At 70.8% G+C, this 230,686-nt stretch carries 214 protein-coding genes, 3 tRNA genes, 1 other RNA gene, 6 pseudogenes and 1 riboswitch (2 of these 225 running past the window's edge); of the genes and pseudogenes, 84 read left to right on the forward strand and 140 right to left on the reverse strand.

Annotation, left to right across the window (positions count from 1 at the left end; all coding sequences use genetic code 11):
- The 3 genes from O7610_RS16640 to O7610_RS16650 all read right to left on the reverse strand — a co-directional run.
- Positions 1–689, reverse strand: partial view of a ribonucleoside-diphosphate reductase subunit alpha gene (locus O7610_RS16640; RefSeq protein WP_289211333.1) — the 5' portion only. 1,687 nt of this gene lie to the left of the window's left edge; 689 of the gene's 2,376 nt are visible here — the first part of the coding sequence; its start codon is at positions 687–689; the stop codon falls past the left edge of the window.
- 142 nt (positions 690–831) lie between these two features.
- A riboswitch (cobalamin riboswitch) is annotated at positions 832–1,041 on the reverse strand.
- 154 nt (positions 1,042–1,195) lie between these two features.
- A complete protein-coding gene (locus O7610_RS16645) occupies positions 1,196–2,212 on the reverse strand; it encodes a DUF1702 family protein (RefSeq protein WP_353850263.1) in 1,017 nt (338 codons plus the stop codon).
- Between the two features lie 58 nt (positions 2,213–2,270).
- On the reverse strand, positions 2,271–3,611 hold the full coding sequence (locus O7610_RS16650) for an ABC1 kinase family protein (RefSeq protein ID WP_281551665.1): 1,341 nt from the start codon (positions 3,609–3,611) through the stop codon (positions 2,271–2,273).
- A gap of 462 nt (positions 3,612–4,073) precedes the next feature.
- Here O7610_RS16650 and O7610_RS16655 point away from each other — a divergent pair, with 462 nt between their 5' ends.
- On the forward strand, positions 4,074–5,282 hold the full coding sequence (locus O7610_RS16655) for a HEAT repeat domain-containing protein (RefSeq protein WP_281551666.1): 1,209 nt from the start codon (positions 4,074–4,076) through the stop codon (positions 5,280–5,282).
- Between the two features lie 603 nt (positions 5,283–5,885).
- Positions 5,886–6,827, forward strand: a complete 942-nt coding sequence (locus O7610_RS16660) for a helix-turn-helix domain-containing protein (protein WP_281551667.1) — start codon at positions 5,886–5,888, stop codon at positions 6,825–6,827.
- A 103-nt stretch (positions 6,828–6,930) separates the two neighbouring features.
- Here O7610_RS16660 and O7610_RS16665 read toward each other — a convergent pair whose 3' ends face one another.
- From O7610_RS16665 to O7610_RS16720, 12 genes are all read right to left on the reverse strand, one after another.
- The gene (locus O7610_RS16665) at positions 6,931–7,863 is read right to left on the reverse strand and encodes a hypothetical protein (protein WP_281551668.1); all 933 of its coding nucleotides are present in this window, start codon (positions 7,861–7,863) and stop codon (positions 6,931–6,933) included.
- A gap of 100 nt (positions 7,864–7,963) precedes the next feature.
- Positions 7,964–9,451: a phosphatase PAP2 family protein gene (locus O7610_RS16670; RefSeq protein ID WP_281551669.1), complete on the reverse strand. Its 1,488-nt coding sequence runs from the start codon at positions 9,449–9,451 to the stop codon at positions 7,964–7,966.
- Between the two features lie 49 nt (positions 9,452–9,500).
- Positions 9,501–10,073 carry a nuclear transport factor 2 family protein gene (locus O7610_RS16675; RefSeq protein ID WP_281551670.1) on the reverse strand — a complete coding sequence of 191 codons (573 nt, stop codon included), beginning with the start codon at positions 10,071–10,073 and terminating at the stop codon, positions 9,501–9,503.
- 163 nt (positions 10,074–10,236) lie between these two features.
- Complete coding sequence (locus tag O7610_RS16680) at positions 10,237–10,680, reverse strand: hypothetical protein (protein WP_281551671.1); 444 nt, start codon at positions 10,678–10,680, stop codon at positions 10,237–10,239.
- 155 nt (positions 10,681–10,835) lie between these two features.
- A tRNA-Sec gene (locus O7610_RS16685) sits at positions 10,836–10,929 on the reverse strand.
- Positions 10,930–10,967: 38 nt separating this feature from the next.
- Entirely contained in the window at positions 10,968–12,005 is a 1,038-nt protein-coding gene (gene selD / locus O7610_RS16690; RefSeq protein ID WP_416567506.1) for a selenide, water dikinase SelD, read from the reverse strand.
- A complete protein-coding gene (locus O7610_RS16695) occupies positions 12,005–13,933 on the reverse strand; it encodes a SelB domain-containing protein (RefSeq protein ID WP_289211336.1) in 1,929 nt (642 codons plus the stop codon). The genes selD and O7610_RS16695 overlap by 1 nt, the downstream gene beginning before the upstream one ends.
- Entirely contained in the window at positions 13,930–15,369 is a 1,440-nt protein-coding gene (selA, locus tag O7610_RS16700; RefSeq protein ID WP_281551674.1) for an L-seryl-tRNA(Sec) selenium transferase, read from the reverse strand. Before selA ends, O7610_RS16695 begins: the two co-directional genes overlap by 4 nt.
- A 2-nt stretch (positions 15,370–15,371) precedes the next feature.
- A complete protein-coding gene (locus tag O7610_RS16705) occupies positions 15,372–17,234 on the reverse strand; it encodes an FG-GAP repeat domain-containing protein (RefSeq protein ID WP_281551675.1) in 1,863 nt (620 codons plus the stop codon).
- 26 nt (positions 17,235–17,260) lie between these two features.
- On the reverse strand, positions 17,261–17,509 hold the full coding sequence (locus O7610_RS16710; RefSeq protein ID WP_281551676.1) for a hypothetical protein: 249 nt from the start codon (positions 17,507–17,509) through the stop codon (positions 17,261–17,263).
- A gap of 6 nt (positions 17,510–17,515) precedes the next feature.
- The gene (locus O7610_RS16715; RefSeq protein ID WP_281551677.1) at positions 17,516–18,403 is read right to left on the reverse strand and encodes a class I SAM-dependent methyltransferase; all 888 of its coding nucleotides are present in this window, start codon (positions 18,401–18,403) and stop codon (positions 17,516–17,518) included.
- A 67-nt stretch (positions 18,404–18,470) separates the two neighbouring features.
- A complete protein-coding gene (locus O7610_RS16720) occupies positions 18,471–20,120 on the reverse strand; it encodes a peptidase S9 (protein ID WP_289211337.1) in 1,650 nt (549 codons plus the stop codon).
- 347 nt (positions 20,121–20,467) lie between these two features.
- Between O7610_RS16720 and O7610_RS30910 the strand changes: the two are divergent.
- The 3 genes and pseudogenes from O7610_RS30910 to O7610_RS16730 all read left to right on the forward strand — a co-directional run.
- A pseudogene (locus tag O7610_RS30910) lies at positions 20,468–20,629 on the forward strand (nitroreductase family protein); the annotation flags it as partial.
- 6 nt (positions 20,630–20,635) lie between these two features.
- Positions 20,636–21,049, forward strand: a complete 414-nt coding sequence (locus O7610_RS16725; protein ID WP_281551679.1) for a nitroreductase family protein — start codon at positions 20,636–20,638, stop codon at positions 21,047–21,049.
- Positions 21,046–21,288 carry a hypothetical protein gene (locus O7610_RS16730; protein WP_281551680.1) on the forward strand — a complete coding sequence of 81 codons (243 nt, stop codon included), beginning with the start codon at positions 21,046–21,048 and terminating at the stop codon, positions 21,286–21,288. Before O7610_RS16725 ends, O7610_RS16730 begins: the two co-directional genes overlap by 4 nt.
- Here O7610_RS16730 and O7610_RS16735 read toward each other — a convergent pair whose 3' ends face one another.
- The 5 genes from O7610_RS16735 to O7610_RS16755 all read right to left on the reverse strand — a co-directional run bounded on the left by O7610_RS16735 (position 21,289) and on the right by O7610_RS16755 (position 27,204).
- Positions 21,289–23,235, reverse strand: a complete 1,947-nt coding sequence (locus tag O7610_RS16735; protein WP_281551681.1) for an FG-GAP-like repeat-containing protein — start codon at positions 23,233–23,235, stop codon at positions 21,289–21,291.
- A gap of 239 nt (positions 23,236–23,474) precedes the next feature.
- The gene (locus O7610_RS16740; RefSeq protein WP_281551682.1) at positions 23,475–24,662 is read right to left on the reverse strand and encodes a cytochrome P450; all 1,188 of its coding nucleotides are present in this window, start codon (positions 24,660–24,662) and stop codon (positions 23,475–23,477) included.
- 143 nt (positions 24,663–24,805) lie between these two features.
- Entirely contained in the window at positions 24,806–25,207 is a 402-nt protein-coding gene (locus tag O7610_RS16745) for a VOC family protein (RefSeq protein ID WP_281551683.1), read from the reverse strand.
- A 61-nt stretch (positions 25,208–25,268) separates the two neighbouring features.
- Positions 25,269–25,616, reverse strand: coding sequence for a VOC family protein (locus O7610_RS16750; RefSeq protein ID WP_289211338.1), 348 nt, complete (start codon positions 25,614–25,616; stop codon positions 25,269–25,271).
- A gap of 352 nt (positions 25,617–25,968) precedes the next feature.
- Positions 25,969–27,204, reverse strand: coding sequence for an FG-GAP repeat domain-containing protein (locus O7610_RS16755; protein WP_281551685.1), 1,236 nt, complete (start codon positions 27,202–27,204; stop codon positions 25,969–25,971).
- A 306-nt stretch (positions 27,205–27,510) separates the two neighbouring features.
- Here O7610_RS16755 and O7610_RS16760 point away from each other — a divergent pair, with 306 nt between their 5' ends.
- Positions 27,511–28,017, forward strand: coding sequence for an ester cyclase (locus O7610_RS16760; RefSeq protein WP_281551686.1), 507 nt, complete (start codon positions 27,511–27,513; stop codon positions 28,015–28,017).
- 298 nt (positions 28,018–28,315) lie between these two features.
- On the opposite strand, the gene O7610_RS16765 is transcribed toward O7610_RS16760, so the two are convergent.
- Positions 28,316–28,388 (reverse strand) — tRNA-Ala (locus tag O7610_RS16765).
- Between the two features lie 111 nt (positions 28,389–28,499).
- Positions 28,500–29,054: a YqgE/AlgH family protein gene (locus O7610_RS16770; RefSeq protein ID WP_123605053.1), complete on the reverse strand. Its 555-nt coding sequence runs from the start codon at positions 29,052–29,054 to the stop codon at positions 28,500–28,502.
- A gap of 234 nt (positions 29,055–29,288) precedes the next feature.
- Between O7610_RS16770 and O7610_RS16775 the strand changes: the two genes are divergently transcribed.
- Entirely contained in the window at positions 29,289–30,092 is an 804-nt protein-coding gene (locus O7610_RS16775) for an S-methyl-5'-thioadenosine phosphorylase (protein WP_289211339.1), read from the forward strand.
- Here O7610_RS16775 and O7610_RS16780 read toward each other — a convergent pair.
- From O7610_RS16780 to O7610_RS16825, 10 genes are all read right to left on the reverse strand, one after another.
- Positions 30,054–30,314, reverse strand: a complete 261-nt coding sequence (locus O7610_RS16780) for a hypothetical protein (RefSeq protein WP_289211340.1) — start codon at positions 30,312–30,314, stop codon at positions 30,054–30,056. The genes O7610_RS16775 and O7610_RS16780 overlap by 39 nt on opposite strands.
- Before the next feature lie 3 nt (positions 30,315–30,317).
- Positions 30,318–31,292 (reverse strand): hypothetical protein, encoded by a 975-nt coding sequence (locus O7610_RS16785; RefSeq protein ID WP_289211341.1) that lies wholly within the window; start codon positions 31,290–31,292, stop codon positions 30,318–30,320.
- Positions 31,293–31,416: 124 nt separating this feature from the next.
- Positions 31,417–31,790: a transfer-messenger RNA gene (ssrA, locus tag O7610_RS16790) on the reverse strand.
- Positions 31,791–31,913: 123 nt separating this feature from the next.
- Positions 31,914–32,390 carry an SsrA-binding protein SmpB gene (gene smpB / locus O7610_RS16795; protein ID WP_123603705.1) on the reverse strand — a complete coding sequence of 159 codons (477 nt, stop codon included), beginning with the start codon at positions 32,388–32,390 and terminating at the stop codon, positions 31,914–31,916.
- A 173-nt stretch (positions 32,391–32,563) separates the two neighbouring features.
- Positions 32,564–33,439 carry a permease-like cell division protein FtsX gene (ftsX, locus tag O7610_RS16800; RefSeq protein ID WP_281551690.1) on the reverse strand — a complete coding sequence of 292 codons (876 nt, stop codon included), beginning with the start codon at positions 33,437–33,439 and terminating at the stop codon, positions 32,564–32,566.
- Between the two features lie 96 nt (positions 33,440–33,535).
- Positions 33,536–34,216, reverse strand: coding sequence for a cell division ATP-binding protein FtsE (gene ftsE / locus O7610_RS16805; protein ID WP_123603706.1), 681 nt, complete (start codon positions 34,214–34,216; stop codon positions 33,536–33,538).
- Between the two features lie 219 nt (positions 34,217–34,435).
- A complete protein-coding gene (gene prfB, locus O7610_RS16810; protein WP_281551691.1) occupies positions 34,436–35,551 on the reverse strand; it encodes a peptide chain release factor 2 in 1,116 nt (371 codons plus the stop codon).
- 45 nt (positions 35,552–35,596) lie between these two features.
- A complete protein-coding gene (locus tag O7610_RS16815) occupies positions 35,597–36,112 on the reverse strand; it encodes a PadR family transcriptional regulator (protein ID WP_123603708.1) in 516 nt (171 codons plus the stop codon).
- Between the two features lie 220 nt (positions 36,113–36,332).
- Positions 36,333–37,667 carry a serine/threonine-protein kinase gene (locus O7610_RS16820; RefSeq protein ID WP_281551692.1) on the reverse strand — a complete coding sequence of 445 codons (1,335 nt, stop codon included), beginning with the start codon at positions 37,665–37,667 and terminating at the stop codon, positions 36,333–36,335.
- Positions 37,668–37,778: 111 nt separating this feature from the next.
- A complete protein-coding gene (locus O7610_RS16825) occupies positions 37,779–38,810 on the reverse strand; it encodes a hypothetical protein (protein ID WP_281551693.1) in 1,032 nt (343 codons plus the stop codon).
- Positions 38,811–38,995: 185 nt separating this feature from the next.
- Between O7610_RS16825 and pruA the strand changes: the two genes are divergently transcribed.
- Positions 38,996–40,624, forward strand: coding sequence for an L-glutamate gamma-semialdehyde dehydrogenase (gene pruA, locus O7610_RS16830; protein WP_281551694.1), 1,629 nt, complete (start codon positions 38,996–38,998; stop codon positions 40,622–40,624).
- A gap of 19 nt (positions 40,625–40,643) precedes the next feature.
- Here the strand turns inward: pruA and O7610_RS16835 are convergent, their stop codons facing one another.
- The gene (locus O7610_RS16835) at positions 40,644–41,144 is read right to left on the reverse strand and encodes a DUF6912 family protein (protein ID WP_281551695.1); all 501 of its coding nucleotides are present in this window, start codon (positions 41,142–41,144) and stop codon (positions 40,644–40,646) included.
- Between the two features lie 108 nt (positions 41,145–41,252).
- On the opposite strand from O7610_RS16835, the gene O7610_RS16840 reads away from it, so the two are divergent.
- Positions 41,253–41,480, forward strand: coding sequence for a helix-turn-helix transcriptional regulator (locus O7610_RS16840; protein ID WP_281551696.1), 228 nt, complete (start codon positions 41,253–41,255; stop codon positions 41,478–41,480).
- Positions 41,481–41,602: 122 nt separating this feature from the next.
- A complete protein-coding gene (locus O7610_RS16845) occupies positions 41,603–42,247 on the forward strand; it encodes an Rv3235 family protein (protein ID WP_289211342.1) in 645 nt (214 codons plus the stop codon).
- Positions 42,248–42,267: 20 nt separating this feature from the next.
- Here the strand turns inward: O7610_RS16845 and secA are convergent, their stop codons facing one another.
- Complete coding sequence (gene secA / locus O7610_RS16850) at positions 42,268–45,207, reverse strand: preprotein translocase subunit SecA (RefSeq protein ID WP_281551698.1); 2,940 nt, start codon at positions 45,205–45,207, stop codon at positions 42,268–42,270.
- A 172-nt stretch (positions 45,208–45,379) separates the two neighbouring features.
- On the opposite strand from secA, the gene O7610_RS16855 reads away from it, so the two are divergent.
- Positions 45,380–46,507, forward strand: a complete 1,128-nt coding sequence (locus tag O7610_RS16855; protein ID WP_281551699.1) for a GNAT family N-acetyltransferase — start codon at positions 45,380–45,382, stop codon at positions 46,505–46,507.
- A 100-nt stretch (positions 46,508–46,607) separates the two neighbouring features.
- Here the strand turns inward: O7610_RS16855 and hpf are convergent, their stop codons facing one another.
- The 5 genes from hpf to mtrA form a co-directional block, all read right to left on the reverse strand.
- A complete protein-coding gene (hpf, locus tag O7610_RS16860) occupies positions 46,608–47,303 on the reverse strand; it encodes a ribosome hibernation-promoting factor, HPF/YfiA family (RefSeq protein WP_281555705.1) in 696 nt (231 codons plus the stop codon).
- A gap of 269 nt (positions 47,304–47,572) precedes the next feature.
- A complete protein-coding gene (locus O7610_RS16865) occupies positions 47,573–48,289 on the reverse strand; it encodes a ComF family protein (RefSeq protein WP_281551700.1) in 717 nt (238 codons plus the stop codon).
- 9 nt (positions 48,290–48,298) lie between these two features.
- The gene (locus tag O7610_RS16870) at positions 48,299–50,125 is read right to left on the reverse strand and encodes an LpqB family beta-propeller domain-containing protein (protein ID WP_281551701.1); all 1,827 of its coding nucleotides are present in this window, start codon (positions 50,123–50,125) and stop codon (positions 48,299–48,301) included.
- Complete coding sequence (mtrB, locus tag O7610_RS16875; protein WP_281555706.1) at positions 50,122–51,810, reverse strand: MtrAB system histidine kinase MtrB; 1,689 nt, start codon at positions 51,808–51,810, stop codon at positions 50,122–50,124. The genes O7610_RS16870 and mtrB overlap by 4 nt, the downstream gene beginning before the upstream one ends.
- A 130-nt stretch (positions 51,811–51,940) precedes the next feature.
- Positions 51,941–52,630, reverse strand: a complete 690-nt coding sequence (gene mtrA / locus O7610_RS16880; protein ID WP_281551702.1) for an MtrAB system response regulator MtrA — start codon at positions 52,628–52,630, stop codon at positions 51,941–51,943.
- A gap of 209 nt (positions 52,631–52,839) precedes the next feature.
- Here mtrA and O7610_RS16885 point away from each other — a divergent pair, with 209 nt between their 5' ends.
- From O7610_RS16885 to O7610_RS16905, 5 genes are read left to right on the forward strand one after another with little or no spacing between them, the layout of a single operon-like run.
- Positions 52,840–53,700, forward strand: coding sequence for a hypothetical protein (locus tag O7610_RS16885; RefSeq protein WP_289211343.1), 861 nt, complete (start codon positions 52,840–52,842; stop codon positions 53,698–53,700).
- Positions 53,697–54,440 (forward strand): DUF4129 domain-containing protein, encoded by a 744-nt coding sequence (locus tag O7610_RS16890; protein WP_289211344.1) that lies wholly within the window; start codon positions 53,697–53,699, stop codon positions 54,438–54,440. Before O7610_RS16885 ends, O7610_RS16890 begins: the two co-directional genes overlap by 4 nt.
- Entirely contained in the window at positions 54,437–55,849 is a 1,413-nt protein-coding gene (locus O7610_RS16895; RefSeq protein ID WP_281551705.1) for a DUF4350 domain-containing protein, read from the forward strand. Before O7610_RS16890 ends, O7610_RS16895 begins: the two co-directional genes overlap by 4 nt.
- 11 nt (positions 55,850–55,860) lie before the next feature.
- Positions 55,861–56,844, forward strand: a complete 984-nt coding sequence (locus tag O7610_RS16900) for an AAA family ATPase (RefSeq protein WP_475048636.1) — start codon at positions 55,861–55,863, stop codon at positions 56,842–56,844.
- Positions 56,845–56,887: 43 nt separating this feature from the next.
- Complete coding sequence (locus O7610_RS16905; RefSeq protein WP_289213635.1) at positions 56,888–58,279, forward strand: DUF58 domain-containing protein; 1,392 nt, start codon at positions 56,888–56,890, stop codon at positions 58,277–58,279.
- Here the strand turns inward: O7610_RS16905 and O7610_RS16910 are convergent.
- Positions 58,252–59,292, reverse strand: coding sequence for a stage II sporulation protein M (locus O7610_RS16910; RefSeq protein WP_281567509.1), 1,041 nt, complete (start codon positions 59,290–59,292; stop codon positions 58,252–58,254). The genes O7610_RS16905 and O7610_RS16910 overlap by 28 nt on opposite strands.
- 22 nt (positions 59,293–59,314) lie before the next feature.
- On the opposite strand from O7610_RS16910, the gene O7610_RS16915 reads away from it, so the two are divergent.
- Positions 59,315–60,424, forward strand: a complete 1,110-nt coding sequence (locus tag O7610_RS16915) for an RDD family protein (RefSeq protein ID WP_281555708.1) — start codon at positions 59,315–59,317, stop codon at positions 60,422–60,424.
- 39 nt (positions 60,425–60,463) lie between these two features.
- Complete coding sequence (locus O7610_RS16920) at positions 60,464–60,616, forward strand: hypothetical protein (protein ID WP_278173964.1); 153 nt, start codon at positions 60,464–60,466, stop codon at positions 60,614–60,616.
- A 222-nt stretch (positions 60,617–60,838) separates the two neighbouring features.
- Here the strand turns inward: O7610_RS16920 and manA are convergent, their stop codons facing one another.
- The 7 genes from manA to O7610_RS16955 all read right to left on the reverse strand — a co-directional run bounded on the left by manA (position 60,839) and on the right by O7610_RS16955 (position 67,071).
- The gene (gene manA / locus O7610_RS16925) at positions 60,839–62,026 is read right to left on the reverse strand and encodes a mannose-6-phosphate isomerase, class I (RefSeq protein ID WP_281551708.1); all 1,188 of its coding nucleotides are present in this window, start codon (positions 62,024–62,026) and stop codon (positions 60,839–60,841) included.
- Between the two features lie 10 nt (positions 62,027–62,036).
- A complete protein-coding gene (locus O7610_RS16930; protein WP_281551709.1) occupies positions 62,037–63,251 on the reverse strand; it encodes an SIS domain-containing protein in 1,215 nt (404 codons plus the stop codon).
- On the reverse strand, positions 63,251–63,433 hold the full coding sequence (locus O7610_RS16935; RefSeq protein ID WP_281551710.1) for a Trm112 family protein: 183 nt from the start codon (positions 63,431–63,433) through the stop codon (positions 63,251–63,253). The genes O7610_RS16930 and O7610_RS16935 overlap by 1 nt, the downstream gene beginning before the upstream one ends.
- Before the next feature lie 66 nt (positions 63,434–63,499).
- Positions 63,500–64,876: a phosphomannomutase/phosphoglucomutase gene (locus O7610_RS16940; protein ID WP_281551711.1), complete on the reverse strand. Its 1,377-nt coding sequence runs from the start codon at positions 64,874–64,876 to the stop codon at positions 63,500–63,502.
- A 152-nt stretch (positions 64,877–65,028) separates the two neighbouring features.
- Complete coding sequence (locus O7610_RS16945; protein ID WP_281551712.1) at positions 65,029–65,901, reverse strand: hypothetical protein; 873 nt, start codon at positions 65,899–65,901, stop codon at positions 65,029–65,031.
- A gap of 72 nt (positions 65,902–65,973) precedes the next feature.
- Positions 65,974–66,186, reverse strand: a complete 213-nt coding sequence (locus O7610_RS16950; protein WP_281551713.1) for a DUF397 domain-containing protein — start codon at positions 66,184–66,186, stop codon at positions 65,974–65,976.
- A 24-nt stretch (positions 66,187–66,210) separates the two neighbouring features.
- The gene (locus tag O7610_RS16955) at positions 66,211–67,071 is read right to left on the reverse strand and encodes a helix-turn-helix domain-containing protein (RefSeq protein ID WP_281551714.1); all 861 of its coding nucleotides are present in this window, start codon (positions 67,069–67,071) and stop codon (positions 66,211–66,213) included.
- A 166-nt stretch (positions 67,072–67,237) separates the two neighbouring features.
- Between O7610_RS16955 and O7610_RS16960 the strand changes: the two genes are divergently transcribed.
- Positions 67,238–67,549, forward strand: coding sequence for a hypothetical protein (locus O7610_RS16960; RefSeq protein ID WP_281551715.1), 312 nt, complete (start codon positions 67,238–67,240; stop codon positions 67,547–67,549).
- Positions 67,550–67,565: 16 nt separating this feature from the next.
- Here the strand turns inward: O7610_RS16960 and O7610_RS16965 are convergent, their stop codons facing one another.
- The gene (locus O7610_RS16965; protein ID WP_289211345.1) at positions 67,566–69,071 is read right to left on the reverse strand and encodes an aldehyde dehydrogenase family protein; all 1,506 of its coding nucleotides are present in this window, start codon (positions 69,069–69,071) and stop codon (positions 67,566–67,568) included.
- A 77-nt stretch (positions 69,072–69,148) separates the two neighbouring features.
- Here O7610_RS16965 and O7610_RS16970 point away from each other — a divergent pair, with 77 nt between their 5' ends.
- From O7610_RS16970 to O7610_RS17010, 9 genes and pseudogenes are all read left to right on the forward strand, one after another.
- A complete protein-coding gene (locus O7610_RS16970; protein WP_289211346.1) occupies positions 69,149–69,544 on the forward strand; it encodes an ArsR/SmtB family transcription factor in 396 nt (131 codons plus the stop codon).
- Positions 69,513–70,004, forward strand: coding sequence for an SRPBCC family protein (locus tag O7610_RS16975; protein ID WP_289211347.1), 492 nt, complete (start codon positions 69,513–69,515; stop codon positions 70,002–70,004). Before O7610_RS16970 ends, O7610_RS16975 begins: the two co-directional genes overlap by 32 nt.
- A gap of 151 nt (positions 70,005–70,155) precedes the next feature.
- Complete coding sequence (locus O7610_RS16980; protein WP_289211348.1) at positions 70,156–70,932, forward strand: helix-turn-helix domain-containing protein; 777 nt, start codon at positions 70,156–70,158, stop codon at positions 70,930–70,932.
- Positions 70,919–71,107 carry a DUF397 domain-containing protein gene (locus tag O7610_RS16985; protein ID WP_289211349.1) on the forward strand — a complete coding sequence of 63 codons (189 nt, stop codon included), beginning with the start codon at positions 70,919–70,921 and terminating at the stop codon, positions 71,105–71,107. Before O7610_RS16980 ends, O7610_RS16985 begins: the two co-directional genes overlap by 14 nt.
- Before the next feature lie 247 nt (positions 71,108–71,354).
- Complete coding sequence (locus O7610_RS16990) at positions 71,355–71,798, forward strand: transposase family protein (RefSeq protein WP_289213636.1); 444 nt, start codon at positions 71,355–71,357, stop codon at positions 71,796–71,798.
- Between the two features lie 628 nt (positions 71,799–72,426).
- Positions 72,427–72,669 (forward strand): RICIN domain-containing protein, encoded by a 243-nt coding sequence (locus O7610_RS16995; RefSeq protein WP_289211350.1) that lies wholly within the window; start codon positions 72,427–72,429, stop codon positions 72,667–72,669.
- Between the two features lie 769 nt (positions 72,670–73,438).
- Positions 73,439–74,337: pseudogene (locus O7610_RS17000) on the forward strand (IS982 family transposase).
- Between the two features lie 178 nt (positions 74,338–74,515).
- A complete protein-coding gene (locus O7610_RS17005; RefSeq protein WP_289211351.1) occupies positions 74,516–75,406 on the forward strand; it encodes an SAM-dependent methyltransferase in 891 nt (296 codons plus the stop codon).
- 296 nt (positions 75,407–75,702) lie between these two features.
- Complete coding sequence (locus O7610_RS17010) at positions 75,703–76,008, forward strand: Uma2 family endonuclease (protein ID WP_289211352.1); 306 nt, start codon at positions 75,703–75,705, stop codon at positions 76,006–76,008.
- A gap of 2 nt (positions 76,009–76,010) precedes the next feature.
- On the opposite strand, the gene O7610_RS17015 is transcribed toward O7610_RS17010, so the two are convergent.
- Together O7610_RS17015 and O7610_RS17020 are read right to left on the reverse strand one after the other, a co-directional pair.
- Positions 76,011–76,241: a hypothetical protein gene (locus O7610_RS17015; RefSeq protein WP_281553180.1), complete on the reverse strand. Its 231-nt coding sequence runs from the start codon at positions 76,239–76,241 to the stop codon at positions 76,011–76,013.
- Entirely contained in the window at positions 76,204–77,481 is a 1,278-nt protein-coding gene (locus tag O7610_RS17020; RefSeq protein ID WP_281553181.1) for an IS4 family transposase, read from the reverse strand. Before O7610_RS17020 ends, O7610_RS17015 begins: the two co-directional genes overlap by 38 nt.
- A 334-nt stretch (positions 77,482–77,815) precedes the next feature.
- Between O7610_RS17020 and O7610_RS17025 the strand changes: the two genes are divergently transcribed.
- A protein-coding gene (locus O7610_RS17025) for an IS5 family transposase (protein WP_289211353.1) occupies positions 77,816–78,648 on the forward strand; the annotation gives its coding sequence in 2 pieces (ribosomal slippage) (positions 77,816–78,152 and positions 78,152–78,648; 834 coding nt in all).
- 8 nt (positions 78,649–78,656) lie between these two features.
- Here O7610_RS17025 and O7610_RS17030 read toward each other — a convergent pair.
- On the reverse strand, positions 78,657–79,127 hold the full coding sequence (locus tag O7610_RS17030) for a MarR family winged helix-turn-helix transcriptional regulator (protein ID WP_289211354.1): 471 nt from the start codon (positions 79,125–79,127) through the stop codon (positions 78,657–78,659).
- A gap of 61 nt (positions 79,128–79,188) precedes the next feature.
- Here O7610_RS17030 and O7610_RS17035 point away from each other — a divergent pair, with 61 nt between their 5' ends.
- Complete coding sequence (locus O7610_RS17035; protein ID WP_278173945.1) at positions 79,189–79,557, forward strand: VOC family protein; 369 nt, start codon at positions 79,189–79,191, stop codon at positions 79,555–79,557.
- 120 nt (positions 79,558–79,677) lie between these two features.
- On the opposite strand, the pseudogene O7610_RS17040 reads toward O7610_RS17035, so the two are convergent.
- Positions 79,678–80,147 (reverse strand): annotated as a pseudogene (locus tag O7610_RS17040) (DUF4291 family protein).
- Here O7610_RS17040 and O7610_RS17045 point away from each other — a divergent pair.
- The 3 genes from O7610_RS17045 (at position 80,140) to O7610_RS17055 (ending at position 82,453) form a co-directional block, all read left to right on the forward strand.
- The gene (locus O7610_RS17045; protein WP_281551724.1) at positions 80,140–80,577 is read left to right on the forward strand and encodes a hypothetical protein; all 438 of its coding nucleotides are present in this window, start codon (positions 80,140–80,142) and stop codon (positions 80,575–80,577) included. The pseudogene O7610_RS17040 and the gene O7610_RS17045 overlap by 8 nt on opposite strands.
- Positions 80,574–80,861, forward strand: a complete 288-nt coding sequence (locus O7610_RS17050) for a ribbon-helix-helix domain-containing protein (RefSeq protein ID WP_289211355.1) — start codon at positions 80,574–80,576, stop codon at positions 80,859–80,861. The genes O7610_RS17045 and O7610_RS17050 overlap by 4 nt, the downstream gene beginning before the upstream one ends.
- A gap of 155 nt (positions 80,862–81,016) precedes the next feature.
- Positions 81,017–82,453: a gamma-aminobutyraldehyde dehydrogenase gene (locus O7610_RS17055; protein WP_123605959.1), complete on the forward strand. Its 1,437-nt coding sequence runs from the start codon at positions 81,017–81,019 to the stop codon at positions 82,451–82,453.
- Here O7610_RS17055 and O7610_RS17060 read toward each other — a convergent pair.
- From O7610_RS17060 to O7610_RS17075, 4 genes are read right to left on the reverse strand one after another with little or no spacing between them, the layout of a single operon-like run.
- Positions 82,431–83,282 carry an ABC transporter permease gene (locus tag O7610_RS17060; protein ID WP_289211356.1) on the reverse strand — a complete coding sequence of 284 codons (852 nt, stop codon included), beginning with the start codon at positions 83,280–83,282 and terminating at the stop codon, positions 82,431–82,433. The genes O7610_RS17055 and O7610_RS17060 overlap by 23 nt on opposite strands.
- Positions 83,279–84,190 carry an ABC transporter permease gene (locus tag O7610_RS17065; RefSeq protein ID WP_281551727.1) on the reverse strand — a complete coding sequence of 304 codons (912 nt, stop codon included), beginning with the start codon at positions 84,188–84,190 and terminating at the stop codon, positions 83,279–83,281. The genes O7610_RS17060 and O7610_RS17065 overlap by 4 nt, the downstream gene beginning before the upstream one ends.
- Complete coding sequence (locus tag O7610_RS17070) at positions 84,187–85,365, reverse strand: ABC transporter ATP-binding protein (RefSeq protein ID WP_289211357.1); 1,179 nt, start codon at positions 85,363–85,365, stop codon at positions 84,187–84,189. The genes O7610_RS17065 and O7610_RS17070 overlap by 4 nt, the downstream gene beginning before the upstream one ends.
- 11 nt (positions 85,366–85,376) lie before the next feature.
- Complete coding sequence (locus tag O7610_RS17075; RefSeq protein WP_289211358.1) at positions 85,377–86,615, reverse strand: ABC transporter substrate-binding protein; 1,239 nt, start codon at positions 86,613–86,615, stop codon at positions 85,377–85,379.
- Between the two features lie 233 nt (positions 86,616–86,848).
- Between O7610_RS17075 and O7610_RS17080 the strand changes: the two genes are divergently transcribed.
- The 8 genes and pseudogenes from O7610_RS17080 (at position 86,849) to O7610_RS17115 (ending at position 93,189) form a co-directional block, all read left to right on the forward strand.
- A complete protein-coding gene (locus tag O7610_RS17080) occupies positions 86,849–87,331 on the forward strand; it encodes an Lrp/AsnC family transcriptional regulator (RefSeq protein ID WP_281551730.1) in 483 nt (160 codons plus the stop codon).
- A 142-nt stretch (positions 87,332–87,473) separates the two neighbouring features.
- Positions 87,474–87,728 (forward strand): hypothetical protein, encoded by a 255-nt coding sequence (locus O7610_RS17085; protein WP_281551731.1) that lies wholly within the window; start codon positions 87,474–87,476, stop codon positions 87,726–87,728.
- 131 nt (positions 87,729–87,859) lie between these two features.
- Positions 87,860–88,771, forward strand: a complete 912-nt coding sequence (locus O7610_RS17090; protein WP_289209499.1) for an SPFH domain-containing protein — start codon at positions 87,860–87,862, stop codon at positions 88,769–88,771.
- A 101-nt stretch (positions 88,772–88,872) separates the two neighbouring features.
- The gene (locus O7610_RS17095; protein ID WP_281551733.1) at positions 88,873–89,124 is read left to right on the forward strand and encodes a hypothetical protein; all 252 of its coding nucleotides are present in this window, start codon (positions 88,873–88,875) and stop codon (positions 89,122–89,124) included.
- A 29-nt stretch (positions 89,125–89,153) separates the two neighbouring features.
- Positions 89,154–89,549 (forward strand): annotated as a pseudogene (locus tag O7610_RS17100) (AAA family ATPase); the annotation flags it as partial.
- A gap of 252 nt (positions 89,550–89,801) precedes the next feature.
- Positions 89,802–90,119 carry an NUDIX domain-containing protein gene (locus O7610_RS17105; RefSeq protein WP_281551734.1) on the forward strand — a complete coding sequence of 106 codons (318 nt, stop codon included), beginning with the start codon at positions 89,802–89,804 and terminating at the stop codon, positions 90,117–90,119.
- Positions 90,120–90,424: 305 nt separating this feature from the next.
- On the forward strand, positions 90,425–91,771 hold the full coding sequence (locus tag O7610_RS17110) for an aspartate aminotransferase family protein (protein ID WP_281551735.1): 1,347 nt from the start codon (positions 90,425–90,427) through the stop codon (positions 91,769–91,771).
- A gap of 29 nt (positions 91,772–91,800) precedes the next feature.
- Positions 91,801–93,189: an NAD(P)/FAD-dependent oxidoreductase gene (locus tag O7610_RS17115; RefSeq protein WP_281551736.1), complete on the forward strand. Its 1,389-nt coding sequence runs from the start codon at positions 91,801–91,803 to the stop codon at positions 93,187–93,189.
- A 75-nt stretch (positions 93,190–93,264) separates the two neighbouring features.
- Here the strand turns inward: O7610_RS17115 and O7610_RS17120 are convergent, their stop codons facing one another.
- Positions 93,265–93,636, reverse strand: coding sequence for a DUF3499 domain-containing protein (locus O7610_RS17120; protein ID WP_281551737.1), 372 nt, complete (start codon positions 93,634–93,636; stop codon positions 93,265–93,267).
- Positions 93,637–93,855: 219 nt separating this feature from the next.
- Between O7610_RS17120 and O7610_RS17125 the strand changes: the two genes are divergently transcribed.
- On the forward strand, positions 93,856–94,221 hold the full coding sequence (locus O7610_RS17125; RefSeq protein WP_233606708.1) for a metallopeptidase family protein: 366 nt from the start codon (positions 93,856–93,858) through the stop codon (positions 94,219–94,221).
- A gap of 32 nt (positions 94,222–94,253) precedes the next feature.
- Here O7610_RS17125 and O7610_RS17130 read toward each other — a convergent pair whose 3' ends face one another.
- The 6 genes from O7610_RS17130 to O7610_RS17155 all read right to left on the reverse strand — a co-directional run bounded on the left by O7610_RS17130 (position 94,254) and on the right by O7610_RS17155 (position 100,897).
- Complete coding sequence (locus O7610_RS17130) at positions 94,254–94,511, reverse strand: WhiB family transcriptional regulator (RefSeq protein WP_281551738.1); 258 nt, start codon at positions 94,509–94,511, stop codon at positions 94,254–94,256.
- Between the two features lie 485 nt (positions 94,512–94,996).
- Positions 94,997–95,362, reverse strand: coding sequence for a phospholipase (locus O7610_RS17135; RefSeq protein WP_281551739.1), 366 nt, complete (start codon positions 95,360–95,362; stop codon positions 94,997–94,999).
- Between the two features lie 56 nt (positions 95,363–95,418).
- Complete coding sequence (locus tag O7610_RS17140; protein ID WP_281551740.1) at positions 95,419–96,807, reverse strand: DUF4331 domain-containing protein; 1,389 nt, start codon at positions 96,805–96,807, stop codon at positions 95,419–95,421.
- Positions 96,808–96,887: 80 nt separating this feature from the next.
- On the reverse strand, positions 96,888–97,172 hold the full coding sequence (locus O7610_RS17145) for a hypothetical protein (RefSeq protein WP_281551741.1): 285 nt from the start codon (positions 97,170–97,172) through the stop codon (positions 96,888–96,890).
- Between the two features lie 234 nt (positions 97,173–97,406).
- Positions 97,407–99,932 (reverse strand): bifunctional FO biosynthesis protein CofGH, encoded by a 2,526-nt coding sequence (locus O7610_RS17150; RefSeq protein ID WP_289213637.1) that lies wholly within the window; start codon positions 99,930–99,932, stop codon positions 97,407–97,409.
- A gap of 107 nt (positions 99,933–100,039) precedes the next feature.
- On the reverse strand, positions 100,040–100,897 hold the full coding sequence (locus O7610_RS17155) for a hypothetical protein (protein WP_289211359.1): 858 nt from the start codon (positions 100,895–100,897) through the stop codon (positions 100,040–100,042).
- A 79-nt stretch (positions 100,898–100,976) separates the two neighbouring features.
- On the opposite strand from O7610_RS17155, the gene O7610_RS17160 reads away from it, so the two are divergent.
- Together O7610_RS17160 and O7610_RS17165 are read left to right on the forward strand one after the other, a co-directional pair.
- Positions 100,977–102,002, forward strand: coding sequence for a 2-phospho-L-lactate transferase CofD family protein (locus O7610_RS17160; RefSeq protein ID WP_281551743.1), 1,026 nt, complete (start codon positions 100,977–100,979; stop codon positions 102,000–102,002).
- A complete protein-coding gene (locus O7610_RS17165) occupies positions 101,999–103,159 on the forward strand; it encodes a coenzyme F420-0:L-glutamate ligase (RefSeq protein ID WP_281551744.1) in 1,161 nt (386 codons plus the stop codon). The genes O7610_RS17160 and O7610_RS17165 overlap by 4 nt, the downstream gene beginning before the upstream one ends.
- A gap of 13 nt (positions 103,160–103,172) precedes the next feature.
- On the opposite strand, the gene O7610_RS17170 is transcribed toward O7610_RS17165, so the two are convergent.
- Together O7610_RS17170 and O7610_RS17175 are read right to left on the reverse strand one after the other, a co-directional pair.
- Positions 103,173–104,273: a mannose-1-phosphate guanylyltransferase gene (locus tag O7610_RS17170; RefSeq protein ID WP_281551745.1), complete on the reverse strand. Its 1,101-nt coding sequence runs from the start codon at positions 104,271–104,273 to the stop codon at positions 103,173–103,175.
- Between the two features lie 78 nt (positions 104,274–104,351).
- Entirely contained in the window at positions 104,352–105,515 is a 1,164-nt protein-coding gene (locus O7610_RS17175) for a glycosyltransferase family 4 protein (protein WP_281551746.1), read from the reverse strand.
- Positions 105,516–105,711: 196 nt separating this feature from the next.
- Here O7610_RS17175 and O7610_RS17180 point away from each other — a divergent pair, with 196 nt between their 5' ends.
- Entirely contained in the window at positions 105,712–106,458 is a 747-nt protein-coding gene (locus tag O7610_RS17180; RefSeq protein WP_281551747.1) for a TIGR03089 family protein, read from the forward strand.
- A 37-nt stretch (positions 106,459–106,495) separates the two neighbouring features.
- On the opposite strand, the gene O7610_RS17185 is transcribed toward O7610_RS17180, so the two are convergent.
- On the reverse strand, positions 106,496–106,834 hold the full coding sequence (locus tag O7610_RS17185; RefSeq protein ID WP_281551748.1) for a hypothetical protein: 339 nt from the start codon (positions 106,832–106,834) through the stop codon (positions 106,496–106,498).
- 69 nt (positions 106,835–106,903) lie between these two features.
- The gene (locus tag O7610_RS17190; RefSeq protein ID WP_289211360.1) at positions 106,904–108,913 is read right to left on the reverse strand and encodes an acetoacetate--CoA ligase; all 2,010 of its coding nucleotides are present in this window, start codon (positions 108,911–108,913) and stop codon (positions 106,904–106,906) included.
- Between the two features lie 274 nt (positions 108,914–109,187).
- On the opposite strand from O7610_RS17190, the gene O7610_RS17195 reads away from it, so the two are divergent.
- Both O7610_RS17195 and O7610_RS17200 read left to right on the forward strand, forming a co-directional pair.
- Positions 109,188–109,919: a hypothetical protein gene (locus O7610_RS17195; RefSeq protein WP_281551750.1), complete on the forward strand. Its 732-nt coding sequence runs from the start codon at positions 109,188–109,190 to the stop codon at positions 109,917–109,919.
- A gap of 81 nt (positions 109,920–110,000) precedes the next feature.
- Positions 110,001–110,969 carry a hypothetical protein gene (locus O7610_RS17200; protein ID WP_281551751.1) on the forward strand — a complete coding sequence of 323 codons (969 nt, stop codon included), beginning with the start codon at positions 110,001–110,003 and terminating at the stop codon, positions 110,967–110,969.
- Positions 110,970–110,996: 27 nt separating this feature from the next.
- On the opposite strand, the gene O7610_RS17205 is transcribed toward O7610_RS17200, so the two are convergent.
- The gene (locus O7610_RS17205) at positions 110,997–112,160 is read right to left on the reverse strand and encodes an acyl-CoA dehydrogenase family protein (protein WP_281551752.1); all 1,164 of its coding nucleotides are present in this window, start codon (positions 112,158–112,160) and stop codon (positions 110,997–110,999) included.
- A gap of 265 nt (positions 112,161–112,425) precedes the next feature.
- On the opposite strand from O7610_RS17205, the gene O7610_RS17210 reads away from it, so the two are divergent.
- Together O7610_RS17210 and O7610_RS17215 are read left to right on the forward strand one after the other, a co-directional pair.
- Positions 112,426–113,853, forward strand: coding sequence for a UDP-glucose dehydrogenase family protein (locus O7610_RS17210; protein ID WP_281551753.1), 1,428 nt, complete (start codon positions 112,426–112,428; stop codon positions 113,851–113,853).
- Positions 113,854–114,019: 166 nt separating this feature from the next.
- Positions 114,020–119,149, forward strand: coding sequence for an SCO7613 C-terminal domain-containing membrane protein (locus tag O7610_RS17215; RefSeq protein WP_289211361.1), 5,130 nt, complete (start codon positions 114,020–114,022; stop codon positions 119,147–119,149).
- 67 nt (positions 119,150–119,216) lie between these two features.
- On the opposite strand, the gene purE is transcribed toward O7610_RS17215, so the two are convergent.
- From purE to mca, 7 genes are all read right to left on the reverse strand, one after another.
- Positions 119,217–119,711: a 5-(carboxyamino)imidazole ribonucleotide mutase gene (gene purE, locus O7610_RS17220; protein WP_281551755.1), complete on the reverse strand. Its 495-nt coding sequence runs from the start codon at positions 119,709–119,711 to the stop codon at positions 119,217–119,219.
- The gene (locus O7610_RS17225) at positions 119,708–120,883 is read right to left on the reverse strand and encodes a 5-(carboxyamino)imidazole ribonucleotide synthase (protein ID WP_281551756.1); all 1,176 of its coding nucleotides are present in this window, start codon (positions 120,881–120,883) and stop codon (positions 119,708–119,710) included. The genes purE and O7610_RS17225 overlap by 4 nt, the downstream gene beginning before the upstream one ends.
- A gap of 12 nt (positions 120,884–120,895) precedes the next feature.
- Entirely contained in the window at positions 120,896–122,944 is a 2,049-nt protein-coding gene (locus O7610_RS17230; protein ID WP_289213638.1) for a thioredoxin domain-containing protein, read from the reverse strand.
- Between the two features lie 80 nt (positions 122,945–123,024).
- On the reverse strand, positions 123,025–123,627 hold the full coding sequence (locus O7610_RS17235) for an HAD family hydrolase (protein ID WP_281551757.1): 603 nt from the start codon (positions 123,625–123,627) through the stop codon (positions 123,025–123,027).
- Positions 123,624–126,227: a putative bifunctional diguanylate cyclase/phosphodiesterase gene (locus O7610_RS17240; RefSeq protein ID WP_502959031.1), complete on the reverse strand. Its 2,604-nt coding sequence runs from the start codon at positions 126,225–126,227 to the stop codon at positions 123,624–123,626. The genes O7610_RS17235 and O7610_RS17240 overlap by 4 nt, the downstream gene beginning before the upstream one ends.
- 270 nt (positions 126,228–126,497) lie before the next feature.
- Complete coding sequence (locus O7610_RS17245) at positions 126,498–126,755, reverse strand: hypothetical protein (RefSeq protein WP_281555822.1); 258 nt, start codon at positions 126,753–126,755, stop codon at positions 126,498–126,500.
- Positions 126,756–126,806: 51 nt separating this feature from the next.
- Positions 126,807–127,691: a mycothiol conjugate amidase Mca gene (gene mca / locus O7610_RS17250; protein WP_281551758.1), complete on the reverse strand. Its 885-nt coding sequence runs from the start codon at positions 127,689–127,691 to the stop codon at positions 126,807–126,809.
- 127 nt (positions 127,692–127,818) lie between these two features.
- Between mca and O7610_RS17255 the strand changes: the two genes are divergently transcribed.
- Both O7610_RS17255 and greA read left to right on the forward strand, forming a co-directional pair.
- A complete protein-coding gene (locus O7610_RS17255) occupies positions 127,819–128,253 on the forward strand; it encodes a DUF4307 domain-containing protein (RefSeq protein ID WP_281551759.1) in 435 nt (144 codons plus the stop codon).
- 152 nt (positions 128,254–128,405) lie between these two features.
- Positions 128,406–128,906, forward strand: a complete 501-nt coding sequence (gene greA, locus O7610_RS17260) for a transcription elongation factor GreA (RefSeq protein WP_278173899.1) — start codon at positions 128,406–128,408, stop codon at positions 128,904–128,906.
- Between the two features lie 44 nt (positions 128,907–128,950).
- Here the strand turns inward: greA and ilvA are convergent, their stop codons facing one another.
- The 3 genes from ilvA to O7610_RS17275 form a co-directional block, all read right to left on the reverse strand.
- On the reverse strand, positions 128,951–130,171 hold the full coding sequence (ilvA, locus tag O7610_RS17265) for a threonine ammonia-lyase (protein WP_281551760.1): 1,221 nt from the start codon (positions 130,169–130,171) through the stop codon (positions 128,951–128,953).
- Positions 130,168–131,559 (reverse strand): amidase, encoded by a 1,392-nt coding sequence (locus O7610_RS17270; protein WP_281551761.1) that lies wholly within the window; start codon positions 131,557–131,559, stop codon positions 130,168–130,170. Before O7610_RS17270 ends, ilvA begins: the two co-directional genes overlap by 4 nt.
- 117 nt (positions 131,560–131,676) lie before the next feature.
- A complete protein-coding gene (locus tag O7610_RS17275; RefSeq protein ID WP_281551762.1) occupies positions 131,677–132,819 on the reverse strand; it encodes a cystathionine gamma-synthase in 1,143 nt (380 codons plus the stop codon).
- 136 nt (positions 132,820–132,955) lie between these two features.
- Here O7610_RS17275 and msrA point away from each other — a divergent pair, with 136 nt between their 5' ends.
- Positions 132,956–133,612 (forward strand): peptide-methionine (S)-S-oxide reductase MsrA, encoded by a 657-nt coding sequence (msrA, locus tag O7610_RS17280; protein ID WP_281551763.1) that lies wholly within the window; start codon positions 132,956–132,958, stop codon positions 133,610–133,612.
- A 38-nt stretch (positions 133,613–133,650) separates the two neighbouring features.
- Here msrA and O7610_RS17285 read toward each other — a convergent pair whose 3' ends face one another.
- On the reverse strand, positions 133,651–134,718 hold the full coding sequence (locus O7610_RS17285) for a helix-turn-helix domain-containing protein (RefSeq protein ID WP_281551764.1): 1,068 nt from the start codon (positions 134,716–134,718) through the stop codon (positions 133,651–133,653).
- A 729-nt stretch (positions 134,719–135,447) separates the two neighbouring features.
- On the opposite strand from O7610_RS17285, the gene O7610_RS17290 reads away from it, so the two are divergent.
- Positions 135,448–136,002 (forward strand): GNAT family N-acetyltransferase, encoded by a 555-nt coding sequence (locus O7610_RS17290; protein ID WP_281551765.1) that lies wholly within the window; start codon positions 135,448–135,450, stop codon positions 136,000–136,002.
- A gap of 329 nt (positions 136,003–136,331) precedes the next feature.
- On the opposite strand, the gene O7610_RS17295 is transcribed toward O7610_RS17290, so the two are convergent.
- Complete coding sequence (locus O7610_RS17295) at positions 136,332–137,708, reverse strand: cystathionine beta-synthase (RefSeq protein ID WP_281551766.1); 1,377 nt, start codon at positions 137,706–137,708, stop codon at positions 136,332–136,334.
- A gap of 121 nt (positions 137,709–137,829) precedes the next feature.
- Positions 137,830–138,186, reverse strand: coding sequence for a YkvA family protein (locus O7610_RS17300; protein WP_281551767.1), 357 nt, complete (start codon positions 138,184–138,186; stop codon positions 137,830–137,832).
- A 287-nt stretch (positions 138,187–138,473) separates the two neighbouring features.
- Between O7610_RS17300 and O7610_RS17305 the strand changes: the two genes are divergently transcribed.
- Both O7610_RS17305 and O7610_RS17310 read left to right on the forward strand, forming a co-directional pair.
- Complete coding sequence (locus O7610_RS17305; RefSeq protein WP_348650038.1) at positions 138,474–139,553, forward strand: SGNH/GDSL hydrolase family protein; 1,080 nt, start codon at positions 138,474–138,476, stop codon at positions 139,551–139,553.
- 41 nt (positions 139,554–139,594) lie between these two features.
- On the forward strand, positions 139,595–140,401 hold the full coding sequence (locus tag O7610_RS17310; RefSeq protein ID WP_281551768.1) for an SGNH/GDSL hydrolase family protein: 807 nt from the start codon (positions 139,595–139,597) through the stop codon (positions 140,399–140,401).
- Between the two features lie 77 nt (positions 140,402–140,478).
- Here the strand turns inward: O7610_RS17310 and O7610_RS17315 are convergent, their stop codons facing one another.
- The 3 genes from O7610_RS17315 to O7610_RS17325 all read right to left on the reverse strand — a co-directional run bounded on the left by O7610_RS17315 (position 140,479) and on the right by O7610_RS17325 (position 141,937).
- Complete coding sequence (locus tag O7610_RS17315) at positions 140,479–140,796, reverse strand: hypothetical protein (protein ID WP_281567263.1); 318 nt, start codon at positions 140,794–140,796, stop codon at positions 140,479–140,481.
- A gap of 74 nt (positions 140,797–140,870) precedes the next feature.
- On the reverse strand, positions 140,871–141,692 hold the full coding sequence (locus tag O7610_RS17320; protein ID WP_281551770.1) for a Bax inhibitor-1/YccA family protein: 822 nt from the start codon (positions 141,690–141,692) through the stop codon (positions 140,871–140,873).
- A 164-nt stretch (positions 141,693–141,856) separates the two neighbouring features.
- Positions 141,857–141,937: transfer RNA gene (locus tag O7610_RS17325), tRNA-Leu, on the reverse strand.
- Positions 141,938–142,076: 139 nt separating this feature from the next.
- Here O7610_RS17325 and O7610_RS17330 point away from each other — a divergent pair.
- On the forward strand, positions 142,077–143,939 hold the full coding sequence (locus tag O7610_RS17330) for a hypothetical protein (protein ID WP_281551771.1): 1,863 nt from the start codon (positions 142,077–142,079) through the stop codon (positions 143,937–143,939).
- Here O7610_RS17330 and O7610_RS17335 read toward each other — a convergent pair.
- The 13 genes from O7610_RS17335 to eno all read right to left on the reverse strand — a co-directional run bounded on the left by O7610_RS17335 (position 143,932) and on the right by eno (position 155,753).
- Positions 143,932–145,281, reverse strand: coding sequence for an NAD(P)/FAD-dependent oxidoreductase (locus O7610_RS17335; protein WP_281551772.1), 1,350 nt, complete (start codon positions 145,279–145,281; stop codon positions 143,932–143,934). The genes O7610_RS17330 and O7610_RS17335 overlap by 8 nt on opposite strands.
- 94 nt (positions 145,282–145,375) lie before the next feature.
- A complete protein-coding gene (locus O7610_RS17340) occupies positions 145,376–145,939 on the reverse strand; it encodes a hypothetical protein (protein WP_281551773.1) in 564 nt (187 codons plus the stop codon).
- Positions 145,936–147,351, reverse strand: coding sequence for a DUF58 domain-containing protein (locus tag O7610_RS17345; protein ID WP_281551774.1), 1,416 nt, complete (start codon positions 147,349–147,351; stop codon positions 145,936–145,938). The genes O7610_RS17340 and O7610_RS17345 overlap by 4 nt, the downstream gene beginning before the upstream one ends.
- A 16-nt stretch (positions 147,352–147,367) precedes the next feature.
- On the reverse strand, positions 147,368–148,405 hold the full coding sequence (locus O7610_RS17350; protein ID WP_281551775.1) for an AAA family ATPase: 1,038 nt from the start codon (positions 148,403–148,405) through the stop codon (positions 147,368–147,370).
- Entirely contained in the window at positions 148,402–148,986 is a 585-nt protein-coding gene (locus O7610_RS17355) for a hypothetical protein (RefSeq protein ID WP_281551776.1), read from the reverse strand. Before O7610_RS17355 ends, O7610_RS17350 begins: the two co-directional genes overlap by 4 nt.
- Positions 148,979–149,722 (reverse strand): DUF4129 domain-containing protein, encoded by a 744-nt coding sequence (locus O7610_RS17360; RefSeq protein ID WP_289211362.1) that lies wholly within the window; start codon positions 149,720–149,722, stop codon positions 148,979–148,981. Before O7610_RS17360 ends, O7610_RS17355 begins: the two co-directional genes overlap by 8 nt.
- A 47-nt stretch (positions 149,723–149,769) precedes the next feature.
- A complete protein-coding gene (locus tag O7610_RS17365) occupies positions 149,770–150,510 on the reverse strand; it encodes a uracil-DNA glycosylase (protein ID WP_475050251.1) in 741 nt (246 codons plus the stop codon).
- A gap of 108 nt (positions 150,511–150,618) precedes the next feature.
- A complete protein-coding gene (locus O7610_RS17370) occupies positions 150,619–151,326 on the reverse strand; it encodes a dienelactone hydrolase family protein (protein ID WP_281551778.1) in 708 nt (235 codons plus the stop codon).
- Positions 151,327–151,467: 141 nt separating this feature from the next.
- Entirely contained in the window at positions 151,468–152,454 is a 987-nt protein-coding gene (locus tag O7610_RS17375) for a Ppx/GppA phosphatase family protein (RefSeq protein WP_281555714.1), read from the reverse strand.
- Positions 152,455–152,540: 86 nt separating this feature from the next.
- Positions 152,541–153,068, reverse strand: coding sequence for an amino-acid N-acetyltransferase (locus O7610_RS17380; protein ID WP_281551779.1), 528 nt, complete (start codon positions 153,066–153,068; stop codon positions 152,541–152,543).
- Positions 153,069–153,077: 9 nt separating this feature from the next.
- Positions 153,078–153,632 (reverse strand): DUF501 domain-containing protein, encoded by a 555-nt coding sequence (locus O7610_RS17385; protein WP_475050221.1) that lies wholly within the window; start codon positions 153,630–153,632, stop codon positions 153,078–153,080.
- Positions 153,629–154,330, reverse strand: a complete 702-nt coding sequence (locus tag O7610_RS17390) for a septum formation initiator family protein (RefSeq protein WP_281555716.1) — start codon at positions 154,328–154,330, stop codon at positions 153,629–153,631. The genes O7610_RS17385 and O7610_RS17390 overlap by 4 nt, the downstream gene beginning before the upstream one ends.
- A 139-nt stretch (positions 154,331–154,469) precedes the next feature.
- On the reverse strand, positions 154,470–155,753 hold the full coding sequence (eno, locus tag O7610_RS17395; protein WP_281551780.1) for a phosphopyruvate hydratase: 1,284 nt from the start codon (positions 155,751–155,753) through the stop codon (positions 154,470–154,472).
- A gap of 215 nt (positions 155,754–155,968) precedes the next feature.
- Between eno and O7610_RS17400 the strand changes: the two genes are divergently transcribed.
- Both O7610_RS17400 and nudC read left to right on the forward strand, forming a co-directional pair.
- Complete coding sequence (locus O7610_RS17400) at positions 155,969–156,679, forward strand: hypothetical protein (RefSeq protein WP_289211363.1); 711 nt, start codon at positions 155,969–155,971, stop codon at positions 156,677–156,679.
- Positions 156,680–156,689: 10 nt separating this feature from the next.
- Positions 156,690–157,535, forward strand: coding sequence for an NAD(+) diphosphatase (gene nudC / locus O7610_RS17405; protein WP_281567262.1), 846 nt, complete (start codon positions 156,690–156,692; stop codon positions 157,533–157,535).
- On the opposite strand, the gene O7610_RS17410 is transcribed toward nudC, so the two are convergent.
- From O7610_RS17410 to O7610_RS17420, 3 genes are all read right to left on the reverse strand, one after another.
- Positions 157,521–159,137 carry a DUF885 domain-containing protein gene (locus tag O7610_RS17410; RefSeq protein WP_281551783.1) on the reverse strand — a complete coding sequence of 539 codons (1,617 nt, stop codon included), beginning with the start codon at positions 159,135–159,137 and terminating at the stop codon, positions 157,521–157,523. The genes nudC and O7610_RS17410 overlap by 15 nt on opposite strands.
- A gap of 349 nt (positions 159,138–159,486) precedes the next feature.
- Positions 159,487–160,668 (reverse strand): Brp/Blh family beta-carotene 15,15'-dioxygenase, encoded by a 1,182-nt coding sequence (locus O7610_RS17415; protein WP_281551784.1) that lies wholly within the window; start codon positions 160,666–160,668, stop codon positions 159,487–159,489.
- The gene (locus O7610_RS17420; protein ID WP_289211364.1) at positions 160,665–161,366 is read right to left on the reverse strand and encodes a bacteriorhodopsin; all 702 of its coding nucleotides are present in this window, start codon (positions 161,364–161,366) and stop codon (positions 160,665–160,667) included. Before O7610_RS17420 ends, O7610_RS17415 begins: the two co-directional genes overlap by 4 nt.
- Before the next feature lie 243 nt (positions 161,367–161,609).
- On the opposite strand from O7610_RS17420, the gene O7610_RS17425 reads away from it, so the two are divergent.
- Positions 161,610–162,206, forward strand: a complete 597-nt coding sequence (locus tag O7610_RS17425; protein ID WP_281551786.1) for a signal peptidase II — start codon at positions 161,610–161,612, stop codon at positions 162,204–162,206.
- Between the two features lie 35 nt (positions 162,207–162,241).
- Here the strand turns inward: O7610_RS17425 and O7610_RS17430 are convergent, their stop codons facing one another.
- From O7610_RS17430 to mfd, 3 genes are read right to left on the reverse strand one after another with little or no spacing between them, the layout of a single operon-like run.
- Positions 162,242–163,270, reverse strand: a complete 1,029-nt coding sequence (locus tag O7610_RS17430) for a nucleoside triphosphate pyrophosphohydrolase (RefSeq protein ID WP_281551787.1) — start codon at positions 163,268–163,270, stop codon at positions 162,242–162,244.
- Positions 163,267–163,950 (reverse strand): hypothetical protein, encoded by a 684-nt coding sequence (locus tag O7610_RS17435; RefSeq protein ID WP_281551788.1) that lies wholly within the window; start codon positions 163,948–163,950, stop codon positions 163,267–163,269. The genes O7610_RS17430 and O7610_RS17435 overlap by 4 nt, the downstream gene beginning before the upstream one ends.
- Before the next feature lie 13 nt (positions 163,951–163,963).
- Entirely contained in the window at positions 163,964–167,668 is a 3,705-nt protein-coding gene (gene mfd / locus O7610_RS17440) for a transcription-repair coupling factor (RefSeq protein ID WP_281567259.1), read from the reverse strand.
- 152 nt (positions 167,669–167,820) lie between these two features.
- Between mfd and O7610_RS17445 the strand changes: the two genes are divergently transcribed.
- Entirely contained in the window at positions 167,821–168,564 is a 744-nt protein-coding gene (locus O7610_RS17445; protein ID WP_289211365.1) for a cyclase family protein, read from the forward strand.
- A 63-nt stretch (positions 168,565–168,627) separates the two neighbouring features.
- On the opposite strand, the gene O7610_RS17450 is transcribed toward O7610_RS17445, so the two are convergent.
- Positions 168,628–168,999: a hypothetical protein gene (locus O7610_RS17450; RefSeq protein ID WP_281567257.1), complete on the reverse strand. Its 372-nt coding sequence runs from the start codon at positions 168,997–168,999 to the stop codon at positions 168,628–168,630.
- Positions 169,000–169,202: 203 nt separating this feature from the next.
- Between O7610_RS17450 and O7610_RS17455 the strand changes: the two genes are divergently transcribed.
- The 3 genes from O7610_RS17455 to ppc all read left to right on the forward strand — a co-directional run bounded on the left by O7610_RS17455 (position 169,203) and on the right by ppc (position 173,633).
- Entirely contained in the window at positions 169,203–169,427 is a 225-nt protein-coding gene (locus O7610_RS17455; protein WP_278173860.1) for a winged helix-turn-helix domain-containing protein, read from the forward strand.
- Positions 169,428–169,481: 54 nt separating this feature from the next.
- Entirely contained in the window at positions 169,482–170,447 is a 966-nt protein-coding gene (locus O7610_RS17460) for an endonuclease domain-containing protein (protein ID WP_289211366.1), read from the forward strand.
- A gap of 276 nt (positions 170,448–170,723) precedes the next feature.
- Positions 170,724–173,633, forward strand: coding sequence for a phosphoenolpyruvate carboxylase (ppc, locus tag O7610_RS17465; RefSeq protein WP_281551795.1), 2,910 nt, complete (start codon positions 170,724–170,726; stop codon positions 173,631–173,633).
- Positions 173,634–173,762: 129 nt separating this feature from the next.
- Here ppc and O7610_RS17470 read toward each other — a convergent pair whose 3' ends face one another.
- The 4 genes from O7610_RS17470 to O7610_RS17485 are packed head-to-tail and all read right to left on the reverse strand — an operon-like array spanning position 173,763 to position 177,361.
- Entirely contained in the window at positions 173,763–174,461 is a 699-nt protein-coding gene (locus O7610_RS17470; RefSeq protein WP_123606025.1) for an ABC transporter permease subunit, read from the reverse strand.
- Between the two features lie 20 nt (positions 174,462–174,481).
- Positions 174,482–175,492: an ABC transporter ATP-binding protein gene (locus O7610_RS17475; RefSeq protein ID WP_281551796.1), complete on the reverse strand. Its 1,011-nt coding sequence runs from the start codon at positions 175,490–175,492 to the stop codon at positions 174,482–174,484.
- Positions 175,489–176,394: an ABC transporter permease gene (locus O7610_RS17480; RefSeq protein ID WP_281555717.1), complete on the reverse strand. Its 906-nt coding sequence runs from the start codon at positions 176,392–176,394 to the stop codon at positions 175,489–175,491. Before O7610_RS17480 ends, O7610_RS17475 begins: the two co-directional genes overlap by 4 nt.
- Before the next feature lie 43 nt (positions 176,395–176,437).
- Positions 176,438–177,361, reverse strand: coding sequence for an ABC transporter ATP-binding protein (locus O7610_RS17485; RefSeq protein ID WP_281551797.1), 924 nt, complete (start codon positions 177,359–177,361; stop codon positions 176,438–176,440).
- A gap of 259 nt (positions 177,362–177,620) precedes the next feature.
- Here O7610_RS17485 and cysC point away from each other — a divergent pair, with 259 nt between their 5' ends.
- From cysC to galT, 4 genes are all read left to right on the forward strand, one after another.
- The gene (cysC, locus tag O7610_RS17490; RefSeq protein WP_281551798.1) at positions 177,621–179,150 is read left to right on the forward strand and encodes an adenylyl-sulfate kinase; all 1,530 of its coding nucleotides are present in this window, start codon (positions 177,621–177,623) and stop codon (positions 179,148–179,150) included.
- A gap of 151 nt (positions 179,151–179,301) precedes the next feature.
- Complete coding sequence (locus tag O7610_RS17495) at positions 179,302–180,243, forward strand: sulfotransferase domain-containing protein (RefSeq protein ID WP_281551799.1); 942 nt, start codon at positions 179,302–179,304, stop codon at positions 180,241–180,243.
- Between the two features lie 130 nt (positions 180,244–180,373).
- Positions 180,374–181,153, forward strand: coding sequence for a DeoR/GlpR family DNA-binding transcription regulator (locus O7610_RS17500; protein ID WP_281555718.1), 780 nt, complete (start codon positions 180,374–180,376; stop codon positions 181,151–181,153).
- 12 nt (positions 181,154–181,165) lie between these two features.
- On the forward strand, positions 181,166–182,257 hold the full coding sequence (galT, locus tag O7610_RS17505; protein WP_281551800.1) for a galactose-1-phosphate uridylyltransferase: 1,092 nt from the start codon (positions 181,166–181,168) through the stop codon (positions 182,255–182,257).
- A 269-nt stretch (positions 182,258–182,526) separates the two neighbouring features.
- On the opposite strand, the gene O7610_RS17510 is transcribed toward galT, so the two are convergent.
- The 6 genes from O7610_RS17510 to purN all read right to left on the reverse strand — a co-directional run bounded on the left by O7610_RS17510 (position 182,527) and on the right by purN (position 188,713).
- Entirely contained in the window at positions 182,527–183,744 is a 1,218-nt protein-coding gene (locus O7610_RS17510) for an NADP-dependent isocitrate dehydrogenase (protein ID WP_281551801.1), read from the reverse strand.
- Positions 183,745–183,891: 147 nt separating this feature from the next.
- Entirely contained in the window at positions 183,892–184,842 is a 951-nt protein-coding gene (gene mdh, locus O7610_RS17515; protein WP_281551802.1) for a malate dehydrogenase, read from the reverse strand.
- 129 nt (positions 184,843–184,971) lie between these two features.
- Positions 184,972–185,844, reverse strand: a complete 873-nt coding sequence (locus O7610_RS17520; RefSeq protein WP_281551803.1) for a bifunctional methylenetetrahydrofolate dehydrogenase/methenyltetrahydrofolate cyclohydrolase — start codon at positions 185,842–185,844, stop codon at positions 184,972–184,974.
- Between the two features lie 61 nt (positions 185,845–185,905).
- Positions 185,906–186,505, reverse strand: a complete 600-nt coding sequence (locus O7610_RS17525) for a pentapeptide repeat-containing protein (protein WP_281551804.1) — start codon at positions 186,503–186,505, stop codon at positions 185,906–185,908.
- Positions 186,506–186,521: 16 nt separating this feature from the next.
- Complete coding sequence (gene purH / locus O7610_RS17530) at positions 186,522–188,102, reverse strand: bifunctional phosphoribosylaminoimidazolecarboxamide formyltransferase/IMP cyclohydrolase (RefSeq protein WP_289211367.1); 1,581 nt, start codon at positions 188,100–188,102, stop codon at positions 186,522–186,524.
- On the reverse strand, positions 188,099–188,713 hold the full coding sequence (gene purN, locus O7610_RS17535) for a phosphoribosylglycinamide formyltransferase (RefSeq protein WP_281551806.1): 615 nt from the start codon (positions 188,711–188,713) through the stop codon (positions 188,099–188,101). Before purN ends, purH begins: the two co-directional genes overlap by 4 nt.
- 150 nt (positions 188,714–188,863) lie before the next feature.
- Between purN and O7610_RS17540 the strand changes: the two genes are divergently transcribed.
- Positions 188,864–189,403: a DUF4190 domain-containing protein gene (locus O7610_RS17540; protein WP_281551807.1), complete on the forward strand. Its 540-nt coding sequence runs from the start codon at positions 188,864–188,866 to the stop codon at positions 189,401–189,403.
- A gap of 24 nt (positions 189,404–189,427) precedes the next feature.
- On the opposite strand, the gene O7610_RS17545 is transcribed toward O7610_RS17540, so the two are convergent.
- The gene (locus O7610_RS17545) at positions 189,428–190,807 is read right to left on the reverse strand and encodes a cell division protein PerM (RefSeq protein WP_281551808.1); all 1,380 of its coding nucleotides are present in this window, start codon (positions 190,805–190,807) and stop codon (positions 189,428–189,430) included.
- Between the two features lie 161 nt (positions 190,808–190,968).
- Here O7610_RS17545 and O7610_RS17550 point away from each other — a divergent pair, with 161 nt between their 5' ends.
- Positions 190,969–191,220: a hypothetical protein gene (locus tag O7610_RS17550; RefSeq protein ID WP_281555719.1), complete on the forward strand. Its 252-nt coding sequence runs from the start codon at positions 190,969–190,971 to the stop codon at positions 191,218–191,220.
- Positions 191,221–191,301: 81 nt separating this feature from the next.
- On the opposite strand, the gene sucD is transcribed toward O7610_RS17550, so the two are convergent.
- The 3 genes from sucD to icmB form a co-directional block, all read right to left on the reverse strand.
- The gene (sucD, locus tag O7610_RS17555; RefSeq protein WP_281551809.1) at positions 191,302–192,189 is read right to left on the reverse strand and encodes a succinate--CoA ligase subunit alpha; all 888 of its coding nucleotides are present in this window, start codon (positions 192,187–192,189) and stop codon (positions 191,302–191,304) included.
- 5 nt (positions 192,190–192,194) lie between these two features.
- Entirely contained in the window at positions 192,195–193,391 is a 1,197-nt protein-coding gene (gene sucC, locus O7610_RS17560; RefSeq protein ID WP_281551810.1) for an ADP-forming succinate--CoA ligase subunit beta, read from the reverse strand.
- A 446-nt stretch (positions 193,392–193,837) separates the two neighbouring features.
- Positions 193,838–194,236 (reverse strand): coenzyme B12-dependent isobutyryl CoA mutase small subunit, encoded by a 399-nt coding sequence (icmB, locus tag O7610_RS17565; protein WP_289211368.1) that lies wholly within the window; start codon positions 194,234–194,236, stop codon positions 193,838–193,840.
- Positions 194,237–194,623: 387 nt separating this feature from the next.
- Here icmB and O7610_RS17570 point away from each other — a divergent pair, with 387 nt between their 5' ends.
- Both O7610_RS17570 and O7610_RS17575 read left to right on the forward strand, forming a co-directional pair.
- Positions 194,624–195,388 (forward strand): M23 family metallopeptidase, encoded by a 765-nt coding sequence (locus tag O7610_RS17570; protein WP_281551812.1) that lies wholly within the window; start codon positions 194,624–194,626, stop codon positions 195,386–195,388.
- Between the two features lie 284 nt (positions 195,389–195,672).
- Positions 195,673–196,611 (forward strand): M23 family metallopeptidase, encoded by a 939-nt coding sequence (locus O7610_RS17575; protein WP_281567254.1) that lies wholly within the window; start codon positions 195,673–195,675, stop codon positions 196,609–196,611.
- Between the two features lie 22 nt (positions 196,612–196,633).
- On the opposite strand, the gene pcrA is transcribed toward O7610_RS17575, so the two are convergent.
- A complete protein-coding gene (gene pcrA, locus O7610_RS17580; protein WP_281567253.1) occupies positions 196,634–199,093 on the reverse strand; it encodes a DNA helicase PcrA in 2,460 nt (819 codons plus the stop codon).
- 315 nt (positions 199,094–199,408) lie between these two features.
- Between pcrA and O7610_RS17585 the strand changes: the two genes are divergently transcribed.
- Positions 199,409–199,795 carry a chorismate mutase gene (locus tag O7610_RS17585; RefSeq protein WP_281551815.1) on the forward strand — a complete coding sequence of 129 codons (387 nt, stop codon included), beginning with the start codon at positions 199,409–199,411 and terminating at the stop codon, positions 199,793–199,795.
- 131 nt (positions 199,796–199,926) lie between these two features.
- Here O7610_RS17585 and O7610_RS17590 read toward each other — a convergent pair whose 3' ends face one another.
- From O7610_RS17590 to O7610_RS17620, 7 genes are all read right to left on the reverse strand, one after another.
- On the reverse strand, positions 199,927–200,937 hold the full coding sequence (locus tag O7610_RS17590) for an ABC transporter ATP-binding protein (protein ID WP_281551816.1): 1,011 nt from the start codon (positions 200,935–200,937) through the stop codon (positions 199,927–199,929).
- Positions 200,930–201,973 carry an ABC transporter ATP-binding protein gene (locus O7610_RS17595; RefSeq protein WP_281567251.1) on the reverse strand — a complete coding sequence of 348 codons (1,044 nt, stop codon included), beginning with the start codon at positions 201,971–201,973 and terminating at the stop codon, positions 200,930–200,932. Before O7610_RS17595 ends, O7610_RS17590 begins: the two co-directional genes overlap by 8 nt.
- A gap of 8 nt (positions 201,974–201,981) precedes the next feature.
- On the reverse strand, positions 201,982–202,920 hold the full coding sequence (locus O7610_RS17600; RefSeq protein WP_348650037.1) for an ABC transporter permease: 939 nt from the start codon (positions 202,918–202,920) through the stop codon (positions 201,982–201,984).
- Positions 202,921–202,991: 71 nt separating this feature from the next.
- A complete protein-coding gene (locus O7610_RS17605) occupies positions 202,992–204,002 on the reverse strand; it encodes an ABC transporter permease (RefSeq protein WP_289211369.1) in 1,011 nt (336 codons plus the stop codon).
- 105 nt (positions 204,003–204,107) lie between these two features.
- Positions 204,108–205,709, reverse strand: coding sequence for a peptide ABC transporter substrate-binding protein (locus O7610_RS17610; protein WP_281551819.1), 1,602 nt, complete (start codon positions 205,707–205,709; stop codon positions 204,108–204,110).
- 458 nt (positions 205,710–206,167) lie between these two features.
- Positions 206,168–206,875 carry a LuxR C-terminal-related transcriptional regulator gene (locus O7610_RS17615; protein WP_281551820.1) on the reverse strand — a complete coding sequence of 236 codons (708 nt, stop codon included), beginning with the start codon at positions 206,873–206,875 and terminating at the stop codon, positions 206,168–206,170.
- Positions 206,868–208,130 (reverse strand): ATP-binding protein, encoded by a 1,263-nt coding sequence (locus O7610_RS17620; protein ID WP_281555720.1) that lies wholly within the window; start codon positions 208,128–208,130, stop codon positions 206,868–206,870. Before O7610_RS17620 ends, O7610_RS17615 begins: the two co-directional genes overlap by 8 nt.
- A 244-nt stretch (positions 208,131–208,374) precedes the next feature.
- On the opposite strand from O7610_RS17620, the gene O7610_RS17625 reads away from it, so the two are divergent.
- From O7610_RS17625 to O7610_RS17635, 3 genes are all read left to right on the forward strand, one after another.
- The gene (locus O7610_RS17625) at positions 208,375–209,949 is read left to right on the forward strand and encodes a PspC domain-containing protein (RefSeq protein WP_281551821.1); all 1,575 of its coding nucleotides are present in this window, start codon (positions 208,375–208,377) and stop codon (positions 209,947–209,949) included.
- Entirely contained in the window at positions 209,946–210,278 is a 333-nt protein-coding gene (locus O7610_RS30915) for a hypothetical protein (protein WP_281551822.1), read from the forward strand. The genes O7610_RS17625 and O7610_RS30915 overlap by 4 nt, the downstream gene beginning before the upstream one ends.
- Before the next feature lie 76 nt (positions 210,279–210,354).
- The gene (locus O7610_RS17635) at positions 210,355–211,608 is read left to right on the forward strand and encodes a phosphatidylserine decarboxylase (protein ID WP_281551823.1); all 1,254 of its coding nucleotides are present in this window, start codon (positions 210,355–210,357) and stop codon (positions 211,606–211,608) included.
- Between the two features lie 42 nt (positions 211,609–211,650).
- Here O7610_RS17635 and O7610_RS17640 read toward each other — a convergent pair whose 3' ends face one another.
- The 5 genes and pseudogenes from O7610_RS17640 to O7610_RS17660 all read right to left on the reverse strand — a co-directional run bounded on the left by O7610_RS17640 (position 211,651) and on the right by O7610_RS17660 (position 216,321).
- Complete coding sequence (locus O7610_RS17640; protein ID WP_289211370.1) at positions 211,651–212,709, reverse strand: CDP-alcohol phosphatidyltransferase family protein; 1,059 nt, start codon at positions 212,707–212,709, stop codon at positions 211,651–211,653.
- 253 nt (positions 212,710–212,962) lie between these two features.
- Complete coding sequence (locus O7610_RS17645) at positions 212,963–213,907, reverse strand: NUDIX hydrolase (RefSeq protein WP_281567249.1); 945 nt, start codon at positions 213,905–213,907, stop codon at positions 212,963–212,965.
- A gap of 276 nt (positions 213,908–214,183) precedes the next feature.
- Positions 214,184–215,737: a glutamine-hydrolyzing GMP synthase gene (gene guaA / locus O7610_RS17650; RefSeq protein ID WP_289211371.1), complete on the reverse strand. Its 1,554-nt coding sequence runs from the start codon at positions 215,735–215,737 to the stop codon at positions 214,184–214,186.
- A gap of 57 nt (positions 215,738–215,794) precedes the next feature.
- Positions 215,795–216,043: pseudogene (locus O7610_RS17655) on the reverse strand (GMC oxidoreductase); the annotation flags it as partial.
- Between the two features lie 44 nt (positions 216,044–216,087).
- A complete protein-coding gene (locus O7610_RS17660) occupies positions 216,088–216,321 on the reverse strand; it encodes a helix-turn-helix domain-containing protein (protein ID WP_289211372.1) in 234 nt (77 codons plus the stop codon).
- A 132-nt stretch (positions 216,322–216,453) separates the two neighbouring features.
- On the opposite strand from O7610_RS17660, the gene tnpA reads away from it, so the two are divergent.
- Entirely contained in the window at positions 216,454–216,690 is a 237-nt protein-coding gene (tnpA, locus tag O7610_RS17665; protein WP_502959111.1) for an IS200/IS605 family transposase, read from the forward strand.
- On the opposite strand, the pseudogene O7610_RS30700 reads toward tnpA, so the two are convergent.
- Positions 216,681–216,764, reverse strand: a pseudogene (locus O7610_RS30700) (FAD-binding protein); the annotation flags it as partial. The gene tnpA and the pseudogene O7610_RS30700 overlap by 10 nt on opposite strands.
- Positions 216,765–216,884: 120 nt before the next feature.
- Here O7610_RS30700 and O7610_RS17670 point away from each other — a divergent pair.
- Positions 216,885–217,124 carry a hypothetical protein gene (locus O7610_RS17670; RefSeq protein ID WP_281551828.1) on the forward strand — a complete coding sequence of 80 codons (240 nt, stop codon included), beginning with the start codon at positions 216,885–216,887 and terminating at the stop codon, positions 217,122–217,124.
- Positions 217,114–217,419, forward strand: a complete 306-nt coding sequence (locus O7610_RS17675; protein WP_289211373.1) for a type II toxin-antitoxin system PemK/MazF family toxin — start codon at positions 217,114–217,116, stop codon at positions 217,417–217,419. Before O7610_RS17670 ends, O7610_RS17675 begins: the two co-directional genes overlap by 11 nt.
- A 25-nt stretch (positions 217,420–217,444) precedes the next feature.
- Here the strand turns inward: O7610_RS17675 and O7610_RS17680 are convergent, their stop codons facing one another.
- A complete protein-coding gene (locus tag O7610_RS17680; RefSeq protein ID WP_281551830.1) occupies positions 217,445–217,852 on the reverse strand; it encodes a GntR family transcriptional regulator in 408 nt (135 codons plus the stop codon).
- Positions 217,849–218,625, reverse strand: a complete 777-nt coding sequence (locus O7610_RS17685) for a hypothetical protein (RefSeq protein ID WP_281567247.1) — start codon at positions 218,623–218,625, stop codon at positions 217,849–217,851. The genes O7610_RS17680 and O7610_RS17685 overlap by 4 nt, the downstream gene beginning before the upstream one ends.
- A gap of 331 nt (positions 218,626–218,956) precedes the next feature.
- Between O7610_RS17685 and O7610_RS17690 the strand changes: the two genes are divergently transcribed.
- From O7610_RS17690 to O7610_RS17710, 4 genes are all read left to right on the forward strand, one after another.
- On the forward strand, positions 218,957–219,874 hold the full coding sequence (locus O7610_RS17690) for a sulfotransferase domain-containing protein (protein ID WP_281555721.1): 918 nt from the start codon (positions 218,957–218,959) through the stop codon (positions 219,872–219,874).
- Between the two features lie 88 nt (positions 219,875–219,962).
- Entirely contained in the window at positions 219,963–220,961 is a 999-nt protein-coding gene (locus O7610_RS17695; RefSeq protein ID WP_281551832.1) for a DUF5954 family protein, read from the forward strand.
- Between the two features lie 117 nt (positions 220,962–221,078).
- Positions 221,079–221,465, forward strand: coding sequence for a cellulose binding domain-containing protein (locus O7610_RS17700; RefSeq protein ID WP_281551833.1), 387 nt, complete (start codon positions 221,079–221,081; stop codon positions 221,463–221,465).
- 114 nt (positions 221,466–221,579) lie between these two features.
- On the forward strand, positions 221,580–221,837 hold the full coding sequence (locus O7610_RS17710; RefSeq protein WP_502959032.1) for a non-reducing end alpha-L-arabinofuranosidase family hydrolase: 258 nt from the start codon (positions 221,580–221,582) through the stop codon (positions 221,835–221,837).
- A 68-nt stretch (positions 221,838–221,905) separates the two neighbouring features.
- Here the strand turns inward: O7610_RS17710 and O7610_RS17715 are convergent, their stop codons facing one another.
- From O7610_RS17715 to guaB, 3 genes are all read right to left on the reverse strand, one after another.
- Positions 221,906–223,384, reverse strand: coding sequence for a M1 family metallopeptidase (locus O7610_RS17715; protein WP_502959033.1), 1,479 nt, complete (start codon positions 223,382–223,384; stop codon positions 221,906–221,908).
- Positions 223,381–224,499: a GuaB3 family IMP dehydrogenase-related protein gene (locus O7610_RS17720; protein ID WP_281551834.1), complete on the reverse strand. Its 1,119-nt coding sequence runs from the start codon at positions 224,497–224,499 to the stop codon at positions 223,381–223,383. Before O7610_RS17720 ends, O7610_RS17715 begins: the two co-directional genes overlap by 4 nt.
- A gap of 72 nt (positions 224,500–224,571) precedes the next feature.
- Positions 224,572–226,062 (reverse strand): IMP dehydrogenase, encoded by a 1,491-nt coding sequence (guaB, locus tag O7610_RS17725; RefSeq protein ID WP_281555723.1) that lies wholly within the window; start codon positions 226,060–226,062, stop codon positions 224,572–224,574.
- Positions 226,063–226,392: 330 nt separating this feature from the next.
- On the opposite strand from guaB, the gene O7610_RS17730 reads away from it, so the two are divergent.
- Positions 226,393–226,824, forward strand: a complete 432-nt coding sequence (locus tag O7610_RS17730) for a DUF5319 domain-containing protein (protein WP_281551835.1) — start codon at positions 226,393–226,395, stop codon at positions 226,822–226,824.
- A 6-nt stretch (positions 226,825–226,830) separates the two neighbouring features.
- Here the strand turns inward: O7610_RS17730 and O7610_RS17735 are convergent, their stop codons facing one another.
- Positions 226,831–227,829, reverse strand: a complete 999-nt coding sequence (locus O7610_RS17735) for a response regulator transcription factor (protein WP_289211374.1) — start codon at positions 227,827–227,829, stop codon at positions 226,831–226,833.
- 280 nt (positions 227,830–228,109) lie between these two features.
- Between O7610_RS17735 and O7610_RS17740 the strand changes: the two genes are divergently transcribed.
- Entirely contained in the window at positions 228,110–228,538 is a 429-nt protein-coding gene (locus O7610_RS17740) for a WhiB family transcriptional regulator (protein ID WP_278173781.1), read from the forward strand.
- A gap of 92 nt (positions 228,539–228,630) precedes the next feature.
- On the opposite strand, the gene O7610_RS17745 is transcribed toward O7610_RS17740, so the two are convergent.
- Positions 228,631–230,184, reverse strand: a complete 1,554-nt coding sequence (locus tag O7610_RS17745; RefSeq protein ID WP_281555724.1) for a molybdopterin-dependent oxidoreductase — start codon at positions 230,182–230,184, stop codon at positions 228,631–228,633.
- Positions 230,185–230,428: 244 nt separating this feature from the next.
- Positions 230,429–230,686 carry the 3' end of a chaperonin GroEL gene (gene groL / locus O7610_RS17750; RefSeq protein WP_281551837.1) on the reverse strand. 1,386 nt of this gene lie beyond the right edge of the window, so 258 of the gene's 1,644 nt are visible here — the last part of the coding sequence; the start codon falls outside the window, past its right edge — the gene reads right to left on this strand; the stop codon is at positions 230,429–230,431.

Raw genomic sequence — 230,686 nt, forward strand, 5'->3', positions numbered from 1 at the left:
TGGTAACGCTCGTAGATCGAGTCGAGCTCGTCGCGCGGCGAGTCGACCAGGAAGCACGACGACATCTGGGTGTGCCGGGTGCCCGAGTTGAACAACGTCGGTGAGCTGGGCAGATAGGCCAGGCTGGAGATCAGCCGGTAGAAGTCGACCGCCTCGGCCGGCGTCTGGGACAGCCCGCACGCCACCCGCAGCAGCCAGTACTGGGGCGTCTCCACCACCAGCCGGGTCTGCGGATGCCGCAGCAGGTAGCGGTCGGCCACCGTACGCAGCCCGAAGTACTCGAAGCGCAGGTCGCCGTCGACGTCGACGGCGTCGTCGAGTTTGCGGGCGTTGCGGGCGACGAAGGCCGCGGTGTCGTCGCCGATCAGCCCGAGGCCGTGGGCGTAGCGGATGGACTGGCTGAAGCTGGCCACCTGCTGGCCGCGGACCTCCTTGTCCACGTAGGCGGCGAGCAGCCGGGCCGCCAGCTTCGAGTACTGCGGCTCCTCGCCGATCAGCTCTGCCGCCGTCTGAATGGACAGCTTGTCCAGCTCGGCGGTTGTCGCCCCGTCGTACAGTCCGCTGATCGTCCGGGTCGCCACCCGCAGCGGGTCGACCTCGTCCAGGTCGGCGACCCAGTGTTCGACCGCCTTGACGATCTTGTTGACGTCCACCGGTTCGGTGTCGCCGTTGCGCTTGCGTACCTGCATCGGTTCCCCTTGTCGTGCCTGTCCACCGGTCGACGGACACGCGGGGAGGACGCCACCGGTCACTCACCTGACGGTCTGCTCCGCCGGGTGTCGACCGGTCGTCGGCGTCGGCCGTCCCGCGCGGCCTTCGACCACCGCACGCGACGCGTGCGGCACGCTGGCAGGTCTTCGGACTCGTGGGCGTCGTGCTCGTGCCTATTGGCCGTCGCTTCCCGGACCCGCCACGGGCCCAGTGCTCGGTGACGGCGGTCGTTCCCACTCACCGCTGCGGGGCAGTCCCGGACTCACACCGGGTTCCCTCTTGCCTCGACCACCGCCGAGGGGCGGCCGAACCAGCTGCGGGGTACACCATATATGGGAGCAAGCTAGAAGACGCAACACCAGATACTGTGTTCGGCGTGTCGCGGCGTCGGGTCGCACCGGGTACGCGGAGGAGGAACCGTCGGGTGAGAAGCGTGCTATGGGGCCTGTCCGGGGCGGTGCTCGGCACCCTCCTCGTCGGGGTACTAGCGACGGCTGCGGGAGGTGAACCGGTCAGCGATCCGCTGTCGCCAGACCTCGTAACTCGGCAGCGCACCGTCCGGTGACAGATCGGTCTCCGATCGTTCAGCGATGTCGGCCGCCTGTTCGACGCTGGTGCCGCACAGCACGGCCACCGCCGTCCGCGTGTGCGCGTTGACCAGCCCTGCCCGGTCGCGAGCCAGCGCGGCGAAAGCCGCGCCCTGAGCCAGGAAGGAGCGATGCTCGCCGCTGAGTTGCCACAGCCGACGCAGCGCCGGCTCACTCACCCCGCCGGTGTAGGTCGCCGCGTAACCGACGCCGCTGACCAGATCGTCGTGACGGTCGGCCGGGAACCGCCCGACGGTCGCGATCACCCGATCGACGTCGGCACCCTCCACGAACCACATCGCCCGGCCGGTGCCTTGGTCAAGCGCGCGATCCAGGTAGTGCCGGAAGTCTCCGTGCGGCCATCCCGCCACGTCGGCCCGGTACTGCTGGCGAACATGCCTGATCGGGTCGAGGGTCGCCCGGTGAAAGCCGAGGCCATCGACTGCCAGCCAGTGCAGCACCGGGTCGGCGGGCAGCACCGACCGCCACCGGAACCGGGGCAGCCGGCCTATCGCCCGCCCGACCCCGAAGTAGATCAGGAAGCGATGTGCCGCGCCGCGTCCAGTCAGCAGTCGGCCCACCCGACGGGTCCGGGTCGGGGCCACCGCGTCGAGCATCGCGTACGCCGCCGCGGCCCCCTCGTACGCGAAGCTTCTGAAGTCCCGCGCGGTGCGGTCCAACCGGGCCTCCAGCTCGCCGACGCTGGTCGAGTCCAGGGCCGCGTCGAAGCCGGCCTGTACCGTGCGGTCCACCATCTCGAAGACGCTTCGGGTAGTGGTGTCAGCCAGGCCAGTTCCACGACGGACGGCCACCGTCCCGTCCGGGGTGAGGGTCAGCAGTCGGCGGCGCAGTGATCGCCATGAGCACGGCATGTTACGACTCCAGGATGTTCGATCTGGTAGCGATGTACCCATCGTCTGGAACCGGGTGCCGCCGATCTTCTCCGACTTTGCGAACGCCGCGGTTCGCTGGCTATCGGGTCGGCGACGGCCGCCAGCCCGGCAGCGAGACGGTGTCAGCCAGCGCCCGCAGCACGTAGGGCATGGCCACCCGCTGAAAATCGACGTCCGGCGCGTGCTGGCGCACCCGACCTTCCAAAACGAGAAGCGCCAAGATCGGATAGACGAACTGGACATCTGCGTAGAGGCCGCGCGTGCGTTGGGCGGCGAACATCCGGTATGCGAAATCCGCAAGGTTGAATTCACCTGCGGGCCGGCCAGCCGCCGCGACCACCAGCGCCGCGATGTCGCAGCGGAACCCGACGAGGTCTGCCGGGGGCTCGACCCGGTCGGCCGTGGCCAGGAGAATTTCGGCGCACCGGTCACCCGCGCCGGACGCCATCGCCTGGAAGAACTCCGCGAAGGCCCGCCGGGCGATCGGGGTGAGCTCGTGAACGAAGCCGGCGTCGAGCACGGTCACCCGGTGCGCTGCCAGATGTAGGTTGCCGGGGTGCAGGTCACAGTGCACGAATCCGTCAACGAAGACCATCTGGAAGGCTGCCCGCATGGCTGTCACCAGGGCCGTCTGCGGAGGCGCGGCGGGGAGGCTGAGGCGGATGTCCGACAGGTATTCGGTCACCAGCACCGTCCGGTCCGACAGTTCGCGGTACACGCTGGGCACCCGTACCCCATCGAGATGCGCCAGGTTTCGGCGGAGCCGGCGCAACGCATCAGCCTCGGCGCACAGGTCGAGCTGCCGACGTATCGCGGCACCGAGCTGGTCGACGAGTTCCACCAGTGGTGCGCGCCGAAACCTGGGCAGCGTGCTGACGCCGCGGGCGGCCACGCGTAACAGCGCGAGATCCGTGTCGATCACGGCATCGATCCCGGGCCTGATCACCTTCACCGCGACCTGTTCTCCGGTTCGGAGCCGGCCCCGGTAGACCACCGCGACGCTACCTGCGGCTACTCGCCGCAGACCACCGACACCGCCATCGAGTGCGGCACCGACGCTCCCGGTGATCGGCGGCCGGATCGACGGCGGTGTGACCTTGTCGAACAGCCGACCAAGCCGCGCGGCCACCGCGGGTGGGACGACGTCGACCCGGGTGGCGAGGATCTGACCGAATTTGATGTACGTCGGACCGAGTCGCTCGGCCGCGTCGGCGAGCAGGTCACCGGCCAACCGCTGCCAGGCGTACCGGTCGGCTAGACGTCCCCGCAAACCGGCCCCGCTGAGTGCGACCGCAGCCCGAAGGACGATGCGCGTCAGGTGACCGCAGATCGTGAGCACCCGGACCGCCGGATGATGGCGGATCGGCCGACGCGGTCGACGGTGCGCGCCCTGGCTGATGAAGGCAAGCGAGAACGGCATTGTTCCTCCTCCTGGTCGTGACGACCGTTCTCGAGGTCGTCGCGGATCAGGCTAGGGTTGCGTCGCCGATCTCCCATACGGCCACGACAGAGATGGGCAAATTCTCGGCTGATCCACCGCCAGACAGCTATCCCGGCGCCTCGAACCGCCGCTGTTTCTGCGTTCTTGCTAGCTCACCGTCCAGTACTGGACGGCCAGCACGGCGATGGCGAAATCTGGTGTCAGCGCGCAACCGGTGCACCGGTCGGCGAAGCAGCGACCGGCGAGACCTCCCCGCATCGGAGTGCCTCGACTCCACCGGCGCGCACAAGTCACGTCAACCACTTAGTCGGAACCGCTCACGCAGCTCGACGCGGTTCTCGAGGGCGGTAAGCGAACGATCAGTTTCTGCTTCCGAAACGCGCCGCCATCTGAATAGGTCCGGCACCACGACAGCCACACCAGAGAAAGGGTGATGTGAGAATGACGCTTCAATCGGTCAGCGCCACCACCGGCGGCGCTGGAAGCGCTCCGGAGTGGGAGCACTACCTCGAGGGCGATCCCGCGCTACTCAACAGCGAGTTCGGCGACATGCTGGAGCGCGGCGCGGTCCGGCTCGACGCTCGCACTGACGAGCAGGTCGAGTACGAGGCCCTGCACCACCGGGACCCGATGATCCGGGAGCAGTCGCTGTACCAGGCGATGGACCGGCGGCTCAGCGGTGCCGTCGACCTGCTCGCCGAGGCGGTCGCCAACGACTCCGACCGGCAGGTCCGGTGGAACGCGCTCTGGGCCCTGGAGAAGATCGGCGGCACCGATGCGCTGCGCGTGCTGGACCGGCACGCCAACGACGACGACCCGGATGTCGGCGAGTGGGCCCGGCTGTTCGGTTCGGAACTGCGCACCGGCCTGCCGTCGTTCGACAACCGGTCGTTCACCTACGACTCGAGTCGGACGTTCGACGAAACCATCCTGCTGAACATCCACTGCGACGTCTACGTCGCGTTGGACGAAAGCGGCCGCAACTGGGGCAAGATCACTCTCTCGCCGCAGGGCCTGGCACGCAGCTACGGGCAGGCGCACGCATGCCCGAACGTCGACACCCGGAACCAGAAGCTGATCATCAGCAAGACCCTCGACGGCCTGCATGAGGACGGTTCGCCGCACACCGAGAACTTCGTGTTCCGCGGCCTGACCAACCACGCCAACGCCGGTCGTGGCAGCTTCTACTTCGAATCGCGAGGGCTGCGTCCGGTCTTCCTCTCCGGACGGGCCGACGACGACTCGCTGGGTCACCGCAACGAGATGGTCGCGGCCAAGCGCTCCGGTGAATGGACGCTGGACCCGAACATGCTGATCAAGGGCGAGCCGGCGATCCGCTACGTCCGCGGGCGAGTGCACACCTGGGGCTACCTCAACTTCGACACGATGCGGGGCAGCTCGCTGGAGGATGTCCTGTTCCCCGGCAACAGCATCCTGGGAACGTTGGACACCCCGAGCGGGCCGCTGGCCAATGCCTTCATCGTCGGAACCTTCAAGGGCAAGCTGGTCGACTGGAACGGCGACGGCGCCATCGACGCGAACTCGCTCGACATCTACTCGACCCGTGACGGTGACGTGGACTCCGACCAGGACGGTGTCGCCGACATCGAAGGCGTGCAGTTCTGCCCGCGTACCAACTGGATGAACTGACCAGGATTTCCCCACGACCGGGGCGGGCGACGTCGCCCGCCCCGGTTCCTGTCGTCGGGCACCACGCGGTTGCACCCAAGCCGATACCCGAATAAACCACCTCGGGGGAACTATCAGCATGTTGGTCCTTATCGCCAGTATTGACACGGACTGCCACCGGTCGAAAGCGGGCCCACTCCTCGGGAGTTACCCGACTTTCAACCGACAGGAGCGGCGTGACCTGCGAATATCAACTGTCGACGGGAACTCGATGAAGCTTGCGCGCAGGCACCCGGCCCAGCCGAACATCCCCACCCCGCGGGTTCACGACCACCACGGGAGTCGATGCCTCGACACCTTCTGATTCGCTTGCACAGCAGTAGCCATTAGCAAGATTCCATCTATTACGAGGGCTAGGCGCGGTGTTGACTGACATCCAACTCAGCCCACCCGGTCAGGCGACGACCGATCCGTATGGCTTGCTCCGGCCAGGCAAGCCTCGAGACCCTCGCCCCGACCTCAACCATGAGGCGACCGGTGGCCAGGTCCGGACGCAGAGCAGGCGATGAAACGAGCAACCACGCCATCGCCCAGGCCCTGCCCGGAAAAAGAGGAGGCACATTCATGACAATCGCCACGGTCTCGTCGGTAAAACAGGGAGCAAATTGCATGGGCTGCACTCAAATCGCCGCATGCACCGCCGTGACAGCTTGCCTCGGCAGCCCAACCGACAGCGCCCGGATCGATTCGGTCGCACGCGCCGTCGCGTACATGACCGAGAACCTCTCCGAGCCGCAGCGCCTATCCGACATCGCCCAGGCCGCGCTACTGAGCCCATTTCATTTCCACCGCGTTTTTCGTTACCTGACGTCCACTACTCCGGCCCGTTTCCTGGCCGCACTCAGAATGGCCGAGGCTCGGCGGCTGCTGTTGACAACGGACCTGAGCGTAACCGAGATCTGCATCGAGGTGGGATATTCCAGCCTTGGCACCTTCATCGGTCAATTCAGCAAACTCACTGGTATGTCGCCGCGCCGCTTCCGGGTGGCCCTCGCCTCGTTCGGCAGAGTCCGGCTCATCGATCTCGTCACCCACCTCGACAACGGGCTCACCGCCCCTGGCCCGGTCGGCACGGTGACCGGCGGCCCGGCAGAGGGCGGTTGCGCGGTGCTGGCCATGTTCCGATCCGACGCCGAAACTGACGCTGACACACCCGTCGGATACAGCGTGCTGCGGACGAACCGCCTCACCCGGATCGCGCCGATGCCCGACGGCACCTATCAGGCGGTGGCGCTGGGCTTCCACCCTGGCGCGCGGCTGACCGACGTGCTAGCCCGGCCGGCGGTACCCGCAGACTTCATCGGGCTGTCCGGGAGTCCGATTGTGATTAGAGACGGCGGCTCGGTTCGGGCCTTTCAGATCGCCCTGAGACGGCCGCGGCCGATCGATCCGCCCGTGGAGTTGACCCCCGCGCTGCTCCGGCTCGTCCTGGACCGGGCGGCACCGGGCAGCGTAGACGCCGGCGGGTGCTCGACCGGCTGTGCGAGCGCCGGCACCCCGGCCTGAGCCGCGTACGACGATCCGAGGACACGGGGCAGGGCCGGCTCGGTGCGAGCCTGCCCTGCCCCGATGACGCTGGCAGCTACCATCCCCGATGGTCGGTCGAGACCTAGGGGCGGACCACCGGCACCCGTCGTCGCAGGCCCAAGCCGGCCAACAACGCCCCCCGCATCACACACACGATGGTCAGCGCCAGGAACAGCCCGTACGACACGTGTGACAGAACGAGCAAGCCGTAGACCATCGCGGTCGTCACTCCGAACAGGACCTGGTTGACGGGCCGGTGCGGTGTCGTGCCCGGATCGGTGATCATGTAGTTGGTGAACAGAATGAACGCCAGGCCGGACATCGGCATCAAGGCCGCCGGCAACGCGTGATCGGCGAGGAGCCATCGCGCCACGGCCTGCCCGGCGAACCCGGCGAGCCAACCGACGATCAGCGGCATCCGACCGGTCAACTTTGCGTTGATCACCGTGCCCGCCATTAGCACAGCCGCCGGCACCAGCCAGTCGAGCGCCCCTCCGATGTCCGCGGTGAACTGGTACGGCGGCGCGATACTCACCCAGGAGAACAGCAGCAGGGTCAGTGTGATGCCGGCGTTCGACGGGTTCAGCACGTGCCGGTGCCGTCCGTCGATTCGAATCCGGATCAGGTAGCGGCTGGACACCGCCGCGGTGATCGCGAACAGGTACGGCCATGGCGACGAGTTCGCGTACAGCAACATCGCGCAGGCGAGCGCGCTGATGTGGGTGGGCAGCAGATGGTCGACCAGACGACGCCAGCCTCCCGCGAATCCCGGACGCCGACGCTGCGCCCACGAGGTCGACCACTCGAACGCGAGGTCCAACAGGTACGCGTAGCCGACCACGACGAGCGGAACGATCGGTGCCTGTTCGAATCCCAGGAACCAGTGCCCCGCCACGGTGAGGACCGTGATGGAGACCGCGAACCGGCGCAGCGCCGGAGTGCGTCGGTCGGCGACGGTCGACGTCACGGCCGGAGTCGGTGCGGGCTCGACTCCGACAGGTGGATAGGTCGGCATGGCGCTTCTCCTCGGAGGTCGATCAGATGTCTCGCGGACAGGGGGGTGTCCCGCCGGTGGCTGTGGTCAGCCCGCCGGCGGGACACCCGCGGCAATCCGGTCAGATGGTCACGGACTGCCCGTTGAATCGAGTCAGGGTCAGCGAATAGTTCTCCTCGAACCACCCCCGCTGACTACGCAACATGTCGATGGCGACCTGTTCGCCGAGTTCGAGCGAGGCGGCGTAGTCGCTGCGGTAGTGCACACCGGCAATGTTGCGACCGATCGCGATATTCGCCGCGAGCTTGTCGAGCTCCCCGCCGACGGTCATCCGTGCGGCATCCGAGCCCAGGTAGGGAATCAGGGTGGTGCCGTCCGGGCTCACCTCGACCGGATTCGGAATCACCGCGGTCTCGTCGAACCACGCCTTCAGCAGCGTCGCGCCGGCACCGGCCACCGCCGCGTGTCCGGCACCGTACGACGGATGGGTGGGCGAACCCTCCGGATATGCCTGCGGTAGCAGGTAGCTTCCGTTGCGAGCGAAGCTGCGCCGGGCCGCCTCCGATTCGAGCACCTCATGGTGGAGGAAGTCGTATCGGCGACGCCCGGAGAGGTGCTTGTGTACCAACCCGGCAGACGCTTCGGGACGCAGCCGCCGGTGGACCCACCACTTCTGGAACCATACGGTCCGCAACGCGCGGGCGGTCGATCCGGTCACCAGGTCGTACAGATGCGGCCAACCGAAGGTCCCGAACCCGAGCTGGTTGATCGACCACTGGTACGGCAGGTTGGCGTCCAGCGGCATGTCCAGGTCCTGCAGGATCAGCGCCGCGTGAAGGTATGGCTGAAATGGGCTCTGGGTGGCGTCGAAGTGCACGTAGTGGGCCAGGTCGCGGGGGGTTGCGAGATACCGCGTGCGGTTGCGATCCCGGTCCTGCGGCCCGAGGCCTCGGCTGAATCCGCGTTGGATCTTCAACCAGGTGTTCCAGGTTGTCATGTAGTCCTGGCCGGGACGCACCGTGTCCTGACGCTGCTGCGTACGGAACGTGCCGAACTGCAGATCACGCAGCAGGAACTGAGACAGGTACGGCCCGGCCAGGTCGCCCGGGGTGTCGCCACGGAAGACGGTGGCCGCGGTGACCGATCCGTCCGAGCGGGGAGCCCGGTAGTCGCTGAGCGCGCCGAGCTCAGCCGCAGCCTCAGCCACCGTCGGGTCCGAGCCGAACTCGGCGAAAGGCACGTCGCGACAAAGCGCCATCCAGTACAGTTCCACCATTTCCGCAGAATGCTCGGCACCGTCCAACCGGGGTGCCGGTCGGAGCCTGAACCGATCGCTGGGCGTGCCGGAGGCGTGCCGGGCCAGCCCGGCGAGGGGGTTTGTCAGCCGTACGCCATCCACGGTGCCCATCGGGACGCGCTCGAAGCTCTCCGGCGACCGACTGGCTAGCGCCCGCAGCAGTTGGCGGTACGCGTTCGGGTCGACCTCGCCATCGTCGTCGTGCGGCAGGCCCTTATGGAAGCACGCCACATAGTTCGGGTAGGTGTTCTCCTCACCGTTGTTGTTGTGTTCGACCGTCGGGGCCTGCTGCCCGACGACGTTCTGGTCCATGGTGAATGTCCTCCTGGACGGACAGCCGGCGATGGCCGGGGAGCTGGGCTCAGTCAGTCGGTCCGGGCAACGGAGCTCCGGTGGCCAGGTCGACACGGACGCCGTTGGCGTTCACCCGGAACCGGGACCCCGCCTCGGACATGTGCCAGTGCAGCCACTTCCAGCCATCGGCGGTACGCACCGCCACCGCGGTCGCGTTGAGTGGCTGGTGCTCGAAGGTCCCGTCGGCGCGGGCGATCACGACGTCTCCACCCTCCAGGGTGAAACCCATGTTCGCGGTGGCCACCACCCGGGTGGCGCTGATCGACTTGTTCTGGGTCTCGCCCGCACTGGGGAAGAGCGTGGTCAGGTACTCACGCATCACGCCCGGGTCGGTGATCTCCAACGGAGAGCCGTCGGTGGCACCCAGTTCGTAGGTGGTGAAGTCGTCGGCGAGGCTGGCCAGGATCGTCTCGATGTCCCCTTCGGCGAACGCCTTCTGCAGGTCGGCGAGGAGCTTGCGCACCTCGATCTCGGCCTGCGGGTCCGGCTGGAAGATCGAACCGGCGCCACCTGCCGCGTTACCGAAGACACCCCCGAGGAATCCCCCGAGCTGCCGTCCGAAATCCTGGATCTCTGTCATGTGCGGGTTGTCCTTTCTTGGTGTGCACGGTCGTCTACCGGCACAGCGTTCACTGCGTCCACCGGTCGCGGGTCGTTGTTTCGGATCCGCATCACCCGGCTGCCTCTATTTTCATTGCCAGGGACCGGGCCGTTCTTCTCTACTCTTGCGATTGCGGCCCACCTCAGTCGTGCGTCGTCCGGCCGTAGCGTCTCGCGTATTCGGCGTTGAGCTGATCACGCAGTGCGCGATTCTGTACGCGCAGATCCGCGATGACCGCCTGGGCGCTCTCCCGGTACCCGGCCAGCTCGTCGCGGTGTTCCTGCCGTAGTCGCGCGGTCTCAACACGATGCTCCTCGACGAGCCGGCGGCGTTCCTCTCGCGCCTCGTCCAACGTCACCCGCCACCTCGCCAGCAGCTCGTTGCGCTCGGCCAGCACCGCACCCCGGGCCCGTTCATCGGCCTGGGCTGCGGCCTGCTCGGCGGCGGCGGTGTCGTTGCGGACAAGTCGGGCGAGCCGCGCGACCTCACGTCGATGCGCCAGATGAGCCATCTGGCGCCCGCCCAGGTAGCTGAGCAACGCGGTGATGACAGCTGCGGCCGAGGCGACCAGGCTCGTCACGTCCATGGCCAGCCACATCGACCGGGCTGCGACCAGGGCCGCCGTTCGACCCGATCGGCCAATGAAGTTCGTTGCATTTGATGTCCTCCTCAGGCGGCGAACCTGAGATCATTTCTATGCAACGAAAAAGCGTGCGCCCTCTCTACGGTTGCGTACGATAGCGGAGGTGGACGGGAATCGAACCCGCCTGACCGGGATACCCGGTCACATCGGTTTTGAAGACCGCGGAGCGTCACCAGGCGCCCGTACACCTCCCCGGGACGGATCCCGTGACTGGTGAGATTGGTGTGGGGTCAGCGGATCTTTACCAAGGTGCCTCCCGATGGCACCAGTTCGCCGATCACCGGTGCGCCCGGGACCTCACCGGCGACAAGCAGACCACCGGAAGTCTGCGCGTCGGCCAGCAGCAACGCGGTCTCCTCGTCAACCCCGGCGAAATCGACCCACGGACGTACCCATTCCAGGTTGCGTCGGGTGCCGCCGGACACATAGCCGTCCCGCACCGCCTGCCGGGCGCCCGCCAGGTAGGGCACCGCTGACGCGTCGATGACGGCGCCCACTCTGCTCGCCCGAGCCAGCTTGACCAGATGGCCGAGCAGTCCGAAACCGGTGACGTCGGTGGCGCACCGCACGCCCGCCCGGACCGCTGATTCGGCTGCGTCCCGGTTGAGCCGCACCATCTCGGCGATCGCGTGTGGAAAGCGCTCACCGGTCGCCTTGTGCCGGGCGTTGAGCACCCCGACGCCGAGCGGTTTGGTCAGACTCAGTGGCAGGCCGGCCGAGCCCTGATCGTTACGCAGCAGCCGGCCGGGGTCAGCCAGTCCGGTCACCGCCATGCCGTAGCGGGGCTCCGGGTCGTCGATGCTGTGCCCGCCGGCCACAGCGCATCCGGCCTGAGCCGCGACATCGGCACCGCCCTGGAGTACCGCCCGGGCCAACTCCATCGGCAGCCGCTCGCGAGGCCAGCCGAGCAGGTTGATCGCGAGAACCGGCCGCCCACCCATCGCGTATACATCGGACAACGCGTTCGCCGCCGCGATCCGCCCCCAGTCGTAGGCGTCGTCGACAACCGGACCGAAGAAGTCGGCCGTGCTGATCAACGCGGTACCTCCGGGGCCCTCGATCACGGCGGCGTCGTCGCCGGTGTCCAGACCGACGAGCAACCGGCCGGCGGGTACGAGCGGCTGCCCGGAGGGCGTCAATGTGAGGTCTGCGACCAGCCGTTCCAGCTCGCCGGCCGGGATCTTGCAGGCGCAGCCGCCACCACGTGAATACTGGGTGAGCCGGATCGGCCCGATCGGCGGGTCGGCTTGCGGGGTGGACCCGGGCATCATTCGACTCCTGTCTTCGCTCTCGGACTCAGCCGTCGGGCGCCCCCGTCCGCGCATCGGACCGTCCAACCGCGATGATCCAGATGTTCCAGTAGCGGCACGGCCACTCTACGCGTGGTACCCAGGGCGACGCGGGCCTGCGCGACCGTGAATGGCTGCGCGAGTCGGGCAAGGACCTCGACGGCGGCCCGTTCCGCCTCGACCGGCAGCACCACGGCGGGCCCCAGCACCAGCACCTGACCGGTACGGCGGGCCGCCGCCAGCACCGATGGGTCGAATCCGAGCCGCCGAAGCCCGTCGGCGTCGGGAGCTTCGAAGCCGGATCCTTTGCTCAGTGCGGCACGCAGCCGGTCCAGCGCGGTCGCCACCCGTGGGGACATCCGCCGCTGCTGGTCTGCTGGGACGACCAGATCTCCGGCGAGGGCCAACCCGGGTGCCAGCAGCAGTCCGAGCAGCCGGGAATCGGGCAGCCCGAGCACTGATCTGGCCTGGCCGGCCGGCACACCGGGCACCGGCATCGAGCCATCCCGGTCGGCCGGGTGGTGGACGCGCCCGGTAGGAACCGGTTGTTCGGCGGGTCCGTCCCGGCCGGCACCGCTTACCAGCTGTACCAGCCTGGCGTGCAGGCGGTCCCGGTGCGCCCGATCGAGCAGCCAGCCACCGACGCTCAGGGCGTCGGTCGGCGGCGCTGCCCCCGTCATGGCCCGTGACTGCGCCACGGTGATCAGTTTCCGCAGCCGTAGCGGCCAGGTGTCGCGGGGCACCGTCGTCACGTCCCGCAGCGCCGAGGCGCGAGCGGCGGCGGCACCCCGCCTACCCAACGGCGGTGGATCGACGTCGACGACGGTCAGCTGTCCGACGATCCGTTCACCGGCCGCCCCCGGGTCGACCAGGACCGCCTGGTCACCAACCAGCAACGGCATTCGCTGATCGAGGTCGAGTCGGACGGCCAGCGACTCGCCGTCAGAGTCGAGCACCCGGACCCGGGCGATCGTGACAGCGCTACCCAGGTGCAGCCGCAGCGACGCCGGCAGGTGTCGCCGGCGCGGCCGACCACCGAGCGGGCGGTCCACCTGCTCAGGCGCCGGGCCGTCCACGCCGCCGGGCCGGTCGAGCCACCCGTCCACACAGGTGGACATCCAACAGTGCCCTGGACTTACCAGCGCCCAGCCTCGGGTGGCGACGCCGGCCGGCAGCCCGCGCAGCGCCAGACCCACGCGGCTGACGCCGTGTGCCGCCTGCACCGCGCTGCCGCACCGTTGTACCTCCCGGATCACCACCGGTCGACGGTCAGGCCCCAGCTTCATCCGGTCCCCGACCCGCACCGTCCCGGCCGGCAAGGTGCCAGTCACCACAGTGCCGGTGCCCGCCGCCGTGAACGTCCGATCCAGCCACAGCCGGACCGGAGCTGCCCGGTCCGGCTGCGGCACCTGCCGCAGCACCTTGGTCAGCACCTCCCGCAGGGCGGCCAAGCCGGCACCGGTGCGAGCGCTCACCGCCACCGCCGGCCAGTTCGGCAGGCCTGCGGCGGCCAACCGCCGACCCGCGTCCGCCTGCGCCCACTGCGGTGTCGCGCGATCGCACTTGGTCGTGACCAAAACGCCGTACCGCACGTTCAACGCGGCAAGCACCGCCAGGTGCTCGGACGACTGTGGCTGCCAGCCCTCGTCGGCGGCCACCACAAACATGACGACCGGACTGGTACCCACCCCGGCCAAGGTGTTCGCGAGGAATCGCCGGTGTCCCGGCACGTCGACGAAGCTGACCTCCCGACCGTCGTCGAGGTGGGTCCAGACGTGCCCCAGGTCCACGGTCCGACCCGTATCGCGCTCGACCGGTCGGCGGTCGGTCGACATTGTGGTCAGTGCCCGGAGCAGGCTGGACTTGCCGTGGTTGACGTGACCGGCAGTGGCGACGACGTGGCTCATCGCCGCTCGACCGCCATGGGTGTGGGCCGGCCTGGTTCGTCCGGCGACTGGCCAGCGGGTGACGTGGCCGCCCGCAGTACCGCCGCCGTCACGACTTCGTCCAGCTCCGCTGGCACAGAACGCATGTCGAGCAGCAGTCGGCCGTCGCGTACCCGGCCGACGACCGCGATCGGCTGTCGCCGCAGCGGCCGGGACAGGTGCTGTGGCACGCTGATCGCGCAGCTCGGCAGCCGTACCCCCGGCGCTCCACCACCCCCGATGGCGGCTGTCGTGTCCGTCACGGCCGCCGGCACATCGGCTGCGGTGAGTCGGCCGACGATCGTCTCGGCCCGGGCCCGCAGCTCGTCGACAGTCGTGCGCAGTGCCTGCTGGGTCGGGGTGGGTGGACAGCGGACGGTGGCCTCCAAGGCGGCGAGGGTCAGCTTGTCGACCCGTACCGCCCGGGCCATCGGATGGCGCCGCAGCTCGGCGATCACCTCGCGATGGCCCAGCAACAGGCCGGCCTGCGGGCCACCGAGCAACTTGTCGCCGCTCGCCGTCACCAGGGCCGCGCCGGCGCGCAGCGCGGTGTCCGCATCCGGCTCGTCCGGCAGCACCTGCTCCGGCCCCAGCAACCCGGAGCCGATGTCGACCACCACCGGTGCGCCGAGCCCGGCCAACGCGCCCACATCGACCTGGGAGGTGAAGCCGTCGATCCGGTAGTTGGACGGGTGAACCTTGAGGATGAATCCGGTCCCCGACCACACCGCGGCCGCGTAGTCGGCCAGCGAGGTGCGGTTGGTGGTGCCGACCTCGACAAGCCGGGCACCGGCGGCGGCGACCAGATCGGTCAGCCGGAAGCCCGCACCGATCTCCACCATCTCGCCACGGCTGATGACGACCTCGCGACCGCTGGCCAGGGCTGCCGAGGCCAGGATCAGTGCGGCCGCGTTGTTGTTCACGACGTGTACCGCACCGGCAGCCGGTACGGCCGCGGCCAACGCCTCCAGCGCGGCCCTACCGCGTCGGTCCCGCCGGCCGCTCTCGAGGTCGTACTCGATGTCGATGCAGCCCGCGGCCCGTTCAAGCGCCCGGCGGGCCGGCGCGGACAACACAGCACGGCCGAGATTGGTGTGCAACAGCACCCCGGTCGCGTTGATCACCGAACGGACGCCTTCGGCGCGCCGATCGACGAGATCGGCGGTGTGTCGGACGACCTGGTCCGGGGAGATCGCGCCGCGCCGCGCCTCCTGTTGCGCGTCGCGCAGCGCCTGGCGTACCGCCGGGCGGCCGTGCCGACGGACGGCCGCAGCCAGCCTCGGGTCGGTGAGGGCCCGATCGGTACGGATGATCCGGCGGCGGGCCGCCGCCGGGTCAGCGTCGGCGCTGGCGGCGGCCTCGTCGGCGTCGGCGAACGGTTCGATGGTGGTCGTCGCGATGCCGGTCGTCTTGATCATGTTCATCGTCCCTTGTCGTCGTCTATCGACCGGACCGTGCCGTCGTCATCGAGGAGCAGGGTGTGAATGCCCGGTGACAACCGGATCTCTGCGGCCCGGCGAACACCGCCGGACGTACGCCACTTCAGGGCGAAGGCCGTGTCAGCTCCGCTGCCCGTGCCGAAGAACAACTCCGGTGCGGACGATCCCGCGTGCCCGTTGCTCGGCTGCAACTCGGCATACAACTGCGCGCCACCGGGTGTGACGGCTCGCACCTGTGCTCCGATCGCCGGTGTCGCCCCGGTGCGCGGACCGGGCCGCAGCAGGCGAATGGTGGTGTGCGGCCATGCCGTACGGCTCCGGTTGAGCAGCACGACGGAGTCCTGCCACTGGTTGGCGATCACCGCGTCCGGCCGGCCGTCACCATCGATGTCGCCGATCGCGATGCCTCTGCTCACCCACGGTGAGCCCAGCCCGAGCCGTGGCGCGAGGTCGACGTAGCGGGGCGGCGAAAGGTCGGCGGCGTAGGTCCACAGCGGGTTGTGCTGATGGCCGGACAGGTCGTCGCCGGGCTGGAAGTTAGGCCATGCCCAGGGGTGGGCGAGCACCTGGTCGTTGGCCATCGCAAGTTCCTGTAACTCGGGCCAGCGCCACCGGTCGCCCTGCAGGTAGCCAGTCGCCTGCAGGATTTCGTCCGCACCGTCCGCATCGAAATCAACGGCCTTGATGTCCCAGGCCCAACCGCTGCGAGAAAGCCCGAGTTGCTCGCTTCGATCACGGTACGGGACCCGCCCCTGTAGCAGATCCTCGCCGGATCCCTCCGGCACGAACGCGAAGTTGCTCTCCTGCAGCCCCCAGGCAGTGGTGATGTTGCTGACCAGAACGGTCGGCAGCGGTTGCCCGCCGCGATAGGTGAACGCCACGCCCATGCCTTTGAACGAGTCGTGGCCGAGCACCTTCGACTTCGGCGTGGTGGCATCCCTGCGCCCCTCGACCCGTTCGAACACCGGACGTCCCGGAGTAGACCGATTGACCAGCAGATCGTCGGGGCCGAAGTCGTTGGCCACGTAGATCTCAGGTAGCAGGTCCCCGGTAAGGTCCTGCAGCCCGAACGCGAGCGTCCAGGATCGTGCCGACCGGTCCGGCAACGCCGTGCTGGCGTCGACAAACACAGGCGGGCGGCCAGGTCCGCCGGGGCGGGACAGCAGCAACCGGTTGATTCCGGCGTTGCCGGCCCGGGCCATCCCGGCCTGCATCTGGATCCGCTGGTCGTCGTCGGCTCGCCTGTCCAGGATCCGCGCACCGTCTGGAAAGTAGTTGCCGACCAGGACGTCCAGGTTGCCGTCGCCGTCGATGTCGGCGATCACGGTCGCGGTGGTGTTCCAGTGCTGGGCCGGCTCGACGAGGTCCCTGCCCTGGTAGCCCTCTCCCGCCCGGACAAACAGCACTGGGGAACGCCCCCAGTAGTAGACAAGGAAGTCCGTCATTCCGTCCCCGGTGAGGTCGGTCGGGACGCAGCCCATCGGCGCGACCGCCGGGTCGGGTTTTCCGGGAGGAGTGAGCCGCACGGCGGCGAAACGATCTCCGGTGCCGCGCACCGGGGCGACCCGTACCGAATTGTCGCGCGGATCGACCAGGCAGGTGTCGTCGGCACGGCCGTTGCCGTCGGCGTCGGTCAGCCCGACGGCGGCGCCGACGGCGGATATCCAGGACCGCAGATGTGCCAGCTCCGGAGCGACCGTCCGGTCACCGTGGGCCATCGGGGGCGCCGAGTTCAGCGGGGTCACCACGAAGTCGAAGGGGGCGGCGAGCGCCGCGAGTTCCGCGGCGGAGGCGACCGGACGGGCGCTCAGCCCGCCGAGTACGGCGAGCAGGGTTGCAGCCATCGCCGGTGCTGTCAGACGGCGTGGATTCATGCCACGGTCCGTTCGCCGTCACCCGGGCCCGCCGGACGCCGGCTGAGCGGCCGGCCGGCGGCGTCACGTGGGTCGTGCAGCGGGGTCACCAACTGGCGGGTAATCACCCCGAGGACGGCCGCGATCGCCGCGTTGACCGCCGTGATCTGAGTGCACGACCAGCTCACGAGGCCGAACGCGCCGAGGAGGTTGAACACGGCCAGCAGTCCGGCCTGAATGATCACTGGCTCCCGTTTGAAGACCATCGTTACTTACCCTCCGTAGGTCGTTCGGGCGCGGCGCCGCGACGCGGACACGGTGCCGCGGTGGTCGTTGTGCCGGGCCACGCCACGCCAGTAGGTGAGCTGGCGGCTTCGATACGCGGCCAGATAGAACTCGCTGGAGTCCCGCCAGTGCCGCAGCTCATCAGCCGATACGAGGGCGGAGATCTCGTCCTCACGCCGCACCAGAGCTGTGCCGATCCGCTCGAAGCACTCGACCGCCATCGCCGTGCAGTCGGTCAGTTCGACGTCGTCGAACCCGGCTGACCGCAGCATCCGCACCGTGGCGGTGGGTCCCGGCAGCGGCCGCATGCCGTCCAGATCCCAGGCCCGTCCCCGGGTCTCGTCGGACATGCTGCTACCGGCGACGGTATCGGCCATCGCGAACACCCCACGCGGGTACGACGCCCGATGGGCGGTCCGCATCACCGCCTGCGGATCGGCGAGCAGACTCAGCGAGTCGATCGCCAGCACGAGGTCGTAGGCACCGTCCGGCTGCCATCGCTCGACGTCGCCCAGCACGTACCGCAGGTCCGGGTTTCCGGTCGCGAGCCGGCGGGCGTGATCGAGTTGTTTCTCGTTGATCTCCACGCCGGTGACCGCACAACCGCGACGCACATTCAGGTAGCGACTGACCGCTCCCGTTCCAGAGCAGCATTCGAGAACCCGATGGCGGGCGCCGAGTCGGAGCGGTTCGGTGATCTGGTCGAGCAACGCCGCCCCACCGACGTTGGTGAACTCCCAGCCGGCATGCACCGGCTGGTAGACGGCCAACTGCCAGATCGGCGCGGTAACACTGTCATAGATGTGGTTCTTGTCCGCGCCGTCCGACGGCGCCGTCGCGGCGGGCGGGCCGGGTCGCAGTAGTTGCGGCTCCACAGGCACTCCTCAGATTGGTTGGCGGTTCGTCCGGAGCTCACCCGACCGGATGAGCGATTCACATCCGTCATCTGCGTCGCGTGTCGACCGGGCTTCGGACCGGCCCCAGCGGTGCCTGCTCACTGATCGGCGTACCTCCCGCAGCCCGCGCGACCAGCGGACGCGCCAAGTCCGCGACCGGTGAATCCGCCGCCCAGACGTTTTCGGCGAGCCAGTACTCCACCGTGCGATGGGTGCGGGCGAACAGCACCATCCGGCCGTCGGCCGACGGCACCGGATAGCGGACACCTTGACCCGCCTCCGCGACGACCCGCCCCGTACCGTCGGGACACTGCTCGTACAGTTCCTCGCTGGTGCCGGCCACCAGCGTCGACAACAGGACGCCGTCGCGGGTGAGCCGTGGATTGTTCCGTTCCACGTAGTCCGGCCCCGCCAGCGTCTCGATTTCGCCGGTCGCCAGATCTTTGCGGTAAAAGCCCCAGGTCCAGTCGCCGCCGCGGGTCGACATGAAGACCACCGCGGCGCCGTCCGGCGTGTATGCCGCAGACTCGTCCCACCATGAGTCGTCGGTAACCGCACTGACCCCGCCGGTACGCAGGTCGAGTTCGTAGATGTTCGCGGCGAACGGTTCGGTTTCACTCTTGAACAGCAGCCGGTCGCCATCGGGTGACCAGCTCAGCGGACCATGCAGGCGGCGTAGCCCGACCACCCCCGATGTCCAGTCGTGGACCTCACCGGTCGCCACGTCCACCGTGCTGATCTGCCAGCGGTGCGCCAATCCGCGGCGCGAGCAGAACGCGATCCGCTCGCCGGCGGGCGACCAGGCGGGAAAGGACGCCTCTCCCACCGGCAGAGCCGTCACCACATGGTCGGACAGGTCCAAAATCTTGATGTTGGATCGTCCGGTACGTTCGCTGGCGTAGACGATCCGGCGCGCCGCTGGGTCGAACGACGCGTACCGCGGCCGTTCGTCCGCCCCGACGAGCTCCTGCACCTCGCCCGTGGCACGGTTCCACATGCCGATCGCGCGACCATCGTCGATGAGCCGGTGGAAGAACAGGCTCTGGCCATCGGCGGTCCACGTCGGCCACCGGTCGTCCGCTCCGGTGGTGACCAGGGGACGGCCGGATCCGTCGCCGAGGCGCTGCACCCAAATGACCGAGCGGCCCTCGTTGCTGCGGGAGAACGCGACGACCTGCCGGGTGGGACAGACGGTGGGCTTGTAGTCCCAAGCTGTCCCGTCGGTCACCGGGATCTCTTCGGCGCCTGCTGAGTCCTGCAGAAAGATCGCTCCGGCCCCCGCGTCGTAGGAATGGCACACCAGCCAACGGCCGTCCGGCGCCCAGGAACCAGCACCTGCCCTACCCGGTGGCCGGTCCACGACACGCGGAGCACCGCCACCGGCGGGCACGATGTAGAAATACCGGCGCCCCCAGGGGCCACCGACGTACAAGATGCGCTGGCCGTCCGGCGCGAAGGAAGGATACTCTTCCTCATGATCGCCGAACGTCAGTTGCTCAATGCGACCGGTGGCGACTTCGTACCACCAAATCTGTTTGTGTCCGCCCCTGGTAGAAGTGAAGACAATGCGCCGACCGTCGGGGGACCACTGCCCCTCGATGTCATCACCTGCTCCTCGGGTGGCCTGATGCCACCGGCCGCTATGTAGGTCGAATATCCAGAGGTTGACGGTTCCGGTCCGCTTCGATGAGGCCACGAAGAAGGCACCATCGGGCGAGATGGCACCGTCTCCGGAACCAGCCGGATCTGACGCTACCCGACGGAGCCGGAAGCCCTCGCCGCGTGGTTCGATAGCGGCCTGCCAGTCTGGTTGATGAGCACCCGAGGGTGGCGGCACGGCTGATCTCCTTGCCTCTCGGTTGATGGGCACGAGCATGACTGACGCTCGGTCAATTTCTAGCCCTTTGGCCCAGGGACAACCTTCTTCTAACTTGCGCTAAGGCAGCGCTCATCGATTAGCAAGATTTCGGAGGAGATCACTGCCTGCCGCTGTTGCGATAAACCAGTAAGCGATAGATCAAAGCACCGGTGGAGGCCTTGCTCATGCCACCCACGAGTCCACCTGATCAGACAGGGCTACACCCGCTCCTCGCGCCAGCCGACTCCGCACAGCGATTCACCACGGGGACGCTGAACACCGCGCAACTCGCAAGGCTGATCGAGGCCGCGCGCTGGACCCCGTCGAGTGGGAACCGGCAACCGTGGCGGTTCATGCTGGGCTGTCGTGGCGACACGACGTTCTCGCTGCTGCGCACCGCGTTGAACCCGGCCCACCAGAGCCACACGCGAGGGGCCGCCGCGTTGTTGCTAGCGCTGGCGCAGACCGCTGATCAGCAGGGCGTGCCGATGCTGGGCGCCGAATACGAGCTGGGAATGGCGGTGAGCCGAATCTGCGTACAAGCGCGGGCGCAGGACTGGCAGTGCCGCCAACTCGGGGACTTCGACCACCAGCGGCTGCGCCAGGAGTTGGGCGTGCCGGCTGGCTTCGAGCCGATCGTCGTCCTGGTGGTCGGTGGCAACGGGCCGGCCGGACCGGACGACCAGGCTGAGTACGGGACCAGACTGGCCCCGGAGGCAATCGCCTTCGCCCGCCGGTGGGGACGACCGGCGTGGACGTCGCTATGACGCGGTGGTCGATCTGGCGGCGGGAGCCGGTGCTGATTCAGTCGGCGGTGCTGGCGCTGCTCAACCTTCTCGCGACGTTTGACGTCGTGCCACTCACGGTGACGCAGATCGGTGCGGCGAACGCCGCAGTAGCAGCGCTGCTCGGGCTGGTCACGCGGCAGGTGGTGACACCGGTGACACCGCCGACGGCCGGATCCGATGACGAATCCGGCCGTCGACGGGCACCTGGTCTCGGCTGACTACGCGTTGACTGTTTCCACCGGGGCCAGCACCGAGGCCACCCCGATCGGATGTTCGCCGACCTCCACGGTCGCCACTGACTCGCCTCGCTCCAAGTCGACCACGGAGATCGAGTTGCCGCTCTGGCTGGTCACGAACGCCTGACGGCCGTCCGGCGACAGCGCCAACCCGTACGGACGGATGCCGACCTCGATCGTTGTGGTGACCGCGCCCCTGGCGACGTCGACGACGCTGACCGCGTCGGAACTGTAGGTCACCACGTAGGCGTTTTGGCCGTCCGGACTGAAGGCAACCTTCAGCGGCCAGTCACCTACGTCGATGTTTGCGACGCGTTTGTTGGTAGCGGTGTCGACTACCGTCACCTGGTCGTCGGCGATGCTCGTGACGTAGACCAGGCGACCGTCCGGGCTGACCGCCACCCCACCAGGACGTGCGCCGACGCGGGTACGGGCGACGACGGATGCCCGCGCCACGTCCACGGTGGCGACTTCGAAGGATATATTCGTCGGCACGTAGGCATACCGACCGTCCGGGGTGAAGGCGACGTCGACTGGGCGCTCCCCCACCTGGATGGTGGCGGTCACCGCGTTCGTGACCGAGTCGATCAGCGAGACCGTGTCGGAGAACTCGTTGGCGACCAGTATCCGGGTGCCGTCGGGCGACACCGCGATCCCATTGGGCTGGCGGCCGACGGCGATCGTGGTCAGCAACCGACGGCTGGGAAGGTCGATCACCGACACATTGTCGGAACCGAGGTTCGCGACGTACGCCCGTCGGCCATCCGGGGTCAGCGCCACCCCGCCTGGGCGGTCACCGCCGATGTCAATGGTCTTCAGCAGAGTCGAGGACCGGGCGTCGATTAGTGAAACGGTGGCCGAGTTCTCGTTGGTGACCAGCGCGACCGGCGCGAGGTCGGCACCCGCTGCGGTCTGGGTGCCGTTGAGCATCACGGTGATGCTGCCGGAGAGTGAGTTGCTGACCGCCAGGTCGACGAGGTTGTCCCCGTCGAAGTCCGCGGCAATGATCGCTGCGGGTGCCTCGCCTGCGGAGAAGGACTGGGCGGTGCTGAAGACTCCGTCACTGCGGCTGTTCGACAGCACGATGACGTCGGCCGCCTCAGGAGCGACGGCGGCGAGGTCGGTGGCGCGGTCGCCGTTGAAGTCGGCGGCGACGACGTCGCCCGGGCCACGCGCCGCGACGAACTCCTGCTTCCGTTCGAAAGACCCCTTGCCGTCACCGGCGAGCAGGGTCACCGTCTCACCGCCGTAGTTGCCCGTGGCCAGATCGAGGTTGCCGTCACCGGTGAAGTCACCGACGGCGACGCCGGACGGGGTGTCGCCAGCCGGCATCGCCTTGGCCGTGCCGAAGGTGCCCTCGCCCGTGCCGGTGAGCAGCGAGATGGTCTTGTCGCCGATGTCCGAGGTAAGGATGTCGAGCACCCCGTCACCGGTGACGTCGAGGACGGTGAGTCGGTTCGGGTCCTTGCCCACCGGATACTTGGCCGGCTCGGCGAACCCACCGGTGCCGTCGCCGAGCAGGATCGACACGGCGTTGTCCTGATAGTTGGCCACGGCCAGGTCGACGGAACCGTCCCGGTCGAGATCGGCGGCGCTCACCCGGATCGCGCCGCCGCCGGCTGGCAGTGACTTGGCCCCAGCGAATGCGCCCTTCCCATCGCCGAAGTACAGAGTCAGGTCGTTGGAGTTGAAGTTGGAGGTCACCATGTCGAGGCGGCCGTCGCCGTCGAGGTCGGCCAACGCCACGCCGTTGGGGTTGTCGCCGGTCCGGTAGGTCACCGGCGACGCGAATCTGCCCTTGCCCTCGCCGAGCAGCACAGCGGCGGTGTTCGAGTTGAAGTTGACGACGACGAGGTCCTGCTTGCCGTCGTCGTTGAGGTCGGCGGCCTCCAGGCCGGCCGGAGCGTCACCGACCGAAATCTCCGCCATCGCCGACATGGTGACTCTGTCTGCGTTGGCCCCCGCCGACTCCTGCGGCTCGTCGGGTGTCGTCTCCGTCACTCCGAGACACCCGGTAAGCAGGCAGAGGGCAAGTAGGGCACTGCCCCCTGCCGTCCACCGCGGCGGCTGGCGCCGAGCATCTCGGGTGGGCTCCTGACTCTGGTCAGTCATCGCATCTCCCCTTGGTCTCAGTTCAGCTGGTACCCGGCCGGGCCCGGCCGATTCGGTCAGGAAACGGTCGTCACGACCGGGACGGCGCGTACACCGAACACGCCACGGCCGTAGAACCGCAGCGGGATACTGGGGTTGAGGTGTAGATCAGCGAACCGTTCGACGAGCGCGGACAGCGCGACGCGGGCTTCGATACGGGCCAGTGGCGCGCCCAGACAGAAGTGTCCGCCGAAGCCGAAGGCGATGTGGTCGTTAGGAGTACGGTCGATGTCGAACCGGTCCGGGTCGGCAAAGACCCTCGGGTCCCGGTTCGCCGACACCAACCATGGCATCACGTACGAGTCGGCCGGTATCTGCACTCCGGCGAGCTCGGTATCGGTGGTGGTGACCCGGACGACCTGCGCGAAAGGCGACCGGTGCCGCAACACCTCCTCGACGGTCGAGGGGATCAGCGCCGAATCGTCGCGCAGCCGCTGCCACGTCGAGGGTTGCTCGGCAAGACTCAGCACTGCGTTGCCGAGCAGCAGCGTCGAGGTGATGTGACCGGCGGAAAGCAGTAGCGTGCAGAAGTTGACGGCCTCCTGATCGGTCAACCGTCGCGCGTCCACTTCGGCGGTGACCAGCGCGGTGATCAGATCATCGGCAGGCTTCCGCCGACGTTGCTGGCAGTGCTCCAGCAGGTACCCGGACAGGTCCCCCATGGCTGCGGTGAAGCGTTCCATCAGCGCCGGATCGTTCGGATCATCGGTGTGGATGCTCAACAGCCGGTCGGCGCAGGCCGCGAAGAACGCCCGGTCACCGACGGGCAGCCCGAGCAGTTCCGCGATCACGGTGACCGGCATAGGGTGGGCCAGCCGCTCTGCGAGGTCGAACTCACCGTCGAGATCTGAAATCATCTCACGGGTCACTGCGGCGATCCGTGGCTCGAGCTCGGCAACCGTACGCGGGGTGAACGCGGCGCTGACCAGCCGCCGTAATGACCGGTGCTCCGGCGGGTCAAGCATCGTGAGGTTACCTTGAGCGAGTTCGGCGGCTGCCGGATTCACCCGGCTCTGATCCGAGGAGTACGTCTCATGGTCGGCGCTCAGCCGCCGCACGTCCGCGTACCGGAAGACATGCCAGACTCCGTATCCGTCCTGCCAGACGGGCTTGTCCTCGAGCATCCGTCGCAACCATGGCAGCAGGACGGCCTCCCCCTGCTCGGGTGACGGCGCCATCAGATCCTGGCTGGGGGTATGGGTCATGGCGTACTCCAAGGGGTGCCGGCGATCAGGGGTCCGGGAGGCGTCGCCACGCCCGCCAACGATCTAGCGGGCGTGGCGACAGTGGAAGCGTCAGTGACGCCGATGAGTCGGCCAACCTCTGTTGGGCGGCAGCCGGACGGCAGTCAGCCGTCCTGTGGACGATCGGGCTCGCGAAGTGCCAGCACGGCGCCGGCAGGATCGCGGATCACCACGAATCGCGCTTCCGGCGCGGTGCCCTTGGGCCCGGCGACGACTTCGCCGCCCAACTCAACCACACGTTTGATGCTGGCATCGAGGTCGTCGACGCAGACATAGGACAACCACTGCGGTGGCAGGTCCGCGTTGCCCCCACGCGCGTGACACACTCCGGCGACGGGCGTCCCTGCCGGGCTCATCATGAAGTAGTCACTGTAACCACCCATGTCTAGCGGCATCGGGCTCCAGCCGATCACCTCGGCGTAGAAGTCCCGTACCCGGTCAGCGTCCTGCACCGTCAGGTCGAAGCCGACAACGGTGCCGAACGGTGGCTTGGTTGGGTCTGACACTGCGCTCCTCTCGATTGCACTGGTCAAACACGCCGAAGACGGGCGTGCATCTGGCTAAGACCTAGGCCGGCTCCCACAGCTCGAAGCGATTGCCCTCCGGGTCGAGCGCCCACGCGAAGCGGCCGATCGGCTCCGTGTGCACGTCGCCCACGATCGTCGTGCCGCTCGCCCGGAGCTGATCGAGCATCCTGTCAAGATCTTCGACCCTGAAGTTCACCATCGACGCCTGGTCACGGGCGCCGAAGTAGTCGGTGTCCTCAGGAAACGGAGCCCAGACCGTCGGCCCCGCAGCCTGAGTCCACACCTGGTCGCCACCGGGGCACGGATCGATTCCAAGGTTGTCCGAGTACCAACGGGCGAGAGCCTGTGGATCCCGGGACCGGAAGAAGTAGCCGCCGATCCCGGTCACGCGAGGGGACATGTCGACGCTCCTGGCTGATGTTGGACGGGCGATGACCGGAATCGCGTACTAACAATTCCTTGAAAGATCTTGACGCCGCATTGAGCGACCGAGCTGGATACTCACGGAGTGTACGACAGGCTTACCGCGCTGTCATGCAGCCACGGGCCGGAGATGCCGGTCGATGCACAATAGCCAAGAAGGCCCGTTGAAGTAGGGCGGACTACACAGGACCGCTCATTCGGCCCACGTGGAGGGGGCGACATGATCCTCGAAATACTCATGTTTCCGGCGAGGGTCCGCCTGACGCAGGGGCAGGCGCCGACGTCGAACGCCCGGCGCCTACCCCCGCCGTCGCTGGTCAACCCTGGTTGATGATCACCGATACACTGTCGGACAGCGAATTCGCGGTCGCAATGTCCGGCAGACCGTCACCGTTGAAATCGGCGACGAGCAACGCCGGTGGGCCGTCCTCCACCGTCACCGAGGCAGGTGCGGCGAATCCGCCCCGGCCGTCCCCAGCGAGCACCGTGATGTCGTCGGAGTCGAAGTTGACCGTCACCAGGTCGAGCTGACCGTCACCGTTGACGTCCACCGCGACGATGTCCGACGGCGCGTCACCGGCCTGGTACAGGGCAGGTACGGCGAACCTGCCGCCGCCCTGCCCGAACAGCACCGCGACAGTGTCGGCGTCGTAGTTCGCCGTGGCGATGTCGAGTATCCCGTCGCCGTTGAGGTCGCGCACCACGATCCCGGCTGCGGTGTCGTCGGCGGCGTACGCCACCGGCGCCGAGTAGCTACGCCGACCGTCACCGCGCATCACGGTGACATCGTCGGAGTTGTAGTTCGCGCTCGCCAGGTCCAGCAGTCCGTCTCCGTCCAGGTCGGCCACGGCGATCCGCAGCGGTCCGTCACCAGCCGGTACCGACACCGGAGCCTCGAAGGTCGCGTCGCCCGTTCCGTACAGGACGGTGACGTCATCGCCGTTGAGGTTGGGGGTGACGAGATCCAGCGCACCGTCCCGGTCGAGATCGATCGCGACGATCCGGGCGGGACCGTCGCCGGCCGGATGATGCACCGGTTCGGCGAACCGGCCGCCGCCCAGTCCTCGGTAGACGCTGACGTCGTCCGACCCGAGGTTTGCTGTGGCCAGATCGAGGTGGCCGTCCCCGTCGAGATCCCGAGCGAGTATCCCGTTCGGCGTGCGACCCGCGGCCATCGTCACCGGTGGCTCATAGCCGCCGCGGCCGTCGCCGATCAGGTAGACCAGATCGTGGCTGTTGTAGTTCGGTGTGGCGAGGTCGAGGACACCGTCGCCGTCGATGTCGGCCGCGACGATGTCGGCAGACGCGTCCCCGGCGGGGAAGGACCGTGCTTCCGCGAGCGTCACCGGGCTGGTCGGCGGCGGGATCGGCATTGGCCGTTGGGGCTGCGTCGGCGCAGGATTCAGCGGCGGCACCGACTCCGGCGGTGGCGACTGGTCCGTCGTGCATCCGGCGGCCAGCAGTACGGCGGCCACCGCGAATCCGGCCAGCATGCGGCTCGGGCCGCCAGGGCCGTGGCCCGTGGCCCGCCCGGCGGTTCTCATCATCGTCATTGACGCTTCCTCTTCGGCTGGATGGGCCGGCCAGCCTGTGCGTGTCCGACCGGCGGCGACGCGACGTGCGCTGCTAGTTCCTGGATACGGCCGGGCGGTTCTGGGGACCTCTCCCCGATTGCGATCGGCGTCAGCGACGGCGAACCAGGCAGGGCGATCCGGGCGGTCCACCCGATGGCCGGTACGGCCGGCGCGGATCAGCAAACGTTGAGAAGTTCGGCCGCCGTGTCCGATTCCACGATGGCGCTACCGGCTGCCCGGCACCCGCCCGCAGCCACCGCCAACCGGTACCTCAGGAGGTACACCATGACCAGCACCAGAACACTCGGCGCCGAAACGCGAGGGTTTCTGATCGGCCTGCTCGGCCAGTCGGACACCGATCCGGAGCGCGAGGCGCGCAACGAGGCGACTCTGCGTGAGCTGTACGCGCGGTTCAACCGCGACGACATCACCGCGATGGCCGAACTCCTGACCGAGGACTTCGCAGCGCATGACGTTGCGGCCGGAGAGGTCACCACCGGTCCGGAGCCATACCTAGCCCGGCAGCGAACCAACCGCCGGGCGATGCCGGACGCCCGGACGGAGATCACCGCGCTCATCGTGCGCGGCGACACCGCAGTCGCCGAAGTGATCAACCGGGGTACGCAGACCGGCCCGTTCGAGCTGCCCAACGGCGACGCGCTGCCACCGAGCGGACGGCCGGTGGAGGGTCTGAGCTGCGAGATCTACCAGTTCCGGGGCGGCCGGATCGCGAGCGGTCGGATCTACTACGACTTCCTCACCGTCGCACGGCAAATCGGTCTGCCGCTGTGACCCTGGCAGGCGGTGCGGTAATGACCCGTGGCTGCCAGCGGCGGTGATCATTGATCATGTAGACGTGCCGGGCGCGCGGGTCCGGTAACGGACCCGTGCCGACGCGACCGATCCGTCGTCCGCAATCATCGTCGCCTACCCACCGCATGCCATCGGGAGGCGCACCGCCTGCGGTCACCGCGACCGGCCGGCCGGAATGGCCACGGACTCTCAAACCGCTCGACGAACTACCGGCGACCATGAAATCACAAGAAAAAGCCATCGACGACTGAAGTCAGTCAACGTGCATAAACACGGGTGGAGCCGAGGGGACTCGAACCCCTGACCCCCACACTGCCAGTGTGGTGCGCTACCAGCTGCGCCACGGCCCCCGGGTGCCCGGATCTCCCGGGCACCCGGCAATACTACACACGCCGCCCCGCGCGGTCATCTCGCGGGGTCGGCCGCCCGGGTCGCGGGGTCAGTTCATCGACGCGCGAGGGTCAGTTCATCGAGACGTCGGCCGGGAAGTGGGCCACGGCGGCCATCATGCCGCGCTGGCGGCGCAGCACCATCGGCCACAGGTCGTCCGGGCGGGCCATGAACGGATCGTCCGGCAGACCCTCCAGCACGAACCAGGAGCCGGCGTTGATCTCCTCCTCCAGCTGCCCGGCCGACCAGCCCGAGTAGCCGGCGAAGACCCGGATCCCGGAGATCGACTCGGCGAGCGGCCCCGGGTCGGTCGACAGGTCGACGGTGCCGAGCGGGCCGGCGATGCGGTGGAAACCCTTCACCCGGCCGGTCTGGGTGCGGGTACGGGCCAGGCAGATCGCCGACTCAGGCTGCACCGGGCCGCCCTCGAACAGCACCGACGGCTCCCGGGCGAGACTGCTCCAGCCACCCAGCACCTCGGCGACCGGCACCTCGGTGGCCCGGTTCAGCACCACCCCGAGCGCTCCTCCGGCCTCGTGGGCGACCAGCAGCACGACCGTACGGTCGAAGTTGGGATCTTTGAGCGTGGGCGTCGCGACCAGCAGCTGGCCGGTCATCGACGCCATCGACCGTCCCCCGATCCGCTGACCTTCACCGTGCACCTCGACCTCCCGTACCTGCCCGCGTGGCGCAGTCACGACCCGCACGGTCCGCGCGGACGGCGCGGCGACGATCCGCCACGGGTGCCGTGAAAGCCATGCCTGGCACCATAGCTTGCTCGGCAGCGCCCGGTTAAGGTCTAACCGCGGGGGCGTGGCATCGGTGTTTCCGGCCACCCTGCCCGAAACGGGAGGGATCTGATGCAGGCGCAGGCAGAGCTCGCGGTGATCGGCGGATCCGGGCTGTACGCGTTGCTGGACAACGCGACGGAGCACCGGGTGCCGACGCCGTACGGTGAACCGTCCGATCCGATCACCGTCGCCGATGTCGGCGGGCGGCGGGTCGCGTTCCTGCCCCGACACGGCCGCGATCACCGGCATCCGCCACACCGGATCCCGTACCGGGCCAACCTGTGGGCACTGCGCTCGCTCGGCGTACGCCAGGTGCTGGCGCCGTGCGCGGTCGGCGGGCTGCGCCCGGAGCTCGGCCCGGGCACGTTCGTGGTGCCCGACCAGTTGATCGACCGGACCAGTGCGCGGGTGCAGACCTTCTACGACCAGGGTGCGGTGCACGTCAGCTTCGCTGACCCGTACTGCCCGACCGGGCGGTCGGTGCTGCTGCGGGTCGGCGCCGAGCAGTGCCTGCAGCCACGTGACGGCGGTGCGGTGGTGGTGGTCGAGGGGCCACGGTTCTCCACTAGGGCGGAGTCCCGGTGGTTCACCGCGATCGGCGGCGCGGTGGTCAACATGACCGGCCACCCGGAGGCGATCCTCGCCCGGGAGCTGGCGCTGTGCTACACGTCGATCGCCCTGGTGACCGATTTGGACGCGGGCGTCGAGGGTGGGCACGCGGTCACCCAGGAAGAGGTGTTCCGGGTGTTCGGCGAGAACACCGCTCGGCTACGCGCGCTGCTGCTGGCCGCGCTGGAGACCTGGCCGATGGATCGGGACTGCCCGTGCCCGCGGTCACTCGACGGCATCACCCTGCCACTCGAGCTGCCCTGACGGTGCCAGCACCACAACCGCAGCGCTGATCCCGGCGACGTCGAGGCACATCCGGATCCGGTTGCCGGTCGCCGCGTCACCGGCCAGGATCACCGCCTCCCCGGCGGGCAGGTTCCAGGCTCCAGCCGGTTGGAGCTGCCCGGGCAGCCCTCGGTCGAGCAGTTGGGACATGGTCACGGCGGTGTCATCCGGTTCCTGACCCGGGCCGTACGGCTGCGGCATGGCTCAGCCGCCCGCAGCGACGTGCAGTGGGCGACCGGTGAGCGCGTCGAGCACCGTACGGGCCCCGAGCGCCTTGTCGAGGGTCACGGTGACCGGATGGAACAGCAGTTGGTCGGTGCACTCCTGCGCAGTGCGGGTCACACCGCCGGCGACCACCACTGCGTCCGCGTACTCCTGTACGAACGGGGTGATGTCGCTGTCGCAGGCTCCGACGCCGAGTCGGTACGCCAACTCGGTGCCGTCGACACCGGTGAGGTCCTGTGCGGTGACGAACGTGGTGAGGCCGGTCGCGTCCGGCACCTGCGGGTCGGGTGCCGGTACGGCGACCGATTCGGCGACGGCGACCCGGGCGACCGGCCCGTCGAGTTCGGCGACGTCGAACAGCCAGGCGGGCACCTGCGCCGTGCCCCGGCTGGTCAGCAGCTCGACGGTGCCGAGCGTGGCGGCCGTGACGGTCAGCGCCTGGCAGCCGAGCTCACCGGAGTCAGTGACACCGTCGTCCGGGCCAGGTGTGCCGCCCAGGTCGGTGGCGCTGCTGGTCGGGTCGGGGCCAGGTCGGGCCGCGTCGCACTGGGGCGGGTCGCCCTGGCGTAGTTCCGCGTACGCGTCGGCGGCGCTGACCAGCGGTACGCTCAGCGTCCCGTCGGGGAAGTCGACCGTGCCGTCGGCGGGTGTCTCGGTCGACACGGTCAGCTCGGCCCGGTACCACCCGGCGTGGAACGCCTGCTCGGTCTCCGGGGTGAACCCGGGCTCGGCGGGGAGCACGGTACGGCTCTGCAGGGGTGCGTAGCCGGCCAGCCACTCCTGCCGCCCGCTCGCGGTGCGCCACGCCTCGGCGACCTCGTCGGCACGCTGCTGGAAGGTCTCCCAGCGTTCGTCGGCGGACCCGCCTGGCCCGCCGGGTCCGGTCCCGTCGGTCCGCGCGCAACCTGCGATCAGGATCAGTGTTATGCCCAACAGGGCGGTGAAACGGCGCATGTCGGGTCAGACGCACCAGGTTGGCAGCGGGTTCCCGGACCAACTGGGCGGTGGGCTACACATGGTGAGTTCGGCCCGACAATGCAGCCGGCCCACCGCCTGGCGGCGGTGGGCCGGCTGTCGTCCGTGGAGGTGCCGGGAATCGAACCCGGGTCCTTCGGCGTCTTGCCAGGGCTTCTCCGAGCGCAGCTCGCTGTGCCTCTACTCGGCCCCATCGATCACGCGAGCGAGTCGATGTGACGGGCCCAGTCGCGTTTGATCTCGCCGCACGAACCCCGCGACCGGGTTCGCTAGGCCAGCCCTCTCACTGATGCCGGTTACTGGGCCGAAGGCAGTCCCAGACCGACAGACTTGCTACTCGCCTCAGGCGGCGAGAGCGAAGTCAGCGCGCTTGGAGTTGGCGCTTATTGGTTTCCGACGACCGATTCACGAGACGACGTCGGCTTCCTCGGCTCGCTTCCCCTGCCGCAACGTACGAAGTCGAAACCAGTCACCCCCTGGTGTGCGGCGCGGCCCGGAGGTGGTCCGCGTCCTAACCGATCCTAACGCCTCCGGCCCCCGGCTTCATCCCGATTACGGCCGGAAGACTTGAGCCGGCTACGGACAGAAGGTGCTGCTCGGTCAGCCCATCCCCTTGCCACGCCGGCCGACCGCCCGCTGGATCTCCCGGTCGGCGTCCCGCTTGGCCAGGTCCTGCCGCTTGTCGTAGGACTTCTTGCCCCGGGCGAGTGCCAGCTCGACCTTGGCCCAGCCGTCGGAGAAGTAGACCGAGAGCGGGACCAGGGTCAGCCCGCCCTCCCGCAGCTTGCCGAGCAGCCGGTCGATCTCGGTGCGGTGCAGCAGCAGCTTGCGGGTCCGGCGGGGCTCATGGTTGGTCCAGGTGCCCTGGTCGTACTCCGGGATGTGCATGCCGTACAGGAAGATCTCGCCCTGCCGTTCCTGGGCGAAGGCGTCCACCAGTGAGGCCCGGCCGGAGCGCAGCGACTTGACCTCGGTGCCGGTCAGCGCCATGCCGGCCTCGTACACGTCGGTGATGGCGTAGTCGTGCCGAGCCTTGCGGTTCGAGGCGACGACCTTGCGCCCTTTCTCCCGCGGCATGGCTGCCTCCTCTCCGGACCCGGGCGCCGCTGCGCAGACGCGGCGCCGACGGACAACCGCGCCATGTTACCCCGCGACGACGCGCCGGCCGGTACCAGCTTTCCGGTGACCAACCGGCGCGCGGCGGCAGGTGGAATCGGATCGGGTCGAGGTCGAACCCGCAGGTAGGGGCGTCAGACCCGCAGGTAGAAGCGCAGCGTCACCCAGGCGGTGATCGCGCTGACCAGGCCGCCGACGCCGGCCATCACCGGGAACATCAGCAGTACGCTGCTCCACTCGATGGGGGTCAGCAGCTCGGTGAGGTCGCGCAGCGAGCCGTCGAGCAGGAACATCTTACCCAGCACCAGGGCACCGAAGCCGAGCAGCGAGCCGAACAGGCCGGCGACGACGGCTTCGAGTACGAACGGGGCCTGGATGAACCAGTTGGAGGCGCCGACCAGTCGCATCACGGCGACCTCGCGCCGCTTGCTGTACGCCGCGACCTGGATCGTGTTGCCGACCAGCAGCAACGCCGCCACGGCCATGATCGACGCGGCGATCAGCGCCATGCTCTGCACCGAGCCGAGGATGTTGAAGATCTTGTCGAGCAGTCTGCGCTGGTCGACGATCTCGTCGATGCCCTCGGTGCCGTTGTACTTGTCGAAGATCGCCTGGTACTCCTCCGGATCGATCAACTTGATCCGGAACGACTCGGGCAGTTGGTCCGGCTCGACCGCGTTGACCAGATCCGGAGCGTCGGCGTAGAGCGTCTGGAAGCGGTTGTACGCCTCTTCCTTGGACTCGTACGTCACGTTGGAGATCAACGGGTCGGCGTCGAGCGAGCTCTGCAGACTGTCGCGTTGCTCCTCGGAGACGTCGGACACCAGGAAGATCGAGACCTCGATCTGGTCGTAGTAGAAGTCCTTCATCGAGTTGACCTGCAGGTACATCAGACCACTCGCGCCCAGCATGGTGAGCGACACCGCCATGGTGATGATCATGGCGACGGTCATCGTCACGTTGCGCCACAGCCCGACCATCACCTCGGACAGGACGTATTTCGCGCGCATCGGGTTCCTCTTCCGGATCTGCCGCTGGATGGTGGTACCAGGCCGCCACGTGCCGGTGCCGGCCGACACAGGCCCCGGTGGAGCCGTGGTGGCTGGTTAGCCGTAGACGCCGCGAGCCTGGTCGCGGACGATCCGGCCGGCCTCGATCTCGATGACCCGACGCCGCATCTGGTTGACGATGTTCGAGTCGTGGGTGACCATCACGACCGTGGTACCGGTGCGGTTGATCCGGTCCAGCAGCCGCATGATCTCGATCGAGGTGTCCGGGTCGAGGTTTCCGGTCGGCTCGTCGGCGAGCAGCACCAGCGGCCGGTTGACGAACGCCCGGGCCACCGCGACGCGCTGCTGCTCACCACCGGAAAGTTCGTGCGGGTAGCGGTGCTCCTTGCCGCCCAGGCCGACCAGCTCCAGCACCTCAGGGACGACCCGCCGGGCGACCGCCTTGGTCTTGCCGATCACCTCGAGGGCGAAGGCGACGTTCTCGTACGCGGTGCGGTTGGGCAGCAGCCGGAAGTCCTGGAACACGCAACCGATGGAGCGCCGGAAGTTGGGGATCTTCCAGGAGCGCATGGTCGTGACGTCCTTGCTGTTGACGATGACCTTGCCCTGGTTGGGGGTCACCTCGTGCAGCAGCAGCTTGATGATCGTGGACTTGCCGGAGCCGGACGGACCGATGAAGAAGACGAACTCGCCCTTCTCGATCGCGACCGACACGTTGTCCAGCGAGGGCCGGGACGCCTTCGGGTACGTCTTCGTCACTTGCTCGAGCGCAATCACGGGTGGTGAGTCTACGCGGTGTAACGGCTACGCCAAGTCCAGCCTGATGGCGGATGTCTCCTATGTCGGTAATGCGCGAGGTTTCGTACCAGCAAATCCCCGCGAAACCCAGGAAATCAGCCGTCCGGACCGGACCGACACCACCCGAAATGATGGGCTCAGTCACAGGCCGTACATGAGACTTGAGTACGAATAGTAGTTAGACGACTGCTACCGGTATCAGTCCTCGGCAAGTTCCTGTTGCTTGCGCCAGCGGATGCCAGCCTCGATGAAGGCGTCCAGGTCACCGTCGAGCACCGCGGTCGGGTTGCCGGTCTCCTGCTCGGTCCGTAGATCCTTCACCATCTGGTACGGGTGCAGCACGTACGACCGCATCTGGTCGCCCCACGAGCCGGCGGCGTCGGTCTTGAGCCCGGCCATCTTGGCCTGCTCCTCCTGTCGCTTGCGCTCCAGCAGCCGGGCCTGCAGCACGCGCAGCGCGGCGGCCTTGTTCTGCAGCTGGGACTTCTCGTTCTGACAGGTGACCACGATGCCGGTGGGGGTGTGGGTGAGCCGTACGGCCGAGTCGGTGGTGTTCACGCTCTGCCCGCCCGGCCCCGACGACCGGTAGACGTCCACCCGGATCTCGTTCTCCGGGATGTCGATGTGATCGGTCTGCTCGACCACCGGCAGCACCTCGACGCCGGCGAAGCTGGTCTGCCGCCGGCCCTGGTTGTCGAATGGGCTGATCCGCACCAAACGGTGCGTTCCGGACTCAACACTCAGAGTGCCGAACGCATACGGCGCCTTGACCGTGAAGGTGGCCGACTTGAGACCGGCCTCCTCCGCGTACGACGTCTCGTAAACCTCGGTGGGGTAGCCGTGCCGCTCCGCCCACCGCAGGTACATGCGCAGCAGCATCTCGGCGAAGTCGGCGGCGTCGACACCGCCGGCCCCGGCCCGGATCGCCACCAGCGCCTCCCGGGAGTCGTACTCCCCGGAGAGCAGCGTGCGCACCTCCAACTCCTCGATCGCCTTGTGCAACCCGGCCAGCTCGGTGCCGACTTCAGCGACCGTGCCGGCGTCCTCCTCCGCCTGCGCCATCTCCAGCAGCAAGGCCGCGTCGTCCAGCCGGGTGCGCAACGACTCCAGCTTGGCGATCTCCGCGTTCGCGTACGACAGCCGAGAGGTGACCTGCTGTGCCCTCGCCTGGTCGTTCCAGAGGTCGGGGGCAGAGGCAGCCTCCTCCAGCTCCGCCCGGTCGCGGCGCAGTCGATCGATGTCGATGACCGCCTCGATCCGGCGAAGCGTGGCGTCAAGATCTTTGAGCTGGTCGGCATAGTCGGCAGTGGTCACAACCGACAACAATACGTCGTGACCACCGACGACCGGCGCCGGTGGTCAGCCCACCGGTGCGGTCTTCAGCCAGGAGAGTGCGGCCTTGTGGTAGGCGACGGCGAACTCGAGCGCGGCGGCCCCGAAGGTGTCGCCGTTCTTCTTCGCCTCGCGTGCCTGCTCGCGGGCCGCGGCCAACGCCTCGGTGTGATGCTCGCTCGCGTCCGCGTAGACCGTCTTGAGCTGGTCGGCCGTGTGGTGTTCGCCGAACGCCACCCGCAACGCGATCGGGTTACGCACCGAGTCGCGACCCGGGGCGTCGGCCAACCACTTGAGGAACGCGCGCTTGCCGGCCGCGGTGATCGCGTACGGCTGGCTGGACCGCGGCCCGGGCTTGCCGAGCCGGACCAGGCCCTGCTCGGCGAGCACCGGTAGCTCCCGGTACACCTGACTTCTGGTCATCGACCAGTAAGCGCCGAGTCGACGGTCAGCTTCAGCCATCAGCTGCCCGCCTGTCATGGGTCCTTCATGGAGCAGGCCGAGAAGGGCTGCCGCCGTGGGATTGATTCGTACATCCGCCATGCCCTCTACGCTGCCACTTTGTCGCCTCTACGTCCAGGATTTGGCGCGATCCGCGACCAACCGTGTTCTATAGTGCACTGTCTGTGGACGACGGTCCGGTAAGGAAGATCAATATTTACCATCAAGCAGCAAAACGGACAAAGAATATGTTACCCGCAGCAACATGCCCGCGTGTAGGAATCATTAGCGAAGTTTGAAGCATGAAGTCTACTTCGTCTGACTAGTTCGGAGTGTCCGGTCCGGCCACCCCGGACATCGGCCACTGTGGCACCGGGTCCCCGATCCGGAGCCCCAGCTCACCGGGCATATCCTCCGTAAAGCCTGGTGGCTGTCCCGAGTCGGACGGGTGCGGCGTCCCGATGGCCACACCAGACCCAGCCATCCCGCTCGAACCTACCTGGCCGGTGGGACCAACCGAGCTTCCCGACGACGCCCCACCCTCCGGTTCCCCCGGGGACACCGACACCGGCGATGACTTCGCAGCCGGCGGAACCGACGCGCCGACCGGGCCGATCGGCCCGCTGAGCCGACCCGGCTGCGGACCGGTCCCCTGCCCGGCCGCCAGGGTGAGACCCGCCACCACCGCCGACAACGCGAGCCCCGCACCGGCCAACACGCCGAACTGCAGTGCCCGGCGTCGGGGCCGCGCTCCCACCGCAGCCCCAGCGGTGGCCGGAACGTCGCGGGGCCACCAGGTGACCGTATCCGCCGGCAACGCCGGCAACGCCGGCCAGCCGTCGAGCGCCGGCTCCAGACCACGTAACCGGGCGACGAGCGACCGGGCGGTCGGCCGGTCCGCCGGTCGCGCTGCCAGGCACTGCTCGATCACCGGCCACACCGCCGGTGGCAGCCCCGCCGGTGGTACGGGCGCACACCGCCGGTGCCGGGCGAGGACCTCGTCGGCGCTCCCGCCCCGGTACGGCGTACGGCCGCACAGCAACTCGAACAGCACGATGCCGAGCGCATAGACGTCCGACGACCAGGTCGGCGGACCGCCACAGGCGATCTCCGGCGCGGCGTACTCAGGGGTGGCCAGGGTGGCCTGATCCGGAGCCGCCGCATGCCCGGCCCGGGCGGCGCCGAAGTCGATCAGCCGCACCCGGCCCCCGTCCGCCGGTGCCAGCAGGTTCGCCGGTTTGACGTCGCCGTGCGCGATGTCACGTTCGTGCAGGTACGACAGAGCAGTGGCGACCTGCGCGGCGACGGCGACCGCGACAGCCGGTGGCAGCGGACCGTCCCGGCGGACCCGGTGGCGCAGGTCGTCGCCGTCGACCAGGTCCAGAACCAGGGCGGGCAGGTCGCCCACGGCGGTCCGGGCCCGGAGCCGGATCACGTTCGGATGGTTCAGCCGGGACAGCAGAGCGGCCTCGGTGTGGAAGCCCTCCACCAAATCGGGATGCTCGGCGGCCTCCGACCGGAGCACCTTCACCGCCACCGGCACGTCGTCATGCAGATCGTGCCCGCGGTGCACCGCGCCGACCGCCCCACGGGAGAACTCTGCCCCCAGCCGGTACCGCCCATCGAGCGCCTGTCGCGTGCTGTCCTGCCCGTCCACTCGCTCGACGGTAGGTGTGCGGCCGAGGAGCGACGGTCGCCGAACTGACGCTTGGCACGAACCTGGGAGGGATCCGCGTCACTGTGACGGAAAGTTGTCCGACCAGGTACGTCAGCGGATGCCCGCCGAGCCCACCGCCGGCTCGGAATCCCCGGCCGGCTCGGAACCCGCAGCCGGCTCCGCAGCCGGCTGGCCGGGCAACGTCCGGCCGAGGCAGATCAACGCGGTGAACGCCGCGGTGAACAGGACGATCAACGCCGAGTTGATTCGGGCCCCGTCGGCCATGGTCTGGAAGGCCTGGTCGCTTTCGCTGAACGACCGGGCCAGATCGAGCAGTTGGGCACCGCCGACCCGGGTGACCACCTCGGCGATCACCAACAGCAGGCCGGGACCGGCCCCGGCGACCAGGTATCCAGGCCAGGGCAGCGACCGGCCGGACCGGCGTACCGCCCGGTGCAGGTAGCCGAAGATCACCAGCCCGGCGAGGGCACCGGCCAGCAGGGCGGTGACCCAGACCAGTCGGGACTGCGCGGCCAGCACGGATCCGGCGGTGTCGGCGGCTCCGAACAGCTCCAGCAGCGGCCCCTTGGCAAGTTCCCGGGCGGTCGTCGTGCCGGCGACCGCCAGCGCGCCGGCGGCGGCCGCCGCCGTCAGCAGGCCGGCACGACGGTGCAGACCCGTCAACGCACCACCGACCGTGGCGCCGGCGAACAGCGCCCAGCCGAGGATCTCGACGGCCGACCCGCCCCGGCCGTCGCCGAACACGACAGCGGCGGCGGCACCGACGCCGGTCGACGCTCCGCAGCCGAGGGCGACAAACAGTCTCGGCACCGCCGCCGCGCCCAGCCACCGGTGCGCCAGCCGGCGGACCGCCTGTCCGACACCCGCTCCGGCGATCAGCGCCGCGAAGATCACCGCCGGGAGCCCGTACGCGGTCTCGGTCACCGCGAGCACCCCGTCGGTGGACGACCCCAGGGTACTCAGCACGGAGACGATCAGCAGGGTCAACCAGGCGAGGCTGAGCCAACCGAGCAGGACCGCCGCGCCGACCGAGCCGTCCGGGCCGTCGTGCGGGACCATCGCGGCGTCCGAGCCGTCCGGGCCCACCTCGGCATCGGAGGCGGCTGCGGGTTGGCTGCTCATCGCTGGTGCCCTCCTGGTCGTCGGACGCGCTGTCGCCCGGTGCCGACCAGGGTACGCGGATCGGCGTGCGGGTCAGCTGGGCGTGCGACGATGGGACCCGGACCGCGTCGCCGTGGCCGCCCCACCGGGTGCCCCGACGGGTCCGTCTTTCGCCGACGTTGTCGAGATCACGCCAGGAGCCTGTGATGGACGCCGTTTCCGCCACCCCCGACCCCCGCAACGAACCGATCCGCGACTACGCGCCGGGCAGTGCCGAGCGGGCCGACCTGAGCCGCCGGCTCGCCGAGTTGTCAGCCGACCGGATCGAACTGCCGATGACGATCGGCGGCCGGCAGCGGATGGCGGCGGGCGCGCCGATCGAGGTGGTGATGCCGCACCGGCGCCGGCACGTCCTCGGGGTCACCGGCAACGCCGAGCCGGCCGACGCCGAGGCCGCGGTGGCAGCGGCCAAGCAGGCGGCGCCGGGCTGGCGCAACCTGCCGTACGCCGAACGGGCCGCGGTCTTCCTGCGCGCCGCCGACCTGCTGGCCGGCCCGTGGCGGGACACGGTGAACGCGGCCACGATGCTCGGTCAGTCCAAGACCGCCTACCAGGCGGAGATCGACTCGGCCTGCGAGCTGATCGACTTCCTACGGTTCAACGTGCACTTCGGTCATCAGGTGCTGGCCGAGCAGCCCTGGTCCGCGCCGGGGGTGTGGAACCGGTTCGACCACCGCCCGTTGGAGGGCTTCGTCTACGCGGTCACCCCGTTCAACTTCACCGCGATCGCCGGCAACCTGCCGTCCGCGCCGGCGTTGATGGGCAACACGGTGGTCTGGAAGCCGTCGCCGACGCAGCAGTTCGCCGCCCACTTCACCATGCGGCTGTTCGAGGCCGCCGGGCTGCCGCCGGGGGTGATCAATCTGGTCACCGGGGACGGGCTGGCGGTGTCCGAGGTGACGCTGGCCGACCGGGATCTGGCCGGAATCCACTTCACCGGCTCCACTCGGGTGTTCCAGCAGCTGTGGCGGACCGTCGGGGAGAACATCGGCCGGTACCGTTCGTACCCTCGGCTGGTCGGTGAGACCGGCGGCAAGGACTTCATCGTGGCGCATTCCAGCGCCGACCCGGCGGCGCTGCACACCGCCCTGGTCCGGGGCGCGTACGAGTACCAGGGGCAGAAGTGCTCGGCGGCGTCCCGGGCGTACCTGCCGAAGTCGCTGTGGACGGCCGGGCTGCGGGACCGACTGGTCGCGACGGTCGAGTCACTGCCCTACGGCGACGTGGCCGACTTCACCAACTTCGGCGGCGCGGTCATCGACGACCGGGCGTTCGCCCGGCACGCGGCCGTGCTGGACCGGGTCCGCAACGACCCGTCGTGTCAGGTGCTGGCCGGTGGCACGGTCGACGACAGCGTCGGCTGGTTCGTCCGGCCCACCCTGTTGACCTGCACCGATCCCGGGCACGAGGTGTTCAGCACCGAGTACTTCGGCCCGATCCTGGCGGTGTCGGTCTACGACGACGACCAGTTCTGGGACGTGGTGGCCCAGGCCGAGGAGATCGCTCCGTATGCGTTGACCGGGTCGGTGTTCGCGACCGACCGGCGGGTGATCGACCGAGCCGGCGCCATGCTGCGGTACGCGGCCGGCAACTTCTACGTCAACGACAAGCCGACCGGTGCGGTCGTCGGGCAGCAGCCGTTCGGCGGCGCCCGGGGCAGCGGCACCAACGACAAGGCCGGGTCGAAGCACAACCTGCTGCGCTGGACGTCGCCGCGCACGATCAAGGAGACGTTCGTGCCGCCGGTCGGCCACCGCTACCCGCACATGGGCTGAGCCGGGCGAGCCGGCCCGGTCACAGCAGCGTATCCAGCTCGGACACGTCGTACCACTCCAGTTCGTGGTCCTCGGCACCGTCCACGACGAACTGGGCGTCGGGGTCGCCGGCGGCGGCCTGCGACACGGCGTCCACCGCCGCCGACACGTCGTCGACCGCCTCGTCGCCGTCGACGTGCACCGCGGCGACCGAGGCGAAGGCGATCGGGCCGGCCAGCGTCACGGTGCTGGAGCCAAGCTCGGCGACGGACCGTTTCAACGCGTCCGCCGGCAGGTCGACGGCGATCACCACCCGCCGTCGCGGGGCGGCCGGATCGTCGCGCAGGTGGCGCAGTGACTCCTGGGCGGCGCGGGTGAACGCGACGTACTCCAACTCTTCTTCGTCACCCTCGACGTACCACTCCCGCAGCGCGGGGGTCACGGTGTGCGCGACGTCGGAAGCCAGTTGGCCGGTGCCGCGGAGCCCGGCGAGCGCCGGCAGGGTGGCCGGGACGTAGACCCGGAGCAGGTTGTTGGACACGCTCGCCCCCCACAGATGTCGTCGCTGATGCAATGTACGCCGCCGAGCGGGCCACCGGGGCCACGGTGGCACACTGAACCGACCGACGTAGACGAGCCGGGAGTCACCGTGGAGCCGAGGTTCCTGCAGTTGTCCGACGTCGCCGCCGAACTCAACGTATCCGACTCGCAGGTCTATCACATGGTTCGCAGTGGCGAGTTGCCCGCGATCAAGATCGGCGGCCGCGGACAGTGGCGGGTGGAACGCGCCCAGCTGGAGGAGTACATCCAGCGCAAGTACGCCGAGACGGCGCAGTGGGTGCAGAGCAACCCGCTGATCGAGCGCGAGCCGGAGTAGTCCGGCGACTACTGGTTGTCCGAACACCGTCATCGACAGACGTTGACGGACGGTGTCATGCTGGCTTCAAATCGGTCTACCGAAGGCAAACGAAGGCAAACGCAAGATCAACAGGAGCTCGGATGACTGTCGCGACCCGGATCCGACGTCCCCCCGTCCGACTGCGGCCCGCCCCGCCGCTGGACCCGCCGTTCACCGACGAGCCGGCTCAGTTCGACCTGCGTCCCGGCCCCCATCCCGGTGTACAGCTGGCGCTCGACCTGGCCCAGGCGACACCCGGCGCCGTGGTCACCGATCGGTCGGCGACCACCGCCGGCCCACCGGCCGACGGCCGGCGCGGGCTGGCGCCGGATGCGCTCGCCGGTGCGTCACCGGAGGCCCGGCGGGCCGCGCACCGGTTTCTGGCCGCGAGCCTGGAGATCATCAACGGGTTCCGCCCGGCCGGTCACATCCGCCGGCTCGCCGACCCGGCGCAGGCGCTCGCGGTCGGCGCGCAGCTGGCCGCCGCCGTCAACCGGGCCCGGAGACCGGACGACCCGGGCCGGGTCCGACGCGGGCCGGCATCGCCGCAGCCGACGCCGGTCACCCGGGGTAAGCGGCGCACGGCCGAGCTGCTCCGGGTCCGTCAACTGCGGGTCTGCGAGCCGGTCAGCGGCGTCGCGGAGGCCGTCGCGGTGCTCGGCACCACCGAGCGCAGCTGGGCGCTCGCCTTCCGGCTGGAGCGCCGGCCCACCGGCTGGTTGACCGTCACAGTCGACGTCGTGTGACCGGGCACACCCGCCGGGGATCAGGCCCCGGGAGCGCCGTGGCAGCGCTTGTACTTCTTGCCGGACCCGCACGGGCAGGGCGCGTTGCGCGACGGCCCGTTGCTGCTGACGGCCTGGCCGGGCGTGGCTCGACGGCCAGCCGCCGCCGGCACCGGCGGACCGGCCGCCGGTCGGCTGGCGGCGGGTGGACGGCCCTGGCCGCCCTGGCCCGGACGCCCGGCCGGCGGGCCACCGACGCCCAACGCCGGCGCCTGCTGCACCTGCACCCCGCCGTCGGCACCGGCCGCCCCGTCGATGGTGGGCGAGACGTACTGCAGACCCTGCGGGCGCGGTGCCGCGCCGAGGCCCTTGGCGCTCACCTGGACTCCGGCGCCACCGTCGGGCACCGGAATCCGCGGGCCGGGCCGCTCCCCCGCCGGTGCGCCGGCACCGTCAGCCGGAGCGCCCGGCTGCTGTACCTGCACCTCGACGTTGAACAGGAAGCCGACCGTCTCCTCCTTGATGCCGTCCATCATGGTGGCGAACATCGCGTAGCCCTCGCGCTGGTACTCGACCAGCGGGTCACGCTGGGCGTAGGCCCGCAGGCTGATGCCTTCCTTGAGGTAGTCCATCTCGTAGAGGTGCTCACGCCACTTGCGGTCGATCACCTGCAGCAGGACCATCCGCTCCAGCTGCCGCAACGCGTCGGTGCCGAGCTCCTCCTCGCGGCGCTGGTACGCCGCGTGGGCGTCGTCCAGCACCTGCACCCGGAGGAAGTCGGCGTCCACCGCGCTGCGTTCGCCGCCGGCCTCCTCGATCAGCTCGTCGACGGTGATCCCCACCGGGTAGAGCTGCTTGAGGCTGGACCAGAGCTGGTCGAAGTCCCAGTCCTCGGCATAGCCCTCGACCGTAGCCCCGTCGACGTACGCACCGACCACGTCGTCGATCATCTTGGTGACCTGGTCGTGCAGGTCTTCGCCGTTGAGCACCCGCAGCCGCTCGGCGTAGATCACCTGACGCTGCTTGTTGAGCACCTCGTCGTACTTGAGGACGTTCTTGCGGGTCTCGGCGTTCTGGCCCTCGATCTGCGCCTGGGCGTTCTTGATCTGCCGGGTCACCATCTTGGACTCGATCGGCACGTCCTCGGGGATGTTGAAGCGCTCCATCACCGCTTCGACCGCCCCGGCCCGGAACCGCCGCATCAGCTCGTCCTGCAGCGACAGGTAGAACCGGGACTCACCCGGGTCGCCCTGCCGGCCGGAGCGACCGCGCAGCTGGTTGTCGATCCGGCGGGACTCGTGCCGCTCGGTACCGAGCACGTAGAGACCGCCGACCGCGGAGACCTCCTCGGCCTCGGCGGCGCAGGCCTGCTTGACCTGCGGCATGATGTCTTCCAGCGCCTTGGCGTACTCCTCGGCGTGCTCGACCGGGTCGAGCCCACGCTGGCGCAGCTGGGCCGCGGCGAGGTAGTCCGGGTTGCCGCCGAGCAGGATGTCCGTGCCGCGGCCGGCCATGTTGGTCGCCACGGTGACCGCGCCCTTACGGCCGGCCTGCGCGATGATCTCGGCTTCCTTGGCGTGGAACTTCGCGTTGAGCACCGCGTGCGGGATGCCCCGGCGACGCAGCAGCTGGGAGAGGATCTCCGAATTCTCCACCGACACCGTGCCGACCAGCACCGGCTGGCCCACCGCGTGCCGCTCGGCGATGTCCTCGACGGCGGCGTTGAACTTGGCCTTCTCCGTCTTGTAGATGACGTCCGCCCGGTCCATCCGGACCATTTCCCGGTGGGTCGGGATGGTCACCACGCCGACGTCGTAGACCTTGTTGAACTCGCCGGCCTCGGTCTGCGCCGTACCGGTCATCCCGGCCAGCTTGCCGTAGAGCCGGAAGTAGTTCTGCAGGGTGATGGTGGCGAGGGTCTGGTTCTCCTGCTTGATCTCGACGCCTTCCTTGGCCTCGATCGCCTGGTGCATGCCCTCGTTGTAGCGGCGGCCGTGCAGGATTCGGCCGGTGAACTCGTCGACGATCAGGACCTCGCCGTCGTTGACGATGTAGTCCTTGTCCCGCTTGTAGAGCTCCTTCGCCTTGATGGCGTTGTTCAGATAGCCGACCAACGGGGTGTTCACCGACTCGTACAGGTTGTCGATGCCCAGCCGGTCCTCGACCTTGGCGACGCCCCGCTCGGTCACCGCGACGGTGCGCTTGGCGTAGTCGATCTCGTAGTCGCCCTCGCCGTCCTTGCCGGCCTGCATCCGCTTGACCACGGCGGCGAACTCGCCGTACCAGCGGGCGGAATGCTCGGCCGGGCCGGAGATGATCAGCGGTGTCCGCGCCTCGTCGATCAGGATCGAGTCGACCTCGTCGACGATGGCGAAGTTGTGCCCGCGCTGCACCAGGTCGTCCTTTGACCAGGCCATGTTGTCGCGCAGGTAGTCGAAGCCGAACTCGTTGTTGGTGCCGTAGGTGATGTCCGCCTGGTACGCGGCCCGGTGGTCGGCCGAGGGCCGGTTGGGCAGGATCACGCCGACGGTGAGCCCGAGGAACTCGTGCACCCGGCCCATCCAGGCGGCATCCCGCTCGGCCAGGTAGTCGTTGACGGTTACGATGTGCACACCTTTGCCGGACAACGCGTTGAGGTACGCCGGCAGTACCGAGGTGAGCGTCTTGCCCTCACCGGTCTTCATCTCGGCGATGTTGCCGAAGTGCAGCGCCGCGCCGCCCATGATCTGCACGTCGTAGTGCCGCTGGCCGAGCACCCGGGCAGCGGCTTCCCGGGCGGTGGCGAACGCCTCCGGAAGCAGGTCGTCGAGGGACTCGCCGTCGGCGTACCGCTGGCGGTACTGGTCGGTCAGCTCCCGCAGCTCCGCGTCGGTGAGGTCGACGTAGTCGTCCTCGATCGAGTTGACGGCCGTGGCGACCGCCTTGAGCCGACGCAACATGCGGCCCTCGCCGGCGCGGAGGACCTTCTCAAGAATCGACACGGATCAACGCTCCCCTAGACGGTGTGCCTCACCATCGTAGGCGCATCTATCGGTACGGCGGCAGTCGCAGCCCGCATCCAGCACCGGATATTCCGACATAACGGACCATGCCGGCGGGGTGCGTGCAGCATATGCGTTATGCCCTGCGCGAAAGCTGCGTCAGGATGGGCCGGTGGAACCCGTCGAACTCACCGAGGGCGGCGTCCGGCTTCGGATGTTTCTGCCCGACGACGCCCCTGCGGTCGCCGAGGCCTGCGGCGATCCGATCACCCAGCGGTTCATCCCCGACCTGCCCCGGCCATACACGGTCGTCGATGCACTGCGCTGGATCACCAAGGGGTCCACCGCCGCCTGGGCCGGCGGCGGCGCGGCCTGGGCGATCGCCGACCCGGGCAGCGACGAACTGCTCGGCTGCGTCGGGCTCAGCCGGGCCGTACCCGAGCGGGCCCAGATCGAGGTCGGCTACTGGATCACACCCCGGGCCCGGGGCAAGGGGGCAGCCACCGCCGCCACCATCGCCGCCACCGGCCATGCGGTGCGCTCCGGGTTCGGTCGGGTCGAACTGCTCACCGACGCCGCCAACGCGGTCAGCCAGCGGGTGGCGCTGGCCGCCGGGTTCAGCTTCGAGGGGGTACGCCGGGGCGCCGCCAGCCAGCCCGGCCGAGGGCCGACCGCCGACCGGGAGGACCTGGTGGTCTGGACCCGGCTGGCCGGCGACCCACCGGGCCCGACCCCACGCACCCTGCCGGACCTGCCCGGCGACGGGTTGACGGACGGGGTGGTCCGGCTGCGCCCGCTCGGCCCGGCCGACGTCGACTTCGCGTACCACCTGGAGTCGCTGCCCGACGTCGCCGCGACTTCGGTCCCACCGGTGGTGCCGACCCGCGCCCTGATCGAGGCGCAGTGCGCCAAGGCACCGGGCAGGTGGCTGGCCGGCCAGCGGATCGACGTGGTCGTCTGCGACGCGGCCAGCGGTACGCCGGCCGGGCGGATCGGGCTCGCCTATCTGAGTCCGGAACTCGGCGAGGCGATGATCGGCTATTCGCTGCTGCCCCAGTGGCGCGGGCGCGGCTACACCGCTCGGGCGGTACGGCTGCTCGCCCGGTGGATCTTCGCGAGTACGGCCGTCGCCCGGTTGGCCGCCGGTGCGCTGCCCAGCAACGTCGCGTCCCAGCGGGTGCTGGAGCGGGCCGGATTTCAGCGCGAAGGGCGGAACCGGGCCCAGTTGCCCGGCGCGGACGCCAGCCGCCACGACAGCGTCCAGTACTCGCTGCTACCGGCCGACCTCGACGAAGCGTGAGCCGCGCCGGCCGGTCGGATACCATCGACGACCGCCCGTTTGGCGGCGATGGGCAACGGTATCCGACCGGCCGACCACGAATTGCCGAAATGGTGGTCGATCAGGCGGTGACGGTCGGTTCAGCCAGCGCGATGACACCGTAGTCGTAGCCTTTGCGGCGGTAGACCACGCTCGGCCGGCCTGACTCCTTGTCCAGGAACAGATAGAAGTCGTGCCCGACCAGTTCCATCTGGAACAAGGCGTCGTCGACCGTCATCGGATCGCCCGGGTGTTCCTTCTCCCGGACGATATGCCAGGGCTGGTCGTCGTACTCGTCGACAACGTCGTCGTACCCATCGTCGGTGAAATCCTGCGCGGTGCGGTCGAGTACCGCGACCGATGCCGCCGGCTCCTCGGTCGGCTGGGACGGCGGTAACGGGGCGAAGCCGTTCAGTCCTGCGGTCGGCAGCCCGGAGGTCGCCTCGGCCACCGAAACCGGCGCGTGCCGGCCGCGGTGCACCCGGCGCCGGTCGGCGGCGCGGCGCAGCCGGGTGTCCAGCTTGCTGATGGCGGCGTCGAGGGCGCGGTAGAAATCCTTGGCGCACGCTTCCGCCCGGATCACCGGCCCGCGCGAGACACAGGTGAGTTCGACCCGCTGGCAGTGGTCCGACTGACGGGGATTGCGCTCGTGAAACAACTCGACGTCGACGCGCATCAGCTTGTGGTCGTACCGTTCGACCTTGGCCAACTTCTCGGCTACATGGGCTCGGTAGTGGTCGGGGACCTCTACGTTGCGGCCTTTCACCACGATGTCCACGCGTGACCTCCTGAAACGATCTGAACGATCGGTGTCGCTGCGAAATAATGCAGGACCGGTCAGCGGACCGAGAGCGGTCGGCGTCGACCGGCCGGGTAGCGGAATACACCTCCCTCCGGGACACCTCAGGCGGTTGTTCAACCACCGGCCATACCCCTGATGCGCCTACGCTAACCCGCCGACGGCGGCGCGTCATCAGTTCGGCGGGGACCGGTGCGCGAAGATTCCCAGATCATGAACAAACCCCGACAAAGGACACCACACCCTGGTTACCGCAGGTGACGGCGTCGCGTCGCTGCGAGCACCACTGCGGCATACGCCGGCAGCCCCTGCGCGACGAGCAGCCGGTGCACGGCGGCCAGCGTCGCACCGGTGGTGACGATGTCGTCCACCACGATCACCCGCAGTCGCGGATCCGCCCGCAGCGAGGTGTCAAGTCCGACCCGCCGGGGCCGAAACGCCGTCCGCGCGGACGCCAGCCGCGCCGCGCTGTCCATCCCGGCCGAGTCCGGGCGGGTCCGGGCCCGCAGCGGCCGCGCCACCGTGACCCGCCGGCCGTCGACCCGTAACCGGGCCGCCGCGTACCGGGTCAGCCGGGCGAGATGATCACCGTGCCGGGCCCGCGCCGCCGCAGCGGTGCTCGGCACCGGAACCAGCAGCACCGGCCGGTCCGCACCGGTGCCGACCGCGGCGGCAACCGCGTCGCCGAGCAGCCGGCCCAGCGGCCGGCCCAGCCCGTGCCGCCCCCGTTCCTTGTACGCCAGCAGCAACTCCCGCAGCACCCCCGCGTACTCACCCAACGCCACGCAGGGCGGCAGGTCCGGCGGGGCCGGCTCGGGGCGTACCGGCCGGGGACGCAGCCGCTGCACCTCGTCGGCGCACCGGCCGCACACACCGAACCGCAGCCGGCCGCCGGTGCGGCGGCAACCGGCGCACTCCGCCGGCAGCACCAGGTCGGCCAGCGCCGACCAGACGTCGCCCACCACCGCCGCAGGTCAGTACAGGAAGAACGGGGCGGTCGGATTGGCGGTCGAGTTCTCCGGCTCCTCGGTCCCGCTCGGCTCCACCCCTTCGATCTCCTCCGGCCGGATCTGCTCGCTCGGCTCGAACAGGTCGTACGGCACACCGTTGGCGACGTACATCCGGGCACCGACCGTGCCGCCGCCGACCGGGTTCGCTGGATAGCCGGCCAGGTGGGTCACGCTCGCCCCGCCGAGGTCCCGCAGCGAACTGGTCTCGATCGCGCCGTCCACCGTCACGTCGTACAGGCTGACCCGCCCGTCAGGGTTCGTGCCGGCCGCCACCAGCAGCGTCTCGGCCACCCAGTCGACCTGGGTGAGGTCGGACAGTGAGGTCGGCACCCGGCGGGGTGGCAGCACCTCGAGCTTGCCGCCCCGGCTCAGCGCGGCCACGTACAGCCGGCCGTCGACCACCAACGCGATCCGGTGACCGTCCGGGGCCGCCCCGACCGACTGCACCTCGCCCGTCACCCCGGGCAGCGTGACCTGTTCGACCGCACCGCTGCCGACCCTGAACGAGAACAGCCCGCCGTCCGCGACGACGAGACCCGCGTCACCTGGTGCCTTGAGCCAGACCGGCCGGCCGATGTCGTCGAAGGTCCGGGTGCTGGCGTCGAAGCTGGTACCGGCCCCGGTCGCCGCGCCGACGATCAGCCGCTGGGCACCGCCGTCGGCCACCGCGAGAGCCGCGTACGTGCCACCACCGGCCTGGGTGAAACCGGCGGTGACCACGTTCTGGTTGACCTCCTCGGTGAGCACCGGGATCGGCTCGCCGGAGCGCGCCGAGCTGCGCAGCCGGTGCACCCGGCCCTGGTAGACGGTGAACCGTTCGGGCGTCTCGGGCAGCGCCTGGGTGCCGTTCATCGCCAGCAGGTCGGCACCCGGGTAGACCTTCGGGGTCTGTCCCTGGATGGTCAGCTCCAGGTCGTTGTCGAACTCCGGCCACAGCGACCACATCAGCTGGCCGGCCAGTCGGTCGAGTTCGCGTTCGTCGGCGAACGGGGTCGCGTCGGCGATCAACGTGACCTTCAGCCGGTCCCCGGTGTCGGGCACGTTGCCGCCCGAGCGGATACCGCTCGGCAGCGCCTGCACCGCCGAGGCTAGCCAGCTCGACGGCCCGCCGATCAGCATGTCCAGCAGGACGGTGCGCTGGCGTTCCAACGGCACCGCCACCGGCAGGTAGCGCAGATCCGGCACCAGCGCCCGTTCGCTGGTGTCCCAGAAGTAGATGGTGCGCTGCAGGTAGAACGTGTTCAACGCATCCACGCTGAGCAGCAACGCCGCCGGCGGGTTGAGGACGAACTTGCCCGTCTCACCGGCGACCGACCCGACCTGGAAGGTGTACTCGGTGAACTCCGGCTCCTGGGCGGGCAGCGGCTCCAACGCCCCGTTCGGCCGCAGCAGGCCCAGCTGCTGGACGTCGAGCGCCACCTCCTCCACCCCGGCCTCGGCCCGGGTGATCTGCGGACGTTCCCGCAGTCGGACCACGGTCAGCGCGACCTCAGGGTTGGGATCGCGGATGTCCGCGCGGTCCTGTGGCGCGACGTACTCACGTACCTGTTCCACTGCCCGTTCCGCCTCCACGGCGGCGGCCTGCAGGAAGTTGACGACGAACGCCTCGGTGTTGTTGCGTTCGTCGAGCCGCGACGCCGGCGTCTGGGCCCCGCCGCCACCGGTCGGCAGGCCGGGTGCCGGACCCTGTCCGTCGACCCGAACGTCGGTGTTCTCCGGAATGCCGCACCCGGCGAGCAGCACCCCGGCGAGCACCGGCAGCAGCGCCAGTCGACGCCACCGGCGGGTCACGGTGCCGCTCCGGTCGCGGCCACGCCGCCACTGGCCCGGTCGTCGGAGCCGACGCTCTGCTCCGGGAGGACCACCATCGTGCCGACCGGTTCGGCGCCGGGCGGAGCGGGCTGCGTCGGCGCCCGCCACGGCTCGTCCGGATCGGCACCGTCCGACCCGCCGTCCGACGGCCGGCGGTCCTCCGGAACCAGCCGCAGCGGTGACGAGGCGAGCCGGTCACCGGCCCGGGCCGGCAGGGTGAGCCGGAACTGCGCACCCTCGCCAGGCGCGCCCCACGCTTCCAGCCAGCCGCCGTGCAGCCGGGCGTCCTCCACGCTGATCGACAGGCCGAGGCCGGTCCCACCGGTCTGCCGGGCACGGGACGGATCCGCCCGCCAGAAGCGGTTGAACACCAACTTGTCCTCCCCGGCGCGCAGGCCGACCCCATGATCGCGTACGGTCACCGCGACTGCCGCGTCATCGACGCCGAGAGTGACCACCACCGGCCGGCCCTCGCCGTGCTCGACGGCGTTGCCGACCAGGTTGCGCAGCACCCGCTCGACCCGACGGGGATCCACCTCGGCGATCACCGGCGTCGCGGGCAGTCGCAGCTCGATCCGCACGCCGAGCCGTGCGGCCAGCCCATCGAGCCGGTCGGCGACCCGGCGGACCACCGACACCAGATCGGTCGGCTCGGCGTCCAGCACGGCGAACCCGGCATCGAACCGGCTGATCTCCAGCAAATCGGTGAGCAGGCTCTCGAACCGGTCCAGCTCGGTCTGCAGCAGCTCGGCGCTGCGGGCCGCCGCCGGGTCGAAGCCGTCCCGCTCGGCGAAGAGCAGATCGGCGGCCATCCGTACGGTGGTCAGGGGGGTGCGCAGCTCGTGCGACACGTCGGAGGTGAACCGACGCTGCAGCCGGGACATCTCCTCCAGCCGGGTGATCTGCCGCTGCAGGTTGGTCGCCATCTGGTTGAACGAGGCGGCCAGCATGGCCAGGTCGTCCTCGCCGTCGACCACCATCCGTTGGTCCAGCAGCCCGGCGGAGAGTCGCTGCGCGGTGCGCGCGGCCACCCGTACCGGCGTGACGACCAGCCTGGTGACCAGCGCGGCCAGCAGGCCGAGCAGCATCACCAGGGCCAGTCCGGTGATGAGCACGGTCGCCCGGATCTGGTTGGCGGCCTGATCCTGGGTGGTCAGCGGCACCAGGTAGTAGAGCTCGACCTGACCGAACTTGGTCGGCACCGGGGAGCCGTAGACCAGGTACTTGAGCCGCCCCTCGCCGAGGTCACCGGTGCGGATCTGATGCGCCTGGGCACCGGAGCCGACGTGCCGGGCCAGTTCGTCGCTGATCATGCCGGACGCGTCCACCGCCGGCGAGGTCGCCGACTGGATCAGTGGGTAGCCGCTCGCCGCCATCACCACGACCACCCCACCCACCTGGTCGGGGTCGCCGCCGGCCAGGGTGCTGACGGTCAGCTCGAAGGTCACCCGGACCTGCGGGTCGAAGTACTGCGGATGCACGCTCATCTGCTCGGCGGCGTAGTCCCGCCCGTGGGTGAGCCGCCGCTGCACGTCCTCCCGGGCCCGGTCCAGCAGGATGTTGGTGCTCTGCGACGCCACCATGTACGCGAACCCGCCGACCAGCAGGCCGGACGCGACCAGGGTGATGGTCACCACCCGCAGCTGCAGGGACCTGCGCCACATCCGCTGGGCTCCGCTGGTCACCGGCCGGGTCCGGGCCAGCAGCAGATCCCGCGCCGGGCGCAGTGCGCCACTGACACGGGAGGACAGGTCGGACACGGTGCGGGATCGGCCAGCCACAGTACGGACCAGGCTAGCCGGTGCCCGCCTTGTAGCCCACGCCCCGAACGGTGAGGATGATTTCGGGTCGCTCCGGATCCGGCTCGATCTTGGCGCGCAGCCGCTGCACGTGCACGTTCACCAGCCGGGTGTCGGCCGCGTGCCGGTAACCCCAGACCTGCTCCAGAAGCACCTCACGGGTGAACACCTGGCGCGGTTTGCGGGCCAGCGCGACCAGCAGGTCGAACTCCAGTGGGGTCAGCTTCACCTCCGCACCGTCGCGGCTGACGGTGTGCGCCGGCACGTCGATGGTGATCTGGTTCCCCGGTGGCCCGATGGTGAGCAGTTCGGGCGCGACGTCCTCGCCCCGGCGCAGCCGGGCCCGCATCCGGGCGACCAGCTCCTTGGGCTTGAACGGCTTCACCACGTAGTCGTCGGCGCCGGACTCCAGGCCGAGCACGACGTCGACGGTGTCGCTCTTGGCGGTGAGCATGACGATCGGGATGCCCGATTCGGAGCGGATCGCCCGACAGACGTCGATCCCGCTCATCCCGGGCAGCATCAGGTCGAGCAGCACGATGTCCGGCCGGTTGTCCCGGAACGCGGCGAGCGCCCGCTCACCGTCGGCAACGAACGACGGCAGGAAGCCCTCGCTGCGCAGCACGATACCCATCATCTCCGCCAGGGCGGGATCGTCATCGACAACCAGCACGCGGGCTCTCATGTGACCAATATTCCATCCCGGTTCCAGCGGTGGGGGACCGCCACCCGGCCGGGCTGGTGGCAGCGCCACCGGCCCGGTCGTGACATCCCCCATAGTCGCGACATTCCGGACGCCGCGCCGCCCTACAGCGGCTGACGGCGATCCGCGTGCCACGATGGTAGGCCAGCGTCCCGTCCGAACCATCGACCACCTCGTCACCAGGAGTCCGCGTGGATCACGCCGGCCCGCCCGACGTGCTGCCGCTGCGCCCGCTCACCACGGGCGAACTGCTGGACGCAGCCGTGGGTCTGCTCCGCGGCCACGCGCCCGTCCTGTTGACCGTCGGCGCCGTACTCGCTCTCGGTGAGCAACTGCTGCTGCTCCCACTGCGCGAGGCGGCCGGAGCCACCGCCCCCGGGTACCTGCCGAGCTGGAACCGGCTCGGCCTCTACTGGCTGCTGCTCGCCGCCGGGGCAGCCCTCGAAGTGACGGCGATCGCCCTGCTCAGCGGCCTCACCTCGCGGGCTGCCGGAGCGGCGCTGTCCGGTCGGCGCAGCACCGGGGCCCGGCTGCTCGACCCGCGCGGCGGCCGGTTCGCCGCAGTCGTGCTGGCCGCCTGGGCGGCCGGCACCATCATGTTCACCGCCGCGCTCGCCGGACCGGTCTGGTTCATCGGATACGCGGTCCTCGGGCTGGCGGTCCCGGCCGTGGTGCTGGACCGGGTGCCGGTCTGGCAGTCGCTGGCCCGGTCCGCCGCGCTCGCCACCCGCGCCGGGCTGCGCGCCGGGCTGATCCGCGTCCTGGGCTACCTGATCTGGTTCGTCATCCGCGCCGGCCTGGCGATCGGCGCGGTGAACCTGGTCGACCGGGACGCGGCGTGGCTCGCCGTCGCGACCGTCGCCGGCTGGACCCTTCTCAACGCGGTCGGCTACCCGGCACTCGCCTGCCTGGACGCCGTCCTGCACGTGGAGACGCGGATGCGTACCGAAGGACTGGACATCCGCCTGCGGCGAGCGTCGACCCCGACGAGCACCTTCCGGGCCGCAGCGTCGGTGAGACCGGACGCCGGTTTGCCGGTTGCTGGCGGGTGATCGCGACCGTGAGCCGCTGGTGGACCGAGTTCGTCGCCGCCGTCGGCGACGTCGTCCCGCTGCCCCTTGCCACAGTGCTGCTGATGGCCGGCGCCGCGTTGGTCGCCCTCGGATGGTTCCACTGGCCCCGCTGGTGGCCACGGCGCCGGCCCGGTCCATGGGGCTGGCTGGGCCGGCCGGGCCTAACCGACCGGCTGCGCCGGCTGGGCCGCTGGCGGCCGGCACCGCCCGGCCTGCCCCGCTGGCTGGCCGCGTTCGATCCGCGCCGCTGGCTGGCCGCGTTCGATCCACGCCGCTGGCTGGCCGCGTTCGATCCACGCCGCTGGCGGCGCCGGACGGCGACCGCCGGCGGCGATCGCCCCGGTGGTTCGCCGGTGCCGCCGCCCCGGTCGACCGACGTTCCGGCCGCACTCGCCGACCGGTACGCCGACCAGGGCCGGTACGCCGAGGCGGTCCGGGAACGGTTGCGCGCGATGGTCGTGGAGGTCACCGACCACGGGGTGCTCACCGACCGCCCCAGCTGGACCGTCACCGAACTCGCCGACGTGGCCGGGCGGACCGAGCCGGCCGCCCACCCCGTGCTGACCGAGGCCGGCGACATCTTCAGCGACGTGTGGTACGGAGAGCAGCCGGCACTGCCCGGCCACGACCGGCGGATGCGCGAACTCGCCGGCCAGCTGCGTCAGGCACTCGACCAGGACCGTCGGCCCGCCGGCCAGCGACCGGGCCGGCGACGGTGACCCGGCCCGGTGTCCGCCGCCCACGGCTGCAACAGCGGCGGTGGCGGTGGCTGCGGATCGCGATCCCGTTCACGGTGGTCGGCGTACTGCTCGTCGGCACCGCCGTGGCGTACCAGCTGACCCACCCGGACCCGACCCGGCCCGGCTTCCTCTCCCCGACCAACCACGGCCCGGACGGCGGCAGCGACCTGGCCGCCGCGTTGCGCGACGACGGTATCGCCGTCCACTCCGCCGACGGGACCGTCGACGCGATCCGCGCCGCGCTGACCGGACCCACCACGCTGTTCGTTCCCGCGCCGACCCTGGTGCATCCGGACTACCTGCGGGCGCTCGGTCGGATGCCGGCCGGGACCCGGGTGCTGCTGGTCGATCCGCCGGCCCGGCTGCTGCGCGGCGAGCCGCTGCCGGTTGACAGCCGTACCCGGCGCTGGGCGGCCCGGGTCGACGGTCCGGACCATGACGGCCGGCCGTGCGCACTGCCCGAGGTGGCCGGCACCGGACCGGCGGCGGCCGTACGGCAGCGTTACGCTGCCCCGCCCGGAATCGACCCGGACCGGTTCGACCTGTGTTTCGATGCCGGCCTGGCCCGGCTCGACTGGGGGCAGGCCGAGCTGGTGGTGGTCGGGGCGAGCGACCCGTTCCGCAACGACCGGTTCGACGAGCACCGCAACGCGCGGTTCGCCGCCCAGCTGCTCGGCACCCGGGCGCAGGTGGTCTGGCTCGACCTCGCCCACCCGGACACCCCACCGGAGCCCGGGGAGCCGGTGCAGCAGCCGTCGATCCACCTCGGCGAGGACGATCCGAGCGCCGGCCCGCGGGTCAGCGCCCAGCCGACCGGGCAACCGCAGGGACCCGTGGCCAGCGAGGTCCGGCCGTCGCAGGACACCCTGCTGGACGCCTTTCCGCCGTGGTTCTGGGCGTCGCTCGCCCAGCTGGCCGTCGCCGCCCTGGTACTGGTGCTGTGGCGGGCCCGCCGGTTCGGTCCACCGGTGTACGAGGCGCTGCCGGTGACAGTTCCGGTTGCCGAGACGATGCTGGGCCGAGGGCAGCTCTACCGGCGGTCCCGGGAACGGGCCCCCACCACGGGTATCCTGCGTACCGCCGCGCTGGCCCGACTCGTCCCGATGCTGGATCTGCCGGATCAACCCCAACCGGCGGACGTCGTGGCGGCGGTCGCCGACCGGACCGGGGCGTCCGCCGAGCAGATCGACGCGTTGCTGTACGGGCCGCCGCCCACCACCGACGGCGACCTGCTGCACCTGGCCCGGCGGCTGGCCGCCCTGCCCACCGAGGTCGCCGGTCCGGCCAACCGCATCGAACCGGCAGCCGGGCCGGTCCGGACACCGTCCGACGGGCCGGTGGCTCCGGCACCCCGGTCCCCATCCGCGATCGAAGGAGAACCCTGGTGACCCGACCCAGCGTGACCGGTCCGGCGGACGCCGCACCCGCCGACCACGACGCGGCCCGTGACGCGCTACGCCGGCTGCGTGCCGAGGTCGCCAAGGCCGTGGTCGGGCAGGACGCCGTGGTCACCGGTCTGGTCATCGCGCTGCTCTGCCGTGGGCACGTGCTGCTGGAAGGCGTACCCGGCGTCGCCAAGACGCTGCTGGTACGCGCGTTCGCCGCAGCGCTGGATCTGGACGCCAAGCGGGTGCAGTTCACCCCGGACCTGATGCCGGGCGACGTCACCGGGTCACTCATCTTCGATCCACGGAGTGCCGCGTTCACCTTCCGGGAAGGCCCGGTCTTCACCAACCTGCTGCTCGCCGACGAGATCAACCGGACACCACCGAAGACGCAGTCGGCCCTGCTCGAGGTGATGGAGGAGCACCAGGTCTCGGTGGAAGGGGTCCGCCGGCCGCTGCCGGCACCGTTCATCGTGGCCGCCACCCAGAACCCGATCGAGTACGAGGGCACCTACCCGTTGCCGGAGGCGCAGCTCGACCGGTTCCTGCTCAAGCTGTCCGTACCGCTGCCCAGCCGGAACGAGGAACTGGGCGTGCTGCGGGCCCACCACGCCGGCTTCGATCCGGCGGACCTGGCCGCCGCCGGGGTGCGCCCGGTCGCCGGGGCGGCCGACCTGGCCGCGGCCCGCCGGGCCATCGGGCAGGTACGGGTCAGCGAAGAGGTGTTCGGCTACATCGTGGACCTGTGCCGGGCCACCCGGACGGCTCCCGCGCTGGCGCTCGGTGCCTCACCGCGGGGCACCACCGCGCTGCTCAACACTGCCAAGGCGTGGGGGTGGCTGGCCGGCCGCGACTACGTCACACCGGACGACGTGAAGGCGGTCACCCGGGCCACCCTGCGGCACCGGATCCGGCTCCGGCCGGAGGCGGAACTGGAGGGGGTCATCGAGGACGCCGTACTCGAATCGGTGCTCGGCGCCGTCCCGACGCCACGGTGACCGGGCCGGAGGTGCCGCCGGCCGGGGCCGGACGGCCGCCGTGCTGACCTGGCGGGCGGCGGTGCTGCTCGGGGCCGGCGCGGTGACTCTGCCGTGGTGGCCGCGGCCATGGCTGGGTCTGGTGGTCGTCACCGGATCGGTGGCCCTGCTCTCGCTGATCGACCTGGCGTGGGCCGCCCCACTGAGCGCCCTGGAACTGCGCCGCGACGGCGACCGGACCAGCTGGTTCGGCACTGCGGCGACAGTGACGTTGCGGCTGCGCAACGGCTCCCGACGGCGACTGCGGGCCGAGGTCCGCGACGCCTGGACCCCGTCGGCCGGCGCCGCCCCCGCCGAGAGCATCGTCGCCGATCCCGCCGGCACCGATCCGGCCGATCGCGCCTCCACCGCCGCTTACCCCGCCGGCACCATCGGCGGTGGGCCCGTCTGGCGGGTACGGCTGGCACCGGGAGCCACCGCCGCAATGCCCGCCGTACTCAGCCCGACCCGTTGCGGCGACCGGCGCGCCGTCGAGGTGACCGTCCGGTCCACCGGCCCACTCGGGCTGGCGTTCCGGCAGCGACGCCGGCGGCCGTCCACCCCGCAATGGACGCTGCGGGTGCTGCCCCGCTTCAACTCCCGGCGGCTGTTGCCGGAGAAGCTGGCCCGGCTGCGGGTGATCGACGGCATGCGGGCGACCCGGGGACGGGGGCAGGGCACCGAGTTCGACAACCTGCGCGAGTACGTGGTCGGCGACGACGTACGGTCGATCGACTGGCGGGCCAGCGCCCGGCGCTCCGACGTACTGGTCCGGACCTGGCGCCCGGAGCGGGACCGGCGGGTGGTGTTCGTCCTGGACACCGGGCGCACGTCGGCGGTCCGCGTCGGCGACCAGCCCCGGCTGGACGTGGCGGTCGACGCCGCGCTGCTGCTGGCCACGCTGGCGCACCGGGCCGGTGACCGGTTCGACCTGCTGGCGGTGGACACGAAGGTCCGGGCGCGCATCTGGGGTGCGAACCGGCAGACGCTGCTGCCCCGGTTGGTCGCCGAACTGGCGGCGCTGCAACCGACGCTGGTGGAGACGGACCACGAGCTGATGGTCGGTGAGGTGCTCCGCCGGGAGACTCGCCGGTCCCTGGTGGTGCTCTGCACCGCGCTGGAGCCGGCGGCGCTCGGCGACGGTCTGCTGCCGGTACTGCCCCGGCTCGTCGCCCGACACCAGGTCGTGGTGGCCGCAGTCGGGGATCCGGCGGTGCCGGCCGTCGCAGACGGGCCGGTACGCGATGTCGCCGACGCGTACCTGGCCGCCTCCGCGGCACAGACCAGGGCCGAGCGGGACCGGGTCGGTGGTGCGCTGCGTCGGCACGGTGTTCCGGTGCTGGACGCGGCCGCGCCGAGCTTCGCCGACCGGCTCGCAGACCTCTACCTTCAGCTGAAACTGCTCGGCCGGCTCTGAACCGGGCCCCCGTCGACGGTCCGGGTCGGGGCTTGATCGGCGTGGTGCCGGGCCGGGTCGGCGGGGTGCCGGGAGCCGAGGATGAGGACGTAGCCGAGGAAGGCGAGCCAGGCGGCGAAACCGATCGCGACCCGCAGCCAGGTCGGCAGCGGTGCCGGGGTGACGAAGGCCTCGATCAGCCCGGCCACCGCGAACAGCAGCACCAGCCCGAGCGCCACCAGTACGCCGGAGAGCCCGGCCTCGGCGACCGCCCGGCCCCGGGTCAGGTGCGCCGGCGGCGCGATCCACGCCCCGCCGATCCGCAGCCCCACGCCGGCAGCGATGAAGACGCCGGTCAACTCCAGCAGACCGTGCGGCGTGACCAGTCCGAAGAAGACATCCGCCCGGTCGTACGAGATCATCACCCCACCGGTGACCCCGAGATTCAGCGCGTTCACCCAGAGTAGGTAGAGCACCGGGACCACCAGTACGCCCGCGGCCAGGCACTGCGCGGCGAGCCAGGCGTTGTGCGCCCACAACTGGGCGGCGAAGTTCGGTGCCGCGTACCGGGTGTAGTAGCCGGCGAAGCTCGACTCGGCGAGCTCAGCGGCGGCCTGGTCACCGATCAGCAGCCGGGCGCTGTCCGGATTGCCGGCCACCCACCACATCAGAAAACCGGTGAGCGTGCAGAAAGCGACCGCCACCGCCGCCCACCAGGGCGCCGCCTGGAACACCGCCCGGGGGAACCCGACGCTGAAGAACCGGCCGACCCGGGCCCAGGAGAATCCCCGGCCCCGGGTGAGCCGAGCGCGGGCCGCCAGCACCAGCCGGGACAGCCGGGCGACCAGCGCCGGGTCCGGCGAGCGGCTGCGGACCGCCGACAGGTGGGTGGCGGTCCGCTGGTAGAGCGCGACCAGCTCGTCCACCTCGGCGACGGTTAGTCGCCGGGCACGCACGAGCTGTTCCAGTCGTCGCCACTGGGGCCCGTGCTCCGCCACGTACGCGTCGAGGTCCACGGTCACCTCCCGTCCCATAGTGTTCACTGGCAGGGTGGCCATGCAGACAACCGGGGGCGGCAGGCTGGTCAGCGGCGAAGCTGTCGAGGTGGAGGTACGGCTGGCCCGGCTCGGCTCGCGGCTACTGGCCCTGCTCGTCGACCTCGCCGTGCAGGCGCTGATCGCGGTGGTGCTGGCGGTCCTGGCCGGGCTGCTGCTCGCGTCGATGCGCGCGTCCATCGAAGTCGACGAGGCGCTCGGGCAGGCGCTACTCACGGTCGGCGCCGTCCTGGTGCTGGTCGGCTACCCGGTGCTGTGCGAGACGCTGAACGCCGGCCGTACCGTCGGCAAACTGGCGGTCGGCATCCGGGTGGTACGCGACGACGGCAGCCCGCCACGTTTCCGACACTCGCTGGCCCGCGCTCTGGTCGGCGTGGCCGCGGAGTGGCCCGGACTGCTGCTGCCGCCGCTCACCTGGCTGGCCAGCCTGGTGACACTGGTGACCAACCGGGACGGCAAACGCATCGGGGACCTGGCCGCCGGCACGATCGTGGTGCACGACCGGGCACCGGCGGCCTGGGGGTGGGTGCCGGACATGCCGCCGGTGCTCGCCGGTTGGGCCCGTACCCTCGACCTGAGCCGCCTCGACGACGACCTCGCGCTGGACGTACGGCATCTGCTCGCCCGGGGCCACGGGTTCGCCGAACCGGCCCGCTCCGACCTGGTCCGGTTGGTGACCGAACAGGTCGCGGCAGTGGTCACTCCCCCGCCGCCGGCCGGTGTCCCGCACTGGGCCTACCTGGCGGCGGTTCTCGCCGAACGCCGTCGCCGGTCGGCGCAGCGGCTGGCCCGGACCAGGGCGGTGACCGCCGTGCTCTGGCCGGAACTCGCCGCGGTGAGTCCGGCGCGGACGAGCGCCCTGCGTCCGGCGGCGCCGGTCCGGACCGCTGCACCCGAGCCGGTCCGGACCGCTGCGCCCGGGCCGGTTGCGCCGGCGCAGCGGGACGGACCGGACTGGCCGCGCGGCAGCTGGCCGCGGCCGCCCTGGCTGGGCCCGACGGCGGAGCAGCCGGACTGGACCGGGGTACGCCGTCCACCGGTCGCCAGCACGCTGCGCGCCTCCGACGCGCCATCGGACCGAGAACGGCCGTCCGGATCCGCACTGTCGTGAACCGGTTTGCGGCTGGCCAAGTGTGGCAGCATCGGTGCCGTGAAGGCATTCCTCCCGTGGTTGGTCGTCCTTGCCCTGGTGATCCTGTTGAACGCGGTCGGGTTACGCCCGTTGGCCACCGCGCTGGCACTCGGTTGGCTGGCGTACTGCATCTGGACCTGGGTACGACCGGGCAGCCGCTCCCAGGGTTGACCTCCGCCGACACGCCACGAATCGGTAATTTCCGGATTAGCTTGACAGCCTGGCTACTCACTGCAAATCTATGACTACGTCGCGTCACGATGATCGTCACGCTGACGCGCGGGGGAACCAAACCGGGGGGATGCGCGGGGCGGCTGTCGGTGAGCGGAGCGGACGCTCACCCGGCCGCCCCGCGTGCTTGTCCGCCAGCAGCCGGCTCGGCCGGCTAGCCGGCTAGCCGGCTGAGGCGACCGAGGCGACGAAGGCCGTACCAGCGCCGGAGACCACCAACGGCGTCCCGCCCGCCGGCCCCACCGCCGCCTGCCCTGCCCGGACCGGCACCGCCGCCACACCGTCGTCGACGGCGACCTCACCCGCGACGCAGAGCACCACCCGGGGACCTTCGACCGGCACCGACACCTGCCGCGCCCCCGCGTCGAGCACAACCCGGTGCAGCGCGAACTCGGTGGCCGGCGCCGGCCAGGTGACCACCCCGGTGTCCACCGGCCGGGCGCGTACCACCGGGTCGTCGAGCACCTCGAAGCGCAACACCCGCAGCAACTCCGCGACGTCAACGTGCTTGGGGGTCAACCCACCGCGCAGCACATTGTCGCTGGCCGCCATGATCTCCACGCCGGCACCCCGCAGGTACGCGTGCAGGTTGCCGGCCGGCATCCAGATCGCCTCCCCCGGAGCCAGCGTGACCTGGTTGAGCAGCAGCGCCACCAGCACCCCGGGGTCGGCCGGATAGTGTCCGGCCAACCGGCGCAGCAGCGCCGCGTCGGCGGCGTACCGCGTCGGCAGTCGGTCGGCACCCGCCACCGCCGCCGCGACCAGAGCCGGTCGTTGCGGCCGCGGCCACCGCAGCAGCCGCTCCAACGCCTCCGGCAGCCCGTCCGGGCCGACCCGCAACGCCTTGGTCACCGGCTCCAACTCGTCGACACCCAACGCCGCCAGCACCTCGGCGGAGAGCTGCGGCACCCGGAAGCCGCAGAGCGCATCGAACTCGCTGAGCGCCACCAGCAGCTCCGGCTTGTGGTGCGGGTCGACGTAGTTACGCCCCGCCGAGGTGGCCGGCAGCTTCGACTGCGCGGCGTACCCGGCGCGGGCCTGCGCCGCGTCCGGATGCGCCTGCAACGACAGCGGCGTCTCGGCGGCCAGCACCTTCATCAGGTACGGCAGCCGCCCGTCGAACCGGGTCGCGGTCGGCTCGCCCAGCCAGCCCACCGGATCCTGGTCGATCAGCTCCGGCAGCCCGACCAGCGCCGCGCCCCGTCGCACCTGGGACGGCGCGCCGGGGTGGGCACCCAGCCAGAGCTCCGCCTCCGGCCCGGGTGCCGGAGCCGGGCGCCCCTGCAGCTGCGCGATGACGGTCCGCGACCCCCAGGCATAGTCCCGGATCCGGCCGGTCAACAGTTCCACGACGCCCGCCTCAGGTGGTGGAGAGTTCCTTCATCTCGCTCACCGCCGGCACCGCCATCGGGTCCAGATGGTGCGCCAACGCCAGGTAGACGGAGGCGAAGTCGGGGACCGAGATCAACGAGGCAAGCCGTTCCAGCGCCGAACCGCCCTCCGCCGTGATCACGTCGCACCGCACACCGCGCCGGTCCGCCAGGGTCTGCACCGCCTCGGCCCGGCGCTCCTCGACCACGAAGGGTTCGTCGGCGTCGTCCTCCGGGTTCAGCCCACCGTCGCGCAGCAACACCAGACGCAGCCGGGTCGGCGACTCGGACTGGTCATCGTCGTCGTCCGGGTCGGCGAAAATGTCCCGGGTCGACTCGCCCAGGCCGCCGAAGACCCCGTCGAGCAGCCCTACCCGACCCCGGCCGGCCTCGCCGAGCGCCCCGGTGACCACCGGGTAGCGGGCGTTCGTCGACAGCGTGTCGCCGAACCGGCGGGCGGCGACCGACGCCACCGGCGACGAGCCCCAGACGATCGGCACCGAACCGGCCAGCCCGAGAGCGAGGGCCTTCGCCGGGTTGACGAACGACTCGGCGGCCGGGCGACACCGTTCGGCGTCGGCGTCCAGCCGGGCCGCCGTCTCCGCCAGATCCGCCTCGTTGACCTTGACCAGGCCCAACGCCCGCGCTGCCAGCAGCACCGGCACGGTCAACGCCCAGAGGCTGGCCCGAGCCGGGGCCCGTCGCGGCACCGGGACGAACGGGGCGCGTACCCCTTCGGCGACCGACTGCAGCTGCGAGTCCGGCGGCCCGACGGCGACCAGCCGGGCACCGCGCCGGGCGGCGGCCTGAGCCGCACCCAGCGCCTCCGGGCTGCGCCCCGAAGCGCTGACCGCGATGACCACGTCGGCCGCGCCGACCCAGCCGGGCACGCCGGAGCTGCGGTGCGGAATCACCGGTACGGGACAGCGCGGTCCGGCCACAGTGGCCAGCACGTCACCGGTCCGCCCGGCGGTACCGATACCGGCGATGACGACCGCCCGGGGCCGCCCTTCGTCGCTGAGCATGCCGAGGTTGGCTTCGGCGGCCAGCGCCGCCGACTCGCGCACCTGGGCACCGGCCGACGCGGTGAACCGCAGCATGCCGCCGGGATCGGTCGAGTTGAGCCCGTCCACGTCGTCGAGCAGCGCCTCGTCGGCGACCCGCCGACCCACCACCCCGGACGTGCCGTCGATCGGAACCGCCATCAGCCGGCCTCGCCGGGCCGGCGGGCCTCGTCCAGCAACAGCACCGGAATCCCGTCCCGCACCTCGAAGATCCGCGAGCACTCCGGACAGGTGAGGGTCGCCGCGTCGGCGTCGTAGGTCAACGGCGTGTGGTGCGTGTCCGGGCAGGCGAGGATCTCCAGCAGCTGCTGATCCAGGGCCATCGGATGGCTCCTTCCACGTGTCTCGCCGGCGGACCCCGTCCCGGGGTGCGCCTTCCGGTGAAGATCCTAGCCGCGAACCAGCGCGAGCACCCCGTCGCGCAGTTCGGCCATCCGCTCGGTGGTCGGTGCCTCCACGTTGAGCCGCAGCAACGGCTCGGTGTTCGAGGCACGGATGTTGATCCAGGCACCGTCGTCGAAGCGGACGGTCAGCCCGTCCAGCTCGTCGGTGTCGGCGTCGGCGTACGCCGTCCTGATCTCGGCGAGCTTGGCCTGCTGGTCGGTGACCGTCGAGTTGATCTCACCGGAGGCGACGTACCGCTCGAACTCGTGGGCCAGCTCGGACAGCGGCTTGTCCTGCTCGCCGAGCGCGGCCAGCATGTGCATCGCGGCCAGCATCCCGGTGTCGGCGAACCAGAAGTCCCGGAAGTAGTAGTGCGCCGAGTGCTCACCGCCGAAGACCGCGTTGGTCCGGGCCATCTCGGCCTTGATGAACGAGTGACCGACCCGGGAGCGCACCGGCTCGCCGCCGTTCTCCCGGACGATCTCGGCCACCGCGTTGGAGGTGATCAGATTGTGGATGACCGTCTCACCGGGGTGTTTGGCCAGCTCCCGAGCGGCGACCAGGGCGGTGATCGCCGACGGCGAGACCGGCTCGCCACGCTCATCGACGACGAAGCAGCGGTCGGCGTCGCCATCGAACGCCAACCCCAGGTCGGCGTTGTGCTCCCGGACCGCCTTCTGCAGGTCGACGATGTTCTCCGGGTTGAGCGGGTTCGCCTCGTGGTTCGGGAACGAGCCGTCCAGCTCGAAGTACATCGGCACGATGGTCAGCGGCAGAGCCGGCAGCACCGTGTCACCGAGGACCGCCGGCACGGTGTAGCCGCCCATCCCGTTGCCGGCGTCGACGACCACCTTCAGCGGCCGGATCCCCGACAGGTCGACCAGGGTACGCAGATGCGCGGCGTAGTCGGCGAGCAGTTCGCGCCGCTCGACCCGGTCCCCGCCGGACGGCACCTCGCCGCTGTCGAGCAGCGCCTGGGCCCGGTCCCGGATGTCGGTCAGCCCGGAGTCCTGGCCGATCGGCGCCGCCCCGGCCCGGCACATCTTGATGCCGTTGTACTGGGCTGGATTGTGGCTGGCGGTGAACATCGCGCCGGGCAGCTCCAGCGCGCCGGAGGCGTAGTAGAGCAGGTCGGTGGAGGCCAGCCCGGCGTGCAGCACCTCGGCCCCGGCAGCGGTGGCCCCGGCGGCGAACGCGTCGGCCAGCGGTGGCGACGACTCACGCATGTCGTGGGCGATGACGATCCGGTCGGCTTTGTCGCCGCGCTCGGCCAGGACCTGTACGAACGCGGTACCGATGGCCCGGGCCACGGTCTCGTTCAACTGGTCGGGAGTGGTGCCACGGACGTCGTAGGCCTTGACGATTTTGGACAAGTCAGACAAGGTCTCGCTCCTCAGCCGTGCCGATGCCAACACGAGTGAGGGTAACGGAGCGGTGGGCAATGCCTTCGGCCAAGGCTGACGGTCCATCCTCCGGCAGCACGATGTTCATCCTCCGGCCGGATACGCCGCTGCAGGGAGCGCCCAGCCGCTGGTCAGCGCCGGATCCGGGGCAACAGCATGGTCGCCCCGCCGTCCCCACCGTCCCCACCGGGACCACCCGTACCGGGCGGGCCGTTGCGGCCGTCCAGGCCCGACCGGGCCGGGCGCAGCCTGCGGATCAGCAGCACCAGCAGGGCGATACCGACAGCGACCATGCCGATCCCGGCGGCCATCACCCCGGTGCCGATGCCGGGACCGTCGTCACCGGCCGGTCCGCCGGCCGAGCCGGCCGCAGCCAGCAGACTCTGGTCCGGCAGTACGGCCGGTGCGTCGCTCGGCTCCACGGCCGCGCTGTCGACCGTCGGTTCCGGGGTCGGTTCCAGGGTCGGCGACGGGGTCGGCGGACCCGGCTGGTACGTGCCGGCGAGCCGACCGCCGACCCGCTTCGCCCCGGCTTCCCGACCGAGCAGCACCCCACCGGCGGTGTACGCCTCACCGACGATGTGCGCGACTCCGGCCGGCGCACCGGCCCGGAACGCCATCCGGTAGCGGACCGAGCGGCTCTTGCCCTTGCACAGCTCGTCCTTTTCCGGCGCGGTGTGCTCGGTCAGCAGCAGCCCGTCGCCGTTGTCCCACAGCGGCACGGTTACCCAGTCGTCGTCGATCCGGGCCTGCACGCCGACCTGGTCGGGGGTGACACCGGGCAGCCGGATCGCCAGCGCGGTACGCACCGCCACGCACCCGTCGGTGCGTCTGGTCACCTTCACGGTCACCCCACCGGCCTTCTCGCCGGCGGTGAACTTGCTCGGCAGGCCGATCCGCACCCGCTCGTCCTGGCCGTACGCGGGGCCTGCGGCGAGTGCCGCTGTGCCGACGGTCAGCGCGAGCACCGTCGCCAGTCGAGCCGTGCCACGCCGTACCGACATCTCCGCCTCGCCTTCCGCGTCGCCGGCACCCGCGCTTCGGACGCCACCGCGCGACAGGCTACCGCGCGGTGGCTACGCGGCCGGACCGCGCAGCGCGCCGCCCCGGACATCGGCGACGAACCGCCCGAAGTCCGTCGCGGTGAAGGCGAGCACCGGGCTGGCCGGGTCCTTGGAGTCCCGTACGCCGACGGTCCCGCCGACGACGGCGACCTCGACGCAGCTGCCGTTGCCGCTGCTGTAGCTGCTCTTGCGCCAGCCCGCCCCGGTGAAATCTGCTGTGGACATGCGGTGCTCCTTGTCAGCGACGCGTCAGGTCAGCCCGTCGGCGACCTCGGCGATGAACGCCCGGGAGTCGTCGCAGCCGAGCGCATCCGCCCGCAGGTCGTCGAAGACAAGGTTATAGCGGGCGACGCCGGCCGGCTTCTCCACGTAGAGGTCGCCGGCCTCGTTCTCGACGTAGGCCACGTCGGCGTCGGCGGTCTCCGGGAAGGTCAGCACGGTGAACGGCCCGGTGTTGCAGGCATACGCGCCCTGAGCGAACGGCAGGACCTGCAGTCGTACAGTCGGCAAGGTGGACAGCTCGACCAGGTGACGCAGCTGCCGGTGCATCAGCTCCGGCCCACCGACCAACCGGCGCAGCACCGCCTCGTCGAGCACCGCCCACAGCCGCACCGGGTCGGTCTCGCGGGTCAGCACCCGCTGCCGGGCCATCCGGACGCCGACCTTCTCCTCGATGGTCTCGGCGCTGTGGCCGGGCAGGGTCTTGCGGATGACCGTCCGGGCGTACTCCTCGATCTGCACCAGACCGGGCAGCACGGACGGCTCGAACCAGCGCAGCTCGGCGGCGTCGTTCTCCAGCGCGATCAGCGTGGAGTATTCCCAGGTGAGACGTTCGCTGTACTCCTGCCACCAGCCGGTCTCCTGCGCCTGGCGGGCCAGGGCAACCAGCCGCTGCCGCTCGGGTCCCTCGATGCCGTAGACATCGAGCAGCTCGTGGACGGTGCCGGGCGAGATCCTGACCCGGGCCGTCTCGATCCGGCTGATCCGGGCGGTCGAGCAGCGCAGCTCGGTGGCGACCTGCTCGGCGAGCAGGCCGGATGTCTCCCGCAGGGCGCGCAACTCGCGACCGAGCTGCCGGCGTCGCACCGTCGGCGGCGATCCGACGACCATCAGGCACCTCCTTGACATTGATGCATGGACGCCAGTCTCGCTTACCGAAAGCGCGACGTCAGCTACCAGTAGTTCAGATGGTGCAATTCAATGCACTTGCATGGCTGGTGACCACAGAACACGATGACATCACCACACGTCACTGCGTACCGAATCGAGGACGACTGTGAGCGACCAGACCCGCACGGCAACCACCGCGATCCGTCTGGAGGCGGTCCTGCTCGACCGGGCACCGAAGGTGTTCGCCCTGTGCCGCTTCGACGACGACTACGACGAGTTGCCCGACGCGGACGAAACGGTCGACACCGGCGAAGCGGTCGACGACGTCGTCGGCTGGGCGTTCGCCATGCCGGACGGCAAGGTGCTGATCGTGCACAGCGACGGCAGCCGCGACGGAATGACCTGGTGCAACGACATCGAGTCGGCGAGTCGGTTCTGGGCACCGCTGATCGGCGCCGACCTGCTGGCCGTCGCCTAACCTGCGAGGTGCCAGGTCAGAGGTCGAGTCCGGTGAGGACCATCACCCGGGGATCGGTGTAGTCGTCCATCGCGCTGCGGACTCCTTCGCGGCCCACACCGCTGCCCTTGACCCCGCCGTACGGCATCTGGTCGGCCCGGTACGACGGCACGTCACCGACGATCACCCCGCCGACGGCGAGCGTGCGGTGCGCGGTGAACGCAGTCTGCAGGTTGTGGGTGAACACGCCGGCCTGCAGCCCGTACGCCGAGTCATTGACCGCCGCGAACCCGGCCTCGTCGTTCTCCACCCGGTCCACGACGAGCACCGGGCCGAAGACCTCCTCGGTCAGCACCTTCGCGCCGGCCGGCACCCCGGTCAGCACCGTCGGCGGGTACGTCGCGCCGTCGCGTCGGCCGCCGACCTCGATCGTCGCCCCGGCGGCCACCGCCTCCTCCACCCACGACTCGACGCGTATCGCGGCGTCCTCGCTGATCAGCGGCCCAACGTCGGTGGCATCGTCGGCCGGGTCACCGGCCCGCAGCGCCTGTACGGCGGCGACGAGCCGGGGCAGGAAGCCGTCGTAGAGCCATTCGTGCACGTACACCCGTTGCACCGCGATGCAGCTCTGCCCGGCCTGATAGTTCGAGAAGGTGGCGATTCGCTGTGCCGCCCGGGTCAGCTCCTCGTCGCCGGTCCAGTCCTCGCAGATCACCGCTGCGGCGTTACCGCCCAGCTCCAGGGTGACGTGCTTGTCCGGCACTGATCGGCGGATCAGCGCGCCGACCGGCCCGGAGCCGGTGAACGACACCACCGGCAGGCGCGGGTCGGCGACCAGGTCGCCGGCCCTGTCGTTCGGCACCGGCAGCACCGAGACCATGCCGGCCGGCAGGCCGGTGCCTGATCCGGCGGGCGCTCCGGTGTGTGGGCCGTGCGGCTCGGTGACCTCGGCGATCAAGTCGCCGAGCAGCAGCGCGGTCAACGGGGTCGCCGGCGCCGGCTTGACGATGATCGGCGCGCCGACCGCGATCGCCGGGGCGACCTTGTGCGCCACCAGGTTCAGCGGAAAGTTGAACGGCGAGATGCCCAGCACCGGCCCGCGCGGCACCCGCCGGACCACCGCCATCCGGCCGGCGGCGGCCGGGTCGGTGTCCAGGCGCTGCAGGTCACCGGAGAACCGCCGGGCCTCCTCGGCCGCCCAGCGGAATGTGGAGACGGCGCGCGCCACCTCGGCGCGCGCCCACTTGATCGGTTTGCCGTTCTCGGCGGTGATCAGCCGGGCGATCTCGTCGGCCCGCTGCGCGAGTCGGGCGCTGATGTGGTCCAGTGCGGCCGCCCTGCGGTACGCCGGCAGTGCGGCGGCCACCGGCGCGACCCGGTGCGCGGCGGCGACCGCCCGCTCGACCTGGTCGGGCGTGGCGTAGCTGGTTCGTCCGACGAGCCGACCGTCGTACGGGTGGTGCACGGCCAGTGGCGCGTCACCGTGCGCCGGTTCGCCAGCCAGCCAGAACGGCGTACGCGGGGTCGGGTCGGGGTGATCCATCCGGCCAGCCTAAAGCCAGTGACCGAGGCACTCGATGGCCTTGACAACGCACAACCGATCGGTTGTATATTGGCGTGGTGATCGAGGAGAGCGCGGACCGGGCGGACGCCATGTTCCACGCGCTCGCCGACCGCACCCGGCGCGACATCCTGCGCCGGGTGCTGGCCGGGGAGCACTCCGTCTCAGCGCTCGCCGCCAAGTACGACATGAGCTTCGCCGCCGTACAGAAACACGTCGCTGTGCTGGAGAAGGCCGGTTTACTGATCAAACGACGTAGTGGTCGCGAGCAGCTGGCCAGCGGCGACGTGCAGGCGGTGCGCTCGGCGGCAGCCATGCTCGCCGAGCTCGAACACATCTGGCGTGGCCGCATCGCACGCATCGACGCGCTGCTCGCAGCCGACCCCGATGGGTCGCAACCGATCCCGACGAAAGGACCGAACAGTGCCCGTGACCGACGTCCAGCAGGACCTTGACAACCGGACCCTGACCATCACCGCGGACTTCGCCGCGCCGGTGGAGCGGGTCTGGCAGGTCTACGCCGACCCTCGCCAACTGGAGAAGGTGTGGGGACCGCCGACGTACCCGGCGACCGTGGTCGACCACGACCTCACGCCCGGCGGACGCGTGACCTATTACATGACCGGCCCGGAGGGCGACAAGCACGCCGGGTACTGGCTGATCACCGCCGTGGACGAGCCGACGAGTTTTTCCTTCGAGGATGGCTTCGCGGACATGGACTTCAAGCCGCTGTCGGAGATGCCGACCTCCCGCAACACGTACACATTCGCCGAGCACAACGGCGGCACCCGGGCGACCTACGTGGGCAAGTACGAGTCCGCCGAGGCCCTGCAACAGGTGCTGGACATGGGCATGGTGGAGGGCTCCACCTCGGCGATCAACCAGATCGACGAGCTACTCGCCCCCGCTCCTTGATCAAAAAGCGCTGCTGCGAGAAGCGCTCCGATTTCAGCATCCACGGCAATTCACCCGGTGGTCTACTTCCACGCTGGACTATCAGTCGGTGTCGTTAGAAGATGAACCTCGTTAAACCCGCTGCCACTTCTGGGTATTCGAGGTGATAATCATGAGTGAACTCACGACAGAGCTTCGGCGACTCCGACTGACCCGGCGCATGAACCAGACGCAGCTGGCAAAGGCGCTCCGCGTGTCGAAGTCGCTGATAGCCAGCTTCGAGACCGGTCGGCTGGTGCCGAAGGAGGACACCGCACAGGCGCTCGACGAGGTGCTGAACTCCGGTGACAAGATCCAGCAACTGGCCGACGAGGCACGCGGAGACCGCCAGCCCTGGCTGCGTCCGTGGGCCGAACACGAACGGCGGGCCGCGTTGCTGCGCTGCTGGGAGTTGTCGATCATCCCAGGGCTGCTGCAACGCGAGCCCTACATGCGTGAGCTGTTCGCCGCCTCACCCTGGAGCAAGAGCAAGGTCGACGATCTTATTCGGATCCGGCTCGGCCGGCAGGCGGCGGTGTTCACCCGTGACGAGCCGGTCGAGCTGTCCTGCCTGATCGGCGAAGCCGCTCTGCACCAGGGGTCCCGTGAGGTTCTCAAGGATCAGCTCGGCTACCTGGTCGACGCCAGCCACCAGTCGAACGTCCGGATACGGGTGGTGCCCGACCGCAACATCGGCCTCAACCCAGGTCTAAACGGACCACTTTCGCTGGCCACCCTGGGCGACGGCCGCCGGATCGCCTACCTGGACGACCAGCTGCGCGGCAGGATGGCGAGCACGGCAGCCGACGTCATCGAACTGGAATGGGTCTGGGAAGCCATTAACGAGCTCTCGTTATCGACTACCCAGAGCCGGGACCTGATCCTAAGGTTGATTGATGAACACAACTGACCCTTCATGGCGGAAATCCACCAGGTCAAGCGGCGTGAGCAACTGTGTCGAGGTGGCCGACAACCTGCCCGGCCGGGTCCTGGTCCGGGACACCAAGGACCTCGACGGCGCCACCCTCGCGTTCGCCCCGTCTGCCTGGCGCTCTTTCGTCGCGCTGGCCAAGCACCACCACTGACCCAGCCGCTCACCCGCCGGACACCGTCGGGGCGCCGGCCCTGCCAACCAGGGCCGGCGCTTCATCTCGGTCAGGCCGGCCCGGTCCCCCTCGACGGGCCGTGGGCCCGCACCCAGCATCAGGTCGGTCGGCTACGCCGATGACGTGGATCAGGGGCATTGAGTGTTCGACAGACGGCCACCCCGCCGCCACACCCGTCCGGCCGGTGACCCTGGACGAACAACCGAGTCTGCTGGACGCCTTGGCGATGGTGTCGAATCCCCGCAGCCCACGCGGGCTACGCTATTCGCTGGCCGGGCTACTCACCGTCGCGGTATGCGCGGTGATGGCCGGCGCATCGAGCATGACCGCGATCGCGGCCTGGCTACACGATCTCGGCGACATCACCCAGGCCCGACTCGGCTTCGTCCGCCGGGCGCCCGCCACGGCCACGGTATGGCGGCTACGCCACCCGTGCCAGCCGCGCCCTGGTCGGCTCCCGGTTGTGGGTTCCCACCGCGCACCTCGACGCCGGCGTACCCGTGCGGTGGTGCACCGCCGACGCGTCTACGACCGGGACCGGCGACTACGCGGCCTGCCAGACCCGGGGAATCGGCTGCAGGCCTCAGCGTGCCGTGCTTGTCCCGGATCACTCCGCCCAGCTGGAGGACGAGGACGAAGGCCCGCGCCGGAACGGCGGCCGCGGCCCTGAGCACCGACACCGCCTGGCAGGCCAGGTCCTGCGGGGAGGGCTCCAAAGGCGACCGCTGCTAAGCGTGGGCGTGGATCGCCGCCGCCGGCCTCGCCACTACCTGCTCGTGCGCCGGAGCCTGGCCGAACCCCAACGACCTGACCTACTTTATTCCGCTGAGTACCCGAACACCTCCCGGCGGCCCTGACCGCGCCGGTACAGGTGACCGGCCGCGGTGGACGATCGACAAGGACCACGGGTTCGGCAGGCTGTCTGGAACTCTCGGCGCCAAGTAGCCACCCAGGGCAACGAAGTCACCACAGAGAGGAGTAACAATGCGTGGCGGAGCAATCAGGGCGGTGGTTGCGGCGGTTGTGACTGCGGTGCTGGCGGTCACCGCCAGTTCGGCGGCCGCGCACGCAGCGACCGAGGACAGGACCCCGGTACCAATCTCGGTGGCCTTGTCCCAGTCAAAGTCGCTGGCAGTGACACCCTTCGCGATCAAGAACAAGAATTCCTCCAAGTACCTACAGGCAAGTAGTACGGCCAACAACGCCATTGTTCGCCAGCAGCTCGCCGGCCCAAATGCTCTCCAAGGCTGGGTCCTTGTCAACACACTACCTTCTGGAACTACGGCGTAGACCGGAACATGGGAACCTCAGGCGCCAGCACCGCCTCCAACACGTCCGCAGTCATCGTCAACGGATCCTCCAGCTTCGACCAAGACTGGGTCATTTCCGCGATCGATAGTACGTTCTTCAACCTCAGAAACCGCAAGAACACCTCAATGTGCTTGGGAATCGACGGCGCCAGCACCGCCGCCGGCGCGAGGGCTGCCATCTACGCCTGCGCCAGCGCAGCCAATCAGACGTGGTCATTCACCAACTTCTGACTGAGGCCATCTATCTGGTCCGGCCGAGCAGACTGGCTCGGCTCGGCTCGGCCGGACCGGGCACCAGGGGACCCTTGATACAAAGCCCATGGCAGAAGTTGCTCATAGTTTGAGCCGAAGCTTTGATCGTTGTGGCAGCGCGACGAGGCGGGACGGCGCTCCGGCCACGGGTTACCCACGGGTTATGACGCCAGTTGTGATGATCAGTTGCGGTGGGACGTAATCGATGTGGCGGTTGTCTCGCACATCGTGGGTTCGAAACGGTCAGACGGGAAGTTGCCGGCACAAGTGCCTGCGCCAGCGCAGCCAATCAGACGTGGTCATTCACCAACTTCTGACTGAGGCCATCTATCTGGTCCGGCCGAGCAGACTGGCTCGGCTCGGCTCGGCCGGACCGGGCACCAGGGGACCCTTGATACAAAGCCCATGGCAGAAGTTGCTCATAGTTTGAGCCGAAGCTTTGATCGTTGTGGCAGCGCGACGAGGCGGGACGGCGCTCCGGCCACGGGTTACCCACGGGTTATGACGCCAGTTGTGATGATCAGTTGCGGTGGGACGTAATCGATGTGGCGGTTGTCTCGCACATCGTGGGTTCGAAACGGTCAGACGGGAAGTTGCCGGCACAAGTGTTGGTGAATCTGACTACGGGGGTTAGCCTGTTCCGATCACGACTACACCGAAGGTCGGTGTGGAAGCAGGACCTAGACGAGTAGTTCCGAAGTCAGAGGTCGATGTCCGGGCATGAGGAGAGGGCATCCAAGATCATGTTGTGACGCAAAACCTGGACACCCTCTTGACCGCACTGTACGTGAAGATCGACGACAGCATCCGCACGCCCCGGTGGCGCGGCAGACCACCACTGCTGACCGACTCCGAACTGGTCTGCCTGGCCGTGGCCCAGGTCCTGCTCGGCGCCCGTTCCGAAGCCCACTGGATCCGCTACGCCCGCGTCCACCTGGCCGGCATGTTCCCCTACCTACCGCAGCGGCCCGGCTACAACAAACGGCTCCGCGCCGCCCTCCCACTGATCCAGAAGACGATCCGGAACCTGGCCCGCGACAGCGACTTCTGGTTCGACAACCACTGGATCGTCGACTCCACCCCGGTGCCGTGCGGCATGTCCCGCCCCACCGTGCAACGCTCGGACCTGGCCGGCTGGGCCGGATACGGCTACTGCGCCTCCCACTCCCGGTTCCTCTGGGGACTGCGCCTATACCTGGCCTGCACCCCGACCGGGATGCCGATCCTGTGGGCCCTGGCCAACCCGAAGATCGGCGAGCGGAAGGTCCTCACCGCGATGCTGCAGGTCGAGGCCGGTGTCGTCGCAGAACACGACGGCATCCTGCTGATCAGCGACAAGGGCTTCGCGTCCAAGGTGTTCGAGCGGAACCTCTCCGACCAGGGCATCACCCTGCTACGCCCATCCCGCAAGAAGGAGAAGGCCCGCTACGGCGAACCGCTGCTCAGCTCAGGAAGGTCCGCCAGTTGATCGAGTCGGTCAACGACACCCTCAAAGGCCAACTCGACCTGGAACAACACGGCGGACGGACCTTCACCGGCGTCGCCGTACGCGTCGCCCAACGCCTCCTCGCCATGGCCGCCGCGATCTGGCACAACAACAAGACCGGCGCACCCGTCACCCGGTCCCTGATCGCCTACGACCACTGACCGGACTTCGGAACAACTCGTCTAGTGATCCCCCACAGGCCGACTTCAAGATGGCGCGTTCCACCTGTCCGCTGCGGGAACACGGGGTGGATCTCCTCGACATCCTACGGCCCGTCACTCCCGTCCAGACCCAGCCGCCGGCTCGAGCCAGATGCGTACAATGTGATAGCCTGCGTCGATGAGCTCGACGTCGGAGCGTGCAGCATCTGGACTTGGTCACGTTGATCGCGTCGCCGACTACTACGACGACAACACGCGTCGGTTCCTTTTGGTTGCCGAGAGCCCAGGCAGTGACGCAATACACCGTGGGGTATGGACGCCGGATGTCACGAAAGTGACTCAGGCTGTGGACACCGTAAACCGCCTAATGATCGAGCGCTTGCGCGGGCAGACTCCTTCGGTAAACGCAAGGGTGCTTGACCTTGGCTGTGGCGTCGGTGGGACGATGGTGCGCTTGGCCCGCGAGGTGGACGGGATCATTTCTGGCGTGACCATCAGCCGAGTGCAGGCCGAGATCGCAGCGAAACGGTTCGCCCGCGAAGGACTGAGCGACCGCTGTCACGTATTCTGTGCTGATTTTGCCGAACTGCCCGCAGAACCACACTACGACGCCATGGTCGCCGTTGAGGCAGTCGTCCACTCGCCGTCGCTGGAGAGCCTACTCCCGTCCCTGGCTGAGCGGCTGCGCCCTGGAGGTCGCCTTATCTTGTGCGACGACTGGATGACCGACAAGGATCGTGGGCTCGCCGCTCGTAAACTCTGTCTCGACCAGTTCCGCGCCGGGTGGCGTATCGGAAGTTTGCATACTGTGGCAGAGTTGGTAGCCATGTCCGGACGCGCCGGCTTACACCTGGTCGAGGACAAAGATCTTACTGAATATTTGCGTCTCGGGCGGCCACGCGACCGCGTGGTCAAGATGGCCGTCGGCGCCACAGCCGCAGTTCCACGGCTTCGCAACCGTCTTGTTGAGATCCCCTTCTGGGCCAACATGATTGGCGGGTCGGCGCTGCAAGTTGGATTGTCGCGGCGTTGGCTGGAGTACCATTTCATCGTGCTTGAAAAGGCATGAGGCAGACCACATCTTCTTCTTCTCTCGACACCTTGGCCGCTACCTGCGCCTGACAACGGGATTGGGACGCGACTGGCGAGCCACCGCCGCATGACGGCCTTCGACCTGCATCGCTTCGAGATTGCGACGGTCGATCGACTGAATTCGCCGGCTCCGGAGCCGCCGCCAGCGGGACGAACGGCAGCGCGGTCGGGATCGTAGGCCATATGGGTGGGACCTGCATCTGGCAGGTGTGGCTGGTCGGCCAAAACGGTCAGGCAGCCTGCTGATCGGCAGAGTGTGCGGGCATCGAGATCGTGGATGGGATGGTCCTCGTGAGTCCGAGTGCCTTCAATCGGCACAATCGCCTTGCCAGGCTGCTGGCGAACGCTCTGGATGGTGCCGCCGGGCCGGATTGGAACACTGACACCGACTTCGATGTTCGGCTCCAGGCCATGCCGCTGAACAACCGTCGTCCCGATGTGACGGTTTACCGGGCGGACACCATCGACGTCACCCCGACCCGCCCCGAGCGTGTGCTGCTGGTGGTCGAGGTGGTCTCCCCCGGATCGGAAACGACCGACCGGATCGTCAAGGCTGACCAGTACGCCCAATGCTGTTAACTTTATGGGTCTTGGCTGGTGGTGACCCAGAGCCTGATCTTCGTGCGGGGTGGTAGCGGCTTCTTGTACTCGTCTTTCTGGCGTGGGTAGCGGCGGCCGGGTTGGCGCTGCTCGCGGGCGAAGCTGCGTGGCCGGCGTTCGGCGGGAAGCAGGTTACGCGGGTCGGTGATCTCGTAGATGACGTCGTGGACGAGCTCAGCCAGTCGTTCGGGGGGAAAACGCCGCGTCGTCACTGACGTGACGGGCGACGGCATCGCGGGCGCGGGTGAACGATATCCGGTCCGGGTCCAGGCCGGCCTGTTCCGCGCCGGCCACGATCAGATGCCGGATGGCCTGGTAGAGACAGAGCAGCCCGTACACCTCCTGGCGGACGAGGTCGGGTTTACGGGAACGGAGCACGACGTCGGCTCCGCCGCGTAGCCGGGTCTCGACCTCTCCGATGGCGGTCTCGATCCGCCACCGGTCGCGGTAGAGGTCGGGAAAGTCCCCCAGCGGATAGGCCCGCTCATCGAGCAGGGTCGTGACCAGGCAGAACAGTTCGCTGACCTCGTACTCGCCGTGCTGGTCGGGTTCGGTCTCGACGGTGTACTCGATCACCCGTACCTCGATACCGGGAATCTCGGCCGGCGGGACCTTCCGCCGCCGTAGCCGGCGCGCCGCGACCGGATCGGCGATCCGCGAGATCCAGGAGCCGTCCGCCAGCCGGCGCAACACCGGCAGGTCCACCCCCGCCTTGACCCGAAACACCGCGTGCGCGCCGGTCGCGGCGATCGCCCCCAGGTCCTCGTACGACAGGAAGTTACGGTCACCGACCACCACATCGGTGGACCCGAGCAGCGGCCACAGCGTCCGGGCCAGCGGCTGCTCGCCCTCACCCAGACCACCGAGCGCCACCCCCCGCAGGCAACGGGTACCCGTCTCGGCCAACGCCACCACCCGTACCTGCGGATACCCCACCGGGCCCTGCCCGTTGGACGGCGACCCGAACGCGGCCACGTTCTCCGGCGTCCTCGCCACGTTCAGGCAGAACCCGTCGACAGCCACCTTCCGCAACCCGTGGAAGTACCCCCACGGCGCCTGTTCCGGCCCCACCACCGACCCGCCGAACGAGGTCTCCAACACCCCTTCCAGCACCTCCGGACCCAACCGCCCCCGAGCCTTCGTCAACGCCGCCGCCGTCGGCTGCATCCCCACCTCACGACGCGTCCGGTACCGCCCGGCCCACGACAACCCCGACAACAGCCTGTTCCACACCTCCACATACGCGCTGTCCATGAACAACACACACGCGATCACGTAGTAGACGACCAACCGAGCCGGCAACAACCGGGACCGCTGCTCCCGCGCGTCCCACCGCTCCACCACCAGATCGACCACCTCCGGCGGAAACGCCGCGGTCAACACCCCCACACCCACCAGATCCGGCAACCGAACCCGCGACTCCTCCGCGACCCGCTCCTCAACCCTCGCCACGACCAGCGATCATAACCCCACCCACACTAAGTTAACAGCATTGCCAGTACGCCAGGGTTGGCATCCAGTTCTACTGGCCGACCGCTCCCATGCCTGCGTTGTTGATCAGCAGGTCGATCTCGACACTCGGCGCGGTCGGACAGATCAGCGGCGAGTACGACGATCTGGGACTGGTGGGTCCGCCGCAGTGTCGCGGCGAGCTTCTCCAGCGCTTCGGTCGAACGGGCGACGAGGACGAGGGCGGCTCCGCGGGATGCGAAATCCTGCGGCCGGCCCCGCTAAGACCGCATCTCATTTGGGGTTGCTGTAGCGCGGGGTGATTCGTTGGGTCGGTATGGGTGATGTGGAGAAGTACTGCCCGGACTCGTTGTGGCACCTCGCGCAGCCGTTGCTGCCCGAGCATCCGAAACGCCATCAGGGCGGCGGCCGGCGACGCATCGACGACCGGACCACGCTGGCGGCGATCCTGTACGTCCTGGACTCCGGCTGCGCCTGGGACGAACTACCGGAGTCGTTCCCGATCTCGTCGAAGACCGCGCACCGCCGGTTCACCGAGTGGGTCGCTCAGGGAGTCATGGCCGCGTTCCACCAGGCGACCCTCGACGTACTCGGCGCCGCCGGCCGCGTGGACTGGTCACGGGCCAGCATCGACGCCATGCACGTACGGGCGGTAAAAGGGGGGACCTGACCGGACCCAGCCCAGTGGACCGAGGCAAGCCAGGCTCCAAGATCCACGCGGTCAGCGACCGCAACGGTATCCCGCTGCACGCCGACATCTCCGCCGCGAACGTCAACGACCAACAGTTCCTCGAGGAGATGGTCGACGCCATCACACCGGTGCGTCAGCCGGTCGGCCGGCCTCGCCGACGGCCCGTGAAGCCGCACGCGGACAAGGGCTACGACTACCGCCACTGCCGGGACACCCTCGCCCGACGGGGCATCAGGGCACGCATCGCCCGCAAGGGCATCGAGTCCTCGAAACGGCTCGGCCGCCACCGCTACGTTGTCGAACGCTGTCTGGAGTGGATCACCCGGTTCCGGCGCCTCGCCCGCCGCTACGAACGCAAGGCTTCCCACTTCCTCGGATTCGTACAGCTCGCCTGCGCTGTCATCTGCTACCGCCGAGCAGCCCGTCTCAACCTGTTGACCAGCGACAACCCCAAATGAGATGCGGTCTAAGCGTCGTCGTCGCCATCGCGCAGGGAGCGGACCATCCGCCGCAGGATCCGCAACGCCTCCGACTGCTCGGTCTCGGTCAACCCGGCCAGCATCTTGACCTCGACCGACCGGACCGCGACGGTCGCCTTTTCGAGACTCTGCCGACCCAGAGGCGTGAGCCGCGTGGGCAGCACCTTCCCGACGGGCGCTTCCGCCGGTCTGGTCACGTAGCCCTCTCGCTCCAGCGCCTGGAGCAGCACGTTCATTGACTGCCGGGTCACGAAGGCGCCCCGCGCGAGCTCGGAGTTCGACAGGCCTGGCCGTTGCGCCAGCAACTCCAGGCACGAGTAACGCGTCACGCTCATCCCGAGTGGTCGCAGCACCTCCTCCATGGCCATCCGGAGCGCGCTCGACGCCTCCTTCAGCAGATAGCCCAGCGATGTCTCCAGGTCGACGCCCTGCCCACTGCCCCGCCCGCCTTGACTCATGTCAGCATCCTGACATACATTGCGCCATGTCAGGAACCTGACACGACCGGAGGAGACCATCATGCCCGTCACCGGCCCCGACTTCATCTCGCTGCAGGCACGCGACCTCGACGCCTCGCGGGCGTTCTACGAGCAGTACCTCGGGCTCGTACGCTCGCCGGCCGGGCCTGCACACGCCGTCGTTTTCGAAACCAAGCCCATCGCGTTCGCGCTGCGCGAGATCGTCCCCGGCACCGACCTCGGATCCGTTGCTCAGCCGGGCATCGGTGCAGCCATCTGGCTCCACGCCACAGACGTGCAGGACATTCACGATGCTCTCGTCGCCGACGGTCACACCATCGTCTCCGCGCCGATCGACGGCCCCTTCGGTCGGACCTTCACCTTCGCCGACCCCGACGGCTACCAGGTCACTCTGCACGACCGCGCCTGACGAGCCCCGGACCCCATGATGCGTCCGACGACCTGATGCCTCAGGTGCATCTTGATGCACCTGAGGCATCAAGCTCAACGAGTACCCACCGGCTGACGTGCTCGATCCCGTCCTGCGGTATCAGCAGGTCGCCGCCGGTGTCGGGTCTGCGCCGATGACCGCCGCAACCTCGGCCGGCAACGGATAGACCCGCTCGGCCGGCAGTAGGGCACCAGCACCCGCGTCATCACCAGCGGAAAGCCGCTCCCGCACAGCATGTGCCAGCCCGGTCACCTCGGTGATGGCGACGGTCCACTCGTCGACGTAGCGGTCGACTGCTTCGCCGGACAGCCCCACCTGCAGCGACCGGTACGGCAGCGGCCCGAGCCGCAGCGACCGCTCAGGATCCCACTGCACCCGCACCGGTACATCATCCACAGGAACGACGGCTTGATCCACGTCATCCGGTCCCGCTTGAACGGGGCCACGAACCGCCCGTTCGCCAACGTCGGCACCGCGATCTCCGCCGGATACGCCTGGTACACGGTGACGGTGTCGGCGGTGTACCGAGCCCGGACCTGCCGATGACGACCCTCCACGCATGTGATCATCGCCGATGCAGCCGACGGTCATCCACCAGATTTCGCCCAGCATCCGCACGGCCGTAGAACGCTCCGCCTGCTAGGGGCTTACGCGCCGACGTCACTCAGAGCTGCGACAGCAGCGCTGCCGGTACGCACGTTTTACGCGTTGTACGCTGGTGTCGTGGTTGCGCGAGAGTACGGGTGGACTGAGGCCGGCAAGATCAGCGCGGCACGGCACGGCGTCTCCGAACGGGAGACGGTCGAAGCGCTCTACTCGCCGCAGCGGATCGAGAACCACATCGGGACACTCCTGCTGGCGGTAGCTGGCCTGGCTGACACAGCACGCGTGATCATGGTGCTGTGTGAGCGGGTGGGGAAGGTCAACAGCTACGCGATCCTGGCGGCTCGGCCTGCGACGCCGGAGGAGGTCAAGCAGTGGATGGAGGGGACACGATGAGTGCGAGCCGTGATCCGCGGACGATGAGCCGCGAAGAGCTGGTGGCGTATTTCGACCAGGGTGGCGACATCTCGGAGCTGCTACGCGACGCCTCCAGAGGCCCCGATCTTGGCCCTGCGCCGTCACCGGAGAGCGTACCCATGATCGTTACCGGAGTCCGCCTCTCCGCGACGGCCGTGCGGCGGCTGGACGAACTCGCCGGCAACGACAAGGGAGGCCGGTCGGGGCTCATTCGTCAGGCGATCGACGAGTTCCTCGCCCGACACGCCGACGAAGCGGCGTGAGACACGCTGACGAGGCGGCACGGTCCAGCAACGCACGCACGGAAACAGTTGCCGTACCTCTTGTCTGCTGCGATTTCGGTCGCGAAGATGGCTCCTAGCTGGCGGATACCTCATCCTGCCTGATCCAGGCCGAGCCGACGTGCAGGAGCCGAACGATGACCGACAAGCAGACGGTGCGCAACTTTGTCGACGGCGGCTACGTCGACCCGGTCGACGGCGGCTACCAGGACCTGGTCGACCCGTGCACCGGTGAGGTGTTCGCCCAATCACCAACGTCCAGCCCCGCCGACGTCGACCGGGCCATGTCGGCCGCCGCCACCGCCTTCGAAAGCTGGCGGGACACCACCCCGGCGCAGCGGCAGCTGGCCCTGCTCAAGCTGGCCGACGCGGTCGAGGCCCGCGCCGCCGACCTGGTCGACGCCGAGGTCCGCAACACCGGCAAGCCACGCCAGCTGACCGCCGACGAGGAGCTGCCGCCCAGCGTCGACCAGCTCCGGTTCTTCGCCGGGGCGGCCCGGGTGCTGGAGGGCAAATCGGCCGGCGAGTACCTGGCCGGGCACACCTCCTACGTACGCCGGGAGCCGATCGGGGTCTGCGCGCAGGTGACGCCCTGGAACTACCCGCTGATGATGGCGGTCTGGAAGATCGCCCCGGCGCTGGCCGCCGGCAACACGGTGGTGCTCAAACCGTCCGACACCACCCCGCTGTCCACGCTGCTGCTGGCCGAGATCGCCGCCGAGTTCCTGCCGCCGGGCGTGTTCAACGTGGTCTGCGGCGACCGGGACACCGGCCGGGCGTTGGTCGCCCACCCGACCCCGGAGTTCGTGTCGATCACCGGTTCCACCCGGGCCGGCATGGAGGTGGCGGCCGCCGCCGCACCCGACCTCAAGCGCACCCACCTGGAACTGGGCGGCAAGGCCCCGGTGGTGGTCTTCGACGACGCCGACGTGGCGGCGGCTGCCGAGGCGATCGCCGGTGCCGGCTACTTCAACGCCGGGCAGGACTGCACCGCGGCGACCCGGGTGTTGGCCGGACCGGGCGTGCACGACGACTTCGTCGCCGCCCTGGCCGAGCAGGCCCGGTCGACGAAAACCGGACTACCGGACGAGCCGGACGTGGCGTACGGGCCGTTGAACAACGCCGACCAGTTGGGCCGGGTCACCGGCTTCGTCGACCGGCTACCGGACCACGCGCAGCTGCACACCGGCGGCGCGCGCGTCGGTGACCGGGGCTACTTCTACGCCCCGACGGTGGTCGCCGGGGTGCGCCAGCCGGACGAGATCATCCAGGACGAGGTGTTCGGGCCGGTGATCACCGTGCAGCGCTTCACCGACGAGGACGAGGCGGTCCGGTGGGCCAACGGCGTCAGGTACGGCCTGTCCGCCTCCGTGTGGACCCGCGACCACGGCCGGGCGATGCGGATGACCCGCCGGCTCGACTTCGGCTGCGTCTGGGTCAACACCCATATCCCGATCGTGGCGGAGATGCCGCACGGCGGCTTCAAGCACTCCGGCCACGGCAAGGACCTGTCCATGTACGGGCTGGAGGACTACACCCGGCTCAAGCACGTCATGCACGCGATCGAGGACTGACCTGGCCCCGCCGCCGCCCGAGGGCACCGCCGAGCACCACCAGCAGCAGCGCGACCGCGAACATCGCCGTACCGACCACGTTGACCTGCGGCGGGATGCCACGCTGGGCGGCACCCCAGACGTACATCGGGAAGGTGACGGTGGTGCCGGAGTTGAAGTTCGTGACGATGAAGTCGTCGAACGACAGCGAGAAGGCCAGCAGCGCGGCGGCCACGATACCGGGCAGCACCAGCGGCAGGGTGACCAGGCGGAACGTCTGCCATTCGGAGGCGTACAGGTCCATCGCCGCCTCCTCCAGACGGGTGTCCATGCCGGCCAGCCGCGCCTTCACGGTGACCACCACGAAGCTCAGGCAGAACATCACGTGGGCGGTCACCACGGTCCAGAAGCCGAGCGGCACCGCCCCGGCCACGAACAGGGTCAGCAGCGACGAGCCCATCACCAGCTCCGGCGTGGCCATCGGCAGGAAAATCAGCAGGTTGACCGCGGACCGGCCACGGAACCGGTGCCGGACCAACGCGAACGCCATCAGGGTGCCGAGGATCGTGGCCCCGGCGGTGGTCAGGAACCCGATCTGTACGCTGCGCAGCACCGCGTCGCACATGTCGCTGGTCGCGCACGGCTGCCGCCAGTTGTCCCACGTGAACTCGTTGAAGTCGTAGGACAGCCGGCTGGACGGCCGGTTGAATGACAACCCGGCGACCACCGCGACCGGCAGCAGCAGGTAGCCGAGCACCAGCAGGCCGACGCCGAACACCCAGCGGTCGACCAGCCACCGGCCGATCCGCGCACCGATCCCCGCGCCGGTTGGCGCACCTGGGCCCGTCACAGCACCTCCTCGGTGCCGGCGCGCCGGACGTAGACCGACACGATGATCAGGATCGCCGCCATCAGCAGGAAGGACAGCGCCGCCGCCTGCGGATAGTCCAGCCGCACCAGGAACGCCGAGTCGATCACGTTGCCGATCATGTACTCGTTGGGGGTGCCGAGCAGCCGGGCGTTGATGTAGTCACCGGAGGCCGGGATGAAGGTCAGCAGGGTGCCGGCGACCAGGCCGGGTGCCGACAACGGCAGGGTGACCCGCCAGAAGGCCCGCGCCGGGCTCGCGTACAGGTCGCTGGCCGCCTCCAGCAGCCGGGGATCGAGCCGGTCCAGGCTCGCGTACAGCGGCAGCACCATGAACGGCAGAAAGTTGTACGTCAACCCGAGCACCACCGCGACCGGGGTGAACAGCAGCCGGCCGTCCGGCGCGAGCAGGTGCAGATCCCGCAGTACGCCGACCAGCCAGCCGTTCTCCGACAGAATCGTCTTCCAGGCCAGGGTGCGGACCAGGAAACTGGTGAACATCGGGGCGACGACGCAGATCAGCATCAGGTTCTTCCACCGGCCGGCCCGCCGGGCGATCGCGTACGCCAGCGGGTAGCCGAGCAGCACCGCGATCACGGTGGCGATGCCGGCGAAGAGGAAGCCGCGACCGAACTGCGTCCAGTACGCCGACAGCGCGTCCGGGTAGTTGCCGAACGACCAGGTCATCGCGTACCCGGTGGCCAGCGAGCCGGTCGGGTCGTACAGGCTGGTCGCGGCGAGCTGCACCGCCGGCACCGCGAAGAACAGGGTCAGCCACGCCCCGCCCGGCAACAGCAGCAGGTACGGCAGCAGCCGGTCGCGCCGCCGGGCGGCCGGCACCGGGGCGGGGGGCTTGCCCGCTCCCCCGCCGACGTGGGCCAGGATGCTCATGACGCGGGTACGGCGTCGTCGAGCAGCGGGGCGGTCTGGTCGCCGGTGCCCGGCTCACGGGCCAGCAGGAAGGCGTGCGCCGGCTGCCAGTAGGCGACCACGTCGGCACCGACCGGCAGCAGAGCTCCGTCCCCGCTGTTCGGGCTGAACACGCTCAGCTCGGTGCCCCAGCCGGTGCGCACCTGGTACTGGGTGCTGACCCCGAGGTACGCCAGTTCGGTGACCACGCCGGTGACCGACTGCGCCCCGGCCGGTACGCCGTCCGCGTCCCGGGTCAGGGCGAGCTTTTCCGGGCGTACCCCCAGATGGACCGGACCGTCGACGGACCGGGACCGGGCCGCGGGCACGGTGAACCGCGAGCCGTACGCGGTGACCAGCACGTCGTCGCCGGATCGGCCGGTGGCCTCGCCGGCCAGCAGGTTCGACTGGCCGAGGAAGTTCGCCACGAACGCGGTCGCCGGAAACTCGTACATCTGCGCGGGTGGGCCGAGCTGCTCGATCCGGCCGGCGTTCATCACCGCGACCGTGTCGGCCATCGTCATGGCCTCCTCCTGGTCGTGGGTGACGTGCACGAAGGTGATGCCGACCTCGGTCTGGATGCGTTTCAGCTCGGCCTGCATCTGCCGGCGCAGTTTGAGGTCGAGCGCGCCGAGTGGTTCGTCGAGCAGCAGCACCTGCGGGTGGTTGATCAACGCGCGGGCCAGGGCGACCCGCTGCTGCTGCCCGCCGGAGAGCTGCTGCGGTCGGCGCGGGCCGAACCCGTCGAGCTGCACCAGGGCGAGCATCCGATCGACCTGCGGGCGCACGTCGCGGATGCCACGCCGCCGCAGTCCGAACGCGACGTTGTCGGCCACACTGAGGTGCGGAAACAGCGCATAGCTCTGGAAGACGGTGTTCACCGGCCGCCGGTACGGCCGCAGCCGGGTGATGTCCCGCCCGCCGAGCAGCAGCCGGCCGCTGGTGGGCTGTTCCAGCCCGGCGACCATCCGCAGCGTGGTGGTCTTGCCGCAGCCGGAGGCGCCGAGCAGGGCGAAGAACGCGCCCTGCGGGATCGTCAGGTCGAGTCCGTCCACGGCGGTGAACGGGCCGAACCGCTTGGTCAGGTCGGTCAGCTGCAGGTCACCGGCGGGTGGGTCGGCTGGGCGTGGGCCGCCGCCGGTCGGGTCGGTCGCCATCGGTTGCCGCCTCAGGCCCCGATGACCTGCTGGAACTTCTGCTCGTACGTGCGTTCCTGCTCCTCGGTCAACGCCATGAACACCTTGGCCTGGCCGAGCAGCGTCTCGTCCGGGAAGATCAGCGGGTTGGCGGCCAGCTCCGGGTCGATGGCGGTCATCGCCTCCTGGGCACCGGCGACCGGGCAGATGAAGTTGACGTACGCGGCCACCTCGGCGGCGACCGCCGGGTCGTAGTAGTGATCCATCAGCTTCTCGGCGTTGGTCTTGTGGGCGGCCTGGTTCGGCACCTGCATGTTGTCGGAGAAGAGAATCAGCCCGGACTCGGGTGCCTGGAAGACGATGTTCGGGTCCTCGGCGGCGAGCTGGATCACGTCTCCGGACCAGCCGATGCAGGCGGCGACGTCGCCCCGGGCGAGGTCGGCGGCGTAGTCGTTGCCGGTGAACCGGCGGATCTGCCCGTCGGCGACCGCTTGGCGCAGCTTCTCCAGAGCGTCGTCGAACTGCGCGTCGGTGAACTCGGCCGGGTCGTGCCCGTTGGACTGCAGCAGCAGCCCCATGGTGTCGCGCATCTCGGTCAACGCGGTCACCCGGCCCTTGAGGTCGGCCCGGGTGAGCAGGTCGTCGATGGTGCGGACCTCGCCGGTGACGGTGCCGTTGTAGGCGATGCCGGTCAGCCCGGACTGCCACGGTACGGCGTACGAGTCGTCCGGGTCGAACGGCCTGGCCTTCAGCGACGGCAGCAGGTTGGCGGTCACGTCGGGCATGTTCGCCTTGTCCAACTGCTGCACCCAGCCGAGCCGGATCATCCGGGCGGCCAGCCAGTCGGTGAGCACCATGATGTCGCGGCCGGTGGGCTGGCACGACGACAGCTGGTTCTGCACCTTGCCGAAGAACTCGTTGTTGTCGTTGATGTCCTCGGTGTAGGTGACCGTGATGCCGGAGGTCTGCTGGAACGCCTCCAGGGTGGGTCGGCGGCTCTCGTCGTCGGCGTCGACGTCGATGTACTGCGGCCAGTTCGAGAAGTTGATCACCTGTTCGCTGTCGGACAGGTCCTCGCTGACGCAGCTCTCCTCGGTCTGCTGGGCTGCCGGGGTGCCGCAGGCAGCGATCGCGCCGCCAGCGAGCAGCAGCCCACCGGAGGTGGCGGCGCCGCGTGCCAGAGTGCGTCGGGTAAGGGTACGGCGCATGCCGAGGGCCGCGAGCAGTGCGGCGGCCGGCGCGGACGGTGGGGGGCGGAGGCGACTGCGCATGGACGGCTCCTGAAGGGTGCGGGCCGGCGGGGCCGACCCGAAGGCAAGGCGTAGCTTGTGAACCAATCAGACGCCGATCCTGGCATGCAGATTCGCACTTCACAAGGGATTCCGTTGCGCAGCTCGCCGTTGGCCACGAAATACGCCAGACTCGGACTCTTAACGCCGACCCACTCGGCGACGTATCAGCGGTGCGGCACAATGCGCCGATTCTGACAGACGAGGAGACCCGGATGGGGACACGACAGCAGGGCGGCGACGGCTCCGGTCACGTCGTCCTCGACGACGTGGCGAAACAGATCATCGAACAGTTGCAGGAGGACGGGCGGCGCCCGTACGCGACGATCGGCAAGGCGGTCGGGCTCTCCGAGGCGGCGGTCCGCCAGCGGGTGCAGCGGCTGCTCGACGCCGGGGTGATGCAGATCGTCGCGGTCACCGATCCGCTGCAGCTCGGCTTCCCCCGCCAGGCGATGATCGGGCTGCGTACCGCCGGGGATCTGGAGACGGTCGCCGACCGGCTTGCGGAGCTGGACGAGGTCGACTACGTGGTGATCACCGCCGGGTCGTTCGACCTGCTCACCGAGGTGGTCTGCCGCAACGACGACCATCTGCTGGAGATCCTGCAGCGGATGCGTACGGTCGACGGGGTCGTCTCCACCGAGGCGTTCGTCTATTTGAAGCTGCGCAAACAGACCTACACCTGGGGCACGGCCTGACCCGCGTCGGCAGCGCCCCACCGGCGGGACCACGGGTGGGCGCCGGTGCGACATATGTCGATTGTTCACCGGAGTCCACAGGGGTCACCACTCGGTGCTACTTTGGAGCTACCCATGGTGACCAGACGGAGAGGCATCAGTCGTGCGCAATTATCTTCGCAGCGCCCTGGCGGCGACGCTACTGGCTGTGGCAACCACCATCGCGCTCACGGCCACCCCAGCGCAGAGCGCCCCACCCGACTACTACACCGTCATTTACTACTACTACTCGGACAGCAGCCACACCACCGAGGTCGGCATCGGCTACCGCTTCCGGTGCCCAGATGGCAACTACAAGTATCTGACGGGCGAAAGTACCGCGTACTTCACCTCGATCACGGTCCCGTACTGCTTCTAGCCCGACCAGGACGGCACGGTACGGCCACAAGCCGGTCGCGCCGGCAGCCGACCCCTGGGGTACGGCCGGACCAGTCGGATTGATTCGCTTCCCTACCCTGACGGCACACGCCGAGGGAAGTGGGGCAACGGATGCGTCGTCAGCTACGGGTGATCGCGGGTGTCGGAGCGCTGCTGGTGTTGACCGTGACCGGCTGCACCACGGTCAGCACCGAGTCGGACCAGGTGGCGCTGCACTATGACGCGGGCGCCTTCTCCAGCACCACCTACCAGGCCTGCGTCACCCAGAACAACCGCACCTGGGACGGGCCGGGCGAGCGGTACTACGTGTACCCGGCCGGCCAGCGGACGTTCGACTTCACCGGCAACGAGGGCTCCGAGTCCACGCCGTTCGTCGTGGTCTCCAAGGACAACCAGGAGCTGACCGTCTCCGGCGGGTTGACCTTCCACCTGGACACCTCGTGTGCCGACGAGGGTGGGATGCTGCGCGAGTTCCACGAGGAGATCGGGCTGAAGTTCCAGCCGGTGATGGACGACGACGGCCGGACCACCAGCCACTGGCTGGACCTGCTGCGGTTCTACGTCGGGCAGCCGCTGCACAAGGCGATGACCACCGAGGCGCAGAAGTACGACTGGTTGGCGCTGTACAACGATCCGGCCACCCGGGCCGCGTTCGAGACGGCGATCAACGAGGACCTGGGCGCGGCGGTGCAGGCCACCACCGGCGGACGGGCGTACTTCCTGCAGTTCAACCTGACCCTGCAGAAACCGACACCGCGTCAGGATCTGGTCGACGGTCTGGCCGCGGTGCAGGTGGCGATCACCGAGCGTCGGGCGATCGTCGAGCAGAACGCCACAGTCGAGGAGAAGCTCAAGCAGATCCGCCAACTCGTCGAGGTGCTCGGCCCGGAGGGCTACATCCTGTACGAGGTGTTCCAGCGCTGCCTGACCGACGAGACCGCGAAGGGCTGCCCGACGTTCCTACCGGTGCCGGCCGGCGGCAGCGTCGACCTCAACGCCGGGCGCCCGGCGAACACCGACTGACCGCTCGCGAGTGTTTGTCGGATCTTCACCGCCCCACATTCCGCCTACGAGTTGCTACGGTATAACTACCGAAAGTCGAGCATCCTGAAGGGACTCGTACCGTGCCGGCTGTCATCCGCAACGCCCTCGCCGCAGCCCTGCTCGCCGTGTCCACCACCCTCGTGGTCACCAGCGCCCCGGCCCAGGCAGCACCCCCCGACTACTACGTGATCGTCACCCACTACTACTCGGACAGCAGTCACACCAACCGGGTCGGCACCTGGTTGCGTGGCCCCTGCCCCGACCGGGACTGGGACCGCCTGTCCGGCGTACGCACCCCGTTCTCCACCAGCGGAATCCACCCCTGCCCGTAGGCACGGACAGGATTCTCCCGGGCCGGCCGGCGTCGGCGACAACCGACCCGGTCGGCTTCGTCGACTCCCCGGAACTGCTGATCACCGATGAGATCCAACGTGTCCCGGAACTGCTGCTGGCTATCAAAGCCGCCGTGGATGAGGATCCCCGACCAGGTCGATACCTTCTCACCGGCTCCGCGCGGTTGTTCGGCACGTCAGCCGCTCCCGACGCGCTGCCCGGCCGGATGGAGACCATCGAGCTCTGGCCGTTCTCCCAGGGTGAGCTGGAAGATGAGCCGGACGGCTTCGTCGACGCCATCTTCACGCTCGGCCCTGAGTTGCGCCACGAGTCCGCCGTGACCCGCGCCGACTACGCCGCCAGAATCGTGCGCGGCGGTCTGCCCGAAGCCACCTCCCGCGACGACCCCCGCCGTCGTCAACGCGATGCTCTCGCTGCGACGACGTTCCAGCTTCCCGTTCACCCGGGTATGTCCGAGGCGGCCCTAGGATGGGTCGCGGACCGCATCCGCGTCTTCGCCGAAGGGCAGCTCCCATGACGATCCGGCACAACACCGCGTCCGCTGTCGTCCTCGACGACGAGGATCGAGTCCTGCTCCTGCACCACAAACAAGATCGGCCTATGGCTCTACCCAGGCGGGCACATCGACCCCAACGAGGACCCGGCCCAGGCGGCGGTGCGTGAGGTGGCCGAGGAAACCGGGATCCAGGCCACCGTGCTCGGCGAGCCTGCGTTCACCCACCCGGCGGTCGCAAGCCATGCCGCCCCGTGGACGGTCATCGAGATGGACGTGACCGACTCCAAGATCGGCGCGCATCGGCACATCGACTTCGCGTACGTGTGCCGCGCCTCCGGTGGCGACCTGACCGCGCAGCTGGAGGAAGTCGCCAGCGCCCGCTGGGTGCCGGTCGCCGACCTCGCCGGGCTCCCCACCCCGGCCGAGCTGCCCGAACTGGTCGCTGCGGCCTCGCGGTGGGCCAAGACACACAGATAGATGGCGAGCGGTTCCACCGACTTGCGCCGAAGGGCGGACCGCAGCCCGGGTCCGCCCTTCGGCGTATTCGTGTGACGGCGTCACACGTGGTCGGGTGGACCGCGCAATGTCAGCGAACGGCCCTGACTGGCCGACTCACCCGTGATGCGGATTTCGTCGTTGTAGCTGGCTCGAGTTGCTCAAACCGTAGGTGAACGGCACTGTTGATCTCGTGAACCTTGCAGCGAGCGGCGCATCTGTGCGATAACCGTAGCCAGGACGGCGCTGTGCGAGCGCCGGTGCGACCGACGCGATGGGGCCACGACATGGGCAACCCGACCGACCACCTCTGGCTGCACTTCACCCGGATGTCCAGCTACCTGGACGCCCCGGTGCCGACAATCGTGCGCGGCGACGGCGCGTACGTCTGGGACAGCGAGGGACGCCGGCTGCTGGACGGGCTGGCCGGGCTGTTCGTGGTCAACGCCGGCCACGGGCGCACCGAGCTGGCCGAGGCCGCCGCGAAGCAGGCCAGCGAGCTGGCGTACTTCCCGCTCTGGTCGTACGCGCACCCGACGGCGATCGAGCTGGCCGAGCGGATCGCCGCGCTCGCCCCCGGCGACCTCAACCGGGTCTTCTTCACCACGGGCGGCTCCGAGGCGGTGGAGTCGGCGTGGAAGCTGGCCCGCGCCTACTTCAAGCGGGTCGGCAAACCCACCAAGCACAAGGTGGTCAGCCGGGACATCGCCTACCACGGGACCACGATGGGGGCGCTGGCGATCACCGGGCTGCCCGGCATCAAGGCCGACTTCGAGCCGCTGGTCCCGGGCGGGATCAAGGTGCCGAACACCAACTTCTACCGGGCGCCGGAGCACGGCGACGACCCGGTGGCGTTCGGCCGGTGGGCGGCCGACGAGATCGGCCGGGCGATCGAACGCGAAGGCCCGGAGACCGTCGCCGCCGTCTTCCTGGAGCCGGTGCAGAACGCCGGCGGCTGCTTCCCGCCGCCGCCGGGTTACTTCGAGCGGGTACGCGAGATCTGCGACGCGTACGACGTGCTGCTCGTCTCCGACGAGGTGATCTGCTCGTGGGGCCGGCTCGGCGAGTACTTCGGCGCCCAGCGGTACGGCTACCAGCCGGACATCATCACCACCGCCAAGGCACTCACCTCCGGCTACTCCCCGCTCGGCGCGATGATCGCGTCCGACCGGCTGATCGAGCCGTTCCTGCACGGCACCGAATCGTTCGGTCACGGGATCACCTTCGGCGGACATCCGGTCTCCTGCGCGGTGGCGCTGGCCAACCTGGAGATCTTCGCCCGGGAGGAGCTGACCGGGCACGTACGGGCCAACGAAAGCGCTTTCCGGGGCTCGCTGGAGAAGCTGTACGACCTGCCGATCGTCGGTGACATCCGGGGCGACGGGTACTTCTACGGCATCGAGCTGGTCAAGGACAGGGCCACCCGGACGAGCTTCGACGACGCCGAATCGGAGCGGCTGCTGCGCGGGTTCCTCTCCGGCGCGCTGTTCGCCGCCGGGCTGTACTGCCGGGCCGACGACCGGGGAGATCCGGTGATCCAGCTCGCCCCGCCGCTGATCGCCGGCCAGGCCGAGTTCGACGAGATCGAACAGATCCTGCGGGCCGTGCTCACCGAGGCCTGGCAGCGAATGTAGCGCGGGCCGACGGCGGAAGGTGGTGGACCATGCGCGGTCACGGTGACTACCGGGACGTGTCGCACTGGATGGCCACCGTGGACGACGAGCTGGCGGCCCGGCCCGCGCTGGACGGCGACACGGTCGCCGACGTGGCGATCGTCGGCGCCGGCTACACCGGGCTGTGGACGGCGTACTACCTGACCCGCGCCGACCCGGCGCTGCGGATCGTGGTGCTGGAGAAGGAAATCGCCGGGTACGGCGCCTCCGGGCGCAACGGCGGCTGGTGCTCGGCGCTGCTGCCCAGCTCACCGACCGCGCTGGCCCGCCGGCACGGCCGGGACGCCGCCATCGCGATGCAACGCGCCATGTACGCCACGGTCGACGAGGTCGGCCGGGTCGCCGCCGCCGAGGGCATCGACTGCCACTGGAGCCACGGCGGCACGGTCACCCTGGCCCGTACCCCGGCGCAGCTGCGGCGGGCCGAAGCGGCGGTGGCCGAGGTCCACGCGTACGGCGGCACCGACGCCGACCTCACCCTGCTGGACGCTGACGCGGCAACCGCCCGGTGCGCCGCCGACGGCGTACTCGGTGGCACCTACACCCCGCACTGCGCGGCGATCCACCCGGCCCGGCTGGTCCGTGGCCTGGCCCGGGCCGTCGAACGGCGCGGGGTGACGATCCACGAACGGACCCCGGTCACCGGGTACGGCCCCGGGGCGGCCCGGACACCGACCGGCACGGTCCGCGCCCCGGTGGTGGTACGGGCGACCGAGGGCTACACCCCGGCGCTGCCCGGCGCCCGCCGCGCGGTGGCCCCGATCTACTCGCTGATGATCGCCACCGAGCCACTGCCGGACGAGACCTGGGCCCGGATCGGGCTGGCGCGGCGGGAGACGTTCAGCGACTACCGGCATCTGATCATCTACGGGCAGCGGACCGCCGACGGCCGGCTGGCGTTCGGCGGGCGGGGCGCGCCGTACCACTTCCGGTCCCGGATCCGGCCCGAGTACGACCGCGACCCACGGGTGTTCACCGCGCTGCGCCGGACGCTCGGCGAGCTGTTCCCGGTGCTCGGCGACGCGGTGCCGGTGACCCGGACCTGGGGCGGCCCGCTCGGCGTCGCCCGCGACTGGGCGGCGTCGGTGGGGTTGGACCGGGCCACCGGGCTGGCCTGGGCCGGCGGGTACGTCGGCGACGGAGTGGGCACCGCCAACCTGGCCGGCCGTACCCTCGCCGATCTGATCCTCGGCGTGGACAGCGAGCTGACCGCGCTGCCCTGGGTCGGGCACCGCTCGCCGCGCTGGGAGCCGGAGCCGCTGCGCTGGCTCGGCGTCAACGCGGGTCTACGGCTGGTGACCGCCGCCGACGCGGCCGAGAACCGAGGGGACCGGCCGTCCCGGCTGGCCGGGCTGCTGGGCCGACTGACCGGGCAGTGACGGCCGTACCGCCTGTGGCCGGGCTGGCGGAGCGGGGTCGGGGCGGGGCGCAGTCGGGGGCTGATCGGCCGGGCGTCAGGCCGGCGGGATCACCCGGAGGTGGCCGCGGCGGCCGGTCGACGGGTTGATGTCGATGTCGACGGCGTCCGGGGCGCCGGGGCGCGGTGGTGGGGCCGGTCGGGCTGCTTCCCGGACCGCCTCGGCGAGCGCCACCAAATCGTCGGTGGTCGGCGGGGGCGGGTCGAACTCACCCTCGTGCCGGACGACCTGCCAGCCACGGGGCGCGGTCAGGCTGCGGGCGTGCTGCTCGCAGAGGTCGTAGGTGTGCGGCTCGGCGAACGCGGCGAGCGGGCCGACCACGGCGGTCGACTCGTTGTAGACATAGGTCAACGTGGCGACGGCCTGGCGGGGGCAGCCGTTACGGGAGCAGCGCCGTGATGACCTCACGGCGGCACGTTATCTCTAATACCGGCTCCACGACCAGCTTGCCGACGCGACACGCCGGGACTCCTGATCCCCACGCCCGGAAAGGGCCGATCCGGACTACGCTGGGCAGGTGACCGGAGGATTCCAGTGACCATTCCCGTGCCCGGCAGCGCGCAGACGCCCCGCCGGGCGCGTCGGGATCGCCGGGACCGGCACGGGCGCGGGCTGCGTGGTCGGCTGGTGCCGGCGACGGTGCCGTTGGCCCGGACCAAGGCCGAGGTCTTCGACGAGCTGGTCCTGGACACGGTCGAGACGCTGGAGCGGCGCTTCGCGAAGGAGCTGGCCGGTGTCGAGTTCGCCGTCGAGGACGTCCCACCGGATCTGAACGTCTACGACTCCGACGTGCTGGAGGACGGCGAGGTGCCGTTGGCCCGGTTGCTGCCCGGCCGGCCGGGGCGTCAGGAGATGCCGCCACGGATCGTGCTCTACCGGCGTCCGCTGGAGTTCCGGGCGTTGAACCGGGAGGATCTCGCCGACCTGGTGCACGACGTGATCATCGAGCAGGTGGCAAATCTGCTCGGCGTCGACCCGGACGAGCTGGCCTGACTCGGCAACCCGCCCGGGCCGACGGCGGCAGGTCAGGCGACCCTGCGCTTGAGCTTGCGTCGTTCCCGCTCGGACAGTCCGCCCCAGATGCCGAACCGCTCGTCTTGACCGAGCGCGTACTCCAGGCACTCGGACTTCACCTCGCAACGAGAGCAGATCCGCTTTGCCTCGCGGGTGGATCCACCCTTCTCCGGGAAAAACGCCTCCGGATCGGTTTGCGAGCACAGCGCCCGCTCCTGCCACTCCGGGGCGTTACCGAGCAGGTCCGCGACCTCCAGCCGACCATCCATACGCGTGCCTCCTTTCGCGCGCCGCCCCACCCGGCCGGCGCAACCCCCCACGCGGAAGGCGTGTCCATCTTGCCCGTTCGATCCGGTTTTGATGCAGCCCGTCCGAGCGACCCCGTTGAAATTACACGCGTGTAATGCGTGCGTCGTCAAGACGAACCTGGTAAATGGGCTTGCTGTCGCGCACCGGTCACCCGCCCTCCCCGTCGTCATCCGGCCCGCAACCTGCCCTATCGATTCAGCCCCCCACCGGGTAACGCGGGACCGGCGAGTCGCACCACCCGCTCGGCCAGTCCCAGCGCCGACGACCCTGTCCGCAGACAACACCGAGCCGGTGCCGCTCACGCGGCACCGGCTCGGTCTCCGGTCGGTCGACCGGTCTACCTCACCTGCCCTACTTCCCTCCCCAGAGGTCAATCACGCCTACGGCCCAGAAGCCGATCGCGCCTAGCACGTCGATCTCGTCACACTGTCGTGCGGGAGTCCCGTCACCCTGCCTTGGGGATCAGCCGCCCAGCGGCGGCGTGCTGCGGCCAGACGAACTCGGTCACCGCCCCGCCGCTGATCGCCACCTGACCGGCGGGCACCTCGTCGGAGCGCCACACGGTGTAGGAGCCCGCCGGCAGATCGGTGTAGACGGCGCTGAAGAAGACTCCGTCGCGTACCTGCCGCTCCCGGACCGCCGCATGGGTACGCGGGGCCGGATCCGGCTGGTCCGGACCGGCGGTCGGGCTGATCTCGATCTCCCGGCCGTGGAACTCCTGTCCGGTGTAGATGATCAGGGCACCCATGTCGCCGCCGATGTCGAGGACGACGCCGCCGGTCTCCGACGGGGCCAGACTGTGCTCGTGCATGCTCCCCACCTTCTCTGGATGTGCCGGGGTCGGCCCGGACGGGACGTGCGGGCCGGTCAGGACGGGTTGTTGAACCCGTCGTACGGCACGCCGAGGTACGGGAAATGCTTCAGGAACGGGGCAGTCACGTCGGCCGCGCTCAGCCCGTGGGTCACCGCGCCGGCCGCGTCGTCCGGGGTGAAGTTCTGATCGATCAGCGGGAACGTCAAGCCGGCGATGGCCCGGAGCGAGATGGTGACCACGTCGTCGGTCGTCCGGCGGCCGTTCGGGAAGCCGGCCAGGTCGCCGCCGAGCAGACCGAACCGGTCGGGCTGCTCCGCCGGCGGGATCGCGGTGTTCAGCCGCAGCATGTCCGCCTGCAGATCGCCGGTGTTGTTCTGAAAACCGTCGATCAGCCCGGCCGGGATTCCGGTCAGTAGGATCGCCACCAGATCGGCTCGGGGCACGCCAGACTCGTTGAGCTCGGCAAGGTTGGGAAAGACGTCCGGGTAGAGCACCGGCAGCAGCTGCGCCAGTTCGGGCTTCTCCACCAGGCCCGCGAAGCGCTTGTCCTCCGACGGGGGCAGGGTGTTCCACAGGTCCTTCTGCGCCATCGGCACGATGACCTCGTTGAACAGTGGATTACCGAGTCGCGACACCTGTACCGCCGGTCCGACGTTGACGTCGGCCGCCTTGGCACTGCCCAGCATCCGTACCTGCTGACGCGCGGCGGAGGTCCAGACCCCGATCACCGATCGCTGGTCGTTGACGCCGTACTGGCCGCCACCACTGACCAGATGGTTGATCGGGACCTGCAGCGCGATGCTGGAGACGTTCAGCCGGTCGGTCGCGTTGACCGGTTCGTCCGCCACGTTGAAGATGTCCTTACCGACTACGTGGAGCTGCTGGAACGGCCGTAGGTTTCCGAGGTCGAAGATCGAGCCCAGGTCGACGAAGAACCCCTCGGCCCGCTGCCCGGCGAAGACCCGCTCGCCGCTCTTGAGCTGGAAGGTGGCGTCGTTGGCAAGCCCCACGTAGTCGGGGGTGGACAGCGGACCGATGTTGCACGGCGGGCAGGGCACGTCGCGGGCCAGCAGCTGCGCCTTGCCGTGCGCATCGACCTTGGTCAGACTGTAGAACTGGCGCCTGTTCCAGTTCTCACTGTCCAGGGCGTCGATTGGCCCGGTGTTGTAGAGGAACGTGTTCTCGTTGGTGATCTCGGTGCGGAACTGAAACTGGTAGGTGATGTCCGGATGGCCGTCACCATTGTTGTCCACGTGGATCGAGTAGAGCACGTCATCGCCGAACTCGAAGAAGTTCGGCCCGCCCGACGGCACCTGAAAGGGCAGATAGTTGGCGATCAGAGTGACCGTGTCCGGACGGTCCGGACTCACAAAGGCATAGACGTCGGTACTGTCAGCGACCGGGTCCTTGGATATCTCCGGCGCTTCACGGTGCGAAGACATGACGAACCTACCTCACATAGCCTGAGAAGATCGGTGAGTGACGCGGTACGCGTCAGGTGAGACGTGCCCTTACGGCGCACTCAGCCCTGGCGGGCGGCGCGCTGCAACCGGGCGGCAAGGCTTTTGTCTTGTACCTCGATCCGCGACGTGCCGACGAAGACGTCCAACGTCCCGTTTGACGGATCCCGCAGGTGGACGACGATTGCCTCGTCACCTTCGGCAGATCCGGCGAGCCGGCTGTCCACAGCCGATGACAGGCCGGTGACGCTGACCGCGGCCGCGCCGACACCCGCGCTCGCCGCGACGGTCAGCACCTGGCGGCGGGACAGTTTGAACTTCGGTCGGTTCCGCTGGCGAGTTCTCATGGACAACCCTTCCGGTGGGTCAGGGGGTAACCCACTGTCGCGATGGGACCAGTGCCGGCGCGGCCCATCCGTCACCCGCGGTCGCCGGCACCTGTTCATACGGCCGACGACGCCGGTGGGTTCGATCATCCGCCAATCGACTTTTGTCGGACGCGCCACCGCACGGCGTCGGCCGGGACCGAGGCCGATCCGGCCGCCGGTGGGCAGCGGTGGGCGCAGGGCGGAAAGCCGGCATCAGCGTTGGTACGCGGTGGACCGTCGGACCGCCGGACGGCCGGCGGCGGCCGCGATCGACTGCAACTGCGCCTCGGTACGCGCTGAGCCGTTCGCCGAACCGGCCATCCGGGAGATCGTCTCCTCCATCAGCGTTCCGCCGAGATCGTTGCACCCGCCTTGCAGCATCGCGACGGTGCCCTCGTCGCCGAGTTTCACCCAGGAGCACTGGATGTTGTCGATCCGGCCGTGCAGCAACAGCCGCGCCATGGCGTGCACGGCACGGTTCTCCCGCCAGGTCGGCCCCGGCCGGGCCAGCCCAGCGAGGTAGATCGGCGCATTGGTGTGCACAAATGGCAATGCGACGAACTCGGTGAAGCCGCCGGTGCGGTCCTGCACCCCGGCCAGCACCCGGAAATGCGCCAACCACTGGCCGGGATGGTCCACGTGCCCGTACATCATCGTCGAGCTGGACCGCAGCCCCAGCTCGTGCGCGGTGGTCACCACCTCGACCCAGGTGCCGGCCGGTAATTTGCCCTTGGTCAGCACCCACCGCACGTCGTCGTCGAGGATCTCCGCTGCGGTCCCCGGGATGGTGTCCAGTCCCGCCTCGCGCAGCATCAGCAGCCAGTCCCGGACCGGCATGCCCGCCTTCGCGGCGGCGGTGACGATCTCCATCGGGGAGAAGGCGTGCACGTGCAGCTGCGGCACCCGTCGCTTGACCGCCCGGACCAGCTCGGCATACGCGGTCACCGGCAGCTTGGGATCGATGCCGCCCTGCATGCAGACCTCGGTGGCACCGGCCCGCCACGCCTCCTCGGCCCGGTCCGCCACCTGCTCGGCGGAGAGCCGGAACGCATCGGCGTCCCGTTCCCGCTGGGCGAACGCACAGAAGCGGCAGCCGACGTAGCAGACGTTGGAAAAGTTGATGTTGCGGTTGACCACGTAGGTGACGTCGTCGCCGACGGTGTCCCGGCGTACCTCGTCGGCGATCCGGCAGACCTGGTCCAGCGCCGCGCCATCGGCAGTGAACAGGGCGAGCGCCGCGTCGGTGTGCCGTGGTTGCAGCAGCGCCGCCGGATCGTCGGCGGCCAGCCGCAGCCCGGCCCGCAGATTCGCGTCGCCGGCGCCGTCGCCCTTGGTGCCGGCACCGGTCGGTGCGCTGATCCGGCCGGCGACCTCGGCCCAGTCGCCGTACACCCGGTCGAAGTCGCCCCGCCGGTCCCCGGTCCGCCCGGTGGTGTCGATCGTGGTGTGCAGATCGGTCCGGCCGACTGGGGCAAACACCTCCTCCGGCTCCTGCCAGGGGCGGCCGACCGGCATCGCCGACTCGTCGGCCAGACCGGTGCCCGGCTCGGCGAGCGCCGACACGTGCGCGGCGAGCCGGGGGTCCAGCCACGCCTCGCCGCGCCGCACATACTCGGGGTAGACAGTCAGCCGTTCCCGCAGAGTGAACCCGGCGGCGGCGGTACGCCGGGTCAGCTCGTCGATCTGCGGCCAGGGCCGCTCCGGGTTGACGTGGTCCGGGGTCACCGGCGACACCCCGCCCCAGTCGTCGATGCCGGCCCGCAGCAGCAGCGCGTACTCCCCCTCGACCAGGTTCGGCGGGGCCTGGATGCGGGCACCCGGCCCGAGCAGGAGGCGACCGACGGCAACCGTCGCGGCCAGGTCACGCAGTTCGGCGTCCGGCATGCCACGCATCGCCGTGTCCGGCTTGGCGCGGAAGTTCTGCAGGATCACCTCCTGGATGTGGCCGTACTCGCGGGCCGCCGACCGGATCGCGAACAGCGACTCGACCCGTTCCCGGAGAGTTTCGCCGATGCCGATCAGCAGGCCGGTGGTGTACGGCACGCCGACCCGACCGGCGTCGGCGATCGCCCGCAGCCGCACCGCCGGTTCCTTGTCCGGCGAGCCGTGGTGCGGGCCGCCCGGCTCGGACCACAGCCGGGTCGCGGTGGTCTCCAGCATCATCCCCATGCTGGGCGCCACCGGCTTGAGCCGTTGCAGCTCGGCCCAGCTCAGCACCCCCGGGTTGAGGTGTGGCAGCAGACCGGTCTCCTCCAGTACGGCGATCGCGCAGGCCCGCAGATAGTCGACGGTGGAGTCGTAGCCCCGCTCGTCCAGCCACCGGCGGGCCGCCGGCCAGCGGTCCTCGGGCCGGTCACCGAGGGTGAACAGCGCCTCCTTACAACCCTGTGCGGCACCGGCCCGGGCGATCGCCAGGACCTCGGCACGGTCCAGGTACGCGGCGGGCAGCCGGCCCGGCACGGTGGCGAAGGTGCAGTAGTGGCAGCGGTCCCGGCAGAGCCGGGTCAACGGGACGAAGACCTTCCGCGAGTACGTGATCACGCCCGGCCGGCCGGCGTCGCGCAGCCCCGCGTCGCGCAGCGAACCGGCGAGGTCGAGCAGTTCGTCGAACTCGCCATCGGTGGCGGCCAGCAGCGCGGCGGCCTCATCCAGGTCGAGGCTGCGGCCGGTCGCGGCACGACGCAGCGCCCGCCGGACGCTGGTGGTGGTGGGCTGTTCCGCCGGGGCGGCCCCGGTCACTCGGGCGACGACGGATTCAGTGTGCTCGGCCACCACTGCAGACTAGGCCCTCGGGCCTGCGCCGGCCGGTGGCGCTCGCCACAGCGCCCACCGGCGGCCAGCGGTGATCAGGAGATCCGTTGGGTCGTCCCGGCCGAGCCCGGCTCCTCCGGACCGGGCTCGTTCCCAGCCGGCCCCGGCTCGTCCCCGGGCGGGGCCGGCGGCCCGGATGACGGCGCAGGCGGAGCAGGCGGCGCGTACATCGGATGCGGGCCGCTCTGCGGCGGTGGCGGTGGCGGTGGCGGGTACGCCGGTCCGGGCTGACCGGACTGACCGGGCTGGTGGTACGGGTGGTACGGGCCCGGCTGGCCGTATTGACCCGGCTGGCCGTAGCCGGGCGGCGGTGGGCCGTACGGACCGGGGTGACCGTACTGCCCCGGCTGGCCGTAGCCCGGCGGGGGACCGTAGCCGCCCGGTGCCGGCGGCTTCGGTCGCACCACCTGGTAACGCCCCTGCCAGATCCGCCACAGTGCATACCCGGCGACACCGAGCACCGCCAGCCAGGCCGCCCGGGTCAACAGCGCCTGGAATCCGCCGCGGATGGTGTCGTCGACCAGCACGACGAAGCCGACCAGCAGCCCGAACAGACCACCGAACACCGCGGCGACCCCGTACTCGACGAGGGCGACCAGGGTCATCAGCCGAGCCCGGCCCAGCTCCGGGGTGAGGTGCGTGGCGAGCAGCACCGCCAGCAACGGGAAGCCGACCGTAACCAGATTGACGAAGCTGCCGAAACTGTCCGCCGAGCGGCGGGCGAACCCCGGCCCGAAGCCGAGCCGGTACGGCACGAGCAGGTCCAGCATTGCGGTGAACAGGAACACTGCGGTGGCACCGAGCAGGACGGCGGCGGCGAACTCCCGCAGCGGCATGGTGAGATCTCTGGCCGGCGGCCGGTCGCCGGGCCCAGCCTCTGGTTGGGTGGTCACGCATTCTCCCGGTGCTCGCAGGTGGCGGCGGTCGATGCCGGTGAGCGTAGTGCTCCGCCGATGGACGAGGATGGACGGCATGCGGATCGTGGTACTGACCGGCGGGATCGGCGGCGCGAAGTTCCTGGTCGGCGCGCGGGAGTACGCCCGACGCACCGGAGCCGAGCTGACCGCCGTGGTCAACGTCGGTGACGACGTCATCCTGCACGGGTTGCGGATCAGCCCGGACCTCGACAGCGTGATGTACACACTCGGCGGTGGCGCGGATCCGGAGCGTGGCTGGGGCCGGGTCGACGAGACCTGGGCGGTGAAGAACGAGCTGGCCGCGTACCAGGCGGAACCCACCTGGTTCGGGCTCGGTGACCGGGACGTCGCCACCCACCTGGTCCGCACCACCATGCTCAACGCCGGCTACCCGCTGTCGGCGGTCACCGAGGCGCTCTGCGCCCGCTGGCGGCCGGGGGTGAGGCTGCTTCCGGCCACCGACGACCGGCTGGAGACCCACGTCGTCGTCTCGGACCCGGAGTCGGGGCCGGGGCCGGGGCCGGGGCCGGGGCCGGGGCCGGGGCCCGATGCCGGCGGCGAGCGGGCCATCCACTTCCAGGAATGGTGGGTACGCCATCGGGGCGCGCTGCCCACCCACCGGTTCGTCTTCGTCGGCGCGGCACAGGCCAAGCCGGCGGCCGGCGTACCGGAGGCACTGGCCGCCGCCGACGTCGTGCTGATCGCACCGAGCAACCCGGTGGTGAGCATCGCGCCGGTGCTCGCCGTACCCGGGATCCACGAAGCGCTGGCCGGCAATACGGCCCCGGTGGTCGGGGTCTCGCCGATCATCGGCGACGCCCCGGTACGCGGCATGGCCGACCGGTGCCTCGCGGTGCTGGGTGAACCGTGCACGGCGGCGGGGGTGGCGGCGCTCTACGGTGCCCGGCGCGCCGGTGGGCTGCTGGACGGCTGGCTGGTCGACCCGGTGGACGAGGCCACCCGGGTGCAAGGGATCGAGGTGCGGGCCGTACCGCTGTGGATGTCCGACGAGACGGCGACGGCCGCGATGGTCGGCGCCGCGATCGAACTGGCCGGCCGGCCGACCGGGGTGACCGGATGAGGCTGGAGATCCTGCCGGTCGCCGGGATCGGCGAGGTGGTTCCCGGTGACGACCTGGCGGCGCTGATCGGGGACGCCGCACCCTGGCTGCGCGACGGCGACGTCCTCGTGGTGACCAGCAAGATCGTTTCGAAGGCCGAGGGCCGGCTGGTGGATCTGCCGGCCGACGAACCGGACCGCAGCCTGGTCCGCGACGAGGTGCTGGCCGCCGAGACCGTCGAGGTGGTGGCACGGCGTGGGGCGACCCGGATCGTCCGGACCCGGCACGGGTTCGTGATGGCGGCCGCCGGGATCGACAACTCGAATGTGGCTCCCACCCGGCTGGTGCTGTTACCGGTCGATCCGGACCGGTCGGCCCGGCAGCTGCGCGCCGGTCTCTACGCCCGGCTGGGGCTCGATCTTGCGGTCGTCGTGTCGGACACCATGGGACGGCCGTGGCGCAACGGCCTGACCGACGTCGCGCTCGGGGCCGCCGGTATCGACCCGGTGCGCGACTACCGCGGCCAGACCGACCGGTACGGCAACGAGCTGCGGCTGACGCAGATGGCGGTGGTCGACGAGATGGCTGCTGCCGGGGACCTGGTGAAGGGCAAGTCGGAGCAGGTGCCGGTGGCGGTGGTCCGCGGCTACCCGTGGCGGGCCGAACCGCCGGCGGGGCCGGCCGGTCCCGCCGGGCCGGGCGTACGACCGCTGATCCGCGAACCAGGTCAGGACCTGTTCACGCTGGGTACGGCGGAGGCCCGCCGGGCCGGGCTGCTCGCGGCGGCGACCCTGCCGCCGGGCGGGCCGGCGGGCGCTCCGGCCGCCGGAGTCGACGACCCTCGTCCGGTCGACGGCCCGTCTGCGGTCGACGGCGAGACCGTGGCCCGGGCGGTCCGGCTGGTGTCCGAGGTGGTGGCCCCCGGCACCCGCTTCGAGCTGGCCGACGCCGACAGCCTGCGGAGCGCGGCCGACGGTTTGCCGGCCGACGCGGCGTACCCGGCGTTGCTGCGCTGCCGGCCGCCGGGCGATACGCCGCCGGACCTGGTGCGCTTCGGCACCGACCTGCACCGGCTACGGGCGGCGCTGGCGGCCGACGGTGTCGCCAGCGCCGAGCTAGGTACCGTCGCCGGCCCCGACGGCACCGTCGTCCTGCTCGGGCTCGTCGCGACGCCGTGACGGACCGGGCGGCTTACACGTACCCGTCCTCGCCGCGTTCCTTGAGCGCGTCCACCAACCGTTTGACGTCCTGCGCCCGGTCGCGGGGGCAGACCATCACCGCGTCGGGGGTGTCCACCACGATCAGGTCCCGTACGCCGAGCGCTGCGACCAGCCGGCCGGAGTGCGGCACCACCACCAAACCGCTGCTGTCCCGCAGCAGCACCCCCGGCTTCTCCTCGGCCGCCGGGGCGCCGAGGACGACGTTGCCGTCCGGATCGGTGGGCAGCACGTCACCGAGGGTGTGGAAATCCCCGACGTCGTTCCAGCCGAAGTCGCCGGGGACGGTGCCGACCCGCCCGGCGGCGGCCGCGCCCTCCATCACCGCGTAGTCGACGGAGATGCGGGGCAACGTCGGCCAGACGTCGCCGAGCACCTCGTCACGGTCGGGGCTGTCCCACCGGGCGGCGATCCGGGTCAGGCCGGAGTGCAGCTCGGGTTGTTGGCGGGCCAACTCGGTGAGGAACACGTCGACCCGCCAGACGAACATGCTGGCGTTCCAGAGGTGGCGACCCGAGCGCAGGTAGTTCTCGGCGACCGCCAGCCCTGGCTTCTCGGTGAACTGCTCGACCCGGCGGACCGGCCCGGGGCCGATGGTGTCGCCGCAGGCCAGGTAGCCGTAGCCGGTCTCCGGCCGGGTGGGGGTGATACCAACGGTCATCAGCAGGCCGGTGCGGGCTCCGTCCACCGCCTGACGGATTGTCTCGACGTACCGGTCGGTGTCGCCGATCAGGTGGTCGGCCGCGAACGAACCCATCACGGCCTGCGGCTCACGCCGGGCGACGACTGCGGCGGCGAGGGCGATCGCCGCGCAGGAGTCCCGGGGCGACGGCTCGACGAGCACGTTCTCCTCCGGCACCGTAGCCAACTGCCGGGCGACCGCTGCGGCGTGCGCCGCACCGGTCACCACCAGAATCCGTTCCGGATCGGTCAGCGGTGCCAGCCGCGCGACGGTCGCCTGCAGCAGCGAGGCCGTGGTGCCGGTGAGGGGGTGCAGGAATTTAGGGTTACCGGCGCGGGACAGCGGCCACAGTCGGGTGCCGCTGCCACCCGCCGGAATGACGGCGAAGAGCATCAGCACATCATGCCCGGCACGGGCACGCCACCCGAGGAGATGGTGGATACCTCCCCGTACCGGTGAGTAGTGGCCGGGTCACCAGGCGGCCCGGTTCATGCTGGCGGCCCGGCTCCACGACGCCACGTGCACCTCGGCGCTGGATGACCAGGTGAACTCCTTGGCCCGGTCCACCCCGGCCTTGGCCAGCGCGTGCCGGCGGGCCTCGTCGTCGAGCAAGGCCACCAGGTCGGCGGCGATCCGGTCCGGATCCTCGCTGGTGTAGGCGACCGCATCACCGCCGACCTCAGGCAGCGACAGCCGCGGCGTGGTCAGCACCGGGGTACCGCAGGCCATCGCCTCCAGGATCGGCAGGCCGAAGCCCTCCCCATAGGACGGGTAGGCGGCGACGAGGGCACCGCCGAGGAAACCGGGCAGGTCGGCGTAGCGCAGGTAGCCGGGACGCAGCAGCCGCAGGTGGGCCGGGACGTCGGAGACGGCACGGTCGATGTCGTCGTCGTGGCCCTGCCCGCCGGCGACCACGAGCGCCGGCGGATCGGGCCGGTCCTGCACCGCGCGCACCCAGCCCCGGATCAGGTTGGGCACGTTCTTGCGCGGCTCCTTGGCACCGAGGAACGCGATGTAGTCGGTGCCGGTCAGCCCGAGCCGGGCCCGTACCCGGGCCTTCTCTTCGTCGCTGGGCACGTGGAAGGCGCCGCAGTCGACGCCGTGGTACGCCACGTCGATCCGGGCCTGGTCGGCGTTGAGCAGCCGGATCAGCTCGTCACGGCTGGCCTTGCTGGGCACGATCACCCGACTGGCCCGGCGCAGCGAGGTCTTGATCGCGCTGCGGAAGAAGGTTCGCCGCGACTTGTCGTAGTGCTCCGGTTCCGTGAAGAACGTCGCATCGTGCACAGTTACCGTTACCGGACATCCCGCCCGCATCGGACAGGTGTAGTACGGCGAGTGCAGCACATCAGCACCGGCCTGCTGGGCGAGCAGCGGCAACCCGGTCTGCTCCCAGGCCAGCCGGGCCGGGCGATGCGCGACGGCGGCCGGCGCGGCGATCACGTCGGCGGCCGGCAACATCCGGGTGTACCGCTCGACATCTGTACGCAGCGCTACGACGGAGAGCTCGACGCCGCTGCCGATGAGCGCGCCGAGGGCCCCCAGCAGGCCGTCAACGTATCGACCGACACCACCGCGGTCGGTGGGCACGCTCGTTGCGTCGATGAGTACGCGGGGCGGTCGACCGGCGGTCACTGGGCAACTCCTCTAAGGGGGTGGTGGAGGGTTGTGAAGAACGACACGTGTGCCAAGACTACGCCGCCCGACGCCGTCCGCCGTGTCGACGACGCGACCGAAAACGCGTCGCGGCGAACCGCGCCGCCGACGATCAGCGGGGCGAGACCACCCGGTGACAGCGTGTACGTACAGTGACGGCGCTACGCTCGGCCCGATGACCAACAACCTGGCCGGGCTGCTCGCGGTCGCCGTCACTGCGGACCCGACGCGGCCCCTGCTCACCTGGTACGACGACGCGACCGGCGACCGGACCGAGCTGTCCGGTGCGACGCTGGCCAACTGGGTGGCCAAGACCGCCAACCTGGTGGTGGACGGGGCCGGCGCGGCCGCCGGTGACCACGCCGACGTCGCGTTGCCGGCCCACTGGCAGACCGCCGGCGTCCTGCTCGGTTGCTGGTCGGCCGCGCTGGTGGTGCGGACCGCCCCGGCCGCTGGGCCCGGCACCCCGGCCGGCCGGGACCCCCTGCCGGCGCTGCCCGACGACCCGGCTGCGGAAGTGCTCTTCGCCAGCCCACCGGCGGTGCCCGAGGTCGATCGGCGGCCCGCCGGTGAGCGCTACCTGCTCAGCCTCGCCCCGATGGCGGCACCCGCCCGGGAGCTGCCGTCCGGCTGGACCGACTACATCACCGAGGTACGCGGCCACGGCGACCATTTCACTCCGTACCCGGCGGTCGACCGACAGGACGCGGAGCTGGCCGGCCGGGCCCGCCGGCGCGGCGCGGAGCTGGGCATCGGGGCCGGGGCCCGGGTCCTGGTCGACTGCGACCGGTACCCGGACCCGACCGACTGGCTGCTGGCGCCGCTGGCCGCCGAGGCGACCATGGTGCTCTGCCGCAACCTCGACCGGCAGCGCCTCGACGGGCGGGTGGACAGCGAAAAGGTCGATCTGGTCCTGGCCTGAGCGGTCGTCGTCGGCACCGCCTGCCGGTCGGAACCAGTCAGAGTTCGCGGGGCACCACTTCCCGCAGTTCGCCGTCCGGCGCGCAGACGTAGAACCCGGCCCGGTCGGCCAGCCACGGCTTGCCCGCCGCCTCACCGGCGCTGAGCAGCTTCTCCTGCACGCCGAGGATGATGTACCGGGACCCGTCCGGGTTGCCGTCGCGCCAGCCCGGGCCGTACAGCCGGTCGACCAGCAGCTCGCGACGCTGTCGCGGCACCGCGCCGTCCACCACCCAGTCGGTTGGCAGCCGGTACCAGAACGTCCGGGTGATCCCGGCCAGCGGGTTGAAGGCGTGCGCCCCCTCGACCCGGACGCCGAGCGTGTCGGTGATCTTCAAGCGGAAGTAGACACCCACGCCTGTGAGACGCGCTGCGCTGACGCTGCGTTGCCATCCCGGCAGAATCGGTCAACCCACCGGCGTCCCCCGGTCCTGGGCGAACCGGATGAACGGTGCCAACGCCGCCGGATCGGTCAACGCCCCGGCCGCCGCCGCCTGCCCGGCCGGCACCCCGGTGAGAATCTTCTTCACCGGCACCTCCAGCTTCTTGCCGGACAGCGTCCGAGGCACGGCCGCGACCTGGTGAATTCCGTCCGGCACGTGCCGCGGTGACAGCGCCGACCGCAGCTCACGCACGATCCGGGTACGCAGCGCGTCGTCCAGCCCGACCCCGGCCCGCAACGCCACGAACAGCAGCAGCTCCCCCGCCCCGCCCTGTGGATCCTCCAGGTGGATCACCAGCGAGTCGGCGACCTCCGGCAACGCCTCCACCACCGAGTAGAACTCGGCGGTGCCCAACCGCACCCCGCCCCGGTTCAGGGTGGCGTCCGAACGGCCGGTGATCGCGCAGCTGCCGTCCTCGGCGATGGTGATCCAGTCACCGTGGCACCAGACCCCCGGATACCGGTCGAAGTACGCCTGCCGGTAACGGCTGCCGTCCGGGTCGTTCCAGAACCCGACCGGCATGCTCGGCATCGGCTCGGTGATCACCAGCTCGCCCAGCTCACCGACGACCGTCCGGCCGTCGGCGGCCCGGGCCTCGACCCGCGCGCCCAGACACCGGCAGGCGATCTCCCCGGCCCGCACCGGCAGCAGTGGTACGCCGCCCACGAACCCGGTGCACACGTCGGTGCCGCCGGACAGCGACGTCAGCTGCAGGTCCTCGCCGACCGACTGGTACACCCAGGTGAAACCCTCAGCCGGCAGCGGCGCCCCGGTCGAGCCGACCCCGCGCAGCCGAGACAGATCGGCGATCTTCCGCGGCGCCAGCCCTTCCTTGCGGCAGGCCAGCAGGAACGGCGCCGAGGTACCGAAATAGGTGGCACCGGTGTCGGCGGCCAGCCGCCACAAGGTGCCCAGGTCCGGGCTGGCCGCGCCGCCCGGGGCCGCGCGCACCGCCGGATTGCCGTCGAACAGCACGATCGCCGCACCCACCGCCGGTCCGGAGGCGAGATAATTCCACATCATCCAGCCGGTGGTGGTGAACCAGAAGAAGCGGTCCCCCGGCCCCAGATCGTGATGCAACGCCAGCATCTTCAGATGCTCCAGCAGGATGCCGCCGTGCCGGTGCACGATCGGCTTCGGCAGCCCGGTGGTGCCCGACGAATAGAGCACGTACAGCGGCTGGTCGAACGGAACCGCGTCGAACGCCAACGCCTCGTCGGTCGGCGCGGTGAGCGCACTCCAGGTCGAGGTGGCCCATGGCAGCTCCGCCGGGTCCGCCGCCGACAGGTACGGAATCAGCACCCGGTGCCGCGCCGACGGCAACGCGTCCGCGATCGCCGCCACCTCGGCCCGGCGGTCGACCGCCTTGTCGCCGTACCGGTAGCCGTCGACCGCGACCAGCACCGTCGGCTCGATCTGCTGCCAGCGGTCGGTGACGCTGCGGGTGCCGAACTCCGGTGCGCAGGACGAGAAGACCGCGCCCAGGCTGGCGGTGGCCAGCATCAACACGTACGTCTCGGGGATGTTCGGCGCGTACGCCGCGACCCGGTCGCCCGATCGCACCCCGAGCCGGCGCAGCCCGGCCCGCACCCGGCGGACCTCGTCGCGCAGTTGCCCGACGGTGAGCGTGACCGGCGCTCGGGTCTGGCTGTGCGCGATCACCACCGGGGCGCCCTCGGCCAACCCGGGTGCGCGCAGCACGTGCTCGGCGTAGTTGAGCCGGGCACCGGGAAACCACCGCGCGCCGGGCATCCGCCGGTCGGCGAGCACCTGCTCCGCCGGCTGCTGGCCGGCCACCTCGAAGTAGTCCCAGACCGACCCCCAGAACCCGGCCAGGTCGTCGACCGACCACTGCCACAGCTGCTGGTAGTCAGCGAACCGCAGCCCTCGGGTGCGCTCCAGCCACGCCAGGTACCCGCCGATCCGGGTCCGCTGCCGCACGTCCGCCGGTGGGCACCACAGCACCTCGCTCACGACTGACACTCCTCCCCGGGTCGCGGCCGCGTCGCCGGACCGCGTGTGGCCGTCCACTTCCATCCTCGCGTACGTCGCGCGCCGCCGGCGGCGGTGCCGCTGATCGATTGTCCTGCCGACCGGGGCGCAACGGAGCGTGCCGGGAACACAAGCTGTCGTCAGCAGGTAGCGCAACGGGCACAGCCTGCGGCGTGTGCCAACGCGGACGGGAGAAAGTGCGCCGCCCCGTTGCGTCCCTGCCCGAGCCTCCCGCCCGAAACGGTACGGTTCGCCCATGCGTCATCTCTGGAGCTTCCTCAGCGGCCTGGCTGCGGCACCGCTGTGCTGGGTGCTGATCGCGGTCGGCCAGACGACGTCGGCCCGCACCATCGCCGGCTGGGTGACCGACGGCGGTTACCACACGGCGACCCTGCTGGCACCGGCCGCGTTCGTGTTCGCCGCCGGTCTGCTGCTCGGGCTGCTGGGCACGCTACGGTTCTCCCCGCTCGGTCCGCTCACCGCCGGGCTGGCTCTGGCGGCCCCGTACGTGGCGATGTTCGTCGACCCGTTCGGTGCCCGCGACCTGATCGGTACGCCGTGGCGGCTCTTCGGTGAACCGGTGGTGCTGCTGCAGCCGGTGGAGAACGGCACCCTCGCGTTGCTCGGGGTGCTGCTCAGCACCGCGGTGCTGAGCAGGCAGCGGTGGCGATCCCGGCCCGCGACGAACGGCACCGACGACGACGAGGCCGGTTCCGACGCGGCGGCGGCGGAGCCGTTGCCGGTCCGGCCACGCGGCGAGTTCGACCCGTCGCTCTGGTCGCTGCCGGGCGGCAGCGCCACGACGTCGGACGACTCCGCCGACGCACCGACCGGCCCGGACCGAGCCGACGCCGACCGGCCGGCGTCGTTGCGGACGAAGACGAGAACGAAGACGACACTGGCCGCGCCGGCCGGAGACGTTCGACCCGACGGCGACGGGCTACGGCCGGCCCGGCCCATCCCCCGGTCCAGTCGGGTGATTCGCTGAACCGACCCACCGACTGTTGCCGGTGACGTTGCGCCTGGCGGGTACCGTGCCCGGAAGGCACCATCCCCGCGAGGAGGTCAGATGCGGCACCTGGGCTCGCTGGTCCTGTCCCTGCTCCTCGCACCGGTGATCTGGTTCCTCGCCGGGCTCGGCCTGAGCGAGTACGCGCTGGCTCGACGGGACGCGTACAGCGAACCACCGCTCGACGTGTTCATCGGGTTGGCCGCGCTCGCGGTCTGCGGAGTGTCGTACGCGCTGTTGTTGCTGCCCCGGTTGTCCCCGGTCGGACCGGTTCTGGCCGGGGCGTCGTTCGTCGGAGTGTCGGCCTGGGCCACCGTCGACATCGTGGGGTTCTACGAGACGATGCCGCGCCGGCTGCTCGGCACGGATTTCGTCCTCACGGCGCCGGCCGAAGGGCTCGCCGTGGTGCTGGCCGTCCCGTTGTTGGCCACCGCGTTCAGCTCACGTCGTTGGCGGGGTGAGCGGATGGTGGCGCTGTACGCCGGCGGGCCACCGCCGCAGGACGTGACGCGGACCGCCCCGCTGCCCGGCCCCGGCGGATACGGCAACCCGAGCGGATACGGCAGCAACCCGGCCGGCGGATACGGCGGCAGCGCCGGACCGCCGGCGTGGTCGGCCCAGCCACCGACCGGCGATCCGGCTCGGACCATCGCTTTCCCGGCCGCCGCCAACCCGCCGCTGCGGCCAGCCCGATCGGCGACGGGTGCCGAACCCGACTCGGAGCACGACACGATGCGGCTGACCCCGCCGGGGCACCGGCGGGACGATCCGACCGTCGTGCTGCCGCAGGCGTCGGCGTTCGCACCGCCCCGACCGGCGGTCACCGGCGGCGACCCGGACGAGACCACCCGGATCAACCAGCCGACCACCACCGACCCGGACGAGACCACCCGGATCAACCAGCCGACCACCACCGACCCCGACGAGACCACCCGGATCGTCCGGACGACGGACGGCGCGGACGGCGGCGACGAGACCACGACGGTGCTGCCGGCCCGTCCCGACGACGCGGGGAAGTCCCCGAGCTGAGGCCGGCTCCGGAAGCCTCAGGTCAGGTCAGGGGGTCAGCAACTGGCGCGCCATCACGATCCGCTGCACCTGGTTCGTGCCCTCGTAGATCTGAGTGATCTTGGCGTCCCGCATCATCCGCTCGACCGGGTAGTCCCGGGTGTAGCCGTACCCGCCGAGCAGTTGCACCGCGTCGGTCGTGATCTCCATGGCCGCGTCTGAGGCGAAACACTTCGCCGCTGCCCCGAAGAAGGTCAGGTCTGCGTCGGCGCGCTCCGACCGGGCGGCGGCGACGTAGGTGATCTGCCGGGCCGCTTCCAGCTTCATGCCCATCTCCGCGATCATGAACTGGACGCCCTGGAAGTCGGCGATCGGCTTGCCGAACTGCTGGCGCTCCCGCACGTACCCGCGGGCGAAGTCGAGCGCACCCTGCGCGATGCCGACGGCCTGGGCGGCGATCGTCACCCGGGTATGGTCCAGGGTGCGCATCGCGGTGGCGAACCCGGTGCCCGGTTCGCCGATCATCCGGTCCGCCGGGATCCGGACGTTGTCCAGGTAGACCTCGCAGGTCGGTGACCCCTTGATACCGAGTTTCTTCTCCGGTGCGCCGAAGCTCACCCCGCGGTCGGACTTCTCCACAACGAAAGCGGAGATCCCCCGTGACCGGGCACCCGGCTCGGTGACCGCGAAGACGGTGTAGTACTCCGAGACACCGGCGTTGGTGATCCACCGCTTCACCCCGTTGAGCACCCAGTGGTCGCCGTCGCGGACCGCGCGGGTGGTCATCGACGCAGCGTCGCTGCCCGCCTCCGGCTCGGACAGGCAGTACGAGAACATCGCCGCGCCCAACGCCACCGGTCGCAGGTAGCGCTCCTTCAACTGCTCCGAGCCGGCCAGCAGCAGCGGCATCGTGCCGAGCTTGTTGACCGCCGGGATCAACGACGAGGACGCGCAGGCCCGCGCCACTTCCTCGATGACGATCGCGGTGGCGAGGGCGTCAGCGCCCGCCCCGCCGTACTGCTCCGGAACGTGCGGGGCATGGAAATCCGCTGCCCGCAGCGCGTCGTAGGAAGCGGTGGGAAACTGTGCGGTCTCGTCGGCTTCAGCGGCGTTGGGGGCGACCTTCGCGTCGCACACCTCCCGGACCGCTTCCCGGATCGCTGTGTGCTCCTCTGGTAACTGATAGACATCGAACGCCGGCCCGGACGTCATCACGCCCTCCCTCGCCTGGAGTGTTCCCTCGATATCCTGCTCGAGTGTGAGGATACCGGTGAGTAACGCCGATGCCGGTCGCCCCCGCCCAGCCGTACGGACTATCGTCTGCCGGGCAGCCGACCGGAACCCCTCGGCCGAGTCGGCACCCACGAAGCGGTACGCCGCGAACGTCAAAACCACGATGATTGGTGTCGAGCCCCCGGCACCGGGCCACCGAGTGCGACGCGACCACAGCGCCGCCAGCGCGAGCGGAGAACAAGGCGTGACCATCCCGTACCCGAACATCCAGCCCGTTCCGGCCATCGCGGCGGTGGCCCCGCCGTCGGGTGCCCCCCGCCCGCGGCTGACCTTCCTCGGCACCGGTTACCTCGGCGCGACGTACGCCATCTGTTTCGCCGAGCTCGGCTACGAGGTGATCGGCTACGACGTCGACGCCGACAAGATCGCGAAGCTGTCCGCAGGTGAAGTGCCGTTCCACGAGCCGGGCCTGGACGAGCTGCTCAAGCGGAGCCTGGCCGCCGGACGGCTGCGGTTCACCACCGACATGGCGGCGACGGCCGAGTTCGGTGACGTGCACTTCATCTGTGTGGGTACCCCGCAGCGGGCCGACGCGATGGGCGCCGACCTGTCGTACGTCGAGGCGGCGGTGACCGGTCTGGCCCAGCACCTGTCCCGTAAGGCGTTGATCGTCGGCAAGTCGACGGTGCCGGTCGGCACCGCGGAGTGGATCGAGCAGCTGGTCGGCAAGCACGCCCAGGGCGACCTGGGCGTCGAGGTCGCGTGGAGTCCGGAGTTCCTGCAGGAGGGTTTCGCCGTCGAGGACGTGCTGCGGCCGAACCGGATCGTGGTCGGGGTACGCAGCGAGTGGGCCAACGGCATGCTGTACGCCGCGCACAAGGGGGTGTTCGACCTGGCTGCCACCGAGGACCGGGAGGTGCCGTTGGTGGTGACCGACTTCGCGACCGCCGAGCTGGTGAAGGTCGCGGCGAACGCGTTCCTGGCCACGAAGATCTCGTTCATCAACGCGATGGCCGAGGTGTGCGAGGTGGCCGGCGGCGACGTCACCCAGCTGGCCCGGGCGATCGGCTACGACCCGCGGATCGGCAACCGGTTCCTGCAGGCCGGGGTCGGGTTCGGCGGTGGCTGTCTACCCAAGGACATCCGGGCGTTCCAGGCCAGGGCGCAGGAGCTCGGCGCGGGTGAGGCGTTGCGGTTCCTGCACGAGGTGGATCTGATCAACCAGCGGCGGCGGTCCCGGGTGGTGCAGCTCGCGGCCGAGCTGCTGGACCGTCGGTCCGGGCCGGCCGGGCCGGATCTGTCCGGCACGACGGTGGCGGTGCTGGGGGCGACGTTCAAACCCAACTCCGACGACGTACGGGACGCGCCGTCGCTCGCGGTGGCGGCGATGCTCGCCAAGACCGGCGCGCAGGTGCGGGTCTTTGACCCCGAGGGTACGGAGAACGCCCGCCGTGCGCAGCCGGACCTGGCCTACGTACCGTCGATGGTCGACGCGGTCCGCGACGCCGACCTGGTCTGCGTCCTGACCGAGTGGGCCGATTTCCGTAACGCCGACCCGGTGTCGTTGGGTGAGCTGGTCGCCGGACGGCGGGTGATCGACGGCCGGAACTGCCTCGACTCGACGTTGTGGACCGGCGCCGGCTGGCAGTACCGGGGCATGGGCCGCCCCTGAGCCCGGCACCGCCCGCGCCGAACCGGCCGGTCGTGGGTCCGTGACGGACCCACGACCGGTTTTTCTCCGATCTCCACGCCGCCTAGGGCTGTTCAACAGTTGCTTGGTTTAGGCATGCTTCGTAGGAAGTGGTCCACAGTGTGGTCCGGGCGTGGAGGAGGGTGCCATGAGTACGCCGTACCGCTGCGCCTCGTGCGGGCGGACCGTGCCGGCGGCGGCGACCTGCCCGCGGTGCGGTGCCGAGCAGCCGCAGTTCGCTGAGGACCTGGCCCGTATCGAGCGGTCCATCGCCGAAATGAAGGCCCGCGAGCTCTCGCTGGCCAAAGAGCAGAAGCAGACGGCCAGCGACCTGCAGGCGGCGATCTTCCAGCGGGACATCCTGTCCACCGGCGGTGCCGCCGGTCGGCGTGGCCCGGGGCCCCGGGTCTCGGTCCGCCGCCGGGCCGGGCGTCGACCGCCGACCGCCGACCAGGGCACCGCCCCGCCGAGGTTCCCCCGGCAGAGCCCCAACCTGGCCGCCGACGACGTGCCGCTGACCGGGCCGCCACCGGGCTCGGAACCGCCCGGCTCCGGCCCGGCCGGCTACCCGCCGGCCGCCGCCGGCGACGATCCGACCCAGGTCCTGTCGTCGGACGGCACCCGACCGGAGGCGTCCGCCCAGTCCATCCAGAACGTCCTGCTCGGCCTCGGCGCGCTGATGGCGGTGGTGGTGTTCGCCGCCGTCGCCAACAGCGCGTTGCCCGATGTCACCCGGTTGAGCGTGCTGTTCGCCGGCACGCTGCTGCTGCTCGCGGCACCGCCCGCAGTCGCCGCCCGCGGGCTCACCTCCACCGCGGAGACGATCGCCGCCGTGGCGCTGGTCCTCGTCCCGATCGACGGCTACGCGATCTGGGCGACCGACGCCGTCCGGGCCGGGCCGGTCAGCCCGTCGGCGTTCGCCGGCCTCACCTTCGCCGTCACCGCGCTGGTCGCCGCCGGTTACGCCGCCACCACCGGGCTACGCCTGCCCCGGTACGGCATGGTGCTCGCGATCCAGCCGGTGGTGCCGCTGCTCGGTCAGGACGTGATCCGGGGGCCTGCCGGGTGGGCGTCGGCCCTCGCCGTGGTCGCCGTGCTCGATCTGCTGCTGGTACGGCTACTGAGCGGCCCCGGGCAGCTCGGCGGCGGCTGGCGGTTCGGGTCGCCGACGGCGCCTCGACCCCGGCCGGACGCGCCGGCCGGGTCGGACAGCGGCAACCAGCCCGTCGACCGGTCCGGCGGGCCCGCCGGGTCAGCCGGGCTGGCACCGACCGGCACCGGCTCCGACCGGCCGGAGAACGCGCCGGAGGAGGCCGACGCCGTCGTCGAGGGTGAGCCTCCCGGTGGCGGCAACGGTGGTCGAGGGCCGGGCTGGCTGCCGCCGGCACCCACCGCGGCCGTCCTCTGGCTACGCGACCTGATCTGGACCCTGCACGGGCTCGCCGTCACAGCCGCCCTGCTGTTCGCCGTGGTGGCGGTACTGCGCGCCGACACGGTGCCCGACGCGCTGGTCGCAGCGGCGGTGCTGCTGATCGCCGCCGGGATCGGGCTCGCCGGTGGATTCACCCTGGGCCACCCGCCACTGCCGGACCTGGCCGCCGGCGTGTTCGCCCTGGCGGTCATCGGCGCGGCCAGCCGGGTCGCGGCGGTCGCCCTGCCCGGTCCGGCGCTGCTGCTGATCGCCGCCGTGGTCGCCGTCGCCGGAATCGGCGTACGGGCCCTGCCGGAGCAGGTCCGCCGTGGCCCGCAGCTCGCGGCGGCGGCCGCGTTGACCGTGCTCGGCGTACTGGTCGCCGGTGGCGCGCTGCGAGCGGCGCTGGCACCGGTCCGCGCCGCGTTGCCCGCATGGCAGGCCGACCTGGCCGGCTACCAGCAGAGCCTGGTCGACTACGCCGGGCCCGCCGACTGGCAGCTCGCCCTGGCCGCGCTGTTGATCACCATCGCGGCGGCGGTCGCCATGCCGGTCGAATGGCGCCGCGAGGCGACCGTCGTCGGCGTGACGTTGACCGCGCTGGCCGTACCGGCGTCCTTCGCACTGCCCTGGTACGCCGCACCGTGGCTGCCGGTGCTCACCGCCGTCGCGGTGGCCGGCACAGGTTTCCTCACCGACACCACCCGGGCCGCCCGGGTGCACGTGATCTGCGCGGCGGTGCTCGGCACCGCCGGTGCGGGCGCGGCGCTGGCCCGCCCCGGCTCCACCGCCGCCGCTCTGCTGGTGCTGGCCGCCGCCGGCGTACTGATCGCGGTGGCCGGGACCCTGCCGGAGGTACGTCGCCGGCCCGCCGGGGACGCGGTCGGCGGTTGGGCAGCCGGCGGTGCAGCATTCGCCCTGCCCGGTGGGGTGGCGGCGTTCGTCGCCGCTCTGGTACCGCCGCCGGGGCCGACCGCGCTGACCGTCCAGGAGACGACCGCCCCGATCCTGGCCGCCGGTTTCCTCGCGGTCTGCGGCACACTCGGCTACTCGGCGCTGGCGCAGGTGGCCGAACGGCAGATCCCCCGGCCGTTGACCATCGGCACCGGGCTCGGGGCGCTCGCGGTCACCGCTGCGACGTTCGGCTCCCCCGGCGCGACCGTCGCCGACGTGTGGGTCGCCGTCGGGCTGCTGGTCGCCGCAGGGCTGCTGCTCATGGCACCGTCGATCGACGCCGGGCGGCGGGCGGACCGGCTGCTCGACGGCCCCGACTACGCCGCAGCGGCCGCCACCGCCGCGCTGGTCGGCACCCTGGCCAGGGTCAGCGCGATCGTGGTACCCGGCACCGAACTGGTGGCCAGCGCGGCGCTGACCCTGCTGGTGGCGGTCGCCGTACGCGCCCTGCCCGAGCACTGGCGGCGCGGACCGGTCCTGGGCACCGCAGTCAGCGGTGGAGTCATCGCCGTCCTCGCCGGCTACACCGCGGTCGCCGGCGGCGTCCAGGCACTGGCCACCCCGGGCCAACTCTGGCAGGCGGACCTGACCGCCTGGTCCACCGAGGTCGCCGCCAACTCGTGGCAGGTGCCGCTGGCCCTGGTACTGCTCGCGCTGGCCGCCGCCGTCGCGCTGCCCCGACCCTGGTCGTTCCACGCCGCCGGCGTGCTGGTCGCGCTCGCCACCGTCGGCACCCCGGCGGCGCTCGGCCTGCCCTGGTGGTCGCCGATCGTGGTCGGATGCCTGGTCGCGATCGGGTACGGGATCGTCTCGGTGGCCGCCGACGATCCACAGGCAGCCACCGCCCGGGCCGGCGTCGCCGTGGCGGTCGCCCTGTACGCCATCGGCGCCAGCCTGGTCCGTCCGTGGACCACCGCCGCCGCGCTCGGTGTCGTGGTGCTGACCTGCGTGGTGGTGGCGGTACTCGCCCGAGTCGTCGCCACCGTGACGCTGGCCGACCAGTCCGCTCCGGCCGACCAGGCTGGTCAAACTGACCAGGATGATCAGGCAGGTACCGGGCAGCTCGTCCCCGACCGGGAGTCGATGCCGGCGCACCTGGCGAAGATCGGTGGCGCAGCGACCGGGGCCGCGCTGCTGGCGATGCCCGGGGCGGTCGCCGCGCTGGCCGCCGCGCTCGGCTGGACCACGGAGATCGTGCTGACCGGGGCGTTGGCCGCCTCGGCGCTCGGCGTCGCCGTGCTGGCCATGGTCCGCCGCCAGGTGCCGCACTACCTGCCGTACGCCACCGTCGGGTTGGCCGGCGGCGCGACGGTCACCGCCCTCGCGTCGCTCCCGACCGACCTGCCGACCGGCATGTACGCCGCCGGGGCCGCACTGCTCGGCGTACTCGCCGAACTGCTGCGGGCCGCCACCCCACCGCCGGTGGACCTGTCCCGGCCGAGTCGCCGATGGTCCGGGCTCGGCGGCCGGTGGAGCCAGCCGGGGCCGCTGGAGATCGGCCGGGAGTGGGCGATCAGCCCGGTCAAGGGTGCGCTGGCAGCCGCCGCGCTGCCCACCGCGTTGGCCGTCGCGGCGGTGGCACCGACGCTGACCGCCGCGCTGGTCGAGCCGTACCGCACGCTGACCGCGATCTGGCAGGGACCACCGGCCGGGCTGCTCGATCCGCCGGCCGCCGCCGTGGACCCGACCAACGTGCTCGCCGCGCTGCTGCTCACCGTCGCGGCGGCGCTGGCCGCGACCGGGTTCAACACCGGCGGGCCGGGCCAGGCGGTTCCGGTGGTGCTGCCCGGCGTGGCGATCACCCTGCTGATCACCCCGATGTCGTTCGGCGTCGGCTGGCCGGCGGGCACCATGGCGGCGCTGCTGGTCTTCGCGGTCGCCATGGTCGGACTGGCGCTGACCGAACCGCCGCCGGACACCGAACGGCACCGGCCGCTGCGCATCGCCCGCCGGCTGCTGTTCCTGATCGGCCTCGCCGCCGGTGGCGCCGGGCTTGCCGGCGCGCTGGCCAACGATCAACTGACCGTCTTCACGCTGGGCAGCTCGGTGTGCGTCGGAGCGGTGGCCGCGTACGCCGGACGCAGCCAGCCGGCTCGGATCCTCGGCTGGCTGTTCGCCTCGGTGATGGCGCAGATGTTCGTACTGACCGTGGGCCTTGTCGCCGGCCTCCCGCCGAGCTGGTCGGCGTTCGGCGTACTCGCCGTCGGTGCCGGCCTGCTGCTGTCCGCGACCCGGCTGCCCCGGCTCAGCCACCCCGAGGCGGTACGCGAGGCGGCGGTGGTCGAGTGGAGCAGCTACGCGGCCGCACTGCTCGCGCTGGCCCTGGCGTACGACTCGGCCGCGCATCTGGCCGGGCTGCTGGCCGCCTGGGGCGCGGTGCTCGGTGTGACGGCCACCCGGCCGGGCCGACGCGCGATGGAGCGTCGGGTCCTGTTCTGGCTGGCGGTCGGCTGTGAGATCACCGCCTGGTGGATGCTGATGCGGATCACCGACGTGGCGCTCACCGAGGCGTACACCTTGCCGTTCGCCGTCCTCGCCCTGCTGGTCGGGGTCCTGGAACTGCGGCACCGGCCGGACCTGAGCAGTTGGACGGCGTACGGGCCGGCACTGGCCGCGGCGTTCCTGCCCACCCTGGTGCTGGTGATCAGCTCCGGGGAGAACAGTTTCCGGCAGGTCCTGTTGCTGCTCGGTGCGGTCGGCACCCTGCTGGTCGGGGCGATGAGTCAGCAGCAGGCTCCGGTGGTGGTCGGTACGGTGGTCAGCGCGGTGACCGCGTTGCACGCGTTGACCTTCTTCGGGCCGTGGCTGGTGCTGATCCCGGTCGGTCTGGTGCTGCTGGCGCTCGGGGCCAGCAGCGAGTGGCGCCGGCAGACCCAGGAACGGGTGCGGGGCGCGCTGCGCGGCATGCGCTGAGGCCGCTCGGGGAGACCCGGCTGGACGGCTCCGGCCGCTGCGGCCGGCCGGGCAGATTCGGCCGGGGTTAGGCGGTACCGCCGTGTGACGCCTGCAGCGCGGCGTCCTTCGTGGCGACCAGCTCGACCAGCTCCTGCTGGTAGGCGAGCATCCGGGCGCGCAGCCCTGGGTCGGTGGCGGCGAGGATCCGCACCGCCAGCAGGCCGGCGTTGCGGGCACCACCGATCGACACCGTGGCCACCGGCACGCCCGCCGGCATCTGCACGATCGACAGCAGCGAGTCCATCCCGTCCAGATGTTTCAACGGCACCGGCACCCCGATCACCGGCAGCGGGGTCGCCGAGGCGACCATGCCCGGCAGGTGGGCCGCGCCGCCTGCCCCGGCGATGATCACCTGGATGCCCCGGTCGGCGGCGTTGCCGGCGTAGTCGAGCATGCCGTGCGGGGTGCGGTGCGCCGAGATCACCCGTACCTCGTGCTCGACGTCGAACTCGGCGAGGGACTCGGCGGCGGCCCGCATCGTCGGCCAGTCCGAGTCGCTGCCCATGATGACGCCGATCATCGCCCCTCCTGCAGCCAGCGGGCGGCCCGGGCGGCCCGGTTTCGGACGTCGGTCAGATCCTCGCCGAGCACCGTCACGTGGCCGATCTTGCGGCCCGGCCGGACCTGTTTGCCGTACAGGTGGACCTTCGCGCCAGGGTCGGTCGCGAACAGGTGGTGCAGCCGTTCGTCGATGCCCATCCCGCCGTCCGCGCCGCCCAGCACGTTCGCCATCACCACCGCCGGGGCGGTCAGCCCGGTGTCACCCATCGGATAGTCCAGTACCGCCCGCAGATGCTGCTCGAACTGGGAGGTACGCGCGCCCTCGATCGTCCAGTGCCCGGAATTGTGCGGCCGCATCGCCAGCTCGTTGACCACCAGGCCACCGCCACCGGTCACCTCGAACAGCTCCACCGCCAGCAGCCCGACCACGTCGAGCGCGCTGGCCAGGTCGATAGCCAGCTGCTGGGCCGCCAGGGCGAGCGGCTGCGGCAGGGCCGGTGCGGGCGCCAGCACCTCGACGCAGATGCCGTCCCGTTGCACGGTCTCCACCACCGGGTAGACCGCCAGCTGACCGAACGGGGAGCGGGCCACCTGCACCGCCAGCTCGCGGACCAGCTTCACCCGCTCCTCGGCGATCAGCTCCACCGCCGGGTCGGCTGACGGGTCGGCCGGGTCGAGACCGGCGGTGACCAGCTCGTCCGGCGTGTCCAGCAGCCACACCCCGCGGCCGTCGTAGCCGCCGCGCGCGGTCTTGACCACCACCGGCCAGCCGGCCTCGGCACCGAACGCGGCCAGCTCGTCTACCGAGCCGATCCGTCGCCAACGGGGCACCGGGGCACCCAGCTCGGTCAGCCGCCGCCGCATCACCGCCTTGTCCTGGGCGCAGCGCAGCGCGTCGGCCCCCGGGTGCAGGCGCACGCCATCGGCGGCCAGCGCCCGGATGTGCTCGCCCGGCACGTGCTCGTGGTCGAAGGTGACGACGTCACAGCCCTTGGCGAAGGTACGCAGCGCGGCGAGGTCGGTGTGCTCGCCGTACTGCACGTCGGCGGCGACCAGGGCGGCGCCGTCCTCCGGTGTGCGGGCCAGCACGCGCAGCGACTGGCCGAGCGCGATCGCGGCCTGGTGGGTCATCCGGGCGAGCTGCCCACCACCCACCATGCCGACGACGGGCAGTCCGGTACGGGTATCCATTGCGGCGACAGCCTAACTCAGCTGCGCGACCAGGTCCGCGACGGAGGTGACCGGCCGGTCGCAGACGAAGCCCCGGCAGACGTACGCGGTCGACGCCCCGCCGATCATCGGCCGGTCCGCCAGCAGCGGTACGCCGGCCTGGTCGGGACGACCGGCCACCACCACCGCGCCGGGCGGCGCGTGCCGCCGCGCCGCCCGCAGCAGCGGGCCACCGGTCGGGTCCTCGGTGACCACGGCGATCTCGTACGGACCGGACAGCAACGCCTCGCCGACGGCGGCGGCGTAGCCGGTGAACCGGGCGTGCCGGGCGACGACCGGCGCGACGGTGGCCAGCGCGGCCTCGGCGGCGGCCCGGTACTGCGGGGCGCCGCGCAGCGCCGCGTACCCGGTGAGCGCGGCGGCGGTGGCTGACAGCCCGGACGCGGTGGCGTTGTCGGTCGGGTCCGCCGGCCGGGCGACCAGCTGTTCGGCGTCGTCGGCGGTGTCGTAGAAGCCGCCGTTGTCGGCGGCGAACCGGGCCAGCGCGACGTCCAGCAGCTCACCGGCGAGGTCCAGCCATCGGCGTTCCCCGGTGAGCTGGTGCAGCGAGCAGAACGCCTCGGCGAGGCAGCCGTAGTCTTCGAGCACCCCGTCGGGCGCGCCGACCAGACCGTCCCGGGAGACCCGGCGCAGCCGCCCGCCGACCAGGTGGGTACGGGCCAGATGTGCACCGGTCGCGACCGCCAACTCGGTGGCCAGCTCGACGTCGCCGTCGGTGCCGGCCGCGGCACCGGTCAGATCGTCGGCACCGGTCTCGTCGGCACCGGTCAGGGCATCGGCGGCGGTGGCGAACTCGACCAACGCGGTGACCGCCAGGCCGTTCCAGGCCGTCACCACCTTGTCGTCGCGGGCCGGCTGCGGCCGGGCCGACCGGGCCCGGCGCAGTGCCGCCCGGACCCGGTCCAGCTGCTGCGGTGGCGTGTCGTCGACGTCGCGGGCCAGCCGCAGCACGCTGGTGCCGTGTTCGAAGCTGCCGTCGCCGGTCACCCCGTACAGGTCGGCCGCCCACCGGCCGTCGGCCTCGCCGAGGACCTCGATCAGCTGCTGCGGGGTCCACACGTAGCTGGTGCCTTCGACCCCGCCGGTGTCGGCGTCCAACGCGGAGGCGAATCCACCACCGGGTACGGCGAGTGCCTCGGCGAGGAAACGGACGGTCTCCCGGGCGATCCGGCCGGCCATCCGGTCGCCGGTGAGCCGCCACAGCAGCGTGTAGACCCGCAGCAGCAGCGCGTTGTCGTAGAGCATCTTCTCGAAGTGCGGCACGGTCCAGGTGCTGTCCACCGCGTACCGGGCGAAGCCGCCGGCGAGCTGGTCGTAGATGCCGCCCCGGGCCATCGCCTCGCAGGTGTGCTGGACGATCTCCAGGCTGTCGGCGGCGCCGGTGCGTTGATGATGCCGCAGTAGGAAGAGCAGGCTGAGATGCGGGGGGAACTTCGGCGCCCCGCCGAACCCGCCGTGCGTCGGGTCGTACTCCTTGCCCAGCGTCACCGCTGCGGCGTCGAGCAGGTCGGCGGTCAGCGGCGTGGTCGCCCCGCCGACGGCCTGCGCGCCGCCGACCGCCTCGGCTACCGCGGCCCCCTGGCGCAGCACGGCGTCGCGCTGGTCGCGCCAGGCGGCGCCGACCGAGTGGAGTAGCCGGACGAAGTTCGCCTGCGGGAAGTAGGTCCCGCAGAAGAACGGGGTGCCGTCGGCGGTGGCGAACACGGTCATCGGCCAGCCGCCCTGACCGGTCATCGCCTGGGTCGCGGCCAGGTAGACCGCGTCCACGTCGGGGCGTTCCTCCCGGTCCACTTTGATCGCGACGAAATTGTCGTTGATCAGCTGCCCGACCGCGTCGTCCTCGAACGACTCGTGCGCCATCACGTGGCACCAGTGGCAGGCCGCATACCCGACCGAGATCAGCACCGGCACGTCCCGGCGGCGGGCCTCATCGAATGCCTCCGGGCACCACGGCCACCAGTCGACCGGGTTGTCGGCATGCTGCTGCAGGTACGGGCTGGTCGCCTCGCCGAGCCGGTTCACGCTGGTCGCTCCTCGGGGTCGTGGCACGACCCCGACGGTGTGGGGTCGCACGTTCCGACCATAGCCAGTCGGTGGGCGGCTCACCGCCGGGTCGAAACCGGAACGTCCGGGTATCGCAGCGCGGTGAGGCCCGCCTCGGCGGCGGCCTGCACGTTCTCCGGCCGATCATCGACGAAGGTGACCCGGTCGGCAGGCGCGCCGAGCCGGTGCAGCAGCGCCGCGAAGATCGCCGGATCGGGTTTGGTCAACGCCAGCCGGCAGCTGAACAGCCGGTGGTGGAACACCGCCGCCCAGTCGGCCGAGTCGATCGCCGTGGCGATGGACTCGGGGGCGTTGGACAGCAGCGCCAAGCCGTGTCCGTCGGCGGCAAGGCCGGTGACGAGTTCGACGGTACGCGGATTCAGCTGCGACCAGCTGGCGATGTCGGCCCGGTCCAGTTCGGCCACCAGCGGATCGTCGGCGGACAGCGGCCGACCGACCACGTGGCTCCAGTAGCGCTCGGCCGGCCAGCCGGCGTCGTAGGCGTCCCGGTGCCGCCAGTACCCCTCGTCGAAGGTGGCCTGCGGCAGCCCGGCCAGCTCGGCCATGGCGGCTACCGCGCCCGGCGGCTGCGGCAGCGAGATGACCTGGCCGTAGTCGAAAACCAACCAGTCCCGGACGGCACCGCTGGGCCCGCCGGTCACGACGCACCGTCCGCGCGCAGCGGGTAGATCTGGGCCTGCGCGGAGTCCGCCAGGGACCGGAGCACCGCGAGCACCTTGTCGGCGGGCATCGGCTTGAAGAAGTGGTAGCCCTGCGCGGCGGCGCAGCCGAGGGCGGCCAGGGTGGCCCGCTGGTCGGCAGTCTCCACGCCCTCGGCGACCACCCGCAGGCCCATCTCCCGGCCCAGCCGGACGGTGTGCCGCACGATGGCGGCATCGCGTGGCGAGTCGGCCATCCGGACCACGAAGGACCGGTCGACCTTCAGCTCGTCGACGGTGACCCGGGTCAGGAAGGCCAGCGAGGAGAACCCGGTGCCGAAGTCGTCGACGGCGAGCTGGACGCCCATCTCCCGGAGGCTGGCCAGCACCTCGTCGATGATCTCCAGCTCGCTCATCACCACCGTCTCGGTGATCTCCAGCACCAACCGGTGGGCCGGGACCTGGTGGCGGCGCAGCAGCTCGCCGATCTCGGCTGGCAGCTGCGGGTCGAGCAGGCTCCGGGCCGAGATGTTGACCGAGATCGGTACGTCGATGCCGTGTGCCGCCCACTCGGCGGCGGCCGACAACGCCCGGTCGACGACGTACCGGGTGAACGGGGCGAGCAGTTCACTGCCCTCGACCGCTCTGACGAAGTGGACCGGGGTGAGCCGGCCGCGCCGCGGATGCCGCCACCGGATCAGCGCCTCCACCCCGGTCGGCCCGCCGGTGGCGAGGTCGACCGCCGGTTGCAGGGCCAGTTCGAGCTGGTCGTCGACGTCCAGCGCGGCGCGCAGTTCGGCCAGCAGCGCAAGCTGATCAGTGTTGGCGGCGTCCTTCGCGCTGTCGTAGCCGGCGACGCTGCCGCCGATCGCCTTCGCATGGCTCATCGCGATGTTCGCCCGACGAAGCAGTTCATTCATGTCGGCGGTGCCGGCACCGGCGACCACTACGCCGAGTGCGCCTTCGACCGACATCCGCACACCGGCGACCTCGGTCGGCTCGGCCAGCATCGCGGTGATCTCGCGGGCCCGGCGCATCGCCACCGCGGTCGGCGAGGTCCGCTCGACGCAGCCGGCGGCAGCCGGGCTCAGCGACGTCAGGAGCAGGGCGAACTCGTCGTTGCCGAGCCGGCCGAGCAGCTCGCCGGGGCGGAGCCGGTCACTGAGCCGCCGGGCGGCGGACTGCAGCAGTTCGTCACCGGCGGCGTTACCCAGGGTGTCGTTGACCTCTTTGAAGCCCTTGATGTCGAGCAGCAGCAGAGCGACCGGATGGTCGTGCTCCAGCCGGTGCAGGGCGACGTCGCCCTTGGTGAGCAGCGCCGCCCGGTTGAGCAGCTCGGTCACCGGGTCGTGCATCGACCGGTGCATGGTCCGGTCGGTGAGGTGGCGCAGTGCCCGGTCGGTGGCAGCGTCGTGCAGGGCCGCGGCGAGCGCGTCACCGAAGGCCGAGAGCGCGTTGCGGTCCCGGGACCTCGGCATGGTGCTGGCCGGCAGGTGGATCCGCAGCTCACCGACGCCGGTCCGGCCGACCGTGAGCGGGTGGACGAGCATCTGGTCGGCTGCGTCGTCCGCAGCATCATCGTCCGCGAGGTCCTCAGCCGCCGCCACGGGGTCGACGGGGTCGGCCGGCGGCTCCGACCGGCGCAACCCGCCGTCGGCGTCGCCGACGTAGCGCCACAGCCTGCCGTCGACCTGCCGCACGTCGATCTCGACGCGTTCGGCGCCGAACAGGGTGAGCCCGCCAGCGACCCCCGCACCGACGACCGCCGGCTCGTCGAGCTGGTTGAGCGCCCGGGTCGCCCGGGCGAACTCCTGCCAGGCCCGACGTTCGTCCTCGACCCGCAGCCGGTGTCCGTAGGTCTGCTGCAGCAGCCACAGCACCGGGGGCAGCAGCAGCAGCCAACGCGGATCGTGGCCGAGCATCCCGACCGTGGCCAGCCCGACCAGGACGTTGCCGACGAACATCAGCAGCTTGTTGCGCAGCGCGTGCAGCAGGGTGGCGACGAACGGCCGGCCGTGCCGCAGCGACAGGGCGACCGTGGCCAGGGCGGCGGTGATCAGCAGATAGACCAGCCCGCCGAGGAGCATGGCGGCGGCGAGCAGCGGGGTGAGCTGCTGGGCGTACGGGTCGGCAACCGCCCGGGCGGCGACGCCGGCCGCCGCGACGGCGACGGTCAGCGACGCGGTGACCCGGAGAATCTCCGGCACCGTACGGGGCTCGGAGAAGATCGACAGTAGGGTCCAGGCGATGCCCACGCCGACGGCGGCGGCGGCGGGCAGCCAGCCGACCGGCAGGATGTAGAGGCCGACGATGAGGGCGGCCTCGCCCCAGGTGAAGCTGACCGTGCCGGTGCCGATGCGGAACCGCAGTCGGGCGAGTTGCGCGACGCCGAGCAGTGCCGCGACGATCGCGAAACCGGCCGGGGCCGGGAGAGCCGACGCCTGCCGAGCCGGCCCGGTGAGCAGCCCGATGGCGATGGTGGCGACGGCGGCCACCAGGACGGCGACGGTGAAGACGGGCAGCCGCCACTGGCCCCCGCCGTCAGGGGCTCCGGTCGCCGCTTCGTGCGCGGTCGCAGCCGGTTCCGGCCGCGCCGACGTCACGGGTCACTCCCGGTGACCGCCGAGCCGTGGACCGGTGCCCGGCGGGGGCGGCCGACCATGGTGAGTATCCCTCGCGTCCGTTCCGTACGACCAGGGACGACAGCTGTGCGATCCATGGTCGCCCCTTTCCGCGCGCGGTCGGAGGAACTGAAGGTCCCCGGCGGAAGGCTAAGCCAAAGCCGATTCCGGCAACAGGGGCCACTGGGCCGGTTTACCGGCGGGAGCCCACTGGAGGGGAGAAAAGTCCCTGGTGAGAGCGCATGTAAGCGGTTACAAAGGGGATCCTGGACGCGAGTCGCCTTCTGTCGGATCAAGGACATTGCGTTCGCCCGGCGCCGCCCCGCCGCCCGGCGCCGCGTCGTCGAACCGCTCGGGCAGCCGACGCAGCCGGGCGTTCATGTTCCGGATCAGCAACACCGTCGCGGCGGCGAGCAGCAGGAGCAGGAACAGCCCCATCGGCCCGGCCAGACCACCGCTGCGGGTGTCCCCGAAGTTGTTCACCGCCAGGACATGGACAGCACTCAGCACGATCGGACCCCTCTGCGTCGCCGACGTCGACTACACGGTACGCCCGGCGCATCAGGATCGGCCGAGCCCCTCACGAATCCCGGCAAAAAGGTCGGATTCCGGCTTCGGACTCTCGACGAACGACCGGACCAACTCGAAATCCTCGGTCGGCCAGGCCTGCCGCTGCACCTCCATCGGCACCTGGAACCAGAAGCCGTCCGGATCGACCTGAGTGGCGTGCGCGCGCAGCGCGTCGTCGCGGACCGGGAAGTAGTCGGCGCAGTCGACCCGGGTGGTGATCCGGTCGCCCTTGTCCGGACGATCCTCCCACCGGTCCATCCACTCCTGGTACGGCGACTCCCGACCGATCGCGAGCATCCCCTCGTGCAGCGCGAGAATCCGCGCCCTGGTGAAGCTCATGCAGTAGTACAGCTTCGACGGCTGCCACGGCTCACCACCGACACCCGGGTAGCGGGCCGGGTCACCGGCCGCTTCGAACGCGGCGACGCTCACCCGGTTGCACATGATGTGGTCCGGGTGCGGATAGCCGCCGTCCTCGTCATAGGTCGTCACCACGTGCGGACGAAACTCCCGCATCAACCGCACCAACGGCCCGGCCGCCTCCTCCAGCGGCTCCAGGGCGAAACACCCATCCGGCAGCGGCGGCAGCGGGTCACCCTCGGGCAGACCCGAGTCGACGAAGCCCAGCCAGGCCTGCTCGACGCCGAGGATCGCCCGGGCGGCGTCCATCTCGGCCCGGCGGATCTCGGCAATGTTCTCCCACACGTCCGGCCGGTCGAGTTTCGGGTTCAGCACACTGCCCCGCTCCCCGCCGGTGCAGGTCACCACCAGCACCTGGGCACCTTCCGCGACGTACCGGGCCATCGTCGCGGCACCCTTGCTGGACTCGTCGTCAGGATGGGCGTGCACCGCCATCAGACGCAGTTGCTCAGCCAACGAAAACGCTCCCTCATCCCGTGCCTGACATCCCCTGCCGGCGGCGTCCGGGCCCGGCTGCGACAATGGGCCCGTCGACCATTCTCGCCGACCCCACCGACACGTCCGCCAAGGAGTTCCGTCCCGGGTGACCGACACGTCCGCCACAACCGCACCGACCGCCGCCATGTTCCCACCCGGGCGGTACGGACGACGACGCGCGCCCCGAACGCGCCGGCCGTGGCTCGTCGCGCTGCTCACGGCGGTAGCGGTGCTGGTCGGGACGGCGATCGCCGGCCGGCTCTACACGCTCTACGGCGACCCGCTGCACCAGCCCGAGGTGATCACCTACACCGAGGCCACCGAGGACGGGATCACCATCGACTTCGCCGTCACGGTGCCCCCCGGCGGTGCGACGACCTGCCTGGTCAGGGCCCGGTCGCGGGACGGGGCGGAGGTGGGCCGGTCCGAGGTGACCATCCGGGCCGAACCGGGCGAACGACACGTCCGCACCACGTACCGGCTGGCCACCGAACGAGTCGCGTTCCTGGGCGAGGTGCCACGCTGCCGACCCGCCGGCTGACCAGCCGAGCGTGACCCTCGCCACACCCGCCGAGGCGGGTGGCGACCCGGCGGTCGGCACCCGGGCCGTTGCAACCCCGGCACCTCGGTGCGGATCGCTGGTACGTTGGTAGTTCGACCTCGACCGCCCGCAAGCCCACAAGGAGATCGTCTGTGTCCACGACCGACCGCGAGGCGCCCACCACCTGGCTGTCCCAGGACGCTTACGACCGGCTCCAGGCCGAGCTCAACGAGCTGATCGCCGGACGGACGGCGATGGCCGCCGAGATCAATGCCCGTCGGGAGGAAGGCGACCTGCGGGAGAACGGCGGGTACCATGCTGCCCGCGAGGAGCAGGGCAAGCAGGAGGCCAGGATCCGCTACCTGCAGGAGCTGCTGCGTACCGCCAAGGTCGGCGAGGCACCAGACGCGGACAGCGTCGCGCCCGGCACGGTCGTCACGATCCACTTTGATGACGATCCCGCCGACACCGAGACCTTCCTGCTCGGCTCCCGGGAGATCTCCTCGACGACCGAGCTGACCGTCTACAGCCCGGAGTCCGCGCTCGGTCAGGCCATTCTGGGCAGCCGGCAGGGTCAGACGGTGACCTACACCGCGCCGAGCGGCGCGGACATCAAGGTCACTGTCGACAAGTTCGAGCCCTTCGCCGGCTGAGTTGCGGCCGCCGCAGCGGCAGCGGGTCAGTAACCGAGGATGGGTCAGTCAGCGGCGGCGAACGCCACCTGGTAGCCGCGATCACGGAGCACCTCGACCAGCTCGGTCGAGTGCTCTGGGCCGCGGGTCTCCACCGACAGGCCGACCTGGACCTCACCCAACCGCAGGTGCGGGTTGCGCCGCTGATGATCGACGTCGACCACGTTCGCCCGCTGCTCGGCGATCAGTGCCAGCAGCGCGGCCAGCTCGCCAGGCCGGTCGCCGCACCGTACGGTGAATCGCAGATACCGGCCGGCGGCGGCCAGGCCGTACTCGATCACCCGCAACAGCAGCAACGGGTCGATGTTGCCGCCGGAGAGCACCGCGACCGTCGGGGTGGCCGGCCGCACCGCGCCGGACAACAGCGCTGCCACCGCGGCCGAGCCGGCCGGTTCGACCACCTGCTTGCCCCGCTCCAGCAACATCAGCAGCGCCCGCGACAGGTCCTCCTCGGAGACCGTCACGATCTCGTCGACCAACTTGCTGACGTGCGCGAACGTCAGGTCACCGGGGCGTCCCACGGCGATACCGTCGGCGATCGTACGGTAGTCGGCCAACCGCACCGGGGCACCGGCGGCCAGCGACGGTGGGTACGCGGCCGCGCTGTCCGCCTGCACGCCGATCACCCGTACGTCCGGGCGCAGTGCCTTGACCGCTACCGCGATCCCGGAGATCAACCCGCCGCCACCCACCGAAGTGACGATGGTGGTGACCTCCGGGCACTGCTCCAGGATCTCCAGCGCCACGGTGCCCTGACCGGCGATGACGTCCGGATGGTCGAACGGGTGGATGAGCACCGCACCGGTCCGGTCGGCGAACTCCCGGGCTGCGTCCAGCGCCTCGTCCACGGTGGTGCCGGCGAACTCGACCTCGGCACCGTACCCTCTGGTCGCGGCGACCTTCGGCAGCGGCGCGCCGGTCGGCATGAACACCGTCGCGCCGATGTCCAGCAGTCCGGCGGCGAGTGCCACGCCCTGGGCGTGGTTGCCGGCGCTGGCCGCGACCACCCCGCGCCGCCGCTGCCGCTCAGTCAGCCGGGAGATTCGCAGGTACGCGCCCCGCACCTTGTAGGAGCCGGCCCGCTGCAGGTTCTCGCACTTCAACCAGACCGGCCCGCCGAGCAGGGCGGTCAACGGGCGGGACGGCTCCAGCGGAGTCACCCGTACCACGTCCGCCAGGACGTCCCGGGCGGCGAGGACGTCCGGCAGTCCGACCAGTTCCGTCATATCGGGCTGTCCACTCTCGGCCACGACGGGGCGTGGCGGGGCCACGATGCCATAATCTCCAGCTGGCCGGCCACGGCGAGCAGCAACAGCTCCGAGCCGGGCGGCCCGACCAGCTGGATCCCGACCGGCAGGCCGTCCGGGCGCAGCCCGGCCGGCGCCACCAACGCGGGCAGTCCGGCCATGTTCCACGGCGCGGCGTACGGGGCGTACCGAACACAGCTCCACATGTTCGCCGCCCACGACCGGCGCGCCCAGCCGGTCGCGGCCGGCGGGGTGCCGGCCAGTGCCGGCGTCAGCAGCACGTCGGCTCGCTGGTCGGTGAAGAACCCGGTCATCCGGTCCCGCCAGGCGGTCCGGTCGGCCTCCCGCACGTACCCGCGCCGTTGTGCCCACCGGCCGAGCGCGACGTGCCGACGGGTCCGTGGCTGCAGGTCCCGGCCACCGGCCCGGCCGGCGGCGGCGTCCTCGGCCGCGGCGGCGAACCAGGTGGACAGTCCCCGCAGTCCCAGCGAGGCCGGATAGTGCAGCTCGGTGCCGCTCACATCGTGGCCGGCCTCGGTGAGCCGCCGCGACGTCGCCGCCACCGCGTCCCGGTTGGCCGCGTCGGCCCGCAGCCCCGCCACCGGCGAGGTGAGCGAGACCGCCACCCGCAGCCGGCCCGGCTGGACCAGCTTCTCCGGTCGCCGGCCGGCGAGCACCGCGAAGCCGGTGGCGGCGTCCGCCACGCAGGTCGTCAGGATGCCGTGCTCGGTGAGGCCGAACCAGTCCTCAGTGCCGAGCTGTCGCGGAACCACGTCGCGGCCGGGTTTGAGCCCGAGCAGGCCGCAGCAGGCGGCCGGGATCCGGATCGAGCCGAATCCGTCGTTGCCGTGCGCGATCGGCACCATGCCGCTGGCCACCGCCGCCGCCGCGCCGCCCGACGAACCGCCCGGGGTGCGTGACAGCTGCCAGGGGTTGCGGCTGGTCGCTGTGGCGTCGTCGGTGGTCGCCCAGAGCCCGAGCTCCGGCATCCGGGTCACCCCGACGACGACCGCGCCGGCACCGCGCATCCGGCGGACGATCTCGTGGTCGTGTTCGGCGACCGGGGTCCGCGCGGCGGCCGATCCGCGCCAGGTCGGCAGCCCGGCGACCGGGGTGTTCTCCTTGATCGCCACCGGCACCCCGGCCAGCGGCAGGTTCGCCAGGTCCTCCTGCTCGTCGACCTTCTCCGCTTCGACGATGGCCTCGCCGCCACGGACCGCGCGGAAGGCGGACAGCTCCGGGTCGGCCCGGGCGATGTGGTCGAGATGATCGGCAACGACCCGGGTCGCCGAGGTGTCACCCCGGCGTACGGCCCGGGCGATCTGCCGGGCGGTGGTCCCGACCCAGGTCGGTACGATGTCGTGCACGGCACCTCCAGGCAGCCGGTACGCGGTTCGCGTCGCTGTGCGGACCCGTCGCCGGACCCGCCCGGGTGTCGGGCCGGCCCGCAGTGGGCCCGCCCGTCGGATCTCGCCGACGGATCCTCAGCCGAGCGCCTGATCCAGGTCGGCCAGCAGGTCGTCCACGGTTTCGATTCCGACAGACAGTCGCACGAGATCGCCGGGGACTTCAAGAGGCGAGCCGGCGGCGCTCGCGTGGGTCATCCGTCCAGGATGTTCGATCAACGATTCGACCCCGCCGAGCGATTCGGCGAGGACGAACAGTCGGGCCCGGTTGCAGATCCGCACCGCTTCCGCCGCCCCACCGGCCACCCGGAACGAGACCATCCCACCGAACCGGCGCATCTGCTTGGCCGCCGTCTCGTGGCCGGGGTGGTCGCGGTGTCCGGGGTAGAGCACCTGGCGTACCGCCGGGTGCTGGTCGAGGAATTCGACGACCCGTTCGGCGTTGTCGCAGTGCCGCTCCATCCGTACGCCCAGGGTCTTGATTCCGCGCAGGGTGAGCCAGGCGTCGAAGGGTCCGTTGACCGCGCCCATGGCATTCTGGTGGAAGGCCAGCTCGGCGGCGAGTTCCGGATCGTCGGCGACCAGCGCGCCACCGACCACGTCGGAGTGTCCACCGAGATATTTGGTGGTGGAGTGGACCACCACGTCGGCGCCGAGCGCCAGCGGCTGCTGCAGGTACGGCGAGGCGAAGGTGTTGTCCACCACGAGCCGCGCCGCGACGTCGCGGGCCAGGGCGGCCAGCCCGGCGATGTCGGCGATGCCGAGCAGCGGGTTCGTCGGGGTTTCCGCCCAGATCATCCGGGTACGGCCGGGTTGTACCGCAGCCCGGACCGCGTCGACGTCGGAGATCCGCGCGGCGGTCCAGGCCAGTCCCCAGCGTTCGGCGACCTTGGCGAACAGACGGAACGTGCCGCCGTACGCGTCGTCCGGGATGATCACGTGGTCGCCGGGCCGGCAGACGGTACGCAGCAGCGTGTCCTCAGCCGCCAGACCGCTGGCGAAGGCGAGCCCGGTCCGGCCCCCCTCGATCGCGGCCAGGCATTCCTGCAGCGCGTCCCGGGTCGGGTTGGCCGACCGGCTGTACTCGTAGCCCGACCGGGGCACACCCACCTCGTCCTGAGCGTACGTGCTGGTCTGGTAGATCGGCGGCACGACCGCCCCGGTCCGGGCCTCCGGCTCCTGCCCGGCGTGGATGGCGACCGTGTCGAACCCGTATGTCATGGCACGAGGCTAGGCCATCGCTCCGAGCGCCACCGCCGGTGGGACGGATGCCCACCCGACCTGCGGGTACCCCGGCGGGAACGAGCCGGCCCCCGCCGGTGTTGTCCGAGAGGCCACGAACGAGAGGAGTCGCACGGTGTTCCTGCGACCGATGAAAGCGAATCTGCCCGAACCTGGGCAGGCCCTGCCCGGCCGGGACCGGCCGATACCGGTGGCGGACCGGCACGCGGTGCTCGGTACGCCGCTGACCGGCCCGTGGCCGGCCGGTACCCGGGTGGCGGTCTTCGGGATGGGCTGCTTCTGGGGAGCCGAACGGCTGTTCTGGCGACTGCCCGGGGTCGTGTCGACCTCGGTCGGGTACGCCGGCGGCGAGACGCCGAACCCCACGTACGAGGAGGTGTGCTCCGGCGGGACGGGGCACGCCGAGGTCGTCCAGGTGGTTTACGACCCGGCCCGGATCGGCTACGCCGACCTGCTGAAGGTGTTCTGGGAGAACCACGACCCGACGCAGGGCATGCGTCAGGGCAACGACGTCGGTACGCAGTACCGGTCGACGATCTACACCACCGACGCCGAGCAGGCGACCGAGGCCGCCGATTCCCGGGCCGCATTCGCTCCGGTGGTGGCCGCGGCCGGCCGGGACGGGATCACCACGGAGATCCGGCCGCTCGGCGAGTACTACTACGCCGAGAATTACCACCAGCAGTACCTGCACAAGAACCCGGGTGGTTACTGCAACCACGGGCCGAACGGGATGACCTGCCCGGTGGGCGTCGCCCGCAGCGCCGACTGAGCCGCCGCCGACACTGACCCGCAGCCGGCCGCCGCCGATCAGGCGGCGGCCCGCTCCACCTCCCGCAGCATCAACCGCAGCGACTGACTGTGCTTGGCCGGTGGCAGACTCGCCAGCGCCGACCGGGCGTGCCGCAGCCCTTCGACGCGGTCACCCGACTTGACCAGCATCAGCCCACGGTGCAGCTCGATGTGGGTGGCGAACCGGGCCAGGCTGGCCGGCCGGGTCCGGACCGCCCACTCCTGGGCGTCGACCGCGGCCGGGTCGCCGAGGCGGGCGAGCAGCATGCTGGTGAAGATCGCCATCCGCCACTCGGGCACGGCGAAGTCGGAGATCTGCTCGGCGGAGCCGGTCTGGTCGAAGACCCGGCGGGCCTCGTCCAGGTGTGTCAATGCGCTGATCCGGTCGCCACGGACGCCGGCGACGTGCGCCTTGGCCATCAACGCGTTGAGCCGCCCGAGCGATGGTCGGTCAGTCAGCGCGAGGGCCTGATCGGCCAGGTCCTGCGCGACCGTGAGGGCAGCACCCTCGTAGCCGAGGGCCAGCGCGGCGCGGCCGCGGACCCAGACTTGCACGGTCCGGTCGCCGCTGCGATCCGCGCTGACCGCGGCAAGTCGGTACCACCGGACGGCTTCCTGCGCCATCCCGGTGGTCTTGCCGTAGACGCTGAGGAAACGGGCGGCCAGCCCCCACATCACCGGAGTGCCGAGCTGCTGTTGCAGCACGACGAGGTCACTGGCAATCCGGTCCTGCAGCTCACCGGCGCCGACCGACATGTAGTCCCGGCCGAGATTGGCGGCGCGATCCTGCCACTGTTCCTCGGCCGCCGGGTCGCCGAGCGCCGCGGTGAAGCCGCGATGGATCAACTCGGAGACGGCGGCCGGTGCCACCACCGCGGCGGCGAGCCCGGTGATCAGGCCCCGACGTTGCATATGGTCCCCCAAGACCTGCTCGTAGGCGGTCACCACGTCGGCCGTCGCTGTCCGCCGCCCCGCCTCGACGTTCGACAGGTGGCCCTTGCTGAAGTGGCTCAGCGCGGCCATTTTCGCCAAGCTGACACCAGCGGATTCCCGGGCCTTCCTCAGGGTCTCACCCGTATCGCTCATATTCCGCCTGCCCACCTGTATTGAAGACCTTCTGAAAACCCAGCCGCGCTTTTCCTGACCTTCGACTGCCCCTGACTCTATTGGCCAGAGGCCGCGGGGATGGCGCGTGGACGCGTTGGACCGAACCTCCACCGACTCGGCGTAACGGCCCGCCGACCTCGCGGCCCATCGACCAGCATGCCAGTGACAGGCCACCATGTGCACCAACGATCTGGGATCCGGTACACCATACGGCAAAGACGATGGCAGATGTCGACCGCGCTGGACAAGTCCGGGCCGACTTCATCCGATCTCCAGTGAGGTGATACCCGAGACTAAGACCTTAATCAATTATTGTCATTAACCACTCAAAGTAAGTGCAGAGTAACTATTCGTCACCGTCGGTGATGGCCGGCCCAGCCCGGCCGAGGTCCACGCCGTCGCCTCGGCCGAGCTGGTCCGCGCCGTCGCCTCGGCCGGCGGCAAAAATCGTTGCCGGCCGCCGCGCCAGCCGGCTAGCGTGGCCGTACACGGGAAAGGAGGTGGTCCAGCGTTGTATAGCTATAGGACTCGTGAGGTGGCTGCCCGCTAGCCGCTGTCCTTGACAGCTCCGATCGTCGAGACCGTGTGGCAGCGGTGCGGCGAATCCACGACAGCCACCCGACCCCCGGGGTGCCGGCCCAGTCCAGCCGGCCCGCGTCGAAGACGCGGAAGCCCCGGGGGTCGTTTCATGCCGGTAGGCTCGGCCGGATGGCGGTCACCCTGCGCTCGGCCATCCTCGACGACATCGCCCCGGTCGGTCACCTGCACCACCGGTCCCGGCTCAGCGCGTACCAGGGCATCGTGCCGGATGCCGCGCTGGAGACCTACGGCGCCGACGTCACGGCGCGGTGGTGGGTCGAGCGGTGGAGCCACGAACGCGACACGCACCGGCTCACGGTCGCCGAACATCAGGGGCGGCTGATCGGGTTCACCTACGTCGGGCCGCACGAGGACGGCGAGCCGGCCACCGCTGAGCTGTACGCGATCCACGTCGACCCCGAGCACCAGGGCTGCGGTGTCGGCCGGGCGCTGATCCGCGACGCGCTGGGCACGATGCGCGAGCGCCGGTGCCAGCGCGCGGTGCTCTGGGTGTACGCGGCCAACCACCGGGCCCGAAACTTCTACGAAGCGGGCGGCTGGCACCCGGACGGGGTCCGCCGGGACGGCTGGCTCGGGCCGGTGTCGACTCCGCAGTTGCGTTACGCGCGTGACCTCACGGTCGCCGCAGCTGAGCCGGTGACACCGACCGCCGCAGCGGGCTGACCGGCCGCGCCGCCGCAGCGGGCTGAAGCCGGGCGAGAGTACGGGACCGCTGCTGCGGGGGTTCCGTCCAGCCCCGCACTCTCGCCCGGCACTGCCCGCCCTAACCGGGGGAAAACGCCTGGCCGAAGGCGCTCAACCGGCGGAGGCGTGCCGGTTGATCGGTGTGGGCGGGCAACAGTGCGGGACCCCGGGATGCTGGCGGGCGCCCAGGGTCACCGCAGTGGTGAAGCACCATGGTCGGCTGCCCCGGTGGCGGACCGTGCCGGGGCAGCGCTTCCATGGCTCTAGTCAACCCCAGTCGCCAGCGATCAACCGGACACATTGTGCGACTATCGGCCGGACTTTCCCAGGTTTGCCAGCAGGTCCTGGCGGGTGATCACCCCACGTGGTTTGCCGTCAACCAACACCAGGGCCGCGTCGGTGCCGGCCAGCAGCGCCACCGCGTCGCGTACCGGCTGGCCACCGCCCACCATGGGCAGCGGCTGCGCCATGTGCCGCTCGATCGTGTCGTGCAGCTGCGCCTTGCCGCTGAACAGCGCGTCCAGCAGATCCCGCTCGGCGATCGACCCGGCCACCTCGCCGGTCACCACCGGCGGCTCCGCCTTGAGCACCGGCAGCTGCGAGATGCCGTACTCGCGCATGTAGTCGATCGCGTCCCGGATCGTCTCGGTCGGGTGCACGTGCACCAGCTCCGGCAGGCCGCCCGGCTTCGCCGCCAGCACGTCGCCGACCGTTGGCTCGGCCGCCTCTACCCCCAGGAACCCGTACCGGGCCATCCACTCGTCGTTGAAGATCTTCGACAGGTAGCCGCGTCCGCCGTCCGGCAGCAGCACCACAACCACGTCGTCCGGACCGGCCCGGCGGGCCACCCGCAACGCCGCCGCGACCGCCATCCCGCACGAGCCACCGACCAGCAGCCCTTCCTCCCGGGCCAGCCGCCGGGTCAACTCGAAGGACTCCTGGTCGGAGACCTCCACGATCTCGTCACAGACCGACCGGTCGTAGGTCTGCGGCCAGAAGTCCTCCCCCACCCCTTCAACCAGGTACGGCCGCCCTGACCCGCCGGAGTAGACCGAGCCCTCCGGGTCGGCGCCGACCACCCGTACCGCACCGCCGGACGCCTCCTTCAGGTAGCGGCCCACCCCGGAGATGGTCCCTCCGGTGCCCACCCCGGCGACGAAATGGGTGATTCGCCCCTCGGTCTGTGTCCACAACTCCGGCCCGGTGCCTTCGTAGTGCGACTGCGGATTCGCCGGGTTCGCGTACTGGTCCGGTTTCCACGCGCCGGGAATCTCCGCCGCCAGTCGGTCGGACACCTGGTAGTACGAGCGGGGATCCTCCGGCGCGACCGCCGTCGGACAGACGACCACCTCGGCACCGTACGCCCGGAGCACGTTCTGCTTGTCCTCGCTGACCTTGTCGGGACAGACGAAGACGCACGAATAGCCGCGCAGCTGCGCGACGAGCGCCAGGCCGACGCCGGTGTTCCCGCTGGTCGGCTCGACGATCGTGCCGCCGGGCCGGAGCAGCCCGGCCTGTTCGGCGGCCTCGACCATCCGCAGCGCGATCCGGTCCTTCACCGAGCCGCCCGGGTTGAAGTACTCGACCTTGGCCAGCACCGTCGCGGAGATCCCCGCGGTGACGTTGCGCAGCCGCACCAGCGGGGTGTCGCCGATGAGATCGACAACGCTGTCGTGGTAACGCACCTCGTTGTGCCCTTCTGCTGACGCCGGCGAGGCGCCATCGTCGGTTTGAGGTCGTCAGCCGACAACAGCCCGCTGCCGGCGGTGGAGTATGTCGCGGTCAGCCTACTGGTGCCCGGGCACCTCAGCCGACCACCTGACCGGGCACCACCGAATCGCGCCGGGCCTCCCAGTCCAGAAAGCGTTCGGTTTCGGCGAGCACGGTGCCAGCGAGCCAGGTCACCACGAGCGCGTCGTCGACGATGCCGAGCATCAGCAGCATCGCCTCCGGCACCAGGTCGAACGGGGACGCGACGTAGGCCACGGCCGCGGTCATCAACGCCAGCCGCAGGCCGCCGTCGTAGTCGCCGCGCATCGTTGCCCGGATCATCCGGGGCAGCGCCGCCAGCCGCCGCCCGAGTGAGGGACCACCGCGGGTGCCCGCGGTCAGTGCCCGCCCCAGCGCCGCGAACGCCGCCGCCCGCTTGAGTGTCCTGGCCATCGCGGCCACCTCCTCGTCACCGGGCCTGCCGGATGTATGTGTGTCCACCGGCCGCCGGCCGTGCCCCGGTCGTCGACCCGTGGTGTCCTGCCCTCCATGATGCCCGGGATCGGCAAATGTCGCCGGACACGCGTCCCCAGGCCGGTGGACCCCGGCCAGAATCGGGCTGAGCCGGACACCGCGTGCCGAGATAATCTCGAAGGACCTAGCACGACGGCAGCAGCGGATCGCAGCGGGGGGGCGCGATGGGCACGGGTGGTACGGGGACGCGTCCGACCGACCGGACCGTGGCGACACTGGCCGTCCGGCTGGTGGCGTTCGGAGCCGGCGCCGCCGCAGCGGCCGCAGTGGCCACCGCCGGCACCCTCTACGGGCAGGCCAAGCAGGCCCGGCGGATCATCCCGCTGGCCGAGGCACCGCCGCCACGCGGCGACGGGGTGTACGGTTCCCGGCTGCCCGGACCGCCGCTGACCCTGGTGGTGCTCGGCGACTCGTCGGCCGCCGGCTACGGCGTGCACCGCCCCCGGGAGACCCCCGGCGCGCTGCTGGCCACCGGCATCTCGCGCCGGCAGCGGCGACCGGTCCGGCTGCACCGGCTGGCGGTGGTGGGTGCCCGGTCGGTCGGCCTGGTCCCGCAGGTGGAGGCGGCGCTGGAGCTGCGACCGGACCTCGCGGTCATCCTGATCGGCGGCAACGACGTCACCCACCGCACCCCGCCGGAGGTCGCGGTCGGGCACCTCGTCGACGCGGTACGGCAACTGCGCGCAGCCGGGGCCGAGGTGGTCGTCGGTACCTGCCCGGACCTGGGCGCGATCAAACCGATCAAACCGCCGCTGCGCTGGCTGGCCCGTCGGTGGAGCCGACAACTCGCCGCGGCCCAGACCGTCGCGGTGGTCGAAGCCGGCGGCTGGACGGTCTCCCTCGGCGACCTGCTCGGTCCACGGTTCGCCGCCGAACCGGGTCGGCTCTACTCCTGGGACCGGTTCCACCCCTCGGCTGAGGGGTATGCCATGGCCGCCGCCGTCCTGCTGCCGGCGGCGCTCGGCGCGCTCGGCGCCAGCACCGCGGCGCGTGCTGGCGTCGCCGGCCGGGAGAAGGTGCGGACGCTGCCCCAGGCCGCGCACGAGGCCGTCCGCCACGCCGGCACCGAGGTCCGCGGCACCCGGGTGGCCGGCCGGGAACGGGGTCCAGCCGGCCGCTGGGCCCGGCTGCGCCGTCGGCCGAGGTTCGCCGGCCGATCCTGGCAGACCGCCGCGCTCAACTGGTTGTTCGGTCCGCCGGGCGGCGATCGGGACGGCGACCACCGCAAGTCGGCCGTATCCTCCGATCAGCGGGTAGGCCTGTCCGCCGCCGGACAGCAGGACTGAGCCGTGCGCGACCGCAACCGTACCGACGGAAGGTGACCGCCGTGACGTCGAGAAACATCGCTGTACGGATAGGCCGGGTCACCGCCGCCGCGGTCACCGCCGGTGCGGTGGGCAGCGCCGCGCTGCTGGCCGGAGAGGCGCTGCTGGCCCGCCACCGCCGGTACGCCCAGCCGGAGTTGGAGCTGGCCGTACGGGTGGCGCTCGGTCCGGCCAGCGGCGCGCCACTGCGGCTGGTGCTGCTCGGCGACTCGGTGACCCTCGGAGTGGGGGTGGACCGGGTGGCCGACACGGTCGGCGGCCAGCTGGCCCGGCTGCTCGCCGAGCACGAAGGCGGTTCGGCGGTCGCCGGGCGCCGGGTCCTGCTGTCGAGCGTCGGCGTGGCCGGCTCCCGTTCACGGGACCTGGCCACCCAGGTCGCCCGAGCGCTGCTGGGCGAACGACCGGACGTGGCGGTCGTCCTGATCGGCACCAACGACGCGGCCGCGCTGCGCCGGCCCGGTGAGTCGGCGGTTCATCTCGCTGCGGCGGTACGCCGGCTCCGTAGTGCCGGGACGGAAGTGGTGGTCGGCACCTGCCCGGACCTCGGCGCCGCCCGGGCGATCGCGCCGCCGCTGCGTCAGCTCGCCGGGCTGCTCGGCCGGCGGACCGCCCGGGCCCAGGCCCGCGCCGGCCGGGACGCCGGCGCCCGGGTGGTCGACCTGGCCGGTGAGACCGGCGCGGTGTTCCGCGCCGACCCCAACACCTACTGCCATGACGGCTACCACCCCTCGGCCGACGGATACCGGATCTGGGCGCACGCGCTGCTTCCGGCGGTACTCGCGGCGGCGAACACCGCCCCGCACCGCTGACCCACCGCGTACCACTGGCCGCAACGGTCCGGGCAGGGTGCCGGTCGGCTGGGTGTTTCCGGTGCTCCGGCGACGGGTCAGGGCGTTTCGAGCCGGCCGCGCAGCCGCCGCACCGCAGCCGCCGCCGATTCCAGCACCGCAGGGTCGGGTGCCGCCCGGATCAGGTCGGCGGCGACCACCCGCAACTGGTCGGGCAGCGCGGTGTCCCGGCTCAGCCGGGGTACCTGCCGGCCGGGCCGCCCTTCGGCGGCCGCGCCCACATCGGCAAGGTACTGCACCAGATCGTGGAAATCGTCCGCACGGTGGCCGTCACCCACCGCCCATCGGGGCTGTTCCCAGTGGGCCACCTGCCGGACCAGGAGGTCGACCAGGCGGGTCAGGTGCGCTGCGGCCACCGCCGCAGTCTAGTGCCGGCGACGACGCGCCGCGCCGCGCCGACAGTACGGCGCGGCGCGGCGCTGATGGACGGTCAGTCGTCGCCCTGCAAGAAGCTGAGCAGGCGCAGGATCTCGATGTAGAGCCAGATCAGGCTGACCAGGATGCCGAACGCAGCGGTCCAGGAGTAGCGCTGCGGCAGGCCGAGCCGGACGCCCTCCTCGACCTCGTGGAAGCTCAACACGAAGCTCAGCGAGGCGACCACGATGCAGATGAGGCTGAAGATGATGGCGACCGGACCGCCGCTACGCAGCCCGGTGTCGACGCCGAAGAGCGACAACACCAGGTTGATCATCATGACCGCGAAGACGCCGACCATCGCGGCGATCAGGCCACGGGTGAACTTCGGGGTGGCCCGGATGACCTTCATCTTGTAGAGGGCGGCCATCAGGAAGAAGACACCGAAGGTCGCTACCACCGCCTGCAGGACGATGCCCTGGTAGCCGGCGATCACCTCGAAGAACTTGCTGACCAGACCGACGAAGACACCTTCGACGACGGCGTAGGTGACCACCAGCGCCGGGTTCGCGACCCGGGAGAACGAGATGACCAGCCCCAGCACCAGACCGACGATCGCGGCGCCGATCCAGGCGCCGAACAGCAGCGAGTCGGGGACCAGGATCCAGGCCGCCGCCGCCGACAGCCCGGTGATGCCGAGCAGGGTGACTGTCTTGACGACGACGTCGTCGACCGTCATCGGCGCGACGGTGGGTGGCGCGGCCGGGTGACCGGCCTGCGTCGGATATGGCTGCCCGGTGCCGGGCTGCCCGTAGGGACCGGCGGGGGCGTACCCGGTGGCCCGCTCCCGCTCGGCCGCCTGGCCGAGCCGGGCCAGGACCGGGTTGGATGTCTTCACTGTCCAGCCTCCCTCAGGGGGTTGTCACACGATGGTGTGAGGTCAAGGGTAGACGGCTCGATCGACACCGTGCAGTACCGCCGGCCGAAGGCGGGCTCTGACCGGTGGAACCGGGCGGGCTCCGACCAACGGGCCGGGCTCGGACGGCACCAGGTGACGCCGAGTACCCGGGGCGGGAATCGAACCCGCACGCTTTTCAGCAGCCGCTTTTAAGGCAGCCGTGTCTGCCATTCCACCACCCGGGCCGGCGGGTCGGCCGGGGTGCGCCCGGTCGGACCCGATCGCCGACACGCCGCGCGCTGGTACGCGACGGCAGATGTCACGGTAGCGGGTCGCGCCCAGCCGGACGCAGCCCGGCCGGTCGACGGCACTAGGGTGCGAACCGTGAGCCGCTCAGCAACCGCAGCGCAGGACACCGGCCCCGTCCCGCCCCGGCCCGGCGGACCCTCGGCGGCCGACTCCCGGTGGTCCCGAATCGCCGCAGCGGCCCGTGGACACCGGGTGGACGCCATGATCTGCCTGCTCTTCGTCCTGTTCGCCGGCCTGCTGACCCACCGGCTCTGGCCCGCACCCGGTGCCCACCTGCTGGCGTTCAACCCGGAGGACCAGACCCTGTACGAGTGGTTCCTGGCCAGCGACGCGCGGCTGCTGTTCGGCGACTTCGGCCTGCTCAGCGACCGGCTGAACGCCCCCGACGGGGTGAACCTGATGGCCAACACGACGGTCATCGCGCTCGGCTTCCTGATGGCCCCGGTCACGGTGCTCTTCGGTGCCCCGGTGAGCTTCGCGCTGCTGGTCGCCGGCAACCTGGCCGCCAGCGCGATCGCGTTCTACTTTTTGTTCGCCCGGCCCCTCGGCGCGCACCGGCTGGCCGCGGCGACCGGCGGAGCGTTCTGCGGGTTCGCCCCCGGTATGGTCTCGCAGAGCAACAGCCACCTGCACATGACCGCGCTGTGGCTGATCCCGGTCATGGTGTGGCTGCTGATCCGGATCATGCGGGCCGCCGATCCGACCGGCTCGACACCCGACGGGCGGATCCTCGGGCCGGCCGGCCGACCCGACCGCCGCCGGGTCGTCGCCTCCGGCGGTTGGCTCGGAGTGGTCGTCGCGGTCCAGGTGTTCGTCGGCGAGGAAGTACTCTTCCTCACCGCCGTCACGCTGATCATCATGGCGGCGGCGTTCGCCGCGACCAGACCCCGGTACGTGTGGCGGATCCTGCCGAACTTCGTCGCCGGGATGCTGGTCGCCGTGGCCGTCGGCGTGGTGCTGCTCGGCTATCCGCTGTGGTTCCAGTTCGCCGGACCGCAGGGCGTCTCCGACGGCGTCTTCGACCCGGCGTACTTCTCGGCCGACCTGGCCAGCTGGCCGGCGGTGTCCGAGCTGTCGGTGGCCGGTTCGGCGGCCGCCGCCGAGCTGACCACCGGACCGGCCGAGTACAACACCTTCCTCGGCTGGCCGCTGGTGCTGGTCACGGTCGCCGCCACCGCCTGGTTGATCCGGCGACCGGTGGTCATCGCCTGCGCCGCCGGGACGCTGCTGATGGCGGGGCTCTCGCTCGGCCCGCGGATCGTCGTGGAGGGAACCAGGACTGACGTCCCGGGGCCGTACGCCCTGCTGGACGGGATGCCGGTGGTGGACGGCGCGCTGCCGATGCGGTTCGCTCTCGCGGTGATCCCGTTGATCGCCGTCATCCTGACCCTCGCCGTCGACCGGGCGTTGCGGCTCGCCTGGCGACCGGCCCGGCTGGCTGGCCCGGCCGTCGTCGCGGTGGCGCTGCTCCCGGTCGCGCCGGCCCCGCTGCCGGCGATGGACCGCGACCCGCTGCCGGAGTTCATCGTCGGCGGCCACTGGCGCACCTGCGTACCGTCCGGCGGCGTGCTGGTGCCGGTGCCGCCCGCCACCCCGCCGCAGCCGTGGCCGATGGCCTGGGCCACCGCGACCACGGTCGCCTTCGGCATGCCGGAAGGGTTCTTCATCGGCCCGTACGCCCCGGGTGGCGACGCCTCAATGGGCACGTTCAAACTGCCGACGTCGAAGATCCTCGCCGAGGTGGCCCGGACCGGCGAGGTGCCGGAAATCACCGACGAGGAACGCGCCCGGGCCCGTCGTGACCTGACCCGCTGGGGCGCCGACTGCGTGGTGCTGATGGACGGCACCACGCACGCCGCCGAGCTGCGGCAGACCACCGAGGACCTGCTCGGGCCGGGCCAGCGGGTAGCCGACGCCTGGACCTGGCCGGTCAGCTGACCCGGGCTGGCGCGGCACCCGGCTGGTCGAGTTGCGGGGTCGCCCCGAGGAACTCCTCACGCGGGTCGTGCAGTTGCCCGAGCGCCACCACCTCACGCTTGAGCACCAGCGCGAGTGTCCAGTCGACGATCACCCGCACCTTACGGTTCAGCGACGGGATCCGGCTCATGTGGTACGTACGGTGCATGAACCAGGCCGGCAGCCCGGTCATCTTGATCCCGTACACCTGGGCGACGCCCTTGTGCAGGCCGAGGCTGGCCACGCTGCCGGCGTGCTTGTGCCGGTACTCGACCGGCTGCTGACCGCGGACCACCGCCAGGATGTTGTCGGCCATCGTCCGGGCCTGGCGCACCGCGTGCTGGGCGCTCGGCGAGCAGTACGCCCCGGGCGGGCCGGTCAGGTCCGGCACCGCGGCACAGTCACCGGCGCTCCACGCTCCGTCGACCGTCCGGTCGCCGTCGACGACCTGCAGCGTCGGCCGGCAACTGATCCGCCGCCGCTCGTCGCGGGGCAGATCGGTGGCATCGAGCATCGGCGACGGCTTCACCCCGGCCGTCCAGACGATCGTGTCGGCCGGGAAGCTGTCGCCGTCGGAGAGCCGCACCAGCCCGTCGACGCAGGACTCCAGCCGGGTGTCCAACCGGATGTCCATCCCCCGCTTGACCAGCTGCTGCACCGTGTAGGCGCCCATGTCCCGGTCGACCTCGGGCAGCACCCGCTGGGTCGCCTCGACCAGCACCCAGCGCATGTCCGTCGGCTTCAGCTCGGGGTAGTAGCGCAGCGCGTCCCGGGCCATGTCCTCCATCTCGGCCAGCGCCTCGATGCCGGCGTAGCCGCCGCCGACGAAGACGAACGTCAACGCGGTCCGGCGAACCTGTTCGTCGGCGGTCGCCGCCGCCACGTCGAGCCGCTCCAGGACGTGGTTACGCAGGTAGATCGCCTCACCGATGGTCTTGAACCCGATGCCGTGCTCCCGCAGGCCGGGAATCGGCAGGGTGCGGGACACCGAACCGGGGGCGACGATCACATGGTCGTAGCCGATCTCCCGGGGCGGCCCGACGATGGGTTGCACCTCGGCGACCTTGCGGGCGTGTTCGATCCTGGTCACCGCTCCGGCGATCACATGGCAGCGGCGCAGTTCCCGGCGCAACGGCACGACGGAGTGCCGGGGTGAGATGTTGCCGGCCGCCGCCTCCGGCAGGAACGGCTGGTAGGTCATGTGCGGCTGCGGGTCGACCACGATCACCTCGACCTCGCCCCGGCGCATCTTGCGGGACAGGCGCAGGGCAGCGTAGAGACCGACATGCCCGGCACCGACGACAAGGATCCGTTGCCTGTTCACGTACCCCATCTTCCTCCCGGTTGCCTCTTGACGCCGCCTCGAAGGCCAGATATGTGACCGAGCACGCCCGTGTGAGCCGCCGCACGCCGGCAGGTCAGCGGCGTCGGCCCAGGGTGGCGAGCAGGGCGACGGCGCCGACCGCCACCACCAGCCCGGCCAGCACCGCGAGCAGGAACGGCTGACCGGCGGTCCGGCCGGCGGCGGTGATCAGCAGCACCACCAGCACCGCCGAGGCGAGCAGCACCGCCGCCACCCGGGTCGACCAGCGCACCGCGACCTCGGGGGCCAGCACCACGTCATACGGCACGGCGGCGGCCAGCGCGGCGAGACTGTGGGTCAGATACAGCAGCGCGCCGACCGCCAGCAGCCGCCACAGCTGCACCGGGATCCCGTACCCGGTGGTGGCGAGCACCCAGCCGCCGACCCCGACCAGGATCGTCACCGTCGGCGCGTGCCCGCGCGGCGCCAACGCCGGCAGCAGCGCGACGGCGAGCAGCACCGGGCCGGCCCGGCCGAGGAAGACCTCGGCCGGGTACGCGAGCCCGAAGGCGAGCAGCGCGGTGACCGCTACCAGGCCCCGTAGCAGCACCGGCGCGAGGGTGACCCGGGTGAAACCGGTGCGCACCGCCACCACCCGGTCCCGGATCGCGGTGATCATCGCAGCACCGCCTTGGGCGCCGACGCCAGCCGGGCCACGTCCCGCAGCACCTGGTCGAGACTGCCGGCCCCGGCCCAGGTCACCACCGGTACGCCGTGTTCGCGCAGCTGCCCGACGGTGTTCTCCCGGTCCAGCCGCCACAGCCGGTACGCCACCTCGGTCCACTGACCCTGCCGGGGCGGCGGCGCCACCGTGGTGGGCAGGGTGTCGACGGCGACGACGATCCGCCCCGACCGGGCCATCCGGGCCAGCATCTCCGCCGACCGCGGGTCCACCAGGGGGGTCAGCACCACGACCAGCGCGTCCGAGGAGAGCAGCTGCGGGCCGAAGACCTGGTCGTACGGTTCGTACGGGGTGGGCCGCACCTCGACCTCGAGCAGCCACTCCAGGACCGTCAGGTACTGCCGACGGCCGGTGGCCGGACGCAGCCGGCGAGCCGTCGGCCCGTACTCCAGCATCGACACCCGGTCACCGCGGTGCAGGTAGTGTTCGGCGATCGCGGCCGCCGCCCGGACCGTGGTGTCCAGCACCGACGCACCGCCGGACACCCCGCCGGACCGGCCGACCTCGGTGAGGACGTCGAGCAGCAGCACCACCTCGGCGTCGCGGTCGGACAGGGTCGCGGCGACGTGCAGCTGCCGGGCCCGCAGCGACACCCGCCAGTCGATCCGGCGCAGCCGGTCGCCGGGGCCGAAGATGCGCACCCCGGCCAGTTCGCCGCCTTCCCCCGGCCGGCGGGACCGGTGCCCACCGACCAGCCCGGCGGCGCGGGGCATCGCCTCGTCGGCGTTGAACGGGTCGATCACCGGGTAGACCGGCACCCGGACCGGTTCGGCGACCACCGGCCGGCAGGACAGCAGCCCGTCGCAGGCGATCGCCCGCGCGGCGACCGGCCCGACCGGCTGGCGGCCCCAGCGCAGCGCCACCCCGGTCAGCTCGAAGCCGGCCGCCGAGCCGGTCGGCACCGCCAGACCGAACGGACGGTCCGGCACCCCACCACTGGGGCGGGGTCGGGCCGCCGCCGCCAACCGTTCGAGTACCAGCAGCTGGCCGCCGCCGGGTGACGGGTCGATCGAGATCGGCGCCAGCACCCCGACCTCGTCGATGCGCAGCCACGGCGACACCAACGCGCGTACCACCACCAGGTCGTAGTCGGCGTCGGCCGGGTTGGCCGCGGCGGCCCGGGCACCGATCTGGCCGCCCTCGACGAGGTTGGCGTCAACCGCCCCGAGGTCCAGCACCGGCGCGGCGGCCGGTCGGCGGCGCAGCGCGTACGCGGTGCCCAGCGCGAACGGGGTGGCCAGCGCGACCAGGTCGACCCGGCCGAGGATCACTCCGGTGATCAGCAGCAGCCCGGTGATCAACACCGCCCGGCCCAGCGCCCGGGTCGGCTGCCATTGCGTGGCGGTCATGACACGCCGCCGCCGGTCACGGCGCCGCGCGGCGGCCGGCCGCCGCGTTGCCCGGTGGACCGTACCCGCCGCCGTAACTGGGCAGAGCGCCGCTGGCCGGGGCCGGGGTCTGCGCCAGTACCTCGCCGACCACGAACGACGGATCCACCCGACGCAGCCACATCTCCGGCCGCAGGGTGATCCGGTGTGCCAGTACGGGGGCGGCCACCTCCTTGACGTCCTCCGGCACGACGAAGTCCCGGCCGGCCAGCACCGCCTTGGCCCGGGCCAGCAGCAGCAGCGCCAGCGAACCCCGGGGCGACGCTCCGACCAGGACCGACGGGTGTTCCCGGGTGGCCGCGGTGAGGGCCACGATGTACCGGCCGATGGAGTCCTCGACCACCACGTTCTCCAGCGCCGCCTGCATGGCGCGCAGCCCGGCGGCGTCGACCACGGCGGCCAGCTCGGTCTCCTCCTGGCGGCGGGAGATGCGCCGACGCAGTACCTCCCACTCCTCCTCGTGGCTGGGGTAGCCGAACGACACCCGCAGCAGGAACCGGTCCAGCTGCGCCTCGGGAAGCGGGTAGGTCCCCTCGTACTCGATCGGGTTGGCGGTGGCCAGCACGTGGAACGGCGCCTCCAGCCGGTAGGTGACCCCCTCGACCGACACCTGCTTCTCCTGCATCGCCTCCAGCAGCGCCGACTGGGTCTTCGGCGGTGTCCGGTTGATCTCGTCGGCGAGCAGCAGATTGGTGAACAGAGGACCGGCCCGGAAGGTGAAGTCAGCGCTGCGCTGGTCGTAGAGGAACGAACCGGTGACGTCGGCCGGCAGCAGGTCGGGGGTGAACTGCAGCCGACGGAAGTCCAGCCCCAACGCCTGGGCGAACGACCGGGCGGTCAACGTCTTACCCAGCCCGGGGAGGTCCTCCAGCAGCACGTGCCCACCGGCGAGGATGCCGGCGAGGACCAGCTCCAGCGCGTCCCGCTTGCCGACCAGCACGGTGCCGACCGAGTCCAGTACGGCGTGCGCGAGCCGGCTGACCTCGGTGGTCGGGGCTGCCACCACGTCGTTCATATTTTCTCCAATTGGCTGACGAACACCGCGCAGTCCTTTGCCGACGGCTTACGCCGGGCCGGGGTGTTCAGGAAGTTCCACAGTTCGTCCCCGCAGATCTCCCGGGCCCGTTGTGGGTCGGTGGCCCGGGTCAGCCCGTACCGGTGCCGTAGCCGCTCGTCGACCAGCTCACCGAGCACCGGCAGGGTCACCTCGGCGAACCGGCCCGCGTCGCCCTGACCGGCCCGCAGCCGGCGTTCCCACCGGCCGACCGCCTCCCGCAGGCCGTCCTCGCTGCCGAAAACGTAGTTGCCGTCCTCCGGGTCGGAGCCGACCCGGCGCAGCTTGACCGGGGGCGGGGCGGCGACCGACCGTACGGTGCGGCGCAGCACCACCAACGCGAGGCAGCCGGCGAAGACCGCCTCGACCGGCACCGTCAGGCCGAACAGCCGCAGCCCGAGCAGCACGGCCGCAGTGCCGGCGGCGGCCAGCAGCAGTGCGGTCAGCCAGGACCGGACCCGGCCGGGTGCGCGACGCTCGCGGGGCGGTGCCTCCTCGTCGTGGTAGAGCAGGTCGTCGATGCTGGTCTGCGGGTCACTCACCAGCCGGCCCGCCTTCGCCGGGGCCGACCGCGGCGGTCAGCTCGGTACGCAGCTGGCGCAGCGCCCACCGCGCCTGCTCCCGGGTCCGTTCGTCGACGTCGTGCCGGGCGTAGCGGGCCTCCCGGTAGACGCCCGCGAACGCCGACAGCACCTCGGCGCTGATCTCGTGCCCGGCGAGCAGCCGGGTGACCAGATCGGTCGGGGTGTCACCAATCTGGCGCGGCGTGCCGGCCGCGGCGGCGGCCTGCTCCAGGCGTACCCAGCAGGCGATCACCGCCCGGCGCGGGTCGGCGTCGGCAGCGGAGAGCTCGACCAGACCGGCGTCGACGGCGGCGACCACTTCGGCCGTGCTGGCCGGGCCGGGCGGTGACGTGCTCCGCCGCCGGATACCGACCGGGGTCGACCGGGGTCGGCGGCGCACCACGTCGCGCAGCAGGGTCCACAGCAGCAGACCGGCGACGACCAGCACGGCGAGGCCGCACAGCGCCCCGGCGAGCAGCGGGATCCAGGATGGAAGCTGCTGCTGGTCGGCGGCGGCGAAGTCGTCCGGCGGCGGCTGGTACGTCGGTGCCGTCTGCGGCTGCTGGTAGTCCGGCAGCGCGGGTAGGTCCCGTTCCACGGCGGCGTCGGTGCGACCGACCGGCAGGGTGGAGTTCGCCGCCGCGACCGCGGTCAGCGCGAGCAGTACGGCGACGGCGGCGAGTGGCCACAGCCTGCGGATAGCCGCGGAATCCATTGCCGGCGGGTGCCCCCTCGGGTCCTCCAGTGGTCGTCTCGGCCCGGTCAATTCCGCCCCGCCAGGCGATTCACCTCGGTGAACACCTCGTCGAGCATGGCGGGCGTGAGCCGTCCGGTGAACGTGTTCTGCTGGCTGACGTGGTAGCAGCCCAGCACGTCGGGCACCGCCCCGCCGCCCGACCAGTGTGCCCCATGGCCGAACGCCGGCCGGGGTGTGGGCGGTCGTCGCCCGTACACCCCGGTCATCGCCGGCCACCAGGCCGCCCAGGCGAACGCGCCGAGCGCGACCACCACCCGCAGCGTCGGTTTCAGCAGGGCGATCTCCCGGTGCAGCCAGGGCGCGCAGGTGTCCCGTTCGGCCGGGGTGGGGCGGTTCGCCGGCGGGGCGCAGCGGACAGCGGCCACCACCCGGGTGTCCGACAGCCGCAGACCGTCATCGACGGCGACGCTGGTCGGCTGGTTGGCCAGCCCGGCGCGGTGCAGTGCGGCGAACAGCACGTCGCCGGAGCGGTCGCCGGTGAAGACCCGGCCGGTGCGGTTGCCGCCGTGCGCCGCCGGTGCCAGCCCGAGGATCGCGATCCGGGCGTCCGGCGGCCCGAATCCGGGTACCGGACGGCCCCAGTAGGTCTGGTCCCGAAACGCCGCGCGCTTCGTCGCGGCGACCTCTTCCCGCCAGGCGACCAGGTTCGGGCAGGCCCGGCAGCCGGCAATCGCGTGGTCCAGCGTCGGCAGGTCCGGCACCCGCGCCGCCGCGCTGGTCACGTCGGCCGCGCTGGCGCTGATCACCTCGGCTGCGCTGGTCACGTCGGCTGCGGTACCGGTCACCACGGCTCCTTCCGACGTCGGTCGCCAGCGGACGACGTACCGCGAGACCGCGACCGGCCGGCCGCGGCGTCAGCCGAGTCGGGTCCGGAACATCTCCAGGGTCCGCGCCCAGGCACGCGTCGACGCGTCGTCGTCGTACGACTCCGGCCGGTCGTCGTTGAAGAACGCGTGCCGAGTGCCAGGGTAGTCGTAGACCACGCAGCCGCCGCCGGCCGCCTCGATGTAGCCCTTGGCCTGCTGGATCCCGTCGGCGGCGGAGGTGCCGTCCTGCTCCGAGCAGTGGATCATCGCCGACTTGCCGGCGTAGCCCGCCCAGTCGGGACGCATCCGCTCCCACGGCAACGCCGGGTAGAACCCGGCGGTGGCGACGATCCGCCCGGCCAGCGTGGCCGACCAGAGCGCCAGGCTGCCGCCGGCGCAGAAGCCGACTGTACCTACGGTGTCGCCCGCCGACTCGGCCCGGCCGGCGAGGTACTCGGCGGCGCCCGCGATGTCCTTGGCCGCCTGGTCCATCGCCAGGCCCATCAGCAGCCGGCGGGCGTCATCCGGCTCGGTCGCCTGTACGCCGTGGTAGAGGTCAGGGGCGAGGGCCACGAACCCCGCCTCGGCGAGCCGGTCGGCGACCGTGGTGATGTGCGGCACCAGCCCCCACCATTCCTGGATCACAATGACCGCAGGTGCGGCGCCCGCCGCGCCGCCACCCCCGGATGCCGGCGGCAGGGCCAGGTATCCCTCGCTGGTCCCGCCGTTGCTGCGGTAGCTCACCATCTCGCCCATGGGGGTCCTCCTGTCGGTCAGTCATCGTTGGCTGGCGCGCAGTGGGGCACGTGTCCGGGTAGCCTGACACGAGCCGTGGGGCCGGGGAAGGCGCGCGGAGGGTGGCGTACGCCTCTTGGTGAGCTACGGTACGTCTGCTGGTCACCGCAAACTCAGACAGATCCCGTCCAGGATGTCGTGCTCACTGGCCACCACCGACGACACGTCGGCGCGTTCCATCACGATCCGCAGCACCAGGGCACCGGCGGCGATCACGTCGGCCCGGCCCGGGTGCATCACCGGGATCCGCAGCCGCTGCCCGACCGGCATGGCCAGCAGGTCGGCGGTCACCTCGGCCACCTGGTCGTAGCTGATCCGGGCGTGGTGCAGCCTGTCCGCCCGGTAGCTGTCCAGCCGCAGCGCGATCCCGGCCACCGTGGTCACCGACCCGGCGAGCCCGACCAGCGTCGGCGGCGGGCCGGACCGGTCCGGCCCCAGCACCACCGACAACGCCTGGTCAACCGCCGCCGCGATGTCGCGTTCGGCGGCGGCGATCTGGGCGGCGGTCGGCGGATCGGCGCGCAGGTGCCGCTCGGTCATCCGTACGCAGCCGACGTCCACCGACACCGCCCGGTGCACCGTGTCAGCGCCGACGACGAACTCGCTGGACCCGCCGCCGATGTCCACCACCAGATACGGTGCCGGCGCGGTGGCCGCCAGCCCACCGACCGCCCCGGCAAAGGTGAGCCGGGCCTCCTCGTCGCCGGTCACCACCTCCGGGGTCACTCCGAGGGTGGCCTGCACCATTGCCACGAACTCGTCGGCGTTGTCGGCGTCGCGGCTGGCCGAGGTGGCGCACATCCGAACCCGCTCGACACCGTGCTCGGCCAGCTCGGCGGCGTACCCGGTGAGAGCCTGCCGGGTCCGTTCGATGGCCGCCGGGGCGAGCCGGCGGGTCCGGTCGACGCCTTCCCCGAGCCGGACAATCTCCATCCGGCGGACCACGTCGGTCAGCGGCGCGGCGACCGACCCAGCCGGCGAGCCGGCTTCCGGGGCCGAGCCGGTCCCGGATTCTGCTGGCTGCCGCAGGTCCGGCAGGTCCGCGATCAGCAACCGGACCGCGTTGGTGCCACAGTCGATGCCCGCCACCCGTGTCGCCACACCGGACACCGTACCGGGTGCGCAGCCGCTGCCGGGCCGGCGGCCGACACCGTCGGGCCCGGGTACGTCGCACGTCACCGCAGGTGCAGCAGCATCCGGGAGTTGCCGAGCGTATTCGGTTTGACCCGCTCCAACCCGAGGAACTCGGCGACGCCTTCGTCGTACGAACGCAGCAGTTGCTCGTAGACCTGGGCCGGCACCGGAGCCCCGTCGATCTCGACGAAGCCGAAGCTGGCGAAGAACCTGGTCTCGAAGGTGAGCACGAACACCCGCGCCACCCCCAGCTGACGGGCGACGGCGAGCAGCTCCGTCACGATCCGGTGCCCGATCCGCCGGCCCCGGCACTGCGGGTCGACCGCGACGGTACGGATCTCCGCCAAGTCCTCCCACATCACGTGCAGCGCGCCGCAGCCGACGATCGCCCCGTCCGCTGGCCGTTCGGCGACCCAGAACTCCTGCACGTCCTCGAACAGCGTGACCGTGGCTTTGCTGAGCAGTCGACGGTCCGGGCTGTACAGGTCGATCAGCCGGCGGATACCCCGTACGTCGCGGGTCCGGGCCCGGCGGACGACCAGCCCGGCATCGAATCCGGGATCCGTCACGCCGGTCACCTAGTCCGACTCCGGCGGCGGTACGCAGGGGCCGCCGGCCCACCAGGGGCCGATCAGCTCCCGCACCCGGTCGCCGATCGGGTTGACGCCGGGGCCGACTGCGAGCGCGTGACCCAGGTGGACGTGCAGGCACTTGACCCGGCCCGGCATGCCGCCGGCCGACACTCCGGCGATCTCCGGGACGTGGCCGATCGCCTCCCGCCGGGTCAGGTAGTCCTCGTGCGCCGCCCGGTAGTCGGCGGCGAACTGCGGATCCTCGGCCAGTTCGGCGGCGTACTCGCGCATCAGTCCGGCCGATTCGAGCCGGCTGCAGGCCGCGGTCGCCCGGGGGCAGGTGAGGTAGAACAGGGTCGGGAACGGCGTGCCGTCGGCGAGCCGGGGCACCGTCTCGACCACGTCGGGCAGCTGGCACGGGCAACGGTGGGCGACCGCCCTGGTGCCGCGGGGCGGCCGGCCGAGCTGCGCGGCGACCGCCGCGAGATCGTGTTCGTCGGCTGCTTCGCGGGTGGCCCGGTCGGGCACGGTGCCGTCGCCTCCATTCGCTGCTTCGCTCACCGGGAGATGCCCTCCGCGTCGGCGGCCTGCACGCTCGACCAGAGCGTGTCGTACCACGGGCCGGCCGGGCCGTCGCGCCCGCCGGCCGGCTCGACCGGCTCGCCCGAGTCGCGGGCGGCACCGTCCGGATCGTGCAGCACCAGCAGCGGGACCTCGCCCGGATAGACCATGTAGAACCGGCGCTTCGCTTCGATCCGGATGAAGTCCGGGTCCTGCCAGCGCTCGGCCTGCGCGTTGAGCTCGGCGATCCGCTCGCGCTGAGCCTGCTGGGCCTGCTCGATGCGGGCGATGTCGGACTGCTGGGCCAGGTAGACCCGCACCGGATAGGTGTACGCCAGCGCCAGGGCGACCAGCACCACCAGCAGCACAGTGGCCCGGCCGGTGAACCGGTTGGGCTGCGGCGCGGTGGTCCGCTTGACCGGGCCGCCGGACACCCGGCGACCAGCGGCCGGGCGGCTGGCCGGGCGACCCGGGTCACCGGTGCGGCCCGCAGCGGACCGGGGCACGCCGGATCGGGGTGCGGCGGACCGGTCGGCACCGGCCGACCGGGTCGCCCGGTTACGCTGGTCGGCCCGGGACCCGCTGTCGGAACCGGTGTCCCGGCCGGCGAGTCGCAGTGGCCCGCGCGAGCCGGACCGGCCGGGCTGTCCCGGCCGGCGGGCCGGGCCCTGACCACTCGGTGTGCGCCGTTGCGGCACCGTCGTCACACCCCTCCCCGGGCGGTTGGCTGTACGGGACCGGTTCCGGTGCGCCGGCGGCTGGTCGAACCGCCGGCGCGCCGGAACCGGTCGGACCGGGCCCGGTCACCAGGACCGGGCCGGTCGAACCGGCGGGACGCTAGGCGGAACGGTACCTCGGGAACGCGCCGGCCCCGGCGTAGCGCGCCGCGTCGGCCAGCTCCTCCTCGATCCGCAGCAGCTGGTTGTACTTGGCCACCCGCTCGGAGCGGGCCGGGGCGCCGGTCTTGATCTGGCCGCAGCCGGTGGCCACCGCGAGGTCGGCGATCGTGGTGTCCTCGGTCTCGCCGGACCGGTGGCTCATCATGCAGCGGAATCCGCTGCGGTGGGCCAGCTCGACCGCGTCGAACGTCTCGGTCAGCGAGCCGATCTGGTTGACCTTGACCAGTACGGCGTTCGCCGCCTGCTCGGCGATGCCCCGGGCGATCCGCTCCGGGTTGGTGACGAACAGATCGTCGCCGACGATCTGGATCCGGTCGCCGAGCGCGGCGGTCATCGCCGACCAGCCGGCCCAGTCGTCCTCGCCCAGCGGGTCCTCGATCGACACGATCGGGTACTCGCCGACCAGCTTGGTGTAGTAGGCGACCATCTCGTCGGAGGTCTTGCCGGCGCCTTCGAAGACGTACGCGCCGTCGCGGTGGAACTCGGTGGCGGCGACGTCGAGCGCCAGCACTATGTCGGTGCCGAGCTGGTAGCCGGCGGCACCGACCGCCTCGGCGATCAGATCCAGCGCGGCGGCGTTGGTGGGCAGGTCCGGAGCGAAGCCACCTTCGTCACCGAGGCCGGTGGCCAGGCCCTTCTTCTTCAGCACCGACTTGAGCTTGTGGTAAACCTCGGCACCGCAGCGCAGCGCTTCCCGGAAGGTCGGCGCGCCGATCGGGGCGATCATGAACTCCTGCACATCGACGTTGGAGTCGGCGTGCGCGCCACCGTTGAGGATGTTCATCATCGGCACCGGCAACAGGTGGGCGTTCGGCCCGCCGAGGTACCGGAACAGGCTCAGCTCGGCGCTGTTCGCGGCGGCCTTCGCGACCGCCAGGGAAACGCCGAGAATGGCGTTCGCGCCCAGCCCGGACTTGTCCGCGGTGCCGTCCAGATCCAGCATCTTCTGGTCGATCAGCCGCTGCTCGCTCGCCTCGAAACCGACCAACTGGTCGACGATGCGCTCCTCGATGTTGGCCACCGCCTGCTCGACGCCCTTGCCGGAGTAGCGGTTCTCGTCGCCGTCACGCAGCTCGATCGCCTCGAAGGCTCCGGTGGACGCGCCGGACGGCACTGCGGCGCGGGCGATGGTGCCGTCGTCGAGCCCGATTTCGACCTCGACGGTCGGATTGCCGCGCGAATCGAGAATCTCCCTGGCGACGATTCCCTCGATGGTAGCCACTGTGTCGCTCCTCGTGATCAAGTCCCGCAAGGCCGCGACGGTGCGGCCGACCGTTCCGGTGGCAGCGTATCGGGCGACGGTGACGCTGCGGGCGCTGGCTTCCGAAACGCGGGATGTACACGTCGGGAACCACCCGGATCCGGCATCGATCCCATTTACTGACATTGATGGCAATCGGTTTGCGGCGGGTGGACAGGATCGGTCACCCTGTCACCATGCGTGCAACGGAGAACCGGTTCCGCCGCGCCGCAGCGGCCACCACCGCCGGCACGCTGCTGCTGGTCGCCGGCTGTCAGACCATCGCCGACGCCGGCCAGACCATCCAGCCGGCCGACCTGGTCAACGAGCTGGCCGCCCGACTCGACGGAGCCAGGGCGTTGACCTACTCGGCCGAGTACCAGCTGGTCGGCGGGGCCAGTGCCAGCATCGTGCAGGCGCAGACCCCGCAACGTACCGCGTACGTCTACCCGGGCGGCAAGCTGATCGTCACCGACGAGACCACCACCGAGTGTGACACCGACGACTCCCCGCCGGTCTGCACCCTGACCAGCGGGCCGCCCCCTTCCGCCCAACCGGATCCGGAGCTGTTCACCGACGCCAACGCCGGCGGCCTGGTGACCCCACCGGTGGTGATCACGCTGCTCAACGCCACCGCGTTGGATCCGGCGGCCGTGGTGAGCCAGAACGACACCACGATCGCCGGCAGACACGCCACCTGTGTGCAGGTCAGCCAGGTGCAGGGGGCGGCGGTGTCCCGGTTCGACGTGTGTGTCACCACCGAAGGCGCGCTGGGCAGCTTCACCGGGGTGGTCGATGGACAGACCGTTGAATTCGCGATAAGCCGGTACAGTGACACTGCCGACGAGACCGCCTTCACGCTCCCCCACGGAGCCCGGTCCGTCGACCGTCGACCCAGCCCGGCGTAGCGGGCCGTCCGTGGCCGACCCGGCCCCGCCCAGCCGATTCGTACCCGATGCCCGGGTGGGCCAGGGCGCCGACCCGGCCGATCCGTGTCTGGTGGTGGCCGGCCGCCGGCTGCTGGTCGGAGCCGACGGCGGACTACCGTCGGTGGCCGATCTACCGGCCGGCACCGAGTGGGTGCCGCTGGGCAGTCTGGACGGCACCCGGGTGTGGGCAGCCGGCCTGCCCGCCGTCGACGACCAGCTCGGCGGTTGGCGGAGCTGGCCGGCGATGGCCGGCGAGCTGGGTGAGCCACTCGCCGCGCTCGCCGGACGTGCCCTGCAGGTGATCACCTGGCGGCGTACCCACCGGTTCTGCGGAGCCTGCGCCACAGAACTGGTCGAGGTGCCCGGCGAGCATGCCCGCCGCTGCCCCGGCTGCGACCTGTACGTACCGATGCAGCTCTCCCCTGCCGTGCTGGCCTCGGTCACCCGCAGTCCCGGCCCCGACGGTGACGAGTTGCTGCTGGTCCGGCACACCTACGGGCCAACCGCCGTCTGGGCCCTGGTCGCCGGCTTCGTCGAGGCCGGCGAGACGCTGGAGGAGGCGGTGCACCGCGAGGTCGCCGAGGAGGTCGGCCTCGACGTGCACAAGGTGGACTACTTCGGCAGCCAGCCGTGGGCGATGTCCGGACCCGGCGTGGTGCTCGCCGGTTTCACCGCCCGCGCCGCGCCGGACGCCGAACCGGTCGTCGACGGCCGGGAAATCGCCGAGGCCCGCTGGTTCGCCCTGGACGATCTGCCGACCGAACTGCCGGCGGCGTACTCGATCTCCCGCTGGCTGATCGAACACCAGCGCGCCGGCAGGTCAGACCGGCAGTAGCGCCGGCAGGTGCCGCGGCGGCGGCGAGCCGTGCGCCAGCATCGCGTCGTGCCACTGCCGCGCCGGTACGCCGGCCGGCCGCGCCGTCGCCACCTGCGCCACCTCGGCGTAGCCCACGAAGTACGTGGACAGCTGGGTGGAGGTCAGCAGCGCCCGCCGCCACTTGCCGGCCGCCTCGCCCTCCTCCTGGAAGCCGCGGCCGGTCATCAACGCCATCGCCTCGGCCTGCGGCAGCTCCGCGCAGTGCGTCAACTGGTCCAGGATCGCGTTGATGGTCATCCGCAGCTGCATCTTCAACTGCTGCAACCGTACCGGCAGGCCGCCGAAACCGGCGTCGACCATCATCTCCTCGGCGTACACCGCCCAGCCTTCGACGAACGGCCCGGACCGGCCGACCGCCCGCACCCGGGTGGTGCCGAGGAACCGGCGGGCGTGCGCCAACTGCAGGAAGTGCCCCGGCATCGCCTCGTGCACGGTCAGGTTGCGCACCATGTGGTCGTTGTACTCACGGTAGAACGACTCGACCCGCCCGGCCGGCCAGCCCGCCGGCGTCGGTGCGATGCAGTAGAACGTCGGTACATCGGCCCGCTCCAGCACCCCCGGCGGGTCGCAGTAGGCCACCGCGACGCCCCGGGCGAACTCCGGCATCTCCTGAATGACGCACCGGTCGTCCACCATCGACACCAGATCGTGAGCGGCGACGAACTCGGTTGTCTCCCGCATCGCGGTCTGCGCCAGCGACACGATGGACGAGTCGTCCGGATGCTCGGCGGCCAACCGGGCCAGCGCGGTGCGTACCGTCTCGTCGGTGGCCGGCCCACCGGTCAGCTCGGCCGCCGCCACCCGGATCTCACCGGTCACCCGCTCCAGGTTCGCCCAGGCCCGGTCCAGTACGTCGGCGGCAGTCAGCTCGGTGTCCAGGGTGTGCCACAGCTGGGCCTCCCACAGCCGCCGGCCCAGCCGCGGATCCCGCCGGTCGACGTCGCGGTCCAGGCTGTCGCGAAGCCAGCCGGCGAACTCGTCCAACGCGAACGCCGCCTCGGCCGCCAGCGGCTCGACCTTGTCCCGCAGCCCCGGCTCCTCGGCCAGCAGCCCCGGCACCTGGTCGCGAACCAGCGCGGCGGTACCGGCGAACTGGCCGGCGGCGGTCTCGGCGTGGATAGCCGGCACGCCGCGCAGCGTCTCGCGGGCGGTGGCCAGCACGTCCGGTACGGCGCCGAGCCGCCCGGCCAGGCTGGTCAGCCGCTGCGCGGCCGGCGCGAACGGGCGGGCGATCAGCCCGTGCAGTAGCGCCCCCGGGTTGTAGACCAGCGGATTCCACTCCCGGGAGCGCACCTCGGTCAGCTCGAACAGCCGCCGGTCGACCATGGCCGACAGGATGGTGTGGTCCACCCGCTCCTGGGTGGACAGCATGTCCGCGTCCACCTCGGCGAGCGCGTTGGTGGCATCCAGCAGCATCGTCGCGGTCGCGGCGACCCCGTCGACCGACAGGTCCGGCAGCCGGTCGTCGTGGCGGTGGTCGCCGGCCGACGACGCCAGAGCGGGGTCGCTGGCGAGCAGCGCGTCGATGATGCGTTCAGCCAGAGGTACGAACGACGCCATGCCACCGACCCTAGGCCATCCCACCGACGCTGTGCGTCGAGCAACCCGGCGAGTGTCCGGACCGCCGACTCCAGTTCGTCCGGTCAATACGCGGCATAGCCGAGCACCAGTCCGGGCCGAGCCGCCGGTGGTGGCGGCCCGAGCCGGGCTGCGGACAGCGAAACCGGGCGCTCGCCGGCGAGGTGGCGTTCTCACTGCTCGCCGCCGCCCTGCTGGACCGGCTCGGGGCGGTACGGGTCTCCGCGTACAGCTGCGGGTTGGCGGTGCCGATCTTCGCGCTGGCCGCGCTCGTCGCCGGGGAGGCGACCCGCTGGCGGCTACCGACGGCGGCCGAGGCGGCGGCGCTCGGCTACCTGGCGGTGATTCTGACCGTGGTGGGGTTCCTGGCCTGGTTCACCGGGCTGCGCCGGCTCGGGTGGAACGCGCCGGCATGTTCATCGGTGTGCTGCCGGTCGCCACCCTCGTCTCGGCCGCTCTGCTCGACCGGGAACCGCCGTCGGCCGGGCAGAGCGTCGGCGTACTGATCGTCGCGACCGGCCTCGCCATCGGGTTGGGTCGAGATTCGCCGGACCGACCCCCCTCCCGCCGGGTAGTCGACGCCGCGCCGGTCGAGCCAGAACACCAGCAGGGCGTGCGGCGCGGTTAACCCGGCCAACACCGCGAAACCAGTGGACAGCCCTACTTCCGGCGTGGCCGAGACGGCGAACGGCACCAGGACAACCAGTACGGCCCCGGTAGGGATCGCCGCCTGGGCAGCGAACCGCCACATTGCCGGACCGAGCCGACCGGCGGCCAGGGTGGCAGCGTTGCCGGGGTCGGCCACCAGCAGCCGGGCCACATGCCGCACCGAGTGACCCGCCGCGAAGTAGGTGCCGAACGCCCACGCGGGCGGCACCAGCACGAACACGGCGATCAGCAGCCCGAGGTATCCGGCGTCACCGCGCCGGCCAGCCCGCAGGTCGTCGACCATGGTGGCGACCACCGCCGCGCCAGCGAGCGCTACGGCAGTCACCCGGGCCTCGGTGCTCAGGAGGTACGCCGAACCGGCGCCGATGCTCTCCAGCAGCGGATCAACCTGGTCCGGCCAGAGCGTCAGCGGCAGCAGCACCGGCGGCGCTCCGTAGGCGAGCACGGCGTACGGCCGAGTCGGTGTTCGTCGCGCGTCCCGTTGCCGGTGGAACGCCTCGTCACCGGCGCCGAAATGGACCATCGCGAGGATGAGGAAGGCGACGAACGCCGGACCGGGGGCGCGGTAGCAGATCCACCAGACGAGGACTGCGAGGCAGACGTACCCGACGAGTAGACCTGCCCGTGCTCGCCATTCGTCGGCGGCGGGTTTCAGCCAGGCCGGCACCAGATGGTCAACGGCACCGTGGGGTAGGCCGAGTAACAGCCCCACCAGCAACGGCAGCGTGGAATCGGCCGTTGATGTCGGGTGGCTCAGCACCGGCAGTTGGATCAGCAGCACCGCGCCGAACGCCGGGACGACGACCCGCCCGGCACGGCGCAGCAGCCAGCGGCCGGCACTCAATGCACGACGTGCAGCGCATCCCGGTTGGCGAACAACCGCAGCCGCCCCAGGTCGAACGCGCTCCACACGATCTTCATCAGCACCGTCAGGACCACGAACACCGCCGTCGTGGTGGGCTCATCGAACACGCCGAGACCGGCTGGCCCCACCAGCCAGACCAGGGTGAAGCCGAGCCACAGGGCGCTGAGCAGCGCCGCCAACTGGTTGAAGTGAGTCCGCATGTGGTCCGGCTGCTGGGCCGCCGCTCTGCGCAGCGGCCCCCAGATCACGGCATAGTTGGCGCCGAGCGCGAGCACGCCTACGCCGTAGGCGAGGTACCGCGTGGTCGGTTCGAGCGCCAGGTCCCCGACCAGTCCGCAGAAGATCATGGGAACGCTGGTCACTACCACGAGGGCCACCAGGTCGGTCCTCCTGCCGGCCGACGCATGCGTTCCGACCAGCACCAGCGCGTAGCCGAGCAACGGGGCGGTGACGATCCAGTCGGCGTAGTACCCCCAGTGCACGGCATGGTCGCCGACCGTGGTCAGGGCGCCGCCGAGCGCCATCACCGAGTGCCAGATGGCAGACCAGATCAGGATGACGATCGCGAGCAGGTACACGGCGACCGGGACGCCCTTGGGCTCGCGCATCCAGCGGACGAAGTACAGCACGGCACCGAGCGCGACCACCACGAAGGACCACAACCACAACTGCGACACCACGAACCCTCCGCAGTCGGGAAGCCCGCCGGAACATCCTCCCAACGGTATCCCCTTTGCCACGCTCTTGGTGGCCATTCGCAACATCAGCCGACCTGCCAGGTGCACCGTCCACCTAGGCTTGAGTCGTGCAGGCGGAGCCAGTGGCGTGCTCCGACCTGCCGGGCCGGGTGCGGGCGTGGGTCCGGAGAGCCTGTCGACGCGGCTGTGCACTTCCGGGCAGCGGTGGGAGAATCACCGATCATGAACGAGCAGGCCGGCACCGACGAGAGCATCCACGAACCGACCGACGGCGGTACGGCAGCACGCGCGCCCCGGCGGCAACGGTGGACCCGCCGCGCCCCATGGCTCGCCTTCGTCATCGCCGCCACGGTGCTCGTCGTCGACCAGCTGACGAAGATGTGGGCGGAGGCGACGCTGACCCGGGGCGAGCGGACCCCGCTGATCGGCGACGCCCTCGGCATTCAACTGATCTACAACCCGGGTGCCGCGTTCTCCTTTGGCGAGAACACCACGTGGATCTTCACCATCGCCGCCGCGATAGGCGTCGGCGTGACCGCCTGGTTCGCGTGGCGGGCCCGCTCCCGGGCCTGGGCAACGGCGCTCGGCCTGGTGCTGGGTGGGGCGTTCACCCATCTGCTCGACCGGCTGTTCCGGAAGCCGTCGTTCGGGCAGGGCCACGTCGTCGACTTCATCGCGTACTTCGACTGGTTCATCGGCAACGTCGCCGACATCGCGCTCTTCTTCGGCGTCGTCACGTTCCTCACCCTGGAACTGATCGGCATCCGGCTCCGCCCGGAGGTATCCGAGCCGACGACCGGTGACGGTGCCGACCGGTGACGCCACGCCACACCGCCGTCACCCGGTCACTGTCGTCACCCGGCCGCGGCGCGGACGGCGGCGGCGTACGCGAGGGCTGCCCGGCGTAACGCGCCTTCGGCGTCCAGGCCGTCGGCTCGGGCCTGCGCGACCAGCGCAAGCAACTGCGCGCCGAGCCGCGTCGACGGATCCGCCGCACCGTCCGGCTTCAGGTCGGCCGCGTCCGGCTGCGGCAGCGGTACGTCGACCCCAGCGCGTCCAGCCCGCCGCAGCACCTTGTCGGCCAGTGACAACGCCGGCTGGGCGAGCACGATCCCGTCCATCGGTGAGGCAGTGCCGCCCGCCTCGGAAGCGACACCCGACGCGGCCCGCTCGGCGGCCTTGATCCGCTCCCAGTTGTCGATGATCTCATCGACGTCGGCCACCGCGACACCGGCGAAGACGTGCGGGTTGCGGCGAATCATCTTCGCCACCAGGCCACCGGCCACGTCGTCGACGTCCCAGCGTTCACCGTCCGGCAGCTCCTGGGCGAGTCTGGCGTGCAGCACCACCTGCAGCAGCACGTCACCCAGCTCGTCGCGCAGCGCCGTCAGGTCACCGGCGGAGATCGCGTCGTACGCCTCGTAGCTCTCCTCCAGCAGATACCGCGCCAGCGAGTCGTGGGTCTGCTGCCGCTTCCACGGATCGCCGCCCGGTGAGACGAGCCGGTCGATCACCTCGACCGCGTCGAGCAGCCGGGCGCCGGGCGGATCCCAGGAGCCGTACATCAGCTCCAGCTCGGCCAGTGCGGGCTCGCGGGCCAGCCGCAGACCCAGCTGGCGGGCCAGGTCCTCGTCACCGGCCGGACCGGCCAGCCACACCGCCGTACCGTGCTCGGCGGCGGCCGCCAGCAGCGTCTCCTCAACCGACTCCGACTTCGGTGCCGGCACAGTGACAGCGCCACCGGCGACGCTGACCGCCGCGGCCAGCTCACTGTCCGCGGCGGCGAACACCGGAAACCGGCGTACGACGTCCCAGGCCTGCGCGGTGAGCAGCCCGGCCGGCAGCCGGGGCGAGGTGACCAGCAGGATGATCCGGGGGTTCACTGCCGTTCGGAGACCGTGCCCGAGTCGCCGTCGCCCAGCGGGATGCCGACCGCGATCACGTTGCCCTGAGGCGCCTGGAAGCTGAGCACCGGAAACTCCAGCGGACGGTACCGCGGGTTGACCGTCACGTCCTGCTCGGCGACCGCGTCGGCGAGCGCATCGCGGGCGGCCAGCGAGGAGCGCAACTGCTCACCGTCGAGCTGGCCGGCGGCCTCCTCGTCGGTGACCTCGTCCGGGATCACCCCAGCGGCCCGGCCCTTCTCGACCAGGTCGAACAGCTCTTCCCGGGTCGGCTGCACCTGGCCGCCGGCCTGCAGACCGACGATACAGGTCCAGGCCTGCGAAGCCGTCTGCCCGTACTCCGATGCGGGCGGCAGACCCAACTGCTCCGGGGAGACCGGCTGCGCGCCGCTCGGCGCATCGAGCTGGGCGCAGACGTCGGCGAGCACCAGAGCGCTGACCACCTGCTGCCGAGTCGGCAGCGGCGGGGCACCCTGCTGGTCGGCCTGCTCGCCGAGCTGGTCGGCCATGTCGTCGATGAGGCTGGTCACCTGCTCCTCGGTGTACTGCTCGTCGCCGACGTAGGCGGCGACCCCGGGCTGCGACCGACAGGCGGACAGTGCGGCGACCCCGACCAGGGCAATGACGGTGATCGACGCCAGACGACGGACACGCTGCATGGACGACACTCTCTCACGCACCCCTACCGGCCGGTGCACCGACCCGGGCACTGTCCGTCGACAGTACGACACCCGTGGTCGGCGGGTCACCGAGCACGTCGCGCAGCAGCTGGGCGCACCAGTCCAGCAGCGCCTGGTCGCGCAGCGGCTCGCCGCCGATCCGCCGGGTCGTCGGCCGGGGCACGCTGACCTGGTCGGCGGCCGACTTGTAGACCGAGTCCGGGTGGTAACGCTTGAGCCGCAGCTGCTTCGAGTCGGGCAGCACCAGCGGGGCGAACCGGACATGCTTGCCCTGCATCGACACGTCTGTCAGCCCGTACGCCTTTGCCAGCAGCCGGAACCGCGCCACCGCCACCAGGTTGCCGACCTGCGCCGGTGGTTCGCCGTACCGGTCGGTCATCTCGGCGACGACCTCCTGCAGCGCGGCGGCGTCGCGGGCCCCGGCCAGCTTGCGGTACATCTCCAGGCGAAGCCGTTCCACGCCGATGTAGTCGTGCGGCAGGTGCGCGTCGACCGGCAGGTCGACCTTCACCTCGGCGGCCTCGGCGTCGTCGGGCGCCTCGCCCTTGAAGTTCTGCACCGCCTCGCCGACCATCCGCACATACAGGTCGAACCCGACGCCCTCGATGTGGCCGGACTGTTCGCCGCCGAGCAGGTTGCCGGCGCCCCGGATCTCCAGGTCCTTCATCGCCACGTACATGCCGGCGCCCAACTCGGTGTGCTGGGCGATGGTGGACAACCGCTCGTGCGCGTGCTCGGTCAACGGCTTCTCGCGCGGGTAGAGGAAATAGGCGTACGCCCGCTCCCGACCCCGACCGACCCGGCCCCGGATCTGGTGCAGTTGGGCCAGGCCGAGCAGGTCGGCCCGCTCCACGATCAGCGTGTTCGCGTTGGGGATGTCGATGCCGGACTCGACGATCGTGGTGCAGACCAGGACATCGAACTCCTTCTCCCAGAAGCCGACCATCACCTTCTCCAGGGCGTCCTCACCCATCTGACCGTGCGCCACCGCGACCCGCGCCTCCGGCACCAGCTCCCGTAGCCGCCGGGCCGCCTTGTCGATCGACTCGACCCGGTTGTGCAGGTAGAAGACCTGGCCGTCGCGGAGCAGCTCGCGGTGGATCGCGGCGGCGACCTGCTTGTCGTCGTACGCTCCAACGGCGGTCAGCACCGGGTGGCGCTCCTCCGGCGGGGTGGCGATCGTCGACATCTCCCGGATGCCGGTGATCGCCATCTCCAGGGTGCGCGGGATCGGCGTCGCCGACATGGTCAGCACGTCGACCGAGGTGCGCAGCGACTTCAGGTGCTCCTTGTGCTCCACCCCGAACCGCTGCTCCTCGTCGACGATGATCAGCCCGAGTGCCTTGAAGCGGGTGGCCGACTGCAGCAGCCGGTGGGTGCCGATGACGATGTCGGCGGTGCCCTCGGCGGCCATGGTCAGCGTCTGCTCGGTCTCCTTGGGGGTCTGGAACCGGGACAGCTGCCGAATCTCGACCGGGAACTGGGCCATCCGCTCGGCGAACGTGTTGTAGTGCTGCTGGGCGAGCAGCGTCGTCGGCACCAGCACCGCCACCTGCTTACCGTCCTGTACCGCCTTGAACGCCGCCCGTACCGCGATCTCGGTCTTGCCGTAACCGACATCGCCGCAGATCAGCCGGTCCATCGGGGTCGACTGCTGCATGTCGCCCTTGACCTCGTCGATCGCCGCCAGCTGGTCCGGAGTCTCGGTGTACGGGAAGGCGTCCTCCAGCTCCCGCTGCCACGGGGTGTCCGGGCCGAACGCGTGCCCCTTGGCGGCCTTGCGGGCCGCGTACAGCTGAATCAGCTGGGCGGCGATCTCCCGGACCGCCTTGCGGGCCCGGGTCTTGGCCTTCTGCCAGTCCGAGCCGCCCATCTTGTGCAGCGTCGGCTGCTCCCCGCCGACGTAGCGGGACAGCTGGTCCAACTGGTCGGTCGGCACGAACAGCCGGTCGCCGGGCTGGCCGCGTTTGGCCGGCGCGTACTCGATGACCAGGTACTCCCGGTCGGCGCCGTTGACCTTGCGCTGCACCAGTTCGATGTAGCGGCCGATGCCGTGCTGCTCGTGCACGACGTGGTCGCCGGCGCGCAGCTCCAACGGGTCGATGGTGTTGCGCCGCCGGCTCGGCATCTTCCGCATGTCCTTGGTGGACGCGCCCCGGCCGCCGCTGATGTCGGCGCCGGTGACGATGGCGAGCCTGGCCCGTTCGGCGAGGAAACCGTTGCCGACCCGGCCGCAGGTGACGATCAGCTCGCCGGCTTTCGGCGCGTTTGGCACGGTCTCGGTGAGGGTCGCGCCGAGCCCGGCGTCGCGCAGCACGCTGACCGAGCGCTGCGCCGGCCCGTGCCCCTCGAAGACCAGCACCACCGACCAACCGTCACCGGTCCAGCGCAACAGGTCGTCGACGACCCGCGCGGTCTCGCCGTGGTAGAGCGGCGCTGGGACGGCGGCCAAGGCCATCGCGTCCCCGACGTCCGGGCTGACGCTCACCGGGGCCAGCGCGTCCTCCCACGGCGCGACGTCAGACGCCGGGTCGGTCGCGCTGTCGGCTTCCGCCAGGCCGAACGGGGACAGCGTCCACCACGGCTGGTCGAGCGCGGCGGCCACCGCGCGTACCTCGGCCAGGGCGCGGAAAGCGGCCGCGCCCAGGTCGATCGGGGCCTGGCCACCGACGGCGGCCGCAGCCCAGCTGGCCTCGAGAAACTCCGCCGAGGTACGGACCAGATCGTGCGCCCGGGTGCGGATCCGCTCCGGGTCGCAGAGCAGTACGTGCGTGTCGGCCGGCATGCAGTGCAGCAGCAGCTCCATGCTGTCGGTGCCGTCGAGCAGGGCCGGGGCGAGGGACTCCATGCCTTCGACCGGGATGCCCTCGGCTAGCTTGTCCAGGATCTCGCCGAGCTCGGGGTGCTGCTGGGCCAGCTCGGTGGCCCGCCGCCGGACCGGTTCGGTGAGCAGCAACTCGCGGCACGGCGGTGCCCACAGGCGGTCGACGGCTTCGATGGTGCGCTGGTCGGCGACGGCGAAGGTACGGATCTCCTCGACGTCGTCGCCCCAGAACTCGACCCGGGACGGGTGCTCGTCCGTCGGCGGGAACACGTCCAGGATGCCGCCGCGAACCGCGAACTCACCGCGCTTGGTGACCAGGTCGACCCGTGCGTACGCCATCGAGACCAGCCGGTCGACGACCTCCTCCAGGCTGGCCGCCCGTCCCGGTGCCAGCTGGACGGGTTCCAGGTCACCGAGCCCTTTGAGCTGAGGCTGCAGCACGGAGCGTACCGGGGCCACGACCACCCGCAGCGCACCGGTCACCCCGCGCGCCGACTCGGCATCCGGATGGGCGAGCCTGCGCAGCACCTCCAGCCGCCGCCCGACAGTGTCCGAGCGGGGCGACAGCCGCTCGTGCGGCAACGTTTCCCAGCTCGGGAAGACCGCCACCTGGCCGGCCGGCAGCAGGTCACCGAGGGCGGCGGCCAGGTCGTCGGCCTCCCGGCTGGTCGCGGTGACCGCCAGCACCGGTCGCCCCGCCCCGCCCGCCTGCGCCTCGGCGGCCACCGCCGCGACGGTGAACGGACGCAGCGCCGGCGGCGCGGTGACGTCCAACCCGTCCTTTTCCGGCGTGGCGATCTTGGCCAGATCCCGTACCCGGGTCAGGGCGGGATCGGCGAGGGCGGCGCTGAGCAGGCCGGCGAGCGCGGTCATGATCACAACCTTCGCGGTGGGATACGCCTTGCTGTGGTGCGCGCTTCGGCGGCGCGCACGCGACGACAACCCCACGCCCGGTCCGGGCGGGGGGTCAGGCCTACCAGCCTATCCGCCCACCGATCCGCCCTCACCCACTAACCTCGCCGGACATGGGCACACCGACCAAGAAACGGTTCGTCGAACTCAGCCACGTCGTCCGGGACGGCATGGTCACCTATCCGGGACTACCCGCCCCGGCGATCACCGAGTGGCTCAGCCGGGAGGCCTCGGCCGAGCGGTACGCGGCCGGCACCACGTTCCGGATCAACCAGATCACGATGATCGGCAACACCGGCACGTACCTGGACGCCCCGTCGCACCGCTGGTCCGACGGGGCGGACCTGGCCGGGCTGCCGCTGGAAAAGCTGGCTGATCTCCCCGGCGTGGTGGTCCGGGTGCCGCCCTCGACGCGAGCGGTGGACGCCGCGCTGCTGCGCCCGCACCTGGCCGGGGCTGCCGTCGTCGGCGACACGGCCGCCGGCGACGGTACGGCCGCCGGCGGCGCGGTGGCGGGGCGGGCGGTGCTGCTGGACACCGGCTGGTCGGCACACTTCGGCACCGAGCGGTACGCCGACCCGGACCACCCGTACCTGACGGCAGACGGGGCGGAGCTGCTGGCCTCGGCCGGGGTTGCCCTGGTCGGCATCGACTCGATCAACATCGACGACACCGCACCCTCGGCCAACGGTGCCCGGCCGGCGCACAGCATCCTGCTGGCCGCCGGGATCCCGATCGTCGAGCACCTACGTGGGCTCGGCGAGCTACCGGCGTACGGGTTCCGGTTCAGCGCCGTACCGCCGATGTTCGCCGGGCTGGACACCGCGCCGGTCCACGCGTACGCCATCGTCGACTGACCGTACTGAACCTACGGTCGCCGACCGGCGACGCGCCGGCCTCGACCGTCAGCCGGCACCTCGTCAGGCTGCGCGGCGGCGTCGGGGCGCGACGTCGTCGCGCAGCAGTCGCGGGATGAGCCGGGTCAGGGCGAGCGCCTGCGCGCCGTCGACCGGCCACTGGTCGACGGCGCCACCGAGCCGAAATTCCAGTAGTACGCCGCCAGCCAGCACCGCCGCCGTACCGGTCGCGCCGGTCGGCTGCCTTCGGGCCGCCTGCGCTGGTTCGGCCGGGTCGAGTTGCCAGCGGCCGACGGCGACGTCCAGGCAGGGGTGCTCCGCTGCCGGGACGCGATGCAGGCGAGACGAGTGCCAGGCGGCGCTGTCGGGCGTGGTGGCGCAGTCGAGGCCGCGCAGACACCACGGCGGATGGGCACGCTTCGGTAGATTGCTCATGGGCCGGGGGTCCTTCCCGGTCAAGGCCCGGGATCACGGCGCGCCAACTCCACCCGGGCCGCCTACAATGTCCTGCTCCACCCGGTTGCGATCCAAGGAGAGCAGTACCGAGGTTACGACAGAGCGTCGACATTGTCGACGTGATAGACGCTGTCGATCTTCAGTGGTCTACTTGGCGCTGCGAGCCAGGGAGACCAACCGACATGACCACGCCGAAGTACGAACGGGTGGCTTCCGCCATCCGAGCCCAGATTCGCTCAGGCGAGCTACGACCCGGTGACCAGCTGCCGACGACGCAAGGGCTCATCGAGCACTACGGCGTGTCGTACGGCTCGGTCAGGACGGCTCTGCTGATCCTCAAGGCCGAAGGTCTGATCGAAGGCCGCCAAGGCGAAGGTGTCTTCGTGCGGGAACAGTCGGATCGGTGACGTAACCGGCCGCCGGGGCAGCGGGAAGTCGTTCCTGGCCGGCAGGCTCTGCCGATGCCGGTCGCCGCCAGAATCCCCCGCGAGTTGAGGTTCGCCCCGTTCTCCGGCAGCCGAGCGGTGGCTGCTGGCCTGATCACCTGGCGGATGCTCCGCGGCCCTGCCTGGCAACGGCTGCTTCCCGACGTCTACGTGGAGGCAGCGTCGTACGACCCCGACGACCACCGGATGTGGTGCGAGGCGGTCGCGGTGAAACTGCCGATCGGCGGGGCGATCAGCGGGCTGAGCGCCGCGTACCTCTGCGGTGTCGACCTGCTTCCCCGCCGCAGCCCGGTGCACGTCACCCTGCCCCGATCGACTCGACCGAAACCCAACCGACAAATCGCGGTCACCTACGCCACGCTCGCTCCGACCGACGTCACGACGTTGTTCAACGACATACCGATGACCACCGAGGTGCGCACCGCGTTTGATCTGGGCAGGCTGCTGCCCCGCGCCGACGCACTCGCCGCACTCGACGCCATGTTGCACCGGCGCCTGCTGAGCCGCGAGGCCCTCACCCGCTACCTCGACACCAAAGCGGGTGCGCGCCTCGTTGCTCAACTGCGCGGACTCGTCGCGCTCGCCGAGCCGCTGGCCGAGTCGCCGATGGAGTCACGGCTCCGGCTCCTACTGCACGACGCCGGCCTGCCTCGCCCGACCCCACAGTACGAGGTGCGCCTTCCGCCGCCGGGGGTGGCGTCGTCGGCAGCGCGCCCCGGATCGCGAGGCCGCTTCATCGCCCGCGTCGACCTTGCTTACCCGCAGTGGCGGATCGCCATCGAATACGAGGGTGACCACCACCGGGAACGCATGACCCTCCGCCGGGACGTGACTCGCTACAACGCGCTGCAGGCGGCCGGCTGGTTGGTGGTGCGCTGCACGGCCGACGAGGTGCTCCGACAAAAAGAACAGCTCGCTCATAGTGTCCGCCGGGCGATCGCCGGACGGTCGCCGACCACAGCTGACGCCAAGATCATGTGAGCGCTATGGACGTCTCAGGGTCGCCGAGACGTCCATAGCGCTCACATGATCTTGCAGAGCGTGGACCCGACCTCGCCCAGACAACGGACAAGAGAAGCAGAAGCTCCGAAGAGCGCAGTAGGCGCAAGCAGCGGGAGGGGTTTTATAGGGACATTTCGGGACGGTACGCCGAACGTTGAGACAAGACTCACCAGTTTCCCCGTGGCCGGGGGGACGGCCGATAACATCCAAGTTGTCGGACAGCGCCGTCCTTCGTACTCGCGTGAGGAGTGCCCAGTGACTGAGCTGTCCGCAAACCCGATGCCCGACGCCCAGCAACTCGCCGCCACCCAACCCGCAAACGCCCAGCAACCCGGCGCCACCCAGGCCGGCAGCACGCAGGCCGGCACCGATGCTGCTGGCAGCGGTCAGGATCATGACGGGCCGGACGCGGCGCTGCGGGCCGACATCCGCCGGCTCGGCACCCTTCTCGGCCAAACGCTGGCCCGGCAGGAGGGCCAGCCGCTGCTCGACCTGGTCGAGGAAATCCGTACCCAGGTACGGAGCGACGCCGAGGCGGCCGCGGCCCGGCTCGCCGCGATGGACGTGACGACGGGTACGAAGCTGGCCCGCGCCTTCTCCACCTACTTCCACCTGGCGAACATCACCGAGCAGGTGCACCGCGCCCGGGACCTGCGCCGCCGCCGGGCCACCGAGGGTGGCTGGCTGGACAAGGCCGCGACCTTGATCTCCGCTCGCGGAGTGTCGGCCGACGAGATCGCCGCCGCCGCCCGCCGGCTCGCGGTACGCCCGGTGTTCACCGCGCATCCGACCGAGGCGGCCCGCCGGTCGATCCTGTCGAAGCTGCGGGCGGTCGCCGACGAGCTCGACGTGGAGATGTCCGAGGCGGTGCTGTACGGGGCCAGCGAACACGCCTCGTCGAGCAGCCGGCGCCTGGCCGAGCTGCTGGATCTGCTCTGGCAGACCGACGAGTTGCGGCTGGACCGCCCGGACCCGACCGACGAGGCCCGTAACGCCGTCTACTACCTGCGTGACCTGTACGCCGACGCCGCCCCGCAGGTACTCGACGACCTCGCCGACACGCTGCGCAGATTGGGCGTTGAAACCTCACCGACGTCACGGCCGTTGACCTTCGGCAGCTGGATCGGCGGCGACCGGGACGGTAACCCGTACGTCACCCCGGCGGTGACCCGGGACGTGTTGATGATCCAGCACGAGCACGGCATCCAGGCCACCGACGAGGCGATGGACGCGCTGATCAACGAGGTGTCGGTGTCCCGGCGGCTGCGCGGCGTCTCGCTGGACCTGTCGGCCAGCCTGGCCAAGGACCTGGACGCGTTGCCCGAGGTGGCGCCCCGGTTCCGGCGTACCAACGCGGAGGAGCCGTACCGGCTGAAGGCCCGGTGCGTGAAGGCGAAGCTGGCGAACACCCGGCTGCGGCTCAACCGGGGCACCGCGCACGTGCCGGGCCGTGACTACCGCGGCTCCGACGAGCTGCTGTCCGATCTGGAGCTGATGCGGGCGTCGCTGGCCCGCAACTCGGGTCAGCTGACCGCGGTCGGCAAACTGGCGTCTGCGATCCGCACGGTGTCGGCGTTCGGTCTGCACCTGGCGACGCTGGACGTACGCGAACACGCCGAGGCTCACCACGCGGTGCTGGCCCAGATGTACGCCCGGGTCGGCGAAGTGACCGACTACAACTCGTTGTCGCGGGCCGAGCGGACAAAGCTGCTGGCCGACGAGCTGACCGGCCGGCGACCGCTGTCCAGCATGGACGTTCCGTTGACCGAGTCGGCGCGCAAGACGTTCAACGTGTTCGGCACGATCCGCGAGGCGCAGCAGCGGTTCGGCCCGGAGGTCGTCGAGTCGTACATCATCTCGATGACGTTGGGCACCGACGACGTGCTGGCCGCTGCGGTGCTGGCCCGCGAAGCCGGCCTGGTCGACGTGCACAACGGGCTGGCCCGGGTCGGCTTCGTGCCGCTGCTGGAGACCCCGGCCGAGCTGGACTCCGGTGGCGACCTGCTGGACGAGCTGTTGTCGCTGCCGGCGTACCGGGCGATCGTGGCCGCGCGCGGCGAGGTGCAGGAGGTGATGCTGGGCTACTCCGACTCCAACAAGGAGGCCGGCATCACCACCAGTCAGTGGAAGATCCACCGGGCGCAGCGGGCACTGCGGGATGTGGCGGCCCGGCACGGCGTACGGCTGCGGTTGTTCCACGGTCGCGGCGGCACCGTCGGCCGGGGCGGCGGGCCGACGCACGAGGCGATCCTGGCCCAGCCGTACGGCACCCTGGACGGCTCGATCAAGGTGACCGAGCAGGGCGAGGTGATCTCCGACAAGTACACGATCCCCGCCCTGGCCCGGGAGAATCTTGAGTTGACGGTCGCGGCGGTGCTGCAGGCGACGCTGCTGCACACCGAGCCGCGCCAGCCGCTGGAGTTGCTGGAGAACTGGGACGCGGCGATGGACGTGGTCTCCGACTCGGCGTTCCGCTGCTACCGCTCGCTGGTCGAGGACCCGGACCTGCCGGCGTACTTCTGGGCGGCGACCCCGACCGAACTGCTGGGCGCGCTCAACATCGGCTCCCGGCCGGCGAAGCGGCCGAACACCGGCGCCGGGCTGGGTGGGCTGCGGGCCATCCCGTGGGTGTTCGGCTGGACCCAGTCGCGGCAGATCGTGCCCGGCTGGTTCGGGGTCGGCTCCGGGCTGGCCGCCGCCCGCGAGGCCGGTCTGTCCGACGTGCTGGGCGAGATGTTCGGGCAGTGGCACTTCTTCCGCACGTTCCTGTCGAACGTCGAGATGATGCTGACCAAGACCGACCTGAGCATCGCGCGGCGTTACGTGGAGACGCTGGTGCCGGGTCCGCTGCAGCCGATCTTCGACAAGATCACCGAGGAGTACGAACGCACGGTACGCGAGGTGCTGGCGATCACCGGCTCGTCGAGTCTGCTGCAGAACAACAACGTGCTGCAGCGCACCCTCGCGGTCCGGGACACCTACCTGGAGCCGCTGCACCACCTGCAGGTGGCGTTGCTGCGGCAGTACCGCGACTCGGGGGCGGCGACGCGGACGGTGGCGACCGCGCCGGGTGCCCGGCGGGCGCCGAGCGACAACACCGCGCTGGAGCGGGCCCTGCTGACCACGGTCAACGGCATCGCCGCCGGCATGCGCAACACCGGCTGACACCTGAGCCGGCGCACCGCAGACGTGGTGGGCTGGCGCACGGCAGACGCGGCCGGGCCGGCCGACCAGCGGGGAGACTGGTCGGCCGGCCCGGGCACCCCCGATGCGAGCCGCTCGGTGCGGTCGGGTTCAGCTGGTTTCGCCGGCCACGCTGAACGAACGGAGCCGGTCGATGGCGAGCAGGGTGAACAGCACCGCGATCACTGCGGTCATGATCACCGATACGGTGACCGACACCTGGCCGTCGAACAGTGTCGTGGCGGCCATCCGGTCGGCGAAGGTGACCACGTACTGCTGGACGGAGAGCACCTGGGTGCCGGAGACGATGTTGCCCAGCAGCCCTTCCCAGATCAGCACGTAGACCAGGCCGAGCAGCACCGGACGGCGGGTGACCAGGCTCAGCGCCACGAACAGCGCCGAGTACGCCAGCGCTCCGGCGGCGCTCGCGGCGGCCAGGGCCAGGCCGAGGCGCACCGATTCGGCGAGCACCCCGGCGACGTACAGCGGCACCGCGACGGTCAGCGTGGTGACACCGAACGCGACGACGAGCTTCGGCAGCACGATCTGCCAGCGCGGCAGCGGCTTGCTGAGTACGTGCACGATGGTGCCGTCGTCGATCTCCGAACCGAGCACCCCGGTGCCGACGATCAACGCCACCACCGGCAGCACCACGGCCAGGCCGAGCGCGATCAGGACCGGCTGGGCCCAGTTACCCGGCGCGACACCGAGCCACCGGCACAGGACGGCGAGGGCGATCACCAGCACCGGCAGCGGCAGCAGGAGCAGGAACCGGCGGCGGCCGAACAGCCCACGCGCGGTGATCCACATGACGGTCGAGTTCACGGCTCTCAGGCCTCCACGAGGTAGGAGAAGACGCTCTCCAGGGATTCGTCCGACGGCAGCAGGCGGTGCACCCGGATCCCTTCGGTCAGCGCGATCCGGGGCAGGGCGCGGGTGAAGCTGCCGTAGTCACCGGCCCGTACGGTGATCCCACCGCCCTTGGGCAGGTCGACGCCGGTGACCGAGTCGTGGCGCAGCAGTGCCACCGCCAGGGCCCGGTCGTCGCTGGACTGTACGGCGAACACGTGCGGCCGGTTGGTCATCAGCCGCCGGATGCTGCGGAAGTCGCCGGAGGCGGCCAGCCGGCCGGCGACCATCACCTGGACGGTGCCGGAAACCTGCTCGACCTCCTCCAGGATGTGCGAGCTGAACAGGATGGTCCGGCCGGCGTCGCCGAGTGAGTGCAGCAGCGTCATCATGTGCATCCGCTGGCGCGGGTCCATGCCGTTGAACGGCTCGTCGAGCAGCAGCACCGTCGGGTCGTGCACCAGCGCGGCGGCGACCCGGGTGCGCTGGCGCATCCCCTTGGAGTAGGTGCCAATCCGCCGGTCCTGCGCCGGAGTCATCTCGACCAGCTCGATCGCCCGCCGGGCGGCGGCCGCGGGGTCGGCCAGCTTGTGCAGCCGGGCGCTGGCCAGCACGAACTCGTACGCGGTGAGGAAGCCGTGCACCGCCTCCCGTTCGCTGACCAGCCCGAGTTTGCGGTAGACGCCCGGGTTGCGCCAGGTCGGTTCGCCGTCGACGGTGACGGTGCCCCGCGATGGCGGCAGGAAGCCGGCCATCATGTGCAGCAGCGTGGTCTTGCCGGCACCGTTCGGGCCGAGCAGGCCGGTGACCCCGGCACCGAGGGCCATGCTGACATCGTTGACCGCGACGACGTTGCCGTACCAGCGGGACACCCCGGCGAGCTCGATCGCGGCGGGGCGGCCGGCGGGGCCGGTAGCGGCGGTGGCGCCGGTCGCGGCGGGCGTGGCCGGGGGCGTGGCGGCCGGGCTGGAGGTCGAGGTTGAGGTGGTCATCGACGGGCCGCCTTCCGGTAGCGGGCGATCAGGGCGGCGATGCAGCCGGCGATCAGGACGAGGGTGACCAGCCCGTACAGCGGGCCGAAGCCGCCGAGGTCCTGACCGGTGCCGGCCTCGGTCACCAGGGCGTCCCGGAACAGCCAGATCCCGGTGCCCTGCACCAGGCTGGACGGGGCGGCCAGCCCGGCGAGCTGGTTGGCGGTGACCGACGGCAGCACCGACAGCACGCCGACGATCGGGGTGGTCATCAGGAAGACGGCGACCACGCCGCCGGCGGCGAACGCCCGTTTGCCGGTCACCGAGGCGATGACCAGGCCGATCGCGCTGAACACGCCCGCCCAGAGCACGGCGTACGCCAGGCCCGGCGCGAGGTCGGTGACCTCGTCCCACACCCCCGACCAGCCGGCGTCGGTGGTGAACGCGCCGCCGAGGAACATCACCAGCTGCGGCGCGCCGAGCAGCATGAACACGGCAGTGGCCAGTGCGGCGAACTTGGCCAGCGGGTAGTCGACGAGCCGCAGCGGCCGGGAGAAGTACAGCGGCAGTACACCGCTGCCGAGGTCGCGGGAGACCAGTTCGGGGGCGACCACCGCGACGAAGAAGATCACCAGCCAGCTCATCGTGTCGGCGAACTGCGCGTAGCTGAGCAGCACCTGGCCGATCTGGGCGCGGACGGCCACCAGGCCGGCGGCGGCGACGACCACCACCCCGACGATGAACCAGGGAAAGATCTTGGCCTTGGCGCTGCGGCCGAGGCCGAAGGCGGTACGCAGACTGTGCGCGTAGAGCGCGCCGACGACGTGCCGGCGACCGAGCCGGGCTCCGGTGTAGCGCTGGTATCCGATGTCGTGGATGACGCCGCCCGGCGCAGCGGTCGAGGTGCTGCCCGCAGCGGCCAGGCCGGCCGACGTCGGCCCGCTGCCACGGGCGGCGGTGAGCTGGTCAGACGTTGACACGGGAGTCCTCCGTGGTGGCGAAGAGTTCGGCGACCCGGTGCCGGCGCTGGTCGAGCCGGTGCAGCGGCAGGTCGAGTTCGACGACCGCGGTGAGAATCCGGTCGTACGCGTCGGAGCCGGTCTCGGCGGGCACCAGCAGCAGCTGGCCCTCCCGGCTGACCGGCAGGTCGGCCGCGGCCAGCCGGGCGGCCAGCGCCTCGGTGCCCTCGCTGACCTCGATCGCCAGCACGTCGCTGGCGGTGGTCATGTCGGACAGTTGGGCGGAGCGCAGCAGCCGACCGCCGTCGATGGCGATCAGCGAGTCGCAGATCCGCTCCACCTCGCCGAGCAGGTGCGAACAGACCAGCACCGAGATGCCGAACTCGGTGCCGATCCGGTGCACCAGGGCCAGCATGGCGTCGCGGCCGGCCGGGTCCAGGCCGTTTGTCGGCTCGTCCAGCAGCAGCAGATCCGGGTCGTGCACCAGCGCCTGGGCCAGTTTGACCCGCTGCTTCATGCCCGTGGAGTAGCCGCCGATCTGCCGGTAGCGCTCCTCGTAGAGCCCGACGTGGCGCAGCGCCTCGGAAGCCCGTTCCCGGGCCGCCGCGCGCGGCAGGCCGCTGATCCGCCCCAGGTGGGTGACGAACTCTGCGGCGCTGAGGTCCGGTGGCAGGCAGTCGTTCTCCGGCATGTAGCCGACCCGGGCACGGACCGCGTCGGCGTCGGTGGCGGGGTTCAGCCCAAGTACGCGGGCCTTTCCACTGGTCGGCGCGAGCAGGCCGAGCAGGATCTTGATCAGGGTCGACTTGCCGGCACCGTTGGCCCCGACGAGGCCGACGATGCCGGGCTGGACCTCGACGGTCAGGTCGGCCAGGGCCGTCACCCGCCCGCCGTACGTCTTGGTCAGCGCATCGGTCGCGATGAGAGTCACCCGGCCAGCGTATGGACTGCCGGCACGTCGTGGGATGGGGTTTCCCCCTGGAGGTTCCCTGAGGAGCACCCACGCCCTGCCATTAGGGGTGACACCACGAGCCCGAAGCCAAGCGTTGCTCTGGTTCGGCCCCGGGCGAGCCGTCGACATCCCGCGATGATGGTCGACATCCCGCGATGGTGGCAGAACTCGCCGTGCCAGTCTCGACCGACGGCCGGACGGCTGCGAAACTGTGAGTTCGATCCATTTGGGGGGTGTGATGACCGACGGCTGGGTGCTGCCTGACGACGTGCTACGGGACGCGCCGGCGTACACGCCGCGGCCGTTCGAGCTGGCCGACCTTGAGCTGATCCTGTCCGAGGCGTACGCCCCGCTGACCGGCTTCCACACCCGGGCCGATCTTGCCTCGCTGCGTAGTCGCGGCCGGCTGGCCGACGGCACCGCGTGGCCGGTGCCGGTCACCCTGGAGGTGCCGGCCGGCCTGGTCGCCGGGCTCGATCTGACGAATCCGCTGCTGCGGGTCCTGGTGCTCACCGACCCGGAGGGCGCGCCGGTGGCCGCGCTGGAGGTCACCGACGCCTGGCCGAGCCGGGAGGGCTTCTCAGCGGTCGGCGGCCGGGTGCGCCAGCTCGGCGACGGCACCGGCGGGCCGTTCCAACGGCTACGGCGCAGCCCGGCGGAGGTACGCGCGCTGCTGCCCCCGGGACGGGTGCTCGGGGTCATCGCCGACCGCCCGTTGCACCGACCGCAGTTGGCCCAGATCGCGCACGCCGCCCGTACCCTCGCCGCGCATCTGCTGATCCTGATCCCGGTCGCTGACGGCGGGGTCAGCGGGCTGCCGCCGGAGGTGCTGGTCCGCAGTGTCTTCGCGGCCCGGGACCGGATGCCACCGGCGACGCTGGTCGCGGTGCCGTTGACCCGGCGCGGTGACGAGATCCGGGACGCGCTGCTGCGGGCCCGGGTGGCCGCCGCGTACGGCGTCACCCATCTGCTGTCCACCGGCGAGATGCTCTCCGGCGGCGGCCCACGGGTGCTGGTGCCCCGGGAGTTGGCCTACGACAACCGGGACGGTCAGTGGCGCTGGCGCGACGACATCCCGCCGCGCAACCGGCGGCTGGCGCTCGACCAGGAGGAGATCGACGACCTGCTGGACCGGGGTTTTCCGTTGCCGGAGTGGCACACCCCGCCGGCGGTGGCCCGCGAGCTGGCCCGGGCCCGTCCGCCGCGCCGGCACCGTGGCCTGGTGGTGTTCTTCACCGGGCTGTCCGGCTCCGGCAAGTCGACCATCGCCCGGGGGGTGGCGGACGCGCTGCGGGAGAGCGGCGACCGGACCGTCACGCTGCTCGACGGGGACGTGGTACGCCGGGAGCTCTCCGCCGGGTTGACGTTCTCCAAGACGGACCGGGACCGTAACGTCCGTCGGATCGGCTGGGTCGCGTCCGAGGTCGGTCGGCACCACGGGGTGGCGATCTGCTGCCCGATCGCACCGTACGCCCAGGCCCGGGCGGTGGCCCGGCAGATGGCGAACGACGCCGGAGCCGGTTTCCTGCTGGTCTGGGTGGCGACCCCGTTGGAGGTCTGCGAGAGCCGTGACCGCAAGGGGTTGTACGCCAAGGCGCGGGCCGGCCAGCTGACCGGGATGACCGGGATCGACGATCCGTACGAGGAGCCGACTGATGCCGACCTGGTGCTGAACACCAGTGAGATGAGCATCGAGCAGGGCGTGCAGACGGTGCTGCAACACCTCACCGAAACGGGTTGGGTGGAGCCGCGACTGAAGTCGGCCTGACCCACGACATCCTCCTTTGTCGCCTTTTCTGCAGATGACGGCAAGTCAGCCGAGAGGCCACGCTTGTCCGGGTAGCGGCAGCGTTATCCGATAGATAGCGTTTTACGCTGCTCAGGCAGGACAGCCGCCCAGGCAGGACAGGAGAGGCGACATGCCGTTACGCAGTCGGATTCCCGAGCCGCTACGTCGGATCGTGCCCACCCGGTCCTGGTCGTACGGGCGGTGGACGGCCCCGAACCGGGTGCTGCCGTCGTTCCTGATCTGCGGCGGGCACCGGTGCGGGACGGCCGGGCTGCACCGGATGCTGGCCGCTCATCCGCTGGTGCTGCGGGCGGCCCGGCGCGACGGGGTGAGCTTCTTCGACACCTCGTACGAGCGCGGCATCGACTGGTACCGGGGGCACTTCCCCCGCCAGCGCGCCGCCCGCCGGTTGCAACGACGCCACGGCGGCACCGCCAGCGCCTTCGAGACCAGCACCTACTACCTCTACCACCCGTACGCCGCACTGCGGATCGCCCGGGACCTGCCGGACGTGCGGCTTCTGGTACTGGTCCGCGATCCGGTGGACCGCGCCTGGTCGCACTTCCGGGTGGAACGGCTGGCCGGGCACGAGCCGGAGCCGTCGTTCGCTCGGGCGCTGGCGCTGGAGTCCGCGCGGCTACGCGGGCAGGAGGAACGCCTCGGCGTAGAGGCCGGGTACCGCAGCTTCGCCCACCAGCACCACGCGTACCGCCAGCGCGGCGAGTACGCCACCTACCTGGACCGGTTGGCCGGCCAGGTGGGTCGGGAGCGGATCTGCCTGGTGGAGGCCGAACGGCTGTGGACCACACCGGCCAGGGTGTACGGCGAGGTGCTGGACTTTCTCGGCCTGCCGAGGCTGGACGAGGTGCCGTGGCTGCCGCGGCCGACGGACTCGCCGGCCGTGGTCGACGGAGCACCCGGCGCACCGTCCGACGGTCTGCCGGTCGAGCCGCCCGGTGCCCGTACCCGTCGGGAGCTGGCCGACCACTACGCCCCGCACGACGCACGGCTCACCGACTGGCTCGGCCGTCCGCCGGTCTGGCGCAGCGCGGTGGCGGAAGCGTTCCGCTGACCCGGCTTCACCCAGCCATGAGCTCGTCGCCTACCCGGCCGGGGAGGCACTTCCGTTCGGCCGCACCTGCGCGATAGTGTTCGCATCTGTTGGATTGAGTGCGAGCCGGCGGAGGCAGGACGTGGTGCTGATGCTCGCGCCGCAGCGCCAGGCGGCGATCCTGGACCGGGTCCGGGCCGCCGGCGGAGTACGGGTCACCGACCTGGCCGTCGAGTTCGGCGTCTCGGACATGACGATCCGCCGGGACCTGGACGTCCTCGCCGACCGTGGGCTGCTGGCCAAGGTCCACGGCGGGGCCACCCTGGTCGATCCCGGGGCCACCGACGAGCCCGGGTTCGTGGCGAAGTCCGCCCGGCAGCAGGCCGAGAAGGCGGCGATCGCCGCGCGCGCCGCCGACCTGGTCGTCGCCGGCGGGGCGGTGGCGTTGTCGGCCGGCACCACCACGGTGGAGCTCGCCCGCCGGCTGGTCGACGTCCCCGGGCTGACGGTGGTGACCAACTCGATCCCGGTGGCCGACGTGTTCTACCGCGACGGTCGGGGCGACCGGACGGTGATCCTCACCGGTGGGGTGCGTACCCCCTCGGACGCGCTGGTCGGTCCGGTGGCCGTGACCGCCCTTCGCGACCTGCACGTGGACCTGCTCTTCCTCGGTGTGCACGGGATGAGCGAACGGGCCGGATACACCACCCCGAACCTTATGGAGTCCGACACCAACCGGGCGTTGATCATGGCGGCGGCCCGCCTGGTGGTGCTGGCCGACCACACCAAGTGGGACGTCGTGGGCATCTCCTCGATGGCGGAGCTGGCCGCGGCCCAGGTGGTGGTCAGCGACCCCGGACTACCCCCGCCGGCCCGCGACGTGCTGGCCGGACACGGCGTCGAGCTGTCGATCGCCGACCCACACCGATAGGAACTCAGCGCCGTGAAACGCAGTGCGGTACGGCTCGCCGACGGGCGGGAACTCCTCTACTTCGACGAGCGGGACGACGCCGTCCGGGAAGGCCCGGACCGGCGGGAGCTGCCGCCCCCGCCGCCCGCCTCGGAGCTTCGCTACGATCCGTTGACCGACGAGTGGGTGGCGATCGCCGCGCACCGGCAGACCCGGACCTTCCTGCCGCCGACCGACCAGTGCCCGCTGTGCCCGTCGCGGCCCGGCCGGTCCAGTGAGATTCCGGCGTACGACTACGACGTGGTGGTCTTCGAGAACCGGTTCCCGTCGCTGAGCGACCGGGTCGGTGACGGGACGGCCGGCTACCCCGGTGGTACGCCGTTCACCCCGACCCGGCCGGGTCTCGGGCGCTGCGAGGTGGTCTGCTTCACCGCCGAGCACGGCACCTCGTTCGCCGCGCTGGCCCCGACCCGGGTCCGCACCGTCGTCGACGCGCTGGCCGACCGGACCGCCGAACTGTCCGCGCTGGACGCGGTGGAGCAGGTGTTCTGTTTCGAGAACCGCGGCGTGGAGATCGGGGTGACCCTGCATCACCCGCACGGGCAGATCTACGCGTACCCGTTCGTGCCGCCGCGTACCCGGTCGATGCTGGCCGCCGCCCGACGGCACGCCGAGGCGACCGGCGGGCAGAACCTGTACGCGGACGTACTGGCCGCCGAGCGGGCGGCCGGGGTACGGGTGGTGGCGGCCAACGACCGGTGGACGGCGTACGTGCCGGCGGCGGCGCGCTGGCCGTTCGAGGTGCACCTGGCGCCGCACCGCCGGGTGCCGGACATCGCCGCGTTGGACGACGCCGAACGGGACGCCTTCGGGCCGCTCTACCTGGATGTGCTGCGCCGCTTCGACCGGCTCTTCGACAGCCGGCAGGGTACGCCGTACATCGCTGCGTGGCATCAGGCGCCGGTGCGTCACGAACGGGAGCTGGGTTACCTGCATCTGCAGGTGTTCACCATCCGGCGGGCGGCGGACAAGCTGAAGTACCTGGCCGGTTCGGAGTCGGCGATGGGCGTGTTCATCAACGACGTCCGGCCTGAACAGGCGGCGGCGCTGCTGCGCGACGCCTGACCGGGCCGGGACGCGTTCCACCGGACCCGACGTGTCTGACCGCGCCGGACGTGGTTGCGGGGGGCCCGGGACAGGGCCCCCCGCAGGGAAGGGACGGCAGGCTGCTGGTTCACAGCCGAGGATCGACCGTCAGCGTCATGTTGCTCAGGGCGACCGCCACCGGAAGATCCCCTTGGACGCGACTGGCACCACGTCCACCCTGTTCAACGATTCGCCGGAGGGTCCGGTGACGGTGCCGGCCGAGTGCTCGGACGCTCAGCCCCGAGGGCTCAGGCGCCCAGCCGCTTGGCCAGGTTGCCGTCGAGAGCCGCCATGAACTCGTCGGTGGTCAACCACGGAGCGTTACGGTCGATGAGCAGCGCCAGGTCCTTGGTCATCTGACCCGCCTCGACGGTCTCGACGCAGACCTGCTCGAGCGTGTTGGCGAACTCGGTCACCGCCGGAGTGCCGTCCAGCTTGCCGCGGTGGGCCAGACCCCGGGTCCAGGCGAAGATCGACGCGATCGGGTTGGTCGACGTCTTCTCGCCCTTCTGCCACTGCCGGTAGTGCCGGGTCACCGTGCCGTGCGCGGCCTCCGCCTCCACCGTACGGCCGTCCGGGGTCATCAGCACCGAGGTCATCAGCCCCAGTGAACCGAAGCCCTGGGCGACGGTGTCCGACTGCACGTCACCGTCGTAGTTCTTGCAGGCCCAGACGAAGCCGCCCTCCCACTTGAGCGCGGCGGCGACCATGTCGTCGATCAGCCGGTGCTCGTAGGTGATCCCGGCGGCGGCGAACTCGGTAGCGAACTCGGCCTCGTACACCTCGGCGAAGATGTCCTTGAACCGGCCGTCGTACGCCTTGAGGATGGTGTTCTTGGTCGACAGGTAGACCGGGTAGCCGCGGTCCAGGCCGTAGCGCAGCGAGGCACGCGCGAAATCGCGGATCGACTCGTCGAAGTTGTACATCCCCATCGCGACACCGCCGCCGGGGAAGTTGGCGACCTCCATCTCGACCGGGGCGCTGCCGTCGGCCGGGGTGTAGGTGATGGTCACCGTGCCCGGCCCGGGCACCACGAAGTCGGAGGCCTTGTACTGGTCGCCGTGCGCGTGCCGGCCGATGATGATCGGCTTGGTCCAGCCGGGCACCAGCCGGGGGACGTTCGACATGATGATCGGCTCGCGGAAGACCACGCCGCCGAGGATGTTCCGAATGGTGCCGTTCGGGGAGCGCCACATCTTCTTGAGGCCGAACTCCTCGACCCGGGCCTCGTCGGGGGTGATGGTGGCGCACTTGACGCCGACGCCGTGCTGCTTGATCGCGTTCGCGGCGTCCACCGTCACCTGGTCGTCGGTCTCGTCGCGGTACTGGATCGACAGGTCGTAGTAGTGCAGGTCGACGTCGAGGTAGGGCAGGATCAACTGCTCCCGGATCTGCTTCCAGATGATCCTGGTCATCTCGTCGCCGTCGAGCTCGACGACCGGGTTGGTTACCTTGATCTTCGCCATCGACCGGCGCTCCTCTCGGAAACTCGTGTTAGCAGTACGAGCGTACTGGATTGCCGAACGCGGTGCGCAGCGGGCGGGACGAACGAGGCACTGCACACGTCGGGGCGGGCACCTGGATGCCCGCCCCGATCGTCACGCCCGTACGGCTCAGAGGTCGGCCACGTCCGCCTGCTTGGCCCGGACCGCCTCGGCGGCCTCCTTCAACGCGGCCAGTTCCGTACCGGTCAGGTCGGTGGTCACCACCCGACGGACGCCCTCGGCCCCGAGCTCAGCCTCCACGCCCAGGTAGACGCCGTCGATGCCGTACTCCCCGGTGACCCAGGCGCACACCGGCATCACCGCGCCGGAGTCCTCGGCCACGGCCTTGGCCATCCGGGCCGCCGCCGCCGACGGCGCGTAGTACGCCGACCCGGTCTTGAGCAGGGCGACAACCTCGGCCCCACCGTTGCGGGTCCGGACCACCAGTTCCTCGATCTTGTCCGCCGGCAGCAGCTCGGTCAGCGGCTTGCCGTTCACGGTGCACCGTGACGGCACCGGCACCATGGTGTCACCGTGCGAGCCGAGGGTCAGCGTGCGTACGGTCGCCACTGGTACCGCCAGCGTCTCGGCGACGAAGTGGGAGAACCGGGCGGTGTCCAGCATGCCGGCCTGGCCGAGCACCCGGTTGCGCGGGAACCCGGTGGCGATCTGGGCCAGCGCGGTCATCTCGTCGAGCGGGTTGGACACCACGATGACCACCGCGTCCGGGGCGTACCGGGCGATGTTCTCCGCGACGCCGCGGACGATCTTGGCATTGACCTCCAGCAGGTCCATCCGGCTCATCCCCGGCTTGCGCGGCAGGCCGGCGGTGACGATGACGACGTCCGAGCCGGAAATCACCTCGTAGCCGGAGCCGTCCACCCCGGTGGTCGCACCGACGACCTTGGTCTCGAAGCCCTCGATCGGCCGCGACTGGTTGAGATCGAGGGCCAGTCCCTCGGGCTTGCCCTCGATGATGTCGGTCAGCACGACGGTGTCGAAGACGTCGTACTCGGCCAGGCGCTGCGCGGTCGTCGAGCCGTAGAAGCCGGCCCCGACGACGGTGACCTTCTTGCCCATTGTCGTCTCACTCCCTGCTACCGGGCGAATTTGACGGGACCGTATCAGCCAGGTAACGGCTGAGCGGGCCAGGGGCGCGCCCGGAGACCCACCTCACGCCCGCCACGCCGGTCGACTCGCCGACCGGCTTCACCGGTCGGCGAGGCCGCGTTCCGCCAGCTCGACGACGTTGGTCAACAGCATCGCCCGGGTCATCGGGCCGATCCCGCCGGGCACCGGCGCCAGCGCAGCGGCCACCTCGGCCACGTCCGGTGCCACGTCACCGGTGTACTGGCCCTTGCCGTTCTCGCCGAGCACCCGAGTGATACCGACGTCGACGACCGTCGCCCCCGGCGTAACCATTTCAGCGGTGACCAGCCCCGGTACGCCCGCCGCAGCGATCACGATGTCGGCCCGGCGGGTGTGGTCGCCCAGATCCAAGGTGCCGGTGTGGCACAGCGTCACCGTGGCGTTCTCGCTGCGCCGGGTCAGCAGCAGACCCAGCGGCCGACCGACGGTGGTGCCCCGGCCGATCACCACCACCTCCGCGCCCCGGATCCGGATCTCGTTGCGGCGCAGCAGGTCGACGATGCCGCGCGGGGTGCAGGCGACCGGCGCGTCGAAGCCGAGCACCAGCCGGCCCAGGTTCACCGGATGCAGCCCGTCGGCGTCCTTGTCCGGGTCGACCCGCTCCAGCACCCGCTGGGTGTCGATCTGCTTCGGCATCGGCAGCTGCACGATGTAACCGTGGCACGCCGGATCGGCGTTCAGCTCGGCCACCACCGCCTCCACCTGCTCCTGGGTCGCGTCGGCCGGCAGGTCGCGGCGAATCGAGGCGATACCGACCTCGGCGCAATCGCGGTGCTTGCCGTTGACGTACGCCTGGGAGCCGGGATCCTCACCGACCAGCACGGTGCCGAGACCGGGCACCACCGACTGCTCCGCGAGCGCCTTGACCCGGGCACGAAGGTTGTCCTTGATGGCGGATGCCGCCGCCTTACCGTCCAGAATTGTCGCCGTCACGTCACCGATCGTCTCACGTCGCCCGATCCGCCCCGGTTGGCACCTCGCACGGACCAGCCGGTCAGGGCCGCACGTCGGCACCGTACGCCGCCGCGACCTGCACCGCCTGGGCCAGGTCGATCCGCGCCCCGGTCAGGTCGAGGCCGCGCAGCTCGACCCCGGCCAGATCCGCGCCACGCAGGTCCGCGCCACGCAGCTTCGCGCTGGTCAGCCGGGCATAGCCGAGGTCCGCCCCGGAAAGATCCACCCGGCTCAGGTTCGCCTCGGTCAGGTCGGCTTCCCTTAGCCGCAGCCCGGACAGCTTCGTACCGGTCAGGTCCTGGCCGCGCAGCAGCACGAACCCCCAGTCTCCGCCGTCGACATGCAGCGGGCGCAGCGTGCAGTCGAGAAACTGGGTGCCGGTCAGCTTGCAGTCGGCGAAGGTCGCGTCGAAGAACGACGACCGCCGGATCACGCAGTGCAGCAGCGCGCAGTGCGTCAGCCGGGCCGCGTTGGCCCGCACGTTCGCCAGTACGCAGTTGGTGAAGACGCAGCCGGTCAGCACCGCCTCGGTCAGGTCGACGTCGACGAGCTCACAGCGGTCGAAATGCACCCGGTCGAACTCGTCGAGCGCCCAGTCGGCCCCGACGATCCGCTCCTCGACGCGCTGCTGCGGCGACACGACGACGGCCGGCCGGTCAGTGGAAGAAGTGCCGGGTGCCGGTCAGGTACATGGCGACCCCGGCGGCGTTCGCCGCCGCGATCACCTCGTCGTCCCGGATCGAACCGCCGGGCTGCACCACCGCGCGTACCCCGGCGTCGATCAGCACCTGCAGTCCGTCCGGGAACGGGAAGAACGCGTCGGAGGCGGCCGCCGCGCCGGCGGCCCGGCCGGCACCGGCCCGGCGTACCGCCAACTCGGCGGCGTCGACCCGGTTGACCTGGCCCATGCCGACCCCGACGGTCGCACCGTCGCGGGCCAGCAGGATCGCGTTGCTCTTCACCGCGCGTACCGCCCGCCAGGCAAAGCCCAGGTCGGCCAGCAGGTCCGCGTCGGCCGGCTCACCGGTGGCCAGCCGCCAGCTCGCCGGATCGTCGCCGGCGGCGTCGACCCGGTCGACGGTCTGCGCCAGCCGGCCACCGGTGACCTGCCGCCACTCGACGTCCGCCGGCTGCCACGCCGGGGCGAGCAGCAGCCGCAGGTTCTTCTTCCGGGCCAGCACCTCGACCGCGGCCGGGTCGAACCCGGGGGCCACCACCACCTCGGTGAAGATCTCCGCGACCTGGTTGGCCAGCTCGACGGTGACCGGCCGGTTGACCGCGATCACCCCGCCGTACGCGGAGACCGGGTCGCAGGCGTGCGCCTTGCGGTGCGCCTCGGCGACGTCGACACCGACCGCGATGCCGCACGGGTTGGCGTGCTTGATGATCGCCACGGCCGGGGCGGTGAAGTCGTTCGCCGCCCGCCAGGCGGCATCGGCGTCGACGTAGTTGTTGTACGACATCTCCTTGCCGTGCAACTGCTCGGCCTGGGCCAGCCCGGCCGGTGCCGCCGGGTCCAGGTAGAGGGCCGCCCGCTGGTGCGGGTTCTCGCCGTAGCGCAGCACGGCGGCCCGACGCAGCGCGGTGCCGGCGAACTCCGGCCAGTCGACCGGCTGGTCGGTGTCCGCGCCGACCAGGGTCCGGGCGCACCAGTCGGCGACCGCGACGTCGTACTCGGCGATGTCGGCGAAGGCACGGGCGGCGAGGGCGCGCCGCTGCCGCAGGGTGAAGCCGCCGTCGGCAAGGGCCTGCTCGACCAGCGGGTACGCCGACACCGAGGTGACCACCGCGACGCTGGTGTGGTTCTTCGCCGCCGCCCGCACCATCGCCGGGCCACCGATGTCGATCTGCTCCACGCAGCCGTCCAGGTCGGCACCGGAGGCCACCGTCTGCTGGAACGGGTACAGGTTGGACACCAGCAGGTCGAACGGGGCGACGCCGAGCTGGGCCAGCTGCGCGGTGTGGTCGGCGGAGCGCAGGTCGGCCAGCAGTCCGGCGTGCACGTGCGGATGCAGCGTCTTGACCCGGCCGTCCAGGCATTCCGGGAAACCGGTCACGTCCTCCACCCGGACCACCGGCACACCGGCGGCCGCGATTGTGGTCGCGGTCGACCCGGTGGAGACGATCTCCACCCCGGCGGCGTGCAGCATGGTGGCCAGCTCGACCAGACCGGTCTTGTCGTAGACGCTGATCAACGCCCGGTGCAGCGGGCGGCGGCCGTCGGTGCTCGGGTTCATCGGATGGTGACCTTTCGATGCGAGATGGTCCAGCCGTGCCGGACCAGCCGGCCGACGTACTCGACGAGCTGCGCCCGTTCCGCTTCCTTGATCCGCTCGGTCAGGCTGGCCTCGTCGTCGTCCGGCTCGACCGGGACCGCGACCTGCGCGACGATCGGTCCGGTGTCGACGCCGGCGTCGACGAAGAAGAGCGTGGCACCGGCCAGCTTGACCCCGTAGGCGAGGGCGTCACGCGGGCCGTTCATGCCGGGGAACGCGGGCAGCAGCGAGTTGTGGGTGTTGACGTAGCGGTCCCCGAAGGCGGCCAGGAACCGGGCGCCGACCAGTTTCAGGAAGCCGGCCGAGACGATCAGGTCCGGCTGGTACGCGGCGACCTCGGCGGTCAGCGCGGCGTCCCAGTCCGCCCGGCTGGCGTGGTCGGCGACCCGGGCCACGAAGGTGGGCACCCCGGCGGTCCTGGCCCGGTCCAGCCCGGCGATCCCGTCCCGGTCCGCGCCGACCGCCACGACGACCGCGCCGTACGCCGGGTCCTCGGTGGCGTCGAGCAGTGCCTGCAGATTGGTGCCGGAGCCGGAGACGAGCACCACGAGTCTGGCCGGGGACGAGGTCACCCGAGCACCCTACCCGGCCGCCGCCCAGGCCCCGCCCAGGTCCCGACCAGCGCGACGGGCGGGCGTGACGGCGGCAGGATTTGCGCTGACCAGTTACGCTGCCCGACGCTCGGGCAAACACGATCTCCGACCGCCCTGAGCGTCGTCGTCATGAAGGAGCTCTCTGTGCAGCCCGGCTATCCAGGCCAAGATCCGTACGGCCAGCAGCCCCAGGATCCGACCTCGTCGCCACCGTCCGACCCGTACGGCCAGCAGCCGCCGCCGGGGCAGCCCTACTCGAACCCGTACGGCCAGCCGCCGCCGCCGGGGCAGCCGTACCCGCAGCAGCAGCCGGGGCAGCCCTACGGTGACCCGTACGCGCAGCAGCCGGTGCCGGGCCAGCCGTACCCCGCCGGCGGCTACGGCATGCCGGGCCAGCAGAAGAACAACAACCTGGGCCTGATCGGCATGATCGTCGGCATCGCCTCGTTGGTGCTGGCCCTGTGCTGCCCGCTGCTCGGCATCCCGGCCGGGATCGCCGGCGCGGTGCTCGGCTTCCTCGGCAAGAACAAGGTCGACCAGGGGCTGGCGGACAACCGTGGCCAGGCGATGGCCGGGCTGATCTGCGGCGCGATCGGGGTGGTGCTCAGCATCGCGAACTCGATCCTCGGCGTTCTGATGGACTTCGGCAGCGGGTTCAACAGCATCTGAGCCAGGCTCTGTGACGCGACCCGTTCAGGGCGTCCCGGATCGTCCGGGGCGCCCTGTGCCGTTGCCGACGTGTCCCGGACCGGCGCCTTGTCCCGGCCCGGCACCGGACCGTCGCTGGCGGGGCCCGGACCGGTCCGCCGGGGGCGCCGCCACCGCCCGCGCCGCCACCGCGCCGACCACCGCCCCGACCGCGACCACCGCGCTCGACACCGCCGCCACCTGCCAGGCGACCGGGCCGACGTCGGCGAGCCGTCCGGCACCGAGCGGCCCGCCGGACACGGCCGCCGCACCGCCCAGGAACAGTCCGGCCACCGGCCCGCTGATCAGGGCGGCACCGATCAGCACAGCCCAGCCGGGCAGCCCGGCACCACCCCGGTCGGTCGCCGCCGGCCAGCGGCGGGCCAGCACCCACCCGGTGGTCATCCCGGCCAGGACCGGCAGGGCCAGCAGCGCGGCGCTGAGCCCCCCGGCCGGGCCGTTGGGCAGTCCGGCGAACAACGGGACCGCCGGCAGGCTGCCGAGGGTGACCTCGGTGGTCCGTACCGCAGTGTCGGAGCCGAGCGCGAAGCCCGGCCCCAACAGGTAGGCGGTCGCCCAGATGGTGGCGTTCGGCGCGTACGCGAGGCTGAGCAGCGTGATGCCGGCCTGCCCGGCCACCCCGGCCCGGTACACCCCGATGGTGTCGGCGGCGTCCCCGCCGCTGATCGCCACGGACAGCCCGGCCACGGCGGCACCGGCGCCGAGCACCAGCAGCGCGGCGACCACTCCGGCGCGCGCCGCGTGCCGGAGCAGGTCGGGGCAGCGCGCCGCCAGTCGACGCAGCGAACTGGTGGTCTGGCCGGCGCCGAGCAACGCGCCGATCCCGCCGAACGCCGCCAGCGTGCCCCCGGCCCGCAGCGGTTCGATCCCCGTCGTAGCGCTGCTGGCGACGTGCGCGGCGGCGGCGCCCAGCGCGCCGTACGCGGTCGCGACGGCCAATGCGACGACGATCGCCCGTACGGCGGATCCGCTGCGCCGGGCACCGACCGCCCGGGTGGTGTGTACCCCGGCCCGGTAGATCCGCCAGGCGGCGAGCGCGCTGAGCAGCAGCGGCGGCAGGCCGAGCGGCCCGGTCGGCGTGTCCAGCGGTACGCCGTGCCCGAGCAGCCAGGCGGCCAGACCGATCCGGGCCGCGCCGAGGACCGACGAGTCGCCTTCGGCGAGTCGGATCAGCCACATCACCACCGCGACCGGCAGGTACGACACCACCGCGGCCCACAGGGTGGTCACCGAGGCCGCGACGACCAGCGGGGCCCGGCCACGGCGGGCGGCGCCGGGGGCCCGGCCGGGGCCGGGGTGCCGAACGGCGTCGACCGACGCGGTACCGTCCGGCGGTCGCGGCGGATCCGGGGGGTGGGCTGCCATCGTGCCTACTTTGGCACGTGGGCGCACTGATCCGGCGGCAATATCGACGTGGCCTGGCCGGTCACCTGCCGAACCCGCCGACATTCCGGTCATTTGGCCGTACGCTCGGTGCTGGACCACGCCGTCGACGACGGCGGTCGTCGAGTTGACGGGGGACCCTGCTGATGACCCAGTATCCACCGGCCGCGGCGTCGGCCGGCAGCGACCGCAGCACCCTGTGGGGTGTGCTCGGGATCGTGATCGGCCTGCTCTGCTGCGGCATCCTCGGCATCGTCTTCGGCGCACTGTCGATCCGCGACGCCAACCGCTTCCGCAAGTCCCCGGTGCTGGGCTGGGTGGCGATCGTGCTGAGCGTGCTGAACATCATCGGTGGGGCCAGTCTCTGGGCAACCGGGAACTACCCGATCGGCTGACCGCACGACGACGGCCGCCGACCGGTTTCCCGATCGACGGCCATGTGTCGACTGTGGTCGATCAGTGTCGGCTGTGGCCGGTCAGCTGCCGGTGATCACCTGGCGCATCAGCCGGGCGGTCTCGCTCGGCGTACGGCCGACCTTGACTCCGGCCGCCTCCAGCGCGACCTGCTTGGCGGCGGCGGTGCCCGCCGATCCGGAGATGATCGCACCGGCGTGGCCCATCGTCTTGCCGGGCGGGGCGGTGAACCCGGCGATGTAGCCGACCACCGGCTTGGTCACGTTCGCCTTGATGAACTCAGCGGCCCGCTCCTCGGCGTCGCCGCCGATCTCGCCGATCATGACGATCGCGTCGGTCTCCGGGTCGTCCTGGAAGGCGGCCAGCGCGTCGATGTGGGTGGTGCCGATGACCGGGTCGCCGCCGATGCCGACGCAGGTGGAGAAGCCGATGTCACGCAGCTCGTACATCAGCTGGTAGGTCAGCGTGCCGCTCTTGCTGACCAGGCCGATCCGGCCGGCCGGGGTGATGTCCGCCGGGATGATGCCGGCGTTGGAGGCCCCTGGGGAGGCGATGCCCGGACAGTTCGGGCCGATGATCCGGGTCTTGCCGCCCTTGGCGGTGTTGTGGGCCCAGAAGGCGGTCGAGTCGTGCACCGGGATGCCTTCGGTGATCACCACGGCGAGCGGGATCTCGGCGTCGATCGCCTCGATCACCGCCGCCTTGCAGAACGCCGGCGGGACGAAGATGACCGTGACGTCGGCCCCGGTCTCCTTCATCGCCTCGCCGACGGTGGCGAACACCGGGAGCCGGGTGTCGCCGAACTCGACCTGCTGTCCGGCCTTGCGCGGGTTGACCCCGCCGACGACGGTGGTGCCGGCGGCGAGCATCCGCCGGGTGTGCTTGGAGCCCTCGGAGCCGGTCATCCCCTGCACGATGACCTTGGAGTCCTTGGTCAGCCAGATCGCCATCTCGATCACTGTCCTTCCGGGCGGCCGGACGCCGCTGCGGCGAGCTGCGCGGCCCGCTCGGCCGCTCCGTCCATGGTGTCGACCCGCTCGACGAGGGGGTTGGCGGCCGAGTCGAGGATCGCCCGGCCCGCCTCGGCGTTGTTGCCGTCCAGCCGGACGACGAGCGGCTTGGTCACCGTCTCACCGCGCTGTTCGAGCAGGGCCAGCGCCTGGACTACGCCGTTGGCCACCTCGTCGCAGGCGGTGATCCCGCCGAAGACGTTGACGAACACGGTCCGCACGTCCGGGTCGGAGAGCACGATCTCCAGACCGTTGGCCATCACCGCCGCGCTGGCGCCACCACCGATGTCGAGGAAGTTGGCCGGTTTGACGCCGCCGTGCGCCTCGCCGGCGTACGCCACCACGTCGAGGGTGGACATGACCAGGCCGGCCCCGTTGCCGATGATGCCGACCGAGCCGTCGAGCTTGACGTAGTTGAGGTCTTTCTCCTTGGCCCGCTGCTCCAGCGGGTCGACCGCGGACTGGTCGACCATCGCCTCGTGGTCGGGGTGCCGGAAACCGGCGTTCTCGTCCAGGGTGACCTTGGCGTCGAGGCAGAGCACCCGGCCCTCGGGGGTCCGGGCCAGCGGGTTCACCTCGACCAGGGTGGCGTCCTCGGCGATGAACGCCTGCCAGAGGCGTACCGCGATCTCGGTGATCTGGTCGGTGAGCTCAGCCGGGAAGCCGGCGGCGGTGACGATCTCGGCGGCCTTGGCCTCGTCCACCCCGACGTTGGCGTCGATGGCGATCTTCGCCACCCGCTCCGGGGTCTCGGCGGCGACCTGCTCGATGTCCATCCCGCCCGCGACACTGGCGATGCAGAGGAAGGTGCGGTTGGCCCGATCCAGCAGGTACGACAGGTAGTACTCGTCGGCGATGTCGGCGGTCACCGTCAGCATGACCTTGCCAACGGTGTGCCCTTTGATGTCCATGCCGAGGATGTTGGTGGCGTGGCTGACCGCCTCGTCGGCGTCCTCGGCTAGCTTCACGCCGCCGGCCTTACCTCGACCACCGACCTTGACCTGGGCCTTGACCACGACACGGCCGCCGAGGCGCTCGGCGATCGCGCGGGCCTCTTCCGGGGTGGTGGCGACGCCGCCGGCGAGCACGGGCAATCCGTGTCGCTCGAACAGCTCGCGCCCCTGGTACTCGTACAGGTCCACGTTTGCGCGTCCCGTTCCGTCTCTGCGGCGCGCCGTCGCGCCGCCGCCAGCGTGCAGAATCAGATGATTTCCCGGTCACGAGCGGTGACCGGCCATTGGCGCAGCCTAACCACCCGGCCCTGGGACGCCAGCAGGCGGGCGGACGGTGTGCGCAACCGCACACATCCGGCGAGCCGCCCGCGCAGCAGTACGGCGACCTGGCCCCGACCACCGGCACAGACCCGAGAAATAGGGTGTGCCGGCGACGTAACCCCCGGTGACAGGTGTCGTTGAGTGAGGTGTCGGAAACGCAGCGCGGGGCCGACGGAAAGCGGCCGATGCCCTGTCGGTCGAGGGGTGGCGGCGGGGCATCGTGCATGGAGAGGCCGGACGTGTGAGGGGTGCGTCCGGCCTCTCACCCTTTTGCTGCGCGCCCCACCCCCTTACTGGGCGGGAACGTTGCCGCTTCACTTGGCGGGGACGTTGCCGCGGACCCAGTCGACAATGTCGGCGGTGCTCGCCCCAGGGGTGAAGATCCTGGCCACGCCGAGCTCACCGAGTGCTGCGATGTCCTCGTCAGGGACGATGCCTCCGCCGAAGACCACGATGTCGTCCGCACCTCGCTGGCGCAGCAGGTCGAGCACTCGGCGGAACAGCGTGAGGTGCGCGCCGGACAGCACGGAGAGCCCGATGGCGTCGGTATCCTCCTGGATGGCGGTCTCGACGATCTGCTCCGGTGTCTGGTGCAGACCCGTGTAGATGACTTCGATGCCGGCGTCCCGCAGCGCCCTGGCCACCACTTTGACGCCGCGGTCGTGGCCGTCGAGACCAGGCTTGGCCACCACCACCCGGATCCGAGTCTCCATCGCTGCACGCCTCCTGCCGACCGACCGATCCTTAACGAAGGTTAACCAACCTCGGCACATCGACGGCAGCCCGGCCGACCCTGAGCCGCAACCCCGATTCACCCTGACTGAACGCACGATAAGTATTGCTCCATGTAACCAGCGGTTACCAACGAGGGGCCCGATAAAAGGTTACGAAAACGGACAATAGACAACGGACAGTCGCAGATCGTCAACAGTTTTTCGCGAGTCGGGTTGTGGCGGCCCTAGGGGTTGGCTACCGTGTCCACGGTTGTCCTCTGGCTCCAGCCAGAACCAACCCGGCCAACGAGCGTTAATCCCAGGTTCCGCAACGAGGGTCCCGGATGCTCGCACCGCCGCCGAACTACCCGCCGATGGAGGGTGTGCGTGCGCCAGCGCCTGTCGTCAGAGCCCGATCGATATCGGGGTCGTCGCCGCGTACCGACTCCACCCCGTAGCCGCTACGCGGTCGTCATGACCACCGCCGTCGTCGGCGCGGGTGTCGTCGCCCTCGGGGCCAGCGCGATGCCCGACGCCAAGACGCTCAGCCCGGCGGCCCTGGCCGACCTGGAGAACAGCGTCGCCCTGAGCGACCAGGCCCTGGAGATCGACGACCAGGCCCTGGACCTGGACAGCCAGATCAGCGAGCGGGCCGAGGACGCCGAGCGCGCCTCCCGGGACGCCGACCGGACCCCGGCCACCTCGATGACCCAGGCTGCCCCGGACGTCTGGATGCTGCCGCTGCGCGGCTACACCTTCACCTCTCCGTACGGCATGCGCTGGGGAAAGCTGCACGCCGGCGTCGACCTGGCCGCCGCCGAGGGCACCCCGTTCCACTCGATCCACGCCGGCACGGTCACCCTCGCCGGCTGGAACGGCGGCTACGGCTACTGCGTGATCGTCAAGCACGACGACGGGACCGAGGCCGTCTACGGCCATGCGTCCCGGCTGCGGGTCACCGCCGGTCAGCGGGTAGAAGCCGGTGATCTGCTCGGCGACGTCGGCAACACCGGTCACTCCTACGGCGCCCACCTGCATCTCGAGGTGCACGTGGACTCGGAGCCGCAGGATCCGATCACCTGGCTGCGGGGCAAGGGAGTGGACCTCAAGCTGCAGGTCGAGGCGATCTACGGTGGCGTCGTCGAGCCCTGACATTGAGTGACTGAAGAAACCGCTCAGGCCGCACGGTCTGAGCGGTTCTTTGTGCAGTCCGGACGCCCACCACCAGCGAAAATATGTCCTGCGTCACATTGGATTTTGTGACCTGAACCACTATCGGTCCAGTCAAGAAATCCCCCATCCAAACACGGAGAGTCACGAAATTCCGGCCTCCGAGCGGTGCTCCTCGCCTTCTGTGACTACCCGGTACCCACCCACCGTGCCTGGCACACCACCATTTCCGGGTCCGTGCCCCCCTTACCGCGGAGGTCACTCCCGTGTCGCACCCCGAGCCCACGGAGCGCAGCAAGCCCTCGACCCGGCGTCGGCCACCAGGGCTGCACCGGCTGGTTCCGCCCGGCAGGCACGCCCAGGTAGCGGAGTTCGGCCGCCGGACCCGCACCGCCGCCCTCACCGTCCTGGCCGTGGCGGCCCTCGGGATCGGCGGCGCGGCCACCGCACTTAACTCCGCCCCCGACCCCACCGCGACCGATCCGGCGACGACCTCGGCCCTCGCCGACCGGGCCGACGCGGCGGGACGCGCCGACCGGAGCACCCGTCAGCCGACGGCCACCCCGGACAGCGGCGGGGACGAGACCGGCTTCGGCGCGGCGCCCACCGACAGCAGCACCAGCCGTGCCGAGGAGACCGGTCAACCGGCGGACCCGACCGAAGCAGCCGACGACGCGCCGACCCGGACCGACGACGAGCCCGCAGGGTCGGCCGACGCCAACAGCAGCGACGACAACAGGGACAGCGGTGACCCGGCAACGACCTCGGCGACGGCGGCGCAGCCGAGCTCGACGGCCGGCACGTCCGACTGGGTCACCCCGATGCCCGGGGCACAGATCACCTCCTGCTACGGCCAGCGCTGGGGCGTCCTGCACGCCGGGATCGACCTGGCTCTGCCGGCCGGCACCCCGGTGCTCGCCGCCGGCGCTGGGACGGTGCAGGTCGCCGGCTGGGCGTACACCGGCTACGGGATCTCGGTGGTGATCGACCACGGCGGCGGTGTGCTGACCCACTACGCGCACCTCTCCGCGACCAGCGTGTCGGTCGGCGACCGGGTGGCCCCCGGGGACACCATCGGTGCGGAGGGCTCCACCGGCGACTCCACCGGCCCGCACCTGCACTTCGAGGTACACATCGGCGGGCTATGGAGCCAGGTGGACCCCGCCCCGTGGATGCGCGAACGCGGCGTCGACCTGGGCTGCTGACCGGTTCGGTACGGGTCCGGGGTCAAACCTTCTCGATCGGCGCGTGCCGCAGCACCAGCCACATCGTCTGGTCGCCGAAGTCGACCTGCGCCCTGGCTCCCGGCCCGTGCCCCTCCACCGCCAACACCCGGCCCAGCCCGTACCGCTGGTGGTTGACCCGCTCCCCCACCGTCACCTTGGGCGCGGTGGGCAGCTCGCTGGCGGTACTCAGCCGACTCGGGTCCACCCCGAGCCGCTGAGCGAGGCGGGCGGCTTTCGGCGTACCGCCGGCGAAGCCGCCACCTCGCGCGACCGGTGACCGGTCTGCGGCGGCCGACCGCCCACCGACCCCGCCACCCGTGCCCGACCAGGAGGTGTACGCCGCCTCGGTCCGCTCCCAGCGGACCAGCTCGGCCGGCAACTCGGAGAGGAACCGCGACGGCGGGTTGTATGCCGGCTGCCCCCACGCGGCCCGGGTCACCGACCGGGACAGGAACAGGCGCTGCCGGGCCCGGGTGATCCCGACGTACGCCAGCCGCCGCTCCTCCTCCAGCTCCCGGGTGTCGCCGAGGGCCCGCAGGTGCGGGAAGACGCCGTCCTCCAGACCGGTCAGAAAGACCACCGGGAACTCCAGGCCCTTGGCGGTGTGCAGCGTCATCAGGGTGACCACACCCTGGTGGTCCGGGTCGTCGTCAGGCACCTGGTCGGCGTCGGCGACCAGCGCGACCTGCTCCAGGAAGCCGGCCACGGTCGCCGGCTCGTCGGACGCCTCGACCCGCTCGGTGTACTCGCGGGCCACGCTGACCAGCTCCTGCAGGTTCTCCACCCGGCCGGCGTCCTGCGGATCCAGGCTCTCCTCCAGCTCGGTCAGATAGCCCGAGCGCAGCAGCACCGACTCCAGTGCCTCCTCCGGGGTGGTGGTGGCCAGCTGCTCCCGCACGCCGTCGAGCAGCGCCACGAAGTCGGTGATCGCGTTCACCGCCCGAGTGGAGATCCCCGGTGCCTCGGCCGCCCGGCCCAGCGCAGCACCGAACGAGATCCGCTCGCGGGCGGCCAGCGCCTCGACGCACGCCTCGGCCCGGTCGCCGATGCCCCTACGCGGCGTGTTGAGTACCCGCCGGATGCTCACCGTGTCGTCGGCGTTGACCACCGCCCGCAGGTAGGCCAGCGCGTCGCGGACCTCCCTACGCTCGTAGAAGCGCACCCCGCCGACCACCTTGTACGGCAGGCCGACCCGGATGAACACCTCCTCGAAGACCCTGGACTGGGCGTTGGTGCGGTAGAAGACCGCCACGTCGCCCGGTCGGGCCGCGCCGTCGTCGCACAACCGGTCGATCTGCCGGGCCGCCCAGTCCGCCTCGGCGTGCTCGGTGTCGGCGACGTAGCCGACGATCTGCTCGCCGTCGCCCTGGTCGCTCCACAGCCGCTTCGGCTTGCGGCCGGCGTTGTTGGTGATCACCGCGTTGGCGGCGGTCAGGATCGTCTGGGTGGAGCGGTAGTTCTGCTCCAGCAGGATCGTCCTGGCCTGGGCGAAGTCCCGCTCGAACTCCAGAATGTTGCGGATGGTGGCGCCCCGGAAGGCGTAGATCGACTGGTCTGCGTCGCCGACCACGCAGAGCTCCCCCGGCGGCACGTCGTCCGACCCGTCGCCCACCAGCTCCTTGACCAGCTGATACTGCGCGTGGTTGGTGTCCTGGTACTCGTCGACCAGCACGTGCCGGAACCGCCGCCGGTAGCTGCCGGCCACGTGCGGGTGGGCCTGCAGCAGGTGCACCGTCGTCATGATCAGGTCGTCGAAGTCGAGCGCGTGTGCCTCGCGCAGCCGACGCTGGTAGAGCGTGTAAGCCTCGGCCAGGGCCCGCTCATTGGGGCCGGCCGCCCGGTCGGCGAACGTCTCCGGGTCGACCAGCTCGTTCTTCAGGTTCGACACCTGGGTGGCCAGCCCACGGGCCGGGTAGCGCTTCGGGTCCAGGTCGAGCTCCCGGGCGACCAGCTGCATCAGCCGCCGTGAGTCGTCCGCGTCGTAGATGGAGAACGTCGACTTCAGCCCCGCGTGCTCGTGCTCGGCCCGCAGGATCCGTACGCAGGCGGAGTGGAAGGTGGAGACCCACATCATCCGGGCCCGCGGCCCGACCAGGTTGCCGACCCGCTCCTTCAGCTCACCGGCCGCCTTGTTGGTGAAGGTGATCGCCAGGACCTCACCGGGGTGGGTCTGCCTGGCCGCGAGCAGGTACGCGATCCGGTGGGTGAGCACCTTCGTCTTGCCGGAACCAGCGCCGGCCACGATCAGCAGCGGGCCACCGGCGTGGGTGACCGCCTCTCGTTGCGGGCCGTTGAGCCCGGTCAGCAGCGCGGCGGCAGCCAAATTGGGCTCAGCCGGCCCTCGGCCGGCCGAACTGGGCTCAGCCGGCCCTCGGCCGGCCGAACTGGGCTCAGCCGGCGGACCGCCCCGATCCGTGACTGGTACGGATGGGGCCGCTGGGGTTTCGAAGAGTGGATGCATCGCACGGGCGAGTCTATGCCGCACGACCGACAGCCCCGCGCCGCCAGGCCCGCGCCGCCAGACTGGGGCCGTCGGCGCGCTGGGTGTCTTCCCAGAGGGTGGCGGAATTCTTGCGCTGGCGTCGCCAGCCTGGGCATACTCGTAGCGTGATCCGCCAGGCACGATTCTTCTTTAGCTACGGTTCCGGGAGTCCGGCTGCCGTAGGTCGCGCCTGATCATCAGACCTACAAGTGCCCCGGGCTCTCGCGAGAGCCCGGGGCACTTCGCGTTCCGGGTTCCGCGTCCACCGGGGCCGGACAGTCCAGGAGGCAGGACATGGGGACCAACGCCGTTGCGCACACCGCCGACAGCAGCGCGACGCCACCGGCCGGCACCGCTGAGGAGGCGGGCCAGTCTGGCGCGACCGGCCCGGCAGGGCGATCCGACGGTCGTCACCAGACCGGGACGGACGCGCCGGAGGCGGCCGACCGTATCCTGGCCATCCGAAACAGGATCAACGAGATCGACGACGCGCTGATCGCGCTCTGGCAGGAACGGGCCGAGCTGTCGCGGCAGGTGGGCGCGGTCCGGATCGCCTCGGGCGGCACCCGGCTGGTGCTCTCCCGGGAACGTGAGATTGTCGACCGCTACCGGTCTGAACTGGGTGCCGACGGCACCCAGTTGGCGCTGCTGGTGCTGCGGGCCGGCCGCGGCCCACTGTGATCACCGGCCCGGCCGTCACCTCAGCCAGCCGGCGCTCGATTCAGCCGGGCGGAACGCACGAGGGCGGCCAGCCGGCCCGCTCCCACCATGCGTCAACGTGATGCGAGGCGACGAGCGGGCCGGCGCCCGGACTACTCGGTGACGTGCACGACGTCGCGCACCTCGGCGAAGTGGCAGGCGCTGGGGTGCGCCGACGTCTCCCGTACCGTCAGGGTCGGTTCCTCGGCGGCGCAGATGTCCTGTGCCTTCCAGCAGCGGGTCCGGAACCGGCAGCCCGACGGCGGGTCGGCCGGTGACGGCACGTCGCCTTCCAGCACGATCTGGTCCCGCAGGCCGCGCACCGTCGGGTCGGGCAGCGGGACCGCGGAGAGCAACGCCTGGGTGTACGGGTGGGTCGGCCGCTCGTAGATCTCCTCCTCGGTGCCGATCTCCGCGATCTTGCCGAGGTACATCACACCGACCCGGTGTGCGATGTGCCGCACCACCGACAGGTCGTGGGCGATGAAGATGTACGACAGCCCCAGTTCCTTCTGCAGCTGCTCCAGCAGGTTGATCACCTGCGCCTGGATCGACACGTCCAGCGCGGAGACCGGCTCGTCGCAGAGGATGATCTCCGGGCGCAGCGCCAGCGCCCGGGCGATGCCGATCCGCTGCCGCTGCCCGCCGGAGAACTGGTGCGGGTAGCGGTTGATGTGGTCCGGGTTGAGGCCGACCAGCTCCAACAGCTCCTGGACGCGGCGGCTACGGTCGCTCTTCGGCGCCACGTCCGGGTGGATCTCGAACGGCTCGCCGATCAGGTCACCGACCGTCATCCGCGGGTTCAGCGAAGTGTACGGGTCCTGCATCACCAGCTGGATGTTGCGCCGGGCCCGGCGCATCTCGGCGCCGCTGCGGCCGGCCACGTCCGCGCCGTGCACCATGATCGAACCGGACGACGGGGTCTCCAACCCGACAAGCAGCTTGGCCAGGGTGGACTTGCCGCAGCCGGACTCGCCGACGATGCCGAGCGTCTCGCCCCGGTGCAGCTGGAGGCTGATCCCGTCCACCGCGCGGACCGCGCCGATCTGCCTCTTGAACAGGATGCCCTGGGTCAGCGGGAAGTGCTTGACCAGATCCTTGGTCTCCAGGACAACGTCACTCATCGCCCTTGACCTCCTTCCAGAAGTGGCAGGCGGAGGTCCGGCTCGGCGTTAGCGCGAACCGGGGCGGCTCCGGGTCGGCCCGGCAGACATCCTGCGCGTACCGGCAGCGCGGGTTGAACGAGCAGCCGGCCGGGATGTTCGTCAGCGCGGGCGGCAGGCCCTTGATGACGTTCAGCTCCTGGCCTTTGAGGTCGATCCGGGGGATCGATTCCAGCAGCGCCTTGGTGTACGGGTGCGCCGGCGAGGCGTAGATGTCCCGCACCGGCGCCTCCTCGACGACCCGACCGGCGTACATGACCGAGATCCGGTCGGCGACGTCGGCCACCACCCCCATGTCGTGGGTGATCAGCACCAGGCCCATGTTGCGTTCCCGCTGCAGCTCCGCGAGCAAAGCCATCACCTGGGCCTGGACGGTGACGTCGAGCGCGGTGGTCGGCTCGTCGGCGATCAGCACCTCGGGGTCGAGAGCCAGCGCCATCGCGATCATCACCCGCTGGCGCATGCCACCGGAGAACTGGTGCGGGAAGTCGCCGACCCGCTGTTTGGCCGCCGGGATCTTCACCAGGTCGAGCAGCTCGACCGCCCGTGCCTTCCCGTCGGCCCGGGACATCCCCCGGTGCTTGCGGAACAGCTCGGAGAGCTGGAAGCCGACGGTGAACACCGGGTTCAACGCCGACAGCGCGTCCTGGAAGATCATCGCGATCCGGTTGGCCCGGATCTTGCGCCGCTGCGACTCGGGCAGCTTGAGCAGGTCCACGCCCCGATACTTGATCTCGCCGCCGGTGACGAACCCGGGCGGCGAGTCGATGATGCCCATGATCGCCTGGGCGGTGACGCTCTTGCCGCAACCGGACTCACCCAGGATGGCCAGGGTCTCGCCGGCCTGCAACGAGAAGCTCACCCCGTTGACCGCGCGGGCGATGCCGTTGCGGGTGCGGAACTCGACCTGCAGGTCGTTGACCTCCAGCGGCGGTGCGCTGGCGTCGAGGCCGGGCAGCGCGTCGATGGTGGCGGTGATGTCTCTGTCTGTCGCCATGGCTCACCTCACCGCAGCTTCGGGTCGAGGGCGTCACGCAGGGCGTCGCCCATGAGGATGAAGGAGAGCACCGTGCCGACCAGCAGCCCGCACGGGAAGAGCAGCAGCCACGGGTGGTCCAGGAAGTAGACCTGGTGCTGGGAGATCATGATCCCCCAGGACTCCTCCGGTGGCTGCAGACCGACACCGAGGTAGGTCAGCGTCGCCTCGGCGGAGACGAACGCGCCCAGGGTGATCGTCGCGTAGACGACCATCGGTGCGATCGCGTTCGGCAGGATGTGCCGGAACATCAGTCGACCGTGCCCGGCCCCCATCGCCTTGGCCGCCTGCACGTAGTCCAGGCCCTTGGAGGAGAGCACGCTGCCGCGCATGATCCGGGCGATGGTGGTCCAGCCGAGCACGATCAGGACGGCGGCCAGCGTCCAGACGTTCTGCTGCTTGATCACGGTCAGGAAGACGATCGCACCGAGCAGGAACGGCAGCGAGAAGAAGATGTCGGTGATCCGCGAGATGATCGCGTCCACCCAGCCGCCGAAGTAGCCGGCGAGCAGCCCGGCGGTGCCGCCGAGCAGGACGATGCCCAGCGTGGCGAAGATCGCGATCTGCAGCGACGGCCGGGCCCCGTGGATGGCGTGCGAGTAGTAGTCGCAGCCCAGGTTGTTGAACCCGAACGGGTGCTCCCAGCTGGGCGCGATCCGGGTCCGCTGGACGTCGCAGGCGCGCGGGTCCTGCCGGGTCCACAGGGTGGGGAAGGCGGCCATCGACGCGACCAGCAGCACGTAGATCGACGCGGCGATGAAGACCGGGTCGCGCAGCAGTTGCCGCCGGGCGTCGGCCCACAGGCTGGCGTTGCGTTCGGTGGTGGCCGCGGCCGGGGCCGGTTCGGGTGGCGGTGGTGCCACCTCGGTGCCGCCGGCGGGGGCCGTGGGATGGGTCGGGTCACTCATGGTGGCACCTCGCTACGCTCGGTCCGCCGTGGATCAGCACGGCACCGGGCCAGATGTTCGGTCCATTGTGATCACTCATAGCGGATCCTCGGATCGAGGACCGCGTAAAGCAGGTCCACCAGCAGGTTCACCAGCAGGAAGACCATGACCAGCATGGTCACCACACCGATCGCCACCGAGGCTTCACCGGAGGTGGCGGCCTGGGCGACCAACGATCCGATACCACGTACGTTGAAGATCCGCTCGGTGACCACCGCGCCGCCCATCAGCGAGCCGATGTCGACACCGAGGTACGTGATCACCGGGATGAGCGAGTTGCGCAGTGTGTGCACGCCGATGACCCGCCGGTTCGCCAGACCCTTGGCCTTGGCGGTACGCACGTAGTCGGCCCGGACGTTCTCCATGATGCTGGTCCGGGTGAGCCGGGCGGTGGTGGCCAGGGAGACCGCGCCGAGCACCATGCCGGGGATGACCAGGCTGGCGGTCGGGTAGTCGGCGATGAACCCGGCGCCGAAGACGCCTCGCGAGATCAGTTCCGGTATCCAGTCCTGCCCGCGCAGGACGTTGCCGAACTCGACGCCGACGTACTGGCGGACCACGACGCCGAGGACGAAGATCGGCACGGAGATGACGAAGACCGTGGAGATCTTGACCAGGTAGTCCCAGAAGCTGCCGTTACGCAGACCGGCCAGGACGCCGGCGAAGATGCCGATGACCGCCTCGAAGACGATGGCGATGAGCACCAGCTTGAGGGTGTGCGGCAGGGCCCGGGAGACGAGCTCGGTGACCGGCTCCTGCTGCAGGTTGATGCCGAAGTCGAAGCGCAGGAAGATGTCCTGCAGGCGGTCGAGGAACAGACCGAAGCACGGGTTGCCCGGCTGCTCCAGGCAGGGGTCGCCGAAGCCGAGCTTCTCGGTCATGGCGGCGAGCTGAGCTTCTGTCGGCTTGCGGTCGCCGAAGATCGCCCGGACCGGGTTGCCGCTGAACTGGATGCCCAGCGACGTGACGTAGTGCAGTAGGAACATGGTGCCCAGCACGGTGGGGATGAACTGGAGCAACCGTCGGATGACGTAGCGCCCCATCTGGGGGGTCTCCTCTCGGCGCTAAACGTGGCGGCAACAGGCCCCCTCGTGGGAGTTCCCGTTGCCGCCACGTCGCGTTACGACTTGATCAGTCAGACTCGCAGGTCAGGAGTTCTTCAGAGTGATCTTGCCGTACTCAGCGTCCGAGATCTTGTTCCAGTGGAATTCGTCGACGTTCTCGCCGTACAGCGCAGCGATCTTGCTGAACCACATCGGGATGACCGGCATGTCCTCCACGATGAGGTCCTCGGCCTGGTTGTAGAACGGGATGGCCGCCTCGAGGTCCGCCGCGGCGTCGCCCTGGGCGATCAGCGCGTCGAAGTCGGGGTTGTTGTAGCCGGACGCGTTGCTGTCCGAACCGGAGCCGTAGAGCGGGTAGAGGTAGGTCTCGACCACCGGGTAGTCCGGGCCCCAGCCGAGCCGGAACGGACCGGTGAACTCCTTCTCGTCGGCGGTCGCCAGGTACTCGGGGAACTGCAGGTTGACCTTCAGCTCGTAGTCGATGCCCAGCGCGGCCTTCAGCTGGTCGCCGACCGCCTGCAGCCACTGCTCGTGACCGGCACCGGCGTTGGCCCACAGCACCAGCGGCTCGCCGTCCCAGCCGCCGGCCTCTTCCAGCAGCTCCTTGGCCCGCTCGACGTCCTGGGTGCAGTACTCGCAGACACCCGGGCGGTAGCCGTCGAAGGTCGGCGCCACAACGCCCTCAGCGGGGGTGAACCGGCCGTCGAAGACGGCGTCGATGATGCCCTGCCGGTCGACCGCGAGCGAGAAGGCCTGCCGGACCCGCTTGTCGGCGAAGCGCTCGTCGTAGGTCGGGAAGCCGACGTAGGTGAAGCTGTCGCCGGGGGCCTCGTACATCCGGTCGCCGTACTGCTGCTTGGCCTCCTGGTACCGCGCCGGCGGGATGGTGTACATCACGTCCAGCTCGCCGGACTGGAAGGCGGCGTAGCCGGCGTCCACATCGGCGTAGATCTTGTAGTCCAGGACGTCGGCCGCGCCCTTCTCCTCACCGGCCCAGGTCTCGCTGCGCGCCAACTGGATCCGCTGGTCGTGCTCCCAGCTGCCCTCGATCTTGTACGGACCGTTGCCGATCGGGGTCTCGTTGCAGGCGTCGGTGTCCTCGAGGCAGGCCTCGGCCATCGGGAAGAACCCGGAGTAGCCGACGATCGCCGGGAAGCCGGCGAACGGCTCCTTCAGCTCGACGGTGAAGGTCAGCTCGTCGACCTTGGCCAGGCCGGAGAGCTCCTCGGCCGCCGGCTCCTCGCCGCTGACCTCGTCGATGCCGACGATGCGCTTCATGAAGTAGGCGTTGTTCTGGGCGTTGGGCCCGTACGCCGTGTAGTTCCACGCCCGGATGAAGGCGTCGGCGTTGACCGGCTCACCGTTGTCGAAGGTGTAGCCGTCCTTGAGCGTGACCGTCCAGGTCTTGTTGTCCTCGGACTCGATCGACTCGGCGAGGTCGTTCTCCGGCTCACCGGTCTCGGCGTTGTACTTGACCAGACCACGGTAGAGCTGGCGGATGACCAGGATGGACGGCTCGTCGTCACCAGCGGACGGCAGCAGGAACGCCGGCTCCGAGGCGTAGATGCGAAGCGTACCGCCGGAGTTGTTGTTCTCCGTGGTGTCTTCGCCGTCGCTACTGCAAGCGGTGGCGAACAGAGCGATGGCGGTCGCTGCGACCGCCACCTTTAGGGTTTTCCCACGCATGGGAGAGCCTCCTCAGGGCGCTCACGGGGGGGTTGTGAGGTGACTGACACTGTGACACCAGGTAGCCCGTTGCGTGAAGGTGCCGTTATCAAGGTGATACGCGGACGGGACGGCCCCGATACTCCGGTCAAGATCACTCAACCGTCGCTCAGACCCGCCCTGACCTGGGCATCCGACCACTGTACAACCCTTATTACCGCAGAGTAGGAAAGCCCTCGTGTGACCTTCCCCGCGACCCCTCCATCACGTTCGGATGTTAAGTCAATACGATTAGTCACCACTTGTCCGAGGTGCCCGGATGCCGGATTGGCGGCAATTGCCGGCTTGTAACCTCAGGGTTAACACCGGTCCGCAGCAGACGCATCGCGAGCCCACAACCAGGCCCGCCATGATCGACACCGGACGGATCGCCAACCAGGTTCCCACCATCCGGGAGATAGAGCAAGTCCGCTGGTCGGTCAGATGAGCCGGCGGTCCGCCGCCCATCTGGACAGTTCGTACCGGTTCGACATCTGCAGCTTGCGCAGCACGTTCGAGACGTGGGTCTCCACCGTCTTGATCGAGATGAACAGCTCCTTGGCGATCTCCTTGTAGGCGTAGCCCCGGGCGAGTAGCCGCAGCACCTCCCGCTCCCGGTTGGTCAGCTGGTCCAGCTCCGGATCCACCACCGGCGCGTCCGGCCGGGCGGCGAACGCGTCCAGCACGAACCCGGCCAGCCGGGGGCTGAACACCGCATCCCCGTCGGCCACCCGTTGGATCGCCGCCGCCAGATCGTCCGGTGAGATCGTCTTTGTCACGTAGCCACGTGCGCCGGCCCGGATCAGCCCGATCACGTCCTCCGCCGCGTCCGAGACGCTCAGCGCCAGGAACCGCACCGACGGCCGCGCCACGCCCGAGCCCCGCAGCACCGCGTCCAGCACCGCCCGTCCCCCACCATCAGGCATGTGTACGTCGAGCAGCACCACGTCGGGGCCGACCGCGGCGATCCCGCTGACCGCCTCGGCCACCGTGCTCGCCTCGCCCACCACATCCACGTGGGCGCCGAGTTCGGCGCGGACCCCGGTACGGAACATCGCATGGTCGTCGACCAGGAATACCCGCAACCGCCGTCCGTCCGGCTGCCCCGGTGCCCCACCCGCCGCCGGCTGGCTGGTCGGTTCACTCATGTCGGCCATCCTCTCCAGGCTGTCGGCTCTCCGGCCCAGGCCGCCGGCTCTCCGGCCCGACCGGCAGCGTCAGCCGGACCTCGGTACCCGAGCCCGGCGTACTAATGATCTCGGCTCGACCGCCGTGCCGGCGCATCCGGCCGACGATCGAGCCGCGCACCCCGTGCCGGTGGTCCCCCACCCGGGTCGGGTCAAAGCCCGCGCCCCGGTCCCGGACGAAGACGCTGAGCTGCTCCGGCTCCACCTCCGCGTACAGCGACACAGTCTGCACCCCGGCGTGACGCGCCGCGTTGACCAGCGCCTCCCGGGTCGCCGCCACCAGCGCGCCAACCCGCTCGTCGGTGCCCCGGTCGCCCACCACAACGGCCTCGACGGACAATCCGAAAGTGTCTTCCACCTCGGCCGCGACCTGCTCCAACGCCGCCGCGAACCGCTCGGTCGGCGAGGCGGTCGGCTTGTAGAGCCAGTTCCGCAGCGTCCGCTCCTGCCCCCGGGCCAGCCGCTGCACGGTCTTCGGGTCGGCGGCGTTGCGCTGGATCAGCGCCAAGGTGTGCAGCACCTGGTCGTGGATCATCGCGGCAAGCTCGGCCCGCTCCTGCTCCCGGACCCGGCCCTCCCGCTCGGTGCGCAACTGGTTGAACGTCCGCCACAGCACCGGGGCGGTGACCACCCCGACGCCAGCGAGACCGACCAGGGCGAAGATGACGCCGTTGATGACGGCGGCGAAGTCGCCCCGGGGCGAATACACCGCCACCACCCCGATCACGCCGACCGCCACCAGCAGCCCGCCGCCGATGAACCGCAGCAGGAAGGCCCGGCGGTCGCTCTCGTCGACCACCGCGCCCAGCCACGGCACCTGTGGCAGGGTCTCCCGCCAGGCCCGCCGGCGCTCCGGTGCCGACTGGTGCCAGATGATCCCGGTCCCGACCGCGATGACCGCCACCAGCCAGCCGGCGGTGGCACTCACTCCACTGGATTCGAAGACCAGCACCTGGATCAAGATGACGCCGAGGCCGATCGCCACGAACGGCAGTAGTTCGCCCAGGTCGCGACGCTTCGGGGGCCCAACGGTCGCAGGTGGCACCACCGCCCAGAACGCCGCGTAGAGCAGCACCCCGAGGCCGCTGAACCCGATCAGTACGACGAACGCCACCCGTACGCCGACCACCGGCAGTCGCAGGTGGTGGGCGATCCCGGCGGCGACTCCGGCGACCACCCGCTGCTCGCGACTGCGATACAGACGTGGCGGCTCGATCGCGGTAGTGATCGCTGCCTCCTCGGCGGGTGGGACGTGGACGGTCTGACGGCCGATTCCGGCCGGCGGCGCCCGGCGGCGGTGACTTCGGCCGGTGGATACCGGCCGGTGGATTCGATCGTCACACGGCGACGACCCGCGCGACCACGGGGACGTCCCGGACAGCCACCGTCTGGAAAGTCAGGGTGGCTTCAGGGTCGATTCCCGAGGCAGGTCGGGCAGCCGGACACGGAGGATCACAAGTATGACCGACGACCCGACCAAGCCAGGTGGACCGGCGCAGCCACCCGACCCAGCGACCGAACCGGCACAGCCACCCGACCCAGCGGACGAGTCGACGCAGCCACCCGACCAGGCAACGGGGCCGGCAGGGGCGGCCAGTCCAGCGGGCGAGTCGGCCGGCGGGACCGCGTCGGCCCCGCCGACGGACCCCCCCACCACCGGGTACGGCTGGCAGCCACCGCCTCCGCAGGCCGAGGCCCTCGCCTCGCGGTACGGGTTGATCAGGCCGCGTCAGGGCCGGTACCTGGCCGGGGTGTGCGGAGCCATCGGCCGGGCCACCAACACCGACCCGGTTCTGTGGCGGGTGCTGCTGGCGGTGCTCGGCTTCTTCGGCGGTATCGGCATCCTGGTGTATCTGGTGGTGTGGCTGGCCACCCCGAGTGAGGGGGACAGCACCTCGCCGGTGGAAGGGCTGCTTGGCCGGGGCCGGTCGAGTACTTCACCGGTCACCGTCCTGGTGATCGGCATCCTCGCCGCTGTCATGTTCGGCTTCATCGTGACCGACGGGTTCCGGGCCGTCCTGCTCGGTTCGGCGGTGCTGATCGGCGGCGTGTTGCTGCTCAACCGCAGTCTCCGGGAGGACGGTCCGCGACCGGCTGGACCCCCGGCGCCGCCACCGCCGGGATACGGCCCACCGGCCGCGTACAGCCCACCGCCACCGGCCGGGTACGGTCCGCCGCCACCGGCGGGATACGGTCCGCCGCCACCGGCGGGATACGGTCCGCCGCCGTACGGGCCGGTAGCGGGAGCGGCGCTAGCGGCCGCACCGGTCGCCGCCGGCCAGCCGGCAGCCCTCGGGGGCTACCGGGCACCATTCGCGCCCTACGGCCCGTACGCGGGTCGTAGCGGGCCACCGGGGCAGTTTCCCCCGCCACCTCCGGTCCCACCGCACCCGGTGCCACCGCCACCGTCGGTCGCGCCACGGCCCCGTAAGGAACGGTCCCGGCTGGGCACCATCACATTTTCGATGATCTTCGTGGTGCTCGGGCTGGTCACCGCGCTCGACCTGACCGACCTGGCGCCCACGCCACCCTCGGCCTACTTCGCGGCGGTACTCGCCACGATCGCGGTCGGGCTGCTGGTCGGGGCCTGGATCGGCCGGGCCCGCTGGCTCATCGCGCTGGGTCTGACGGCTGCCGCAGCGGTCGGTGTCTCCAGCCTCGCCGAGTCGGCCAAGGAGGCCGCATCGGAGCCGATGGTGTGGAAACCGGCCACCTACGGCCAGGTGGATTCGCGTTACCAGGCAACGTTCGGCGACGCCGTGCTGGACCTGCGCAACGTGGACTTCACCGACCGGCAGAAGGACGTGACGGTCTCGCTGTCGTTCGGCAAACTTCGCGTCTACCTGCCGGACGAGGTCGACGTACGGACCGAGACCGACATGAACGCCGGTAACGCGTCCGTGCTCGGACACCGCTGGGACGGCTTCGAGCAGGGCCGCCGCATCGTGGAGGACCTCGGATCGGACGGTACCGGCGGCGGCGAACTCACCCTGCGGATCGAAATCAACGCCGGCGACCTGGAGGTCATCCGATGAAACGGCACCGCACCGACGGCGTCTCCCTCACCTTCGGCCTGATCTTCCTCCTGATCGCCGGTTGGTGGCTGATCGCCCAGTCAGTCGACGTACCGCTGCCCCGGGTCGGCTGGATCGTCGCCGGCGGGCTGATCCTGCTCGGCGTACTCGGGTTGGTGGGCGCGTTGCGGTCCGGCCGCAGCGAACCGCCCCCCGGCACCGCTGGCCAGGCCCACGGGCCGGCGGAAGCCGACGCCTCCGCGCCCGCCGGGCCGACGTCCGCCGGGCCGACGTCCGATGCCCCGACGTCTGCCGAGCCGGCCACCCGGCCCAGCGGATCGGGTGGTTGACGGCCCGCTGCAGCCCACCGGTGGTGCACCTATGCTGGGTCCGCGTCCCACCATTGCCGCGAGGAGCCCGTCCGCCATGTCCGACACCCCCGTACCAGTCACTTCCGTGCTTCGTGCCCGCGCCGACGTCGGCGACCGCGCCGCCCGGGCGCTGACCGCCGAACTCGCCCGGGACAACGCGGCGAAGCACGTCCTGCTGGTCGAGGTGGCCCCGGGATCGATGCTGGTCGACGCCGCCATCGACGCACTGCTACCCGGCGACACGATGACCGTGGTGCCGGCCAGCGTCGACCAGACGGCACAGCTGCGGGCGGAGATCGCCGGCCACGGCCCGTGGGTCGACGAACGGGTCCGGGTGATCGAGACGGCGTCGGCCGCCGACCCGGCCGACCTGCTCATCATCGGGACCGTCCTCACCGGCAGTGGTGAGCAGGCCCGCGTCATGATCGACGGCTACGGCAAGTACCTCACCGAAGGCGCCGTGCTGTCCGTGGCCGTCGCTGCGCTGCCGGGCGGCACCTCGGGTGCGGCCGCCGAACTGGACCGGCAGGTGGCGCTCTTCGGCGTCGGCAGTGACCTGGTGCTGCGCAACGTCCCGCCGCTGCGGGTGCACCGGCTGCGGTTCACCCCGGCGCCGGTCGACCGGGCCGCCAAGCTGGGGCCGGCGTTCCGGACGAGCAGCGTGCCGCTGACCCGGGGGATGCACATCGATTCCAGCGGCGTGGCCGCCGCCGGGATCGCCCTCGGGCTGGCCGCGGCGACCCGGCTGGCCCGGCCGAAGAGCCGGCTCTGGCTGCTGCCGGCGTTGGCCGCCGGCCCGGTCGCCGCGTTCTTCCGCGATCCGCAACGCGACGTTCCGGAGGATCCGACCGCCGTGGTCGCGGCGAGCGACGGCCGGGTGCTGTCGGTGGAGCGGGTGCACGACGAACGGCTCGGTGCCACCGGGTTCCTGCGGATCGCGGTCTTCCTCTCGGTGCTCGACGTGCACGTCAACCGCAGCCCGGTGGCCGGCCGGGTGGTCGACCACTTCGTCACCGACGGCGGTTTCGCCGCCGCGATGAAGCCGGCCGCCGAGCACAACGTCGCCGCGTACACGGTGCTGGAGACCGCTCGGGGCCGGGTGGTGGTCGCGCAGCGTACCGGAATGGTGGCCCGACGGATCGCGCACCGCGCCCCGGTCGGCAGTCTACTCGCCAAGGGTGAGCGGTTCGGGCTGATCAGGTTCGGTTCACGCACCGACGTCTACCTGCCGGCGGACGCCGCCGAGGCGCTGGTCGGGCCGGGTGACCGGGTGGCCGGTGGCAGCTCGGTGATCGCCCGCTGGCGCTGACCCCCAGAGCCGGCCGGTCGGGGCCGGGCCGGTGGCTGAGGGTCAGGTGGCCCGCCGCTGGTGCAGCCAGAGCACCGGCCCGCTCACCAGGTAGGCCAGCACGGTCAGGCCGAAGGTCAGCCGCGCGTCGATCAACGCGCCGACCACCGGCACGACCCACAGCCACGGCGGCAGCTTGATCAGCCGGGCCAGCTTCGCGTACGGGAAGCTGGAGATCATCGCGAAGGCCAGCAGCGCCACGACCGCCAGCTGCGCACCGCCGGGGATCGGGACGTCGATCAGCACGCCGAGACCGAGGACGGCGGCGGCCAGCGTGGTCGGTACGCCGGTGAAGAACCGGCCGTCGCACGGCGACACGTTGAACCGGGCCAGCCGGATCGCTGCGCAGCCGGCGACCAGGGCGCAGGCGACCGCCGCGGCGGTGGTGGAGACCGAGCCGGCCAGCGAGGCGTAGACGACGACCGGGGCGGCCAGCCCGAACGAGCACATGTCGGCGAGTGAGTCCATCTGCGCGCCGAACGGGCTCGCCACCCCGAGCCGGCGGGCCAGCGCCCCGTCGAGTCCGTCGAAGACCACGCAGGCGATCAGGCAGGCCGCAGCCGGGCGTACGTCGCCTTCCATCGCCAGGAAGATGGCGGTGAGGCCGAGCGTGAGGCTGGCCAGCGTAGTCGAGTTGACCAGCACGAAGCCGGCCCGCCGGGCCGCCGTCGGGGTGCCGGGCAGCAGCGGTACGGCAGCCGGCGGCAGCTCTCCGGGCCGGCTGTCCGCCGTGGCGGTGTGGTCGTCGGGGGCGATCGGGCGGTCCTCGACACCGGTGGCAGGTGCCGGACCGACCGGACCGACCGCCGGGCTGAGCGGAACGATCGCGGCGATCTCGGCCGCCGTCAGCGGGTCAACCCGGTACCGTCCGACGGAGTCCGCCGACCGCCGGCCGAAACGGAGCCGGTCGCTGCCGCTGCGGCCGACCCGCACCAGCAGGACCTGGCGGGCCAGGCTGCCACTACGACGAAGCGGACCGGTCCATCGACGGCCCGCCCATTGACGTCCTGCCGGCCGGGGACTGTCAGTCGTACGCCGCCGCCGCCACGGGGCTCTCGCCACGGATCCCTCCATCATCGGTCGGTCGCCCGGCGCAAGTTTGTGCCGGACGCCCGATTATGCGGCCTACACCATTGCACAGCCGACGCGGGATGGCGAGAGATCAGTCTGAGTTATGCCGGTTCGTCCGGGCCAAACCGGTCACCTGCTCACGGCGATGCGCTTGCTTCAGCAAGCGGTGCTAGCTGAAGCAAGCATCGACGACAGCCTTCCCAGCGGTGCCGCCGAGCGTCGGAGGGCACCGCCAGGGTCGGGGTCAGACCAGCCGGGCGGCTCCGACCGCCTCGGCGGTCACCTCGGTCAGCTCCGACCGGATGGCAGCCAGATCCGTCCGAGCGAACCAGCGGGCCTCCGAGGTCGACCCACCGATGTCAGTGACGATCGGCAGCGACGGGCGGTCCACCTCCACCTGGTAGAAGGCGCGCACCCCGTGCCAGTCGATCGGGTAGCCCTCCGGACCGAGCGAGGCCGCGTCCCGGTGGCTGGCCACGCCGAGCAGCCGGACCAGCCTGCCACGCTGGCCGGTCTCCTCGACCAGCTCTCGGATCAGCGCCGTGCCAGGCTGTTCGCCGTAGTCGGTGCCACCGCCGGGCAGATGCCACCGACCGGCACCCGGGTAGCCGGGCGCGATCCGGGTCAGCAGGACCCGCCGAGCCGGATCGGTGGCGACCGCGTACGCGGCGAACCGTTGCGCCCGGTGCAGCCCGTCCGGCCCCGGTACGGCGTAGAACGACGGGAAGTCGGGAGCGGTGTCCGGGCGCAGGTCGATCGTCTCCGGCGGCAGGCCGAGGGCACTGGCGGTGAACGGACGCAGCGGCAGTTGCTTCGCCTCGTCCAGACTGCACCACCGGGCGAGGTCGGTAGGCTGGTTGATCCGGTGGCAGATCTGCCCGCCACGGATCGACGCATCGTAGATCAACCGGTCGGTGTGCAGGGTGATTCCGCGCCGAGGAAGGGAGCGCATGTCGGCAAGCACGTCACGCAACCCGGTGATCGCGACCGAAATGCCGGTTTCCGCGGCGGTCTCCCGGACCACGGTGTGGTTGGGATCCTCCCCGTGGTCCACCGCTCCTCCCGGCAGCGACCACACCCCGGGTGTACCAGAGCGCGGAGAGGCGCGGACCAGCAGAACCCGGTCCTCCGAATCGGCACAGACAGCGTATGCCGCGATCCTGCGAAGCGGCTCTAGGGCGGGAGTCACGAGTCCGAATTCTGCCCGCAAGTGGCCAGTCGGCGCGGACGACTGTCAGATTGGCGACAGTATTCTAGGTAACTACTTGACTACCTAGAGCCGCATTCCGGGACGGATCAGGGTATTGATCCGGGGGGTCACCGAGGTCGCCGAGGACCGCCGCGTGGACCGTTGAAGCATGACGACCTCCCAGAACCCCACAGCTCAGGCCCCGTACAAGCAACTCCGGCGACCCACCACGGACCGGATGATCGCCCCTCGGCCACCACCGGCTGACCGGTCAGTTCACTCCCACTCGATGGTGCCCGGCGGCTTGCTGGTCACGTCCAGCACCACCCGGTTCACTTCGGGCACCTCATTGGTGATCCGGGTGGAGATCCGGCCGATCACCTCGTACGGCAGCCGGGACCAGTCGGCAGTCATGGCGTCCTCACTGGACACCGGACGCAGCACCACCGGGTGGCCGTAGCTGCGCCCGTCGCCCTGCACCCCGACGCTGCGCACGTCGGCCAGCAGCACCACCGGAAACTGCCAGACGTCGCGGTCCAGCCCGGCGGCGGTCAGCTCCTCGCGGGCGATCAGATCGGCGGCGCGCAGCAGGTCCAGCCGCTGCCGGTCGACCGCGCCGATGATCCGGATCGCCAGCCCCGGGCCGGGGAACGGGTGCCGCCAAACCATCGCCTCCGGCAGCCCGAGTTGCAGGCCGAGCGCCCGCACCTCGTCCTTGAACAACGTGCGCAGCGGCTCGACCAGGGCGAACTGCAGGTCGTCCGGCAGCCCGCCGACGTTGTGGTGCGACTTGATGTTGGCGGTGCCGGTGCCGCCACCGGACTCCACCACGTCCGGGTAGAGGGTGCCCTGCACCAGGAACTCGACGTCACCGGCGGCGGCCACCTCGCGGGCCGCCGCCTCGAAGACCCGGATGAACTCCCGACCGATGATCTTGCGCTTCTGCTCCGGGTCGGTCACCCCGGCCAGCGCGCCGAGGAACTGGTCGGTGGCGTCGACCACCTTCAACTTGATCCCGGTCGCGGCGACGTAGTCCGACTCGACCTGCTCGGCCTCCCCTGCCCGCAGCAGCCCGTGGTCGACGAAGACACAGGTCAACTGGTCGCCGACAGCCCGGTGCACCAACGCGGCGGCGACCGCCGAGTCGACTCCGCCGGACAGCCCGCAGATGACCTCCTTGGCACCGACCTGCTCGCGGATCCGGGCCACATGCTCGTCGATGATGTTCTGCGGCGTCCAGGTCGGCTCGATGCCGGCGATGTCGTACAGGAAGCGGGTCAGCATCAGCTGGCCGTGCGCGGTGTGCCCCACCTCCGGGTGGAACTGCACCCCGGCCCGCCGGCCGGCGAGATCCTCGAACGCGGCGACCGGCGCCCCGGCCGAGCCGGCGGTGACCGTGAACCCTTCCGGCGCGGCGGTCACGCAGTCACCGTGACTCATCCACACCGGGATCTCGGTCGGCAGCTCCCGCAGCAGCACTCCGGCCTCGGGACGGGCGGCCAGCGGGGTGCCGCCGTACTCCCGGTTGCCGGTGTGCGCCACCGTGCCGCCGAGCGCCAGCGCCATCGCCTGGAAGCCGTAGCAGATGCCGAAGACCGGCACCCCACCGTCGAACAGCTTCGGGTCGACCTGCGGGGCACCGTCGGCGTAGACGCTGGCCGGGCCGCCGGACAGGATGATCGCGGCCGGCTCCTTGGCCATCATCTCGGCCACCGGCATGTCGTGCGGGACGATCTCCGAGTAGACCTTGGCCTCGCGCACCCGACGGGCGATCAGCTGGGCGTACTGGGCTCCGAAGTCCACCACCAGGACCGGACGCGGCGTGCTCATGCTCCGGAGCCTACCGACCGTCGCCGAACCGTCCCGACGATGGTTCAGGGTCGCGGCTCAGCTCGCCGGGGGGCGGCGGTCCGGCTCGCCCTTGACCGGCCAGTGGGCCATCGCCCGCTCGGCGAGCGCGACGATGGTCAGCGACGGGTTCACCCCCCCCCCGGTTGGCCGGCGCCGCCGCGCCGTCGACCACGTACAGGCCCAGACAACCGAAAACCCGGTGGTACGCGTCGACGACGCCGTCGGAGCGGCTGGCGCCGATCACCGCCCGCCCAGGATGTGCGCGGTCAAAGGTGCGGTACGCGGTGTTCAGGTCCGCGAGGGCCTGCTGCAACACCACCGCCGACACCTCACCCAGCCACGCCCAGCCACGCCCGCTCCGGAGTCGCCTTGGCCCGCGTGATGACCCGCCTGGACAGCTCGGCGTCCGACACGTACGGCAGACCCTGCTCGTGGGCGGTCCGCCGGGCGCGCAGCCCGTCGTTGAACACCACCCGGGCGCATCCGAACGCCTTCGCCAGCGCGATCTGCTGGCCGGGCGTCGGATAGACCCGGAACTGGTACCGGAGCTGCACGAACCACACGACACCATATTGGTCTACGCCAGAAGTCGAAGGTGTCCGTACCGGCAGGCACTGCGTCGTCGCGATGCACGTCCACTTGGTTTCGTGACGAGGTTCCGGCACACGGTGTTCGCCGACCGGCACCTGACCCGCATGAAACAGATCATGCGGGACGTGTGCACGGACTTCGAGGCCGAACTGGTCGAGTTCAACGGCGGCCACAACCACGTCCACCTGCTGGTCGACCACCCACCCGAAGTCGCCGTTTCCCGCCTGGTCAACTCACTCAAGGGCGTCCCGCCGCGCCGCCCCCGGCAGGAGTTCCCCGACCTCGCACGCCACTACCACCGGGCCAACAAGCTCTGGTCGGGCTCGTACTTCACCGAGTAGCCCTTTTCGGCGAGCCGCAGAGCGGCGACGCTGCCGCCGAACCCGGAGCCGATCACGACCACGTCGTACCGCATCCGGCCATCATTACCGACCGGTAACCGCTGCACCACCAGCCGCTAGCGGATCGGCAAGCAGCCGAAGGAAGTAGACCTGAGTTGTAGATGACAAGTAGCCCGATACGTAGACTTCTCTGCATGGCGACGACGACGATCCGGGTCAGCACGGCCACTCGCGACCGGCTGATGCGGACCCGCACGGAAGAGTTCGGTGACGCGCCGATTGACGAGGTCATCACGCGGCTTCTCGATGAGCACGCCGACCAGGCGCTGAGGGCAAGGATGCGGGCCGACGCGGAGCACGCTCGTGGCGACATCGACGACCTCGCGGAGGTTCGCCGGGTACAGGCTGAGATGGACGAGCTCAGTGCGTGGTGACGTTTACCGGCTGCGCGCACCCCGCAATGAGCAAAAAGGAGCGCGGTACGCCGTGGTGGTGCAGTCCGACGATCTCAACCTGTCCACGATCATCGTCGCTCCTACCTCCGCCTCAACCCACCCGTACGTGTTCCGGCCCGAGGTCACCGTGCGCGGCGAGCCAACCCGACTCATGCTGGACCAACTGCGTGCCGTCGACGTCGAAAAGGCGATCGGCGAGCGCGTCGGCCGGCTGAGCCCGGCCGAGATGGTCGAGGTCAACCGGCTGCTACGCGCCGTTCTCGACATCCTTTGAGCCGGCCCAACTCCTGGACGGCAGACTACCGGACCTGCGCGTCGGGGTCCTGCGTCGAAGCCTCCAGCGCTCGGGCGACCGCCGAGCTGATCTGGCTGTCGTCCACGCCGAGTTGACGCGTCTCGCGGACGAACGCGGCAGCGTGGTGACGCAGCATCTCATCCGGACCGGGCCCGGCGGGCTGCGCGGCTGCGACCCGGGTGCCGCCGCCACGCCGGGAGGTCACCAACCCGGCCGCCTCGAGCTCGCGGTACGTACGGGCCACCGTACCGGCGGCCAACCCCAGGTCGGCGGCGAGCTGGCGGACGGGCGGGAGGCGGTCGCCGGGGGCCAGCGCGCGGTACCGGATCAGTTCGACCAACTGACGGCGTAGTTGTTCGTAGGGCGGCGTGGGATCACCGGTGACCACCGTCAACGCAAGACGATCGGTCATCGCGTCCGCACCGGTGAATCGGCCCGGTCCGTGGGCAGCAGGACTGCAGCCGCACACCAGGCCCCCATCGCGAGCGCTGCCGGTGCCAGCGCGAGCAGCACCCAGCCTGTGACGGTCCACCAGGTAGGCGCGCAGGACGTGCCGAGCAGGCCGTTGGCCGCCGTCAGGCTGACCCCGGCGAGCGGGATGGCGACGAGGATGCCGACCGCGCCGGTGACGACGTGGGCCGCGCGTCTGCGCAGCACGTCGTCGACTGCCGCATCGCCGGTACTCCCGGACCGCGGTCGCCGGACGATGGCGCGCAGGGCGAGGCACGCCATCAGTAGACCGACCAGCACGACGACCGCCAGCCCGCCGGTGTAGAAAGAGCCCGGCCACGGGCCGCGGCTCTCGTACAGGCCGGCCGCGCAATGCCGGATGAGCGCCCGTCCCGGGCGACCCATGTCGTCGGGGTCACCGGCCGTCGTCGTCGCGGCGAGCAGGATGAGGAGCACCCCGCCGGCCACCCCCACCACCCCGCCGAGGCGGCGCGGCAGGTAGTCGCGGATCCGGCGGACCTCGACGGCGGCGGTCCGGGTCGGCCCACGTGGTGGCCGTACCGTGAGCTCCCCGGCGAGTACGCCGACGAGCGTGCAGAGCCCAAGCAGGGGTGCCGCCACTAGCAGCCCCACGCCGAGGTCCCCCGATCGCGCGGCGATCACGCCGACGACAGCCCCGACCGCCACTCCGGCCCAGCGCAGCGCGGCGGTGCGCCGGGCGATCGACCTGGTCATGAGTTTCCCCGCTTGTGTCAAGCATGCAGTACAAGCAGAGTGAACCAAGGCGCCCATTTGTGTCAACTACTTGCTACAAACGAGCCGAGCCGCGCACCCGGTTCGGCATCGACCTCCGCCGCCTACTCCTGGGTCGGCACGCTCAGCAAGGGGAGTCTCACGGGCGGCTCGGAGGTTGACCGAACGGTCCACGTCCATCATCATCTCAGACTGAGGTGCGTACTATCATCTCAGGCCGAGATGCGCATCATCCGCTGACGTGCGTCGTCCACTTCGGGCAGAGATCCGCTGCGGGCAGGAACAGGCTGCGGGCAGAGACAGGGCTAGAACACTGATCAAACAGACCTTCACCTTCGCCAAGCACCACACGCCCAGCAACCTGCGGGTAGCGGTGCGGTGGACGATGCTCGAGACGCGGATCGCGAGAAGCCGGCTGACGATCCCGGTGGTCGCCCGCTGCGAATACGACAACATCTACCACTGCACGGTCCGCAAGACGGGCAGCCAGTGGGTGAAGGCCATCCTCAGCGACCCGGTCGTGTATCAGTACTCCGGCCTGCTGCCCTTCGATCAGCGGGTCCACCGGCGGCGTTACCCTGACGCCATTCCGCCCGGCCGGGTCGCATCGTCGCTCTTCGTCGGCTACAAACGCTTCGAAGCGATCCCCAAGCCGGAGAAGTACCGGGCCTTCTTCGTGATGCGGGACCCGCGCGACATCGTCGTCTCCAGTTACTTCTCGCTGCGGAACTCGCACACCCCGATGGGTGACGTCCTGCACCATCGGAAGATCCTCAAAGAGAAGCCGCGCAAGGAAGGCCTCCTCTACATCATCAACCACCTCGCGGAGAAGAACCTCTTCTCCGCGCTGCGGTCGTGGGTGGTCGCACCCAGCGCCGAGACGTTCCGCCTCTTCCGGTACGAGGATCTGACCGGTGAGCGACAGGCGGACGAGGTGGAAGAGTTGATGCGGCACTGTGGGATTGCCCTGCCTCCGGCCGAGTTGGCGGCGCTGCTCGACCGGCACGGGTTCTCCCGGATGCGCAAGAATCGCCTGGAAACCGGGCCGACGGCGCACTACCGCAAGGGCAAGGCCGGCGACTGGCTCAACCATTTCGACGACGACATCTACGAGGCATTCGTCGCGACGACCGGCAATCTCGTCGAGCTCTGCGGGTACCCCAGCCGAGACGAGGCGCGTGCTGCCCTGGACCCGAATGGTCAGCAGAGCCTGGACCCGAACGGCCAGTAGGGCCACACCGATACGGATCGACCGTGGTGCGGGCCGATCCCGGCGGGGCGGGGCTGCGGTCCAGCGATTGAGCCATCACAATGCGTACATGGTCTATGACGCCAACCAGGTGCCTGAGCACCTGTTGATCAGGATCGAGCATCGGGACGACCCGGTATCGGCGGTTTCCGAGGACGACGCCCGCAACCGTGCGGCCGCCTATCCGAAGATCATGTGGGGTGCCCCGATCTACGGCTCCGCCCAGGAGGTGAACGGTCGGTGGCGAATTTTACGGCTGAACGCCGACAGCCCGCAGGATGCCCGTGACAGCCTCGCGTCCCACTTCCGGCGGCTGCACAGTGAGACACCGCAGACCCCCGAGCACGCCGCCGAGCGGGCAGAGTACGAAGCGGTGTACGAGCTGCTGGACTGGGAGGCGGTCGACGAACTGACCGTCAACGGTTCCCGCTACCGGATCATCCGAGCCCAGCCGTTCATCCGGATGGGCGCGGACGGGCCGGAGCCACCCCGGCCGACCGACCCGGACCCGTACCCGCCGGGCCAGACGATGCGGAACACGTCGCAGTTGGACGGATTCGTCATTGACCCGGCCGCCGGCACCGGACTGACCAACGGACTCGTCCGGATGGAGATGGTCTCCGCCTCCTACCATCCGAGAGCTGTCCCAGGGGACGTGCACGCCGATTCCCGGCTGGCGGTGACCACGCATCCGAACGTGGTGTTGCTCCCGGTCGGCTTCACCGTCGGAGAGTGCGTCGCTGGCAGATGGCGGCCGCGGTCGTCCACCACCTACGCTACGCCGCAGGACGCTCGGGACGCGGAGTCGTTCTCAATTTCCGACGTCGGGGTCAAGCTGGACGACGACACCCCGGTGGAGGAGTTCATGGCCGCGTACGAGCGGGCCCGCGCGGCGCACCGGCCGCCGCGCACCGACGACTTCGAGTTGAAGGGCGTCCGGTGCCGGGTGACCCGGGTGGAGACATTCGTCCGGGTCGGCCCGGACGGCCCGGAGGGCCCCCGTCCGTCGGACCCCGACTCGCACCTGCCCCCGGCGCGCCTCATGCAGGAACCCGACGTCCCAGCATAGACATGGGTTGATGTAGTGGGAACGCTCCCGTAACGTACCCGGCACGGATGTTAACGCTCACCTAACACTGACCTGCGCACAGAGTGCCAGATCACCGTCCTGCTGGGAGAGTGCTAAATGATCAAATCGAGAACAACCAGAGCCGGCCTGGCGTCGGCCGGGGCCGCGTTGCTGGCGTCGGCCGCGCTCGCCGTGGCGGCACCGGCCGGTGCCGCCGCGGCGGGCTGCTCGGTCAACTACGCGGTGTCGTCCCAGTGGCCAGGCGGGTTCGGCGCCCGCGTGACCATCACCAACCTCGGTGATCCACTGACCAGTTGGACGCTGACGTGGTCGTTCGGCGCCGGGCAGACGGTGATGCAGGCCTGGAACACGTCACTGACCCAGAGCGACTCGGCGGTGAGCGCCAGCAACGTCAGCTACCGGAACGCGGGCCAGTGCTCCGGCCTTCAGACCGGGGGTGAAGGCCCGCGCTGGGGGGCCGCCAGGGCCCGAGCAGTGCTCTAACCTGGCCGGTTCTGCTGCTCGATGTGCTGCTTCACGATGCTCGGTGGCGCGCCGCCGACGGAGCCGGCGAAGTACGAGCCCGACCAGAGAGTTTGTTGGCCCGGTGGTAGTGGCGTGCGAGGCACCAACCTCGGCGGCACCTGGACCCCGAACGCCACCAGCGAGAACAACCCCTTCGCCGGCAAAGCCAACAGCGGCGCCACCTGGACCAACGACATCAGCCACGGCGAACTCATCCGCACCAACCCCGACCAGACCATGACCATCGACCCCTGCAACCTCCAAATGCTCTACCAGGGACGCTCCCCCAACTCCGGCGGCGACTACGGCCTCCTGCCCTACCGCCCCGGCGTCCTCACCCTCCAACGGTGACCGAAGCCCACACCACACCATGACAAGGCGGGCACGGCATCCACGCCGGGCCCGCCACGCACTACCAGTCAGGGCTTGGCCGGGGCGGTGTCGCCGAACAGCCAGGCATCGAAGAATTCCCGCAGCGGCTGCCCGGAGACCCGCTCGGCGACCGTGACGAACTCCTCGGTGCTGGCGTTGCCGTTGCGTCGCTCGGCCGTCCAGGTGCGGAGCAGGCGGAAAAACGCGTCGTCGCCGATGGTCAACCGCAACGCGTGCACGGTCAGCCCGCCCCGCTTGTACACCGACTGGCTGAAGATCCCCGCCGGGCCGGGGTCACCGGCCGGACTCGCCCAGTCGATCCGGTCGTACTCGCGGTCGAACATCTCGTCGACGGTGGCCGCACCGTCGTGCTCGGACCACAGCCATTCCGCGTACGTCGCGAAACCCTCGTTGAGCCACATGTCCCGCCAGTGCCGGATCGACACGCTGTTGCCGAACCACTGGTGGGCCAGCTCGTGGGCGACCACCCAGGTGACCGGTCCGGAGTCGAAGAACACGTCGCCGTACACCGGCCGGGACTGGGTCTCCAGGGCGTAGCGGATCCGGTCGTCGTTCACCACCACGCCGCCGTACGCGTCGACCGGGTACGGGCCGAACACCGTCTCCAGATAGTCGGCGATCTCGCCGGTGCGGGCCATCGCCTGCTCGGCCGGGCCGCCTTCCGGCAGGTCGGCGGAGACGGCGGTCACCATCGGCCGGCCGGCATGGGTGCCACGCTCCACCCGGTAGTCGCCGATCACCACAGTGGTCAGATAACTGGCCACTGGGGTGGACTCCGACCAGGTCCAGGTGGTCCAGCCGTCGTCGCTGCGGGTCGGCCCCGGTACGCCGACGCTCAGCGCAGCCAGCCCGTCCGGGACGGTGATCTCGATGTCGAAGGTTGCCTTGTCCAGCGGGTGGTCGTTGACCGGGAACCAGGTGCTGGCCGACTCGGGTTGGCCGAGCGCGATCGCCCCGTCGTCGGTCACGTGAAAGCCGCCCACGCCGAGGTCCGGGCTGGTCAGCGGCTCGGGCCGGCCACCATAGTCGACGACCACGGTGAACTGCGTACCGTCGGTCAGGCCGGTGGTCGGGGTCACGACCAGTTCGTTGCCGTCGCGGCTGTGTTCGGCCGGGGTGTCGTCGACGATGACCTCGTCGACGACCAGCCCGGCCAAGTCGAGGTTGAACCGGGACAGGTCCGCGGTGGCGGTGGCGGTGATCGTGGCGGTGCCGTCGAGCCGCTCGCCGTCCGGGTCGTAGCGCAACGCCAACTGGTAGCCGGCCACGTCGTAGCCGCCGTTGCCGTACGTCGGGAAGTAGGGGTCGCCGATGCCGGCCGCACCGGGTTGGAAACCACCCGCCGGGCTGTCGTCGTTTCGGTCGATTAGCTCCGGCAGGACGCCGCAGCCGGCAATGCCGGCGGCCAGCACCACCGTCAGCAGCGCGGCGACACCCGCCGGACGCCGCCGTGGCCCGGACCACCGACGGCGGCCCGGCGCGAACGACGGACGGCGGATGGTCACCGGTCGAGGACCAGACCGACCCGCTGGAACTCCTTCAGGTCGCGGTAGCCGCACTTGGCCATCGCCCGGCGCAGCCCGCCGAACAGGTTCTGCTGGCCGTCCGGGGAGTCGGCCGGGCCGAACAGGATCTGCTCCATCGTGCCCAGCGGCTCGTCGGCCACCCCGAGCGCGCCGCGCGGCAGCTTCGGGTGGCTGGCCACCGAATGCCACCACGCCCCGGCCGCCGGGGCCTCGGCACACAGCGACAGCGGCTCCCCGAGCATCACCGCGTCGGCACCGCAGCCCAGCGCCTTGGCGATGTCACCGGAGGTCTGCAGGTCTCCGTCGGCGATCAGGTGCACGTACCGGCCACCGGTCTCGTCCAGGTAGTCGCGGCGGGCGGCTGCCGCGTCGGCGATCGCCGTGGCCATCGGCACCCGGATGCCGAGCACTGAGTCGGTGGTCGACCACTCGTCCGCGCCGATCCCGACGATCACCCCGGCCGCACCGGTACGCATCAGGTGCAGCGCCGTCTTGTAGTCGGTGCAGCCGCCGACCACCACCGGCAAATCCAGGTCGGCGATGAACTCCTTGAGGTTCAGCGGCTCGTCGGTGGTGGAGACATGCTCCGCAGACACCAGCGTGCCCTGGATCACCAGGATGTCCACGCCGGCGTCCAGCACCACCGGGGCCAGCGCCAGGGTGTGCTGCGGTGACACCCGGGCGGCGACCGTACCGCCGCCGGCCCGCATCTGCCGGACCCGTTCGGCGATCAGCTCGGGGCGGATCGGTTCGGCGTACGCCTCCTGCAGCCGCTGGGTCGCCGGGTCGTCGTCGTCCAGCGCGGCCAACTCGCCGAGCACCTTGCTCGGGTCCTCGTAGCGGGTCCACAGCCCTTCGACGTTGAGTACACCGAGCCCGCCGAGCTCGCTCAACTTGGCGGCGCTTGCCGGGCTCATCGTGGCGTCCGACGGGTGCGCCACGCATGGGATCTTGAACTGGTACGCGTCGAGCTGCCACGCGGTGGAGACGTCGTCGACGTCCCGGGTCCGCCGGCTCGGCACGATGGCGATGTCGTCCAGGTGGTAGCCGCGCTGCGCGGTCTTGCCCAGCCCGATCTCGACCACGTCACGCATGGCATATCTCCGTCATGAACAGGTCGACCGCCCGGCGGCTCGGCCACCGCGCGGGCAGGTCGACGGCGTAGGTCAGCGGGTGTGGTAGTTGGGGGCCTCGACGGTCATCTGGATGTCGTGCGGGTGGCTTTCCTTCAGACCGGCGGCGGTGATCCTGATCAGTTGGCCGCGCTGGTGCAGGTCGTCGATGCCTTCGGCGCCGACGTACCCCATTGCCAGCCGGACCCCGCCGATCAGCTGGTGCACGACGGTGGCCAGCGGTCCACGGTACGGCACCTGGCCCTCGACACCCTCCGGGACCAGCTTCTCGTCGCTGAGCACGTCATGCTGGAAGTAGCGGTCCTTGGAGTAGGAGCGGGCCTGGCCACGGGACTGCATCGCGCCCAGCGACCCCATTCCCCGGTACGACTTGAACTGCTTGCCGTTGATGAACAGCAGCTCACCGGGGCTCTCCTCGCAACCGGCGAGCAGGCTGCCCAGCATCACCGTGTGCGCACCCGCGACCAACGCCTTGGCGATGTCGCCCGAGTACTGGATGCCGCCGTCGGCGATCACGGGAACGCCGGCCGGGTGGCAGGCCCGGACCGCCTCCATGATCGCGGTGATCTGCGGTACGCCGACCCCGGCAACCACCCGGGTGGTGCAGATCGCACCCGGACCGACCCCGACCTTGACCCCGTCCGCGCCGGCCTCGACCAACGCGCGGGCACCGGCGTAGGTGGCGACGTTGCCGCCGACCACGTCGACCTCGGTGTCCCGTTTCAGGGCGCGCACCATGTCCAGCACCCCGCGCTGGTGGCCGTGGGCGGTGTCGACGATCAGTACGTCGACGCCCGCGTCGACCAGGGTCCGGGCCCGCTTGTACGAGTCGTCGCCGACGCCGATCGCGGCGGCCACCCGTAGCCGGCCGGCGTCGTCCTTGGTCGCGTCCGGGTACTGCTCGCTCTTGGTGAAGTCCTTCACGGTGATCAGCCCGCGCAGCCGGCCGGCGTCGTCGACCAGGGGCAGCTTCTCCACCTTGTGCTGGCGCAGCAGGGCCAGCGCATCCGCCTTGGCCACCCCGACCGGGGCGGTGACCAGCGGCATCGAGGTCATCAGGTCGCGTACCGGGCGGTTCTGGTCGGTCTCGAACCGCATGTCGCGGTTAGTGATGATGCCGACCAGGGCGCCCTGCTCGTCGACGACCGGGACGCCGGAGATGCGGTACCGGCCGCACAGTGTGTCGACGTGCCGCAGGGTGTCGTCCGGGCCGCAGGTCACCGGGTTGGTGATCATGCCGGCCTCGGAGCGTTTCACCAGGTCGACCTGGATCGCCTGGTCGTCGGCGGAGAGGTTGCGGTGCAGCACGCCGATGCCGCCCTGCCGGGCCATCGCGATCGCCATCCGCGCCTCGGTCACCGTGTCCATCGCGCTGGACAGCAGCGGTACGGACAGTCGCACGTTGCGGGTCATCGAGGTCACCGTGTTGACCCGGCTCGGGATGACGTCCGACTCGGCGGGCTGCAGCAGCACGTCGTCGAAGGTCAACCCGAGCGGCACCGCCCGGGCCGACCCGGCGGGCATCTCCGGCACGTGGCCGCCGAACGCGGCGGGGACCGGGGGCACGTGACCGCCGTTGGCGGTGCTGTCGACGACGGGCTGCTGGGTGGGCGAGTATTCCACGACTTCTTCCCCTGAGCTGGTCGGACGGTTCGCCTGAGGCCGGCGGCGGCTGATGCCCGGGCGCCGGGGCGGCAGGCGGCCCGGCGTGGGTGGCGGTTGACCGGCTCGCCCCGTCTCGCGGTGCGATGGTTCATCGTACCCACCGTCGGTCCGGCCGGACGCGCCACCTGCGCGGCCAGCCGGACCGGGTGGGGCCCACGCAGCCGGTACGGGTGGGACTACGGTGGAGGGGTGCACGAAGAGCCGATCGATCCGTTCAGCGGCGACCCCGCCGATCCGGCAGCCGGGCTGGAGGATCCCACCGAGGCCGGCGAGCCGGATTCGTTGACGCCGGCCGAACGGCAGGACGTGTTGGAGGACCTCGCCGACCTGGAGGTCTACCGGGCGCTGCTCGGCGCGGTCGGGATCCGCGGGCTGGTGATCGACTGCGAGGACTGCCGGGAGCCGCACTACTTCGACTGGGACCTGCTGCGTGGCAATCTGCGGCACCTGCTGGACTCCGGCCGGCCGAGGGTGCACGAGCCGGCCTTCAACCCCGACCCGGACCACTACGTGAGCTGGGAGTACGCGCGGGGGTACGCCGACGGCGTGCACGACACCCTGCGGGACGAGGCGGACGACGACCAGGACCGACCGGCCGACGACAAGGGCCGGCCGGGTTAAGGTCGGTCAGGCGACCAGTCCGGTACGGAATCCGGTGGCCACCGCGTGCGCCCTGTCCCGTGCGCCGAGCTTGCGGAACAGTCGCCGGGCGTGGGTCTTGACGGTGTCCTCCGAGACGAACAGGTCGCGGCCGATCTCGCCGTTGCTCTTGCCTTCCGCCATCCCGCGCAGCACCTGCAGTTCGCGTTCGGTGAGCCCGATCCGGCGTAGTGCGCTGATTCGACCGTCTGACGGCTGAGTGCCGTCCGGCCCGGCACCGTTCGGCCCGCCGCCGTTCGACACAGCGCCATCCGTCGGGGCGGTGCCGGAGTCCGTGTCCTGGTCCTGGTCCTGAGTCACCGTGCCGTCGGAGTGCGGGACGGGCATCGGTGCGCCGGCGGTGTCGGCGGCCGACGCCGTCGCGGCCGCGTCGTCGCGCTGGTTCGGCACGACGTTCGGCCCGGTGGCCGGGTCCGCACCGGCGGCGGCTGGCGCCGCCGGTTCGGCGGCGGCGCCGGTGACCGATCGTCCGGCGGAGTCGGTACCAGCGGCGGCAGCCCCGGGGTGGTGGGTCACCGCGCCAGCGGCACCGATGGCGGCGGTCACCGCCGGGGCCGGTGCGGCTGCTGACTGCTCGGTCAGCAGTGCCGGTGTACGGCGGCCCGGCGCGGCGAGCAGCAGCAGGGTCTTCGCCACGGCGGTGACCAGGTCGTCGGTGCCGCGTAGCAGCCCGCGGGCGCCGGCAGCCAGCGCGGCCGACGCCACCTGCGGGTCCTCCCCGCCGAACAGCACGATCACGCTGCCCGGCGAACGGGCCAGCACCCGGCGGGTGAAGCTTGCGCTGTCCGGACGGGCCAGGGCGGTGTCGGCGAGTACGATCTCGGCTGGCCGTTCGGCGAGCCGCAGCATCACCTCCGGTTCAGAGACTGCTGTGCGTACTGCGGCGGAGAGGCCGAGCCGGGCGGCGGCGGCGGCGATGTTCTGAGCTGCAATTACCGTTCGTACACACACGAGCACCTTGCGCACTTGTGACTCCCCTCTCCCGCCAGCAGCAGATCACGCGAGGCACGCTCGCTCATGTGCTTTGCCACGAAAAAAGATGAAAGTTCAGGACCGGCGGCCACGTCGCCGACCGGCTATCGCGCGCAGGTTCCGACCCGGGTGTTCCCACACGTTCCGGCACGGGTGATTGAGCAGTGGGACTCCCGGGTACCCCGGTGACATGAAGGACCGGAGCGCTTGCGCGGCCGGCCGCCCGGTCCTACCACGAAGTGTCCGCGGGAGCCGCGCGGAAGGAGGGGTGCAGATGTCGGATGTACGCCGACTGCCCGGACCGATCGTCGACCTGTGGGAGTGGCAGATCCTCGGTGCCTGCCGTGGCCGGGACAGCGCCCAGTTCTTCCACCCCGACGGTGAGCGGGGGTCGTCACGCAACCGCCGGGAGTCTGGAGCCAAGGCGGTCTGCCGGACCTGCCCGGTCCGCGCGGAGTGCGCCGCGCACGCCCTGTCGGTGCGCGAGCCGTACGGGGTGTGGGGCGGCTTCAGCGAGTCGGAACGGCTCCGGCTGCTCGCCCTCGGCTGGGAGGATCTTGCCGACCGCCGTGGCGGCCGGGTCGATGTGCAACGGCTGGAGGCCCGGCTGGGCCGACCGCACAAGTCGACCGTGCCGGCCCAGCGCCGGCCGGAGTCGGCCGCCGTCAGGCCGCAGCCGGCTGACTCGGCCACCGCCGCCTGACCGCGGCGAACTGTCACCTACCGCGCGGCTGCGGTCGCGGTCGCGGCCAGCACGGCCGCGACCTCGGCCACGGGCCGCCGGTTCGATTGTCCCTACTGGACTGTTACGCGGACCGAGTGCCAGCCTGTCGCCCCGTCCGGGGCGACAGGCTGGCGTAGTTCGGGCTGGGTGGCACCGGTCCCGTCAGTGGCCCGGACCTGCAGTAGGTGCTCACCCGAGGTTGCCGGCCACTGCCAGACCCACTGCACCCAGGTGTCTGCGGAGACCGCCGGGGCCAGCTCGGCCGGCTGCCAGGGGCCGTCGTCCACCCGTACCTCGACGCCGCTGATGCCCCGGTGCGGGGCCCACGCCACCCCGGCCACCGGTACGGTGCCGGCGGACAGTTCGGCGCGGACCCGGGGGGTGTCGATCCGGGACTGGGTCTTGATCGGGCCCTGCGCCGCCCAGCCGCGCGGCACCCAGTACGCGTCGAAGTCGGCGAAGCTGGTCAACTCCAGCTCGGTGACCCACTTGCAGGCGGAGACGTACCCGTAGAGGCCGGGCACCACCATGCGGACCGGAAAACCGTGCTCGACCGGCAGTGGTTGACCGTTCATTCCGACCGCGAGCAGCGCGTCCCGCCCGTCCAGCAGCGCTTCGGTCGGGGTGCCGCAGGTCCAACCGTCGACGGACCGGCCGACGACCTGGTCGGCTCCGGGCAGCGGGCCCGCCTCGACCAGCAGGTCCCGCACCGGTACGCCGAGCCAGCGGGCGTTGCCGATGAGAGTCCCGCCCACCTCGTTCGAGACACAGGCCAGCGTGACGTACCGCTCCACCAGCTCCATCCCGAGCAGGTCGGAGTAGCTCAGGGTGATCGGGTTGGTCACCCGGCCGTGGATCCGCAGCTGCCATTCGTCCGGGTCGACCTGGGGCACGACCAACGCGGTGTCGATCCGGTAGAAGTCACGGTTGGTGGTGACGTACCGGCTCAGCCCCGGCGCCGCCGGGTCCACACCCGAAGGCAGCGGCGGCGCGGCGTCGACCGGAGCGGGCAGCGACACCGCGGACCGGGCGGTGGCCACCCCCCGGCGTTGTGCCAGCCAACGACCGCCGGCACCGGTGACCAGGGCGGCACCGACCGACACGCCGACGCTGGACAGGAAACGGCGCCGGTCGGCGGTGCCGGCACCGGGCTGAACCGGTACCGGTTCATCCGACGAGGCCGACGAGGCGACGGAAGCCGGCCGCAGCGGGCCGGCGAGCAGCGCCCAGAGCAGCAGCGCGGCGGCGGACGCGCCGATCACCGCCGGCAGGACGGCGGCCGGCCCGGCACCGGGCCGGGTGAGCGCGGCCGCCGCGCCGACCACGCCGAAGACCGCGACGCCGACGAAGCCGACTGCGAGCCGGCCGGCGGCCAGCACCCCGATCACGGCCGCGAACCCGGCGAGCAGTACGCCGGTGCCGATCAGCAGCGCGGTCTTGTCGTGTACGCCGAACACGTCGATGGCAAACTGTTTCAGCGGCTCGGGGACGGTGTCGACGACCACCCCGCCGACCGCGACCAGCGGTGCCGAGCGGGCGCCAGTGGCTACGGCGATCAGCTCGGCCAGGCCCAGGGCGAGCGCGGCAGCGGCCACCCCGGCAAGCGCTGCGAGCGGTCCGGGCAGGCGGCCCGGCGGTTCGGTCTGCGCAGCTGGCCCGGTCGGCTCCGGCCCTGTCGCGTCCGGCACCGTCGGCTCCGGCCTCATCGCGTCCAGCCCATCTGTCCGGCACCGTACGGGGTCGACGGCGCGTAGGTACCGCCGACGATACGCAGAATCCGCGTGATCAGAAACCTCGGGCAGAGTGCGCCCTCGGCCGTACTGATCACGCGGATCCAGGTGGAACAGGTGGAACAGGTGGAACTCCCGGTCAGAAACCGGGGCCGTGCTGGTGGCCGTGTCCGTGGTCGTGTCCGTGCCCGCCGGCGGCCGGCTCGGCCTTCTCCGGCTTCTCCACCACGAGACTCTCGGTGGTGAGCAGCAGCCCGGCGATCGACGCGGCGTTGCTGACCGCGTTGCGGGTCACCTTCACCGGGTCGATGATGCCGGCCCGGGCGAGATCGACGTACTCACCGGTGGCGGCGTTGAGCCCGTGGCCCCAGTCGCCTTCGAGCACCTTGCCGACCAC

It is taken from the genome of Solwaraspora sp. WMMA2065 (assembly GCF_030345075.1).
In the GTDB taxonomy this organism is placed as follows: domain Bacteria; phylum Actinomycetota; class Actinomycetes; order Mycobacteriales; family Micromonosporaceae; genus Micromonospora_E.

What these genes read in the sequence shown, in the direction of transcription:
- O7610_RS16695 (WP_289211336.1), bottom strand. Translation starts at nt 13,933, where the DNA reads ATGAGCCACGTCGTCGCCACTGCCGGTCACGTCAACCACGGCAAGTCC.
- O7610_RS17300 (WP_281551767.1), bottom strand. Translation starts at nt 138,186, where the DNA reads ATGGCCAGGACACTCAAGCGGGCGGCGGCGTTCGCGGCGCTGGGGCGG.
- O7610_RS16740 (WP_281551682.1), bottom strand. Translation starts at nt 24,662, where the DNA reads ATGACCCATACCCCCAGCCAGGATCTGATGGCGCCGTCACCCGAGCAG.
- O7610_RS16785 (WP_289211341.1), bottom strand. Translation starts at nt 31,292, where the DNA reads ATGCGCCGTTTCACCGCCCTGTTGGGCATAACACTGATCCTGATCGCA.
- O7610_RS16755 (WP_281551685.1), bottom strand. Translation starts at nt 27,204, where the DNA reads ATGACGATGATGAGAACCGCCGGGCGGGCCACGGGCCACGGCCCTGGC.
- O7610_RS17285 (WP_281551764.1), bottom strand. Translation starts at nt 134,718, where the DNA reads ATGAGCGATACGGGTGAGACCCTGAGGAAGGCCCGGGAATCCGCTGGT.
- O7610_RS16775 (WP_289211339.1), top strand. Translation starts at nt 29,289, where the DNA reads ATGCAGGCGCAGGCAGAGCTCGCGGTGATCGGCGGATCCGGGCTGTAC.
- O7610_RS17610 (WP_281551819.1), bottom strand. Translation starts at nt 205,709, where the DNA reads ATGCGTGGGAAAACCCTAAAGGTGGCGGTCGCAGCGACCGCCATCGCT.
- O7610_RS16665 (WP_281551668.1), bottom strand. Translation starts at nt 7,863, where the DNA reads ATGCCGACCTATCCACCTGTCGGAGTCGAGCCCGCACCGACTCCGGCC.
- O7610_RS17425 (WP_281551786.1), top strand. Translation starts at nt 161,610, where the DNA reads ATGAACGAGCAGGCCGGCACCGACGAGAGCATCCACGAACCGACCGAC.
- O7610_RS17455 (WP_278173860.1), top strand. Translation starts at nt 169,203, where the DNA reads ATGACCACGCCGAAGTACGAACGGGTGGCTTCCGCCATCCGAGCCCAG.
- O7610_RS17500 (WP_281555718.1), top strand. Translation starts at nt 180,374, where the DNA reads ATGCTCGCGCCGCAGCGCCAGGCGGCGATCCTGGACCGGGTCCGGGCC.
- O7610_RS16990 (WP_289213636.1), top strand. Translation starts at nt 71,355, where the DNA reads ATGGTGTCGAATCCCCGCAGCCCACGCGGGCTACGCTATTCGCTGGCC.
- O7610_RS16730 (WP_281551680.1), top strand. Translation starts at nt 21,046, where the DNA reads ATGACGCGGTGGTCGATCTGGCGGCGGGAGCCGGTGCTGATTCAGTCG.
- O7610_RS16705 (WP_281551675.1), bottom strand. Translation starts at nt 17,234, where the DNA reads ATGGCTGCAACCCTGCTCGCCGTACTCGGCGGGCTGAGCGCCCGTCCG.
- O7610_RS17545 (WP_281551808.1), bottom strand. Translation starts at nt 190,807, where the DNA reads ATGGCAGCCCACCCCCCGGATCCGCCGCGACCGCCGGACGGTACCGCG.
- O7610_RS17360 (WP_289211362.1), bottom strand. Translation starts at nt 149,722, where the DNA reads ATGGATTCCGCGGCTATCCGCAGGCTGTGGCCACTCGCCGCCGTCGCC.
- O7610_RS17625 (WP_281551821.1), top strand. Translation starts at nt 208,375, where the DNA reads ATGACCGACGACCCGACCAAGCCAGGTGGACCGGCGCAGCCACCCGAC.
- O7610_RS17670 (WP_281551828.1), top strand. Translation starts at nt 216,885, where the DNA reads ATGGCGACGACGACGATCCGGGTCAGCACGGCCACTCGCGACCGGCTG.
- O7610_RS17205 (WP_281551752.1), bottom strand. Translation starts at nt 112,160, where the DNA reads ATGACGTCCGGGCCGGCGTTCGATGTCTATCAGTTACCAGAGGAGCAC.
- O7610_RS17495 (WP_281551799.1), top strand. Translation starts at nt 179,302, where the DNA reads ATGCCGTTACGCAGTCGGATTCCCGAGCCGCTACGTCGGATCGTGCCC.
- guaA (WP_289211371.1), bottom strand. Translation starts at nt 215,737, where the DNA reads ATGAGCACGCCGCGTCCGGTCCTGGTGGTGGACTTCGGAGCCCAGTAC.
- O7610_RS16995 (WP_289211350.1), top strand. Translation starts at nt 72,427, where the DNA reads ATGGGAACCTCAGGCGCCAGCACCGCCTCCAACACGTCCGCAGTCATC.
- O7610_RS17145 (WP_281551741.1), bottom strand. Translation starts at nt 97,172, where the DNA reads ATGAGAACTCGCCAGCGGAACCGACCGAAGTTCAAACTGTCCCGCCGC.
- O7610_RS17680 (WP_281551830.1), bottom strand. Translation starts at nt 217,852, where the DNA reads ATGACCGATCGTCTTGCGTTGACGGTGGTCACCGGTGATCCCACGCCG.
- O7610_RS17180 (WP_281551747.1), top strand. Translation starts at nt 105,712, where the DNA reads ATGACCAACAACCTGGCCGGGCTGCTCGCGGTCGCCGTCACTGCGGAC.
- O7610_RS17195 (WP_281551750.1), top strand. Translation starts at nt 109,188, where the DNA reads ATGCGTCATCTCTGGAGCTTCCTCAGCGGCCTGGCTGCGGCACCGCTG.
- O7610_RS17435 (WP_281551788.1), bottom strand. Translation starts at nt 163,950, where the DNA reads ATGCAGCGTGTCCGTCGTCTGGCGTCGATCACCGTCATTGCCCTGGTC.
- O7610_RS17005 (WP_289211351.1), top strand. Translation starts at nt 74,516, where the DNA reads ATGAGCTCGACGTCGGAGCGTGCAGCATCTGGACTTGGTCACGTTGAT.
- O7610_RS16760 (WP_281551686.1), top strand. Translation starts at nt 27,511, where the DNA reads ATGACCAGCACCAGAACACTCGGCGCCGAAACGCGAGGGTTTCTGATC.
- O7610_RS30915 (WP_281551822.1), top strand. Translation starts at nt 209,946, where the DNA reads ATGAAACGGCACCGCACCGACGGCGTCTCCCTCACCTTCGGCCTGATC.
- purH (WP_289211367.1), bottom strand. Translation starts at nt 188,102, where the DNA reads ATGAACCCGAGCACCGACGGCCGCCGCCCGCTGCACCGGGCGTTGATC.
- cysC (WP_281551798.1), top strand. Translation starts at nt 177,621, where the DNA reads ATGACCGACGGCTGGGTGCTGCCTGACGACGTGCTACGGGACGCGCCG.
- O7610_RS17685 (WP_281567247.1), bottom strand. Translation starts at nt 218,625, where the DNA reads ATGACCAGGTCGATCGCCCGGCGCACCGCCGCGCTGCGCTGGGCCGGA.
- mfd (WP_281567259.1), bottom strand. Translation starts at nt 167,668, where the DNA reads ATGACCGCGCTCGCCGGCCTGCTCAGCGCCGCCCTCGCCGATCCCGCC.
- O7610_RS17030 (WP_289211354.1), bottom strand. Translation starts at nt 79,127, where the DNA reads ATGAGTCAAGGCGGGCGGGGCAGTGGGCAGGGCGTCGACCTGGAGACA.
- O7610_RS17345 (WP_281551774.1), bottom strand. Translation starts at nt 147,351, where the DNA reads ATGACCGCCACGCAATGGCAGCCGACCCGGGCGCTGGGCCGGGCGGTG.
- O7610_RS17165 (WP_281551744.1), top strand. Translation starts at nt 101,999, where the DNA reads ATGAGGCTGGAGATCCTGCCGGTCGCCGGGATCGGCGAGGTGGTTCCC.
- O7610_RS16735 (WP_281551681.1), bottom strand. Translation starts at nt 23,235, where the DNA reads ATGGCGGAGATTTCGGTCGGTGACGCTCCGGCCGGCCTGGAGGCCGCC.
- O7610_RS17075 (WP_289211358.1), bottom strand. Translation starts at nt 86,615, where the DNA reads ATGCGCAGTCGCCTCCGCCCCCCACCGTCCGCGCCGGCCGCCGCACTG.
- purE (WP_281551755.1), bottom strand. Translation starts at nt 119,711, where the DNA reads ATGATCGGCGTCATCATGGGCAGCGACTCGGACTGGCCGACGATGCGG.
- O7610_RS17130 (WP_281551738.1), bottom strand. Translation starts at nt 94,511, where the DNA reads ATGGATGGTCGGCTGGAGGTCGCGGACCTGCTCGGTAACGCCCCGGAG.
- O7610_RS16980 (WP_289211348.1), top strand. Translation starts at nt 70,156, where the DNA reads ATGAGTGAACTCACGACAGAGCTTCGGCGACTCCGACTGACCCGGCGC.
- O7610_RS16955 (WP_281551714.1), bottom strand. Translation starts at nt 67,071, where the DNA reads ATGGTCGTCGGATCGCCGCCGACGGTGCGACGCCGGCAGCTCGGTCGC.
- guaB (WP_281555723.1), bottom strand. Translation starts at nt 226,062, where the DNA reads ATGCCCGCCGGGTCGGCCCGGGCGGTGCCGCTCGGGTTGACCTTCGAC.
- O7610_RS16655 (WP_281551666.1), top strand. Translation starts at nt 4,074, where the DNA reads ATGACGCTTCAATCGGTCAGCGCCACCACCGGCGGCGCTGGAAGCGCT.
- selD (WP_416567506.1), bottom strand. Translation starts at nt 12,005, where the DNA reads ATGCCCGGGTCCACCCCGCAAGCCGACCCGCCGATCGGGCCGATCCGG.
- O7610_RS16675 (WP_281551670.1), bottom strand. Translation starts at nt 10,073, where the DNA reads ATGACAGAGATCCAGGATTTCGGACGGCAGCTCGGGGGATTCCTCGGG.
- O7610_RS17460 (WP_289211366.1), top strand. Translation starts at nt 169,482, where the DNA reads ATGCCGGTCGCCGCCAGAATCCCCCGCGAGTTGAGGTTCGCCCCGTTC.
- mdh (WP_281551802.1), bottom strand. Translation starts at nt 184,842, where the DNA reads ATGGGCAAGAAGGTCACCGTCGTCGGGGCCGGCTTCTACGGCTCGACG.
- O7610_RS16780 (WP_289211340.1), bottom strand. Translation starts at nt 30,314, where the DNA reads ATGCCGCAGCCGTACGGCCCGGGTCAGGAACCGGATGACACCGCCGTG.
- O7610_RS17275 (WP_281551762.1), bottom strand. Translation starts at nt 132,819, where the DNA reads ATGACATACGGGTTCGACACGGTCGCCATCCACGCCGGGCAGGAGCCG.
- O7610_RS17070 (WP_289211357.1), bottom strand. Translation starts at nt 85,365, where the DNA reads ATGGCGACCGACCCGACCGGCGGCGGCCCACGCCCAGCCGACCCACCC.
- O7610_RS17135 (WP_281551739.1), bottom strand. Translation starts at nt 95,362, where the DNA reads ATGCACGAGCACAGTCTGGCCCCGTCGGAGACCGGCGGCGTCGTCCTC.
- O7610_RS17540 (WP_281551807.1), top strand. Translation starts at nt 188,864, where the DNA reads ATGAAGGAGCTCTCTGTGCAGCCCGGCTATCCAGGCCAAGATCCGTAC.
- O7610_RS17510 (WP_281551801.1), bottom strand. Translation starts at nt 183,744, where the DNA reads ATGGCGAAGATCAAGGTAACCAACCCGGTCGTCGAGCTCGACGGCGAC.
- O7610_RS17720 (WP_281551834.1), bottom strand. Translation starts at nt 224,499, where the DNA reads ATGCGTGACGTGGTCGAGATCGGGCTGGGCAAGACCGCGCAGCGCGGC.
- O7610_RS17215 (WP_289211361.1), top strand. Translation starts at nt 114,020, where the DNA reads ATGAGTACGCCGTACCGCTGCGCCTCGTGCGGGCGGACCGTGCCGGCG.
- selA (WP_281551674.1), bottom strand. Translation starts at nt 15,369, where the DNA reads ATGATCAAGACGACCGGCATCGCGACGACCACCATCGAACCGTTCGCC.
- O7610_RS16930 (WP_281551709.1), bottom strand. Translation starts at nt 63,251, where the DNA reads ATGGCGGTTCCGATCGACGGCACGTCCGGGGTGGTGGGTCGGCGGGTC.
- O7610_RS16910 (WP_281567509.1), bottom strand. Translation starts at nt 59,292, where the DNA reads ATGGGACGGGAGGTGACCGTGGACCTCGACGCGTACGTGGCGGAGCAC.
- O7610_RS17700 (WP_281551833.1), top strand. Translation starts at nt 221,079, where the DNA reads ATGATCAAATCGAGAACAACCAGAGCCGGCCTGGCGTCGGCCGGGGCC.
- O7610_RS17115 (WP_281551736.1), top strand. Translation starts at nt 91,801, where the DNA reads ATGCGCGGTCACGGTGACTACCGGGACGTGTCGCACTGGATGGCCACC.
- tnpA (WP_502959111.1), top strand. Translation starts at nt 216,454, where the DNA reads ATGAAACAGATCATGCGGGACGTGTGCACGGACTTCGAGGCCGAACTG.
- O7610_RS17340 (WP_281551773.1), bottom strand. Translation starts at nt 145,939, where the DNA reads ATGATCACCGCGATCCGGGACCGGGTGGTGGCGGTGCGCACCGGTTTC.
- O7610_RS17080 (WP_281551730.1), top strand. Translation starts at nt 86,849, where the DNA reads ATGGGGACACGACAGCAGGGCGGCGACGGCTCCGGTCACGTCGTCCTC.
- O7610_RS16660 (WP_281551667.1), top strand. Translation starts at nt 5,886, where the DNA reads ATGACAATCGCCACGGTCTCGTCGGTAAAACAGGGAGCAAATTGCATG.
- O7610_RS17110 (WP_281551735.1), top strand. Translation starts at nt 90,425, where the DNA reads ATGGGCAACCCGACCGACCACCTCTGGCTGCACTTCACCCGGATGTCC.
- O7610_RS16950 (WP_281551713.1), bottom strand. Translation starts at nt 66,186, where the DNA reads ATGTCCACAGCAGATTTCACCGGGGCGGGCTGGCGCAAGAGCAGCTAC.
- O7610_RS17400 (WP_289211363.1), top strand. Translation starts at nt 155,969, where the DNA reads ATGCGTGCAACGGAGAACCGGTTCCGCCGCGCCGCAGCGGCCACCACC.
- smpB (WP_123603705.1), bottom strand. Translation starts at nt 32,390, where the DNA reads ATGCCGCGGGAGAAAGGGCGCAAGGTCGTCGCCTCGAACCGCAAGGCT.
- ftsX (WP_281551690.1), bottom strand. Translation starts at nt 33,439, where the DNA reads ATGCGCGCGAAATACGTCCTGTCCGAGGTGATGGTCGGGCTGTGGCGC.
- O7610_RS16985 (WP_289211349.1), top strand. Translation starts at nt 70,919, where the DNA reads ATGAACACAACTGACCCTTCATGGCGGAAATCCACCAGGTCAAGCGGC.
- O7610_RS17450 (WP_281567257.1), bottom strand. Translation starts at nt 168,999, where the DNA reads ATGAGCAATCTACCGAAGCGTGCCCATCCGCCGTGGTGTCTGCGCGGC.
- O7610_RS16645 (WP_353850263.1), bottom strand. Translation starts at nt 2,212, where the DNA reads ATGGGTACATCGCTACCAGATCGAACATCCTGGAGTCGTAACATGCCG.
- O7610_RS17445 (WP_289211365.1), top strand. Translation starts at nt 167,821, where the DNA reads ATGGGCACACCGACCAAGAAACGGTTCGTCGAACTCAGCCACGTCGTC.
- O7610_RS16965 (WP_289211345.1), bottom strand. Translation starts at nt 69,071, where the DNA reads ATGGATCACCCCGACCCGACCCCGCGTACGCCGTTCTGGCTGGCTGGC.
- O7610_RS16915 (WP_281555708.1), top strand. Translation starts at nt 59,315, where the DNA reads ATGCAGACAACCGGGGGCGGCAGGCTGGTCAGCGGCGAAGCTGTCGAG.
- O7610_RS17090 (WP_289209499.1), top strand. Translation starts at nt 87,860, where the DNA reads ATGCGTCGTCAGCTACGGGTGATCGCGGGTGTCGGAGCGCTGCTGGTG.
- ilvA (WP_281551760.1), bottom strand. Translation starts at nt 130,171, where the DNA reads ATGACGGAACTGGTCGGACTGCCGGACGTCCTCGCCGCCCGGGACGTC.
- O7610_RS17200 (WP_281551751.1), top strand. Translation starts at nt 110,001, where the DNA reads ATGCGGCACCTGGGCTCGCTGGTCCTGTCCCTGCTCCTCGCACCGGTG.
- mtrA (WP_281551702.1), bottom strand. Translation starts at nt 52,630, where the DNA reads ATGAGAGCCCGCGTGCTGGTTGTCGATGACGATCCCGCCCTGGCGGAG.
- O7610_RS17370 (WP_281551778.1), bottom strand. Translation starts at nt 151,326, where the DNA reads ATGGGCGAGATGGTGAGCTACCGCAGCAACGGCGGGACCAGCGAGGGA.
- O7610_RS17605 (WP_289211369.1), bottom strand. Translation starts at nt 204,002, where the DNA reads ATGGGGCGCTACGTCATCCGACGGTTGCTCCAGTTCATCCCCACCGTG.
- O7610_RS17585 (WP_281551815.1), top strand. Translation starts at nt 199,409, where the DNA reads ATGGGGACCAACGCCGTTGCGCACACCGCCGACAGCAGCGCGACGCCA.
- O7610_RS16670 (WP_281551669.1), bottom strand. Translation starts at nt 9,451, where the DNA reads ATGGACCAGAACGTCGTCGGGCAGCAGGCCCCGACGGTCGAACACAAC.
- O7610_RS16815 (WP_123603708.1), bottom strand. Translation starts at nt 36,112, where the DNA reads ATGGCGGATGTACGAATCAATCCCACGGCGGCAGCCCTTCTCGGCCTG.
- mtrB (WP_281555706.1), bottom strand. Translation starts at nt 51,810, where the DNA reads ATGTGGCGCAGGTCCCTGCAGCTGCGGGTGGTGACCATCACCCTGGTC.
- O7610_RS16935 (WP_281551710.1), bottom strand. Translation starts at nt 63,433, where the DNA reads ATGGCCCTGGATCAGCAGCTGCTGGAGATCCTCGCCTGCCCGGACACG.
- O7610_RS17140 (WP_281551740.1), bottom strand. Translation starts at nt 96,807, where the DNA reads ATGTCTTCGCACCGTGAAGCGCCGGAGATATCCAAGGACCCGGTCGCT.
- O7610_RS17475 (WP_281551796.1), bottom strand. Translation starts at nt 175,492, where the DNA reads ATGACCACCTCAACCTCGACCTCCAGCCCGGCCGCCACGCCCCCGGCC.
- O7610_RS16710 (WP_281551676.1), bottom strand. Translation starts at nt 17,509, where the DNA reads ATGGTCTTCAAACGGGAGCCAGTGATCATTCAGGCCGGACTGCTGGCC.
- O7610_RS17055 (WP_123605959.1), top strand. Translation starts at nt 81,017, where the DNA reads ATGACCGACAAGCAGACGGTGCGCAACTTTGTCGACGGCGGCTACGTC.
- O7610_RS17695 (WP_281551832.1), top strand. Translation starts at nt 219,963, where the DNA reads ATGGTCTATGACGCCAACCAGGTGCCTGAGCACCTGTTGATCAGGATC.
- O7610_RS17290 (WP_281551765.1), top strand. Translation starts at nt 135,448, where the DNA reads ATGGCGGTCACCCTGCGCTCGGCCATCCTCGACGACATCGCCCCGGTC.
- O7610_RS17225 (WP_281551756.1), bottom strand. Translation starts at nt 120,883, where the DNA reads ATGGATACCCGTACCGGACTGCCCGTCGTCGGCATGGTGGGTGGTGGG.
- O7610_RS17050 (WP_289211355.1), top strand. Translation starts at nt 80,574, where the DNA reads ATGAGTGCGAGCCGTGATCCGCGGACGATGAGCCGCGAAGAGCTGGTG.
- O7610_RS17410 (WP_281551783.1), bottom strand. Translation starts at nt 159,137, where the DNA reads ATGGCGTCGTTCGTACCTCTGGCTGAACGCATCATCGACGCGCTGCTC.
- O7610_RS17740 (WP_278173781.1), top strand. Translation starts at nt 228,110, where the DNA reads ATGTCGGATGTACGCCGACTGCCCGGACCGATCGTCGACCTGTGGGAG.
- O7610_RS16945 (WP_281551712.1), bottom strand. Translation starts at nt 65,901, where the DNA reads ATGTCGGTACGGCGTGGCACGGCTCGACTGGCGACGGTGCTCGCGCTG.
- O7610_RS17350 (WP_281551775.1), bottom strand. Translation starts at nt 148,405, where the DNA reads ATGAACGACGTGGTGGCAGCCCCGACCACCGAGGTCAGCCGGCTCGCG.
- O7610_RS16650 (WP_281551665.1), bottom strand. Translation starts at nt 3,611, where the DNA reads ATGCCGTTCTCGCTTGCCTTCATCAGCCAGGGCGCGCACCGTCGACCG.
- O7610_RS17170 (WP_281551745.1), bottom strand. Translation starts at nt 104,273, where the DNA reads ATGCTCTTCGCCGTCATTCCGGCGGGTGGCAGCGGCACCCGACTGTGG.
- O7610_RS16845 (WP_289211342.1), top strand. Translation starts at nt 41,603, where the DNA reads ATGACTGTCGCGACCCGGATCCGACGTCCCCCCGTCCGACTGCGGCCC.
- O7610_RS17595 (WP_281567251.1), bottom strand. Translation starts at nt 201,973, where the DNA reads ATGGCGACAGACAGAGACATCACCGCCACCATCGACGCGCTGCCCGGC.
- O7610_RS17035 (WP_278173945.1), top strand. Translation starts at nt 79,189, where the DNA reads ATGCCCGTCACCGGCCCCGACTTCATCTCGCTGCAGGCACGCGACCTC.
- O7610_RS17590 (WP_281551816.1), bottom strand. Translation starts at nt 200,937, where the DNA reads ATGAGTGACGTTGTCCTGGAGACCAAGGATCTGGTCAAGCACTTCCCG.
- pcrA (WP_281567253.1), bottom strand. Translation starts at nt 199,093, where the DNA reads ATGCATCCACTCTTCGAAACCCCAGCGGCCCCATCCGTACCAGTCACG.
- O7610_RS16770 (WP_123605053.1), bottom strand. Translation starts at nt 29,054, where the DNA reads ATGGCGTCGATGACCGGCCAGCTGCTGGTCGCGACGCCCACGCTCAAA.
- O7610_RS17470 (WP_123606025.1), bottom strand. Translation starts at nt 174,461, where the DNA reads ATGTGGATCACCGCGCGTGGGCTGTTCGGCCGCCGCCGGTTCCTGCTC.
- sucD (WP_281551809.1), bottom strand. Translation starts at nt 192,189, where the DNA reads ATGGCGATCTGGCTGACCAAGGACTCCAAGGTCATCGTGCAGGGGATG.
- O7610_RS16825 (WP_281551693.1), bottom strand. Translation starts at nt 38,810, where the DNA reads ATGAGCAGCCAACCCGCAGCCGCCTCCGATGCCGAGGTGGGCCCGGAC.
- O7610_RS17615 (WP_281551820.1), bottom strand. Translation starts at nt 206,875, where the DNA reads ATGAGTGAACCGACCAGCCAGCCGGCGGCGGGTGGGGCACCGGGGCAG.
- O7610_RS17065 (WP_281551727.1), bottom strand. Translation starts at nt 84,190, where the DNA reads ATGAGCATCCTGGCCCACGTCGGCGGGGGAGCGGGCAAGCCCCCCGCC.
- O7610_RS16725 (WP_281551679.1), top strand. Translation starts at nt 20,636, where the DNA reads ATGCTGGGCTGTCGTGGCGACACGACGTTCTCGCTGCTGCGCACCGCG.
- pruA (WP_281551694.1), top strand. Translation starts at nt 38,996, where the DNA reads ATGGACGCCGTTTCCGCCACCCCCGACCCCCGCAACGAACCGATCCGC.
- O7610_RS17600 (WP_348650037.1), bottom strand. Translation starts at nt 202,920, where the DNA reads ATGAGTGACCCGACCCATCCCACGGCCCCCGCCGGCGGCACCGAGGTG.
- O7610_RS16680 (WP_281551671.1), bottom strand. Translation starts at nt 10,680, where the DNA reads ATGGACGTGACGAGCCTGGTCGCCTCGGCCGCAGCTGTCATCACCGCG.
- icmB (WP_289211368.1), bottom strand. Translation starts at nt 194,236, where the DNA reads ATGGAGACTCGGATCCGGGTGGTGGTGGCCAAGCCTGGTCTCGACGGC.
- O7610_RS17160 (WP_281551743.1), top strand. Translation starts at nt 100,977, where the DNA reads ATGCGGATCGTGGTACTGACCGGCGGGATCGGCGGCGCGAAGTTCCTG.
- O7610_RS17635 (WP_281551823.1), top strand. Translation starts at nt 210,355, where the DNA reads ATGTCCGACACCCCCGTACCAGTCACTTCCGTGCTTCGTGCCCGCGCC.